A 227374-nucleotide genomic window follows, 5' to 3' on the forward strand; every position below is an offset into this window, starting at 1 on the left:
TCCGCCTGCGACTGGGTCAGGCCCTGCTGCGCCATGAGCTGCTTCTCCAGCTGCTGGTTGGCGAGTTCGACCAGGTAGCCCTTCTGCCCCTCGAGACCCGGGGCGCCCTTGGGCTCCTTGATCTTGGGGAAGTGCATGGCGTCGCGCTTGGCCTTGGGCAGCCAGCCCTCCTCGACCATGTTGTCGAGGACGTAGTTCCAGCGCTCCGTGACCAGCTTCTTGCCGGCGTCGGTGGCGACGGCCCAGTCGTACTGGCTCGGCGCCTGGAGCAGGGCGGCGAGGTAGGCGCCCTGCTCGACCTTGAGGTCCTCGGCGTCGACGTGGAAGTAGGCCTGGGCGGCGGCCTGGATGCCGTAGGCGTTGCGGCCGTAGTAGCTGGTGTTGATGTAGCCGGCGAGGATGTCGTCCTTGGACTTCTCGCGGTCCACCTTCAGCGCGATGACCAGTTCCTTCACCTTGCGTGTGACGGTCTGGTCCTGGTTGAGGTAGAAGTTCTTGACGTACTGCTGGGTGATCGTGGAGCCGCCCTGCTTGCCCTTGCCCGCGACCGTGTTGAGCAGTCCGCGGGCGGTGCCCTTGAAGTCGACGCCGACGTCGTTGTAGAAGCTCTTGTTCTCCGCGGCGACGAAGGTCAGCTGGACCTTGCGGGGCACCTTGGACAGGTCGACGATCTCGCGGTTGACCTTGCCGCTGCGGGCCAGAATCGTTCCGTCACTGAACTTGTAGACGTTGCTCTGCTGCTGGGCGGCGGCGTTGCCCTCGGGGATATCGACGTACAGGTAGAGGCCGATGAAGGCGGCGATCAGCAGCAGGCAGGTCCCGAAGAAGGTCCCGAGGATCTTCTTCCAGGTGAATATCCGGCGTATGAGGCTCTTGGCGGGCTTGCCTCCGGCGGTGGCTCCGGACGCCGCCCCGGACCCAGCCCCGGACGCGGTGCCGGCCTCGGGGGCGGTGCCGGCCTCAGGCGCGGAGCGGCGGCGTTTGGGCGCCGCGCGGTGGCCACCGCGCTGGCGCGCTCGTCTCTCTTCCGCTCGTCCCATGAGTCCCTACGCTCGCTTCCGTCTCGGGGTCAGCCCTGAAAGCTAACACCCCCCTATATGACAAAGGGCGTCTGATCCGCTCTTTTACGGACGTGACAATGAGCACCCGCCCCTAGGGAACCGACGGCAATCGGTGGCGCCAGGTTGCCTGGCGGCGTAAAGTGATATCACTTAGCTAGAACAGAGATAGGTACCAGCCAGGTACCACGAGAACGGGGGGTCCCCTATGTCCGCATCCGCGCCGGCCGCCACCGCCGACGTTCCCGAGATGCCCGCGCCACGCGTGCGGGAGTTCACCGCCCACAGCATCGGCGGCGGCCTCGCCCTGCTGCTCGGGCTGATCGGGCTCGGCGCCTCGATCGCCCTGTTCGCCGCCTCCGGAGGGGTTGCCTCGGAGGGTGCCGAGGGCGGGCTCATCGCCGCGGGCGTCGGCATACTCGTCGCGTCCCTCATCGCGATGCGCGGACTGAACACGGTCGCACCGGGCGAGGCGCGGGTGGTCCAGCTCTTCGGGCGCTACCGGGGCACGATCCGGCAGGACGGCCTGCGCTGGGTGAACCCCTTCACCTCGCGGACCCGGATCTCCACCCGCGTGCGCAACCACGAGACCGCGGTCCTGAAGGTCAACGACGCCTACGGCAACCCGATCGAGCTGGCCGCGGTCGTGGTGTGGAAGGTCAAGGACACCGCGCAGGCCACTTTCGAGGTGGACGACTTCGCCGAGTTCGTCGCCACGCAGACCGAGACGGCCGTGCGGCACATCGCCATCGAGTACCCGTACGACGCCCACGAGGAGGACGGCCTGTCGCTGCGCGGCAACGCCGAGGAGATCACCGAGAAGCTGGCCGTCGAGCTGCAGGTGCGGGTCGAGGCGGCCGGCGTGCAGATCGTCGAGTCCCGCTTCACCCATCTCGCATACGCTCCCGAGATCGCCTCGGCGATGCTCCAGCGGCAGCAGGCGGGCGCGGTCGTCGCGGCCCGGCGGCAGATCGTCGACGGCGCGGTGGGCATGGTCGAGGCGGCACTGGCCCGGATCGCGGAGGCGGACATGGTGGAGCTGGACGAGGAGCGGAAGGCGGCGATGGTGTCGAACCTGATGGTCGTGCTGTGCGGGGACCGCGCCCCGCAGCCGGTCCTCAACGCCGGGACCCTCTACCAGTGACGGACTCCGCGGAGACGCCCCGGCGCCGGTCGCAGCAGCGCAAGCAGGTGCTGCTGCGGCTGGACCCGTCGGTGTACGACGCGCTGGCCCGATGGGCCGGGGACGAGCTGCGGTCGGCCAACGCGCAGATCGAGTTCCTGCTGAGGAAGGCGCTGGCCGAGGCGGGGCGGCTGCCGAAGGACACCGGGCCGCTGCCGCGCCGGGGACGGCCGCCCGGCGGCTCCGGCTCCGGATCACCGCCCGGCGGCCCCGGCCCCGCATCACCGCCCGGCGGCTCCGGGCCCGGTTCACCGTCCGCCTGACAGGCTCCGTACCGCCGTCGCCGCCGGGGGCTGTGCTTCGTTACCGAACCATGACAATGGCGCGCCACCTGCACGGCCCTACCGCCCGCCATGACCTCTGCACTCGGCGTATACATACCGCGTATACACCGTGTGTAGAGTGCTTCCCATGTCCATCGGTCACACCCTCCTAGGGCTCCTGGAGTCCGGCCCGCGCCACGGTTACGACCTCAAGCGGGCCTTCGACGAGAAGTTCGGTCACGACCGGCCGCTGCACTACGGCCAGGTCTACTCCACGATGTCCCGGCTGCTGAAGCACGGCCTCGTGGAAGTCGACGGCATCGAGGCGGGCGGCGGACCCGAGCGCAAGCGGTACGCCATCACCGACGCCGGCGTCACCGATGTCGAGCGCTGGCTCGCCACGCCGGAGAAGCCGGAGGAGTACCTCCAGTCGACCCTCTACACCAAGGTCGTCCTCGCGCTCCTCACCCACCGGAACGCTGCCGACATCCTCGACACCCAGCGCTCCGAGCACCTGCGCAGCATGCGGATCCTGACCGACCGCAAGCGCAAGGGCGACCTCGCGGACCAGCTGATCTGCGACCACGCGCTGTTCCACCTGGAGGCCGACCTGCGCTGGCTGGAGCTGACGGCCGCGCGCCTCGACAAGCTCCGTGAGGCGGTGGCCCGATGACTCCTCCGCCCGGCTCCCTGCTCGCCGCCGAGAACCTGCGCAAGGCCTACGGCCCCACGGTCGCCCTCGACGGCGCCGAGTTCTCCATCCACCCCGGCGAGGTCGTCGCCGTGATGGGCCCCTCCGGTTCCGGCAAGTCGACGCTGCTGCACTGCCTCGCCGGCATCGTGCCGCCCGACTCCGGGTCCATCACCTACGACGGCCGTGAACTGGCCGGCATGAGCGACGCCCGGCGCAGCGCGCTGCGCCGCAGCGAGTTCGGCTTCGTCTTCCAGTTCGGCCAGCTCGTCCCCGAGCTGACCTGCGTGGAGAACGTGGCACTGCCGCTGCGGCTGAACGGCGCCTCCCGCAAGGAGGCCGAGCGGGCCGCGCTGACCTGGATGGAGCGCCTGGAGGTGGACGGCCTGAAGGGCAAGCGGCCCGGCGAGGTCTCCGGCGGCCAGGGGCAGCGGGTCGCGGTGGCGCGGGCGCTGGTCACCGGCCCGCGGGTGCTGTTCGCCGACGAGCCGACCGGTGCCCTGGACTCCCTCAACGGCGAGCGCGTGATGGAGCTGCTGACGGACGCGGCCCGCTCCACCAACGCGGCCGTCGTGCTGGTCACGCACGAGGCCCGGGTGGCGGCCTACTCCGACCGGGAGATCGTCGTACGCGACGGCAGGTCCCGGGACATGGAGCGCGCGATATGAACGTCAGACAGTGGTCCAGGGACCTGGGCTTGGGGATCCGGTTCGCGTTCTCCGGCGGGCGCGAGGGCTGGGTCCGGATGGTGCTCACGGCGGTGGGCGTCGGCCTGGGCGTCACCCTGCTGCTGCTGACGACCGCGCTGCCGAACGTGCTGGCCGCACGGGACCAGCGGGGTTCGGCACGGCAGGACCTCACCTACGGCGCGGCCGTGCCGCCCAAGGGCGACAACACCGTGCTGGTCGGCATGAGCGCCACCGAGTGGCACGACAAGGACGTCCGGGGCAGGCTGCTGCAGCCCGAGGGACCACGGGCGCCGCTGCCCCCCGGTGTGGACCGCTTCCCGGCGAAGGGCGAGATGGTGGTCTCGCCCGCGCTGAAGGAGCTGCTCGCCTCGGACGGCGGGAAGCTGCTGCGCGAGCGGCTCCCGGACCGGATCGTCGACACGATCGACGAGCCCGGGCTGGTGGGCTCGCAGGAACTCGCCTACTACGCGGGCGCCGACGACCTGGTGGCGAGCGAGAACAGCTCGCGCGTGGTGCGGCTGACCGCGTTCGGGGAGCCGCACCCGACGACGACGGAGCAGCCCGATCCGGTGCTCATCCTGCTGACGCTGGTGGTGTTCGTCGTCCTGCTGACGCCGGTCGCGGTGTTCATCGCGGCGGCCGTACGGTTCGGCGGTGAACGTCGCGACCGGCGGCTGGCCGCGCTGCGGCTGGTGGGCTCCGACAGCCGGATGACCCGTCGGATCGCGGCCGGCGAGGCCCTGGCCGGGGCCCTGCTCGGACTGGCCGTCGGCACGGTGTTCTTCCTGATCGGGCGGCAGGTCGCGGGCTCGGTCGAAGTGATGGGCGAAAGCTTCTTCCCGAGCTACGTGGACCCCTCCCCCGCCCTGGCCCTGCTGGTCGCGGTGGCGGTTCCGGCCGCCGCGGTGCTGGTGACGCTGCTCGCGATGCGCGGGGTGGTCGTGGAACCGCTCGGCGTGGTGCGTACGGCGAAACAGGCGCGGCGGCGCCTGTGGTGGCGGCTGCTGCTGCCGCTGGCGGGTCTCGGGATGCTGTACCCGATGATCGGCAACGGCCGCGGCCACGGCGACTTCAACCAGTACCTGGTCATCGGCGGCGTGCTGCTCCTGCTGGTCGGCGTCACGGCACTGCTGCCCTGGCTGGTCGAGGCGGTCGTCGCCCGGCTCGGCTCGGGCGCGGTCTCCTGGCAGCTCGCCGTGCGGCGCCTGCAGCTGAGCAGCGGTACGGCGGCCCGCATGGTCAACGGCATCGCGGTGGCGGTGGCCGGCGCGATCGCGCTGCAGATGCTGTTCGCCGGCGTGGAGAGCCAGTACACGCGGTCCACCGGCCGGGACCCGCAGCGGGCGTCGATGGAGATCGACCTGTCGGACCGGTCCCAGGTGGCGGTGGCGGCCCGCGAGTTCGCCCGCACCGAGGGCGTCAAGGCGTCGGTGGCGATATCCAGCGGCGGATTCGGCGACCGGCGCCGCGATCCCGCTACCTCGGCGGGCATCACCGTCGGTGACTGCACCGCGCTGCGCGAGCTGGCCCACCTGCCGTCGTGCCGGGACGGAGACGTGTTCCTCGTACCGGGCACGGACGACGACGCCGCACAGCAGGCCCTCCAGCGGCCGGGCCGGCACGGGTTCATCGACCCCACCTACGAAGGCGGCGAGCGCGGGCGCGAGGTCGCCTGGACGGTGCCCGCCGGCCTGCGGAAGGTGACCGCGCGCCGGGACGCCCTGCAGTCCAGCGTCTCCGGCCTGCTGCTCACCCCGTCCGCGCTGCCCGCCAGGGCCGCACCGACGCTGTACCACCAGGTCTACGTCCGCCTCGACCCCTCGGTGCCGGACGCGAACGAGCACGTGCGGAACACGGCCGCACACGTGGACCGGCTCGCCAACGCCTGGAGCCTGTCGCCGACCCTGACGTCCGTGAAGTTCACCTCCCTGCGCACCGGCCTGTTCATCGGCGCGGTCTGTGTGCTGGCGCTGATCGGGGCGAGCCTGCTGGTCTCCCAGCTGGAGCAGTTGCGGGAGCGGCGCAAGCTGCTGTCGTCGCTGGTCGCCTTCGGCACCCGGCGCCGCACGCTGGGCCTGTCGGTGCTGTGGCAGACGGCGCTGCCGATCGCACTGGGCCTGCTGCTGGCCTCGACGGTGGGCCTGGCCCTCGGCGCGGTACTGCTGAAGATGGCGGCGACCCCGGTCACCGTCGACTGGGCGAGCGTACTGTCGCTCGCCGGTGCCGGCGCGGCGGTGGTCCTCGCGGTCACCCTGCTGAGCCTGCCGCCGCTGATCCGGCTGATGCGGCCGGAGGGGCTGCGCACGGAGTAGCGGGCGCAGCGGCTATTCCAGCACCCGCACCGGCAGCGCGCTGAGCGCCTCGCGCAGAGCGGCGGCCAGTTCCTCGTACTCCACGGCCCGGGCCGCCCCCGCCCGCATGGCGAAGGCCACGCGACGGCTCGGGGCCGGCTCGGCGAAGTACCCGGTGAGGAGCTGGCTGCTGCGGGTCGTCTCCAGCCTGAGCGCGGTGCGCGGCAGCAGCGTGCAGCCGAGGCCGCCGGCCACGAGCTGGACCAGCGTCGACAGGCCGGCGGCGGTCGTGGTGACGGGCGCGTCCTCGCGTCCGGCCTCCCGGCAGATGTCGAGGGCCTGGTCGCGCAGGCAGTGGCCCTCGTCCAGGAGCAGCAGGTTCAGTTCCTTGAGCGCCTCGCGGGGGATGCCCTCCCGGCCGCCGAGCCAGTGGTCGAGCGGGGTGACGAGCACGAAGTCCTCGTCGAAGAGGGGGAGTTCGACGATGCCGGGGACGCCGAGCGGCACGGCCAGCAGAAGCAGGTCGAGCCGGCCGGAGTTCAGGCCGTCGAGCAGGCTGGAGGTCTGCTCCTCGTGCACCTGGAGGTCGAGGTGCGGGTAGCGGTCGTGGACGAGCCGGAGCACGGCCGGCAGCAGGTACGGCGCGACCGTCGGGATCACCCCGAGCCGCAGCACGCCCGTGAAGGGCGCCCGCACCGCCTCGGCCTCCTCCAGCAGCGCGCCGACCTCGTCCAGCACCGCCCTGGCCCGTACGGCCAGCCGCTCCCCGGCGGACGAGAGCAGTACCTTGCGCGTCGTACGCTCGAGGAGGGTCACTCCCAGCGTCTCCTCCAGCGCCGAGACCGCACCGGACAGCGCGGGCTGGCTCATCCCGATGGCCGCCGCCGCGTCCCGGAAGTGCAGGTGCTCGGCCACGGCGACGAAGGCGCGCAACTGGGCCAGGCTCGGCTGCCTGCGCTTACCGTTACTGACAGTCACTGATAGCTACCTCCGATCAACCTGACCCAGTGTAGCTATTTCACTAATCAATGCACCCTGTGCCAACATCGACAACGTCCAACCCCTGGGAAACACCCTCAAAAGGGGTGTTTCTTCGCTGCAAGGAGAGCACGTGCTCACTGTCGGTGACAAGTTCCCCGAGTTCGAACTGACCGCCTGCGTCTCGCTGGAGAAGGGCAAGGAGTTCGAGCAGATCCACCACAAGTCCTACGAGGGCAAGTGGCTGGTGGTCTTCGCATGGCCCAAGGACTTCACCTTCGTCTGCCCGACCGAGATCGCCGCGTTCGGCAAGCTCAACGACGAGTTCGCCGACCGTGACGCCCAGATCCTCGGCTTCTCCGGTGACTCCGAGTTCGTCCACCACGCCTGGCGCAAGGACCACCCGGACCTGACCGACCTGCCGTTCCCGATGATGGCCGACTCCAAGCACGAGCTGATGCGCGACCTGGGCATCGAGGGCGAGGACGGCTTCGCGCAGCGTGCCGTCTTCATCGTCGACCCGAACCGCGAGATCCAGTTCACCATGGTCACCGCCGGTTCCGTGGGCCGTAACCCCAAGGAGGTCCTGCGGGTCCTGGACGCCCTGCAGACCGACGAGCTGTGCCCCTGCAACTGGAGCAAGGGCGAGGACACCCTGGACCCGGTCGCGCTGCTGGCTGGTGAGTGACCCATGTCGCTCGACTCGCTGAAGTCCCGCGTCCCGGACTACGCCAAGGACCTGAAGCTCAACCTGGGTTCGGTCATCGGCAACTCCGAGCTGCCGGCGCAGCAGCTGTGGGGCACGGTGCTGGCGACCGCCATCGCCTCCCGTTCCCCGATCGTGCTGCGTGAGCTGGAGCCGGAGGCCAAGGCGAACCTGTCGCCGGAGGCCTACCAGGCCGCCAAGGCGGCCGCCGCGGTGATGGCGATGAACAACGTCTTCTACCGCACCCGCCACCTGCTGTCCGACCACGAGTACGGCACCCTGCGCGCGGGCCTGCGGATGAACGTCATCGGCAACCCGGGTGTGGAGAAGGTCGACTTCGAGCTGTGGTCCTTCGCGGTCTCCGCGATCAACGGCTGCGGCCTGTGCCTGGACTCGCACGAGCAGGTGCTGCGCAAGGCCGGCGTGGAGCGCGAGACCGTCCAGGAGGCGTTCAAGATCGCCTCTGTCGTGCAGGCGGTCGGCGTGACCCTCGAGGCCGAGGCCGTACTGGCCGAGTGACCCGAGACGGCGCGGCTCGGCCCCCTGCCCACCTGGTGGGCGGGGGGCCGTCGTCGTCTTCTGAGTACCCGTACTCAAGCCCCGCGGCCCCCGGTTGCGGAAAGCTGCGGCCATGGAGCCACGGTCTTCGGTCCGCCGCCGTCGCCCTCGCCGGCGCGATAGTGCGCGCTAGGCTCCCGCGCTCCCCTCCGCGGCGGCCGGGGCCGGTTCCCCGGCGCCCTCGCCCTCGTTCTCGCTCGCGCTCTCGCCGGCCGAAGGAGCGGAGGCCTTCTGCTGCTGCAACTCCGCCGAGTACTGCCGCAGATAGCCCACCACCGTGTTGGACACCGCGACCAGCGGTACGGCCACCACGGCGCCGCCGATGCCGGCCACCATGCCGCCGGCGGCCACGGTCAGGACGACCGCCAGCGGGTGCACCCGGACCGCGCGGCCGAGGATGAAAGGCTGCAGGACGTGCCCCTCGATCTGCTGGACCGCGAGGACGACCACCAGGGTCATGAGGGCCGTGAAGACACCCTGCGTCACCAGCGCCACGATCACCGCGAGCGCGCCGGAGGCGACCGCGCCGACCAGCGGGATGAACGAGAACAGGAAGATGAAGACGGCCAGCGGGACGGCCATCGGCACGTCCAGGAAGTAGATGCCGATGCCGATGAAGATGGCGTCGATGAGCGCGACGAGGACGGTGCCGCGGACATACGCGGTCAGGGTGCGCCAGGCGCGCGGGCCGGCGCCCGCCACGCCCGGCCGGGCGGCCGAGGGCACCAGCTTCAGGAACCACTCCCAGATGCGCTTGCCGTCGTAGAGCAGGAACAGCGTCGAGAAGAACACCAGCAGGATGCCGGTGAGGGCCTCCACGATGACCTGAACGCCCTCCAGGCCCGCGGACGTGATCTGGTCGGCGTTGGCGCCGATCGCCTCGCGGAGGTTCTTGGCGATCTGGTTGATCTGCTTGTCGGTGACGTGGAAGGGGCTCTTCAGCAGCCAGTTGCGCAGGTCGTCGATGCCGCTCTGGATCTGGTTGGAGAGCGTGTCGATGTTCTCCATGACCTGCCAGGTCACGAACCAGCCCATCAGGCCGATGACGACGAAGCCGCTGATGGCGGTGAGCGCGGTGGCCGGACCGCGCGGCACCCCGCGCCGGGTGAGCCGGGCGACCGTCGGCTGCAGCAGCGCGGTGACCAGCAGGGCGATGACGAACGTGAACACCACCAGTTGGACGGCGCTGATGACCCGCATCAGCACCCACACGGTGCCGGCCAGGACCAGCAGGCGCCAGCCGGCCTCGGCCGCGACCCGTACGCCCCAGGGCACGGCCTCGGCCGGATCGGGGCGAGGACCCTGCGCGGCGGGCCGGGGGGCGGGCGGGGCCGGTTCGGGGGCGGCTGCCGGGACGGGTGCGGCGGCGGGTGAGGCGAGGGGTTCGGTGGCCGGTTCCCGACCGGTCTCCGCGTCGGCCCCGGAAGGCTCTTTCGCCACCTCCGCGCGGCGCTGGTCGAGACGCTCGCTCATCTCGGTGAGACCGGCCCCGAGCCGGCCGAGCCACCCTGGCACTCGCGACATGATCCGTCCTCTTCCCCCGCGTCCCCGGGTGCTCGCCACCACTCCCCCAGCCGTTCGGGTACGACCGTACAGGGCGAAAGCCCCTCCCCTGAGGACGGGGAGGGGCTGCGCGAGGTTGAGAGGCGCACCGGACACACCCCCGAGGGGGCGCCGGGAACCGCGCGACCAGCCACACCCGGCCGCACGTGCTCAGTGGGCCGGATGCGGCGGAGCGTCTAGTACCAGTGGTTGGCCTGCCAGAACGACCACGCCTGGCACGGGCTGCCGTAGCGGCCGTTCATGTAGCTGAGGCCCCACTTGATCTGCGTGGCCGGGTTGGTCTGCCAGTCGGCGCCGGCGGAGGACATCTTGGAGCCGGGCAGGGCCTGGAAGAGGCCGTAGGCACCGGAGGAGGCGTTCACCGCGCGGTAGTTCCAGCTGGACTCGTGGTCCACGATGTTGCTGAAGCACTGGTACTGGCCGGAGGCCACCATCTGACGCGCCATCGCCTGGATCTGCGCCACGGTGTAGCTGCTCTGGGTGGGGAAGCTGGAGGAGTCGCGGACGTCGTCGCGGCTGGCCGCGGCCTTCGCCTCGGCGCGCTCCTTGGCCTCCTGGGCAGCCGCCTTCTCGGCGGCTTCCTTCTTGGCGATCGCGGTCTCGGCGGCAGCCTTGCGGGCCGCTTCCTCGGCGTCCTTCTTGGCGCTCGTGTCCGCGGCGATGGCCTGTGCGTCGGCCTGCTGCGTCAGGGACGCGGACGCGACCTGCACCTGCGCCTGCTGACCCGCGGGTATGTCCGCGAGGAGCGTGGTGTCGGCTGCCGTCGCCTCGGCGTCGTTGGTCTGCGCGGTGCTGCCCGAGGCAACGCCGACGACGCTTCCGACAGCGGTGACCGCGGTGGCCGAGGCCACTGCGAATCCCCGGACCGAAATCCGGCTCACACGGTTTCCTTCCAGCGTCGCCCGCTTCGGTGACCCTGGCGGACGCAATCGTGCCCCTGGCACTGGCCTCCCAACTGCGGGGTCACGGGAGGCGCGGGCCCGGTGGGCAACTCCCGCTGGGGGAGCGCCGCGAGGTGCTCGGGCGGCATACGGCGGCGTTATGGAGTTGAGGTCCTGCTGTGATGCCGTACCGCTGGGGGTACACATGTGCCGTATGCGGGGGCCTGACAGGACTGAGACTCTGCCGTAACCGGGCGCCGGGTGGCAATTCTGTGTTGCGTGTGAAAGCTCACATCCCGTTTGGTCCGGGGGATTTCAGGAAAGCGCCACACGCGAAGGCGCCGCCCGGCTAGGCTCGTGGCCTTTGCCGGACGGCGCCAACCGCCGTCAGTTCGGCGTCAGATGTGCCCGTCCTCCAGCATTTCGGTCACAAGCGCCGCAATCTGGGACCTCTCGGACCGCGTCAGCGTGACGTGCGCGAAGAGCGGGTGCCCCTTCAGCTTCTCCACGACGGCGACCACACCGTCATAACGGCCTACGCGCAGATTGTCCCGCTGTGCCACGTCATGCGTCAGCACGACCCGCGAATTGGCGCCGATCCGGGACAGAACGGTCAGCAGCACGTTCCGCTCCAGCGACTGCGCCTCGTCCACGATCACGAACGCGTCGTGGAGCGACCGGCCGCGGATGTGGGTGAGCGGGAGGACCTCCAGCATCCCGCGCGCGGTGACCTCCTCGATGACCTCGCGGCTGGTGACCGCCGAGAGCGTGTCGAAGACGGCCTGGGCCCACGGGCTCATCTTCTCCGCCTCGCTGCCCGGCAGATAGCCCAGCTCCTGGCCGCCGACCGCGTACAGCGGCCGGAAGACCATCACCTTCTGGTGCTGCCGCCGCTCCAGGACCGCCTCCAGGCCCGCGCACAGCGCCAGCGCCGACTTGCCGGTGCCGGCCCGGCCGCCCATCGAGACGATGCCGACGTCCGGGTCGAGCAGCAGATCGAGCGCGATGCGCTGCTCGGCGCTGCGGCCCTTGATGCCGAACGCCTCCCGGTCGCCGCGCACCAGGCGGACGTTGCCCTCGGAGGTGATCCGGCCGAGCGCCTTGCCGCGCTCGGACTGGATGGTCAGGCCGGTGTGCACGGGGAGGTCGGACGCCTCCGGGACGTACACGTGCCCTTCCTCGAAGAGGATGTCCACCTGCTCACCCGAGAGGGTGAGTTCGGACATCCCGGTCCAGCCGGAGTTCTCCGTGATGGCGAGTTCGGCCCGGTACTCCTCGGCCAGGAGGCCGACCGACGACGCCTTGATCCTGAGTGGCAGGTCCTTCGACACGACGGTGACGTCGAACCCCTCGGCCTGCAGGTTGCGGGCCACCGCGAGGATGCGGGAGTCGTTGTCCCCCAGGCGGTAGCCGGTGGGCAGCACGCTGGGGTCCGAGTGGTTCAGCTCGACACGGATCGTGCCGCCGAGATCCCCGATCGGGATGGGGGCGTCGAGACGGCCGTACCGGACCCGGTAGTCGTCCAGCAGGCGCAGTGCCTGGCGGGCGAAGTAGCCGAGTTCGGGATGGTGCCGCTTTGCCTCCAGCTCCGTGACCACGACGATGGGGAGCACGACCTCGTGCTCGTCGAAGCGGGTCAGGGCGTTCGGGTCGGCCAGCAGGACGCTGGTGTCGAGAACATAGGTGCGCCGGTCTGACTTGTGGCGCTTTGCGCTGGTCACCACGGAAGGACGTACCCCCTCGGATGAGGTCGGGGAGCGACGGAGTGGAAGCCGGGCCGGGAGGGCGGGGAAATCCAGGCCGGTCGTCGGCCGCCCTGCACGGGCCGAGGACCGGCCCTCCGCCTCTTCGTCCGCGCTGTGACCGCACGATCGGGCTGGTGCAAAGGGCCTCCCGGGCGGACGGCTCCGTGCCGTCCGCTGAGATCCGACACCCGTGGTTCGGGTGTCGACCTGTTTGGCTTATGCCCTCGAACATGCACTGCCATGCAAATACGGCCAACAGCGCGCTGGTGAACTCCTCGTTACATCCGCAAGAACCGGGGCAAACGACAACGCCCCGTCACCGGGCGGCGACGGGGCGGTGCCGGACGGGTCAGCCGCCGTAGCGCCGGTGACGTGCCGCGTAGTCGCGCAGCGCGCGCAGGAAGTCGACCTTCCGGAAGGCCGGCCAGAAGACCTCACAGAAGTAGTACTCGGAGTGCGCCGTCTGCCAGAGCATGAATCCGGACAATCGCTGTTCCCCGCTGGTGCGGATCACCAGGTCCGGGTCGGGCTGGGCCCCGGTGTAGAGGTGACGGCCGATCATGTCGACGTCGACGGACTCGGCGAGGTCCTCCATCGCCACGCCCTTGTCGTGCGCGTCGAGCAGCATGGAGCGCACGGCGTCGGCGATCTCCTGCCGGCCGCCGTAACCGATGGCCACGTTGACGAGTATGCCGTCGATGTGGGCGGTGGCCTCCTCGGCCTCCTTCAGGGTGCGCTGCATGCCCGCGGGCAGCAGGTCCATGGTGCCGACGTGGTGCACGCGCCAGCGGCCGTCGGCGACGAGGGTGCGGACGACGTCCTCGATGATGCCGAGCAGGGGGACCAGTTCGTCCTGCGGCCGGTCGAAGTTGTCGGTCGACAGCAGCCACAGGGTGACGACCTCGACGTCGGTCTCGGTGCACCAGCCGAGGAACTCCTCGATCTTCTCGGCACCGGCCCGGTGGCCGTGGACGGTACTGGAGCCGCTCGCCTTCGCCCAGCGGCGGTTGCCGTCCATGATGACGCCGATGTGCTTGGGCACCTGAGCGTGGTCCAGGTGGCCCTCCACCCGGCGTGCGTAGAGCCTGACGAGCAGGCTGCGCAGCTTGTCGCGCAGGTTCACGTGGTTCTCCGGGGAATTTTGGCGCGGGGTCAGGTGCCGGAGCCTACCGGTGCCGGGCGCCCGCTCACGGTCCGGGGTTTTGGTTCCCCGGGCCCTGGGTTGGGACGACGGACGCCGGCTGAACGGTTCCGGACGCCCGCCACAAAAAACGGGCCGGTCCGTGGGGGGGAGACGGACCGGCCCGAGGGGGGGTTTCCACCATAACCCTTCGTAAGGGATGGTGGGTGCATCGGCGCAAGACAACTACTCTCCGAAATCACCCAGCGACGCCACGGAGACCTCGGAATGGTGGATTCAGGGGCGTTTCATGGCCGATTCACAGCGGAATCCCAGGAGAATGCGGCCAGATACGCATGGATTCGCAAGGATTGAGCCATCTTGGGCGCGTGTCGGCGAGTTGTCCCGAGGTCCCTCCGACGGGCTACTCGGTCGGCGAACGGTGCCTTGACGGCTCCGCCGCGGCGCCCAGGCCAAGATCACACGGTTTCACGGCACCGCGCAGCCCCCTCCACTGCGCGGTGCCGCCCGCGCAGCTTTGCTGACGCGAATTACCTTGGTCTGAACTTACGTGACCGGTGAGACGGATGTGAACCGCGCTCGATAACGATGTGGAAACCGCGAGGAACGGCACGGTGAACCGGCACCCCGCTTCCCGCCGTATGCCGGTTTTGTCACCGCGCCGGCTTGCGCACGTCGAAGTGCTACCGGGAGCTGCGGGCCGGCTTGTGCACGTCGAAGTACTACCGGAAGCTGCGGGCCGGCTTGTGCACGTCGAAGTACTACCGGGAGCTGCGGGCCGGCTTGCGCACGTCGAAGTACTACCGGGAGCTGCGGGCCGGCTTGCGCACGTCGAAGAGGTGCCGGGAGCTGTGCGCGACGAACGGCCCCTCCCGCTCGAGCCGATCGTGCAGCGCACGGAGCCGGGGCTCGTACGCCTCCACCGTGAAGCCCGGGACCATCCAGACCACCTTGCGCAGGAAGTGAACGACGGCGGCGATGTCATGGAACTCCATCCGCAGCCGCTCCGTCCGCAGATCAGCCACCTCCAGGCCGGCCGCCCCGGCGTCCGCCCGCTCCCGCTCGGGATCACGGGCGCGCCGCACCTCCTCCGGCTGCGGCCCCAGGAAGTACTCGACCAGCTCGAAGACGCTGCTCGGACCCACGTGCTGGGCGAAGTACGTGCCGCCGGGCCGCAGCACCCGGGCGATCTCGGCCCAGTCCGGGCGCACCGGATGGCGGCTCAGCACCAGGTCGAACGACTCGGGGGCGAACGGCAGCGGGGCGTCGTCCGGGGCGGCGACCACGACTACGCCGCGCGGCCGCAGCAGGGCGGTGGCCTTGCTCACGTTCGGCGGCCAGCCCTCCGTCGCCGCGACCAGCACCGGCCGGGCCGGTTCCGCCCGGCTCAGCGCGAAGTCCAGTACCTCGCCGCCCCCGGTCTGGACGTCGAGCGCGGCCTCGGCCACGGCCAGCCGCTCCCCCGCCGACCGGGCGTACCCCCACGAGGGCCGGGCCTCACTGGCCCTCCCCTCGAACCAGGAGAAGTCCCACCCTTCGGTGGGCACGGCAACACCCTCGGCCAGGAGGTCCGCGAAGGAACGGTCCGCAGTCATACGCCCATGATCGCAGCGGACGGCCGGGGCGCCCTGCTAGTTTCCCCGCCCATGACGACCTCTGACGCCGCGGGCGCCGCGGGTGCCACTGCCGCCGGGTACACCGCGGACGCCTCCGATGCCGGGTACACCTCAGGCGCCTCTGCCGCCGGAAACACCGCGGACACCTCCGATGCCGGGTATACCGCAGGCGCCTCTGCCGCCGGGAACACCGCGGATGCCACTGCCGCCGGGAACTCCGCGGGTGCGAACGCCGCCAACACCGCCGGTGAGGAGGGCGTGTACACGGCCGGTGAGAAGGAAACCCTGCACCGGAGCCTGGACCGGCACCGGGACGCGGTGCTCTGGAAACTCGAGGGCCTGGACGACGAGCAGTTGCGCCGCCCGATGACCCCGACCGGCACGAGCCTGCTCGGCCTGGTCAAGCACCTGGCCTCCGTCGAGTACGGCTGGTTCGTGGAGACGTTCGGCCGCGAGGCGGAACCCCTCTGGTTCGACCCGTACACGTCCGAGGACCTGCGGATCGCCCCCGACGAGACGACGGCCCGGATCACCGCCTTCTACGGCCGCGCCCGAGCCGCGGCCGACGGGGTGATCGCCGAGCTGTCCCTGGACGCACCGGGCCGCCCGCCCTGGCGGGACCACACCGTCTCCCTGCGCTGGGTCCTGGTCCACATGATCGAGGAGACGGCACGGCATGCCGGGCACATGGACATCGTGCGGGAGCTGATCGACGGGGCGACGGGGGATCACCCGAGGGTGAGCGGGGGGAGCTGAGCGACGGTCGGTCGGGGGGATGGGGATGCGGATGGGGATGGGGATGGGAGACGGTCCTGGACGAGGCCCTCTCCCCTTCCCCACGCGACGGGGAGGTCCCTCAGGGCGCCAGAAGCCCGGGTCCCTCAAGGCACCAGCGGTCGGACCTTCTCCGCGGCGAAGCGTACGAAGCCCTCCGGGTCGGGCTCGTCACCGGTCGGCTGGAGGACGACGGTGTCCGCGCCGGCCCCGGCCAGCCGCCGTACGGCTTCCGCCACGGCAGCCGCGTCCCCGGCGACCCCGACGCCCGGCACCGAAGCCAGCCCTTCCGCGGCTAGTTCGGCACGCAGCCGGGCCTCGGCGCCGTCGCCCATGGCGGTGAGGAGATAGACGACGACCCGGTGCGCACCGCTGCGCCCGGCCGCCCGCCGCCCCTCCTCGACGAGTTCCCGGGCCCGACGTACGCCGTCCACCGAAGTGGCGGCAGTGAGGAGGGTGCCGTCGGCCTTTTCGCCGGAGAGCCGGAGCGTACGGGGGCCGGTGCCGCCGGCGAGCACGTCGACCGGGCGCTGCGGGGGCCAGTCGAGGGCGACGTCGTCCAGTTGGACGTACCGCCCGCGCACACTGAGCCGCTCCCCGCGCAGCAGGGCACGCAGGGCGTCGAGGTGTTCGCCGAGCAGACCGAGCGGTGAGGCGGCGCGGGCACCGACCTGCCCCATCCAGTCCTGTACGCCGTGTCCCAGGGTCAGGATGGCCCGGCCGGGGAACATGCGCTCCAGCGAGGCGGCCTCCATGGCGGTGACGGCCACGTTCCTGAGCGGCACGGGCAGCAGCCCGATGCCGACCCGCACCCGCTCGGTCCAGGCGAGCGCCGCGGCGGCCGTGGACACGCCGCCCTCCAGGAAACAGTCCTCCCACAGCCACAGCTCTTCGAGCCCCACGTCGTCCGCGAGGCGAGCGACGGCTCGCAACCGCTCGGGCGGGAGCTGGGGACGGAAGACGACGCCGAGTCCTGTCATGGGTCTCTTCCTAGTGGGGAGGGTGAGGGGTGACAACTGGTTTTACCCGGCGAAGAGTTGATGGCGCAGACGGCGCAGACGGTGCACGGGAGGGGACGTGGGAAGACGCTGGCGGGACGGAGCGGGGAAACTGATCGTGCCGGGGAACGGGAACGGGAACGGGAACGGGAACGGGGCCGGGGAACCCCCGACGGTCCTCCCCCTGGAGATCGCGGCCTCCTACCGGGCACGCACGAGGGGCCTCCTGGGCCGGGACTCGATCAGCGGGGCGATGCTGCTGTCACCGGCGAGCGGGGTGCACACGTTCGGGATGCGGATCCCGATCGACGTGGCCTACCTGGACCGCCGGCTGACCGTCATCGCCGTCCGCACGATGCCCCCGGCCCGCCTGGGCCTGCCCCGCCTACGTGCCCGGCACGTGGTGGAGGCGGAGGCGGGCACGATGGCGGGGTGGGGATTGCGGGCGGGGGTGCGGGTGAGCGTGGAGACGACGACCGAGGGAGCCGCGTGAGCACGCCTCCCTCCCTCCCCCGCACCCTGCATCCCCCCACGGTGCCCGGTCCACCACCGCGATGGGTGCCCAAGCACAGGATGACCAGGTGTGCCTCAGCGGCGTCCTCTGGCATCCGGGCACAAGAGCTTCAGGGACGTTGAGGTCGAGGAGTTCACTCCGGCGCGGGTCGTCCGGCTTCGCCCACTCGGGTACGGCCACCGGGGACGGCAGGGAGGCCGGCATCTTCGTGATCGTGCCGGGCAGCGGGACGGGCCGACTGACCGGGCGTCCGAGGGGCCGGCGGCCTGGCGATCGACGCGGGCGGCACCCGTCGGGTGTGGTTCGGGTACGAGGCGGGGGACGGGAAGGCGGGGCGGTAGCGGTCGGGGCGGGTCACTGCTGGGTGCGGGGGAAGGACACCTCGACCCGGCGGTTCTTCTTCCGGCCGGCTTCGGTGGAGTTGTCGGCGATGGGGTACTGCTCGCCGTAGCCGCGGACGTCGAAGGTGACGGCCGAGTCGTTGAGGTCTTGGTCGAGGACCGCCTGTACGGCGTTGGCGCGCTGCTTGGAGAGGGTGTCGCCGTGGGCGGAGGAGCCGAGGTTGTCCGTGAAGCCGAACACGCGGACCCGGCTCGCGTTCTGCTTCTTGATCTCCTCGGCGATGGTGGCGATGCGGGTCTTCGCGTCGTCGTCGAGCCTGGCGCTGTCCTTGCCGAACAGGACCTCGGCCTGCAGGGCGAAGGTCACGTCCGCGTTGGTGTCCTCCCGCCGCTCGTCCCCACTCTGGTCCTCCACGACCGACTTGATGTCCAGCACCTTGGCCTCGCCGAGGGTGGCCCCTTCGGGGAGCTTGAGGTCCGGGTCGGTGGCATCCACTTTCACCGGGGCGGCGGCGGTGGGTTCCGTGCCGGGGGGTTGGCTGGGGGTGGTGTCGTCGGCGGCCGCCGTGGTGCCGGACAGATTCACGGCACACAGGAGAACAGCGAGGGTGAGGGCGAGCCGGGGTGTGGTGGTCACTTGGGCCTCACCCGGAGATCTTGACGGGGGCGCTGGCGAAGGTGGGTAGTTGGAGAGTGACGTCGGTGGTGTCGGCAGGTGGTGAGGGAAACTGCATGAAGACCGGCAATGACTGCCCACCTTTGAGCGTGCCCAGCCCAGTCGTGGTGAGCGGGCGTCCCTCCGTGTCACGCAGGACGTAGTAACGCTTCTTTCCCTTGGAGTCGACGAGCGTTGCTCCGCCCAGGGACGGCCCGTTCTTGGTGATCTCAGTTTCGTTGCCGCTGAGGGCCGCCGGGATGAGCAGGTCTTTGGAGCCGTCGTTCTTCAAGGTCCCGTTCACAGTGACGAAACCACCAGCGTCCCGTTGCACCGTTGTGATTTGGAGAAACAGGCCGCCCGACCCCTTCAACTCGGCCAGCGGCTGATCCGACTGCCCTTGCTGAGGACTCGGGCCGGAGGCACCTGTTGTGGAAGCGGACGCCGAACTGACTGGCTTCTTGTCGTCACCGCCACCACCACCGCAACCGGTCACGCCGACAGCCAGACCAGCCGCGACGGTCAACGCGACCATTCCCCTGCGAGCCTTCGCAGTGAACCGAATGCTCATCGCTCCGCTTCCTTCTTGACTCGTCGTTCGCATCTCAGCCCGCCAGGTGGACGTCGAAGAGGTCCTCAGGCCCGGGAAGATCCGAGAGGTCGTCCGGGTTCAGGGCCCATTCCCGGTCCTTGCATTGCAACTTGGGCAGTGCGCCGTCACCGGCATCGTCACCTGGGGGCTTGAAATCGCAGAGCGACTTGATCACAGCTACGGCAGAAGCCTTCGCATGTTTGTCCTCCGTACCGGGGACTACGGAGTCTCCGACGGCTTTGTTGGTCCGAACGTCCACGGCGTAGCGCAAGGCACCGTCCCAATGGCAATTGATCAGAGTGGCTTCGTTCTGGGCAGCGAGTTCATCGGCGCGGCCACATGAGTTGAAGCCCCCCTGACCCTCGAAGATGTCCAGCCACTTGGTCGGATCCAGTACGACCTTCACCCACTGGGTCGCCAGTTGCTTACGGGTCTCCTGGGCCGCCGCCAGTGCCGCAGCGTCCGCCGCCGTTTGGGCACCGCCCCGATTCACTGCCGCTTGGCCGACGGCCAGATAGGCCAACGCAAGAAAGAGCAGGCCCGCCACCACCGTGATGTAGATGGGGAAGGCCTGCCCCGTGTCGCTGCGCGGGTGATTCAGCCGCCGGTGACCTCGCTGATCTTGGTCCTGATGGCATCGAAGATCGTCTGCCCGATGCTCGTGCCGGTGATCGCCAGGACGATCGCCACGACCACAGCGATGATGCCGAGGTACTCCACTGCGGTCTGGCCCTTGTCGCTCCGGGCGAGACGTGCCCGCAGGTACGCCACGGTGGTGTTGAACCAGCTGCCCATGATGGTCCCCTCCGAGTTCGCCTCTGATCCAGGGAACATATGCCGAGGCGTGGCGCCGGACAGAGGGCCCCAGGGCCCAACCCCAGGCCCACTGTCTGTCTGCGGTGGTGCCCCGCCGTTCCATCTCAAGCCACCCCCAGCCACTTCGCCGCGGCCTGGGACCTTGTTGTGCTGTGGAGTTTGGCGAAGATGCGGTTGATGTGGTTCTTGACCGTCTTCTCGCTGATGAAGCAGGCGTCGGCGATCTGCTGGTTGGTCATGCCGGACGCGATGAGGTCCATGATCTCCGCCTCCCTCGTACTCAGCCGGAACCCGGATCGGAACGACTGTCCCACAGGGCGTTGCAATTGCGAAAGAGGGTGGGGGGAGAAAATCGGTTCCGTGGACAGGGGTTGGGGCTTTGTGTGTGCAGGTGCATCTTCACGCAACTCCGTCAGTAACGCCCTCGCCGCCCCCGGCGTCACATGCGGCCGTCCCTCCCGTACGTCCCGCACCGCCCTCACCAACTGCTCCGTCGTGAACTCGCCGTGCACCAGATATCCCCCCGCCCCCAGTCGCAGTGCCTCCCGCACGGTCTCCGTCTCGTGGCTGTAGGTCAGCATCATGACCGGGGCCAACCGCACCAGGTGGGGCAACGCCGAGATTCCGTCGACCCCGGGCATCCGGACGTCGAGGAGTACGACGTCCGGCCGGTGCCGGAGCGCCGCCTCGTACGCCTCTCGGCCGTCCGTCGCCTGCGCCACCACCGTGGTGTCCGGCCGTCCCGACAGCAGTGCCGTCAGGCCGGCCCGGACCACGGGATTGTCGTCCGCGACCAGCAACCGCAGCGGAGGCGGAGTCGGTGCCGACGGGGGGAAGTGGTCGTTCTCGGAAGGTCGCACGGGTCCTCCTCTCAAGGAGCCTGGGAAACGTGGGGCAGCGTCTGCAGGGGCAGGTCCAGGCGTACCTCCGTGCCCCGCTCGTGCGTGCCCCGTCCGATGCGGATGCGGGCACCCGCCTGGGCGGCCCGTTCCACCATGCCGAGCAGACCGAAGTGGCCGGTGGTGCGCAGGTGTTCCAGTGTCGTGCCGGGCGGCAGGCCGGTGCCGTCGTCGTGGATCGACAGGCAGAGCATGTCGCCCTGGACCGCCGCACGGACGTCCACAGCGGTCGCGGACGCGTGCCGGTGGGCGTTCTCCAGCGCTTCCGTGGTGATGGAGAGGACGTGGCGGGCCAGGGGAGCGGGCAGAGGTGGCAGGCCGGCCGCGTCCGTGGGCCAGTGGCAGGTGGCGCGCAGACCTGTGCGTCTGCTGAAGGTCCGCGTTTCTTGCGCCAGTTCGTGCCAGAACCGCGATCTCCCCGTCCGTTCCGGCGACTCCGGCCACTCCGGCCGCTCCCGTCGCAGGTCCGTCAGCAGTTCACGCGACTCCGCCGCCGCCCTGCGGGCCGAGCGGGACACCAGCTCCGCCTGATCCCTGATGCGGGCCGGGTCGGGCTCGGCCGCCGACGCCGTGCTCGCCAGCCCGTCCGCCGCCAGAGCCACGCCGTACAGGGTCTTGGCCACCGAGTCGTGCATCTCCCGGGCCAGCCGCGCCCGTTCCGCACTCACCGCTTCCGCCGCCGCGAGGCGCGCCTGGACCGTCGTCAGTGCCTGGGTCGCGGCGCCGAAGCGGAGCATCAGGTTGCGCAGGGTCGAGCCCATCGCCCCCGCGATGACACACAGCCCGGGCAGGAGCAGTGCCTCGACGACGGGTGCGTGCCGGTCGGCCTTCAGCGTGGCGTGGACCAGCAGCAGGATCAGGGCCTGCAGAGAGGCGAAGCAGGCCGCGCCACGCCAGCTGTAGACCAGGCCGGCCAGGAGCGGGGTGCAGACGCTGACGTAGGCGAGGGTGGTGTCCGGGCCCGCCGAGATCAGGAGGAAGGAGCCGAAGAGGGTGTCCGCGGCCAGGAGGCTCGGGTGGCGCAGGAGGAGGGGGCCGAAGCGTTCCCAGTCGCGGAAGAGGACGTAGGACACCATGAACGTGACGACCACGGCCGCACCCACCAGCCGGGCGCCCAGACCGGGTGCCGCGTTGAGGAGGGCCGCGGGGGCGGACAGGACGATCATCGCCAGCCGGAAGCCGAAGACCTGGCGGCACATTGCCTGCAGGGCCCGGATCTGGAGCTTCTCGGAGGGTTCGGCCGCGGGTGGCGCGGCATGGTCGGCGTCGGTCACGTGGTCGGCGCAGGGCGCGTGGTCGGCGCAGGGCGCGTGGTCGGCGCAGGGCGCGTGCCCCCCGTCTGTCGCGTGCCCGACGCCCCCGGCGTGCTCGACACCGGGCACGTACCCGACACCGGTCGTGGGCTCGGCGTCGACGGCAGGGGCAGCACCGGTCGCATGGTCGACGTGGTCGAAGCGAGCGACGGCGCCTCTCCGCCCCGGCCACCGTGCGAACGCCCCGGCCAGCCGCGCCATTCGCGTCCCCCGGGCCATTCCCGCCCACCCGATGCCCCCTGCGCCCCCGGCGGTCCCTGCGCCCCCGGCGGGCCCGGCGTGGCCCCCGACGCCCGTCAGTCCGGTCACCGTCATGGCCGTCTCACTTTCCCGTGAGCGAGCCGAAGTCGACGCCGGAGCCCAGCAGCAGGCCGGCGCCGAGCAGGAGCATCGTCGCCGGGACCATGAACGTGGTGATCATCAGCGTGGCCTTGGGTACCGCGCGGGCGGCCTTGCGACGGGCGTTCTGGGCGTCGGTGCGGCGCATGTCCTTGGCCAGCGAGACCAGGGTGTCCACGATGGGCGCGCCGAGTTCCTCGCCCTGTTGCAGTGCCGTCACGAACATCGCCACCTGTTCGGAGTCGTTGCGCCGGCGCAGTTCCGCGAAGGCCTGGCGGCGGCTCATGCCGAGGTCCATCTGGCGGAGCGTGATGCGGAGTTCGTCGGCCCAGGGTCCCTCGTAGCGGGTGGCGACCCGGTCCAGGGCCTGGCGGAAGCCGAGGCCCGCGCTGACCACGACCGCCAGTACGTCCAGGAAGTCGGGCAGGGTGCGTTCGATGACGTCCTTGCGGACCCGGATCGCCGACCAGATGCCGACCTCCGTCCAGAAGGCGCCGAACAGCAGCAGGAGCAGGGCCACGAACCACTGGCCGCGGAGCAGGAAGACCAGGCAGCCCACGCCGCCGAGTGCGCCGTACACGGCGCGGCGGGCCGCGTAGCGGTCGATCGTCAGGCCGCCGGGGTTACCGGCGAGGTCGATCCTCCGGCGGTACTTGGCCACCAGGCGCGGGCCCATCAGGCGCAGCACGGCGGGGGCGTAGCGCATGCCCATGCGGTCGATGACGGAGCCGACGGCGCCGGTGCGGGTGGCGCCGACCTCCAGGGCCACGGCGAGGTCGCCGGGGAGCCTGGCGTCGGCCCGGTACATGCGGATGCCGGTGAAGGCACCGAGGACGCCGAGGCCCGTCAGCAGGGCGAGCAGGAATGCCATCGGGTCACCTCCCTCACACGTCGATCCGGCTCAGGCGGCGGATGAGGACGAAGCCGACGGCGTACATGGCGAACGCGATGATCACGCAGGCCTGGCCGACCGATGAGCCGGTCATACGGTCCAGTGCGCCGTCCTTGACGCCGTTCATCAGGAACAGCGCGCCGATGCCGAGGACGGGCACGGCGTACGACGTCATGGTCACCTGGGAGAGCTGGGTGCGGATCTCGCGCCGGGTCTCCTTGCGTTCCTCCAGGGTCTCGGTCAGGTTCCGCAGGGCGGACACCACCTGGCCGCCCGCCCGGTTCGACAGGACCAGAGTGGTGACGAGGACGACCAGCTCGCGGGACGGGAGCCGGTCCGCGAGTTCGCCGAGCGCGTCGTCCAGGGAGTGGCCGATGGCCAGCTGGTCGGCCACCTTGGCCAGTTCCTCGCCGGCCGGTGCCTCCAGTTCCTCCGCCGCCATGCCGATCGCGGTGCGCAGGGCGAGTCCGGCCTGGGTGGCGTTGGCCAGGATGCGGGCCAGTTCGGGAAGCTGGTTGATGAAGCGCTCGATGCGTTTCTGGCGTTGCCAGTTGAGGAACTGGACCGTCGCCCAGACGCCGAGCAGACCCGCGAGCGGGCCGAAGAAGGGGGCCAGGGTGGCCTGGCCGATCAGCCAGAGCGCGGTGACCGTGGCGAGCATGTAGACGAAGAACTCGCCCGGTGTGACGTCCAGGCCGGTGGCCGCCAGCCGCAGTTCCAGCCAGCGGCCGAAACCGGTGCGGCGCAGCCGCCGGTCCAGGTCGCGGAAGCGGCGCCGGCGGCCGGCCGCCGCGGCTGCGCCGGTGTGCGAGAGGCGGTCGACCAGGGCCGCGCGCTGGGCCCGGCCCGAGGCGTAGGTGTGTACGCCGGCCACGCCCAGGACGCAGGTCAGCAGCGCCACGCCGGTGGTGAGCTGGACGAGGGTGTGGAGTTCCATGGTCCTTACCTGGCTTCTCGGGTGGCGAGCTGGTCGGCGGTGCGCGCGACGCCGAAGGCCTGCGGGACGGGCTGGCTCGCCATGTAGAGGCGGTCAGCGGTGCGGCGGGGCAGCGGGAAGTAGCGGAAGGCGCCGTAGACGCGGCCGTCCGGGCTCATGGGCTGGGCGTCGAAGCGGGCGACGGTGGCCAGCCGGTACGGCTCACCGCCGTGGCTGTCGAGCAGCGCGACCTCGGTGATCCGGCGGGCGCCGTCGGCGAACCGGGTGAGCTGGACGAGGACGTCGACCGCGCTGTTGATCTGGTCGTGCAGCGCCACGAAGGGGACCTCGACGTCGGACATCGACGCCAGGGTCTGGAGCCGGGTGAGGGCGTCCTCGGCGCTGTTGGCGTGCACGGTGGCCAGCGACCCGTCGTGACCCGTGGACATCGCCTGGAGCATGTCGAGGGACTCGCCGCCGCGGACCTCACCGACCACGATCCGGTCGGGGCGCATGCGCAGGGAGTTGCGCACCAGGTCGCGGATGGTGACCTGCCCCTTGCCCTCCACGTTCGGCGGGCGCGACTCCAGGCGGACCACGTGCGTCTGCTGGAGCTGGAGTTCGGCGGAGTCCTCGATGGTGATGATGCGCTCGTGGGACGGGATCAGGCCGGACAGCGCGTTCAGCAGGGTCGTCTTCCCGGTGCCGGTCGCGCCGGACACGATGATGTTGAACTTTGCCTGCACCAGGCCGGCCAGCAGATACACCATGTGCTCGTCCAGCGAGCCGAAGGCGATCAGCTCCTGCAGGGTGAAGGAGCGCGGGAAGCGGCGGATGGTGAGGATCGGGCCGGTCAGCGACAGCGGCGGGATGATGACGTTGACGCGTTCGCCGGAGGGGAGGCGGGCGTCGACCATCGGGTTCGACTCGTCCACGCGGCGGTTGACCGTCGACACGATCCGTTCGATGGTCTGCATCAGCTGGTCCGCGGAGACGAACCGCAGGGGCAACTGCTCGACCCGCCCGCCGCGTTCCACGAAGATCGCGTCGGGGCCGTTGACCATGATCTCGGTGATCGACGCGTCCTCGAGGAGCGGCTCCAGGATGCCGAGTCCGAGCGCCTCGTCCACGACCCGGCGGATCAGCTGGGACCGCTCGACCGTCGACAGCACCGGGCCCTCGCGGCTGATGATGTGCCCGAGGACCCGCTCCAGCCGCGCCCGGCGCTCGGCGGCGGCCAGCGAACTCATCTCCGCGAGGTCGATCTCCTCCAGCAGCTTGGCCCGGTAGGAGGCGACCAGGTGCCCGTCCTCGCCCCGGCTGCCGTGCTCCTCGGGAGTGCTGATGCGTGCCCGCAGGCTCATGGGTTCGCTTCTCCTCGGTCAGTGGTCGAGCGCGGCATGGTGGCGGACTTGGTGGCGTCGCCGAAGCTCCAGAGGATTCTGGGAATGGTGACGTGGGCGGTGACGGTGACCGACTCGCCGTCGCCTCCGGTCCGCCCGCACTCCACGTGCAGTCCTCCGCCGACCGCCTGCGCGCACGCCTGTGCGGCACCCTGCCCCAGCGACTCCGCCCGCGCCCCCGCCCTGGCCGCGGTACCGGCCTGCTCGGCGGCGTAGGCGACCGCCCCGATCTGGATGCCGGCCAGCCCGACGATCAGCAGAACCGGGATGAAGCCCAGGTATTCGATGGCGACCTGACCCACGTCGCGCATACGGCGGTGCGGCATCTCAGTCCTTCACCTCCTCGACGGCACCGGCGTGGCCGTGCACGGTGACGGGGAAGGAGACCAGGCCCGGGAAGAGGACCGGGACCTTGAGGGAGACGTCGGCCGTGACATAGCCGGACGGGTTGCAGCTCACGGACGCGTCCCCCTTCCACGCCGCCGACAGGTGCTTCAGCCCCGCCTCGGCGCACGCGGCCTGACGTGCCCCTCCCCGCGGGGCTGCGGTACCCGCCCGCGCCGCCTCGTCCGCAGCATTCCCCGCCTGCGTGAAGGTGTATCCCACGAGCACGGCCTGCCACATCAGCACCAGCGTCAGAACGATCAACGGAGTCATCCCGAGGAACTCGATGCTCACCTGTCCCCGGTCCCCGCCCGGCCGTTTCACGGAGCGCTCACTCCTTCCGCCGCCGGAAGCCGACCGGCCCCCGGCCGCCGCTTCGGTGGGAGCCCGCCTCGGCGGCGCCCTTGACCAGCCCCAGTTCGCCGGCGAGCCCCCACAGGGCCTGCTTCACCGTGCTCTTGGCGTCGAGTTCGTGCACCCGGCCCGCGTCCACCACGGCCTGAAGTTCCTTGAAGTTGGCGGGTACGGCCGTACGCGCCAGGGCCGTGCCGGTGATGCGCTGCACCAGTGCGGGCTGGATCTCCGTGCTGCGGGTGTGCCGGTTGACGACCACCGTCGTCTCCTCGGCCTTGCGGATCTGCAGCCGGTCCCACATCCGGACCGTCCGCTTGGCCGCGCGTACGGCGATGACGTCCGGAGTGGTGACGAGCAGCGCGGTGTCGGCCATTTCCACCGCCGCCGCGCCCGCACCGCTGAGCTGGGCGCCGCAGTCGATGACGACGACCTCGTAGCGGGAGCGCAGGGCGCTGACGATCTGGCGGGCGGCCCGGTCGGTGACCTCTTCGCCGCGTTCGCCCTCGCCGGGCGCGAGGAGCAGGGCGAGGCCGGTGTCGTGGCGGAAGACGGCGTCGGCGAGTACGCGGGGTGAGATGTCGGTGATGGTGGCCAGGTCGGCCACGGAGCGGCGGAACTGGATGTCGAGGTAGGAGGCGATGTCGCCGGTCTGGAGGTCCAGGTCGACGAGGGCGGTGGGGCGGCCGGAGGCCTGCGCGGCGAGGGCCAGCTGGATCGCCGTCAGTGTGGCGCCCGCGCCTCCTTTGGCGCCGCTGACCGTGACGACGGTGCCGCCGGCCCCGCCGAGCACGTCGGCACCGTGGCCGAGGTGCCGTCGTACGCCCGTCGACCACTGGGCCACCGCCTGCACCCGGCCGGCGAGTTCCTCGTACGACAGCGGGAGCCCGACCAGGCCGCGGGCGCCGGAGTCCATGGCGGCGGCGAACAGGCCGGGGCCGGCGTCGGTGGTGACGAGGATGACGCCGACGGCGGGGAAGCGCAGGGCGACCTCGCGGATCAGCTCCAGGGCGGGGACCGGGCCGATGCGTTCGTGGACGACGACGACCTCGGGGAGTTCGTCGACCGACTCGGCGGCCAGCCGGGCGAGGGAGTCGACCAGCTGGGTGGAGTCGGTCACCGGAGGCTGCGGTTCGGCGTCGGGGAGCTGGCTGAGCAGGGTGGTGAGGGAGCGGACGGCGTCCGGGTCCGCGCCGGCCGGGAGGATCCTGGTGGGCATGGCCGCCTCTCACTTGTCCGTCGCGAGTTCGTAGGTGCGGTCCTTGTCCGGGACGCCGGTCTCGCCGCCGGGGGCCACGAGCGCGAGCCGGACTCGCTGGGCGAAGGACTCGGCGTAGGTGATGCGCTGGGCGTCGAGGGTGGACAGCGCGAAGGTGATGGGGACGGCTTCGGTGGGCTGCTGCTGGTTCTTGCTGCGGTCGGGGTCGAGGGCGGTGATGTGGCCGACGTCGAGTACCCGGGCGTTGGTGACGATGATCTTCGACTGGTCCGGGTCGCCCTCCTTCTTCCCCTCGAAGGTGGCGTAGACGTTGACGCGCGAGCCGGGGGTGATCTTGCCGGCGACTCCGGTCGCCGCGTCGATCATGATGGCGACCTCCTGCTGGCCCGGCTGGAGGGCGGGCTGGTCGACGATCATGTCGGTCTGCAGCAGGGAGCCGGCGCGCAGCGTGGTGACGGCGATCTTGCCGCGGATCTGGCGGAGGTCGGTGACGGCGTTGCCGGACAGCCACCGCTCCGGCATCTCGATCTTCTCGAACTGGCCGGTGTCCAGCGCGGTGTAGGGCTCGACCTCGGACTTGACCCGGTAGGCGGTGACCTCGGGGCCGACCTTGGAATTCGCGTCGTGGACGACGGAGAGCACGCCGGCGAACGCGCCGAGCGCGCACAGGACCGAGAGGATCAGGAGTATCACGCCGCGGCGCTGACGGGAGTTCATGAACCGTGCAACCTCATTGGGGGAATCGGTCGAGCGGGATGTGAGGGTGGTGTCCGGGCCGGTCAGGCGGGCGCGCGTTGCTCCAGTGCGCGGGGTGCGGCGGGTTCGTGGGCGGGTGGCGGTGTGGCGGAGCAGAAGACGCAGCGGTCGCCGATGACGTCGAGGCCGCACCAGTGGCAGGTGGTCTGCCGTACGGAGGTGACCAGCTGGTAGAGGACCGAGAGGTCGGCGAGGTAGCTGCAGAACTCGACCAGGCGGCCGGTCCCCCACCACAGCGGGGACTCGGCGGGCAGGGGGGTCTCGCGCAGCCCGTGCACGCTCCACTGCGTGCCGAGCCCGGCGGCCCATTCGCTCTGCAGCTGTCCCTTGGCGACGAGCATCCAGGTGCTGAACTCGGGCCCCTTGAGGGTGGCGTCCGGGGTGACCTTGACGAGTTGCGGCTCGGGGTGCGCGACGACGGCGAACTGGCTGCCGGGCACCCAGGATCTGGCGTGTGCCTTCAGTCCGACCGGCACCCGGTCCAGCTTGGCGACGGAGCCGAGGACGGCGCCGGCGTGGATGTAGTGGGTGAGCAGCCGGCCGGCGGAGGCGAGCAGGCCCGGGCTCAGGTCGCAGGAGGCGAGCTGGCGCAGCTGCCGGGCCAGGACGGCGATGCCGAGCGGCGGCAGCTCGGGGCGGAACAGGGCGATCCGGTCGCTCTCCAGCAGCGAGCGCAGGGTGTGCAGGCGTCGCACGACCGGTTCCGGGGTGGCCTGTGAACACACCACCACCAGGTACCCGTACTGCTCGGTCAGAGTGTGGATCTCGGTGAGTGCGTGGTCCAGCGGCTTGCGGTCGAGGCCGCTCAGCACGACGGCGGGCATGGTCCGTTCGTCCTGCGCCGGCAGCGCCATGTCGGCACTGGTCACGGCAATGGCAGTTGGCACGCGCAGCTCCCCGCTCTTCACACCCTCCGGCCCACCGGTGTGACTCCAATGCGCCAGGACGACTTCATTGCGTGACTACGTGAGCACTGTATCCACGGCCGTCTGGCCGGAGAACAGCGTTTGTGAAGCCGGTGTGCAACTCTCCTTGCGCAAGTCCCGCCAAACCCGGACAGGTTGAGCAGGCGATCGGCGACGGGTTTGGTCTGGACCTCTTGACACCCAGGATTGGTCTGGACCAACTTGTAGGCGAGCGGTGGCCACCGTGCACTCCCCCTCTCCCCGCCAACTCCCCCACCGGAGGCTCCTGTGGACCGCGTACCAGGCATACCCAGACCCCGCGGACGGCGACTCGCGACGTGGTCCGCCGCCACCGCCCTGGCCCTCTCGGTCGCGGGCCTCGCCGCCGCCTCCCCCGCGTCCGCGGCGGACGTCAACAACGTGAAGAACGCCGGCTTCGAGTCGGGCCTGGCCGGCTGGACGTGCACGTCCGGCAGCGGCGCGACCGTCTCCTCCCCCGTGCACGGCGGCGCCGGCGCCCTGAAGGCGACCCCGGCCGGCCAGGACAACGCCAGGTGCAGCCAGTCGGTGGCGGTGAAGCCCAACTCGACGTACTCGCTGGGCGCGTGGGTGCAGGGCGGCTACGCGTACCTGGGCGTGACCGGCACGGGCACCACGGACGTCTCCACCTGGACCCCCGACTCCCCGGCGTGGAAGCAGCTGACGACGACCTTCACCACGGGCGCGTCGACGACCTCGGTCACGGTCTACACCCACGGCTGGTACGGCCAGGCGGCCTACTACGCCGACGACATCTCGGTCTACGGCCCCGACGGCGGCGGAGGCGGCGACCCGGCCCCGACAGTCCCGGCGGCCCCCGCCGGCCTCACGGTGGCCGGTACGACGTCCTCCTCGGTCTCCCTCACCTGGTCCGCGGTCTCGGGCGCGACGGGCTACAACGTCTACCGGAACGGCACGAAGGTCACGGCGGTGACCGGCACGTCGGCGACGGTGGCCGGTCTGGCGGCCTCGACGTCGTACTCGTTCCAGGTCACGGCCACGAACGCGGCGGGCGAGTCGGCGAAGTCGGCGACGGTGACGGGCACGACGTCCTCCGGCACGGGCGGCGGCGGGGGCGGCACGCTCCCCAAGCACGCGGTGACCGGGTACTGGCAGAACTTCAACAACGGCGCGACGGTCCAGAAGCTGTCCGACGTCCCCTCCGCCTACGACATCATCGCCGTGGCCTTCGCGGACGCAACGTCCACCCCGGGAGCCGTGGTCTTCAACCTGGACTCGGCCGGCCTCGGCGGCTACACGGTCGACCAGTTCAAGGCCGACATCAGGGCCAAGCAGGCGGCCGGCAAGAAGGTCGTCATCTCGATCGGCGGCGAGAAGGGCACGGTGTCGGTCAACGACTCGGCCTCGGCGGCGAACTTCGCGAACTCCGTCTACTCGCTGATGCAGACGTACGGCTTCGACGGCGTCGACATCGACCTGGAGAACGGCCTGAACGCCACGTACATGACGCAGGCGCTGCGCTCCCTGTCGTCGAAGGCGGGCTCGTCCCTGATCATCACGATGGCTCCCCAGACGATCGACATGCAGTCCACGTCGAACTCCTACTTCCAGACGGCGCTGAACGTGAAGGACATCCTCACGGTCGTCAACATGCAGTACTACAACAGCGGTTCCATGCTGGGCTGCGACGGCAAGGTGTACTCACAGGGCACGGTGGACTTCCTCACCGCCCTGGCCTGCATCCAGCTGGAGGGCGGCCTGTCCCCGTCCCAGGTGGGCCTGGGCCTGCCGGCCTCCACGCGGGCGGCGGGCGGCGGCTACGTCTCCCCGACGGTGGTCAACAACGCCCTGGACTGCCTGACGGCGGGCACGAACTGCGGCACCTTCAAGCCGTCCAGGACCTACCCGGCCCTGCGGGGCGCGATGACCTGGTCCACGAACTGGGACGCGGCGTCCGGGAACGCGTGGTCCAGCCCGGTGGGGGCGCACGTGCACGCACTGCCGTGACGTGAACACCGGCTGACGCACGGCGCCCGGGGCCTCTGCGGCACCGGGCGCCTTCGTGTGCCCCGGGGCGGCGCGCGGAAGAGGAGGCGTAGGCCGAGGTGGCGCAGGCCGAGAAGCCGTGCGTGCGATCGAGGTGGCGCAGGCCGAGAAGCCGTGCGTGCGATCGAGGTGGCGCAGGCCGAGAAGCCGTGCGTGCGATCGAGGTGGCGTGTGGCTGGCCGGACCTCACCGTCCACGCCGGCCTTCGCGTTGCAGTTGTCAATGTGCCGGTGTGATGATCCCGGGCATGGCTGAACACGCGGAAGGCGCCGGCTCGACGGAGGGCACCCGCAGGTCACGGCTGTACGACTATGCGGACGTGACCGGGGGCGTGGAGGCGGGGGCCACGGATCCGGGGACCACGGAGACGGAGACCGCGGATCCGGGGACCACGCCGGACGGGAAGACCACGTCGGATTCGGCGACCACGTCCGTTCCGGCGACCACACCGAATTCGGCGACCACGGCTTCGGAGGCATCCGGCATGCCCGCCGCCGAGGGCGCGCGCAGGCACCGTGAGTTCGCCGTGCTGCTGGGCGAGTTCCGGCGGACGCCGGTGCTCGTGCCGGTGGACCGGGAAGAAGCCCCCCTGACGGCCGACTTCGGCGGCGTCCGCTGGATCTACGCCTTCTCCGACGAGGGGGCGCTGGCGCGCTTCGCGTCGGCGCGGGGGGAGGGCGACCGCGAGTGGGCGTACCAGCGGTGGCTGGGAGCGCGTCTGCTGGATGCCGCGGTGCCGGCCGTGGGGGTGCCGTGCGGGGTGGCGCTGGACTGCGCGGACGGGGCGGACGGCGGTGTGCTGTTTCCGCCGGTACGGGGAGTCGTGCCCGACGAGGTGGCGGTGGACGTCGACAGCGGGGCGGGGGCTGAGAAGTGACGGACGGCGGTGGCAAGGACCTGGCGACGCAGGGTCTCGGTCTGATCGCGAAGGGCCTGACCGCGGCGCTGGGCGAGCTGAAGGAGCTGGGCGGGTTCGGGACGTCCGGTGCAGGGCGCGGCTTCGGCGAGATCTCGCTGTCCGGCCTGGAACTGGGGCACGAGGGCCTGACGGAGGAGTTCAAGTCGTTCTGCGAGCGCTGGGAGTGGGGCGTGCGGTCGCTGGTCAACGAGGGCAACGGATTCGCGCTGAAGACGGGTCTGGCGGCGGGCACGTACTACGAGACGGACCAGTACGTCGAGGGCACCTTGAAGGTGGCCGAGAACGCGGCCGTCGGAAATCCGTACGCCTCCGAGGAGGAGGTGCAGAAGATGGGCTACGGCGAGATCGCCGGTTCCGGCGGTGACGTGGATTACAGCAAGGAGTCCTTCGACGAGGCGTGGGCCAACAGCAAGCAGGGCTGGAAGACGGCTGCGGACGATGTGATGACCTCGCACACCATCGGACCGGTGCCGGGCGTGGGCCTGGGCGATCTGCGTGAGGCGGTCGGTGACGCGGACGGCTCCGAGCCGGGCGGTGAGCGCTGATGGGCATCGGCGACATCACCAACTCCTTGCTCGGTGGCGGCGAGAAGCTCCTCGACGGCGGCAAGAAGCTCCTCGGTGAGGGCGTCGACTACACCACCGACAAGATCGGTGACGGCTTGGACTACGTCGGGGCGCACAAGGCGGCCGACGTGGTGGAGGACTGGGGTGACGGCGTCGCCTCCGACCTGGGCGCGACCCCCGGCGAGCAGCAGCTCGACGAGACGGAGGAGGCCGACGAACTCGTCCATGGCAGCCCGGCGAAGATCCGCGAGAGCGCCAAGCACCTGCGGGACTTCCACAGCGCGTTCGACAAGGTCGGCCAGGGGCTGAAGAAGGTCGACTCCTCCGGCTGGAAGGGTGAGGGCGGCGGCGCCTTCCGCAAGAAGTTCGGCGTGCACCCCACGAAGTGGACGCAGGCGGCCGAGGCCTGTGAGACCGCGGCCGGGGCGCTGGAGGCGTACGCGGACACCGTGAAGTGGGCGCAGGGCCAGGCCGAGGAGGCCGTGGCGCTCTACAAGAAGGGCGTGAAGGCGGGCGAGGACGCAGCTGACGACTACCGGACCAAGGCCGAGACCTACAACGCCAAAGTCCGCGCGGGCGAGGACCCGGGGCCCAAGCCGCACCAGGACCTCGACGCGGGCAGGGCCGACATCAAGGCCGCCGTGCACAAGCTGGCCGAGGCCCGTAAGCAGCGCAACACGGCCGCCTCCGAGGCGCAGGGCAAGGTGAAGGCGGCCCTGGCCCACGCCCCTGCCGAGCCTCCGCCCCTGGAGCGCCTCGAGGGCAACCTGAAGGACGGCGCCCTGTCCACCGGCATCGAACTCACCCACTTCGGCGGGGGCGTCGTCAAGGGCACGGCGGGCCTGGTCAACTTCGTCCGCGGCCTGAACCCCACCGACCCCTACAACATCACCCACCCGTCCGCGTACATGCAGAACGTCAGCATGACGCTCTCCGGCCTGGTCTCCACCGCGGCCCACCCCGAACGCACCGCGAAGACCATGTGGGACGAGTTCCGCAAGGACCCCTCCGAGTTCGGCGGCAGGATGCTCCCCGAACTCTTCGGGACCAAGGGCCTCGGCACGGAGATGGGGCTGGCACGCAAGGCCGCCGAGACGGGACTCGCCCGACGGGCGGCGGAGACGGCGGCGGGACGGGAGGCACGAGCCGGGGCCGAGGGGGCGGCCGGGAGGACGGGGCGGGGCCACCTGGACGAGGATCCCGTACAGCCCACGCGGGACGGTGACTCCGTACACAGCGGCGGTACCGACCCGATCGACCTCGCCAGCGGCAGGATGTACCTGCCACAGACGGACGTCACGCTCCCCGGAACCCTGCCGCTGCTCCTGACCAGGCGAGTCGAGTCCGGCTACGACCTCGGCCGCTGGTTCGGCCCCTCCTGGTCCTCCACGCTGGACCAGCGCCTGGAGATCGACGCGGAGGGAGTCGTCCACGTCACGGAGGACGGTCTCCTCCTCTCGTACCCCCACCCGGCCCCCGGCCTGCTCACCCTGCCGCACCACGGCCCCCGCCGGCTCTTGGACCGGGTGGACGACGGCTACACGATCACGGACCCGCGGACCCACCGCACCTGGCACTTCGCCGACCGGGGCCCCGGCCTGGCGGTCCTGGAACAGATCGACGACCGCAACGGCAACTGGATCACCTTCGAGTACGACGCCGGGGGTACCCCCCTGGGTGTCTTCACGAGTGCCGGCCAGGGCGTCCGCATCACGACGGGGTCGGGCCGCGTGACGGCGTACCACCTGGCGACGACCGGCGAGGAGCTGAAGCGCTTCGGCTACACGGACGGCAACCTCACGGAGGTCACCGACTCCTCCGGCCTGCCGCTCGGCTTCACGTACGACGAGGCCGGCCGGGTCACGTCCTGGACGGACACGAACGACCGCAGCTACACGTACGAGTACGACGACCGGGACCGCTGCATCGCGGAGGGCGGCTCGGCGGGCCACATGGCGCTGCGGCTGACGTACGGGGAGCCGGACCCCGAGACGGGCCTGCGGACGACGACGGCGACGACCGCCGAGGGACACACCCGCCGTTACCTGGTCAACGACACCTGGCAGGTGGTGGCGGAGACCGACCCGCTGGGCGCGACGACCCGCTACCACCGGGACCGCCACAACCGCCTGCTCTCCACGACGGACGCGCTGGGGCACACGACGACGTTCGAGTACGACGACGCAGGCAACCTGACGTCGGTCACCCGCCCGGACGGCCGCGGAACCAGGGCGGAGTACAACGACCTGGGCCTGCCGGTGAAGGTGGTGCACGCCGACGGCACGGTGACCCGCCAGACGTACGACGAGCGCGGCAACCGCACCTCGGTGACGGACGCGGCGGGCCGGACCACGTTCTTCACCTCCACGGACGCCGGTCACCTGACATCGGTGACGGACCCGCTGGGCAACACGACGACCATCGTGTGCGACCGCGCGGGCCTCCCGGTGGTGGTGACGGACCCGCTGGGCGCGACCACGCGGTTCTCACGGAACGCCCTGGGCCTGCCGACCACGATCACGGACCCCACCGGCGCCACGACCCGCCTGGACTGGTCGATCGAAGGTCGGCTGACCGGCCGCACGGCCCCCGACGGCACCACGGAGAGGTGGACGTACGACGGCGAGGGCAACTGCACGAGCCACACGAATGCGCTCGGCGGTGTCTCGTACTTCGAGTACACCCACTTCGACCTGCTGACGGCACGCACGGGCCCGGACGGCGTCCGCTACGAGTTCGAGCACGACTCGGAACTACGCCTGACGAAGGTCACGAACCCGCAGGGCCTGACGTGGACGTACGAGTACGACGCGGCCGGGCGCCTGGTGACGGAGACGGACTTCGACGACCGCGCGCTGGAGTACGAGTACGACGCGGCGGGCCGCCTGCTCTCACGGCGGAACGCGCTCGGCGAGGTGACGTCCTTCGAGCGAAATGAATTCGGCCAAGTCCTCCGCAAGGACACGGCAGGCCGAATCACCACATACACCTACGACCTGACCGACCAACTGGCCCAGGCGTCCGGCCCCGACGGCACGACGCTGACGCTCCTGCGGGACCGCTACGGCCGCCTGCACTCGGAGACGGTCGACGGCCGCACGGTGACGTACACGTACGACCCCTTGGGCCGCCGGACGGGCCGCACCACCCCGGCCGGGGCCGAGACGACGTGGTCGTACGACGCGGCGGGCCGCCGCACGGGCATGGTGGCGTCGGGTCGCCCGATCGACTTCACGTACGACGACGCGGGCCGCGAGGTGACCCGCCGCATCGGCGTCGGTGTGGCTCTTGAGCACACCTTCGACGCGCTGGGCCGCTTGACGAGCCAGTCGGTGACCGGCGTGGGGGGCCACCAGGTCCAGCACCGGGCGTACACGTACCGGGCCGACGGCAACCTGACCGGCATCGAGGACCACCTGTCCGGCTCCCGCCGCTTCGACCTGGACGCGGCGGGCAGGGTCACGGCGGTGCACGCGGCCGGCTGGACGGAGCGGTACGCCTATGACGAGGCCGGCAACCAGACCGAGGCCTCCTGGCCGACGGACCACCCGGGCGCAGAGGCGACGGGCCCCCGCTCCTACGCGGGCACGCGCATCACCCGAGCCGGCAACGTCCGCTACGGACACGACGCCCTCGGCCGCATCACCCTGCGCCAGAAGACCCGCCTGTCGCGGAAGCCGGACACGTGGCGCTACGAGTGGGACGCCGAGGACCGCCTGACCTCGGTCGTCACCCCGGACGGCACGCGCTGGCGCTACACCTACGACCCCCTGGGCCGCCGCACGGCGAAACTCCGCTTGGCCGAGGACGGCGAAACGGTGCTGGAGCGGGTGACCTTCACGTGGGACGGCACGACCCTCTGCGAACAGACGACAACGTCCGCGGACCTCCCCCACCCGGTCACCCTCACCTGGGACCACCAGGGCCTGCGCCCGCTCTCCCAGACGGAACGCATCACCGCGACGGAAGCCCCCCAGCAGGAGATCGACTCCCGCTTCTTCGCCATCGTCACCGACCTGGTCGGCACCCCGAGCGAACTGATCGACGAACAGGGCGACATCGCCTGGCGCACCCGCAGCACCCTCTGGGGAACAACGGCGTGGACGGCAAACAGCACCACCTACACCCCCCTACGCTTCCCAGGCCAGTACTACGACCCGGAAACGGGGCTGCACTACAACTACTTCCGCCATTACGACCCGGAAACGGCGCGGTACCTGACTCCCGATCCACTCGGACTCGTACCGGCACCCAACCCGGACACGTACGTTCACAATCCACATGGGTGGAGTGACCCCCTCGGTCTTGCACCTGTTGATGGGTGCACCGAAAACCCCACACACATGCGTTCGAGTAGTCGCAATGCCGCCTTCCGGGAAGCCAAGCGAGACTTGGATATTCCAATGGCTCAGCACCCGGACGAGATCCGCACTGTTCCGATGACGGATCGAACAGGTCAACAAGTCATGGATGCATCACACAACCCAGTAATGACGCGCGAATACGTGTACACACGGCGCGATGGAAGCAGGGTCATCATCCAAGACCATGCGTACGGGCACTACTACGGCGAGGGTGGAGTTGGCGACCAAGGGCCACACTTCAACGTCCGGCCATGGGAAAACCCCCGAACTGGTAAAGTCCCGGGCACTGCACAGCACTACGAGTACTAGCCCTAGACAGGACAGGAGGCCGACACGAGATGCCGTGGACGTCACTGGTACGCAACCCTGAGGGGCTTGAGGCCGTCTATCAGGGGGACCCCCCCGACCTTTCAGGCGTCCGCGTACACGAAGTGGCCCTACACGAGGATGGGCCGACTCTGAGAATTCGCCTGGACTTGCCTCGCTACCCAGACCAGCCTCCTCGTAAATGGGCTGTCCAAGGCTTCAACACAGTACAAGTCGAGATCTCAATGGGCAATCTTCATGCCATCACGTTGGAAGGGTTCACCACCTCCACGACCGCGAACGTTTCTCTTACTGCAAAGGATGGCGTCACTCTTGGTCTCACGTCATCCGGAACTCACATCAAAGCGACAGCGGATTTTGTCTTCATTTCAGGGCTGTCGGCATATGTCAACGAAGTAGGAGAACCCTAGGTCCTCCTTCCGTTCCGGTGACCGCCGCTCAGGGCAGCCACCGGTACGCTCTCAGTCCTCGGTGAACAGTCCCGCGGCATCCGTGGCGTGGACGGCCTTCTGGGCCCACGCCTCCAGTTGGTCGAGATCCGTGCAGGCCTCGACTCGCTCGCGGGCCGCGTCGGTGACCGGGATTCCGCGCCATTCGAGGATGCGGAGGGTCATCTCCTGGCGGTCCTGGATGCGCCCCTGTTCCACACCTTCCTCCAGGCCCTCCTCCCTCCCCTCCTCGCGTACCTGTTCGGCGAGTGGGTGGCGCCAGAAGTACTGGATTGCCGTCATCAGGTCCCTCCACATCTGCTTCGCCTGGGGGTCGGCCAGGCAGGAGTCGACGAACTGCACGAAGACCGCGGCGTTGTCGGGGTCGATGGTCCGCAGGGCGGCTGCCAGGGATTCCAGTATGGCCGGAGCCTGGGGCCCACGCCCGTGTGTCATCGCCGAGAGCACCGCAAGAGGTACGTCCCGCTCGGCCTGCCGCACGTCTGCGATCACCGGCACGTTGTCCGGACCGATCACCAACGGCCGCACCGTCAGCGAATGCCATTCACGGAAGCCGAAGCGGATCGGCCGTGCCGCCCACTTCGCCGTGGCGCTGTTCTGCGTGATGACGATGAGCACCGGCTCACACCGGTACTTCTCGTACAGGTACGACAGGTAGTAGGGCCAGCTGCCCCGCTTCCGCTCGTCCGCCTTCCCCTGCGACTCGACCACCAAGAGGTACGTGCCCTCGTTCGTCTCCGCCCGCAGCAGCGTGTCCACCCTGCGCTCGACCGGTTCGATCTCGGTGAGGTCCACGTTCAGCGCGGCGATCTCCGTTGGCTCGGGGAACGGCACGCGCAGTACCCGCTGTAACGCCTTCGTCAGCAGCGCCGGATCCTTCTGGAAGATCCGGTGCAGTGCTTCGTGCGAAGAGCCGACCATCAGTTCGCCTTTCGTACGACGTGATCAACGAGCTAGGCCGCGGCAAGTTCGCACCACACGTACTTCCCCCGGTCCCCGAACCTCGCCGACGGCTGCCACCCCCAGTGGTCCGCGCACGCCACGACCAGCCCCAGCCCCCGGCCGTCCTCCGATTCCGTGACCTGGGCCGGCGGCCGGGGTGGCTCGGGTGGTGCCGGGTCCGTGTCCCACGCTCCGATCCACACCACCCCGTCCCCGGTACGGCGAACCCTGAGCGCGGCCGGCCCCTTGGTGTGCCGTACGGCATTGGAGACCAGCTCCGTCGCGAGCAGCTCCGCGGTGTCCACCAGGCCGATCAGCCCGTGCATCGTCAGGATCAGGCGCAGAGTCCGGCGACATACCGTCACGGCTCTGAGGTCGTTGGGGATGTAGAGCGTGTAGTCCCAGGGTTCGGCGGAGGACATGCGTCATCAACTCCGGTGAGAGAGAGGGATTTTGCACGTGGTGGCATTGCCGCAGCCGGCATGGCAGGACGGCGCGGTGCACTTCCGTTGCGTGTGCGGTACGTCACCGACAGTAGGGCCACATTTTGGGACGCCGCAAGCGGCTGCCGTAATCTACCCCTCGAACGAGGCACTGGTTCAGTGCGGTTGAGCAGAAGGAGGCAGGTATGCCGCGCAGGCAGCAGCCCACTGCACGGCAGGAGCGCCTGGGTGCCGAACTGCGGAAGCTGCGTGAAGCAGCGGGGCTGAAGGGGCGCGAGGCAGCTGCACTGCTCGGGACGGACTCGGCCCAGATGAGCCAGATCGAGGCCGGCACGGCTGGGGTGAGCGAGGAGCGGGTTCGGCGGCTCGCAGCCCAGTACTCCTGCACGGACGATGCGTTGGTCGACGCCCTCATCGCCATGGCGACCGACAGGACGCGCGGCTGGTGGGAGGAGTACCGGGGCCGGTTGCCGACGCCGTTCATGGATCTGCCCGAACTCGAGCACCACGCCTGCTACCGCTGGGACGTGGAGTTCCTGCACGTCCCGGGTCTGCTGCAAACCGCGGAATACGCCCGGTCCCTCTTCGCCTACGTCAACCCGGAGTACCCCGAGAGCGACATCGAGCGCTGGGTGGAGCACCGGATCAAGCGCAGGGTCATCATCGAGCGTGCTGAACCGGTGCCGTACCAAGCGGTGATCCACGAAGCGGCGTTGCGGATCAGGGTCGGTGACCGGCTCGCCGCACGGGCACAGCTCGCCCGGATCCTGGAAGTCTCGGAGGCCGACCACGTCACCGTGCGTGTCGTCCCCTTCGATCTGGACGAGTTCGGTGGGGCTGGTGCCGCCATGGTGTACGCGGGCGGCCCGCTACCCAGGCTGGACACCGTCGTCCGAGACGGGCCGAGCGGACCCGTTTTCATCGATGCCGAGGCTCAGCTCACGCGTTACCGAACGCTCTTTCGTAGGGTGGAGGCGGCCTCACTCGACCCCGGCCGGTCGCGTGACCTCATCCACAGGCTGGCGAAGGAGCTGTGAGCATGCTGACCCCGCACACCTGGCAGAAGTCGTCCTTCTCCGGAGGGGGCCAGGGAGACGCGTGCGTCGAAGTCGCCGACCTCGACACCCACATAGCCGTCCGTGACTCCAAGGCCCCGGCGCGGGCCGCCCTCACCTTCCCGGCCGCCTCCTTCGCCCGCTTCGTCGAAGCCCTCAAGGAAGCGGACCGGTAAGGCCGGTCGCGTGTTCAGGCCGCGGTGTCCCCCCGGGCGCCCGATGCGAAGGCCAGGATGTGCGGCACCGCATCCCGCAGGCTCCCGAAGTGGCGGTGCACACCCTCCACCGCCGCCTCGGAGTTCACGCCCCACACCGTCATCCCGGCCCGGAGCCCGGACCGCACGCCGGACGGGGCGTCCTCGATGACCAGGCAGTCCTGTGGCTCGGCGCCGAGCAGTGCGGCAGCCCGCAGGTAGGGGACGGGAGAGGGCTTGCCCTCCGCCACGGCCGCCGCGTCCACGACGAGGTCCGGCATCGGCAGGCCCGTCCGCCGGAAGCGGCCCCGTACCCGGTGCTCATAGTTCGAGGTCACCAGCGCCCAGGAGCCGCGCGGCAGCGCGTGCAGCAGCTCCGCCGCGCCGTCGAAGGCCGTATAGACACCGGACCGTACGTCCTCGTCCTCCAGCTCGTGCAGCGCCGTCAGGCACTCGTGCGGATCGTGGTCCGCGGCGACCTGCGCGAACGTCTCCGTCGGCCGCGTCAGCAGGGCCACCCGGTAGACCTCGTCCGCGTCCAGCCCGTATCGGTTCGCCCACGCTCGCCACACCTGGCGCTGGTTGCTCACCGCGTCCATCAACGTGCCGTCGACATCGAAGAGGACGTACCTCGGGCGGGTCGAGGGCGTGATTCCACCAGTCATGCGGTGATCATGTCAGGTGTGGTGATCAGGGCAGGTGCCCCGCGGATGCGCGGGTGACCCGTGCCGAATCCATGCGTGACGCGTGCCGGACCCGTGCGTGACGCGTGCCGGACCCATGCGTGACGCGTGCGTGACGCGTGCCGGACGCGTACCGGACGAGAGCCGGAGGGGCGTCACGTCGGACGAGCCGTCGCCCCAGCCGCGGCTACGGCGCGTACACCTGCTGCAGGCTGTGGATCGCGCCGTCGTCGCCCGTCCCGTACTTGAACACCAGGCCGGCGTCGGGGTGGGCCTTGAGCCAGTCGATCAGTTCCTGGACGCCGATGCGCTGGTTCTTGCTGCTGCTGGTGATGGGGTTGGTGGCGGTGACGTACGCGGCCTGGTCGAGGGCCCAGCGGCTGTCCTCGCCGTCGGTCAGGAACGGCCTGCCGTCGGTCTCCTTGTCGGGGCAGCCCCACGCCCCGTGCTGGATGACGAGGTTCACCTTGCCCGTGCTGGCGGGAAGTTCCTCGACGCGGTTGACGACGATCTCGTCGGGGTCGGCGTGGTCCGGGTCCGGCGCCTTCGTGGCGCAGTCGGCGGCCGGGGTGGCGGCCGGCCCGGTCGTCTTGGACGCGGGCTTCGCCGTCGACGTGCCGGCCCCGCCCGTGCCGGCGCCACCCGTGCCCGGCGCCGCCGTGGTGCCCGCGCTCGCCGTGGACCCTCCCTTGCCGCCCGAGGAGCCGGGCGTCGAGCCGGACTTGGCGGCGGCGGTGGGCGTGGCCCCGGTGCCGCTGGCGGTGTCGTCGCCCTGGCACGCGGTGAGTGTCGCGGCCAAGGCGACGGCCGCGCAGGCGATGACGGCAGGTCTGAGGCGATCGGCATTCATGTGGGTCGTCCCCCCTGGTCGAGTGCGGCCCGGGCGACCGCATCGGTCCGGACCGTAGCAACGCCCTGCCGGGACCGCACTACTGGAACATGCCTCGTCACCGACTCCGGACACTACCGTCACGGGGCACGGATCATGTGACGCGGTGACGCGGTGACGCGGTGACCGGGTAACACGGGTGCCGGGTAACACGCTTGCCGGGTGGCGCGGTGGCGGTGCGGAGAGCGGAGGGTTCCCGGACGGCGAACGGATCGCGCCATCGGCCCCCCTCAGGGTTGACCCGGCCATGCCAACGGCTCACCATGACGCCAACCCCGCACAGCGGGCCCACAGGGAGCCCCACGAAGCGGCCCCGGCGGGTCCGCACCCGCACGTCGCACTGGAACACCCCCACCTCCACCCCACAAGGAGCGTTCATGCGACTTCGCATCCGCGGCTCCAGCGCGCGCGGCAACAGACGTACCGCCGCCCTCGGCGCGCTGCTGGCCCTCGCCCTCGCCGCCCCCGTCTCGGCCACCGTCGGGCAGGCCAGCGCCGACAGTGCCCGGAAGGTCACACCCTCCGGGGACGACGTCCGGCAGTACGAGATACACCAGAGCACCACTCCCGTGACCCGTACGGCCATCCAGGCGGCCGGGGTCACCGTCGACGAGGCGGACGAGGAGACCGTCGTCGTGTCCGGGCGGGCCGATCAGATCCGGAAGCTGCGGCGGCTCGGGTACGACGTCCAGCAGCTGGGATCCGCTCCGCAGCGGTCCGGGACGCGGCTCTACGACTTCCCCAGCTCCGACGCGAAATATCACAACTACGCCGAGATGAACGCCGAGATCGACCAGCGGCTCGCCGCCTACCCGGGCATCATGAGCAAGCGGGTGATCGGGAAGTCGTACCAGGGGCGGGACATCGTCGCCATCAAGGTCAGCGACAACGTCGGCACCGACGAGGGCGAGCCCGAGGTGCTGTTCACGGCTCATCAGCACGCACGGGAGCACCTGACCGTGGAGATGGCGCTGTACCTGCTGCGGGAACTCGGTGCCGGGTACGGGTCGGACTCCCGGATCACCAACCTCGTCAACAGCCGGGAGATATGGATCGTCCCGGATCTGAACCCGGACGGCGGCGAGTACGACATCGCCAGCGGGTCGTACCGGTCGTGGCGGAAGAACCGGCAGCCCAACTCCGGTTCCTCGTACGTCGGTACGGACCTCAACCGGAACTGGGACTACAAGTGGGGCTGCTGCGGCGGATCCTCGGGCAGCAAGTCGTCCGAGACGTACCGCGGTGCCTCCCCCGAGTCCGCGCCCGAGGTGAAGGTCGTCTCCGACTTCGTGCGCAGCCGGGTCGTCGGCGGCAAGCAGCAGATCAAGGCGGGCATCGACTTCCACACCTACAGCGAGCTGGTGCTGTGGCCGTTCGGGTGGACGTACGACGACACCGCGACCGGCATGACGGCCGACGACGCCGCCGCCTTCAAGGCGGTGGGGCAGAAGATGGCCGCCAGCAACGGGTACACCCCGGAGCAGTCCAGCGACCTGTACATCACGGACGGGTCGATCGACGACTACCTCTGGGGTGTGCACAAGATCTTCGACTACACCTTCGAGATGTACCCGACGTCCGCCTGGAACGGCGGGTTCTACCCGCCCGACGAAGTCATCGAGCGGGAGACCTCCCGTAACAAGGATGCCGTGTTGCAGCTGCTGGAGAACGCGGACTGCATGTACCGGTCGATCGGCAAGGCCGCCCAGTACTGCAGTTGACGGCTACTCCTTCGTGGCCGCTGCGGCCTCGGCCGCAGCGGGCACCCCGGCCCCGCCGGCCTCCTCGGCCTCCGTGGCGTCCTCGAAGTAGGCGTCGAGCACCGCGTCGAGCTGCTCGTCCCACTCCTTGAAGCGCGCCCTGGCCGCCGCCTCGATCTCGATCGGGAACCAGCGGCGGTCAGGGGTGTGCACGGTGACCGTGTACCGCTTGCCGAAGCGGGGCGTCTCCGTCTCGACCGCGGCGATCTCGTCCCAGCGGAACTCGCAGGCCTCCTCGTCCAGCCTGAGGCGGACGCCCTTGCGGTCGGCGACTATCCGCGCCCGGCGGTCGGACGCCTCGAAGACCGGGCCGTCGGCCGGCTCTTCGGAGTCGTCGTCGCCCGCCGGCACCGCGGAGGCCGCCGCCGGGTCCTCGGGCTGCGGCTCGTCGGCCGTCGTCCCCGGAGCCGGCTCGTCCTCGGCCTTCGGCTCCTGCGACCCCTTCGGCTCCTTCGTCACCGGTGCCGCCTGTGCCGCCGGTGCCGGAACCGTGATTCCGGGGATGACGGCCGGGTCGAACCCGGCGCCCGCGACGGGGTCGGCCTTCAACGGCTCGGCCTTGGACGGCTTGCTGCTCGATCCTATGCGCTGCTCCACGGCCGCAGTATGGACGACTTCCCTGTGCCGGAACCAGTCAGCTCACGAACACGCTGACCACACCGGCCACGGCGAACCCGGCGACGGACAGCACCGACTCCAGGACCGTCCAGGTACGCAGCGTGTCGCGTTCGCTGATGCCGAAGTACTTGGCGACCATCCAGAAGCCGCCGTCGTTGACGTGCGAGGCGAAGATGGAGCCCGCCGAGACGGCCATGATGACGAGGGCGACGTAGGGCTGGGAGTGGTCGCCATCGGCGAGCAGCGGGGCGACGATGCCCGCCGTCGTCACGATCGCCACCGTCGCCGAGCCCTGGGCCACCCGCAGTACCAGCGAGATCAGGTACGACAGCACGATCACCGGCAGTCCCACGCCGTCGAAGGTGTCCGACAGGGCCTGGGCCACACCGCTGGCCTTCAGCACGGCACCGAAGATCCCGCCCGCGCCGACGACCAGCAGGATGTTGCCGACCGGCTTGAGGGAGGCGGTCGAGACCCTCTCCAGGGACTTGCGGGACCAGCCGCGGCGGATGCCGAGGAGGTAATAGGCGAGGAGCAGGGCGAGGGTGAGGGCGACGAAGGGGTTGCCGGAGAACTCCAGCACCGAGCGGCCGGGGGAAGGGTCCAGGGCGATCGAGGAGAAGGTCGCGGCCAGGATCAGGACCAGGGGCGTACCGATGATGGTGAGGACCGTGGCGAGCGGCACCGGGCTCTCCGGGGGTGCCAGGCCCTGCGCGCGCTGCTCCGCCACCACGGCCCGCTTCGCCTCCTCGGCCGCCTCGGCCATGTCCTGCGGTACGGCGACGAAGATCCGCTTGCCGACCCGGGCGGAGAACGCCCAGGCGGCCAGGACGGCCGGGACGCCGCAGACGACGCCCATGAGGATGACCCACCCGAGCTGGACGTGCAGCAGTCCGGCGGCGGCGACCGGGCCGGGGTGCGGCGGCAGGAAGGCGTGGGTCATGGACAGGCCCGCGAGGAGCGGCAGGCAGTAGAGGAGGATCGATTTTCCGCCGCGCTTGGCCGCCGCGTAGACGATCGGGGCCAGGACGAAGATGCCGACGTCGAAGAAGACCGGGATGCCGAAGACGAGGCCGGTCAGGCCCATGGCGAGCGGGGCGCGGCGCTCGCCGAAGAGGCCGAGCAGACGGGAGGCCAGGACCTCCGCCCCGCCGCTGACTTCGAGGATCGCGCCGAGCATGGTGCCGAGGCCGATGATGATCGCGACATGGCCGAGGATGCCGCCCATGCCGGACTCGACGGTGGAGACGGCGTCGGAGCGCTGGACGGTGCCGAAGAGTTCGGTCACCGAGAGGCCGGCCAGCAGGCCGACGGTTATGGAGACGGCGAGGAGCGCGACGAACGGCTGGAGCCTGACCTTGATGATCAGGAAGAGGAGGAGGGCGATGCCGAGGGCGGCGACCGTGAGGAGTCCGGGGGTTCCGTCGAGGAGGAGGAGCAGGCCGCCGGTGTGGGGCGGGGCGGCGGGCGCGGTTGGGGTTGCGGTTGCGGATGCGGCGAGCGGTTGTGCCAGCGGGTAGGACATTCGGGGGTCCTCTGCGTAAATGCATGCTGCTTTCGGGCAAGGGGAATCGCGGCACGGCACCCGGGGTGGGTGCCGTGCCGTGCGGGAGGTACGGGGGGCGGTGTGGCGTCAGCCGAGTACGGCGAGCGCGTCGATCTCGATCAGGAGGCCGGCCGGCAGACCGACGTAGACCGTCGTGCGGGCGGCGGGCGGCTGGGTGAGGCCCTGCTCGTCGAAGTACGCGTTGTAGATCGCGTTCATCTCGGCGAAGTGGTCCACGTCGGTGAGGTAGACGCGGATCATCATCACGTCGTCCCAGCTCGCGCCGCCCTCTTCGAGGATCGCCTTGACGTTGGCGAGGGTCTGGAGGGTCTGTTCCCGCAGAGAGGGGCCGGCGGGTGTGGGCGGCTTGCCCTCCTCGGCGGGCAGGAAGCCGACCTGGCCGGCGACCTGGAGGATGTTGCCCTTCTTCACGCCGTGCGAGAACCGCGCGGGCGGGGTGGTGTGGGTCTTCGGGGTGAGCGCGGTCTTGTCCGTCATGCGGGGTCCCTTACTGGTGTTCTGCCGGAGTACTCGCCGCTGATGGCGTCCGCCGTACGGCGCACCAGCGGCAACAGGGTGAGGAGTTCCTCGGCGGTGACGACCACGTTCGGCGCGGAGACCGACATCGCGGCGACCACCCGGCCGTCGGCGCCGCGGACGGGGGCCGCGACGCAGTTGATGGACTCCTCGTGGCCGCCGAGGTCGGTGGCCCAGCCCTGTTCGCGCACCGTGGCCAGTTCCTTGAGGAAGGCCTCGGCGTTCGGGGTCGAACGGGGCGTGTACGCGGGGTAGTCGAGCCGCTCGGCGAGGGCGCGGCGCTCGGGGACGGGCAGGTCGGCGAGGAGCAGTTTGGCCACGGCGGCGACCGTGATGGCCACCGGTTTGCCGATCCGGGAGTACATGCGGACCGGGTAGCGGCTCTCGACCTTGTCGATGTACAGCACCTCGTTCTCCTCGTACACGGCGAGGTGGACGGTGTGGCCGCAGTTCTCGTTGAGCCGTACGAGGTGGGGGTGGGCGATCTCGCGGATGTCCAGGTTCTCCATCGCCTCCTGCGCGAGGGCGAAGAGGCGGGCGCCGAGCCGGTAGCGCTGGTCGGACTGGCGGTAGACCAGGCCGTGTTCGTGCAGGGTACGCAGCAGGCGGAGGGCGGTGGACTTGTGCACGCCGAGGCGGTCGGCGACCTGGCCGAGGTCGGCGGGGCCCTCGGCGAGCAGCGGCAGGATGCTCAGGGCGCGGTCGACGGTCTGACTCATGGGGTGATTGCCTCCTCCTGGGCCTGCTCGGCTCGGGTCCAGCCGGGGCCGAGTCGAAGTCTCTCCCATGCGTCGGCGTCCAGGGCGGCGAGGCGGTCGGCGTGGCCGCGGGCGGGGGGTGCGGTGAGGTCGCCGGGCGCGGTGAGGGTGGCCGCGGCCAGGAGGTGGCCGTGCCGGAGCCGGGTCCGCAGGGGGAGGCCGCGGAGGGTGGCGGAGAGGAACCCGGCGGCGAAGGCGTCCCCGGCGCCGACGGTCGCCACGACGTCGACGGCGAGGGCCGGTTCGAAGGTGCCGCGTGCCACGTCGGAGCCGAAGGTGCCGGATGCCACGTCGGGACCGAAGGAGCCGGATGCCGCGTCAGGACCGAAGGTGCCGGGTGCCGCGTCGGGGTCCAAGGTGCCGGGTGCCGCGGTGCGTTCGAATGCCGTCGCTCCCCGGGGCCCCTGCTTGACCACCAGCACCCCCGGTTCCGGGAGGGCCTCGCGGACGGCGCGCGGGCCGCCGGTCACGCCCCAGGCCTCCTCCGCCTCGTCCTCGCCCACGAAGACCAGGTCCGCTCTGCGGGCCAGGTCCAGCAGGAGCAGAGGAGCCTCAGGGGTCCGCCAGAGTCCCGGGCGGTGGTTCACGTCGAAGGAGAGCAGGGGGCGGCCGGGGCCGGGTGCCGTCAGTTCCCGGAGGAGGTCCAGGCAGCCCGGCGAGAGGGCCGCCGTGATGCCGGACAGGTGCAGGATCCGGGCCGTCCGGGCCGCCGCCGGGTCCACGTTCCGCGGGCTCATCGCCGACGCCGCCGAGCCCGCGCGGTAGTACGCCACCTCGTGCGCGCCGGTGGCCCGGTCCTCGGCCGTGCGGAAGTAGACGCCGGTCGGGCGCTCGGGGTCGCGCCGGACGGACGACACGTCGACGCCGTACCCGGCGATCCGCTCCAGCAGGTGGTCCCCGAAGCCGTCCGCGCCGACCCGGCTGATCCAGCGCGCGGTGTGTCCGAACGCGGCCAGCATGCAGGCCACGTTGGACTCGGCGCCGCCGATGGCGCGGTGGAAGGAGGGGACGTCGGCGAGGCGTCCGGGAGCGGTGGGGAGGAACGTGACCATGGACTCGCCGAGCGTCGCCACGTCCACGAGGTTCCCCGGGCGCGCGACGGCCGAGTCGTAAGCAGCGTCGTCGATGATGACTCCTGTCGATATCCGGGGCAACGGCTCCGTTGACCCGGTGTTCGGCGAGATGCTAGACACCAGTAAGCACTGTATGCAACGACCGTTGCACATAGCGCAACGGCAGAGAGAGGGGCTCCATGAGCACCGATGCGCAGGCCCGCCTGGCCGCGGAACGTCTCGCCGGCCTGGCCGGGGAACGTGTCGACCACCGCTTCAAGGGCCTGCCGCCGGACGCCGACGGCCTGACCGTCCGCGAGCTGGCCGCCCAGCGCCGCAACCTCTTCCGGGACGGCGACGGCTTCACCACCCCGGTCCTCGCCCTGTCCGCCGAGCGCCTGGAGCACAACCTCGCGCTGATGGAGACCTACACCTCCCGGCACGGCCTGGCCTTCGCCCCGCACGGCAAGACCTCCATGGCCCCCCAGCTGTTCCACCGCCAGATCGAGCACGGCGCCTGGGGTATCACGCTCGCGGTGCCACACCAGGTGCGGGTCGCCAGGGCGTTCGGCATCCGGCGCGTCTTCCTCGCCAACGAGCTGGTGGACGCCCCCGCCCTGCGCTGGATCGCCGGCGAACTGGCCGCCGACCCGGAGTTCCGCTTCGTCTGCTACGTCGACTCCGTGCGGGGCGTCGAGCTGATGGACGCGGCCCTGCGCGGTGCCGGCCGCCCGGTGGACGTGGTCGTGGAACTGGGCGCGGGCGAGGGTGCCCGGACCGGTGTCCGCACGTGGGCGGACGCCCTGGCGGTCGCCGACGCCGTGGCGGGCACGCACACGCTGCGGCTCGTCGGCGTGGCCGGGTACGAGGCCCAGGTCCCGGGTGCCTCCCCGGCGCTGGTGCGCGGCTGGCTGGAGCGGCTGGTCGCGCTCGCCGTGGAGCTCGACGAGGCGGGCCTGTTCGCGGACGCCGCGCAGATCGTGGTCAGCGCCGGCGGCAGCGAGTGGTTCGACGCGGTGGCCGACGTCTTCGCCGAGGTACCCGAACTCTCCGCCCCGGTCCTGAAGCTGCTCCGCTCCGGTGCCTACGTCTCGCACGACGACGTGCACTACCGCAGGCTGACCCCGTTCAACCGGGTGCCCGAGGAGGGCGCGCTGGAGCCCGCGTTCCGGTTGTGGGCCCAGGTTGTGTCCCGGCCGTCCCCGGCGGAGGCGTTCGTCAACGCGGGCAAGCGCGATGCCGCCTACGACCTCGACCACCCGGTGGCGCACGTGGTACGCCGGAACGGCACCGAGCACCCCGCCACCGGCATCGAGGTGACCGCCCTGTCCGACCAGCACCTGTGGCTGCGCACCGGGCCCGGCGCGCACCTGGAGGTCGGGGACTGGATCGGCTTCGGCCTGTCCCACCCGTGCACGTCCTTCGACAAGTGGCAGCTGATCCCGGTGGCCGAGGCCGACGGGACGGTCGTCGACTACATCCGCACGTTCTTCTAGGAGGCCCGCGTGGAGCAGCTCGTCATCCGGGACGCGGACGTCGTCGACGGCAGCGGGGAGCCGTCGTACCGGGCCGACGTCGTGATCGACGGCGGCCGGATCGCCTCGATCGTCAAGGAGGCCGCCGCGGCGGGCTGCCAGCGGCCGCGTGCCGTGCGCGAGCTGGACGCGGAGGGCCTGGTCCTCTCCCCCGGCTTCATCGACATGCACGCCCACTCCGACCTGGCCCTGCTGCGCGATCCCGACCACAGCGCGAAGGCCGCCCAGGGGGTCACGCTCGAAGTCCTGGGCCAGGACGGGCTGTCGTACGCCCCGGTGGACGACCGCACGCTGGAGGAGGTGCGCCGGGCGATCACCGGCTGGAACGGGTACGGCGACGACATCGACCTCGACTGGCGGTCGGTCGGCGAGTACCTGGACCGGCTCGACCGCGGTTTCGACGGCCGGGGCATCGCCGTGAACGCGGCCTACCTCGTCCCGCAGGGCACGGTCCGGGCGCTCGCCGTCGGCTGGGAGGACCGCGAGGCGACACCCGCGGAGCTGGACCGGATGCGACGGCTGGTGGCCGAGGGGCTTCAACAGGGGGCGGTCGGCCTGTCCTCGGGGCTCACCTACACCCCGGGCATGTACGCCCCGGACGGCGAACTCACCGAACTGTGCCGGGTGGTGGCCTCGTACGGCGGCTACTACTGCCCCCACCACCGCTCCTACGGCGCCGGCGCCCTGGAGGCCTACGCCGAGATGGTCGCCCTGGCCCGGGAGGCGGGCTGCCCGCTGCACCTGGCGCACGCGACGATGAACTTCGGCGTGAACGAGGGCCGGGCGCCCGAGCTGCTGGCGCTGCTCGACCGGGCCCTGGACGCGGGCGCGGACATCACGCTGGACACCTATCCCTACACCCCGGGCTGCACCACGCTCGCCGCGCTGCTGCCGGGCTGGGCGAGCGCGGGCGGCCCCGAGGAGGTCCTGGCCAGGCTCACCGATCCGGCGACGGCCGAGCGCATCCGGCACGACCTGGAGGTCACCGGCTCCGACGGCCACCACGGCGTGCCGGTGGAGTGGGACACGATCGAGATCTCGGGCGTGAGCGACCCGGCGCTGGGCGACTTCGTGGGCCGTACGGTCCGGGAGGCGGCGCAGCGGCGCGGCGAACCCGCGTGGGACACCGCCCGGCACCTCCTGGTGCGGGACCGGCTGGGCACGACGATCCTGCACCACGTGGGCCACGAGGAGAACGTCCGCACGATCATGCGGCACCGGGCGCACACCGGCGGTTCCGACGGCATCCTGCAGGGCGCCAAGCCGCACCCCCGCGCCTACGGCACCTTCCCGCGCTATCTCGGCCACTACGTGCGGGAGTTGGGCCTGCTGACGCTGGAGGAGTGTGTCACCCGCCTCACCGGCCGGCCCGCGGCCCGGCTGCGCCTGCCGGACCGCGGCCTGGTGCGCGAGGGGTACCGGGCCGACCTGGTCCTGTTCGACCCGGACACGGTCGCGCCCGGCGCCACCTTCGCCGAGCCCCGGGCGCTGCCGGCCGGCATCCCGCACGTGCTGATCGACGGCCGGTTCGTCGTCGAGGACGGGAAGCGGACGGACGTCCTGGCGGGGCGGGCGGTCCGGCGCACCCCGGCGTGACCGCCCGCCGCCGGGGTTACGGCTTGGGCAGGGTGCAGCCGGCGGCGCTCAGGTTGAGCTTGTTGCCGGTGGTGAAGCAGGCCGGGATGTTGTAGGTCTCCTGGGCGTAGTTGATGCCCTGGCGGACGGTGACGTTGCCGTTGGCGTCGACCTCGCACGGGTTGTTCACCGTGCACCGCTCGCCGTCCTCGTTGCCCGTGTTGTTCACGGCGACGACCTTGCCGGTGGCGGTGTCGACGACCGGGGAGCCGGAGGTGCCGCCGATGGTGTTGCAGGCGGAGGTGTAGCGCAGCGAGTCCTTGAAGGTCCAGTCGCCCTCCTTCAGCCGGTACACGAAGCCGTCCACGTTGCAGCTGTAGATGCGCTTCCAGTAGCCGGAGACCACCTTGATGGCGGTACCGGCGGTGGGGTGCGTGTCCTGCACGGTGAGCGGGCTGATGCCGTACGAGTTCTTGATCGCCGAGTACGTGGTGGTGGTGCGGTAGATCGTGACGTCCGTGTCCGTCATGGTCGAGTAGACGACCTGGTTGGCGCGGAGGGTCCCGATCCTGGTGCCGGAGGCGTTCAGCAGGCCGAAGCTGCGGCTGGAGGACTGGCCCGTGATGACCTCACCGGCGTCCGGCATGCCGGTCTCCAGGCAGTGGCCGTTGGTCAGCACGAGCGCCGGGTCGGTGTCCGCCGAGTTGGGGAAGCGGATGACGGAGCCGGAGCAGTTGCTGAGCGAGACGGTGCCGGCGAAGTTGACGGTCACCGCCTTGGCCGACTGCGGGGCGGCGGTCCCGGCGCCCTGGGGTGCGGCGACGGCCGGGGTCGCGCCCAGCCCGGCTATCGCCAGGGTGGAGAGCGCGGCAAGGAGAGGCTTGTTCATGTGGGGGTCCCCTCTTACGACTTGGGCGACCGGAGTCTTCCGGCCGCCCCTCGGTTGTCATGCGCATTCTCAGCGCAGAGAGGGGCCGGGACAAGAAGCCGAGCCAGGCCGTAGGGGTTTCCCTGTGCGCAGACACCTCAGGGCGGGCGGTACCGGATCACCGCGGCCGTGGGCCCTGCCGCGGTTCCTCTGCCCGCAGACACCCAGGACGGGCGGTACGGGATCACCGCGGCCGTGGGTCCTGCCGCGGTTGCTCTGCCCGCAGAACACCCAGGACGGGCGGTAGGGGTCGCCGCGGCCGTGGGCCCTGCCGCGGTTCCGCCGCGCGCAGGCGCTCAGCCCGGGCGGTTCGGATTGCCGCGGCCGTGGCCGTGGCCCTTGCCGACGGGCGTGGTCGAGGACGTCACCGTCGGCACGGCGGTCGTCCGCGCGGGCGTCGGGGTGCCCGACTCCGACGCGGCCGGCGCGGAGGTCGTGGCCGCCGGACCGCCTGCCGTCCCGCCCTCCTCCGTGGCGCCGGCCGCCGGGGAGGACGCGACCGGGCCGGACGAGGGCGCGCCGGAGCCGTCGCCGGCCGCCGGGGACGCCGTGGCCGGGGACGCCGTGGCCGGGGACGCGGTGTCCGCGCTCGGGCTCGCCGGAGCCGAACCGACCCCTGCGACGCCTCCGCGGCTCCCGGGACCCGCCCCGTCCGGGGTGTCCGAACCGCCCAGGGCGGCGAACGCCGCCACGGCACCGGCCACGGCCACGCCCAGGGTTCCGGCGACGACCGCGACCCGGCGGCGGCCACCGCCGCGCCGTTCCGCCCGCCGTCGCGGCGGACTCCCACACCGTCTCCTCCGACTCCGACTCCGCGGCCTCGGTCCCGGCCCCGGACAGGGCGGGCAGCTCGCGCGTCTCGTCGTACGCGTTCTGCCAGCCGTGCGCCATGGCCGGGTCGGCGTACTCCTCGTAGGCCGGGGCCGGCGCCGGCTGCGGCTGGTACACGTTCGGCCGGACCCCGGGCGCACCACCCGCTCCGTGCACGCCGAACGCCCCCGCCTCGTACTCCCGTTCCGTGGACATGCCAGCGGATTGTAGGGACGCAAGTGACTCCTGAGACAGCCGAAGGCGATATCCGGGCAAACCTCGGTGTCTCACGTGGCGGAAAACACGGCCCAGGGGGCTTTACCGGGCCGTAAGCTCACGACATGCAGGTGATCCAGTCGACCAAGCTCGCCAACGTCTGTTACGAGATCCGGGGCCCGGTGCTCGAGGAGGCGATGCGGCTGGAGGCAGCCGGTCACCGCATCCTCAAGCTGAACACCGGCAACCCGGCCGCGTTCGGCTTCGAGTGCCCGCCGGAGATCCTGGAGGACATCCTCCGCAACGTCTCCAGCGCGCACGGCTACGGCGACGCCAAGGGTCTGCTGGCCGCCCGCCGCGCGGTCGTCATGCACAACCAGACCATCGGCATCGAGACGGACGTCGAGCACGTCTTCATCGGCAACGGCGTCTCCGAGCTGATCGTGATGGCGATGCAGGGCCTGCTGGACGACGGCGACGAGGTCCTCGTACCGTCCCCGGACTACCCGCTGTGGACCGCGGCCGTCTCCCTGTCCGGCGGCACCGCCGTCCACTACCGCTGCGACGAGCAGTCCGACTGGATGCCCGACCTCGCCGACGTCGAGCGCAAGGTGACCGACCGCACCAAGGCGATCGTCATCATCAACCCGAACAACCCCACCGGCGCGGTCTACGACGAGGCCGTGCTCAAGGGCCTGACGGACATCGCGCGCCGCCACAATCTGCTGGTCTGCTCGGACGAGATCTACGACAAGATCCTCTATGACGGCGCCACGCACACCCCGACCGCGAAGATCGCGCCCGATCTGCTGACCCTCACCTTCAACGGCATGTCGAAGGCGTACCGGGTGGCCGGCTACCGCGTCGGCTGGATGTCCGTCTCCGGCCCGCGCGCCCACGCCGACTCCTACCTCGAAGGCCTGACGATCCTGGCGAACATGCGGCTGTGCGCGAACATGCCGGGCCAGCACGGGGTGGTCGCCGCGCTCAGCGGACGCCAGTCGATCAACGACCTGGTGCTGCCGGGCGGGCGGCTGAAGGAGCAGATGGACACGGCGTACGAGCTGCTGACGCAGATCCCGGGCGTGAGCTGCGTCCGCCCCAAGGGCGCGCTGTACCTCTTCCCGCGCCTCGACCCCCAGGCATTCAAGATCAGGGACGACCGGCAGCTGGTCCTGGACCTGCTGCGACAGGAAAAGATCATGGTGGTGCAGGGCACGGGCTTCAACTGGCCCGAGCCGGATCACTTCCGGGTGGTGACCCTGCCGACGGTCGCCGATCTGCGGGACGCGGTGACCCGGATCGGGAACTTCCTGGACGGATACGGGCAGCCGTAGCGGACCGAGACCGGCGGACCGCAGTCCGTGAACCGACTCAACTTTAGACGAAATCTAAGCTAGGATGGCTTCCTGAGAGCACAGGAGGCCGTCCCCCATGTACGAACCGATCCGCACCAAGTCGGTCCACACGCCGGCCGGCACCCCCTCCGACTTCCCCCACCGGTCACGCGAGGAGGAGCTGGACATCCAGCTCGCCGGGCATCTCGCCGCGCTGCTCGCCGTCACCGACGAACTGCGCGCCCTGACCCCGTCCGCCGGCCTGGACACGGCCGCGGAGCGCCTCGCGGAGCAGGTGGCCCGGCTGCGGGGCGGTCGTACGCCGCTGCGGGCGGCGCCGGCCGCGACGGGTGACCCGGTCGCCCTGCACCGGCGCGCCCACACGCTCGCCGGGCGGGCGCTGGTGGTCGCCGCGTCCCGTGCGGACACGGCGGTGGCGATCCTCACGGCCGAGCGGATGGACGCGCACACCGCCGCGCTGTCCGGGCCGAAGGAACTCAGCACCGCCAACTGACCCCCCAGGGGGTCCCACGATCGGCCCCGGTCCGCGTGCACCCGCAGCGACACGCGGACCGGGCGCCACACACCGCACCGGCTCCGGCGCGTTGCAGGGCCGGGGCCGGTATGTCACCTCCCGTTCACCGGCCCCCTCGGGGAATGTTGGGTTCCGCGAGCACGCTCTGCCGCGTGAGACGTATCGCGGGAATCGTCCTCGCGGTCCTGTTGCTCGGTGGCGTGGTGGCCGCCGTCGTCGCGGGCCGGCAAGGGGAGGACAAGGGCACGGCAACGAAGACCGTGCGTGGAGTGATCGGATCGGAGAAGGCCGACTTCTTCGCCGATCCCGACGTGGTGAAGGCCCTCGCCGCCAAGGGCTACACCGTGAAGGCCGAGGCCTCCGGGTCCTGGGCCATGGAAGGGCTGGACCTCAAGGGCTACGACTTCGCCTTCCCGTCCAGCCAGGCGCCCGCCCGCCAACTGGCCCACAAGTACCACGTGCAGGAGCCGCTGCCCCGGCCCTTCTACTCGCCGCTGGTCGTCGTGGCCCACCGCAGCGCGGCCGACGTGCTCGCGGGCAACGGACTCGCGACCCTGGACGGCAGGAACCGCGGCACGCTGAAGATGCGCGCCTATCTCGACGCCGCCCGGCACGACCGGACCTGGCAGCAACTCAAGGGGGCCACGAAGTACGGCGAGCTGACCGGGGCGCTGTACATCGCCAGCACCGACCCCGAGTCCTCCAACTCCGGTGCCCTGTACCTCGCGGCCTCCTCGTACGTCGCGGGCGGCGGCAAGGTGGTGTCGGGCAAGGCCGACGTGGAGCGCACCGCTCCCCTGCTGCACAAGCTGGTCAGCGTCCAGGGCGCCCAGCAGTCCAGTTCGGACGCGGTGTTCCGGGACTTCGTCAGCGGCGCCGGGAACCCGCTGGTTCTGGTGTACGAGTCGCAGGTGGCCGCCCTGCTCGCGGAGCAGCACGCGGTGGACGACCTCGTCGTGCTGTACCCCGACACCACGGTCAACAGCGACCACACCGTCGTACCGCTCGACGCGGCCGGCCGGGCGTTGGGCGAGCTGCTCAGCACCGACCCGGCCCTGCGCAAGCTCGCCGTACGGCACGGCTTCCGGCCGCAGGGCGACGCCGCCGAATTCGTCGCCGCCACCGGCGACCGATCCGCCTACCTCAACCAGAAGCTCACCGGCGTCCGGCAGGCGCCCGTGCCCACCTCCGGGGTGCTGCACGACATGGCCCGCCGGGCCCGCGGATGACGGGGAACCAGCACATGACCAGCACTGACAGCGAGTTCACGCTCACGCCGCCCGAGGCCGTCACGCCCGTCCCGAAGGACAAGGCCGGCGGGCTGGTGCCCGTCGAGGACGGGGTGCGTACCGACATGGCCCGCAAGGCCGCCGCCTTCGTCGAGCAGCTGGCCTCGCTCGACGCCCGCTCACCCGAGTTCGCGGGCAAGGTCGGTGAGATCACCGGACTCGGCGCGGGCGAGATGCGCACCGCCGCAGCACAGTCCAACCGGATGCTGGAGCGGGCCGTGCGCAGCCTGCCCGGCAAGGGCGGGGACGCCCAGGCGAAGGTCGCCGGCTCGCTCGTGGAACTGCGCCGGGTCGTGGAGGACCTGGACCCGCGGGACCTGCCCGCGAACAAGGGACGCAGGTTCCTGTCCCGGCTGCCCGGCGGCAACAAGCTGCGCGACCACCTCGCCAAGTACGCCTCCGCGCAGGGCACGCTCAACACCATCGTGGGCGCGCTGCGCGGCGGGCAGGACGAACTGCGCCGCGACAACGCCGCGTTGCAGACCGAGCGGGTGCGGCTGTGGGAGACCATGGGCAAGCTCCAGGAGTACGTCGTGCTCACCCAGGCCCTGGACACCGCCGTGGAGGAGCACATCACCGGGGTCGGCGACCCGCAGGACGCCGACACCCTCCGCGCCGACGTGCTCTTCCCGGTCCGGCAGAAGAACCAGGACCTGCTCACCCAGCTCGCGGTGTGCGCCCAGGGCTACCTGGCCATGGACGTCGTACGCCGCAACAACGAGGAACTGATCAAGGGCGTCGACCGGGCCGCCACGACCACCGTCTCGGCCCTGCGCATCTCCGTGATGCTGGCCTCCGCCCTGGACCACCAGAAGAAGGTGGTGGAGCAGGTCAACGCGCTGCGCGGGACCACGGAGGACCTCATCCGGGGCAATGCCGAGATGCTCGCCACGCAGAGCGGCGAGATCCAGCGCATCGCCGCCGACCCGGCCGTCGGCGCCGAGACCCTGCGTTCGGCCTTCCAGCAGATCTACCGCACCCTCGACGCCATCGACAGCTACAAGGTGCAGGCGACCGAGGTCATGGCGAACACCGTCCGGTCGCTCACGGACGAACTGCACAGCGCCTCCGCCCACCTTGAGCGCAGCCGCGCCCAGGGGGCACTCGAAGGGGGCCTCGGATGAGACGACGCCCCCTGCTCGCCCTCGCCGTCGCCACGGCCGCGCTGCTGACCGCCTGCACGGCCGAGGCGGAGCACAAGGACGATCCGGCCGCCCCGAAGCCCGGCACCCTCCGGGTCCTGGCCTCCAGCGAACTCAGCGACATGACCGCCGTCTTCGACCGCGTCCGCAAGGACACCGGCGTCACGATCCGGCCGACCTACATGGGCACCCTGGACGCGGTCGACCTGCTCGCCCGGGGCAAGGCGGACGGGGCGTACGACGCGCTGTGGCTGTCCTCCGACGACTACCTGCGGCTGCGGCCCGAGGCCGCGAAGAAGGTCGTCTCCGAGACACCCGTCATGTCCAGCCCGGTCGCCGTCGGCGTGAAGCCGGCCACCGTCCGGGCCCTCGGCTGGAAGCCGGGCTCCGTCACCTGGTCGCAGGTCGAACAGGCCGTGCAGGACGGCAGGCTGACCTACGGCATGACCGACCCGGCCCGCTCCAACTCCGGCTTCGCCACGCTGGTCTCGGTCGCCTCCGCGCTCTCCGGCGCCCAGTCGGCGCTCACCGACGCCGACGTGGCGAAGGCGACGCCCCGGCTGAAGGAGTTCTTCAAGGGGCAGAAGCTGACCTCGGGTTCGTCGGGCTGGCTGGCCACCGCCTACCGGCGGCGCGGCACCGTCGACGCCCTGCTCAACTACGAGTCCGTCCTGGAGGGCATCCCGGGCCTCACCGTGATCCGGCCCCGTGACGGCGTCGTCACCGCCGACTACCCGTTCTCCTCGCTCGCCGCCACCGGCGCCCGCACCCGCGAGGACGTCCGCAAGGTGACCGCGGACCTGCGCACCGACGCCGTCCAGCAACTGATCACCGAGACCACCCACCGGCGCCCGGTCGTCCCCTCGGTACGGCCCGCCGCCGGCCTGGACACCGCCCGGCGCCGCGAGCTGCCCTTCCCCGGCAGCCGCTCGGTCGCCGACGGGCTCCTCGACTCGTACGAGAACGAGCTGCGCCGCCCCTCCCGCACGGTGTACGTCCTCGACACCTCCGGCTCCATGGAGGGCGGCCGGATCGCCGCGCTGAAGAAGGCGCTGGCCGGACTCACCGGCGACTTCCGGGACCGCGAGGAGGTGACGCTGATGCCGTTCGGCTCGGCGGTGAAGAGCGTGCGCACCCACGTGGTGGACCCCGGGGACCCGGAAGCGGGCCTCGACGCCATCCGCCGGGACACCGACGCGCTCAGCGCCGACGGCGGCACCGCCATCTACACCTCGCTGGAACAGGCGTACGACCAGCTGGGCGCCGGCAAGGACGCCTTCACCTCGATCGTGCTGATGACGGACGGCGAGAACACCGCCGGCGCCGAGGCGGGCGACTTCGACGGCTTCTACCGTGCCCTCGGCGGCAGCCGGCGGGAGATCCCCGTCTTCCCCATCCTCTTCGGCGACTCCTCCCGCTCGGAGCTGCAGCACATCGCCGACCTGACCGGCGGCCGGCTCTTCGACGCCCAGCAGGGCTCGCTGGACGGCGCCTTCGAGGAGATCCGTGGCTACCAGTAAGGTCCTCGGCTACCTGGAGTCCCGCAAGAACCTCGCCGGCAGCGCCTGCGGGCTGGTCGGCCTGGCGCTGACGTTCACCGGGCTGGCGGGAGCGTACTGGCCGGTCGTGGTGGCGGGTCTGTACGGCGCCGGCGCACTGGTCGCCCCGCCCGAGCGGCCCGCCCTGCCCGACTTCCCGAGCCCGTCGGCCCAGCTGGAGGCGGTGCGCGCCGACTTCCAGAAGCTCGGCGGCTATCTCGCGGACATCGATCTGCCGCCCGCGGCCGCCGCCCGGCTCACCGAGCTGACCGGCCTGCTGAGCGCGCTGCTCGAGCCGGGCTGGGTCGCCGAGGCCCTCGCCCAGGACCCGGAGGGCGTGCACACCGTCTCCCGGGCGGTACGGCAGGACATCCCCGAGGCCGTGGACGCCTTCGTCCGCACCCGCTGGTGGACGCGCCTGACACCGGGCACGGAACCGCCGGAACGGCACCTGGAACGCCAGCTCGGCCTGCTCCACGAAGAGGCCGGACTACTGGCCTCGGCCCTGCGGGACGCGGAGCAGCGCCGACAGGAGTCGCACACGCGGTACCTGGAGGACCGCTCACCGTGAGAGCGAAGGGCCCGCACGCCGTTGTGCGGGCCCTCGGGCATGTCCGCGGCCGGCCGTGACGATCGCTGGTCAGGGCACATCCAAGCCGGCCGCGGAGTCTTTCGGGTGCTGGGCTCAGCCCAGGCGCTCCACCAGCGCCCGGTACTGGTCCCACAGCTCCTTCGGGGTGTGGTCACCGAAGGTGTTGAGGTGCTCGGGGACCAGGGCGGCCTCCTCGCGCCAGACCTCCGTGTCGACCTTGAGCAGGAAGTCCAGGTCGGAGTCGGACAGTTCCAGGCCCGCGGTGTCCAGCGCGTCCTTCGTCGGCAGGACACCGATCGGGGTCTCGACGCCCTCGGCCTTGCCGTCCAGCCGCTCCACGATCCACTTCAGGACACGGGAGTTCTCGCCGAAACCGGGCCAGACGAACTTGCCCTCGTCGTTCTTGCGGAACCAGTTGACGTAGTAGATCTTCGGCAGCTTGGACTGGTCCTTGTCCTTGGCCACGTCGACCCAGTGGGCCATGTAGTCGCCCATGTTGTAGCCGCAGAACGGGAGCATCGCGAACGGGTCGCGGCGCAGCTCGCCGACCTTGCCCTCGGCCGCGGCGGTCTTCTCGGAGGCCACGTTGGCGCCGAGGAAGACGCCGTGGTTCCAGTCGAAGGACTCCGTCACCAGCGGCACCGCGGTGGCGCGCCGGCCACCGAACAGGATCGCCGAGATCGGCACGCCCTTGGGGTCCTCCCACTCGGGCGCGATGATCGGGCACTGCGAGGCCGGCACGGTGAAGCGGGCGTTGGGGTGGGCGGCCGGGGTCTCGGACGCCGGCGTCCACTCGTTGCCCTTCCAGTCGGTCAGGCGGGCCGGGGACTCCTCGGTCATGCCCTCCCACCACACGTCGCCGTCGTCGGTGAGGGCGACGTTGGTGAAGACCGCGTTGCCCCACAGGGTCTTCATCGCGTTGGCGTTGGTGTGCTCACCGGTGCCGGGCGCGACGCCGAAGAAGCCGGCCTCGGGGTTGATCGCGTAGAGGCGGCCGTCCTCGCCGAAGCGCATCCAGGCGATGTCGTCGCCGATGGTCTCCACGGTCCAGCCGGAGATCGTGGGCTCCAGCATGGCGAGGTTGGTCTTGCCGCAGGCGGACGGGAACGCCGCGGCGACGTACTTGGACTCGCCCTGCGGCGGGGTCAGCTTGAGGATCAGCATGTGCTCGGCGAGCCAGCCCTCGTCACGCGCCATGACGGAGGCGATGCGCAGGGCGTAGCACTTCTTGCCGAGCAGGGCGTTGCCGCCGTAGCCGGAGCCGTAGGACCAGATCTCGCGGGACTCGGGGAAGTGCGAGATGTACTTGGTGGAGTTGCACGGCCACGGAACGTCCTCCTGGCCCTCCGCCAGCGGGGCGCCGAGGGTGTGGACGGCCTTGACGAAGAAGCCCTCGTCGCCCAGCTCGTCCAGCACGGCCTGGCCCATGCGCGTCATCGTGCGCATCGAGACGGCGACGTACGCGGAGTCGGTGATCTCCACGCCGAGCGCGGACAGCGGGGAGCCGAGCGGGCCCATGCAGAAGGGCACGACGTACATCGTGCGGCCCCGCATGGAGCCCCGGAACAGGCCCTTCTCACCGGAGAAGATCTCCCGCATCTCGGCGGGGGCCTTCCAGTGGTTGGTCGGGCCCGCGTCATCCTCCTTCTCGGAGCAGATGAAGGTGCGGTCCTCGACGCGCGCGACGTCGGTCGGGTCGGAGGCGGCGTAGTAGGAGTGCGGGCGCTTGATCGGGTCGAGCTTCTTGAACGTTCCCTTGGCGACCAGTTCCTCGCACAGCCGCTCGTACTCGGCCTCGGAGCCGTCACACCAGACCACACGGTCCGGCTGTGTCAGTTCAGCGATCTCGTTGACCCACGAGACCAGTTCCTGGTGGTTGGTGGGGACGCCGGTGGGAGCCGCGATGTCGCGCGCCACGATTGCTCCTAAAAGAGGGATTTTTTGTCTTGTCGCCCCGTGGGGGCCGCGACCCGGACGCTTCGTAGCCGCTCATCCGGTGCCGACCGCACTCATTTGATCATCCGATTCTAGTGCGCATCTGTCCAGAGGGCATCACAGGTGAGCGACGTGAGGAATCCCACGGTTAACGTGATTCTTTGCGTCCACATTGGGTTCAGCTGAAGGACTTTTTGCTGCGCCCGGTTCGATCACCCTGCATTGATGGGCGACTTACGCAAGCGTCGGTACCATGCGGCGCATGACTGCGTCCGTCCCCGACGCGCCCATGGACACGCCGGCCGCCGGCCGTGGTCCGGTGGCGCTCTCCTTGCCGCATCCGGTCAAGCCCAGGCTCCGCGGCTGGCTGCACCTCGGCATGTTCCCGGCCGTACTCATCGCGGGCCTCGTGCTCACCGCCCTCGCCGACTCGACCAGAGGCCGCATCGCCTGCGGCATCTACGTCCTGACGGCCTGTCTGCTGTTCGGCGTCAGCGCGCTGTACCACCGGGGCAACTGGAGCCCCCGCATGGACGGCGTGCTGCGCCGCCTGGATCACGCCAACATCTTCCTGATCATCGCGGGCACCTACACACCGCTCACCCTGCTGCTCCTGCCCGACAGCAAGGGCCGGTGGCTGCTGTGGGGCATCTGGGCCGCCGCGGCGGCCGGCATCGTCTTCCGCGTCTTCTGGGTCGGCGCCCCGCGCTGGCTGTACACGCCCTGCTACATCGCGATGGGCTGGGCGGCCGTCTTCTTCCTGCCCGACTTCCTGCGCACCGGCGGCATCGCCGTCCTCGTCCTGGTGGTCGTCGGCGGCCTGCTCTACAGCGCCGGCGGCGTCGTCTACGGCATCAAGCGCCCGAACCCGTCACCGCGCTGGTTCGGCTTCCACGAGGTCTTCCACTCCCTCACCCTCGCCGCGTTCGTCGTCCACTACGTCGGCATCTCACTGGTGGCGTACCAGCACGCGTAACCGCACCGTCCCGCCGGCCCGGAAGCGGCCACGACTCGTCCGAGTCGTGGCCGCTTCCACGTTTCCGTCATCGCATATCGATTGACACTCCCATGATTTTGAGAGTTACTTTCATTTCATGGTTACTGTCACACATTCCGCCGGGACGCGGCACGCCCCCTCACGCCGCTGGTGGGCCCTCGGGGCCCTGGTCGCGAGCATGCTGGTGCTCGGCTTCGACACGACGATCCTCAACGTGGCCCTGCCGACCATGGCCGAGCAGCTGGGCGCGACCACCGGTCAGCAGCAGTGGATGGCGGACGCGTACATCGTGGTGTTCGCCGCGCTCATGCTCCCGGCCGGCCTGCTCGGCGACCGGTTCGGACGGCGGCTGATGCTGATCACCGGGCTCGTGATCTTCCTCGCCGGCTCGCTGGTGGGCGCCGTCGCCGGCGACGTGGACGCGGTCGTCGCCGCCCGCGCGGTCATGGGCGTCGGCGCGGCGCTGATCACTCCGCTCGCCCTGTCGGTGCTGCCCTCGCTGTTCGGTCCTGACGAGCGCACCAAGGCCGTGAGCATCATCTCGACCGCATCGGCGCTCGGCCTCCCGCTCGGCCCGATCATCGGCGGCTGGCTGCTCGACCACTTCTGGTGGGGTTCGGTGTTCCTGGTCAACGTGCCCATGGCGGCGATCGGCATCGCGGCCTGCGTGTTCCTGCTCCCCGAGACCAGGGACCCCGCCTCCCCCCGGGTCGACGCCCTCTCCACGGCCTGCGCCGCGGCCGGCCTCGGCGCCCTCGTCTACGCGATCATCGAGGCCCCCGACCGCGGCTGGAGCGACCCCCTGGTCCTTGGCCTGCTCGCCGCGGCGACGGCCCTGATCGCCCTGCTGGTGCTGTGGGAACGCCGGACGGACCGCCCCATGCTCGACATGACCCTGCTCGGCCACCGGGGTTTCCTGCTCAACACCGTCGCCGCGACCCTGGTGATGTTCGTGCTGTCCGGCCTGCTGTTCGTGCTGCCGCAGTACCTCCAGGCCGTGCTCGGCAACGACGCGCTCGGCACCGGTGTCCGGCTGCTGCCGATGATCGGCGGTCTGATGGCCGCCACGCGCGGGGCGCCGCTCACCGTCCAGCGGTTCGGTGCCCGCGCCACGGTCAGCGCGGGCCTGGTGGTGCTCGCCTTCGCCGCGTTCCTCGGCAGCCGTACGACGGCCGGCTCCGGCTACGGCTTCACCGCGCTGTGGCTCTCCATCGCCGGCGTCGGATTCGGTTTCGCGCTGGTCCCGGCCATGTCGGGGGCGCTCGCCACCCTGCCGAAGGACCGGGCCGGCAGCGGCTCGGGGCTGCTCATGACGCTGCGCCAGGTCGGCGGTGCCATCGGCATCGCCCTGCTCGGCAGCCTGCTGGCCGGTGCCTTCCGCGACCGGCTGGACGTGACCGCACTGCCCCCGGGGCTCGCGGACACCGCCGGGGACTCCGTCGTCGCCGCCCACCTCGTGGCCCGGCAGGCGGGCTCGGCGCACCTGGCGGCCTCCGCGGACGGCGCGTACGTCCACGGCATGGGCCTGGTCCTGCTGGTGTGCGGCGCGGCGGCACTCGTCTCGGCACTGCTGGCCGCCGCGTTCCTGCCGGGCACGCCCGCCACGACGACCGGGCCGGGGGACGCCGCGCAGATGGTCACGCCGGGGAGCGATGCCGGACAATGACCCGCATGACGGCCGCACGTTCCCCCTACGACCCCGCCGACCGCCCCCGACTCGGGCTGCGGGAGCGGAAGAAGATCAAGACCCGTGAGGCGATCCGGGCCGCGACCTACGCACTGGTCAGGGAGCAGGGGTACGACGCCACGACGATCGAGCAGATCGCCGAGCGGGCGGAGGTGTCGCCGTCGACCGTCTTCCGCTACTTCCCGACCAAGGAGGACATCGTCCTCACGGACGAGTACGACCCGCTGATGCTGGAGGAGCTGCGCGCACGGCCCGAGGACGAGCCGTGGATGGACTCCCTCCGGCACGTGATGCGCAAGGCCCTCGACCTGAGCGAGCAGGAGGACCCCGAGGTGCTCCGGCTGCGGGCGCAGCTCGGGTACCAGGTCCCCGCCATCCGCTCCCGCTACTTCGAGAGCATGACCGAGACCGGGCGCCTGCTCCGCCGGGCCCTCGCGGAGCGCACCGGCCGCGACCCGGAGAGCCTGGAGGTGCGGGTCAGCGCGATGGCCCTCATCGGCGGCATGATGGAGGTCTCCATGTACTGGGCGGAGAACGGCTTCGAGGGTGAGCTGCGGGACCTCATGGAGCGGGCCCTGGACGTCATGGAGCACGGCCCGGCCGCCGAAAACCCCTGAGGTCCACGTCACCGTCCATGACATCCTGGCGGGGTGAACCGACCCGAGATCCACGTCGAAGTCGCCCCCGAGCTGCATCTGTTCGTGCCGGCCGCCCTCCGCGGCGCAGCCACCGCGCTCGCCACGGACGGCGTCTCGACCCTCGGCCACGTCGTCGAGTCCCTCGGGGTTCCGCTCACCGAGGTCGGCACGCTGGTCGTGGACGACCGCGAGGTGCCCGTCTCGCACATCCCGGCGGCCGGCGAGCGGGTCTCGGTCCGTGCGGTGGAACGACCCCAGCAGGTCCCCGGCGCACCCCTGCGCTTCCTCCTCGACGTCCACCTGGGCACCCTCGCCCGCCGGCTGCGGCTGCTCGGCGTGGACACGGCCTACGAGTCGACGGACATCGGCGACCCGGCGCTCGCGGCCCGCTCGGCGGCCGAGAAGCGGGTGATGCTCAGCCGCGACCGGGGCCTGCTGCGCCGCCGTGAACTGTGGGCCGGGGCGTTCGTGTACAGCACCCGCCCCGACGACCAGCTCCACGACGTCCTGGACCGCTTCGCCCCCGAGCTGCGCCCCTGGACCCGGTGCACCGCCTGCAACGGCCTGCTGCGGGAGGCCACCAAGGACAAGGTGGCCGACCAGCTCAAGGGCGGGACGCAGCGGTCGTACGACGTCTTCGCCCAGTGCACGGACTGCGGTCGCGCGTACTGGAAGGGCGCGCACCACGACCAGCTGGAAGCGATCGTGGCACGCGCCCTGGCGGACTTCAGCGGAGGACGGTGACGCACCGCGCGGGGGCGCGGTGACTAACGCACATCAGCCTTCCCGCACGCGACCTTGTCCCTGTTGCGGTCCAGGCCGAGGGGATCGTCCCCGCCGTTGACCTTCAGCCGGCCGTAGTGGTTGCGCTGCAGCCAGGCGCAGCGGGCCGCCGCCGTCTTGTGCACCTTCGGCGGGAAGGCCGTCGGCACGCACACGTTGACCGAGCCGTAGTGCCGGTCGCAGCCGGACAGCGTCGGGCTGACCTTCTGCGACGTGCGCTTCTTGCCGGGGCCGGTGACCTTGCCGGTCAGCGAGTCGGCGAAGGAGTGGACGTGCGGGGAGGCGGCGGAGGCGCTCAGGGCCGTCGGCCCCGTCAGATGCACCCACTTGGCCACCGACGGCACACCGTTGGCATCGACCGCGAAGAGCATGTACCAGCCGGGCGGGGCCAGGTTGGGGTTGCTCGTCACGTTCAGGTCGACGTTGTTGCCGTCCACCGACAGCGGCAGGTCGACGAAGCGCTGGTTCGGGTCGGAGGAGTGGGTCACCGCGGCGGGGCGGATGAGTTCCGCCTTGGCGATGGGCCGGTCGACCGTGATCCGCTGCGTATCCCCGTACTTCCACTCCTGGTCGATCAACGAGGTGATCGCGGGCCGGGTGCCCTTGTAGAGGTAGGGCGGGGTGTAGATGGACACGTTGTGGTTCCAGGTGCCGTTGCCCGGGTTGTCGCCGGTGGCCATCACCCGGCCGTCGGGCAGCAGGAACGCCGAGGAGTGGTAGCCGCGGGACTCGGGGTCGGCGGCCACCGGGTCGAAGGTGTTCGTCCCGGGGTCGTAGACCGAGGACTCGTACACCGGGTCGGCCCGGTTGTGCAGGGCTCCGCCGGTCTCCAGCACCTTGCCGTCGGGCAGCAGCACGGCGGAGACGTACATCTTGCCCTGGTTGCCGGTCTCGGCGACCTTGCCGGCGCCGAGGTCGACCGTGCCCTGCGGGAGCGGCGGCCCTGCGACGTACGACGGGTTCGGCTGCTTGAGGTCGATCAGGTCGGTGAGCCGGTTGCCGTCGGGGTTGGAGTCGATGTTCCCGCCGCCGAGGGTGAGCACCTTCTGGTCCTGCGCCGGGGGCAGCAGCACGGACGCCGACTGGTCGCGCTCGTCCTTCTTCTGCAGGCCGGGGATCTGCGTGACCGTGTTGGCGTCGTAGTCGTAGATCGCCGAGCCGGTGCCCGGGATGTTGTTGCCGAAGACGTGGCTGCCGGAGTAGAAGAGGCGGCCGTCCTGCATGAGGATCATCGCCGGGTACAGACCCCAGTACGACCAGGTCTGGTTGACCTTCCACAGCGGCTGCCACTGCCGGTCCTTGTCGGACCAGCGCTCGGCGGTCACCGACCCGGTGGAGTCCTCGCGGAGCCCGCCGAAGGAGATGACGTCACCGTTGCCGAGTTCGGTCGCCGACGGGTACCAGTGGCCGTCGTTCAGGTCGTTGGTCTTGCTGTAGGTCTCGGTCTTCGGATCGAAGATGTAGGAGTCCTTGAAGCCCTCGTAGCCGTGCCCGCCCGCGACCGGGTACGCCTTGTTGCCGCTCATGACGAGCACCCGGCCGTCCTGCAGCTGGACGTGGCCCGCGCAGAACATGTCCTTGGGCGTGGGGACGACCTTGTAGGTGCCCTTGGCCGGGTCGTACACCGCGGAGGTGAACGTGCCCGCGTTGAACTGCTCCTCGCTGTTGCCGGAGCCGGCGATGAGGAGCACCTTGCCGTTGCTGAGGACGACGGAGTGCATGGAGCGGACCGGGTTCTTCGTCGCCAGCACCGACCAGCTGCCGTTGGCGCACTGGTCGGCGCTCCCGGTGCACCGGGCGGGCGGGGGCGGGGCGGCGACCTGCTCCATGGTGTAGTCGTCGGTGGTCGCCGAGCCGGTGCCGTAGACGGAGACACCCCAGGTGATCCGGTCGGTGCCGGCCGGGACCTCGGGGGTGCGCACCGTGGCCTGTGTCCAGCCGGAGGCCATGTCGAGGGTCTTGAGGTCGGTCCAGTACTGCCAGCCGGCGGTGGTGTCGTGCCGGAACAGGGTGATGTTGGCGTCGGGGGTCGTGGTCTTGTACCAGAGCCCGAGGTCGTACTGCTTGCCGACGGAGACCACCGGCGCGCAGTCGGTGGACTCGGTGATCAGCGCCTTGCGGTCGCCGTCGACCCGTCGGGTCAGGGAGACCTTCATCGCCTTGGCGCCGGAGTGGGCGTCGGAGGTGGTCGCGAAGCTGAAGTCGTTGTCGCCCCAGCCCGACTTCTCCCAGCAGTACGGCATGTCGCCGGTGCCGGCGGTCTCGAAGCCGGGGTTCTTGACGAGGTTCGCGGCCTCGGCGCTCTGCGGCGCGGTGAGGAGCAGACCGGCGGTCAGGGCGCCCACCCCGGCCAGTGCGGTCCGTCTGCGGTATCTGCTCACACGGCTCTCCTTGCGGTCGTACGGTTCCCGGCTCGGCGGCGCGGGAGATAGACCAGCGCTTCGGTTCCCGCGAAGCGCAGGACGAACGTCAGCACCAGCGCCAGTGCGGTGGCGGGCAGGGCGCCCATGCCGAACCGGTCCACGAGCAGCGCGATGAGCGGGATGCGCAGCACGAGGTCGGCGTTGGCGAGCAGGGCGAACCGGCCGAGCCGGTCCCAGCCGCGGCGGTGCGCTCGGCGGTCCCGGAACAGCAGCTGCTCGATGAGCAGGAAGTTCCAGGCGACGCCGAGCTGGTTGGCGAGGATCTCGGCGGGCACGTAGTGCAGGCCGAGGGCGGTGAGGGCGTACAGGCCCAGCAGGTTGGGCACGAATCCGCTCGCGCCGATCAGCCCGAAGCCGATCATCCGGGCGAGGGGCGTGGCGGTGCGCAGGCCGGCGAGGTGGCGCAGGAAGCGGAAGCCCTCCTTGGCCGTGGACTTGGACTCGCCGGCGAACCGGTCCTGGAAGACGAACGGCACCTCGGCGACCCGGCGGGGGCGGCTGCGGACGGCCAGTTCGAGCAGGATCTTGTAGCCGAGCGGCCTGAGGACGTCCGGGGTGACGGCGCTGCGGCGGATGGCGAAGAAGCCGCTCATCGGGTCGCTGACGCCGTGCAGCCGGCGCGGGAACAGGGCCTTGGTGAGCCAGGTCGCGGCGCGTGACACGGCGACCCGGTAACCGCCGGCGAGCCCGGCCCGGCTGCCGCCCTCGATGTACCGGGAGGCGACGACGAGTTCGGCGCCGGCCCGCTCGCCGGTGGCGACCAGATCCGGGACCAGGGACGGCGGGTGCTGGCAGTCGCCGTCCATGACGACGATCCACTCCGAGCCGGCCGCCTTCAGCCCCTCGACCACGGCCCCGCCGAGCCCGCCGACGGGTTCCTCGCGGTGCAGTACGGCCACCGGGAAAGGGCAGTCCTGTGCGGCCTCCCGGATCGCCTCGGGGGTGTCGTCGGTGGAGTCGTCCACGAAGACGACCTCGCAGGGCAGCCGGGCGGGCACCGACTCGGTGATCAGCTGCAGCAGCCGGCGGACGTTCCCCGACTCGTTGAACGTCGGTACGACGATGGTGACGGCCCCGGGTTCCGGTACCTCGACGGCGTCGAGGCCGGGGACGGGGGCGGTGTACTCGTGGTTCGTCATCGGACGCCTCCTGCGGTCGCCGCCTGGATCTGCCGGATCTCGATGCGGTCGTCCCCGGTGCCGAAGGTGGCGACCGGCGTGGAGTGCTCGATGGCGGCCCGGACGTTGGGCAGGTCCTTGGCGTCCCGGCGGACGGTCGGCGAGGCCACGACGTAGTCGAGGTCCCGCCAGCCCCGCGGCATGGTCTTGGTGACGGCCGGGTCGAGATCGGCCTTGTAGAACCAGATGGCGCCCGGCCCGGGCCGGTACCCGGCGTGCACGAGGTCCAGCCACAGCGCGTCGTCGACCAGGACCCGGGTGTCCTCCGGGTCGGCCACCTTGGTGCCGAGCCAGTCGGAGGCCTGCCGGTAGGGCTTGTTGGCGTCGGCGGTGAGGGCGGTGCGGGTGCCGTCGTACCAGTGCGGGACGACGTAGGCGCCCGCGGCGAGCGCGAGGACGGCGGCCAGCGCGTACCGGCCGGCCGTGACGGCCCGGTTCTCGCCGTCGGCGCGCCACCGGCGCAGCACCGCGTGGGCCACGGAGGCCGCGCCGCCGGCCAGCACCAGGGCGAGGAAGGGCAGCGCGCCGATGACGTACATGGCGGGCAGGTAGCCGTCCGGGCGCATCGCGACGGCGGCGAGGATCGCCACCGCCAGGGCCGGTCCGGCGAGGGCGCGGGCGGTGACCGACCAGCGCCACGTGAGGATCAGCAGGAGGGCCCCGGCGAGCCCGCCGATGGGCAGGACGCGGTCGTAGTACAGCCAGGAGTGCAGCACCCCGTACGAGCCGGAGTCCGGGTCGAGGATGAAGCCCGAACCGGGCCGGGACATCTGGTACTTGATGCCGTCCAGCAGCGAGACGTGACCGCCGCCCGGGAGGAGTTCGCCCTTCAGCAGGGCGAAGAGCGGGTACGAGAAGCCGATCAGGGCGCAGGCGGTGACGGCTCCGGTGAGGGCGAACTTGCGGGTGTCGCGGTGGCTGTGCCGCCACATGGTGAGGAACAGGGCGGGCAGGACGACGAGCATCGTCTCCTTGGTGAGGACGCCCGCGGCGGCGGCGAGTCCGGCGCCGAAGTGGTGCCAGAGGTGGCGGCTGGGCGAGGCGGCGAGGCAGAACGCCAGCAGCAGCCACATCACGGCGATGTTGTCGAGGAAGATCTCCCGGCTGAGGACGACCGCGAGCGGGGAGAGCCCGAAGAGGGCCATGCCCAGTCCGGCGGCCCAGCGGGGCAGGGAGAGCCGGCGGCCCAGGACGTAGACGAGGACCGCGCTGGTTCCGCTGATCACGAGCATGGTGACCCGCATGGCGCCGACGGTCATGGAGTCGGGGCTGAGCACGGAGGGGATCCAGGTGAGCAGGGCTATCTGGATCCAGCCGAGCGGCGGGTGGTCGTACCAGTAGGTGTAGTGGGCGAGGCCCCGGCCCTCCTGGACGGCCCAGGCCTGGGCGAGGTAGGTGCCCTCGTCGTCGCTGAGGGTGGGGTAGGCGGTGATGTTCCAGCCCTGGACGACGAGGATCGCCACGAGCAGGACACCGCAGAGCAGCAGGTCGGAACGGGAGGAGCGAAGCCTCACCGGAGGCTGTGTTCGGCCGGTCGAACGGGCCGTGGGCGCAGGCCGGCGCTGCGCGGGGACCTTCGCTCCGGTCACCGCGGGAAGAGTCGAGGTCACGCGGGAACGTCCTCTCGGATCGGCTCGGCCGCGGTGAGGTGCGCGCCGACGTGGGTGGTCAGCTCCCAGTCGTTACGGCCGCGCTGCTCGCGCCACACGGCACGGATCGCGGCTCCGGCGAGCAGTACCTGGTAGAAGGGGCCGCCCACGATGAGCTTGACGTAGTGGACCAGGCGGACCCGCAGGCCGTACTGCTTGCCGAAGTCGTGCAGCCCGACCACCTCGAAGACGAAGGTGACGGCGGCGGTGACCAGCGGCAGGAAGGTGAGGAAGGCGATTCCGACGGGCACGTCCAGGAAGAGCGCGACCGCCGCGTTCAGCGGGATGATCACGCCCGAGAACGCCTGCAGGAACGGCGTCATCAGCGTGTACCGGGCGAGCCACCGCTGGCCGAATCCCGGCAGTTGCTTCCAGTCCTTCTTCCGGTAGACCTGAAGGAACCCCTGGTTCCAGCGGGTGCGCTGCTTCAGCAGCGACATCAGCGTGCCCGGGGTCTCCTCGCGGGTGACCATGTCGGAGTCGTAGGCGACGACGACCTTCTTGCCGACGCTGGACAGCCGGACGCCCAGGTCGCAGTCCTCGGCCAGGCAGTCGGGGTCCCAGCCGTCCGCCTCCCGCAGCACGTCCGTGCGGACGAAGACGGTGTTGCCGCCGAGCGGGATGAACCCCTTCTGCGCGTGCAGGTGCAGCCGGGAGCGGAACCAGAAGAAGTACTCCAGGCAGTTGCGCAGGCTGTACCAGCTGGAGTGGAAGTTGATCAGCTGCACACCGCCCTGGACGACGTCCGCCCCGGTGGTCCGGAAGGCGTGGTCGACGTGGGCGAGCAGTTCGGGATGGACCTGGTCCTCGGCGTCGAAGACCCCGACGACGTCGCCGCGGCAGTGCGGCAGCGCCGTGTTCATGGCCTTGGGCTTGTTCTTCTTCTCGTGGGTGTCGACGACCACCCGCACCCGCGGGTCCCGGCCGGCGGCCTTCTCGGCCACCTCGGCGGTCTCCGGGTCGTCGTGCCCGACGATCACGATGATCTCGAAGTCGGTGTGTGTGGACTCCAGCAGCCGCTGGATGGTGTGGTCGAGCACGGCTTGCTCGTGCCGGGCCGGCAGGAGCAGCGAGAACGACAGGTGCTCGGCGCCGTCCGGTCTGCCGAAGCGGGTGGAGGCGAGCACCTCGGGCGTGCGCCACGCGTGCATCTGCCACCACAGGGTGAAGGCTGCCATCCAGAAAAGAGCAAGCGAGACGGCAGCGATGAAGACAGACGTCAGCAAACAGATCCCCCCAGATCCGAAAACCCCCCTGCGGACGTGACGGAACGTCACATCCGCTGCATCGCTGTGGAGAGAGTAGGCGGGATCTGTGAAGTGCGGGCGCTGTTCAGATAAAAAGCGTGTTTCGTGTCGGTGGTGCGAGTAGCGGGACCTTTCCGAACACTTGCTCACATTCGGGCGGTTCCAGCCGTCCGCTTGTCCAAGAGCGCGCCGGTCAGCGCGCGTTCAGCGCCCCACGCAACCGCTCCGGATCGGCGGTCGGGGCGTCACATGTGAAGTTACGGCAGACGTACGCCGCCGGTTCACCGGCGAGGAGCGGCCGGCCGGCGAGGAGTGGGAACTCGTCACCGTCCGGCGTTCCGGCCGCGACGACGGCGCCCGGCGCGGTGCCGAGAAGGGCCGTGCGGTGCAGGGCTGCCGTCCGCTCCTCGGCGAGGGAGGGTCCGACGACCGCGACCTCCTTGGGCCCGTCGAGCAGCGCCTCGGCGACGGCCAGCCCCCATCCGATGAACCGGGGCACCCGCGGGCCGAGCGTCTTCACGACCCCCAGCCCCCGTTCGGCGGCGGTGCGGTGGGGCTCGGAGCCGGTGTGGGCGGCATAGCTCAGCAGCGCGCCGGCCGCGGCGGTCCAGCCCGAGGGGGCGGCGTTGTCGGTGGGGTCCTGGGGCCTGCGGATGAGCTGCTCGGCATCGGAGGCGGTGTCGTACAGGGCGCCGGTCTCCGGGTCGGCGAAGCGGGTGAGCACGTGGTCGAGGAGCAGTCCGGCGAAGTCGAGCCAGACGCCCTCGCCGGTCACCGAGGCGAGGGCGAGGAAGCCCTCGGCGACGTCGGCGTAGTCCTCCAGGACGCCCGCGTTGGGGCCGACGCGGCCGTCCTTGCTGGTGCGGGCGAGCCGGGCGTGTTCGTCGAGGTGGACGCGGACGAGCAGGTCGGCGGCGCCGACGGCGGCCTCGACCAGATCGGGGCGGTCGAAGTAGGCGCCGGTCTCGGCGAGTGCGGCGACGGCGAGCCCGTTCCACGCGGCGACGACCTTGTCGTCCCGGCCGGGTGCGGGCCGCCCGGCCCGCACCGCCAGCAGCCGGCTCCTGACGGACGCCACCTTCCCCGCGTCGAACACGCCTTCCGTCTGCGGCAGTTGCAGGACAGACCGGCCGTGTTCAAAAGTGCCCTCATCGGTCACGCCGAAGTACTGGACGGCGAGGCCGGCGTCGTCACCGAGGGCGTTCTGCAGTTGTTCGGGCGTCCACACGTAGTACGCGCCCTCCACGTGCCGCCCGCTGCCGTCGTCGCTGTCGGCGTCGAGGGCGGAGGCGAAACCGCCTTCACCGGTGCGCAGTTCACGCACCATGAAGTCGGCGGTCTCCAGCGCCACCCGCCGGGCGAGGTCCGACCCGGTGGCCCGCCACAGATGGGCGTACACCCGGCACAGAAGGGCGTTGTCGTACAGCATCTTCTCGAAGTGGGGCACGATCCAGTCGCGGTCCACGGAGTAGCGGGCGAACCCTCCGCCGAGCTGGTCGTAGAGGCCACCGCGGGCCATCCGCTCGCACGTGTCCTGCGCCATCTGCAACGCGCCCTCGGCGCCCGTCCGCGCGTGATGCCGCAACAGGAACTCCAGCACCATGGACGGCGGGAACTTGGGCGCGCCGCCAAACCCGCCGCGCTGCGGGTCGTACTCGCGGGTGAGGCCGAGGAGGGCCTGGGCGAGTTCCTGCTCGCCGGGCGCCTCGGCGGAGTGCCGGACGATCTCCCGCTGGGAGAGGTCGCGGACGATCTTCCCGGCGACGTCGTCGACCTCGTCCCGCCGGGTGCTCCAGGCCTGCTCGACGCCCTCCAGCACCTGCCGGAAGGACGGCATGCCGTGCCGCGGGGCGGGCGGGAAGTAGGTGCCGAAGTAGAAGGGCTCGGCGTCCGGGGTGAGGAACACGGTCATGGGCCAGCCGCCCTGTCCGGTGGCCGCCTGGACCGCCTCCATGTACACGGCGTCCACGTCCGGCCGCTCCTCGCGGTCGACCTTGACGCTGACGAAGTGCTCGTTGAGGTAGTCGGCGGTGGCCTGGTCCTCGAAGGACTCGTGCGCCATGACGTGACACCAGTGACAGCTGCTGTACCCGACGCTCAGCAGCACCGGTCGGTTCGTCCTGCGGGCCTCGTCGAAGGCCTCGGCCGACCAGGGCCACCAGTCGACGGGGTTGTCGGCGTGCTGGAGCAGGTACGGCGACGTCTCATGGGCCAGTCGATTCGGCATGAGTCCATCCTGCCGCAGCACCCGCACACCGGGCGTCAGGCCCGGACGGTGACCTTGAGTTTCGCCGGACACGAAACCCTCACCACCCCCGCTGATCGTCACCCCCTCGCCATACCGCCCTCCCCGAAGGACACTCGTACGCAAGGGAGTTGCCGCCGGAGGGGGACGGGACATGCGGGACGGTCATCGGGCCGAGGCCGAGCGGTTGCTGGTGCGGGCCGTGGAGGAGGAGGTGCGGCGCTCGGGCGGGCGGGTCGACGGTCAGCTGCTGCTGTCGCGGGCGCGGGGTGCGCTGGACGCGATGGCGGGGGCGGCCGGTGAGGAGTACGAGGCGTACACGCGCGCGCTGGACGAGACGGAGGCCGGCCGGCTGTCCTTCGGCCAGCGGTACGCACGCGAGGGTGCGGGGACCGCCCTGCTGGTGGCGGCCGTCGCCGCGGTCGGCGCCGCCGTGGCCGACCTGTCCCTCGGCACCGGCACCAGCACGGCCCTCGGCGCGGGGGCCACTGCAGCCGCCGTCGGCGCCGCGGCCTCAGTGGTGAAGGTGGCCGGCTCCCACCTGCCCGCCGCCCACCACCGCGCGGGCGCGGCCGGGCAGCCCGGCGGCCCGGAGCAGCTGCGGCTGCAGTGGCTGACCGCGCTGGAGGTGCGGGGCATCCGCCCGTTCCTCGACCAGCAGCGGGTGCTCAGCGCCTCCACCGGCCCGAAGAAGGCCGGCGGTCCGGCGCTGCGTGGCGCGGACAAGAGCGCGGCGGCCCGCAGGCGGTCGGTGCTGGAGCAGTCGTTCGGGCAGTTGCCGGACGCGGACGGGCCGTTCGCGGGACGGCGCACGGAGCTGGCCCGGATCAGACAGTGGGCGCAGTCGGCCCGTGCGGCCACCGAGACCCGGCCGACGGTGGTCGTGCTGCACGGCGAGCCCGGCTCCGGCCGGACCACGCTCGCCGTGCGGGCGGCCCACGACCTGCGGGACCACTTCCGCGGTGCGGTGGTGGTGGACCTGCGCGGCGGCAGCCGGGACGAGGCGCCGCTCGCCACCCGGGACGCCCTGCTGCACCTGCTCAACCGGCTGGGCGCCCCCCGCGAGCAACTGCTGTTCCGGGAGCGTTCCGCCCCCGACCAGCAGGTCAAGCGGCTCGGCGAGCTGTACCACCGGCATCTGACCGGGCTGCCGGTGACGATCGTGCTGGACGACGCGTCGGACCCGGAGCAGGTGTGCGCCCTGGTCCCGGAGCGTTCCGACAGCCTGATCCTGGTGACCGCCCGGGAGCCGCTGGACCTGCCCGCCGATCTGGAGGCCTGGGTGCACCGGCTGCCGGTGCAGCCGCTGGACGCGGCCGGCGCCGAGGAACTGCTGGCCGGGACGGCCGAGGACACCGCGGGACCCTACGACGCCGAATCGGCCGACGACATCGTCCGGCTGTGCGGCGGGCTGCCGCTGGCGCTGCGGATCGCCGGCTCCGCGCTCGGCCCGCGCTCCCCCCGCCGGCTGGCCACGGACCTGGGGGCGTACGGCCCGGTGGAGCCGGTGGAGCGGGCGCTGTGGCTGCGCTACACCGACCAGCCGGAGCCCGCCCGCCGGCTGCTCAGAAGACTCGCCCTCGCGGGCCGGGCCTCGATGGGCACGGCGGCGGCGGCCGCGCTGCTCGCCACCGACGAGGCCGAGGCCACCCGCCATCTGGTGGCGCTCACCCGGGCCGGCCTGCTCGACCACGTCCGCGGCAGCCGCTACCGGCTGCACGACCTGGTACGCGCCTTCGCGCACGCCCGGCTGCTGGACGAGGAGGACCCGGCCGAGCGTGCGGCGGCACAGGAACGGCTGATCGTGAACTACGCGGAGCTGGCCGAGTCGGTGCTGCGCCTGGTCGACGGGAACATGTCGACGCGGTCGAACCAGTTCGGTGCGCACGGCTTCCCCTCGCTGGACGAGGCCCTGCGCTGGCTGGACGACGAGTCCAGCTTCATCACGGCGGCGCTGCGGCACGCCGAGGGCGTGAACCAGGCGGCGGTGCTGAACCTGCTCGGCGCGCTGTGCGACTACTGCCTGCTGCGCGGCGATCTGTACCGGCTCGGGGAGATCAGCGAGCTGGCGCAGTCGGTGGACCAGGGGCTGCTGGTGCGCTCGGTGCAGTGGCGCACCGGCATCGCGGCCCGGCAGCTGGGCGAGCTGGACAAGGCACGGACCACCCTGACCTCCGTCGTGGACCTGTACCGGGAGGCCCACCACGACGCCGGTGCGGCCCGCGCGCTGTGCTCGCTCGGTATCACCCTGCACCACCAGGGCAACCTCCCGGAGGCCGCGGCCAGACTGCAGGAGGCGCTCGACATGCAGGCGGCGCCGGAGCTGGCGACCGACCGGGCCTGGACCATGCACGCGCTGGCGGCCGTCCAGCGGGACCGTGCCCGGCTGGCCGAGGCGCTGGACCTGCTCACCCGCTCCCTGGTGCTGCACCGCGAGGGCGGCTCGGTGCACGGCGAGGCCTGGGCGCACTTCCAGCTCGGGCAGCTGGCGCTGCGCATGGGTGACGTACCGCGCGCGGAGACGGAGCTGCAGGCGGCCCTGGAACGGTACGGGCGTACCCGCGACGCGCGGGGGGAGGCGTGGGCGCTGACCCAGCTGGCCCGGGCCCGGCTGGTGGCCGGAGACGCCACGGCCGCCGTGGAGAGCCTGCGCCAGGCGGTCGCCCGGCACCGGGACAACGAGGACGCGCGCGGTGAGGCGTGGACGCTGTACTACCTGGGGCAGGCGCTGGAGGAGACCGGCGACCTGGACCGGTCGGTGCGCGAGCTGGAGCGGTCCCGCACGATGTTCTCCCGCATGCGGGACGTGTACGGCCTGGCCTGCGCCCGGCACCACTCGGCCCGGGTGACCCGGGACCAGCGGGCCGCGCAGACCGGCTCGCTGCGCAACTCGGGCTTCGCCCGCCAGCTGCTCGTGGACGCGCGCGCCGACTTCCAGCGCATCGGCGTCGCCCACGGCGAGGCCTGGACCTGCCTGGAGCTGGCCGTGGTGGACGCGGGCAACGCCCGTACGCAGCAGGCGCTGGCACTGTGCGACGAGGCGCTCACCCTGTTCGCGTCCTACGGCGACCGGCGCGGCGAGGACTGGGCCCGCTTCCTGCGCTGCACCCTGCTGCCGTACGCGGCACCGGGCGGAGTGGACGTCGGCACCGCGGTCGCCCAGGAGGAGCTGGCCCAGCTGACCCGTGCCGCCCATCCGCTGCGGGACGAGAAGCTGGGCGACTACGTCTCCGCGTACGCCCTGCTGCTGGAGCGGGGCGTACAGCTGGAGGCGGGCTGGCAGGCCTGGCGGCTGCGCATGACTCCGGACCGCCACGCCCGGGAGGTGATGGGGGTGACGGTACCGGCGGGGCGGTGACCCCTCGGGTCAGCCCTGCTGGGCCGCGGAGTCGGCCTTGTGCCCGGCCTGCTCCGCGCCGGCGTCCGGGGACTCCTTGAAGTCGACCTTCTGCATGTGCTTGTTCATCGACTTCATCAGGCCCCACACGGCCAGGGCCATCACCGCGAAGACGATGAAACCGAGGACACCGGGGGTGACCTTGTTCTCGTCGACCTCCTTGGCGAGGGGGACGAGGTGCGTCACTGCCAGGCTCACGCTTGCGCTCATGTCAGGCATTGTCCCGGATGCCCGCGAAGAGGTCGTCCTCGGGGAGGGAGGTGTCGACGAGGGACTTCGCCAGCTCGTACTCCTCCGTCGGCCAGACCTCCTTCTGCACGTCCATCGGCACCTTGAACCAGCCGCCGTCCGGGTCGATCTGCGTGGCGTGTGCGATCAGCGCCTTGTCGCGGATCTCGAAGAAGTCCGCGCACGGTACGTGCGTGGTCAGCGTGCGCTCGGTGCGCTCGAACTCCTTCCACCGCTTCAGCCAGTCCCCGTACGGCGACTCCAGGCCGCGGTCCAGCATCGCGTGGTGCAGCGCCTCCGTACGGGGGCGGTTGAAGCCCTGGTTGTAGTAGAGCTTCAGCGGCTGGTAGACGGGCCCGAACTCGGCCTCGGGATACTTCTCGGTGTCCGACGCGCCCTCGAACGCCACCATCGAGATCTTGTGCGTCATGATGTGGTCGGGGTGCGGGTAGCCGCCGTTCTCGTCGTAGGTGGTGATCACCTGCGGGCGGAAGGAGCGGATCTTCCTGACCAGCTCGCCGGCCGCCTTGTCGACGTCCTCCAGGGCGAAACAGCCGTCGGGCAGCGGCGGCAGCGGGTCGCCCTCGGGCAGTCCGGAGTCGACGAAGCCGAGCCACTCCTGCGTCACGCCCAGGATCTCGCGAGCCTCGTCCATCTCCTTCTTGCGTACCTCGTGGATGTGCTCCTCGATGTACTTGTCACCCTGCAGCTTGGGATTGAGGATGGACCCGCGCTCTCCGCCGGTGCAGGTCACCACCAGCACGTCCACCCCCTCGGACACGTACTTCGCCATGGTGGCCGCGCCCTTGCTCGACTCGTCGTCGGGGTGCGCGTGAACGGCCATCAGTCGCAACTGGTCAGTCAAGACTCAATCCTCGGTAAGTCGGCGCCCCCGCGTCATGGGGTGCGATCGGCGACTTCTATAGTGACCGAATCGGGGGGCGAAAAATTCCGCGGAGAGGACGATCATGAGTACGGCGAGCGCGCGGCTGCCCGAGGGCCGCTACGGCCGTGCCTCGGGCGACCGCGACAAGCGCGCCGACCGCAGGCTCAGGATCGCCGGCTCCGTACTGGGCGGGCTCGTTCTCGCGCTCCTCGGCTACTTCGCCTACCACTACATCGCGCAGAACGAGATCAGCGCCGAAGTCATCACCTTCCGGGCCTCCGACGACGCGGTCCGGGTGCATCTGGAGGTCCGCAAGGACGCCGGCGCCGCCGGCTACTGCACCCTGCGCTCCCAGTCGTCCGACGGCGCCGAGGTCGGCCGGGCGGACTTCCGCTTCTCCGGGTCGGCCACCCGCATCGACAAGGTCGTCACGCTCCGTACGACGGCCAGGGGGACGACGGCCGAGCTTCTGGGCTGCCACGCCGGCTGACGGCGGGCGAACACTCCCGGCTTCACCCGGAATGCGGAGGCACTGACCTGCGCCGATGTGATTCTTGTGGCTTATGTCCTCCCCCTTTGGCCGGGGAATTGTTAGGCTCGTGGTTTCGCCCATCCAAGAGGGAACATGCTTCTGGGTAGGGCGATGCTTTGTATTCCCAGTACCGACGAGGAGCACCCTGTGACCCAGACCAGCGAGAACGTCACCTGGCTGACCCAGGAGGCGTACAACAAGCTCAGGGACGAGCTTGAGTACCTTACTGGTCCTGCGCGCACGGAGATCGCCGCCAAGATCGCGGCCGCGCGCGAGGAGGGCGACCTGCGCGAGAACGGCGGGTACCACGCGGCCAAGGAGGAGCAGGGCAAGCAGGAGCTGCGCGTGCGCCAGCTCACCCAGCTCCTCGAGAACGCGAAGGTCGGCGAGGCGCCGGCCGCCGACGGTGCCGTCGCGCCGGGCATGGTCGTCACGATCGCCTTCGACGGTGACGAGGACGACACCCTGACGTTCCTGCTCGCCTCGCGCGAGTACGCGAGCGCCGACATCGAGACGTACTCCCCCCAGTCCCCGCTCGGCACGGGCGTCATCGGCCACAAGGTCGGCGAGGACGCGGAGTACGAGCTGCCGAACGGCAAGAAGGCCTCGGTGAAGATCCTGAAGGCCGAGCCGTACACGGCCTGATCCCGCACACCGGTTCGCTTCGGGCCCCCGGCCGCCCTGAGAGGGGCGGCCGGGGGCCTCGCCGTTGCCCGGGACGTCAGGCGGTCGCCGACCGGTACTTGCGGACGGCGAGGGTCCGGAAGACCGCGATGATCAGGACCGAGTACATCAGCGAGGCCAGGACCGGGTGCTCCATCGGCCAGGCGTGCGAGTGGGACTGTCCGGGGTTGGCGAAGAGCACGCGGGTCGCCTGGACGGTGGCGCTGAACGGGTTCCATTCCGCGATGTGCCGCAGCCACGGCGTCATGTTGCCGGTGTCCACGAACGCGTTGGAGAGGAAGGTCACCGGGAAGAGCCAGACCAGCCCACCGGAGGTGGCGGCCTCCGGGGTGCGCACGGTGAGGCCGATCAGCGCGCCGATCCAGGTGAAGGCGTACCCGAGCAGGAGCAGCAGGCCGAAGGCGCCGAGGACCTTGCCGGCGTTGGTGTCGCCGAAGGATCCGACCCGCCATCCGACCAGCAGCGCGACGACGGCGAGGATCAGCAGCGTGAACGCCGTCTGCACCAGGTCGGCGAGGGTACGGCCGGTCAGCACCGCACCGCGGGCCATGGGCAGCGAGCGGAAGCGGTCGATGAGGCCCTTGTGCATGTCGTCGGCGATGCCCGCGCCGGAGCCGGCCGTGGCGAAGGTGACGGTCTGCGCGAAGATGCCGGCCATCAGGAAGTTCTTGTAGTCGATCGCGCTGGTGCTGCCCCCGATCTTCATGGAGCCGCCGAACACGTAGGTGAACAGCACCACGAACATGATCGGCTGGATCAGACCGAAGATCACCACTTCCGGGATTCTGGACATCCGGATCAGATTGCGCTTGGCAACGATCAGCGAGTCCCGGACGGACCGGCCCAGGGGATTGCCGGGTGCCGCGACGGGCACGGTCTCGGTGACGGCACTCATTTCACGGCCTCCTTGCCGTTGTCCTCGTCCTGGCCGGCGGTCTCGGCCGTGTGGCCCGTCAGCGACAGGAAGACGTCGTCGAGGGTGGGCCGGCGCAGCCCGATGTCGTCTATCTCGATCCCCCGGGTGTCCAGCTCGCGAATGATCTCGGCGAGCAGCTTGGCGCCGCCGGTGACCGGGACCGTGAGCTTGCGGGTGTGATCCTCGACCGTGGTGTCGCCCTTGCCGAAGCCGCGCAACACCTCGGCGGCGGTCGCCATGTGGTCCCGCTCGTGCACCACGACCTCGACGCGCTCGCCGCCGGTGCGGGCCTTGAGCTGGTCGGAGGTGCCCTTGGCGATGACCTTGCCGTGGTCGACGACCGCGATGTCATGGGCCAGGTGGTCGGCCTCTTCCAGATACTGCGTGGTGAGCAGCAGGGTCGTACCGCCCGAGACGAGCCGCTTGATGACCTCCCACAACTGCTGGCGGTTGCGCGGGTCGAGGCCGGTCGTCGGTTCGTCCATGAACATCACCGGCGGCGAGACCACGAGGGCCGCGGCGAGGTCCAGCCGGCGGCGCATGCCGCCGGAGTAGGTCTTGGCGGGGCGGTCGGCGGCGTCCGCGAGGTTGAACTGCTCCAGCAGTTCCGCGGCGCGGGTCCGGGCCGCCTTGGCCTTCATCTGGTACAGCTGGCCGACCATCTGCAGGTTCTCCCTGCCGGTCAGGTACTCGTCGACCGCCGCGAACTGGCCGGACAGGCCTATGGAGCGGCGCACGGCGTCGGGATGCCGCAGTACGTCCACACCGGCGACGACCGCCTTGCCGCTGTCGGGGCGCAGCAGGGTGGTGAGGCAGCGGACTGTCGTCGTCTTGCCGGCGCCGTTCGGTCCCAGCAGGCCGAGGACCGTGCCCTCGGGCACATCGAGGTCGACCCCGTCCAATGCCCTTACGTCGCCGAAGGTCTTCACCAGACCTTCGGCATAGATGGCGCCTGGCATAAGTGTCTCCACGTCGTCGGGGATTCGGTGAGGGGGGTTTCGCAAAGGCTAGGTTTGCTCGCTTCGCCGCGCCCGCGATTTTCCGAATACGAGCAGGCGGCCCGGTGAACACACGAGGCACCGTATCGCGATGTATCGCGTTCGACAATGCATTTCGCTCGGGTGAGTGATGGCACCCTGCCCTGTGCCCCGGGCGGGCACGCGCGGCTCAGCCGATGACGGGGTACCCCGCGTCCCGCAGGGCCCGGCCGACCTCGGCGCAGTGCACCGGCCCCTTCGTCTCGAGGTGCAGCTCGACCTCCGCCTCGGTCAGCCCGAGCCGGGGATCGGTCCGTACGTGGCTCACGTCGAGCACGTTGGCGTCGACCGCGGACAGCACCCCGAGAAGCGTGGCGAGGGCACCCGGCCGGTCCGTCAGCCGCAGCCGGACCGCCAGGTAGCGGCCCTGCGCGGCCATACCGTGGCGCAGCACGCGCTGCATCAGGACCGGGTCGACGTTGCCGCCGGACAGCACCGCGACGACCGGGCCCTCGAAGGTGTCCGGCGCGGCCAGCAGCGCGGCCACCGGGCTCGCCCCGGCCGGTTCCACCACCAGCTTGGCCCGCTCCAGGCACAGCAGCAGCGCCGCCGACAACTGGTCCTCGCTGACCGTGCGCACCTCGTCGACCAGCTCGCCGATGATCTCGAACGGCACGACGCCCGGCCGTCCCACCTTGATCCCGTCGGCCATCGTCGCCGGGTGCTCCAGCGACAACGGCCGCCCGGCGGCCAGCGAGGGCGGGTAGCAGGCGGCCCCCTCCGCCTGCACACCGACGATCCGGACGTCCGGCCGCAGCGATTTCGCCGCCACCGCGATCCCGGCCGCGAGCCCGCCGCCGCCCATGCCGACGACGATGGTGCGCACCTCCGGGCACTGCTCCAGGATCTCCAGGCCGACCGTCCCCTGGCCGGCGATCACGTCCGGGTGGTCGAAGGGGTGGATGAACACCGCGCCCGTCTCCGCCGCGTACTCCTCGGCGGCGGCCAGCGTCTCGTCGACCACCTGGCCGTGCAGGCGCACCTCGGCGCCGTAGTCCCGGGTCGCGCTGATCTTCGGCAGCGGGGCGCCCTTCGGCATGAACACCGTCGCGTGGACGCCCAGCAGCGAGGATGCCAGCGCCACCCCCTGCGCGTGGTTGCCGGCGCTCGCCGCCACCACGCCGGCCGCCCGTTCCTCCGGCAGCAGCCCGGCGATCCGCACATAGGCGCCGCGCAGCTTGAACGACCCGGTCCGCTGCAGGTTCTCGCACTTGAGGTGCACCGGCGACCCGACCAGCTGGGACAGGTACCGGCTGCCCTCCATCGCCGTCACGCGGGCCACGCCCGAGAGCATCTTCTGGGCGCCGCGCACGTCGTCCAGGGTGACGGAACGCAAGGTGTCAGCCGTGCCGTAGCTCATGGCTCCAGCATCGCAGTTCACGTTTGCGCACGACGGGTGTGACCAAGCAGCGAGACCGGTTTGCGCAGCGCCGGTACGGCCCGGCGCCGGGCCGCGTACCCTGTCCCCCAACCCAGCAGCCTTCATGAAGCGAGCCTCCGGCCATGCCCACAACACCTGAAATGTCGATGGACATGACGACCGTCGGTGACACCGGTCTCCTCGACACCCTCCAGCACGAGGTGGCGGTGTTCGCCCGCCGTGCCGAACAGACGCGGCTCGGCGGTGTCGGCCAGGTGCGCAACTCCATGGACCGCGCCGCGTACCTGCTGCTCAACCGGCTCGACAAGGAAGGCCCGATGGGCGTCAAGGCGCTCGCCGCGAGCATGGGCATCGACTCCTCGACGGTCACCCGGCAGGTGGCGCCGCTGGTCGACACCGGCCTCGTCAAGCGCACCTCGCACCCGGAGGACGGGCGTGCCGTCGTCCTCCAGCTGTCGCCGCGCGGGGCCGCCCGGCTGGAGGAGGTGCGCTCCTCGCGGCGTCAGCTCATGGCCGAGCTGACACACGACTGGGCGCCCGAGGAGCGCGAGCAGTTCTGCACGCTCCTGACGCGCTTCAACCATGCGCTGTCCGCCCGGATGGCGGTGCAAGGGGTTCCGGCCGCGGAGCAGCCGCCGGCCTCCTGACCGCCTCCGCCCGGTACGTCTCGTTCCGGACTCTTGACCCCAGGCCGTTACCGGCCTCCCGGCCACCCTGCCCGACACGTCTCGGTTCCGGACTCTTGACCCCGGGCCGTCACTGGCCTCCCGGCCACCCTGCCCGACACGTCTCGTTCCGGACTCTTGACCCCAGGCCCTCACCGGCCTCCCGGCCACCCTGCCCGACACGTCTCGGTTCCGGACTCTTGACCCCGGGCCGTCACTGGCCTCATATGAGACCGGGTCCTGCGTACACGGTTCGCCTGTCCCGTACCGGGCGGGGCCCTTTCCGGGGGGAGGCGCGGTGCGTGATCGGCAGGTGGCCCGTGGTGCCCGCCGGGCCCGGGAGTTCGCGGCCTTCGTCGCCGGCGCGTCCGGGCGCCTGCTGCACGCCGCCACGCTGCTCACCGCGGAGGCGCCGGAAGCCAACCCGCGCGCGCGGCGCCTGCTGACACTGGCGCTCTCCCACACCTACGCCCGCTGGGACCAGCTGCACGGCGAGGACCCGTACGAGTGTGCCCGCCAGCATCTCGCCACGCGCTTCGCGCGCGCGACCTGGCACCGGTACGGCGCCTTCGGCCGCACCCGGCCCGACCCCCGCAGCCCGCTCGCCGCACTCACCCCGCAGGAACGGCTGATCCTGGTGCTCCGTCTCTACGAGGGAGTGGCCGAGGAACAGGCGGCGGCCCTCCTCGGCCTGCCCGTGGAACGCGTGCACACCGTCTGCGACCGGGCGACGGCCACCCTGCTGCACCCCGCCCGGCCGGCCGGCCCGCGCGCGGTGGGCGCCGAGGTGGCACCGTCATGAGGCGCGCCGAGCGGCCGGCCCCGCCGTACATCGCTCACCCCGGACAGGGCGCCGCCCCGCGGTCCGGGCACACCGGCGGGAGGCCGAGGTGAACCGGGCCCAGCGGGAGTCCGCCGTGCGGCACATCATGGAGCGCGTCGCTGTACCGGTACCGCCGGAACTGCACGCGGACGCGGTGCGCCGCGGCGAGCGCCTGCTGCGGCAGCGGCGGCTCCTCCGCCGGGTGCTGTGGCTGCTGGCGTGCGCCGCGGTCGTCGCGTTCGCCGCGTGGGCGGCCGACACCCACCCGTGGGTGGAGCCGCCCTCACAGACGACTCCCCCGATCACCGGGTGGTGAGTCCGGGCGTTCGGTGACGGGTACTGCCGCCGGGCGGCGGGACCCGTGGCCCGTCGGCTCAGCCGAGCGCCTGCTGCAGGTCCTCCAGCAGGTCGTCCACGTTCTCGATGCCGACCGACAGGCGCACCAGATCGGCCGGAACCTCCAGCGCGGAGCCGGCCGCGGAGGCGTGCGTCATCCGGCCGGGGTGCTCGATGAGGGACTCGACGCCGCCCAGCGACTCGCCGAGGGTGAACACCTTGGCCCGGTTGCAGACCTCGACCGCCGCCTCCTCGCCGCCCTCCACCCGGAACGACACCATCCCGCCGAACGCCTTCATCTGCTTGGCGGCGACCTCGTGGCCGGGGTGCTCGGGCAGGCCCGGGTAGAGCACGCTCGTCACGCGCGCGTGCCGGGTCAGCATGTCGGCGATCTTCGTGGCGTTCTCACTGTGCCGGTCCATGCGCACCGCGAGGGTCTTGGTGCCGCGCAGCACCAGCCAGGAGTCGAAGGGGCCGGAGACGGCGCCCATCGCGTTCTGGTGGTGGGCCAGCTCCTCGCCGAGGGCCGCGTCGGAGACGATCAGCGCACCGCCGACCACGTCGGAGTGGCCGCCCATGTACTTGGTCAGGGAGTGCACGACGACGTCTGCGCCGAGCGCCAGCGGCTGCTGGAGGTACGGCGTGGCGAAGGTGTTGTCGACGACGAGCCTCGCGCCCGCGTCATGGGCGATCTGCGCGACCGCGGCGATGTCGGTGATGCCCAGCAGCGGGTTGGACGGGGTCTCCACCCAGACGGCCTTGGTCTTCGGCGTGATCGCGGCGCGGACCGCGGCCGGGTCGCTGGTGTCGGCGACGGACCACTCGACCCCCCAGCGCGTGGCGACCTTGGCGAACAGCCGGAAGGTGCCGCCGTAGGCGTCGTTCGGGATCACCACGTGGTCGCCGGGGGTGAGCAGCGTACGCAGCAGGGTGTCCTCGGCCGCCAGGCCGGACGCGAACGCGAGGCCGCGACGGCCGCCCTCCAGCGCGGCGAGGTTCTCCTCCAGGGCGGTCCGGGTCGGGTTGGCGCTACGGCTGTACTCGTAGCCGCCGCGCAGCCCTCCGACGCCGTCCTGCTTGTAGGTCGAGACCTGGTAGATCGGCGGGACGACCGCGCCGGTGAGGGGATCCGCGGTGTTGCCCGCGTGGATCGCGAGGGTCTCGAAGTGCTGACTGATGTGCCTGTCGCTCATGAGCATCGAGCGTAGTGCGCCTGACGCGATCCTGACGCCCGCGGGACGGACCCGGTCCCTGCGGGAGGGATTTCCCTCGGCCGGCGACGGGCTCCGCGAGACGGCCGGGCCGGAGTTTTCCACAGGCCGAGGGCGGGGTTCGCCAATTGTCGGCGGCGTCTGGTTCGCTTGAGGCATGTCGATTCTCTGGCTGCTGATGGCGCTGCTCATGCTGAGCTTCGTGCTGCTGCCGTTCCTGCGGCGCAGGCGCGGGGCGGTCGGGCTGGTCCCCCCGGGGCACCCGGACGCCGCCGACCCGGCGAACTACGGCTTCGTGCGTCAGGAGGAGCTGGACCTGCGCCTGCCCGGACCGGACCAGGACCTGCTGGACGTCCTGGAGCTGGTGCAGCGCACCCATGACTACCGGGCCGCGGCCCAGCTGCTGGCCGGCACGGAGACGGAGGGCGAGCTGCGCTGGCAGCGGGTGCAGGCCGTCGCGGGCGCCGCCGCGCTGGAGCTGCAGCAGCGGCCCGGCGGGATACATGAGACGCCGGGCGGTCAGTGGCTGCGGGTGTGGCGGGCCGAGCAGCCCAAGGACGCCGGCGGCGCGGCCGTCCACGCGGAGTTCCTGGTGCAGCAGGCCTGGCGGACGTCCACGCCCGGCACGGACGACTTCCGGATCATCATGGAGGAGGCACGGGAAGCCTGTGCGCAGGCGGCCCTGCTGGCCCCCGGCGACCCGGTGCCGTACCTCGTCGAGCTGTCCGTCGCGCGCGGACTGGTCTACTCACAGGCCGAGTTCGACCAGCTGTGGCAGAAGATCCTGTACCGCGCCCCGCACCACATGGGCGCGCACCTGGCCGCGCTCCACCACTGGTGCGAGAAGTGGCACGGCTCGCGCGAGCAGGCGTACGCCTTCGCCGAGGCCGCGGCGGCCCGGGCCTCGCAGGGCTCGATGCTGTCCGCGCTGCCCCTCTTCGCGGTTTTCGAGCACCTCCCGGAGGTGAACCTGGTCGCGAGCTTCTACCAGAGCGAGGTCGTCTCCAGGGCGATCCACGGCGCACTGCACGCGGTGCACGCGGCCGAGCCCGACGACCCGACGCTGCCGCACGTGCGGCACATGCTGGTCTTCTTCCTGGTCCGTGCGGAGCGCTGGGCGGAGGCCATGGATCAGCTCGTACACGTGGACGGTCACATCGGTGCGCTGCCGTGGACCCTGTCCGACGACCCGGCCGCCGAGTTCGCCCTCTACCGCGCCCTGGCGGTGGCCGGTTACGAGGCGAACGGCGGCAGCCCGGTGGGCCTCCCCGGCTGACCCGGCGTCACGACTCGCCCGGCGCGCCAGACAGCACGGTCCGCCGGCGCGCCCGGCGCCACGGCCCGCCCGGCGCGCCAGACAGCACGGCCCGCCCGGCGACGACCCCCTGCCCCGCCCGCTGCTGCCCCGCCCGTGCCTGCCCCGCCCGTCCCAGCCGTCGCCCTCCCACATTGCCCTGCTGACCTGCAGTACGGCATACTCCGCATCCCCCCACATGCACCACCAGCACCACAGGCACCACCCGCACCACGGACGGAGCCGCCGGCAATACGGAACCGGAACCGCCGACAGCACCGCACCACCTGCACCACATCGCACCACCGCCACAAGCACCACTTGCACTGTCTGAACCATCTGCACCACCTGCACCACACGCACAACCGGCCCGCTGGGTCCGGTTTTCTGTCATGTCCCTTTCCGAGGTCCTGTGGGGGGATCTGCCCGATGGGCGCAACTCTGCGCGCGCTGCGCGCCCTCGTTCTGCTGCTCGGCTTCTATCTGCTGAGCCTCGGCCTGCTCGCCGCACTGATCGGCCTGGACGTCCTCGTGTTCACGTGGGGACACGGCCCGCTCACGGTGAAGGTCGGTTTCATCACGGTGCTGCTGGCCATTCCCGTGGTCCGCGGCATGCTCATGCTGCGCACCCCCAAGGGCGACGACGGAGCCGGCATCCAGGTCACCGAGGCCGACGAGCCCCGGCTCTGGGCGCTGGTCCGGGAACTCGCCGCGGAGGCCGGTACCCGTGCCCCCGACCGGATCCTGCTCACCGGCGACGTCAACGCGGCCGTCAGTGAGGATCCGCGGCTGCTCGGTCTGCTTCCCGGCCGGCGCCGCCTCTTCCTCGGCGTCCCGCTGCTGACCGGCCTGACCGAGGCTCAGCTGCGGTCCGTACTCGCCCACGAGTACGGGCACTTCACGGGCGGCGACACGCGGCTGTCCGCCCTCGTCGTACGCGGGCGTGTGCAGATCGGCCGGGTCATCGGCCAGTTCCACGCCGCGGCCGACGACAAGGTGGCCGCCGACCGCGCCCGGCAGGAGAGGGCGTCCGCCAAGCGGATCGCCAAGGGCAAGAAGGCCAAGCAGATCGACACCACCGGCGTCGGGGCGACGTACCGGACGATGGCCAGGATCTACACCGCGTACGGCAAGCTCTACCTGCGCGCCTCGCTGTCCACCGCGCGCGGCCAGGAGTACGCCGCCGACCTGACGGCCGCCCGCATCGCCGGACGCGACGCGACCGCTTCCGCGCTGCGCGAGATCCCGGTCCTGTCCGCCTCGCACGACTTCTACATCGACTCCTACGCCACGCTGGGCCTGCAGGCCCGGATGCTGCCGCCGCGCGGCGAGTTCTTCGGCGGCTTCGGCCGGCTGCTCTCGGCCCGTGAGGCGGAGCTGGTGAAGCTGCGTTCGGGGCTGCCGGAGGAGCCCGCGGGACCGTACGACTCACATCCGCCGATCGCAGAGCGGGTACGCCGGATCGAGGCGCTGCCCGCCGACGGCCGCACCGACGAGGCCAAGGACTCGGCGCTGTCCCTGCTGACCGACCCGGCGCGCACGCTCGCCGCGCTGGAGGACGCCGTCCTGGTGGACGAACTGCTCTCCTACCCGCGGGCCGCCGACTGGCAAGAGCTGCTGGACGCCTCGATGGCCGCGGGCCTGTCGGCCACACAGACCCCGCTGCACCGGGCGCTGGCCGGGTACACCGGGCAGCCGGCGACGTTGCCCGCGCTCCTCGACGTCATCGACGAGGGCCGGCTGTGGCGGCTGGCGGAGCAGCTGCCGCTGTCGGAGGAGGCGGCCGCCGCGAAGGGGCGGGCGTTCCGCGAGTTCGTACGGCCCGGGCTGCACCGCTCGCTGCGCACCATGGTGCTGGCCGAGTTCAGCTCCCGCTCGCTGCTGCACTGGGAGTTCTCCTGGACCCGCCCGGCGACCGTGCGGCTGCCCGGCTGGGGCTCGGAGACGGAGGACGACGGTCCCGAGGCCGCGCTGGAGGCGGCGGTGGATGCGGCGCTCGCCGACCACCCCGACACCACGGCGCTGCGGGCCCTGCTGCCCCCGGCCGTCCAGAACGCCTGACCGGCCGCCGCGCCGCGCCCGCCACCGACCCACCCCACGAACGGACCGACCCCGATGACCGTACTGCTCTGGATCCTGGCCGTCCTGGCCGTGCCCACGCTGCTCATCGTGCTGTGGCTCGCCAAGGTGTTCCTGAAGGAGTTCTTCTCGCCGAGCCCCGACGACGGCACGCTGGCCGCCGAGACCGCCCAAAAGCTCGGGCTGCTGCCCGCCGAGCGGCAGAACACCGACCTCGCGGCTCCGCTGCCGGCGGACTGGTCCGCGGCGGTCGCCGCGGCCCGTGCCGGCGACTGGGAGCCGGCCGCCGAGCTGCTCGCCGCGATCGGCCGGGACTGGGACCGCCGTTCGGCGGTCGCCTACCTGCTGGCCGAGAGCGCGGCCGAGGAGGACGCGTGGCTGCTGGCGTGGGAGGCGGCACGGCCCGGTGACCCGGACGCGGCCGTGGTCCGGGCGCGCAGCACGGTGATCCTGGCCTGGGAGCTGCGGGGCGGCAAGGGGGCCCAGTACACGACGCGGGAGCAGTTCGACGGCTTCCACCGCACGCTGGCCTCCGCCCGCGACGAGATCGCCCGCGCGGCGGAGCTGAACCCCGACGACCCGACCCCGTACATCGCGGAGATCTGGGTCGCGCTGGGCCTCGGCTACCCGAACGCCGAGATGGACAAGCTGTGGTCGGAGATCACCACCCGGGCCCCGCACCACTACGAGGCGCACTTCTCGGCGCTGCAGTACTGGTGCGCGAAGTGGCGCGGATCCGAGCGGCTGGCCTTCGAGTTCGCCGAGCGCGCGGCCGCAGACGCACCGCTGGGCAGCCTGCTCACGGCGATGCCGCTCATCGCGCACTTCGAGCACGACGAGTCGGAGGACGCGGCGGCCGACAACACCCCGGAGATGCTGGCCCGGGTCGAGGCGGCCCTCGCCGACGTGGCGGCGGCGGACCCGTCCCACCCGCGCCTGCCGGAGCTGCGCCACCTGCTGGCCTTCTACCTCCACCTGCAGGACCGCAACGAGGCGGCGCTGGAGCAGTTCAAGCTGGTCGACGGCCATGTGAACGCGCTGCCGTGGCGCTACCGGGGCGATGTGGCCGGCTACTACTGCCAGGTCCGCAACACGGTGGCACACGCGGTGGCGGGCACGGACTGACCGAAATCCGCACGGCCCCCCGGACGGTTCGGGAACGCCGGTCCCGCGCTCACCGGACTCCGTCCGGGGCATGACGCCCGACCGGGGCCTCGCCCACCACCCCATGCCGAGGCCCCGGCACGGCACACGCTGATCGACCAGCGCGGCGGTCCCGTTCGGGCGCCGAGTGTCGTCGGCCCGCGCTCCCCGTCGCAGTGAACGGCCCCGAAATTCGGTGGCCGCCCGGAGCGGCCCGCTCCACGCTGTACGTCATGGAAGAACCGCAGCGCAGGATCCGTGCGGCCTATACGGAATCCACGATCACCGTCTATCAGGCCTACCGCCCCGAGATAGGCCGGCCGGCCGTCCGTGAGGGCCGCTTCCCCTCCTCCTGGAAGCGGGACAGGATGACGTGGATCAAGCCGTCGTTCCTGTGGATGATGTACCGGTGCGGCTGGGGCACCAAGGAGGGCCAGGAGACCGTCCTGGCCGTCGAGATCAGCCGTGACGGCTTCGAGTGGGCGTTGCGGCACGCGTGCCTGTCGAGCTACGCACCCGCGGTACACCCCGACCGCGCGTCCTGGCAGCGCCGGCTGAAACGTGCGCCCACGCGCGTGCAGTGGGACCCCGAGCGGGACCTGCACCTGCAGCCCCTGCCGTACCGTTCCCTGCAACTCGGCCTCTCCGGTGAGGCCGCACGGCAGTACGCGGACGAGTGGACGGTGTCCATCCGCGACGTGACCCCGCTCGCCCACGAGATCCGCACCCTCGTCAGCAGCGGTGACCTCGAATCGGCCACCCGGCTGCTGCCCCCGGAGCGTCCCTATCCCGTCGCGGACGAGTCCCTCGCCCACCTGCACGGATGACGCGCCGACCCGGCCCCACCGAGAGTACGGACAGATGAGCGCTGACGTCACCCCCGCCCGGCTCGACACCCCCGCCCAGCTCGACACCGCAGGCCGGCTCGACACCGCCGCCGGGCTCGCGGCGCTGTGGCGGGCCCGACGGCCGTCGGGCCCGCCCGTCGCCCACGGGTTCCGCACCGTGTACGCCGACCGCTGGGTGCGGTTCCACAGCCTGCCCGGCTCCAAGCGCTACCCGGATTCCGAGGACGAGTACGCGATCGTGCTGGAGCGGTACGACACGGTCCTCGACGAACTGTTCACCGGCCGGGAAGTGTTCGTCGTGACCATGGACTGGTCTTTCACCCCGGACGGCCCCGCCGGCTATCCGACCCCACGGGCGGAACTGCACCCGCAGGGCGTTCACTGGTGGACCGAGTCGGAGCAGGACGACTCCGATCCCGGCTTCCACACCCACACGCGCCTCTACGCCGACCGGCGTCCGTGGCGGCACGGGTGCGTCGACGCGCTGCTGCGCGCCGTCGCCGACGAGGCGGTGGTCGAGGTGTTCGTCACCGACACCGAGCTGCGGCGTATTCACCATCCTTACGACGGTGGCGCGGACGTCGTCCTCGCCACGCCCACCGAAAGAGACCTCCTGCGTGAGCGGCACTCCGGCTGGCTCCCCTTGAACTCAGCCGGCCTCTGACCCCCGGCCCCGGCCGGCCACCGGCGTCACGCACGTGCCGTCCCGGATGCGCCGCTCTCGTTCCACGGGCGGAGTTTCTCCGGGTTGCGGACCGCCCAGATATGGGTGATGCGGGTGCCGGCGAGGCCGAACGCCGCTACGTTCACGGTGGTGCCGGAGGACTGGGCGACCAGGCCGGGCCGGCCGTTGACCGTGCGCTCCAGGAGCGTCAGCCCAGGGGCCTTGCCGGCGAAGTGGGCCAGGTACTGGGCGATGCGCTCGCCGCCCTCGACCGGACGCAGGGCGGCACCGACGAGTCCGCCGCCGTCGGCGATCATCGTGGCGTCGGGGGCCAGGAGCCCGACCAGGGCCTGGATGTCCTGGCTCTCCCACGCCTCCTTGAACCGCCGCACCACGTCCGCCTGCCCGGTCGCCGCAACCGCCGGAACGTGTGCCGCGCGAACCTGCCGGCGTGCCGAGGACGCCAGCTGCCGGCAGGCGGCCGGCGTACGGCCGAGGATCCCGCCGACCTCGGCGAAGGGGTACCGGAAGACGTCGTGCAGGATGAACGCCACGCGTTCGGCCGGCGTCATCGACTCCAGTACGACGAGGAAGGCCATGTTCACCGACTCGTCCAGGGTGACCCGGTCGGCCGGATCCTGTCTGCCGCCGCCGTCCTGCCCGCCGATCCACTCCGTACGGTCCGGCAACGGCTCGGGTATCCACTCGCCGACGTAGCGCTCGCGCCGGACCCGCGCCGAGCCGAGCAGATCCAGGCAGACGCGGCCGGCCACCGTCGTCAGCCAGGCACCGGGCGACTCGATCGCCTCCTGCTGTCGCCGCGACATCGCGTACCAGCGGGCGTAGGTCTCCTGCACGGCGTCCTCGGCCTCGGTCAGCGAACCGAGCAGCCGGTAGGCGACGTTGACCAGCCGACGCCGCTCACCGAGAACCGCCGGCAGGCGCGGATCAGCCCCGTCCCGCCCCGGCCGGCCCGCGTCGGGCCGTGGTCCGGACCCGTCATGCCCCAGCCCGTGCGCGTCAGGCCGTGGTCCGGACCCGTCATGCCCCGGCCCGTGCGCGTCAGGCCGTGGTCCGGGCCCGTCATGCCCCGCTCCCTGCGCGTGGGGCCGCGGTTCTGACCCCTCATACGCCGGTCCGTGCGCTTCCGGTCCCGGCTCGGACCCCGCATGCTCTCGCTCGGCCCCGCTGCTCATGCCCCTGATCGCCCCCCTGCTCGCGCTCGTCCGCCCCGACGCGGCCTCCGCTCGCACCGTCCCGGCGAAATCACCTCCCTGGCAGAGAAGTTCGGCGCCGGCGCGGCGCTCTGCCTCACATTCCGCGGGGCTGCGTCGTCGGACTACCGAGACAGTACCGATCATCGCCGCAAGGCAGACAAGGGGACGGCGTCATGGCCACCACACACACGATGGCAGGACAGCGCAGCCTCACGTTCGTGCAGGTCGCGATCGCCCTGCAGACCCTGGCCATCTTCTTCCAGGCGGTCAGTGCCGGACTGCTGCTGTCCTCCTCCCACGGCGAGGTGCTGCACGGCGTCGGAGCGCGCGTGATGTACGGCGCCTCGATGCTGTACGTGCTCGCAGCGATCCTGGCGTGGCGGCCGGGCGGTGGCTCGCCGCGGCCCATCCTGTACGCGTCCGGCTTCCTCGTCCTCGCCTCGGTGCAGGTGGTCCTGGGCATCGCGCACGTGCCGTCGGTCCATGTCCCGCTGGGCATCCTGATGTTCGGGCTGAGCGTGCTGGCGCTGGGTCAGGTGCTGGCCGCCCGGTCGCCGGGCCGCTCCGGCGACCGGTCCTGACCGCCGCGCCCGCTTAATCACGCGACGCCGCCCGTGCCCGGCACATAGATTCGCCCCTCGGCCACTGGCCCTGAGGCAGACGGCAGAAGATCGAAGGCAGACGGCAGAAGACCGAAGCCAGCAGGCAGCAGGCCTCGGTGGACGGAGGGGAAGGGGAGCGCGTGGGCAGTCGTACGTTCCTGATCGGCGGTGGTTGGAGCCGTGCCGAGGTGTACGAGCCGTTCCTGAGCGCGGTGCGCGGGGAGCGGCGGGTCGGGTGTCTGATCGTGGACGAGGGGGACGGGGCCGCGCAGTTCGAGCGGTACGCGGGGGCGCTGCGTTCGGTGGACCCGTCGTCCGTGCCCGTGCCGTTGCTCGTGCCGCTCGATGGGCGGTTCGCGCCGGAGACCGCGCTGGACGGGATCGACGGGCTGCTGGTGTGCGGCGGGCTCACTCCCGCCTATCAGGAGGCACTCGCCGGGTGCCGGGAGACGCTCCCGGCACTGCTGGCCGCGCGCGGGGTGCCGTACGCCGGTTTCTCGGCCGGTGCCGCCGTCGCCGCGCGGCGCGCCGTCGTCGGCGGGTGGCTGGTGGACGGGGTGCCGGTGTGCCCGGAGGAGACCGGGGAGGACCTCGACGAGGTCGCGGTGCGGGACGGGCTCGGGCTGGTGCCGTTCGCCGTGGATGTGCACGCGGCCCAGTGGGGGACGCTGGCCCGGCTGGTCGCGGCGGTGGGGCGCGGGGAGGTTCCGTACGGGGTCGCCGTGGACGAGGACACCCTGCTCACCGTGGCCGACGGCAGGGCCCGGGTGGCGGGGGCCGGCCGGGTGCACCTCGTACGGCCCGGCGGGGACGCGGACGGGGGCGTGGTCGTGCGGGCCTACGGAGCCGGAGAAGAGTTCCCCGCCGGGTAGACCGGGCCCGGCCGCGCCCCGCCGGCCGGGTCAGATCGTGGCCGTGTCGATCACGAACCGGTAGCGGACGTCGCTGGCCTGCACCCGCTCGTACGCCTCGTTGATCTGGTCGGCGCGGATCACTTCGATCTCCGCGCCCAGGCCGTGCGCGGCGCAGAAGTCCAGCATCTCCTGGGTCTCGGCGATGCCGCCGATGCCGGAGGTGCTGAGGCTGCGGCGCTTGCCGAACAGCGACTGCAGGACGATCTGGACCGGCTCCTCGGGGAGGCCGACGTTCACCATGGTGCCGTCCGTGCGCAGCAGGGACAGGTACGCGGAGAAGTCGAGCGGTGCCGAGACGGTGTTCAGGATGATGTCGAACGTGCCGGCCAGCTCCTCGAAGGTGTTCGGGTCGCCGGTGGCGTAGTAGTGGTCGGCACCCAGCCGCAGGCCGTCGTCCTTCTTGCGCAGGGACTGGGACAGCACGGTGACCTCGGCGCCGAGCGCATGGGCGATCTTGACGCCCATGTGACCGAGACCGCCCAGGCCGACGACGGCGACCTTCTTGCCGGGGCCGGCGTTCCAGTGCTTCAGGGGCGAGTACGTGGTGATGCCCGCGCAGAGCAGCGGCGCGGCCACGTCCAGTGACAGGCCCTCGGGGATCCGGACGACGTAGTTCTCGTCGACGACGACCTTCTCCGAGTAGCCCCCGTACGTAGGCTCGCCGTCCTTGCCGATCGCGTTGTAGGTCCAGACGGGGCCGCCGCCGGTGCAGTACTGCTCCAGGCCGGCCTTGCAGTCGTCGCACTCGCGGCAGGAGTCGACCATGCAGCCGACGCCCACCCGGTCGCCGACGGCGAAACCGGTCACGCCGGAGCCGACCTCGGCGACGACGCCTGCGATCTCGTGGCCGGGGACCATCGGGAAGATGCCGGGGGCCCAGCCGTCCTGGGCCTGGTGGATGTCGGAGTGGCAGATACCGGCGAACTTGATGTCGATGAGGACGTCGAATTCACCGACCGGGCGCCGCTCGATGGTGGTCCGCTCCAGCGGGGCCTTCGGGGCGGGCGCGGCGTAAGCAGCAACAGTGGTCATGCCGGGTTCTCCTCATGGGGGGTGACGCGTCCGGTTGCCTTCCGACCGGGCACTTCTCCAGCCTGCATCCGATCCGGGCCCACCACCCAGTCACCGGGTTTGCGTACGACCGCTGTGCCTACCACCGGCGGGGACAGGCTCCCGGGCGTGCCGAGGCGTACGAACAGGAATACTGGACGGCATGGACAGCAGGGACGCGCAGCCGGAGACAGCGGCCCGCGCCGGGCGGCCCCTGGACCGGCGGGCGGAGCTGAGCGAGTTCCTGCGCAGCCGGCGGGCCCGGCTGAAGCCGGAGGACGTGGGGCTGCCCGACTTCGGACGGCACCGCCGGGTGCCGGGGCTGCGCCGGGAGGAGCTGGCGCAGCTGGCGGGGGTGTCGGTCGCCTACTACACCCGCCTCGAGCAGGGCAACGGACGGAACGTCTCGGCGGAGGTGCTGGACTCGATCGCCCGGGCGCTGCGGCTGACGGACGCCGAGCACGCCCACCTCAGCCATCTGGCGAAGCCGAAGGCGCACAAGAAGAAGCCGGCGGCACGGCAGCAGCAGGTGCGTGCGGTGCTGCGACAGCTGCTGGACTCGCTGGACGGCGTACCGGCGTACATCGTCGGCCGGCGTTCGGAGATCCTCGCGTGGAACCGGATGGCCGCGGCTCTGTTCGGCGACTGGGAGCAGCTGCCGCCCGCCGAGCGGAACTGGGCCCGGCTGGTGTTCCTGAAGCCCGAGTACCGGGAGCTGTTCGTCGACTGGGAGCAGAAGGCGATCGACATCGTGTGCGCACTGCGCATGGATGCGGGCTGCTATCCGGACGATCCGCGGCTGTCGGCTCTGGTGGGCGAACTGTCCGTCAAGAGCGAGGAGTTCCGGCGGCTGTGGGCCACGCACGACGTCAAGGAGAAGAGTCACGGCGTCAAGCGGCTGCACCACCCCCTGGTGGGCGATCTGGCCCTCAACTTCGAGAGCTTCCGGCTGACGGACGGCACCGATCAGTCCCTGATCACCTACCACGCCGAACCCGGCTCCCCGTCGGCGGACTCGCTGCGCCTGCTGGCCAGCTGGGGCACGGACGCGGCCCGCGCGGTGACGCGGTGAACGGTGTCGTTTCAAGGTCTGCCTGACACGGTGAACGCGTGCCGCCTCGAGTGCGGCGTGGCAAGGACGAGCGGTGACGCGACAAGGGGCACACCCGAGGTTTTCCTCCGGTGTGCCCCTCGTCAACGAGCGCTACGCCTTGTGCGGCGGCGCCTCACGTCTGCCGCGGCTCACTTGCCGAAGTAGGCGTTGTAGATCGTGATCTCCGACGTGTTGCCCTTCTTGTCGGTGATCTTGGCGCGGAACGAGATCGCCTTGTCCTTCGCCGGGTTCTTCACGGTGATCTTGCCGCCCCGGACGTCGGCCTTCTTGAAGTTCTTGCCGTCGTAGGAGACGTAGACGGCGAGGGACTTCAGGTTGCCGCCCGCGGCGGAGCCCTCCACGGTGACCGGGAAGGTGACCTTCTTGCCGGCCTCGACCCGGCTGTCCAGGCCGGTCGTCGCGCCGAAGTGCAGGGCGGAGGCGGGCAGCTGGGCGAAGTCGTGCGACGGCTTCTTGGAACGGAAGGTCCAGGCCGCGTCGATCCGCGTCGAGGCCTCCGACACCTTCGAGGACCGCTTGACCGAGGTGGTCAGCTTGTACGCCGCGTCACCGGTCGGCACCTTGAAGGTCTTCTCGCCGAACAGCGGGTCGTCGTTGGAACCGACCTTGGTGCCGTTGCGGTACAGGGTGGTGGTCACCGAGGTGTAGTCCGAGTAACCGGCGTGCCTGCCGGAGTCCGCGACCAGCGGCAGCGCACCGAAGATCTCGTTGCCGTCGCGGAAGAGCCCGAGGTCCTTGCTGACGTGCGGGCCGAACACCGCGGTGTTGACCGTCTTGGTGTAGCTCTTGCCGGCCTTGAAGGTGAACTGGCCGAGGTCGTAGCCGGCGTCGGCGACCGGGAAGCCGTCCTGGTCCACCCCGGCGTCCTGCTCGAACTCCAGCCCCCAGCTGACGCCGCCCTGGGCGGACAGGTGCAGGGTGCGGGTGCCGGGCAGGCTCTGCGGCACGCTGATGGAGGAGGCGCCGGAGCTGCCGGGCAGCCAGCCGACCGCGGAGACGGAGCCCTTCTTGCCGCTCGCCGCCGCACCCATCCGGGCCTTCACCGTGGCGAGGTCACCGGCCTTGTAGTGCTTGGTGTAGCCGGTGGCGAGCCGCTTGACCGCGCCGCCCGCGGTGACGGCGTACTCCTCGTGCGCACCCTTGGTCCAGTGGCCGTCCCACTGCTGGCGCAGCGTCCCGGCGGGCAGCTGCGGGCCGAGGTGGGCGGTGCGGAAGTTCTTGTACGTGTCCAGGAACCAGCCGTAGCCGTACTGGCCGTCGCCGATCGTGACGTCGTACTCCGGCGAGGCGAACTGGGACTTCACGCCCGTGGCGGGAACGGTGATGTCCACCGGCTTGGCCTTGCGCGCGTCGATGGTGAGCGTCTGCTTCTTGCCGACGGTCAGCTTCGGCTGCGCGATCCAGTCGATGCCCTTGGAGGCGTCCTGCGGGTCGCCGTAGATGGCCGTGTTGAGGATGTACGTGCCCTTGGGCGCGCGCACCTTCACCGTGCCGGACTTGTCGTACGGGTTCAGCCAGACGCCGTTGGCGAGGCCGGCCACGCCGCTGAGGTCGGCGCCGTAGTACGGGGCCGGCTTGCCGTCACGGCCGATGAACTTCAGGGTGAGGTCGTACGACTCCACCTCGCGCTGCACCGCGGCGCCCGTGCGGACCGTCTGGCCGCCGCCCGTCGCCGTGACGTACGCGGAGTAGGCGCCGTCGACGGTGCCGCCCAGCTTGGTGTTGACGGTGAAGCCGACCGAGGCCTTGCCGTGCGCCGGGACGGTCACGCTCGTGCTCGCCAGCTTGAAGAAGCCGGACGGGGCGGCCGCGCCCTTGGGGTTGGTGGCGGTGGAGGCCAGCTTGAGCGTGACGTCCTTGTCGCCGAGGTTGCGGTAGGTCAGCTTCTTGGTGGCCGGCTTGTCGTCGGTGTGCGGCCACTGCTGCACGCCGAAGCTCACCGAGACCGGTTCGGCGACGATCGACTGCTTGATGGCCTTGTCCACCTGGATGCGGCCCGAGCCCTGCTCGAAGGGCGTGTACTTGCCGCCCTTGGCGGAGCCGGTCAGGGCGCCCTTCAGCTCGGAGTAGCCCCAGTCGGGGTGCTCCTGCTTGAGGATGGCGGCGGCGCCCGCGACGTGCGGGGTGGCCATCGAGGTGCCGGAGATGGTCAGGTAGCCCTCGGGCTTCTCGCCTACCTCCTCGTCGATGACGCTGCCCTTGGCCGCGGCGGCGGTGATGTCCACGCCGGGGGCGGTGACGTCCGGCTTGATGGCGCCGTCTCCGACGCGCGGGCCGGTGGAGGAGAAGTCCGCGAGGACGTCCTTCTTGTCGACGGCGCCGACGGTGAGCGCGGCGTCCGCGCTGCCCGGCGAACCGATCGACTGGGGGCCGTCGTTGCCCGCGGCGATCGCGAACAGCACGCCCTTCTCGGCGGAGAGCTTGTTGACCTCGGCCTCGAGCGGGTCGATCTCGGGGGTGTCGTAGCCGCCGAGGCTCAGGTTGATGACGGAGGCACCCTGGGAGACCGCCCACTCCATGCCGGCGAGGATGCCGGAGTCGTCACCGGAGCCGGTGTCGTCCAGGACCTTGCCGTTGAGGATCTCGGCGTCGGGGGCCACGCCCTTGTACTTGCCGCCCGACTTGGCGCCGGTGCCCGCCACGATGGAGGCGACGTGCGTGCCGTGGCCGAAGTGGTCCTTGGCGTCGGTGGCGGTGGTGAAGTTCTTGGACTCGGTCACCTGGGACTTGAGGTCCGGGTGCGAGGTGTCCACGCCGGTGTCCAGGACGGCGACCTTCACGCCCTTGCCGGTGTAGCCGGCCTTCCAGGCGGTGGGGGCGCCGATCTGCGGCACGGACTTGTCGAGCGAGGCCTTGCGGACGCCGTCGAGCCAGACGTGGGCGATGCCGGAGGCGGTCCGGTCGCCGTTGGTGACCGCGTCCCACAGCCCGGCGGTGTCCTTGACGGGGGTCTGCACGGCGTCCGCGTTGAGCGCCTTCAGGCTGCGGCGCAGGGTGCCGGCGTCGCGGACGTCGGCCTTGGCGGCCGTGGCGGCGCCGCGGTAGCCGACGATGACCTTCAGGCCGTTCTTCTGGGCCTTGCGGGTGGCGGCCTTGTTCAGCTCGGTGATGTCGAACAGGCGCTGGTCCAGTGTGCCGGAGGCGACCAGGCGGGCCGCGTCGGCGGGGATGACCAGCGTGTGCCCGGCGGCCTTGCGGACCTGGACGGGTATGTGCTCGCGTCCTTCGGCCCGCTGCAGGCCGACGATCCGGCCCTTGGCGTCGAGGGCGACGCGGTCGCCGGTGATCAGGGTGACGTGGTGCTTGGCGGTGAAGGTGGCGGCAGGCGCCGAAGCGCCCGCGGGCTTCGCCGACGCGGGGCTGGTCATACCCGCTGCGAGGGCGACCGCTGCGGCCGTTGCCACGGTCGCCGCAGCTGCACTTTTCACTTGTCTGCGCAAGTTCTCCCCCTGGAGACGGAGTACCGGGCGAATTCCCCGTTCACCCGGCCGGGGGCAGTCCCGTACGTACGCACGTCAACCCCCCGGATCACGAAGTATGCCGGGGGGTGATCAGACGGCTCAATAGATGAGAGGACGGTGTGAAAGCGCGTCCGAAAACTGTTACGCGCTGGCCGATACGCCGTTACAGAACCGGGAAGTTCCCTTTGTTCAGGCGGCGTTGTGCGCCGTCAGGCGCCGGTGTTCTCCGTCACCGTGATCCTGCCCTTGCGCAGCGTGGCCAGCCGCGGGGCCTTCTTCGCGAGTGCGGAGTCGTGGGTGACCATGATGAAGGTCAGCCCGTGTTCCTTCCACAGGCGTTCGAGCACGTCCATGATCTCGTCCCGCATGCCCTCGTCCAGGTTGCCGGTCGGCTCGTCGGCCAGCAGCACCTTGGGCTTCTTCACCACGGCCCGGGCGATGGCGACGCGCTGCTGCTGGCCCCCGGACATTTCCGAGGGGAGATGGGCGAGGCGTTCTCCGAGGCCGACGGACTCCAGTGCCTCGGCGGCCAGTTCGCGGCGTTCCCTGACCTTGATGCCCAGGGGGACGAGGGCGGTTTCCACGTTCTCCTGGGCGGTGAGCGTCGGAATCAGGTTGAAGGACTGGAAGACGAAGCCGATGTTCTCGCTGCGGATTTTGGTCAGCCGGGCCTCGGTGAGCCGGGCCAGGTCGGTGCCGTCCAGGGACACCTCGCCGGAGGTGGGGTGGTCGAGGCCGCCGAGCATCTGCAGGAGGGTGGATTTCCCGCCGCCCGTGGGGCCTTGGATGACCAGGCGGTCGCCTTCGCCGATGGTCAGGTCTATGCCGTCGAGGGCGTGGACGGTGTCCTTGCCTCGCGTGTAGCGCTTGGTGACGTTTCTCAGTTCGTACATGGTGACTCCGGGAAGGGTTCGGGATGGTTGCTCGGCGGGTGACCGCTACTCCACCCGTCGCAGGGCGTCCGCCGGGCGCAGGCGGGACGCCCGCCAGCCGCCGAACCCGCCCGCGATCAGGCCGCCCGCCACTGCCAGGCCCACCGCCAGGACGATCGTGGTGACGCTCACCGGGGCGGTGAGGGCCACTTCGAGGGTCTTCGCCGCCTGACGGCCCGGTCCGCCGAAGCCGCCACCGCCGGGGCCGCCGGTGCCGGGGCCCCCGCCGGGGCCGCCGCCCGTGCCGCCGCCCAGCTGGGCCTCCAGGCTCGGGCTGATCGCGGTCACCGCGTACGCCCCGGCCAGGCCGAGCGCGATACCGAGGGCGCCGCCGACCAGGCCGTTGACGACGGCCTCGCCGACCACCTGCCGGGTGACCCGGCCCGACTTCCAGCCCAGCGCCTTGAGCGTGCCGAACTCACGGACGCGGCGGGACACCGCGGAGGAGGTGAGGAGGCCCGCCACCAGGAACGCGGCCACCAGCACCGCGACGGACAGCCACGTGCCGACCCTGGTGGCGAGGGAGGAGGCGGTGGAGAGGGAGCCGGAGACCGACTTGGCCAGGTCGGAGGAGGTGGTGACCGTCGTGCCCGAGACGTTCTTCTGGATGGCGCTCTTGACGGTGCCGATCTGCTGGGAGTCGGTCGCCTTGACGTAGATCGTGGTGACCTTGTTCTTCTGGCCGGCCAGGGTCTGCGCCCGCTTCAGCGGGATGTACAGGTCGGCCGCCGGGTCGCCGCTGGTCGCTGTGGCGATGCCGATCACCGTGAACTCGGTGCCCTTGACCGTGACGGTGGAGCCGGTCCTGTACTTCTTCTCCTTGGCGTACGCCGAGTCGGCCACGGCCACCCTGGCGTTCGTCTCGGTGGTCCGGAAGCCACGGCCGCTGGTGATCTCGGAGGAGGTCAGCGGGCCGAGGCCGGTGCGGGTGACGTCGGTGCCGTAGACCGAGTACTGGTTGATGTCGAAGTCGGCGCCGCCGCCGCCGACCTCGCCCTGCGGCTGGCCGGTGCCGCCGCCCCGCTGGTACCCGCCGGCGCCTGCGCCGCCGTTCTGCTGGAGCCGGCCCCGGGTGAACCGGCCGCTGACCTTGACCACGTTGAGGCTCAGCCCGCCGGCGGCCTGCGCGACGCCCTTCTGGTCCCCGACCTCGGTGACGGTGGAGGAGGCCAGGGTGGTGAAGCCCTGCACCATGACCCGGTCGCTGCTCTGCTCGGAGTCGTCACCGTCGTTCCGCGCGTCGAACTGGAAGCGCGGCCACTGGGAGCTGCTCGCGGCCGGCGTGGCCGCCTTGGTGACCGTCATGTCCGTACCCAGCCCGTACAGCGACTGGAGGACCTCGTCCTGGGCCTTCCCCATGCCGTTGGACACGGAGTTGACCACGATGACCAGCGCGATGCCCAGCGCGAGTCCGGAGGCGACGACGAGGGCCGCCTTTCTGCGGCGGCGCAGTTCGCGCCTCAGGTAGGTGAAGAACATGGCCCGCAAGCTAGGGACGGACCCTGATGACACCCTAAGGCCGGCATAAGAGCAGCATGAGAAGCCCGCGGCCGGGGCCGGAAACACCGGTGCCGCCCCTGGGGGCGGCACCGGCGAGGAGTTTCGAGGGGCGTCAGACGGCCGAACCGGCCTTCCACTGCGCCCAGTCCAGGTTCCAGCCGTTGAGGCCGTTGTCCGGCGAGACCGTCTTGTCGCCGGTGTGCTGGACGACCACGACGTCACCGATCAGCGTGTGGTCGTAGAACCAGGCGGCCGGCGTACCCGCGTCGTTCGCGCCCTTCTTGTCCTGCAGGCCGACACAGCCGTGGCTGGTGTTGACGTTGCCGAACACCGAGGGGGCGCCCCAGTAGTTGCCGTGGATGAAGGTGCCTGAGGTGGTCAGACGCATGGCGTGCGGCACGTCCTTGATGTCGTACTCGCCCTTGCCGTCGTCGTCGGTGAAGCCGACCGTCGCACCGTTCATGCGGGTCTGCTTGAACTTCTCGGAGATCACCATCTGGCCCTCGTACGTCTTGTTGTCGGGAGAGCCGGCGGAGATCGGGATGGTCTTGACGACCTTGCCGTCCTGCGTGATCTTCATCTGCTTGGTCTGCGCGTCGACGTACGTGACCTGGTTGCGGCCGATGTGGAAGGTCACCGTCTTCTGCTGGACGCCGTAGACGCCGCTCGCGCCCTGGACACCGTCGAGCGACAGCTTCAGGGTGACGGTGGAGCCTTCCTTCCAGTACTCCTCCGGACGGCAGTCCATGCGGTTGGCGTTGAACCAGTGGCAGGCGACCTCCTGGCCGCTGCTGGAGGTGACCGTGATGCCCTTCTGCACGGCCGCCTTGTTGCTGATCGCCTTGTCGAAGTTGATCGACACCGGCATGCCCACGCCGACCGTGGAGCCGTCGTCGGGGGTGAAGGTGCCGATGAAGCTGTTGGCCGGGGAGACCGTGGTGAAGGAGGCGTTCTCGTGGGCTATGCGGCCCTCGGAGTCCTTGGCCTCGGCGGCGAGCTTGTAGGTGGTGGAGCGCTCCAGCTGCGTGCCGGGCTTCCAGCTCGTCTTGTCGGCGGACAGCTGACCGGGGACGGTCTTGCCGTCCTGGGTGGTCATCGTGACGGCGGTGAGCTTCCCCTTGGTCACCGTGACGGCCGCGGAGTTGTTGATCGAGGCGTTGTCGGAGCCGTCCTTGGGCGTGATCTTGATCAGCGCCTCGGAGGACTTCTTGGCGGCTGCCGCGTCGGACTGGGCCTGCGAGGAGTCGCCGCTGCCGCTTCCGGAGGCGTCGTCGTCGCCGCCCGAACACGCCGTGAGCACCAGCACACCGCCGAGCAGAGCGGACGCGGCCAACAGACCCTTGCGCCGCTTACTGTCCGTCATCACAAGCTTCTCCATCGTTGCCGAGTCGCGAAAAACCCCGAGTGTCCCCCGTAAGAACCTTCAACGGTATGGCCGCTCGGTTCCGTTCCACACTCGTCTGTGGGGCACACCACGTCCGCGGGACGGGTGGTGCGTGAGTGGTCCGTGCGCCCCCTGGGACGACGAAACCCCGGACGGCGGTTGCCGTCCGGGGTCAGGGAGTTCCCCGGGACGCTCAGCCGATGCCGTCCTCTTCGTCGTCCTGGCCATCATCCTCGTCCAGGTCCCAGTCGGGCGAATCAGGGTCGTAGTCGATCCGCTCGCTGGACCAGGACGCCTGCTGCAGCTCCACCCCGGGCACCTCGCTGACCAGGTCGAACGGGTCCACCAGGTACGCCAGGGCCTCCGCGGTGTCTTCCGTCACAGCGCTCTCTGCCTGGGTCCGCTCCTCCTCCGGCAGCTCGGCGTCCGCGGCAAGCCGGCGCACCGCGGCCTTGGTCAGCGTGTCCTCGTCCTGCACCTCCAGCACCAACTCCAGGCGAAGCCGGACAAAACGTGATGTCTCTTCAGTGGTCATGGCGGGAGCGTACGGCCGAAACCTCCCGTGACTTTCCTGTGACCCGCGACTTTCACTAACATCGCTCCACACGGCCAATTCGCCAGCGTCACAAGGGGATCGATATTCCGTGTCATCCGCTCGCCGTCCGCTGCTGACCGCCACCGCCGCGGGCACCCTCCTGTGCGCGCTGTGGTTCGTCCCGTCCGCGAACGCCTCGCAGGACGCCCCGGGGAGAGAGGCGGCGGTCAAGGACGCCCCGGTGCAGGTCACGCAGGCCAGAGCGGTGACGGCGGCCACCACGGAGTCCGGCGAGGAGTCCGCCGAGGACACCGAACTGGCCGACACGGGAAGCCCCGACACCACGCCGTACGTCGTCGGCGGCAGCCTTTTCCTCGCCGTGGGTGCCGGTTTCGTCATGTATTCGGTCCGCCGGGAACGTCTGGGCTTTTAATTCTTCTTGACGAATGTTTGACAGCCCGCACATAGTTCGCTCATGAAGAGATCATCGGGCGTGCGGCTGTGCGCCACTGCAGCTGTGGGCGCTCTGTCGCTCGCCCTCATCACGGGTTGCGGCGACAAGGGGTCGGAAGGCTCCGGTTCCACGTCGGACAAGCCCGCCGCGAAGGCGCTGAGCGCCGCGGAGTTGGCGAAGCGGATCATCGCCAAGAACGATGTGCCGGGCTACAAGGTGGGTCCCGTCGAGGGCGGCATCCCGGCCGAGAGCAAGGTCAAGTCGGACAAGGCCGAGTGCGACCCGATCGTGAAGGCGCTGACCGGCATCGCGCCCGGCGACCCGGCGGCCAACACCAGCCGCATGGCCACGCAGGACAAGAAGGCCCCCACCGACGACGCCACGTCCCTGGACGACCTGGCGGACGGTAAGTTCGAGGACTCGCTCAACGAGTCCATGAACCTGGACGTCACCGTGGTCACCCTGGCCTCGTACGACGGCGACGGCGCCGAGCAGGCGCTGAAGTCGGTCTCCGACGCGGTCAAGTCCTGCTCGGACGGCTTCTCCGGCGAGCAGGACGGCGAGAAGGGCCGGTTCACCAAGGTCGGCGAGGAGAAGTCCTCGGGCACCGGTGACGAGTCGGTGGCGTTCACCGCGACCAACGACGCGGGCAAGGACGGCGCCCTGCCGCTGCACGCCGAGGTGGTACGGCACGGGAACACCCTCGCCACCTACACCACGATCAACATCGGCGCGATGATGACGAAGAAGCCCTACACGGTCTCCGCGCCGGTCGTGAAGGCGCAGGCCGCGAAGCTGAAGTGACGCGCTGAAGCAAGGCACCGAAGCGACGTTCGGGGCCCCGGCCATCTGCCGGGGTCCCTTCGCGTTCGGCGGAGCGGGCCCCGCCTGCCGGGCCCTTGACGTTGTCCGGAGCGGGCCCCCGCCTGCCGGGGGCCCCTCGCGGTCACCGGAGCGGGCCGGTGACCTTCTCCACGGCCGCGACCAGTTCTCCGCCGCGCACGAAGGCGTCGGCGGCGGCCAGGTCGGGCGCCAGGAACCGGTCCGGGCCGGGACCCTGCACACCGGCGGCCCGCACGGCCTCGATGACGGCCCGTGAGGCGGGTGCCGGGGTCAGGCCCTCGCGCAGCTCGATGGCGCGGGTGGCCGCGTACAGCTCGATGGCGACGATCCGGGTGAGGTTGTCGACGGCGGTGCGCAGCTTGCGCGCGGCCGACCAGCCCATGGACACGTGGTCCTCCTGCATGGCGGAGGACGGGATGGAGTCGGCCGAGGCCGGTACGGCCAGCCGCTTCATCTCGCTGACCAGGGCGGCCTGCGTGTACTGGGCGATCATCAGCCCGGAGTCGACACCGGCGTCGTCGGCGAGGAACGGCGGCAGCCCGTGGCTGCGGTTCTTGTCCAGCAGCCGGTCGGTGCGCCGCTCGGCGATGGAGCCGAGGTCGGCGGCGGCGACGGCGAGGAAGTCCAGGACGTAGGCCACGGGAGCGCCGTGGAAGTTGCCGTTGGACTCCACGCGGCCGTCGGGCAGCACCACGGGGTTGTCCACGGCGGAGGCGAGTTCCCGCTCGGCGACCAGGCGGGCGTGCGCGATGGTGTCGCGTCCGGCACCGGCGACCTGCGGGGCGCAGCGCACGGAGTAGGCGTCCTGGACGCGGGGCGCGTCGTCCTGGTGGTGCCCGGTGAGTTCCGAGCCCTGGAGGACGGCCAGCATGTTGGCGGCCGAGGCACCCTGTCCCGGGTGCGGCCGGATGGCGTGCAGCTCGGGCGCGAGGACCTTGTCGGTGCCGAGCAGCGCCTCCAGGCTGAGGGCGGCGGTGACGTCGGCGGACTTGTAGAGGGTGTCGAGGTCGGCGAGGGCCATCACCAGCATGCCGAGCATGCCGTCGGTGCCGTTGAGAAGGGCGAGGCCCTCCTTCTCCCGCAGCTCGACGGGGGCGATCCCGTGCTCGGCGAGCAGCTCGCCGGCGGGCCGGATCCGCCCGTCGGGGCCCTCCGCGTCCCCCTCTCCCATCAGGGCGAGGGCGCAGTGGGAGAGCGGGGCCAGGTCGCCGGAGCAGCCGAGGGAGCCGTACTCGTGCACGACCGGGGTGATACCGGCGTTGAGCACGTCGGCCATGGTCTGCGCGACCTCGGGCCGCACACCGGTGTGTCCCGAGCAGACGGTCTTGAGCCGCAGGAACATCAGGGCCCGTACGACCTCGCGCTCCACCCGCGGCCCCATGCCGGCGGCATGCGAGCGGACGATGTTGCGCTGCAGCTGGGCGCGCAGTTCCTGGCTGATGTGCCGGGTCGCCAGGGCACCGAAGCCCGTGGAGACGCCGTAGACCGGGTCCGGCTTGGCCGCCAGCGCGTCCACGATCTCCCGGGCCGCCGCGAGGGCCGCCACCGCCTCCGCCGACAGCTCGATGCGGGCACCGCCGCGCGCCACGGCGAGAACGTCGGACGCCGTGACACCGGACGTCCCCACCACCACAGTGTGCATATCCATATTCAGGAGCGTACGCATTGAATGCGGCGATGTCACTAGTGGGGAGCGGGGGTGACCCTTACCCCGGGATGTGGGCTTCGCCTCACGGCCGGCGCCCGCGGAACCGGCGCCGTTCGGCCCGCGAGGGCGGCGCCTCGTCGGCCAGCCGTACGACCGGATCATCCGGCCCCTCCCGGCCCGCCACCACCGGCCGCTGCGCACGCAGGGCCTTGGCACGGTACTGGGCGGCGTCCGCGAGCCGGAACAGCCGCCGGGCGTCCCGCACCTCCCCGATGGGATCCTCGGTCGAGGCGACCCCGCACGCCACCCCCTCCCCCAGTTCCAACTCGGCGGCTCGACGGCAGAGTTCGTCCGCCGCCTTCACCACGTCGTCGGCGGGCTCCCCGACCGCGACCAGGCAGAACTCGTCCCCGCCGAGCCGCGCGGCCAGCGCCCCCGGCACCATCGCGCCGCACAGCGAGAGCACCGAGCCGAAGCGTTCGAGCAGACGGTCGCCGACGGCGTGCCCGAGGGTGTCGTTGACCCGCTTGAGCCCGTTGAGGTCACAGACCACGAGTGTGACGACGGCGCCCTCCTCACGGTGCCGCTCGACGGCCTCCTCCAGATGCACGTCCACGGCGCGGCGGTTGGCGAGACCGGTCAGGGCGTCCGTGAACGCGAGCCGGCGGGCCTCCTCCAGCCGCTCGGTCTGGGCGATGCCCGCGGCGACGACGGCGGCGAGGACGGTGGCGAAGTCGGCGTCCGCCCGTCCGAACAGGGGCTCGCCGGCCGCACGGGCCACGTACAGCTCACCCCAGGCCCTGCCGTGCAGCACGACCGGGGCGACGACACAGCAGCCGCGGCGCCGGCGGCGCAGGGCGGCGACCCGCTGATGGAAGTAACCGGGAGTCCCTGCGGCATCGCCCTCGGCGGTCTCCACCCAGGCGTTGGGGCCACCGCCACCGGCCCACCGCTCGTGCAGGAACTCGGTGATCTCCGGGAACTGGTGCACCGGGTAGGCCTCGGACTCCGGGAACTCCTCCTCGTCCGGGGCCCGTTCCCCCACGTTCACGAGGACGCGCAGCCGGCCCAGCTGCCGCTCCCACACCGACAGTGCGGCGAAGCTGCCGTCCAGTGCGCGGCAGGCGCCGAGGGCGGCGGCCTGCCACGACTCCCGCGGGGTGTGAGCAGCCGCCATTCCCTGCGCCAGCGTCACGACGGCGGCCAGCCGCTTGTCCTCACCCATTACTCCAGGTTAGGGAGGAATGGGGCGTTTCGGGACATCGGTGCGGCGATCAGGTGGACGTGCGGGAGCGGGGGCGCCTCACTCCCCCGGCCACTGCGGCGGGCGCTTCTCGTTGAAGGCGGCCACACCCTCGGCCCGGTCCCCCGAGAACGCCACCGAACGCCATGCCGCGTCCTCCACGTCCAGGCCGGCCCGCAGGTCGAGCCCGTGCCCGAGACGCAGCGCCCGCTTGGCGGCCCGCAGGCCGACCGGCGAGTTCGCGGCGATCCGCGCACCCAGGGCCAGCGCCTCGTCCCGGTCCTGCCCGTCCTCGACCAACCGGTCCACCAGCCCGAGCCCGGCCGCCTCGGCCGCCTGCACCCGCCGCGCCGAGAAGATCAGCTCGGCCGCGCGCGCGGCACCGACCCGCCGCGGCAGCAGCTGCGTACCGCCACCGCCCGGGATCACTCCCACGGACACCTCGGGCAGGCCCACCACGGCCGTGCCGTCGGCCACGATCAGGTCGCAGGAGAGCGCCAGCTCGAAACCGCCGCCCAGCGCGAACCCGTGCACCGCGGCGATCGTCGGCATCGGCAGCTCCAGCACCCCGCTGTAGGCCGCCCGCGCCACCGGCCGCTGCCGTACGAGATCCGCGTCCGTGAAGGAGTTCCGCTCCTTCAGGTCCGCACCCACGCAGAACGCCCGTTCGTGCGAGGAGGTCAGGACGACTACACGGGCGTCCCGGTCGGCGGCGAGTGCGGCGCACGCACCCGCGAGGGAGCGCGCCATCTCCGTCGAGACGGCGTTCATGGCCTTGGGCCGGTCCAGCACCAGCTCGACGACGTGCCCGTGCCGCCGCACCAGCACGAACTCCCCGAACCGCTCCTCGCTCATGACGCCCTCCGGTTAACGCGGGTTAACTGACTGTCGGCCCGATCATCGCAGCCGCACCCGATCTCGTGAAGTCCGGGGGGCTACACCCGTTCGAGTGACATCCCGGCCGTCTCCCCCCACACCGCCCACAGCAGCGCATAGCGTGCGCTCCGCCACGGCGCGCCCGGGCGCGCGGCGGGGAGGGAACCCATGACACCGATACCTGCTCAGTCCGGAGCGGAACAGGAACCCGAGCCGGGCGGGACGTTGGGGGTACGACGCGGACGCCACCGCAAGCCCCGCCCCCGCGGGCTCCTGCTCGCCGCGGGCGGTCTCGCGGTCGCCGCCGGGGTGCTCAGCCTGGTGCGGGTCGCCCCGGAGGCGGGGGTCGGCGCGCCGGGCACCGCGGAGGCCGAGCCCCGGCTCGATCCGGACGGCGGCCCGGCCACGGGCCGTTCGGCGAACACCGCGGCCACCGTCGCCGCCGCACCCACCGCACTGCCCTCGGCGACCTCGGCCATGGGCGGCCGGAGCCTCGCACCGACGCCCGCCGGCTCCCCGGCCCCGCGGACGGCCACGGCGGCACCGCCCGACGACACCACCGTGCCCTCCACCATCCCGACCGGCGCCCCGGACACTCCCGGCAGCACGCCCCGGCCCACCCCGACGGCGTCGGCCTCGCGCCCGGCCACGGCGCCACCTGCTCCCACCCCGACGCCGACCGCGCCGCAGGGTGACGACCCGGAGGAGCCCGGTCCGGGCGGGCTGTGCCTGCCGGTGATCAGCCTGTGCATAGACCTGTCGGGCAGTCCGGGGGAGTAGCCGTCAGGCGCGTTCGTCGCGGCGCGCGAGCAGCCAGGGCTCGACCACGCCGAGCCCACGGACCGGACGCTGCCACATCGGCTGGAGCGCGAAGCGGTACGTCGGCGGCTCCTCGCCCTCCTTCTCGGCGGCGGCCGCGGCCTCGGCCGCCTCCGCCTCCGAGGCGGGCGCCTCGCCGGAGCGGATCAGCTCCTCGGCGAAGGCGCTGTCCACCAGCACCGCGTCCCGGGGCGCTATGGACGTCAGCCGGGAGGCCAGGTTCACCGTCGTACCGAACACATCGCCCATGCGGGTGGTCACCGTGCCGAACGCCATGCCCACGCGCAGCTCGGGCATCGTCTCGTCGTTCGACAGCGTCTCCACGAGCCGCAGCGCGATGTCCGCGGCGACACCGGCGTCGTCCGCCGCGTACAGCACCTCGTCGCCGAGGGTCTTGATGAGCCGGCCGCCGCGGGCCGCCACCAGGTCGGCAGCGGTGGTCTCGAAGGCCTCGACCAGCTCGCCCAGCTCCTCCTCCTCCATCCGGCGGGTCAGCCGCGTGAACCCGACGAGGTCGGCGAAGCCGACGGCCAGCCGCCGGTCGACCATCTCCTCGTCGTCACCGGTCTGCACGACCCGCCCGGCCGAGGCGGCGAGCTGGCGGCGCCAGACGTAGACCAGGAACTCCTCCAGCTCGGGCAGGAGCAGCTCGACGATCGGGTACGTCACCTCGGTCCGGGTCATCCCCGGCTCCGGCGGCTCGGTCAGGCCCTCCAGGAAGGAGTCGATCTGCCACTCGGCCAACCGGGCGGTGGTCTGCCCGGTCGACCGGGCCACCTGCACCGCCATGGCCTCGCTCAGCAGGCCCGCCTCCACCAGGCCGGCGAGCCGCCGCAGGGCCAGCACGTCGGCCTCGGTGAGTGCCTTGGCCTGCCCGATGTCGGCGAAGCCCATGGCCCGCCAGAACCTGGACGCCAGCTCCATGGAGACGCCGGCGCTTCGAGCGGCCTGGAACGGTGTGTAGCGGCGCTCGGCGCCCAGGATGAGCTGTTCGAGCCGCAGGGCCAGCGGGTCCTCGCCATTGTCGGGAGCGTGGGGATCCACCCGGCCGTCCCCGCCCGCGCCGGAGCCCGTGTCGTCGACGGTCACGCCTGCTGCCCTTCCGATCTGCCGCGGTCAGGTATCGACCGGCCTCAACTCTACGGCAGGTGTGCGCCAGCTCACTCCGTTGGGTTGGGCCGACAGCCAGGGTGTGTCAACCCACCACCACCCACGTGCCCATCCTGACCCCCCACGCAGCCCGCGCGCCCGTCGTGGCTGCTCGCGCGGTTCCCCGCGCCCCTCGGGGGGGTGCACCCACCGCCCGCCGAAAACGATCCCGCACGAACGCCGCCGCCCCCACCCCACGCCCGTCGTGGCTGCCCGCGCCCCGGGCCCTTGGGGGTTGCAGTCGACGCCCAGCCGAACCCGGCGCCCGGCACCCGGCGGCCACGGCACAAGCGCCGCAGGTGACAGGCGGTCGGCGGGCGGCCGGCGGGCGGTGCTACGCAGGGCGGAGGTGGACGATGTCTCCCGCTCCCACCGGCTCCTGCACCCCGCTCTCCGTCGCGATGACCAACCGCCCGTCCCCGTCCACGGCCACGGCCTCCCCCACGACCGCACGGCCCCCGGGCAGCTCCGCCCGCACCGCCCGCCCGAGCGTCGCGCAGCCCGCCGTGTACGTCTCGTGCAGCCCGCTCACCGCCGCGTCCCCGCCCGCGGCCCGCCACCGCCCGTACCAGTCCTCCAGCGACCGCAGCACCGCCCGCAACAGCGGATCCCGGTCGGTCCCCACCGCCCCGGCCAGCGCCAGCGACCCGGCCTGCGGAACGGGAAGCTCGTTCGCCCGCAGGGTGACGTTGATGCCGACCCCGATCACGACACCGTCGTCGCCTGCCCGCTCCGCGAGGATGCCGCCGGTCTTCCGCTCCTCGCCCCCGACGGAGACCAGCAGGTCGTTCGGCCACTTGAGCGCCGTGTCGACGCCCGCCGCCCGGGACAGCCCGGTCGCCACCGCCACCCCCGTCAGCAGCGGCAGCCAGCCCCAGCGGGCCACCGGCACCTCGGCCGGCTTCAGCAGGACGGAGAAGAACAGACCGGACCGCGGCGGTGCCGTCCAGCTCCGGTCCAGCCGGCCCCGCCCCGCCGTCTGCTCCTCGGCCACCAGCACCGCCCCCTCGTCGGCGTCCCCGGCGGCAGCCAGCGCGGCGAGGTCGGAGTTGGTGGACCCGGTCCGCTGCACCACCTCGATGTCGCGGTACAGGCCGTCCTCCCGGACCAGCGCGCGCCGCAGCGCCGCGGCGTTCAGGGGCGGACGGTCCAGGTCGGACCAGCGGCTGTCGTCTGATGCATTGTGCGGCGTCATGCAAGCCACCCTAGGTGTGGTAAACGACGCACTGCTGATCGGTAGGCACGCCACTACCCTACGAATGAGTAACCGTCCCCCCTTTTGAGCAGGCAGGGAGCCGCATCCCGATGTCCGAGCCGGAAGAGCGTCAAGAGATCCAAGCGATCGACATCCACACGACCGCGGGGAAGCTCGCGGATCTCCAGCGCCGCATCCACGAAGCGACGCACGCCGGCTCGGAACGTGCCGTCGAGAAGCAGCACGCGAAGGGCAAGCTGACGGCCCGTGAGCGCATCGAACTCCTCCTGGACGACGACTCGTTCGTCGAGCTGGACGAGTTCGCCCGGCACCGGTCCACCAACTTCGGGCTGGAGAAGAACCGCCCGTACGGCGACGGCGTCGTCACCGGCTACGGCACGATCGACGGCCGCCCGGTCGCCGTCTTCTCGCAGGACTTCACGGTCTTCGGCGGAGCCCTCGGCGAGGTCTACGGCCAGAAGATCGTCAAGGTGATGGACTTCGCGCTGAAGACGGGCTGCCCGGTCATCGGGATCAACGACTCCGGCGGCGCGCGGATCCAGGAGGGGGTCGCCTCCCTCGGCGCGTACGGCGAGATCTTCCGCCGCAACACCCACGCCTCCGGTGTCATCCCGCAGATCAGCCTGGTCGTCGGGCCGTGCGCGGGCGGCGCGGTGTACTCGCCGGCGATCACCGACTTCACGGTCATGGTCGACCAGACCTCGCACATGTTCATCACCGGCCCGGACGTCATCAAGACCGTCACCGGTGAGGACGTCGGCTTCGAGGAGCTGGGCGGCGCCCGCACCCACAACGCCACCTCCGGCGTGGCGCACCACATGGCGGGCGACGAGAAGGACGCCATCGAGTACGTCAAGCAGCTGCTGTCGTACCTGCCGTCCAACAACCTCTCCGAGCCGCCGGTCTTCCCGGAGGAGGCGGACCTCGCCGTCAGCGCCGAGGACCTGGAGCTGGACACGCTGGTCCCGGACAGCGCGAACCAGCCGTACGACATCCGTACGGTGATCGAACACGTGCTGGACGACTCCGAGTTCTTCGAGACGCAGGCGCTGTTCGCACCGAACATCGTGACCGGGTTCGGGCGGGTCGAGGGGCACCCCGTCGGCATCGTCGCCAACCAGCCGATGCAGTTCGCCGGCTGCCTGGACATCGACGCGTCCGAGAAGGCCGCCCGCTTCGTCCGCACCTGCGACGCGTTCAACGTCCCGGTGCTGACCTTCGTGGACGTGCCCGGCTTCCTGCCCGGCGTCGACCAGGAGCACACCGGCATCATCCGCCGCGGCGCCAAGCTGATCTACGCCTACGCGGAAGCCACCGTCCCGCTCATCACGGTCATCACCCGCAAGGCCTTCGGCGGCGCGTACGACGTCATGGGTTCCAAGCACCTGGGCGCCGACCTCAACCTGGCCTGGCCGACCGCCCAGATCGCCGTCATGGGCGCCCAGGGCGCGGTCAACATCCTGCACCGCCGCACGATCGCGGAGGCGGACGACGTCGAGGCGACCCGTGCCCGGCTGATCCAGGAGTACGAGGACGCCCTCCTCAACCCCTACGTCGCGGCCGAGCGCGGCTACATCGACGCGGTGATCATGCCGTCCGACACCCGCGCCCACATCGTCCGGGGCCTGCGTCAGCTGCGCACGAAGCGGGAATCCCTGCCTCCGAAGAAGCACGGCAACATCCCCCTCTAGGCCCCGCGCACCCTGGGAGCGGTCATGAACATCAAGGTCGTACGAGGCAACCCGACCCCCGAGGAGCTGGCCGCCGCCCTGGCGGTGGTCCGCGCCCGCGCCGCGGCGGCCGCCACGGCACCGTCCGGCGCGGAGGGCCCGAAGGACGCGTGGTCGGACCCGTCCCGCATCGCGGGGGCCCGCGTCCCCAAGCCGGGCCCGGCGTCCTGGACCCGCACGTACTGGCCGGCCTAGGCGGGAGCACCGCGGCGCGGGGCCGTACCGGCATGCGGCTCCGCCTCGTCGGCGTGCGGAAGCGGAACCCTGTCCGCGTAAGGAAGCGGCACACCGGGCGCCGACTTGAGTAGCGGTACTCAGGCGCCCGGCCCCCGTGAAGCCGCACGCTGGACGAATGCTGTGGTCAGACCCGGAGAACGAGCCGCCCGAAGAACTGCGCGACATGCAGAACATGCTGCGGCGGCTCGGCGTCTTCATGGCTCTGGCCATGGTGCTGATCATGATCGTGATCGGTCTGAGGTGAGCCGGGCGCTACCGCCTGACTAACCTGACCGCATGACTGCTACGCGCGGCAGGCGACTCGTGCTCGCCTCCCAGTCCCCCGCCCGGCTCGGCCTGCTCCGGCAGGCCGGCCTCGCCCCCGAGGTGATCGTGAGCGGCGTCGACGAGGACGCCGTCACCGCACCCACCCCCGCCGAGCTGGCGCTCGCCCTGGCCGAGGCGAAGGCGTCGGTCGTGGCGGCGAAGCCGGATGTGCAGGGCGCCCTGGTGATCGGCTGTGACTCGGTGCTGGAGCTGGACGGCCGGGCACTGGGCAAGCCCACGGACACCGAGGAGGCCACCGCCCGCTGGAAGGCGATGCGCGGACGGGCCGGAGTGCTCCAGACGGGTCACTGCATCTGGGACACGGAGGCCAAGCGGTACGTCTCGGCGACCGCCTCCACCGTCGTCCGTTTCGGTGACCCGAGCGACGAGGAGATCGCCGCCTACGTGGCCTCCGGGGAGCCCCTCCACGTCGCCGGGGCGTTCACCCTGGACGGCCGCTCGGCGCCGTTCATCGAGGGCATCGACGGCGACCACGGCAACGTGATCGGCATCAGCCTGCCCCTGGTCCGCAAGCTCCTCGCCGAACTGGGCGTGGGCATCACGGAGTTGTGGGCGCCGGCCGAGTGACCTGGGCGGGGACGGAGTCCTGCGGCTCGTCGTCCCCGTCCTGCGGCTCGTCCGTACGGCTCGCCGGCACGCCCGCGCCCGCGCCGGCGGGGGCCGGCTCCGCCCGGGCCACCGGGCCGCCGCCCTCCTCGGCCGGGCCGCCGGAACCCGCGCCCTCGGTCCCGCCCGTGCGGTCGTACGTCATCAGGAGCAGGACGATCAGCCCGAGCACGACGACCATGACGAGGAACGCCGTCCAGCCGACCAGGCCCCAGGCGAACGCGCCCAGCAGGCCGTGCACCACGGCCGCGCTGATCAGCAGCACGCGGCCGAAGCCGGCCGGGGCGCGGTCGCGGACCGCGACCAGCACGGCCACCAGCGCGCACAGCGCGAAGTAGGCGCCGAAGACGATGCCGCCGACCTTCGAGGACGTCGCCATCGTGGACGGGTCGAGACCGGCCAGGGACATGTCCTGGCGGTCGACGACCACCCCCAGGAACCAGTTGACCGCGGCGATGAGCACGGCCTCCGCAAGGAGGACGACCGCCACGATCCCAGCCACCGGTCTGCGTATCACCGGTCCCACCCACTCTCACGCCAGCAGCCTGTTACCTCAGGTACGTTCGAGACAGCGCGAACGCTACTAACGGGTAAACCCTGGGACAAGGGTTCGGGCGGCAGCAAAGAATCATTGGGCCATTCGTAGGGACTCGACAAAGAATCCAAGTGGGCCGCAGCACGCTCTCACAGAGACCTTGACCACATGACAGGGCTAGGGTTTTCCGAAGGAGCCCTGCGTACCGAGGTGCGACAAGGGCTTTCGCGGGTCGAGCGAGCCTCGAATCACGCTCCGTGTGGGCAAGCTCACCATTGGGGACGGGTCGAAGTGCCGTGTCGGCAGTCCCTAAACTCGGCTTGTTTCAAGGAGGGAGCCTCAATCGTGCGCAAGGTGCTCATCGCCAACCGTGGCGAAATCGCTGTCCGCGTGGCCCGGGCCTGCCGGGATTCCGGGATCGCGAGCGTGGCCGTCTACGCCGACCCGGACCGGGACGCTCTGCATGTCCGCGCCGCGGATGAGGCGTTCGCTCTGGGCGGTGACACTCCGGCGACCAGTTACCTGGACATCGGCAAGGTGCTGAACGCCGCTCGCGAGTCCGGCGCGGACGCCGTCCATCCGGGTTACGGCTTCCTCTCGGAGAACGCCGAGTTCGCCCAGGCCGTCCTCGACGCCGGACTGGTCTGGATCGGCCCGCCGCCGCAGGCCATCCGCGACCTCGGTGACAAGGTCGCCGCCCGGCACATCGCCCAGCGTGCCGGCGCCCCCCTCGTGGCGGGCACCCCGGACCCGGTCAGCGGCGCCGACGAGGTCGTGGCCTTCGCCCGGGAGCACGGCCTGCCGATCGCCATCAAGGCCGCCTTCGGCGGCGGCGGACGCGGCCTGAAGGTCGCCCGCACCCTCGAAGAGGTCCCGGAGCTGTACGACTCGGCGGTGCGCGAGGCGGTGGCCGCCTTCGGCCGCGGCGAGTGCTTCGTCGAGCGCTACCTGGACCGTCCCCGGCACGTGGAGACCCAGTGCCTGGCCGACAAGCACGGCAACGTGGTCGTCGTCTCCACCCGTGACTGCTCCCTGCAGCGCCGCCACCAGAAGCTGGTCGAGGAGGCCCCCGCGCCGTTCCTCTCGGACGAGCAGGTCGCCGAGCTGTACCGGGCCTCGAAGGCCATCCTGAAGGAGGCCGGCTACGAGGGCGCCGGCACCTGTGAGTTCCTCGTCGGCCAGGACGGCACGATCTCCTTCCTGGAGGTCAACACCCGTCTCCAGGTCGAGCACCCGGTGACCGAGGAGGTCGCCGGCATCGACCTGGTCCGCGAGATGTTCCGGATCGCGGACGGCGAGGAGCTGGGCTACGACGACCCGGCGCTGCGTGGACACTCGTTCGAGTTCCGCATCAACGGCGAGGACCCGGGCCGCAACTTCCTCCCCGCCCCCGGCACGGTCACCAGGTTCGACCCGCCGGCGGGTCCCGGTGTCCGGCTGGACGCGGGCGTGGAGTCCGGCAGTGTGATCGGCCCGGCGTGGGACTCGCTCCTCGCCAAGCTGATCGTCACGGGCCGGACCCGCAAGGAGGCCCTGGAGCGGGCCGCCCGTGCCCTGGAGGAGTTCCAGGTCGAGGGCATGGCCACGGCGATCCCCTTCCACCGCGTGGTCGTGAAGGACCCGGCGTTCGCTCCGGAGCTGACCGGTTCCGAGGAGCCGTTCACCGTGCACACGCGGTGGATCGAGACCGAGTTCGTCAACGAGATCAAGCCCTTCGCCGCCCCGGCCGACGCCGAGGCGGAGGAGGAACTGGGCCGCGAGACCGTCGTCGTCGAGGTCGGCGGCAAGCGGCTGGAGGTCTCCCTCCCGTCCTCCCTGGGCATGTCGCTGGCCCGCACCGGCCTGGCCGCCGGCGCCAAGCCCAAGCGCCGTGCCGCGAAGAAGTCCGGCCCCGTCGCCTCGGGCGACACCCTCGCCTCCCCGATGCAGGGCACGATCGTCAAGATCGCGGTCGAGGAGGGCCAGGAGGTCAAGGAGGGCGACCTCGTCGTCGTCCTCGAGGCCATGAAGATGGAGCAGCCCCTGAACGCCCACAAGGCGGGCACCATCAAGGGCCTGAACGCCGAGGTCGGCGCCTCCATCACCTCGGGCGCCGCGATCTGCGAGATCAAGGACTGACCCCAGCCGCCACAACAACGCCCGGTGACCACGTCGGCTCACCGGGCGTTGCCCTTTCAAGAACCGCGACCAACCCGAAGGGGCGCGGGGAACCGCGCGACAAGCCACGACCCACCCGCACCCGCCCAGGGCCCGCAGCCCTCGCACGAAAACACGGCCCACGACTCAAACGCCCGAACCGCGACCGACCCGAAGAGGCGCGGGGAACCGCGCGACAAGCCACGACCCACCCGCACCCGCCCAAGGGCCGCAGCCGTGCAGCTAGCGCGTCCTCAACGCCGCCGCAGATCGGCGACCCGCCCCCGCTCGGCCCCCGCCGGCTCCCCGTACCCCGCTCCGGACCGAAGCGCCATCCCCCTCCGAGGCCCCGGCAGGGGAGCGCGCCGCGCCGGGGCCTGCTCACCCCCCGGAGGCGCTCCGTTCGCCCCCGCCACGGCGATCTGCACCCCCTGATCGGCGAGCGCCTGCAACTCCGTGGCCGCACGGTCGTCGTGGGCCGGCGGCTCGTCGGTGACCAGCCGGGTGATGAGGTCCGTCGGCACGGTCTGGAACATGGTGTCCGTGCCGAGCTTGGTGTGGTCGGCGAGGACCACGACCTCCGCCGCGGCCTGCACCAGCGCCCGGTCCACGGACGCGGACAGCATGTTGGACGTCGACAGCCCGCGTTCGGCGGTCAGACCACTCCCGGAGAGGAAGGCCCTGGACACCCGCAGCCCCTGCAGGGACTGTTCGGCCCCGGAGCCGACGAGGGCGTAGTTGGAGCCGCGCAGGGTGCCGCCGGTCATCACGACCTCCACCCGGTTGGCATGGGCCAACGCCTGGGCCACCAGCAGGGAGTTGGTGACCACGGTCAGGCCAGGCACGCGGGCGAGCCGGCGGGCCAGCTCCTGCGTGGTCGTACCGGCGCCGACCACGATGGCCTCGCCTTCTTCGACGAGGCCCGCGGCGAGGTCGGCGATGGCCGTCTTCTCGGCGGTCGCGAGATGGGACTTCTGCGGGAAGCCGGACTCTCGCGTGAACCCGCCCGGCAGTACCGCACCGCCGTGCCGGCGGTCGAGGAGTCCTTCTGCCTCCAGTGCCCGCACGTCCCGCCGTACGGTCACTTCAGAGGTCTGGACGACGCGGGCGAGCTCACGGAGCGACACGGCACCGTTCGCTCGCACCATTTCGAGGATCAATTGGCGACGTTCAGCAGCGAACACGAAACTGACAGTAACCCCAGCGACCGTCTGCTTTCAGCAGTTTGCGCCGAATAACAGAAGTTGTTCGCATGGCAGGGCGGGAGGTGGTATAGCACCTACCCGCCCCGACTATGCCGCCCGCACACGCGGCAACTCCCTGTGACCAGCGGGGAGATCGCCCGGGCCGTCAGGCCTCCGCGCTCGCCTTGCGGGTGTGCAGCTGCCGGGCGACCTCCGCGATCGACCCCGAAAGGGAGGGGTACACCGTGAACGCGTTCGCGATCTGTTCGACCGTCAGATTGTTGTCGACGGCGATCGAGATGGGGTGGATGAGTTCCGAGGCGCGCGGGGCCACGACCACACCGCCGACGACGATGCCCGTGCCCGGCCGGCAGAAGATCTTCACGAAGCCGTCCCGGATGCCCTGCATCTTGGCGCGCGGGTTGCGCAGCAGGGGCAGCTTGACGACGCGGGCGTCGATCTTGCCGGCGTCGACGTCGGCCTGCGTGTAGCCGACGGTCGCGATCTCGGGGTCGGTGAAGACGTTCGAGGAGACCGTCTTGAGGTTCAGCGGGGCCACCGCGTCGCCGAGGAAGTGGTACATGGCGATACGTCCCTGCATGGCGGCGACGGACGCGAGGGCGAAGACTCCGGTCACGTCACCGGCCGCGTAGACGCCGGGAGCGGTCGTGCGCGAGACCTTGTCGGTCCAGATGTGCCCGGAGTCGCGCAGCTTGACCCCGGCCTCCTCCAGGCCGAGACCCGCGCTGTTGGGGATGGCGCCGACGGCCATGAGGCAGTGCGAGCCGGTGATCACGCGGCCGTCGGCCAGCGTCACCTCGACCCGGTCACCGACGCGCTTGGCGGACTGCGCGCGGGAGCGGGCCATGACGTTCATGCCGCGGCGCCGGAAGACGTCCTCGAGGACGGCGGCGGCGTCGGGGTCCTCGCCGGGCAGCACCCGGTCCCGGGAGGAGACGAGGGTGACCTTCGACCCCAGCGCCTGGTAGGCACCGGCGAACTCGGCACCGGTCACACCGGAGCCGACCACGATCAGCTCGTCCGGCAGCTCGGTGAGGTCGTAGACCTGGGTCCAGTTCAGGATGCGCTCGCCGTCGGGCTGGGCGTCGGGCAGCTCGCGCGGGTGACCGCCGGTGGCGATGAGCACGGCGTCGGCGGCGAGGGTCTCCTCGGTGCCGTCGGCGGCGGTGACGACGACCTTCCGGGACCCGTCGAGGGCCTGCATGCCGTCGAGCCGGCCACGGCCGCGCATGACCCGGGCGCCGGCGCGCGTGACGGAGGCGGTGATGTCATGGGACTGGGCGAGCGCGAGCCGCTTCACACGCCGGTTGACCTTGCCCAGGTCCACGCCGACGACCCGGGCCGCCTGCTCCATCGGCGGGGTGTCGTCGGCGACGATGATCCCCAGCTCCTCGTAGGAGGAGTCGAAGGTGGTCATCACCTCGGCCGTAGCGATTAGGGTCTTCGACGGCACGCAGTCGGTCAGTACCGACGCTCCGCCCAGACCGTCGCAGTCGACGACGGTCACCTCCGCGCCGAGCTGAGCGGCCACCAGCGCCGCTTCGTATCCGCCGGGTCCGCCACCGATGATCACGATCCGAGTCACGTACCCCATTGTCCCGCACGCTTCAAGGTGCTACTGCCCGGGGGCGCCACGGGAGGCTCCCGGGGCACCGGGGCCGCGCGGTGCGGCTGCCGTACCCTCTCCCCATGTCGCTCTATGCCGCGTACGCCGGCAACCTCGACGCGCGTCTGATGTCGCGCCGCGCCCCGCACTCCCCGCTGCGCGCCACCGGCTGGCTGAACGGCTGGCGGCTGACCTTCGGCGGCGAGCAGCTGGGCTGGGAGGGCGCACTGGCGACGATCGTCGAGGACCCGCTGGCCCAGGTCTTCGTCGGCCTGTACGACATCGCACCCATGGACGAGGAGTCGCTCGACCGTTGGGAGGGCGTGGGGCTGGAGATCTACCGGCGGGCACGCGTGCGCGTGCACACCCTGGACGGCGAGGAGCCGGCCTGGACGTACGTCCTCAACGGCTACGAGGGCGGGCTGCCGTCGGCGCGCTATCTGGGCGAGATCGCGGACGCGGTGGAGTCGGCGGGGGCCCCGCACGACTATGTGATGGAACTCCGCAAGCGCCCCTGCTGAGCCCGCCCCACCCCTTCCGCCTGCGGTTTTCCGCCCTTTCTCGCGCTGTTTGTGGAAACCGACAAGACAACGGACGCAATCCCGTCGGCTCTGGCATCTACGCGCGTAGGCGAAGACCGGTTACCCTCGTCGGCGTGAACGCATCTCTTCTTCCGGACGACATCCAGGGCGACCCGTACGCCGCCGCCGACGCCGCCGCCGCGCGCCTGCGCGAACTCACCGGCGCCGAGACCCACGACGTCGCCCTCGTGATGGGCTCCGGCTGGGCTCCGGCCGTCGACGCCCTGGGCGCACCCGACGCCGAGTTCCAGGTCACCGAGCTGCCCGGCTTCCCGCCGCCGGCCGTCGAGGGGCACGGCGGCAAGATCCGCTCGTACTCCTTCGGTGACAAGCGCGCCCTGGTCTTCCTGGGCCGCACCCACTACTACGAGGGCCGTGGCGTCGCCGCCGTCGCCCACGGCGTCCGCACCGCCGTCGCCGCCGGCTGCAAGACCATCGTGCTGACCAACGGCTGCGGCGGCCTGCGCGAGGGCATGCGCCCCGGCCAGCCGGTGCTGATCAGCGACCACATCAACCTCACGGCGACCTCCCCGATCGTCGGCGCCAACTTCGTCGACCTGACGGACCTGTACTCGCCGCGCCTGCGCGCCCTGTGCAAGGAGATCGACCCCACGCTGGAGGAGGGCGTCTACGCCCAGTTCCCCGGCCCGCACTACGAGACCCCGGCCGAGATCCGCATGGCCCGCGTCATCGGCGCGGACCTGGTCGGCATGTCCACGGTCCTCGAGGCGATCGCCGCGCGTGAGGCGGGCGCCGAGGTGCTGGGCATCTCGCTGGTCACCAACCTGGCCGCGGGCATGACCGGCGAGCCCCTCAACCACGAAGAGGTCCTCCAGGCCGGCCGCGACTCGGCGGCCCGGATGGGCGAGCTGCTGGGCCGGGTGCTGGGCAAGCTGTAAGGGCCGCCGAGCCCAACGGCCCACCTCCCGGCCGGCCGAGCCGGGTGGGCGGTGGGCGAACGGGGGTCTGGGGGCCGGGCCCCCAGCGGAGACTAGGAGAGGTTGATCCCAAGGTGCACGACGATCTCATCGGCCGGGCCGAGGCGTGGCTCGCCGAGGACCCCGACCAGGAGACGCGCGACGAACTCGCCAAGCTGATCGAGTCCGGCGACGTGGCAGAGCTGGCGGCCCGCTTCGGCGGCACGCTCCAGTTCGGCACCGCCGGCCTGCGCGGCGAGCTGGGCGCCGGCCCGATGCGCATGAACCGCAGCGTCGTCATCCGCGCCGCCGCCGGTCTCGCCGCGTACCTCAAGAAGACCGGGACCCCCCACGGGGGCGACGACGCCGGCCTCGTCGTCATCGGCTACGACGCCCGCCACAAGTCCGCCGATTTCGCCCGCGACACCGCCGCCGTGATGACCGGTGCCGGCCTGCGCGCGGCCGTACTCCCCCGCCCGCTGCCCACCCCCGTCCTGGCCTTCGCGATAAGGCACCTCGGCGCGGTGGCCGGCGTGGAGGTCACCGCCAGCCACAACCCGCCCCGGGACAACGGCTACAAGGTGTACCTCGGCGACGGCTCCCAGATCGTGCCTCCGGCCGACGCCGGGATCGCCGCCGAGATCGACGCGATCGCCTCGCTGCACGACGTACCCCGCCCGGACGCCGGCTGGGAGACCCTGGACGACGCGGTCCTGGACGCCTACCTGGCCCGTACGGACGCCGTCCTGGCGGCGGGCTCCCCGCGTACCGCCCGCACGGTCTACACGGCCATGCACGGCGTCGGCAAGGACGTCCTGCTGGCCGCGTTCGCCCGTGCCGGCTTCCCCGAGCCGGTCCTGGTCGCCGAGCAGGCCGAGCCGGACCCGGACTTCCCGACGGTCGCCTTCCCCAACCCGGAGGAGCCGGGCGCGATGGACCTGGCGTTCGCTCAGGCCCGCGCCACCGACCCGGACCTGGTCGTCGCCAACGACCCGGACGCCGACCGCTGCGCGGTCGCCGTCAAGGACGGCGGCGACTGGCGGATGCTGCGCGGTGACGAGGTCGGCGCGCTGCTCGCCGCCCACCTGGTCCGCCGCGGGGCGACGGGCACCTTCGCCGAGTCGATCGTCTCCTCCTCCCTGCTCGGCCGGATCGCCGGGAAGGCGGGCCTGCCGTACGAGGAGACCCTGACCGGCTTCAAGTGGATCGCCCGCGTGGACGGTCTGCGCTACGGCTACGAGGAGGCCCTCGGCTACTGCGTGGACCCGGAGGGTGTGCGCGACAAGGACGGGATCACCGCCGCGCTGCTGATCACCGAGCTGGCGTCCGTGCTGAAGGAGGAGGGCCGTACCCTCCTGGACCTGCTGGACGGCCTGGCCGTGGAGCACGGTCTGCACGCCACCGACCAGCTGTCGGTCCGTGTCCAGGACCTGTCGCTGATCGCGGACGCGATGCGCCGCCTGCGCGAGCAGCCGCCGACCGAGCTGGCCGGCCTGCCCATCACCCGGGCCGAGGACCTGACCCGGGGGACGGACAGGCTGCCGCCCACGGACGGCCTGCGCTACACCCTCGACGGCGCCCGGGTCATCGTCCGCCCGAGCGGCACCGAGCCGAAGCTGAAGTGCTACCTGGAGGTCGTCGTACCGGTCGCCGCGCACGCCGGCCTGCCGGCCGCCCGCGCCCGTGCGACCGAGCTGCTGGCCGCCGTGAAGCGGGACCTGTCGGCGGCTGCCGGCATCTGACACACGTCCGGCGCGCGTTGGACGCACCACTCCGTCGGGGTGCCCCCGGTCCGTTCCGGGGGCACCCCGACGGCGCGTCTACGGAAGGAACGCCAGGGCCGCGGTCCAGGCCAGCGCCAGCAGGACCGCGAGCGGCCACAGCGGCCGGCCCCGGCCGCCGCCCTCGGCGGGAACGGAGGGGCGCAGTGCGGGGTCCCGCCACAGCACCGCGATCTCGGCGGCCGTCCGCTCGTACGGGTGCAGCAGGCCGAACCTGCGCTCGAGCCAGGGCATCCGGGGCGCGTAGACGGCCCACTCGGTGAAGGCGGCCCGCCGGCTGTCGACCTTCAGCTCGACCCCGTCGCACTCGACCGTCTTCACGTCGTCCCAGGCGATGTGCCGGGTGCCGCGCAGCCCGTTGAACCACAGCCCCTCGCTGTCGGCGGTGATCCGCCAGGCGAACCAGCGCGGCAGCCAGGACGCCGCCGCCAGCCCGGCGGCCCCGCCGAGCAGACGGCCCCACGCGTCCGTCTCGCCCGCGAACAGGCCGAGACCCCACAGGAGGACCACGAGTCCGGTGAGCCGGTCGAGCAGGCCGGCCCGCCACTGCCGCACGCCCGCCGGGGTGCCGCCGGCCGCCTCCGGGGCAAGCGGCTCCCCAGCGCCCGTCTGCCAGGCGGCCGTCTCCCGGGCGGCGGTCTCCCCGGCCGACCGCCGCAGCTCCGCGTAGGCCTCCTCCCGGTCCGTCCGGCGCCTCTCCGCGGCCAGCGCCCGCCGCACCTCGCCGTCGGACAGCGGCCGCACGGGCCCCGACGACCGTTCCAGCACCGGTGGCGCACCCGGCTCCTCGTCGGCCGTGAGCAGCAGGACCTCCGCTCCGTCCCAGGGCACGCCGTACAGCACGGCCTCCCGCAGCGGCCCCGGCCCCTCGCGCCCGATCCTGGCCAGGAACCGCTCCAGCTCCTCCTCGTCCTCGTCGTCCTCGTCGTCCTCGTCGTCCTCGTCAGCCTCGTCGTCGGCCGGTTCGGTGACGGATACCCGGAACAGCGGCCGCAGCCCGGCCGTGTCGTCGGCGGCGAAGACCTCCGTGTCGGCGTCGGCGCTCTCGCGCACGAGCACCCGGAGCACGGGCGCGGGTGCGCCGCGCAGCGTGCGGGCCCGGCGCCGTGCGAGCAGTCCGGAGACGAGCGCGGTCAGGCCCTGTCCGGCCACCAGCCAGGCGAGCGCCGGTACCGCACGGGCCGCCTCGGCCGAGCCGGCGGTGTGGGCCGAGGTGTAGCCGAGGGCAGCCGCCCCGAGCGCGAGCAGAACGCCCCCGCACCCGATCAGGAACAGTCCGCGGGGCAGCGGCCGGTCCGCGTCCGGCAGCGGCGCGGTGACACCGCCGGCCGCCTCCCGGGCCCGCTCCCGCTGGCTGCGCCGGGCCGCCAGCCGCAGCACGGCCACCGCCCAGGCCGCCGCCAGGACGGCCGCGACCGCCACCGTCTCCGGCAGGGTCAGTCCGGGCCGCAGCACGAGCAGCAGCACCGCGAGCACGGGCGCCGACCACGGCACGATCTCCGGGCGCGCCCACAGCCACAGCCCGTGCAGCGCCGGCAGGGCGGCGACCCACGGCTGCCATCCGGCGGGCACGGCCAGCAGCCCGGTGACGCCCGCGGTGCCGGCCAGCGCGGCCACCAGATGGCGGTTCCGGACGGGCAGGGGCACCCACCGGGGCGGCAGTGCGTCGAGCCAGCGGCGGGCGTCCTTCCCACGCCAGGACGGACAGCCGTCGGGCACGGCCGCGGCGCGCAGGACGGAAACGGGCAGCGGCAGCGGCCCTCCCGGAATCGTGCTCATGGTTGTCCAGACACTCGATGGGCGGTGGACGGTCGGGCCGCCATCGGCCCCACCGCCACTCCCGCAGTCCGCTCTCAGCCCCGAGCCGCCTCAGCGGCACCGGTGTCGCCGTCGCTCCCGTGGCCGCCTCAGCCCCGCAGCCGCCTCAGCCCCGGCACCGGCGTTGCCGTCGCTCCCGTGGCCGCCTCAGCCCACGGCCAGCAGGATCGCCAGCAGTACGGCTCCCGCCACCGCCGGTGCGATCACCTCGTACGCCCAGCGCACGGTGACCTCCCCCTGGGCGGACTCGGCCTCGGCGCGGCGCTCCTGCAGCTCGCGCAGGTCGTCCATGACCTTGTCGGTCTGTGCCCGGGCCGGCCCGGGGTCGCTGCCGCGCAGGCCGAAGCCGCCGAAGCCCAACCCGCTCGGCGCGAGCCCCCCGCCGGAGCTGCCCGGGGTGATGCCGCGCGCGGCCTCCGCCGCCGCCCGCTCCTGTCGGCGGGTCGCCTTCTTGCGGGCACGCAGCGAGACGGGCACGGCCCACAGCTGGTACTTGGTGCCGGAGCCGGCGACGACCTCGTTGGAGTAGCTGGAGCGCAGCCCACCGACCGCGCCCCAGGGCACGGTGATCACCCGGAGCGGGTTGCGGATGCGCAGCCGGTCCTCGCTGGCGAAGACCGCGGGGCGGATCGTGAAAGCGGTCACCAGCGGAACGGCCAGGATCATCCCGGCGAGCGCCAGCCACGGGACGCGGCCGTGCCCCTTGATCAGCGCGTCGAAGCCCAGCCAGAGGACGACCACGATCAGCAGCACGCCGGCCGCGATGCCCAGGGGCGAGCGGTAGATCCGGTCCCGGGCGGCGGGCGCCGGGGGCTGTGACGCGGGTGACGAGTGGTCCGGGGTGGTCATGGTGCCGATTGTGCCCGACACCGTGGACGGTGCGACCGGGCCCCCGGGAACCGGCGCTCATCCGTGATCTCCGGACGCGGAACGAGCAGCGGGGGTGTACAGCCGCTACGCGCGTAGATATGCTCGTGTGGTGACCATGCCCACCTCCCCCAAGTTCTCGGCTTCGCTCGAAGAGGGCGGTGCCCCCACCCACGCCCTCTCCGACGTCACCGCGTCCGACAGCACGCTGCGCCGCTTCCTGCACGGGCTGCCCGGCGTCGACGCGGTCGGTCTGGAGGCGCGTGCCGCGTCTCTGGGCACCCGTTCCATCAAGACCACCGCGAAGGCGTACGCCATCGACCTCGCCATCTCGATGGTCGACCTGACGACGCTGGAAGGCGCGGACACCCCGGGCAAGGTCCGGGCGCTCGGCGCCAAGGCGGTGCACCCCGACCCCACGGACCGGACGACGCCCACCACGGCCGCGGTCTGTGTCTATCCCGACATGGTGGCCGTCGCCAAGGAGGCCGTCGCCGGTTCCGGCGTCAAGGTCGCCTCCGTGGCCACCGCCTTCCCGGCCGGCCGTGCCGCCCTCGAGGTGAAGCTGGCCGACGTGCGCGACGCCGTCGCCGCCGGTGCCGACGAGATCGACATGGTCATCGACCGGGGCGCGTTCCTCGCCGGCAAGTACCTGAAGGTGTACGACGAGATCGTCGCCGTGCGGGAGGCCTGCGGGGACAGCGCCCGGCTGAAGGTCATCTTCGAGACCGGCGAGCTGTCGACGTACGACAACATCCGCCGCGCCTCCTGGCTCGGCATGCTCGCCGGTGCCGACTTCATCAAGACCTCCACCGGCAAGGTCGCCGTCAACGCGACCCCCGCCAACACCCTGCTGATGCTGGAGGCGGTGCGCGACTTCCGCGCCCAGACCGGCGTCCAGGTCGGCGTGAAGCCGGCGGGCGGCATCCGCACCACCAAGGACGCGATCAAGTTCCTGGTCCTGGTCAACGAGACCGCGGGCGAGGACTGGCTGGACAACCAGTGGTTCCGTTTCGGCGCCTCCTCGCTCCTCAACGACCTGCTGATGCAGCGCCAGAAGCTGGCCACCGGCCGTTACTCCGGCCCCGACTACGTGACGGTGGACTGATCACCATGACCATCGAGAAGCGGTCTTCCGCATTCGAGTACGCCCCGGCGCCCGAGTCCCGCTCCGTCGTCGACATCGCCCCCTCCTACGGCCTCTTCATCGACGGCGAGTTCGTGGAGGCGGCCGACGGCAAGGTGTTCAAGAGCATCTCGCCGTCCACCGAGGAGGTCCTCTCCGAGGTCGCCCAGGCCGGCACCGAGGACGTCGACCGCGCGGTGAAGGCGGCCCGCAAGGCCTTCGGGACGTGGTCGGCGCTGCCCGGCTCCGAACGCGCCAAGTACCTGTTCCGCATCGCCCGCATCGTCCAGGAGCGCAGCCGCGAGCTGGCCGTCCTGGAGACGCTGGACAACGGCAAGCCGATCAAGGAGACCCGCGATGCGGACCTCCCGCTGGTCGCGGCCCACTTCTTCTACTACGCGGGCTGGGCGGACAAGCTCGACCACGCCGGGTTCGGCCCCGCGCCGAAGCCGCTGGGCGTGGCCGGCCAGGTCATTCCCTGGAACTTCCCCCTCCTCATGCTGGCGTGGAAGATCGCCCCGGCTCTCGCCACCGGCAACACGGTGGTCCTGAAGCCGGCCGAGACGACCCCGCTGTCGGCGCTCTTCTTCGCCGACATCTGCCGTCAGGCCGGCCTGCCCAAGGGTGTCGTCAACATCCTCCCGGGCTACGGCGACGCGGGTGCCGCGCTCGTCGCGCACCCGGACGTGAACAAGGTCGCCTTCACGGGCTCCACGGCCGTCGGCAAGGAGATCGCCCGCACGGTCGCGGGCACGAAGAAGAAGCTCACCCTCGAGCTGGGCGGCAAGGGCGCCAACATCGTCTTCGACGACGCCCCGGTCGACCAGGCCGTCGAGGGCATCGTGAACGGCATCTTCTTCAACCAGGGCCAGGTCTGCTGCGCGGGCTCCCGTCTCCTCGTCCAGGAGTCGGTCCAGGACGAGCTGCTGGACTCCCTCAAGCGCCGCCTGTCCACGCTGCGCCTCGGCGACCCGCTGGACAAGAACACCGACATCGGTGCGATCAACTCGGCCGAGCAGCTGGCCCGGATCACCGCGCTGGCCGAGCGGGGCGAGGCGGAGGGCGCCGAGCGCTGGTCCCCGGCCTGCGAACTGCCGTCGTCCGGTTACTGGTTCGCGCCGACGCTGTTCACGAACGTCACCCAGGCGCACACGGTCGCCCGTGACGAGATCTTCGGCCCGGTGCTGTCGGTCCTCACCTTCCGCACGCCGGACGAGGCGGTCGCCAAGGCGAACAACACCCAGTACGGGCTGTCGGCGGGCATCTGGACCGAGAAGGGCTCGCGGATCCTGGCCGTCGCGAACAAGCTGCGCGCCGGTGTCGTCTGGTCCAACACGTTCAACAAGTTCGACCCGACCTCGCCGTTCGGCGGTTACAAGGAGTCGGGCTTCGGCCGCGAGGGCGGCCGCCACGGCCTGGAGGCATACCTCGATGTCTGATCGCCTGTCTGTCTTCAAGACCTACAAGCTGTACGTCGGCGGGAAGTTCCCGCGTTCCGAGAGCGGCCGGGTGTACGAGGTGAGCGACTCCAAGGGCAACTGGCTGGCGAACGCTCCCCTCTCCTCCCGCAAGGACGCCCGGGACGCGGTCGTGGCCGCGCGCAAGGCGTTCGGCGGCTGGTCCGGTGCGACGGCGTACAACCGTGGCCAGGTCCTCTACCGCGTCGCGGAGATGCTGGAGGGCCGCCGCGAGCAGTTCGTGCGCGAGGTGGCCGAGGCGGAGGGCCTGTCCAAGGCGAAGGCCGCGGCCGTCGTGGACGCGACCGTCGACCGCTGGGTCTGGTACGCGGGCTGGACCGACAAGATCGCCCAGGTGATCGGCGGGGCCAACCCGGTGGCGGGCCCGTACTTCAACCTGTCCTCGCCCGAGCCGACCGGTGTGGTCGCCGTGCTGGCCCCGCAGGAGTCGTCCTTCCTCGGCCTGGTCTCGGTCGTCGCCCCGGTGATCGCCACCGGCAACACGGCGGTGGTCATCGCCTCCGAGAAGGCCCCGCTGCCCGCCCTGTCCCTGGGCGAGGTACTGGCCACCTCCGACGTCCCGGGCGGTGTCGTCAACGTCCTGTCCGGCCGTACGGCGGAGATCGCCGCGCCGCTGGCCGCGCACCAGGACGTCAACGCGATCGACCTCGCGGGCGCCGACGAGGCGCTGGCGAAGGAGCTGGAGATCGCGGCGGCCGACAACCTCAAGCGCGTCCTGCGTCCACAGGCTGTGGACTACTCCGAGACGCCGGGGATCGACCGGATGACGGCGTTCCTGGAGACGAAGACGGTCTGGCACCCGACGGGTTCGCTGGGCGCGTCCGGCTCCTCGTACTGACCCTGGAGGGGGCACGGGGAGTGCGGCCGGCCGCCGGCCCGGATCGTCCACGGCCGGTCGCGGCCCGGCGGCTCACCGCGGATCGTCCACGGCCGGTCGCGGCCGCGCGGCCCGGCCGCACATCGGACGCACCCCCGCGCCCCCACGGGGACGCCGTCAGTGCCCCACGGCCCCCAGGACCTGCCCCGTCACCGGCATGCTGCCGATCGACGGCGCCTGGGCCAGGGGGCGGGTCACCGTCTGGGAGCCGACCGGCTGGAAGTCGGCCAGCTGGGTGCCGACGCCGTTGTCCAGCGGGTCCACGCCCGTGCCCGCCAGCGGGTTGGGCTTGAGGCCGGCGACCGGGCCGGTGACGTAGCCGACCATGCCCGTCATGGCGCGTGCGCCTGCCTCCGGGTCGATGTTGCCGGGGTCCACGGGCCGGTAGTTCACGCCCACGCCGGGGAGCGAGTCGGCGGACGCCGTCGCCGCCCCCGCGCCCAGAGCCGCTCCGGCGGCTGCCAGGGCGATCAGGGCGCGCTGCGCGGTCGGCTGGTGAGAGGTGTGTCGGGCCATCGCTGGTGCCACCTTCTGGTGCGCAGGGTAATGAGAACGGCACACAGGGTAGTTGAGGTGAGACTCACGCTCAAAAGCCGACCCGCAGGGTCGGCAGGGCGCTCGCCATACGTCAAACTGGTGTTCCGTGAGCCTTCATCCCCCGTCCCCCGCCCGCGTCGTGCTGCTCTGCGGCCCCTCGGGCTCGGGCAAGTCCCTCGTCGCCGCCCGCTCCGGGCTGCCCGTGCTGCGCCTGGACGACTTCTACAAGGAGGCCGACGACCCCACTCTGCCTCTGGTGGAGGGGAGTTCGGACATCGACTGGGACCACCCGGAGTCCTGGGACGCGGACGTCGCGGTCGAGGCCATCGCCCGGCTGTGCGCCACGGGGTCGACGCCGGTCCCGGTGTACGACCTCGCGCTGAGCGCCCGTACCGGCAGCGAGTCGCTGCACATCGGCCGTAGCCCGGTGTTCATCGCGGAGGGCATCTTCGCCGCGGAGATCGTCGAGCGCTGCCGGGAGCGTGGGCTGCTCGCGGACGCACTGTGCCTGACCCGCGGGCCGGTCACCACGTTCCGGCGGCGCTTCCTGCGGGATCTCCAGGAGGGCCGCAAGTCGGTGCCGTTCCTGCTGCGCCGCGGCTGGCGGCTGATGCGGGCGGAGCGCTCGATCGTCGCCCGTCAGGTGTCCCTGGGTGCGCACGCCTGCGACCGGGACGAGGCGCTGGGCCGGCTGGCGGCGGCAGCGGCGGGCCGGCAGCCGAGCCGGCAGACGGTGGCGTGACGCCGCAGAACACGACGTGACACAGCAGAACGCGACGTCACTCGTAAAACGCGACGTGATGCCGCAGAACGTGACGTGACTCGTAGAACGCGAAACGGGACTGGTTGGACCCCCCGGCCCACCAGTCCCGTTCCTCTGTGCTCCCCCGTGTTTCCCCCGTGGGCCCACCCCCCAGTGGTCCCCGTTCCTCCCCCGTACCCCCCGGGTCACCCCCCGGTGACCCCTGCCCTCAGGCGACCAGTTCGCCGAAGGCGTTCTCCTCGTCACGGCCGAAGCTGAGGACCTCGTCCTCGCGCAGCCGGCGGAGCGACCGCCAGATGCTGGACTTCACCGTGCCGACACTGATGCCGAGGATGTCGGCGATCTCCGGGTCCGTGCGGCCCTCGTAGTAGCGCAGGACCAGCATGGTGCGCTGGAGTTCGGGCAGCCGGGTGAGCGCCTGCCACAGGACGGCGCGCAGCTCGGTGCCGCGCATCGCGTCCGTCTCACCGGGCGTCTCCGGCAGTTCCTCGGTCGGGTACTCGTTGAGCTTGCGGCGCCGCCAGGCGCTGATGTGCAGGTTGGTCATGGTGCGGCGCAGGTATCCGCCGACCGCGGCCTTGTCGCTGATCCGCTCCCACGCCCGGTACGTCGAGAACAGCGCGCTCTGCAGCAGGTCCTCGGCCTCGAACCGGTCGCCGGTCAGGTGGTAGGCGGTGGCGTACAGGGAGGCGCGGCGCTCCTGGACGTAGGCGGTGAACTCCGCCTCCGTCAGCGAACGGCGCTGCTCCCCCGAGTCCTCCCTGTACGCGGTTCCCCCGTGCGATTCCCCCGTGTGCGTGTCAACCACCGTCATGTAGGCGGTGTGCTGACGCCCGGTGCCGCGAGCGCACCCCCGCCCGCTCACGGCACCGGACTTCTCGGAACCCCGGTGCACGTCGTGCAGACGCGTGACCACTGCGCTGGTGCTGATGCTGTGCAGCGTGTTCATCTCGCGCTCCCCGTCGTGGACTTCCGGTGATTCGGTCTTGCCGGGCCGGTCCCGGCTTCCCGTCCGGCCCGTGACCAAAAGACTGCCGGGGTGACTTCATGGCCGTGTCCGTCGACTGTCACAGACCTGTCACAGGGGTTCCGCCCAGGCTCGTCACAGATTGCGCACAGGTGGTCGCGCTTCGGAAGGCATGGTGCCCGCAGGTCGTACGACGGCCCGTCCATGGGCCAGAATGTGCGCGTGCCTTCCCTGTTGCTGATCGAGGACGACGACGCCATCCGTACGGCCCTGGAGCTCTCCCTGACGCGCCAGGGACACCGGGTGGCCACCGCTGCCAGCGGCGAGGACGGTCTGAAGCTGCTGCGCGAGCAGCGGCCGGACCTGATCGTCCTGGACGTCATGCTGCCCGGCATCGACGGGTTCGAGGTGTGCCGGCGCATCCGGCGCACGGACCAGTTGCCGATCATCCTGCTGACCGCGCGCAGCGACGACATCGACGTCGTGGTCGGACTGGAGTCCGGCGCCGACGACTACGTCGTCAAGCCGGTGCAGGGCCGGGTGCTCGACGCCCGGATCCGGGCCGTGCTGCGGCGCGGGGAACGCGAGTCCAGCGACTCGGCGACCTTCGGCAGCCTCGTCATCGACCGGTCGGCCATGACCGTCACGAAGAACGGCGAGGATCTCCAGCTGACCCCGACCGAACTGCGGCTGCTGCTGGAGCTGAGCCGGCGGCCCGGTCAGGCGCTGTCCCGGCAGCAGCTGCTGCGGCTGGTCTGGGAGCACGACTATCTGGGTGACTCCCGCCTGGTGGACGCGTGTGTGCAGCGGCTGCGGGCCAAGGTGGAGGACGTGCCCTCGTCCCCCACCCTCATCCGTACCGTCCGTGGTGTCGGCTACCGCCTGGACACGCCTCAGTGACCGATACGCAAGGGGGGCTTCGCGGCTGGAGCGCGGGGCGCAGGGGAAGTCTGTCGCGGCTGCGGTTCACCAGCCTCCGGCTGCGACTGGTGCTGGTCTTCGGACTGGTCGCGCTCACCGCCGCGGTGTCGGCGTCGGGCATCGCCTACTGGCTCAACCGGGAGGCCGTGCTCACCCGCGCCCAGGACGCGGTGCTGCGCGACTTCCGGCAGGAGATGCAGAACCGCGCGGGCGCGCTGCCGGAGCACCCCACGCAGGACCAGCTGCAGCGCGCGGCGAGCCAGATGGCCGCCAGCAGCCAGCGGTTCAGCGTGCTGCTGGTCGCCCAGGACGCGGACGGCAAGACGGTGTACGGCAACTCGGGCGGCATCAACGGCTTCGCGCTGGAGGACGTGCCGAAGACGCTGCGCGCGGCCGTGACCAGGCGCCAGGAGGTGAGCGACACCAACAAGGAGCCGTACCACCTGTACTGGCAGCGGGTCACCGAGGACGGCACGCCGTATCTGGTGGCCGGCACCCGGGTGATCGGCGGCGGTCCCACCGGCTACATGGCGAAGTCGCTCGAGCCGGAGGCCAAGGACCTCAACTCGCTGGCCTGGTCGCTCGGCATCGCCACCGGGCTCGCGCTGATCGGTGCCGCGCTGCTCGCGCAGGCCGCCGCCACCACCGTGCTGAAACCGGTGCACCGGCTCGGCGTGGCCGCACGTCGCCTCGGCGAGGGCAAGCTGGACACCCGGCTGCAGGTGTCCGGCACCGACGAACTCGCGGACCTGTCGCGGACCTTCAACAACGCCGCCGAGGCACTGGAGCAGCGGGTCGCGGAGATGGCCGCCCGGGACGACGCGTCCCGCCGGTTCGTCGCCGACATGTCCCATGAGCTGCGCACTCCGCTCACCGCCATCACCGCCGTCACGGAAGTGCTGGAGGAGGAGCTGGAGGCGGAGACCGGGAGCATGGACCCGATGATCGAGCCCGCCGTACGGCTGGTGGTCAGCGAGACCCGGCGGCTGAACGACCTGGTCGAGAACCTGATGGAGGTCACCCGCTTCGACGCGGGCACCGCCCGGCTGGTCCTGGACGACGTCGACGTCGCCGATCAGATCACCGCCTGCATCGACGCCCGCGCCTGGCTGGACGCGGTCGAGCTGGACGTCGAGCGCGGCCTGCACGCCCGCCTCGACCCGCGTCGCCTGGACGTCATCCTCGCCAACCTGATCGGCAACGCGCTCAAGCACGGCGGGTCACCGGTACGGGTGTCGGTGCGGCAGGCGGACGACTCGGTGGTGATCCAGGTCCGCGACCACGGGCCGGGCATCCCGGAGGACGTCCTGCCGCACGTCTTCGACCGCTTCTACAAGGCGAGCGCCTCCCGGCCGCGCTCCGAGGGCAGCGGACTCGGACTGTCCATCGCCCTGGAGAACGCCCACATCCACGGCGGCGAGATCACCGCGGCCAACTCCCCGGAGGGCGGAGCGGTGTTCACGCTGCGGCTGCCGCGGGACGCCTCGGAACTGACCGAGGAGAACGGCGAGGGCGGCAGGGACACCAAGACCGACCAGCACAGACCAGGAGAGGAGGGGTCATGACCGTACGACGCCTGCTGGCGCTGCCCCTCCTCGCGGCGCTGCTCACCGGCTGCGGCATCCGGCCCACCGAGGTGCCGACCGACTTCGGGGCGGCGCCGTCCCGGGTGCCGTGCTCGCTGGCCGGGCCCGACCTGTCCACGCAGTCCTCGCACGGCGTGCCGGTGCAGGTGTTCCTGCTGTGCGGGGCGTCCCTGGTCGCGGTCGACCGGACGGTACGGGTCCCGGAGGGCACCCCCGACGCCCAGCGCCGGGTGATCGTGGCGCAGGGGCTGCTGGACCAGCTCGCCGCGTCGCCGTCGGCGGCGGAGAAGGACGCCCGCTACACGACGTACGTGCCGGGCGGCATGAACGTGACCGGGCCCGGCCCGAAGGACCCCGAGGAGGCGCTCCGGCTGAGCACGGCGCCGGCGCGGCTCACCTCCTACGCGCTGGCCCAGCTGGTGTGCACGTTGTCCGACTCGGCGGCTGCCGAGGGCGACGGCTCGGTGATCCTGGGCGGCCCCGGCGCTGCGCCGCTGCGCCGCTACGAGTGCACGGACGAGGTCCGGGAACGCCCCGGGTCCACCCAGCCGCCGTCCAGCGACGTCCCGGCCGCGTAGCGGCGGCACAGCGGCACGCACGCCGGCACCAGCGCCGGCACCAGCGCCGGCACCAGCGCCGGCACCAGCACCAGCACCAGCACCAGCACCAGCACCAGCACCAGCACCAGCACAGGGCTACCGCGCTGAAACGTTTCCGTGGCGGAACCAATCCGCCCGCCCTTCGCGTCTAGGGGTTCGTGCAGCGTCAAGGCTCCATCCGCGGCAGCGCCGCGATCCGCATCCGGGTGACAGGGGGTGTCCTCCTCGTCGCGCATCTGGCCCTTGTCGCCTGGCTGATGCTGCGCCCCCTGGACGTCCCCTGGGTGATGCCCCCGAACGTGCATCCACTGGCCGGCATCCGTGCCGACCTCGCGCTGGGCTGGCCGCAGGCCGTCAGACCCCTCGGCGAGGGCCTCGCGCTGCTCGCTCCGCTGGGCGTCCTGCTGCCGATGGCACACGGCCGGCTCGCCGTCTCCACGCCGGCCTCCCTGGTCCGGACGGCCGCGGCGGGCACCCTGATCTCCCTGGGCATCGCCCTGTTGCAGACCGGCGTACCGGGCCGGGTCGTGGACGTCGACTCGTTGCTGCTGAACACGCTGGGCGTCATCGTGGCCCACCTGGCCGTCGTACCGGCCGGCCGGGCCTGGCTGCGGCGGCGGGAGGCCCGGGAGTCGGGCGCGGCCGAGCAGCAGGTCACCGTCCAGGAGGCGCTGTCTCAGGGACGTACCCCGACGATTCCCAGGGTCGGGATCGCTCCGTAGATCGACGCTTCGTCCCGTTCGTCTCCCTACGCTGGAAAACAGCTGGGGACGCCACTCGGGCGACCCCGTCAGCGGCCCGGAGCCGGGCCGACGACCACGGAGGAACCCACATGACCGCCCTTGCCCGCCCCACCCACGGCCGCATGATCGGCGGAGTGTGCGCCGCACTGGCCCGCCGCTTCGGCACCTCCGCGACGACGATGCGGGTGATCTTCCTGCTGTCCTGCCTGCTGCCGGGCCCGCAGTTCCTGCTCTACATAGCGCTGTGGGTGCTGCTGCCGGCGGAGGACAAGGCCCCCACCGCCTGGTGAGCCCGGCTCCACACACACCGACGGGGCGCTTCCGGACACACCGGAGCGCCCCGTAGGCGTCGTTCGGGGGAGCGGGTCTCAGCCGACCGGGATCCCGTTGATCGGCGCGCCGTGCGTGGGCAGGCCCTTCACCGGCATCCCGCCGAGCAGACCGGCGACGGGCTTGGTCGGGCCCTCGGCGACGACGCTCTCGGCGACAGGCTGCGCGGCGGACACACCCTTGCCGACGGCCGGCGTCGCGGCGGTGACGCCGCGCGCGGCCACGGGCTTGACCGTCTTCAGCGCACCGCTGTCGGGCAGCGCCTCGACGACCTGCTCGGGCGGCAGCGTCTTGGTGACGGTGTTCAGGGTCTTGCCGGCGTCCGTGTTGGCGGGGGCCGCGTCGGCCGCGCCCGCGCCGGCGGCGGCGATGGCGGCACCGAGGGCGGCGACACCGAGGGTCTTGGCAGCAGACTGCTTCATCGTGAATGCGTCCTTGGATCCGGAGACGGGTGATCACAAACGATCTGAGCGGTCCACGACCGTAAACATCCCGGGCCGCCCCTCGCAAACACCGAAATGCGGACGCCTTGTGAAAGCGCGTCCGCATTCCGTGTCATTCGGCAACGAGTGACTACACCACGTTCTCCACAGAACCGCTGGTGGAGGCGGTCTGCCGGAACAGCCATTCGGATTTCAGCTCGGCATATCCGGGCTTGATCACGTCATTGATCATCGCGAGTCGTTCATCGAAAGGAATGAACGCTGATTTCATCGCATTGACGGAGAACCACTGCATGTCGTCGAGCGTGTAACCGAATGCCTCGACGAGGTGCTCGAATTCGCGGCTCATGGTGGTGTGCGACATCAGCCGGTTGTCGGTGTTCACGGTGGCCCGGAAGTGCAGCCGGCGCAGCAGCCCGATCGGGTGCTCGGCGTACGAGGTCGCGGCCCCGGTCTGCAGGTTGGAGCTGGGGCACAGCTCCAACGGGATCCGCTTGTCCCGCACGTAGGAGGCGAGCCGGCCGAGGGCGACCGAGCCGTCCTCCCGGACCTCGATGTCGTCGATGATCCGCACCCCGTGCCCGAGCCGGTCGGCGCCGCACCACTGCAGCGCCTGCCAGATGGACGGCAGCCCGAAGGCCTCGCCGGCGTGGATGGTGAAGTGGTTGTTCTCGCGCTTGAGGTACTCGAACGCGTCCAGGTGCCGGGTGGGCGGGTAGCCGGCCTCCGCACCGGCGATGTCGAAGCCGACCACGCCGGAGTCCCGGTGCCGGTTGGCGAGTTCGGCGATCTCCAGGGAGCGGGCCGCGTGCCGCATGGCGGTCAGCAGGGCGCCGACCCGGATGCGCCGGCCGTTCTCCCGGGCGAGCCGCTCGCCCTGCCGGAAGCCCTCGTTGACGGCTTCGACGACCTCTTCCAGGGTCAGCCCCGCCTCGAGGTGCTGTTCGGGGGCGTAGCGCACCTCGGCGTAGACGACCCCGTCCTCGGCGAGGTCCTCGGCGCACTCGCGGGCGACCCGGATCAGGGCGTCCCGGGTCTGCATCACCCCGACGGTGTGCCGGAAGGTCTCCAGGTACCGTTCCAGCGAACCGGAGTCGGCGGCCTCGTGGAACCAGATGCCCAGCTTGTCGGGGTCGGTCTCGGGAAGGCCGGCATAGCCCGTGTCGCGGGCGAGGTCGACGACGGTACCCGGGCGGAGCCCGCCGTCGAGATGATCGTGCAGCACTACCTTGGGCGCCCGGCGGATCTGGTCCGGCGTCGGAACGTGCGCCGGGACGGCCCCCGTCGGCGGAGTCTGGCTCGTCATCTCCGCACTCTAACTCCTACGCGCGTAGAGAGCCCGGTGTACGCGTGAGCTGATTCCCGGCACTTTTCCGTCGATACGCAACGGTGACCGCGCGTACGGGTTTCGTACACCGCGCCTTCTGACACTGTTCTGTCATGGGACAGCAAGCGACGCCGGTCCGAACGGCCGGGCTGGGGAAGGCAGTCGGCCCCGAGCCGATGTCGGTGAGCGGAGCGGTGCTGCTGCTCCCCGGCGGTGAGGAGAACTCGGCCCGCCGCCCCTCCCCCGTCCGGGCGATGACGCTCATCCGCTCCCTGGGCCGCGCGTTCGCCCGCGCGGGCCGCGGGGAAGGACTCGCCGTCCATCCCGTCCGCTACCGCTACCGGGGCTGGAACGGCAGTGAGGCACATCTGGCGGCGGACGCGGAGTGGGCCGCCGACGAGGTCGTGCGACGTTACGGGGACGTGCCCGTCTGCCTGGCCGGGATCGACATGGGCGGGCGCGCGGCGCTCCGGGCCGGCGGCCACGGAGCCGTCAACTCCGTGGTCGCGCTGGCGCCCTGGCTGCCCGAGGAGGACGTGGCCGCGCCCGCGGAGCCGGTGCGGCAGCTCTCCGGGCGCCGGGTGCTGATCGTGCACGGCACGAACGACGAGCGCACCGATCCCGAGCTGTCGTTCCGGTTCGCCGCCCGGGCGAAGAAGGCGAACCGGGAGGTGTGCCGGTTCGAAGTGCACTCCGACGGACACGGGTTGAACGGGTACCGGGAGGAAGTGCTGTGCCTCGCCTCCGACTTCGTGATGGGTGCGCTGTTCGGGCACTCCGTGTCCCGCCCGGTGGAGGACGCACTGGCCGCACCGCCGCCGATCGGTCTCCGGATGCCGCTGGCCGCGGGGTTCGGGAGGTCCCTGAAGCGGTAGGGCCGGGGTTGCCGTGGGGTTCAGGAGGTCCCTGAAGCGGTAGGGCCGGCGTTGCCGTGGGGTCCGGCAGGCCCCTGAAGGGATGCGGCACGGGAGCTGCCGCGGGGCCGGGGACGCCGGTGGTCCGGGGTCGTCCGCGGCCGTCCCTCAGGCGGGGAGCAGGTTGCCCCTCCTGGAGAGCAGGAACTTCTTGAAGGCCGCCACCGGCGGGGTGTCCGGGCGGTCCGCCAGCCAGGCCACGCCGATCTCGCGGACCGCCCGCGGGGCGGTGACCGTCAGCTCCACCACCCCCGGGCGGGGCACGGTCGGCGGCGGCAGCAGGGCGACCCCCAGGCCGGCCGCCACCAGACCCCTGAGCGTCTCCGCCTCCTCGCCCTCGAAGGCGATGCGCGGCTTGAAGCCGACCTCGCGGCACAGGGCGTCGGTGATCCGCCGCAGGCCGTAGCCGGGTTCCAGGGTCACGAAGGTCTCCTCGGCCGCCTCGGCCAGCCGAACGCGGCGCCGGGCGGCCAGCCGGTGGTCGGCGGGGACCACCAGGCGGAGCTTCTGCTCGTCCAGGCGGCGGGCGACCAGGTCGGGGGCGTCGGGGACCGGCGAGGTGAGGCAGAGGTCCAGTTCGCCGGCCCGGAGCCGCTCCAGCATCGCCTCGCCGTAGTTCTGGACCAGGCTGAAGCGGACGCGCGGGTGGTCGGCGCGGAAGGCGTGCAGCAGACCGGGTACGGTCTCGGCGCCCATGGTGTGCAGGAAGCCGAAGGCGACCTTGCCGGTGGCCGGGTCGGCGTCCGCGCGGACCTCCTCGGCGGCGCGCTCGATCTCCGCCAGGGCCCGCTCGACGGAGGCGAGGAAGGTACGGCCGGCGGTGGTCAGCGAGACCGTACGGCCGTGGCGGGCGAACAGGTCGACGCCCAGGTCCTGTTCCAGGCGGGCCATCGCCCGGGACAGCGTGGACTGCGGGACGTTCATCTCCAGCGCGGCCCGGGTGACGTGCTCCGTACGGGCGACGCCGGCGAAGTACGCGAGGCGGGGCGCGAGCAGCCGCGACATCTCGCTCATGTCTTCTGTGTCACCGGACGGTGACAGTCGCGCCCGTGACCTCTGCTGATGCTCCATGGGAACGATTATGGCGATTCCATGCATTGGACGGATGAGAGGTGTCGTCCCTACGGTCGAAGCATGTCTCCCGCCAGTACCGGGGCGTCCACCGTCGTGGGCGCCGTTCCCTCCGTCCCTGCTCCCGGCTCCGACACCCGTATGACTCCGGGCGGCCCCGGCTACCGCCGGATGAGCTTCGCCCTCTTCCTCGCCGGAGTCGCCACCTTCGCCCTCCTGTACTCCACCCAGGCGCTGCTGCCGCTGATCTCCGGGGAGTTCGGGGTCGCGGCGAGCGAGGCGAGCTGGACGGTGGCGGCCGCGACCGGCGGGCTGGCCCTGTTCGTCCTGCCGATGAGCGCCCTGTCGGAGCGCTTCGGCCGCCGTACGGTGATGACGGCCTCCCTGGCCGTCGCCGTCACGGTCGGGATGCTGGTGCCCTTCGCGCCGTCGCTCGGCGCACTGGTGGTGCTGCGGGCGGTGCAGGGCGCCGCGCTGGCCGGGCTCCCGGCCTCGGCGACGGCGTACCTGGCCGAGGAGGTACGGCCGAAGGCACTGGTCACGGCGATCGGTCTGTTCGTGGCGGGCAACAGCGTCGGCGGGATGAGCGGCCGGGTGATCACCGGCTGGGTCGCGCAGGAGTGGGGCTGGCGTATCTCGGTCGGCGTGATCGGCGTGCTCGCCGTCGCCTGCGCCGTGGCCTTCCGGCTGCTGCTGCCGGCGCCGCGGCACTTCAAGGCCGGTTCCCTGCGCCCGCGGGTGCTGCTCGGCACGGTCCGCGACCACCTGTCCGACCCGCTGCTGCGCCGCCTGTACGTGATCGGCGCGCTGTTCATGACCGTGTTCGGCGGCGTGTACACGGTGATCGGGTACCGGCTGACGGCCGAGCCGTTCGGACTGCCGCAGGGCATCGTGGGCTCGATCTTCCTGGTCTACCTGGTGGGTACGGTCTCGGCGTCCACCGCGGGCCGGCTCGTCGGCCGGTTCGGCCGCCGGGGCGCGCTGTACCTGGCGGGCGGTACGACGGCGGCGGGCCTGCTGCTGTCCCTGGCCGGTTCCCTCCCGCTGGTCCTGCTGGGCCTGGTGCTGATCACGGCGGGCTTCTTCGCCGGGCACGCGGTGGCCTCGTCGGCGGTCAGCAGGACCGCCACCCACGGCCGGGCCCAGGCCTCGGCGCTGTACCAGTCCGCGTACTACGTCGGCTCCAGCGTGGGCAGTACGGTCGGTGCGCTGGCCTTCCACGCGAACGGCTGGACCGGCACGGTCGGCGTCGGTCTCCTGGCGGTCCTCGGCGTCGTCGCCGTCACGGTCCTCGGTTCGCGGGCGGCCCGGGTCGCGGCCCGACGGGAGCCGGTGGGCGCACACTGACGCGCGCCCCCTTCTCACCTGCACGTTCATGAACTCCGGGGGCCATTGTCAGTCCTCTGCGGTAGCTTCCCAAGTGGCGTGACGGAGCGCCGGGGAACGGCCGCAGGGGTGGGTGGACGATGGGCGACAGCACGGCGACGGCAGATCTGGACGTCGCACTGGAGAAGCACCGGACCGAGCTGACCGGGTACTGCTACCGGATGCTCGGTTCCTCCTTCGAGGCCGAGGACGCGGTGCAGGACACGCTGGTGCGGGCCTGGCGCAGCTACGAGAAGTTCGAGGGCCGGTCCTCCCTGCGCTCGTGGCTGTACCGGATCGCGACGAACGTGTGCCTGGACATGCTGGCGGCGGGCAACAAGCGGGCGCGGCCGATGGACCTGACGGAGTCGACCCCGCTGGCCCGGGCGGCGCTCTCACCGCGCCCGGACAACACCTGGCTGGAGCCGATGCCGGACGCGCGCGTGCTGCCGGCGGTGGAGGATCCCGCGGAGGCCGCGGTCGCCAAGGAGTCCGTGCGGCTCGCGTTCATGGCGGCCCTGCAGCAACTGCCGCCCAAGCAGCGGGCCGTGCTGATCCTGCGTGAGGTGCTGGCCTGGAAGGCGAGCGAGGTCGCCGAGCTGCTGGAGACCACGGTCGCGTCGGTCAACAGCGCGCTGCAGCGGGCCCGGGCCACGCTGGCCCAGCGGGAGCAGTCCGGCGCCCGCGCGGAGGTCTCCGACCCGCTCGACGCGGAGCAGCAGAAGCTCCTCGAGCGGTACGTCGCGGCCTTCGAGGGGTACGACATGACGGCGCTCACGGCGCTCCTCCACGAGGACGCCATCATGACGATGCCGCCGTTCGACCTGTGGCTGACCGGCCACGACGACATCGCCGGCTTCATGACCACCATCGGCTCCGCCTGCGAGGGCTCGCGGCTGCTCCCGGTCCGGGTGAACGGCCTGCCCGGCTTCGCCCAGTACAAGCCCGACCCTGACACCGGCGGCTACAGCCCCTGGTCCATCCAGGTCCTGGAGATCTCAGACGGCCGGCTGACCGGGTTCCACTTCTTCCTCGACACCCAGCGCTGGTTCCCGCTCTTCGACCTGCCCCTCCACCTGGAAGCGAAGGCCGACGAGGTGCAGAAGGGCCAGTAGCGCGGGACCGGGGTCCCGCAGCCGGATCCGCCCGCCGGCCCGGCGGGCGGTCAGCTCCAGCCGGGCGAGCAGGTCCACGGCCGCCAGCCCCGGCGGCCCCAGCCCGCCCACGTCACACACGACCACCCCCGCCCCACCGTTCTCCAGCAACTCCCGCAGCTCGGCGCACAGGTCCGTGACCCGGTCACGGCTGACGGGACCGGGCAGCATGAGCACGGCGGGGTTCTCGGTATCCACGTGCGGTAGACCGGCGGAGCGGGCACAACTCATCGCGGCCGGCCCGCCGCCGCCGGCAGCACGATCGACATCACATTGACCTGCGCCTCTTTCCCGCCCGAGGGTGGGCCCTGTGGTGGGGGTACTGAGCGGGTTCGCGGTGATCGCGGTCGTCATCGGGGTGGGTTATGTCCTGGGGCGCCGTGGGACGCTCGGCGCGCAGGGTGGTGAGGTGCTGACCCGGCTGGCGTTCACGGTGGCCGGACCGGCGCTCCTCTTCACGACCCTCGCGCGCGCCGACCTGTCGGTGCTGTTCTCCGCCCGTCTGCTCGTGACGGCGCTCAGTACGGCCGCCGTGGCCGGCGTCTTCGTGACGGTCGGTGTGCTGCGGCGCTGGGGGGTGGGTCGTACGACGATCGGCGCGCTGTGCTCCGGATACGTCAACTCGGGCAACCTCGGCATCCCGATCGCCGCGTACGTCCTGGGTGACGCGTCCCTGGTGGCGCCGGTGCTGCTCTTCCAGGTCGTGCTGGTCACGCCGGTCGCCCTCACGGTCCTGGACCTGTCCGGAGGGGGCGGGAAGGGCTCGGTGGGACGGATGCTGCTGACACCGCTGCGGAATCCGATAGCGGTCGGTTCCCTGTCCGGTGCCGTGGTGGCGGCGGCGGGCTGGCAGCTTCCGGGCCCGGTCATGAACCCGCTCGCCCTGATGGGTGCGATGTCCGTGCCGGCGGCGCTGCTGGCCTTCGGCATGTCCCTGCACGGCGAACCGGTTCCGGGCCGGGGCGCGGACCGGCTGCCGGTCCTGCTGTCCGTCGCGCTGAAGTCCCTGGGGCAGCCGTTGACGGCCTGGCTGCTGGCGAGGGAGGTCTTCGGCCTGCACGGGGCCACGCTGCTGGACGTGGTGGTGACCGCGGCCCTCCCGGGCGCCCAGAACCTCTTCACCTACGCGAGCCGCTACCGCGTCGCCGAATCCCTGGCCCGCGAGTCGGTCCTGCTCTCCACGGTGGTGTCGGTGCCGGTGCTGGTGGGGGTGGCGGCGGTGCTGGGGTGAGACCGGGTTCAGCCGACGGGGAACTCTCCGGTGTCGAGGGTGATCCCGAACGGCTCGGGCAGCTTGATGGCGTCGCCGAACTTCACCCCGCTCAGGACGCGGTAGACGTCACCCTTCGGCTCTCCGTAGAGGGTCGCGGTGGGGCCCCCGGGTGCCCAGCGATCGACCAGGAGGTAGAGCGGGATGCCGGCGGTGGCGTACGCGGCGGGCTTGCTGACCCGGTCGTGGCTCGCGTTGGACCTGGAGGTGACCTCGACGACGAGTTCGGCGAGGGCGGCGGGGATGTGGGAGTCGGATTCCGGGTGTTCCGGTACGGGAGCGACCACCAGATCCGAGATGAACATGCCCAACCGAGAGGGCACGGAGACCGCCAGGGTCTGGAAGATCTCCCAGTCCTCGGGGATCACCGAGTAGAGGCGACGCTGGATGCGGGCCGCGATGACGTTGTGGCGGAACGCGGGAGCAGGTGACACGGTGATGATCCCCTCGATGATCTCCACCTTGCTGCCCTCGGGCCATTCCATGTCCTCCCAGTACCGGACGAGGTCGTCCCAGTTCTGGTGGGGTTCCTGGCTGACCGTGAGTGCGCTCACGGCGGTCTCCTATCGGTGCGTCACCGGTCCCAGCATGCCGAACGGGACCGGTGGAGGTCCACCGGTCCCGTTCACCCGAAAGGAGTTTCCGCAGGTCAGGCGATACGTTCCCGCACCACCGGCGTGGCCTGGAAGTCCGTGCCCGGGGCCGCGATGTCGTAGGAACCCTGCACCGCCTGGAGCGCGTAGTCGAAGCGCTCGGGGGTGTCGGTGTGCAGGGTGAGGAGGGGCTGGCCCGCGGTGACCGTGTCGCCCGGCTTGGCGTGCATCTCGACGCCCGCCGCCGCCTGCACCGGGTCCTCCTTGCGGGCGCGGCCGGCGCCCAGACGCCAGGCGGCGACACCGATGTCGTAGGCGTCGAGGCGGGTCAGGACACCGGAGGACGGCGCCTTGATGACGTGCTGCTCCTTCGACGTGGGCAGCTCGGCGTCCGGGTCGCCGCCCTGGGCCGCGATCATCCGCCGCCAGACGTCCATCGCCGAGCCGTCGGCCAGCGCCTTCGCCGGGTCGGCGTCCCTGACGCCGGCCGCGTCGAGCATCTCGCGGGCCAGGGCGATCGTCAGCTCGACGACGTCCGCGGGGCCGCCGCCCGCGAGGACCTCGACGGACTCGCGGACCTCGAGGGCGTTGCCCGCCGTCAGGCCGAGCGGGGTCGACATGTCCGTCAGGAGCGCGACCGTCTTCACACCGTGGTCCGTGCCGAGGCCGACCATCGTGGACGCCAGCTCGCGCGCGTCCTCGATCGTCTTCATGAAGGCGCCCGTGCCGACCTTCACGTCCAGGACCAGCGAGCCCGTGCCCTCGGCGATCTTCTTCGACATGATCGAGGAGGCGATCAGCGGGATGGCCTCGACCGTGCCGGTGACGTCGCGCAGGGCGTACAGCTTCTTGTCCGCGGGGGCCAGGCCGTCGCCCGCCGCACAGATCACCGCGCCGGTGGTGTCGAGGACGTGCAGCATCTCCTCGTTCGACAGCAGCGCGCGCCAGCCGGGGATCGACTCCAGCTTGTCCAGGGTGCCGCCGGTGTGGCCGAGGCCCCGGCCGGAGAGCTGCGGGACGGCGGCGCCGCAGGCCGCGACGAGGGGGGCCAGCGGAAGGGTGATCTTGTCGCCGACGCCGCCGGTGGAGTGCTTGTCGGCCGTCGGGCGGGACAGCGACGAGAACTCCATGCGCTCGCCGGAGGCGATCATGGCCGCGGTCCAGCGGGCGATCTCCCGGCGGTTCATGCCGTTGAGCAGGATCGCCATGGCGAGCGAGGACATCTGCTCGTCGGCGACCTCACCGCGGGTGTACGCGTCGATGACCCAGTCGATCTGCTCGTCGGTCAGCTCGCCGCGGTCCCGCTTGGTGCGGATCACGGAGATGGCGTCCATGGCCATGGCTGGTGTGGTTCCTTCCGGGAGGTGCGAAGTGTGCGGCCCCCCTGCGAGCGGGGCAGGGGGGCCGTACGGCGTTACTTGGTGAGATGGTCCGGGCCGAAGGCCTGGGGCAGCATCTCCGACAGTGCGAGGACGCCCGCGGGGGTGTCCAGGAGGAGGCCGGGGCCGCCGAACTCGTAGAGCAGCTGGCGGCAGCGGCCGCACGGGACCAGCAGGGCGCCGGTGCCGTCGACGCAGGTGAAGTGCGTCAGCCGGCCGCCGCCGGTGCGCTGCAGCTGCGAGACCAGCCCGCACTCGGCGCACAGGCCGAGCCCGTAGGAGGCGTTCTCGACGTTGCAGCCGGTGACCGTGCGTCCGTCGTCGACCAGGGCCGCCACGCCGACCGGGTACCCCGAGTAGGGGGCGTAGGCGTGGGACATGGCTTCCCGCGCCTCGGCGCGGAGCGCCTCCCAGTCGAACCCGCCGGCTTCCTGAGTCACTTGCCCTGGCCCTTCCGGTAGCGCATGCCGTCCGCCTTCGGCATCCGCAGGCGCTGCGCGGACAGCGACAGCACGAGCAGGGTGACGACGTACGGGGTGGCGCCCACGAAGTCGCTCGGGACCTCGTCGGTGAACAGGTACCAGACCAGGACCAGTGCGGCCGTCATGAGGGCGATCCCGCCCTGCCAGTGTGCCTTCTTGTACATCTTCCAGCCCGCGAGCAGCGCGAGCAGGACGACCAGCAGCAGGAGCAGGGCGTGGACGGTGACACCGCCGTTGCGGAGCTGGAGCGCGTCGGAGTAACCGAACAGGCCCGCGCCCATGGCCAGGCCGCCCGGGCGCCAGTTGCCGAAGATCATGGCGGCGAGACCGATGTAACCGCGGCCGCCGGTCTGGCCCTCGAGGTAGGTGTGCGAGGTGACCAGCGCGAGGAAGGCGCCGCCGAGGCCGGCGAGACCGCCGGAGACGGCCACGGCCGCGTACTTGTACCGGTAGACGTTGACGCCGAGCGACTCAGCGGCGGTCGGGTTCTCACCGCAGGAGCGCAGCCGCAGGCCGAACGGGGTGCGCCACAGCAGCCACCAGCTGCCGACGAACAGCAGCACGGCGAGGATCGTCACGACGGACAGGTTGGTGATCAGACCGCCGATGATGCCGGCGAGGTCGGAGACCAGGAACCAGTGGTGCTTCTCGATCGACGCGAGGCCGTCCGAGAGGCCGGGGACCGTGATGTCGGGCAGCGAGTCCGCGGGCGGGGACTGCTTGGGGTTGCCGCCCGCCTCCGAGGCCTTGCCCTCGGCGAAGAACAGCTTGGCGAGGTACTGGGTGGCACCGAGCGCGAGGAGGTTGACCGCCACACCGGAGACGATGTGGTCGACGCCGAAGGTGATGGTGGCGACGGCGTGCACGAGGCCGCCGAGGACACCGAAGCCGATGCCGCACAGCAGGCCGAGCCAGGGGCTGGACTGCCAGCCGATCCAGCCGGCGCCGAAGGTGCCGAGGATCATCATGCCCTCGAGGCCGATGTTGACCACGCCGGCCCGCTCCGACCAGAGGCCGGCGAGACCGGCGAGACCGATCGGCACGGCGAGTCCGAGCGCGGCGGCGACCTGGCCGGCCGAGTCCAGCTGGTTGGAGCCGGTGATCATGCGGACGGCTGCGACGAGCAGCAGGGCGCCGGCGACGATCATGAGGATCTGGCCGACCGAGCGGCCCGAGCGCTGGGGCGCGTTGCCCGCCTTGGGCGCCGCGGGCGGCGGCGCGTCGGTCATCGTGGCGGTCATGACGCCACCTCCTGCTTCTTCGTCGCGGCGGCCTGGGCGGCGAGTTCGGCGCCGACCTTCTGCTGCTGGCGCTTCAGGCCGTAGCGGCGTACGACCTCGTAGGCGATCACGACGCACAGGACGATGACGCCCTGGATGACGCCGAGGATCTCCTTGTCGTAGCCCTCGAACTCAAGGTGATTGGTGGTGCGCTCCAGGAAGCCCCAGAGCAGGGCACCGAGCGCGATGCCGATCGGGTTGTTGCGGCCGAGCAGCGCGATGGCGATACCGGTGAAACCGATACCGGCGGGGAAGCTGTTGTCGTACTGGTGGCTCTCGTTCAGCAGCGTGGGCATGCCGATCAGACCGGCCACGGCACCAGAGATGATCATGCTGGTGGCGACCATCTTCTTCACCGACACACCGCTCGCCGAAGCGGCGCTCTCGGACTGGCCGACCGTGCGCAGGTCGAAGCCGAACCGGGTGCGGCCGAGCACGAACCAGTAGGCGAGGCCGACGACCACGGCGACGATGATGAAGCCGTCCAGGACACCGGCCGGGCCCGTGTCGATGTTGAAGAAGTGCGAGGACGACGGCAGCGGCTTGGTGGAGACCAGGGTGCCGCCCTGCTGCAGCTCGCCGAGCCGGCCGGGCTGGAGCAGGTAGCCGATGATCGCGGTGGCGATCGAGTTCAGCATGATGGTCGCGATGACCTCGCTGACGCCCCGGGTCACCTTCAGGACACCGGCGATGGCCGCCCACAGGGCGCCGGTCGCCATGGCGCAGATGATGATCAGCGGGATGGCGAGCCAGCCGGGCACGGTCAGCGCGCCGCCGAGGACGGCGGCCATGAACGCGGCGAGCCGGTACTGGCCGTCGACACCGATGTTGAACAGGTTCATGCGGAAGCCGATGGCCACCGCGACACCCGCGAGGTAGTACGTCGTCGCCTTGTTCAGGATGTAGACCTGGCTGTCGCTGGCGAAGCCGTAGGTCGTCATGTCGCTGAAGGCGGCGCCGGGGTTCTTGCCGGTCGCGAGGATCACCAGGGCGGTGACGAGGAGCGCGGCGACGATCGCCAGTACCGGCGCGGCGATACCGAGGAGCAGGCGCTCCTTGTCGATCCGTGAGGTCAGCTTCTTCATCGCTCGTCGTCCTCTGTGTGCTCCAGGTGGCCGGTGGCCGCACCCGTCATGGCGGAGCCCAGCTCTTCGGGGGTGATGGTGGCGGGGTCGGCGTCGGCGACCAGACGGCCGCGGTACATCACCCGCAGGGTGTCGGAGAGGCCGATCAGCTCGTCCAGGTCGGCGGAGATCAGCAGCACCGCCAGGCCCTCGCGGCGGGCCTCGCGGATGTAGTCCCAGATGGCCGCCTGGGCGCCGACGTCCACACCACGGGTGGGGTGGGCGGCGATGAGCAGCTTGGGGTTGTGGCTCATCTCGCGGCCGACGATCAGCTTCTGCTGGTTGCCGCCGGACAGCGAGGCCGCGGTCACGTCGATGCCGGGGGTGCGGACGTCGTAGGCCTCGACGATCCGCTCGGTGTCGGTGCGGGCCGCCTTGATGTCGAGCAGTCCGCCGCGCGAGTTGGGCTTCTCGGTGACGTGGCCGAGGATGCGGTTCTCCCACAGCGGCGCTTCCAGGAGCAGGCCGTGGCGGTGGCGGTCCTCGGGGATGTAGCCGATGCCGGCCTCGCGGCGGGCGCGGGTGGCGACGCGGGAGATGTCGGTGCCGTCGAGCGTGACGACGCCGGCGTCCGGGTGGCGCATGCCCATGATCGCCTCGACCAGCTCGGACTGGCCGTTGCCCTCCACGCCGGCGATGCCGAGGACCTCGCCCTTGTGGATGGTGAAGGAGATCTCGTCCAGGATGATCCGCTCGATGCCGTCCAGGTCGGTCTGCGACAGGTGCACACCGTCCAGCTGGAGCATCGGGACGTCCGTGACGGTGGACTCCTCCGTCTCCGGCGTGGGCAGCTCGCTGCCGACCATCAGCTCGGCGAGCTGCTTGGGGGTGGTGCCCCGCGGCTCGACGGTGCCGACGGTGGTGCCGCGCCGGATGACGGTGATCTCGTCGGCGACGGAGAGCACCTCGCCCAGCTTGTGGGAGATGAAGATGACGGTGAGGCCCTCGGCCTTGAGGTCACGCAGGTTGTCGAAGAGCGCGTCGACCTCCTGCGGCACGAGCACGGCGGTCGGCTCGTCGAGGATGAGGGTCTTGGCGCCGCGGTAGAGGACCTTGAGGATCTCCACGCGCTGGCGGTCGGCGACGCCCAGTTCCTCGACGAGGACGTCGGGCCGGATGTTCAGGCTGTAGGCGTCCGAGATCTCCTTGATCCGGGCGCGGGCCTTGCCCCCGATGCCGTGCAGCTTCTCCGCGCCGAGGACGACGTTCTCCAGCACGGTGAGGTTGTCGGCGAGCATGAAGTGCTGGTGCACCATGCCGATGCCGCGGGCGATGGCGTCGCCGGGGTTGTGCAGGACGACCTGCTCGCCGTTGACGGTGATGGTGCCCTCGTCCGGCTGCTGCATGCCGTAGAGGATCTTCATCAGGGTGGACTTGCCGGCGCCGTTCTCACCGCACAGGGCATGGACGGTGCCCGTACGGACCGTGATGTCGATGTCGCGGTTGGCGACGACGCCGGGGAAACGCTTGGTGATGCCGCGCAGTTCGACGGCAGCGGGAGGGCTGGACGCGTTGATGGCGCACTCTCCTCGGGGAAAGGGGCTGCGGGGAGGGGGCAGGCGTCGGCGACGCTAGCGCGGCAACTCCGTGCTACACGCGTAGAGTTGACACATTGTTATGGCTCGGCGAGGGGGCTCCGAGAGGCGCCCCCGCGCCGAGCCGGGGTCCGACGGGACCCGTCAGGTCACGGGGTGGTCTTGACCTTGATCGAGCCGTCGATGATCTTCTTCTTCGCGTCGTCCAGCTTGTTCTGGAGGTCGTCGATGAAGCCGCCGCTGGTGGCCAGCGACACACCGTCCTTGGCCAGCGAGTAGCTGTTGGTGCCGCTCAGCGGCTTGCCGTCGTGGACGGACTTGACGAAGTCGTAGACGCCGACGTCGACGTTCTTGACCATCGAGGTCAGGATCGCGTTCTTGTACTTGGCGAGACCCGGGATGTTGTACTGGTCCGAGTCGACGCCGATGGCCCAGGCGCCCTTCTTGCCGGCCACGGCCTCGATCGCGCCGTTGCCGGAGGAGCCGGCCGCGGTGTAGATGACGTCCGCGCCGTTGTCGAGCATGCCCTGCGCGGCCTCCTTGCCCTTGTCGGGGCTGGCGAAGCCGGAGGTGTCCGAGCCGTGGCTCAGGTACTGGGTGTCGACCTTGATCTTCGGGTTGGTGTCCTTGACACCCTGGACGTAGCCCGCCTCGAACTTCTTGATCAGCGGAACGTCGACGCCGCCGATGAAGCCGACGTGCTTCGTCTTGGTCTTCAGCGCGGCAGCGACACCGGCCAGGTAGGAGCCCTGCTCCTCGGTGAAGGTGATGCTGTCGACGTTGGTGCCGTTCACGACCGAGTCGACGATGCCGAAGCTCGTCTTCGGGTACTTCGCGGCGACCTTGGTCATGGAGGCGGCGTAGGCGTAGCCGACACCGATGACGGGGTTGTAGCCGGCCTCGGCCAGGTCCGACAGGCGCTGCTCGCGGTCGGCCTCGGTGTCCGAGGTCTTCGCGGTCAGCTCCTTGATCTCGCCGCCGAACTCCTTCTTGGCCTTGTCGGCACCGCGCGCGGCGGAGTCGTTGAAGGAGCGGTCACCACGACCGCCGACGTCGAACGCGAGACCGATCTTGACGCCCTTGCCGTCGCCCGAGGAGGACGAGCCCGAGTCGTTGTCGGACGAGGTGCTGCCACAGGCAGTGGCAGTCAGTGCGAGTGCTGCGGACGCGATACACGCAGCGGAAAGCTTGGCTACCCGGCGCACGGGAAGGCTCCTTCACCTGACCTGAGCGCCATGTCGGCGCTTGATGTGAGCACCATGTCAGTGCTCGAGCCGGGACGCCCCTTCGGCGTCGGCTTCGCGGCATCGTAACGCGCGTAGATGTCGCAAAAAACCCTCTCGCGAAGCCGTTATCGATTCGAGGCAAACAGCTTCTGAACTCGGACTCCCAGGCCTGTCACGGCGCTGTCGCGGACCGTGTGCGAATGGCTGGGATCCCTGTTGCGCCGGTCAGGGGAACGGCCCCCGAAGGGGCCGCCCCGCTCAGCCGGGGGCCACGCCGGTGTCCAGGAAGGCCGCCGCGGTGAACATCTCCACGCCTACCGTGATCGCGTGTTCGTCGGCGTCGAAGTCGCCCTGGTGGAGGTCGCGGACAGTACGGTCGCCCGGACGGCGCACCCCCAGACGGGCCATCGCACCGGGCACGTCCTCCAGGTACCAGGAGAAGTCCTCGCCGCCCAGGCTCTGCTCGGTGCTCTCGACGGACTTCATGCCACGCCGCGCGACCATGGCGCGGCGCAGCAGCTCGGTGGACTCCCGGTCGTTGACGACGGGCGGCACCCCGCGCATGTAGTTGATCTCGGACTTGGCGCGGTGCAGGGTGGCGACCTCGTCGATGGCCGCATGGACGACGTCGGGCGCGTCCCGCCAGGCGTCGATGTCCAGGCAGCGGATGGTCCCGGACAGCTCAGCGTGCTGCGGAATGACGTTCGGGGCATGGCCGCACTCGATCCGGCCCCAGGTCACGGCGAGTCCGGCGCGGGTGTCGACGCGCCGGGCGACCAGCGCGGGGACGTCGACGGCGACGCGGGCGGCCGCGGTGACCAGGTCGGTGGTCAGATGGGGACGGGCGGTGTGCCCGCCGGGCCCGTCCAGGGTGATCTCCAGCCGGTCGCAGGCGCTGGTGATGGGGCCGTGGCGCAGTCCGACCTTCCCCGCGTCGACCTTGGGGTCGCAGTGCGCGGCGAGGATCCGGCCGACCCCGTCGAGCGCTCCGTCCGAGATGGCGCCGAGCGCCCCGCCGGGCAGCACTTCCTCCGCGGGCTGGAAGAGCAGTCGCACCGGGCGGGGCAGCAGGCGCTTGGCGTGCAGGTCGGCGAGGACGAGCCCGGCGCCGAGGACGACGGTCGTGTGCACGTCGTGACCGCACGCGTGCGCCCGGTCCGGCACGGTCGACCGGTACGGGCAGTCGGTCTTGGTGTCCGGGATGGGCAGGGCGTCGATGTCGGCGCGCAGCGCGAGGAACGGTTCGGCCGGCTGCTCACCCTCCGCGAGCCCGATGTCACAGATGAGTCCGGTCCCGGAGGCGAGCACACGGGGCCTGAGCCCTGCTCGCTCCAGCCGCTCCTTGATCGCGGCGGTGGTACGGAACTCCTGGTTGCCCAGCTCTGGGTGCATGTGCAAGTCGCGGCGGAACGCGACGAGTTCGGCGTGCAGGGACTCGCTCAGCACACCGGGGAGCACATCCCCCGCGAGGCCGGCCTCGGACTCTAGGGACATCAATTGCTTCACCCTCTGAAGGGTAGGACGCCCGGGTGGTCAACTACCCCTCGATCAACAAAACTTCAGCCCGTTAGGGGAAGAAAATCTGACCGGCGGACGCATGGCGGCGGACTTGGGTGGGTAAAACCTCTCTTTCCTCCTTCCACGCATACCACGCATCGCGGGTATCACGCGCGTCATGTCCACGAACCGGACCCCCGGGGACCCGGCCCGCGGTAGCGTCCACGGGCGTGAGCGACAGCGTCCATGCGCGTGAGCGACAGCGTCCATGCGCGTGAGCGACAGCGTCCACGGGCGTGAGCGGCTCGACCGCGGACTCCCTGCGGACGGTCCGCGCCTCCTACGACGCGATCGCCGGGGCCTGCTCCGCCCACTTCCCCGGCGGGCCGGAGCAGCGCAGCGGCTAGAAGTGCTCGACCTCCTGGCCGTCGGGGACCTGGTAGCAGCCCGAGACGACCATCAGGCTCAGTTTGGGGGGGTTCCTCTTCTCCATCTGGGTGATGTGCACGCCGGCCTTCTTCGCGTCGTTGTCGGCGATCAAGACGGTGTTCTTGTTCTTACTGGTGTCCTGGCCGTACCGGACGATCTTCCAGCCGTGCTTCGGCAGGTCCTCCTTGAGGTGCTGCATCGCGGTACCCAGATCCGTCGCCGACGTCGGGTAGAAGCTCCACTGGTGGAAGATCTGGAAATGGGTGTCGCGGTCCTTGCCCGGGCACTCCTGGACACCCGGGCGGCTGTCGGACGCCTTGCCCTTGACGCCGATCAGGTCGTAGATCCCGCTGGAGACCCTTTCCATAGCGTCCGAGGCGTCCCGCGAGGTGCTCGTGCCGGAGGACCGGACACCGCCCGAGCCGCTGTCGGAGGTGCTGTCGGCGCCGTTGACAGAGTTGTCGTGAGTCATGCTGCATCCGGTGAGGGTGGTGAGTACGAGGGGTACGGCGAGCACGAGTGCGCTCAGGCTGATCTTCACGTCGCGAGGTCTCTCTTACTTCACATGCGCCCAGAAGTCGGGCGGCGGCTTCAGCTGCGCGTCGTCTCCGTGCCCGACGACGACCAGGGCCTGGTTCTTCAGGCTGTCGGAGTTCACGTTCCAGTACCCGCTGTGCCCTTCCGTGTCCGTGGTCATCTGGTTGGCACCGAATTCCTGGTCGCTCGGGATGACGAAGCGATCCCCGCCGTGCCCCCAGCGGCCGAGGTCCGGAACGACGTCTCCGTCGGCCTCCTCGTTCCAGACGTGTCCCTTGGGGACGTCCATCTCGTCCGCATGGGACACCTTCACCCCGGGGCTACCGGCGAAGACTACGTCGTCGGCGTTGAGATCACCCGTCTGGGCGGCGGCACCGACCAAGGTGGTGCCGTACGAGTGACCGATCACCGTGCGGTGCGTTCCGGCCTCACCGGTATGCGACGCGTCAAGGCCGTCCAGGAACTTGTTGAACGCCGGGGCACCGTCGTACGCGTAGTGCTCGAACGGTGCGTCCTTGTAGACGTCGTCCGGTGCGTCGTAGCCGAGCCAAGTGATCGTGGAGACGGACTTTCCGTCGGCCTCGTCGTGGGCCGCGTGCCACACGTTGACCATACGGTCGATGTTGCCGCCGATGCTGTTCAGGTCCGATGTCGTGCCCGGTACATAGACCGCTTGGTGATCCGCCGTGTCAGGATTGCCGTTGGCGATGATCGCGCGGCCGTCTCCGTCGGCGTCGAACCCGAGCAGATAGGCCTCGGGCAGTCCGTTCGAACCCGTCTGGTCGAAGCGCTTCTGGATCGCCTCCATGCCGTCGAGTCCGCCACGGGCTTCCTTGCGGGCCTTGTCCCAGTCCTTCCACTCCTGGCTCACGACCATCGCGCCCTTCACCTCGCGCCCGGTGATCGGGCTGATGTAGGGCTCGTACTGCTTTGGCTCGGGATGCTTCTTCAGCCATGCGTCATAGGACACCTGGGCCTTGCCGTGGGCCTCGTCCAGGACGATGCGGTTGGCCTCGTCGCGCACCGTGGAGGGCAGGCCGTCGAGCTTGCCCACGCTGTCGGGGCGCATGGAGACATAGGCCGCCTTCTCCTCGTCGCTGAGCCCTTTCCACCAGGCGGCGTTGTCCTTCGGGCTGCCGTCCTTGGGCGGGTGCGGGAGGGAGTCGAGGTACTTCTTGCCGGCCTCGCTCACACCGTCCTGGTCCGACTTCACGTCCGCCCAGTCCCGGTCCGAGACCTTCAGGTCGTCGTCGGCCTTCAACGCCCGCAGCTTCGGCGCCCACTTGGCGTCCGCGTCCGTGGCCTCCTTGAGGGCGTCACCGATGCGGTTCGCGAACCCGACCGCCTTGCCGAAGTTCGGGTTGGGGTGCTGGTGGATGGCCTGCTGCTCGATCGCCGCCGACGTCGGGTCCGTCATGCTGGTGCTCGGCGACACGGTGTCGCCCGCGGGCACCTTGCCGTCGACCTCCTTGCCGCCCGGCGGGAAGGACACCGAGCCGTCCGCACCGACCGTGCAGCCGGCCGCCTTGGCGTCCTCCAGGGCCGCTTCGAGCTTCTTCTTGGCCGCCGCCATCTCGTAGGCGAAAGCGTTCAGTGCGGTACTGGCCAGCGCGCACTCGGTCTGGACGTAGTGGAAGTTCTGGCCCAGGTCCTTCAGCTCCCGCAGGGCCGCCTCCAGTGCCTTGCCCTCGAGCTGGTTGCGCAGACCCGGAGCGATCGTGTTCTCGATCGTGTCCTTGGCCGTGCTCGCCATGTCGCTCGTGGCCCGGTACCCGTCGGCGGCCTCCTCGAACTGCGAGGGCTTCAGCGCCTTCAGCGTCGCTATGTCCATGACCGCCCCGTCACCGGCCCTTCGTCTGGCCGCCGACGGCCTCGGTGTCCGCGTACTTCGTCTTCAGCTTGTCCAGCGCCGCCTGCACATCCCCGTCGGTCTTCGACAGATCGTGCCCGGCGCTCTCCATGACCCCGCCGAGATCGACGCAACGGCCCTTCACGTCACCGACGTACTTCTTCCAGGAGTCGTACAACTCCTTCTGTGCCGCCGCCGACTCACAGCCCGACGTCTCACCGAGCCCCGACTGGCCGTCGTCCAGCTTGCCCAGCGCCTTGCCGACGCCGTCCTGCAGGCCCTTGGTGTCCTCGCCGGCCTGCGTCCAGGTCTTCTTGTCCGCCTTGAGCTTGCCCGCGGCACCGCTGCCGCCCGGATCCATCGGTATGTGGTTCAGCTGCATCCGCGTGGAGCCGCCGCGGGCCGCCGCGTCCGCCTTCAGTTGCTCCCACTCGTCCCAGGCCATGCGCGTGGACCTCCCCGTTGACCGCTGGCCGGCATCCCCCGCCGACGCACGCCATGCTCACCATGGCGGCCGTCGGAAATCAAATCAAACCCGCAACCGATTCCCGAACTCAGGTCGGAAAACGACGGGTTCGGACGGCCGGGCGGTGCCGAAGGGCTGCCCGGCGCTACGCCAGGCTCACCGCCGCCAGCCGGTGGACGTCGCGGGCGGTGCCGGTGACGCCGGACAGGAAGCCCTGGGCCCGCGGGGATGCGGTGTCCGTGAGCCAGGCCGGGTCGATGTCGCAGACCGCGACGCGGACGCCGGTGCCGGCCAGGGCCAGCGGAAGGGTGTGGACGACCGTGGAGGGGAAGCTGAGGATCGTACGGCCGATGGGTCCGCGACGGGCGATCAGTTCCAGGGGGAGGTCCGGGCGGACTATCTCCAGGCCCGTCTCGGCGGCCAGGCGGTGCAGCTTCTCGGCGCTCTCGCGGCGGTGGGCGAAGTAGCGGGTGGCTCCGTGCGCCTTGGCCAGGCCCCGGACGGCCTCCAGGTAGCGGTCGCCGTCCACGACGCCGGTCTCCACCAGGGAGGTGCCGACCATGTCCGCGGTCCTGGTGATGCGCGGCGGGCCGAAGCGCGCGCGGGTCCAGGAGAAGTCGTTGGCGGTGACGGTGACGCCGTCGGGGACCTCGGTCACCGGCATGGAGGAGAAGACCTCGACGCGGCGGCCGGCACTCGGGGTGAGGCGGCGCCGGGCCGAGGAGGAGACGGGGGCGAACAGCAGATCACGGGCGCCGGGGCGGCCACCCTTGCGGTGCCAGCGGACCAGGCGTTCGCCGCGCGCCAGCTGGGCGACGAACTCCATCGTCGCCGTGCCGTCGTCGACCACGACGAGGTCCTTCGCCCGGGTGATCGTGAGGAGCAGCTGTACGTAGCGGGAGAACGGGTCCCCCATGACGATGCGGTCGGCCCGGCGGAGGGAACCCGCCAGGCCGCCGATCGTGTGGAAGGGCGCGGTCGTGCCGCCCCGCGCGTCCTCCCAGCGCAGCCGGTACCCCTCGTCCCGGGCCAGGTCGGCCATGCGGCGCAGCTGGCCCCGGGTCATGGGGTCGGTGGGGGACAGGACGACGACGGTGAGCTCCGCGCCGGCGGGCGGCGCCCAGGCCGGCTGCCGCCGGGCCTGCGCGGGCACGGCCGGCCTGGCCGGCTCGGCACCGCGGTGCAGGCCGTGGACGTGCGCCCACTCCAGTACGTTCAGCAGCTGTACCGGGCTCTCCACGAAGGCGAGCGTGTGGGCAGGGTGGCCGGCGTGACCGGCGCGGGGGCTCATTCGCGTACGACCGTCCCGTCGTAGGGCAATCCGTGAGGAATCAGTGCGCTCAGACCGAGACGGGCTCGCCCGCGGCCGCGGCGATCTCCGCCTCGGCGACGACGCCGGCGACGCGGCGCAGCTTCTTCATCGGGCCCATCTCGGAGTCGTAGACCTTCTTGACGCCGTCACCGAGGGAGGCCTCGATCGTGCGGATGTCGCGGACCAGGCGGGTGAGGCCCTGCGGCTCCACCGAGGCGGCCTGGTCGGAGCCCCACATGGCGCGGTCGAGGGTGATGTGACGCTCGACGAAGGTCGCCCCGAGCGCGACCGCGGCGAGGGTGGTCTGCAGGCCGGTCTCGTGGCCGGAGTAGCCGATCGGGACGTTCGGGAACTCCTTCTCCAGCGTGTTGATCACGCGGAGGTTCAGCTCCTCGGCCTTCGCCGGGTAGGTGGAGGTGGCGTGGCACATGAGGATGTTGTCCGAGCCGAGGACCTCGACCGCGTGGCGGATCTGCTTCGGGGTGGACATGCCGGTGGAGAGGATGACCGAGCGGCCGGTGGCGCGCAGGGCCTTCAGCAGCTCGTCGTCCGTGAGGGACGCGGACGCGACCTTGTGGGCGGGGACGTCGAACTTCTCCAGGAAGGCGACGGCCTCGGTGTCCCACGGGGAGGCGAACCAGTCGATCCCCTTCTCCTTGCAGTACTCGTCGATCTGGCGGTACTCGTCCTCACCGAACTCCACGCGGTGGCGGTAGTCGATGTAGGTCATCCGGCCCCAGGGGGTGTCGCGCTCGATGTCCCACTGGTCGCGCGGGGTGCAGATCTCGGGGGTGCGCTTCTGGAACTTGACGGCGTCGCAGCCCGCCTCGGCGGCGACGTCGATCAGCTTGAAGGCGTTCTCCAGCTCACCGTTGTGGTTGATGCCGATCTCGCCGCAGATGTAGACGGGACGACCGGGGCCGACCTCGCGCGAACCGAACGTACGCAGACGGGAGTTGGTGCTCATCAGGGGGTGTCCTTACTTGGGGAGGGAATCGAGAGAGGGGCCGAGGATCCAGCTGGCGATCTCTCGGATGGCGCCGTCACCGCCGGGGACGGTGGTGACCGCGCGTGCGGCGCCGCGTACGACGTCGTGGGCGCTCGCGACCGCCACGGGCCAGCCCACGAGGGCGAAGCACGGAAGGTCGTTGACGTCGTTGCCGACGTAGAGCACGCGCTCCGGCGCGATGCCCTGCTCCTCGCACCACTGCTTCAGTGCGAGGTCTTTCCGGTCGATGCCGTGCAGCACGGGGATCTGCAGCTTCCGTGCGCGGGCGGCGACGACCGGATTCTGTTCCGTGGACAGGATCAGCATCTTCAGGCCGCTCCTGCGGAGGGCCGCGATGCCGAGACCGTCGCCGCGGTGCACGGCGACGAACTCCCGTCCGTCGGAGTCGATCAGCACCCGGTCGTCGGTCTGGGTGCCGTCGAAGTCCAGTACGACCGCGTCCACGTCGTCGGCGGTCGGCAGCGCGCCGGGGCGGTCCGCGTCGAAGAGCGGCGCCAGGGCGCGGGCGCGGGCCAGGTCGTGCGGGTCGTCGATCTCCAGCACCCGGGCCGGGTCGGTGCGGACCAGCTCGGTGTGGCCGAAGAAGCGGTGGTTGTGCTCGCGGAAGCCGGTCGCGTCCATCGCGTAGGCGGCGCCGGTCTCCAGGAAGTCCTGGGGGCGGTCCTGGCGGCGCGGGCGGTAGGACTTGTCGTGGTTGACGCCCACCCCGCCCTCGGCCCCGGTGTCGGCCTCGCGCCAGATGAAGCCGTGGAAGGGGGCCACGGTGACGGCGGTGTCGGCGCCGTTCTCGGCGACCGCGGCGGCGACCCCGTCGATGTCCTCGCGGATCAGGAACGGGCTGGTGCACTGCACGAGCAGGACCACGTCGACCCGGGCGCCGTGCAGCGTCTCGTGGGCGTCCATGGCGTGCAGGACGGCGGCCTCCGAGGTGGCCGTGTCGCCGGCGATGGCGGCGGGCCGCAGCACGACCTCGGCGCCGGCCTCCCGGGCGGCGGCGGCGATGGCCTGGTCGTCGGTGGAGACGACGACGTCGGTCACCAGCCGGGTCGCGCGGCACTCGCGCACCGCGCGCGCCACCAGCGGGACGCCGCCCACGGGGGCGAGGTTCTTCGCGGGTACGCCCTTGGAGCCGCCGCGTGCGGGGATCACCGCGAGCACCCGGCGGACCGAAGCGCCTTGGCCTGCTGCCGAGTCGGACATGGGGTCTACTCCTTGGAATGAGGTCACAGCTCGCCCATCCGCCGGATCACGGGGGCGACCCGCTGGACGCCGTGGCGGTAGGCGCCGCGCGCGGCCCGGCGCACGATCTGCCGGACGGGGCCGGGTGCCTTGTCGGCGGCGGGCGCACCGGGCAGCGGGGCGCCGTCGGGGCCGAGGTGGTGGCGGGCGAGGATGCCGGGCAGGTAGCCGGGCGCGGTCTCGGGGGTGTAGTAGGGCGTGAGCGGCGGCAGGCCGCCCGGCCGGTCCAGCAGCTTGGCGATGCGCTCGCGGGCGGTGTCGAAGGCGTTCGCGTACGACCCGTCGGCGACGACGCCCTGGCGGGCCACCCACTCCTCGTCCGGCACCGGCCGGTGACCGGCGTCGAGCTGGTCCCAGGAAGCGAAGCAGCCGGAGCCGGTGAAGTGGTGGTTGCCGAGCACCTCGCGCACCCCGAGGTCGGTGAGGACGGCCGTGGGGATGCGGCGGTGCAGGGCCTCCAGGGCGGCCGTGGAACTGACCGTGACCAGCAGGTCGGTGCGGTCCAGCACCTCGCCCATGTGCCCGTACACCAGCTTGAAGTTGGCCGGCAGGTCCTTGCCCTGGGCCAGCTTCTGGTACGGCAGTTCCTCGATGTGGGTGGTGTGCTCGCCGGGCTTGGAGCGCAGCTTCAGCAACACCTCGCGCTCGGGGTGCTTCCGGGCGTGTTCGATGAGGCGGTCGAGCAGGTAGCCGCGGTCCCGGCGGTTGTCCGGCACGGACGGCTGGACCGCGAACACCACGGTGTAGGGGTCGTGTTCACCGGTGTACGGCTCCCCGCCGAGGAAGGGCAGCGCGACCTCGGTGACCGAGGAGGCGTCGGCGCCCACACCCTCGTACACGGCCCGGAACCGGTCCGCGTCGTGGCGGGAGTTGGCGAGGACGAGGTCCGCGCCGTGCCGCAGCAGCAGCCCGTCGGCGAGCTTCTCGTAGACGACGCCGACGTAGCCGGTGACGACGACGGGACGCTTCCCGGAGCCCCAGGCGGCGCGCAGCCCGTGCAGCATCGCCTGGACGCCGCCGCCGACCAGGGCGAGGACGAGGATGTCGTACCGGTCCTCGGAGTCTTCGCTCATCGCACGCAGGAACTCGACGGAGGTGACCTCGCGCAGGGAGTCCGCCTGGACGCCGACTTCCTGGAGCTGGCGGGCGGTGGGGGTGGCGCGCCCCCGCAGGAGGTAGCCGTCGAGCCGGACCTCGGCAGCCGTGGGAGTGAGACGCTGCGCGGTGAGCGCGCCCCACTTCCATCGGGTGTCGGAGTCCGCGAGGACGGCGACCCGCAGGGACTTCGTTGCACTTGCTGGCACGTCGAAGACGCTAGGAAGCGATTCCGAGGATCCGCCCAACCAGAATGCAACAAACGGTTAACAGCACATCGCCGAATGGCGAATCGGCCCGGGATGGCGCCGGAAAACAGCCTGGTTCACGGCTTCGCCACGCGTCGTTCACTCAGTATCAAGCAGGCGGTCAAGACGAATGACGGGCTGCCCCCTAACGTCCATGACGTGGTCAAGCTCTCCGTCATCGTGCCGTTCTACAACGTGCAGCAATACGCGCCCGACACGCTCAGGAGCCTGAAGTCGAACGCGCGTGAGGACTTCGAATTCATTCTCGTCGACGATTGTTCCCGCGACGGGACACCAGAGATTCTCGCGCGCGCGGAGCGCGAGCTGCCGGGCGCGGTGTTCGTCCGGCACGAGCAGAACGGGGGGCTGGCGACCGCGCGCAACACCGGCATCGACCGGGCGCGCGGCGAATACCTGACCTTCCTGGACGGCGACGACTGGCTCGCCCCCGGCTACTTCCCGAAGCTGCTCGCCGCCGCCGAGGAGCTGGGCTGCGACTTCCTCCGCACCGATCACGTGCAGTGCACGGCCCGGGCGCGCAGCGTGCACCGGGTGCCGGTGGGCCGGCGGGACACGGTGCTGAACCCGCGGGAGGCGATCCTGCCCGCCGACCGGTCCACCTCCGTGGACTACGCCTACGCCTGGGCGGGCATCTACCACCGCCGGCTGGTGGACAAGGGTCTGCTGCACTTCACCGACGGGCTGCGCACGGCCGAGGACCGGCCGTGGATCTGGAAGCTGCACCGGGAGGCGGAATCCTTCGCCGCGGTGAGTCTGCTCGGCGTGTTCTACCGGCGCGGGGTCGCCTCGTCGCTCACCCAGATCGGTGACGTACGGCAGCTCGACTTCATTCGAGCGTTCGATCAGGTCATCGCGGAGACCGCGGCGGATCCGGAGGCGGGCGCGCTGCTCCCGAAGGCCGTCCGCACCTATTGCGCGATCATTTCCCATCACCTGGGATCCATCGAAAGGTTCGAGCCAGCGGTGGCGAAAAAACTGAAATCCATGAGTGCCGCCGCCCTGCGGCGCATGCCGCAGGACGTGCTGGACGAGGCGCTGGACTCCATGGACCTCCAGCGCGCCACCAAGCTGCGCCGGCTGCGCCGCCGTCCCGCCCCCGCGGGGGTCGCCGCGTGACCACCCAGATCTTCCAGGCGTCGACGCTGTACGGCACGGCCACGCTCGCCGCCGCCCTGGACTCCGGCTGTTTCCGCCCGGCCGACCGGCGGATCCTGCTGGTCTGCAACAACGCGGCCACGCCCGAGACGACTCCGGCACTGGACGAGATGCCGGGCTTCGAGCGGCTGCGCGACCGGTTCGACGACGTGGTCTCGTACAACGAGGCGATCTTCCCGTTCCACCCGGGCGGCTGGGCGCCCCGGGGGGACGACCTGCCGCTCTGGGAGCGGTATCTGCGTCACGAGTGGCGGCTCGGCACCGACGACGTCGAGCTGGCCGTCGAGTCGATCCAGGTCAACCCGTCGCTCGCGCTGGCGCAGATCTTCACCGGTGCGCCGGTCACCGTCTACGCCGACGGTCTGATGAGCTACGGCCCCACCCGCAACAAGATCGACCCGCTGGTCGGCACCCGTGTGGACCGCGTCCTCCACCTGGACCTGGTGCCGGGTCTGCAGCCGCTGCTGCTCACCGAGTTCGGCGTGTCCGGCGAGATCGTGCCGACCGCCGCGTTCACCAAGGTGCTGGCCGAACTCGCTCCCCTCGGGGACGAGCTGCCCGGCATCGAGGAGCCCGCGCTGCTGCTCGGCCAGTACCTGTCCGCGCTGGACATCCTCACCGCCGAGCAGGAGGAGAACCTGCATGTGCGGATGCTGAAGGGCGCGGTCGGCCTCGGCCACACCAAGGTGGTGTTCAAGCCGCACCCGTCCGCCCCGGCCCGCTTCACCCGCTCCCTGGAGGAGGAGGCGGAGAAGCTGAAGGTCGAGCTGACCGTGCTCGACACGCCGGTGCTCGCCGAGGTGCTGTACCAGCGGATGCGTCCGGCGCTGGTCGTCGGCTGTTTCTCCACCGCCCTGCTGACCGCGTCCGCGCTGTACGGCCTGCCGGTCGCCCGGGTGGGCACCGAGCTGCTGCTGGAGCGGCTGACGCCGTACGAGAACAGCAACCGCATCCCGGTCACGCTCGTGGACGCGCTGCTGCCGGACCTCTCCGACAAGACGGCCGTCGCCGAGCAGCGCCAGGGCATGGACGTGGAGTCCCTGGGCTCGCTGGTGCGTGCGGTGGGCTTCGCGATGCAGCCCAAGATCCTGCCGAGGCTGCGTGTCGAGACCGAGGGCTGGCTCGCGAAGAACCTGGACGAGCGGACCCTGCGCTACTTCAAGCGCAAGCGGCTGACCTCGCTGGCGCTGCCCGGCGGGGTGCCCGCCCAGCTGTCGTTCATCCCGCGCAACGCCACGGTGCGCCGGGTGGCACGCAAGGCGCGCAGCCTGCGCAGAGCCGTACGCCGCTGACGTCGCGCGTGAGCACGGCCATACGCCGCTGACGTCGCGCGTGAGCAGAGCCGTACGCCGCTGACGTCGCGCGTGCGCACAGCCGTAAGCCGACCGCGCCGCGGACGGGGCGGGTCCGTTGCCGGGCCCGCCCTTTCCGTATCAGCGGCCCAGGATCGTCCGGATCCGGGCCGCGTTCTCCTGCGTGGTCTTCCACAGCAGTTCCTGCCGGTCGTGCACGTCGGCGACGGTCCTGCCGTGGTGGTCGAGGATGCGCAGGGCCCGCTCGGTGAGGACCGCGCCGAGGTTCTTCTCATGGACGGGGTCGAGCAGCCACAGCATGTTGAAGCCGGTGGTCGGGATGCCGGACCACGCGTCGGTGCCGAGCCGGCCGATGTAGCGCACGGGCCAGCGCAGCGATTCGTCGCCGAGGTGCTGCTGGGCGCCGGGCACGAGGCGGTTGCGCAGGCTGTGCTTCCAGTCGCCGGCGACGCCGCCGAAGACGAGCCGGGTGGTCACCGGCTTGACCCAGTTGAAGCCGTGCTTGTGGATGGTGGCGTGGATGTCGGTGCGGCTGCCGGTGTGCTCAGGGCCGATCCGGTACGAGTTGAAGCGCACGACGAGGTCGTAGCCGTCGATCTCGGCGCCCAGGGCACTCGCGCCCACCCGGCCGGAGTTGGCGACCAGGCAGATCGACTTGCCGGCGATCTGGTTGCGGAACTCGCCCAGGCCGATCCAGCGGACCCCGCCGACGGTGGGATCGGCGACCGGGCCGCGCATGCGGACGCGGGTGCTCGGCGTAGAGGGCGACGGTCTTCGGCGAACTCGACGGCGCGCGGGCAGCCGCGGCGCAGCAGGTCCAGCAGCTCGCGCTCCCGGTCGCCAGCCAGGCGCAGGCCCGCGACCCGGGCGGTGACGCCGAAGCCGTCCTCGGCGGTCAGCTCCAGGTAGCGCTGGTAGGCCTCGACGGCCTCGCGTTCCTCGCCGAGCGCCTCCAGCACACGGGCGCGCAGCCGGCCGGGGCGGGCGCGGGGACGGTCGCACCGGTGGTGCTGAACACCACCAGCAACTTGCGCAGCTGCTCGGCCAGTTCCGTACGGCGACGGTCGAGACTGCCGACGAGCTTGCCGCTGTGCACGGCGCAGGCGTGCAGGCAGTCGTCCAGCTGCCCCTCACGCCCAGGTGTCCGCCGGTTCTGGACCCATGTCATATCTCTCCTGATATGCCAAGCACCCGGAGCTTTACGGCCGGGTGCCATGCGTTTACCGAAGCGTGGGGGTGGATGGAGAAACCAGGAAGGAAAAGCGACCTGTGGGTTAACAAATCGGGGCACGTAGGCGAATGGTTGGCCTGTCAACCAAGTCATTTCTGTGATGTGCCCAGGTGGCGGCGAAGTCCGCTTGGCATCTTGGTGACGTTCACAAAAAAATCCGAGATGAGTAACGTTTGTTCGGGAAGATGTCGAGCACCATGTCCTCTTCGCCCTCCACCCTCGCCGCCGTCCCCGCTCCGCCCGCCCCGGGGACGACCCCTGCCACCCCCGCCCGCGCCGGGCGCCAGAGCCGTCTGCAAGCCCTGGACGGTCTGCGGCTCGTGGCCGCCCTCATGGTCTGCCTGTACCACTACGCGGGACGTGGCGGCCCGGTCTCCGCGTCCTGGCACCAGACCCCGGCCCACGTCTTCCCGACCCTGTCGCAAGCGGCCACCTACGGCTGCCTCGGCGTGCAGTTCTTCTTCGTCATCAGCGGTTTCGTCATCTGCATGAGCAGCTGGGGCCGTACCCTCGGTGACTTCTTCCGCTCACGGGTCGCCCGCCTCTACCCCGCCTACTGGGTGGCCCTCATGCTGGTGACCGCGGCGGCCGTGGCGCTGCCCGTCGTCGTCCACCCGGTCCGGCCGGACGAGTTCCTGGTCAACCTGACGATGTTCCAGCAGCCCATGGGTGCCAGCCGGGTGCTCGGGGTGTGCTGGACGCTCTGGGTCGAGGTCCGCTTCTACGCGCTGTTCGCCCTGCTCGTGGTCGTGCGCGGGGTCACCTACCGCAGGGTCGTGCTCTTCTGCTGCATCTGGACGCTGGCCGCGGTGGTGTGCCGGACCTCCGGGAACGCACTCACGGACCAGCTGGTCATGCCCGACTACGCGCCCTTCTTCATCGGCGGTCTGGCCCTCTACCTCATCCACCGCTTCGGCGGCGATCTGCTGCTGTGGGGGATCGTCGCCGTGTCCTGGCTGCTCGGGCAGAGCAACGCCACGCGCGGACTGTGGCACCCCGGCGCGCAGGGCGACTTCCACCGTGACCCGTGGGTCATACTGGCGATCGTCACCCTCGCCTTCGCCGCCGTCGCGGCCGTGGCGCTGGGCTGGACCCGGCGGGCGAACTGGCCCTGGCTGGTGACGGCCGGCGCACTGACGTACCCGTTCTACCTGGTCCATGAGCACCTGGGCTGGTTCGCGATCCGGGTGCTGCACCGCGGGCTCGGCCTGCCGGCGTGGCCGACGCTCGGCGCGACCGTGGCGGGCATGCTGGTGCTGGCCTGGCTGATCCACCGGTTCGTGGAGAAACCATTCGGCCCGCGGCTGAAGAGGGCCCTGAAGCGCACTCCGGCGCTGTCCCGCGAGTTCGGCTCCCCCGCGGGCGGCAAGCCCCTCAGCTGATCCCGTACCGCGCGGCCACCCCGGCGACGACCAGCGCGAGCCCCTCCTCGAACTGCTGGTCCCAGCCGTCGAAGAGGAACTTCCCGGCCGCCGCCGCGAGCGGGAACTCGGCCAGGCGCCGGGCGCGCTCCTCGACGTCGTACCCCTCCCGGCGCTCGCCCGGGAGGGGTTGCACGCCTTGTTCCTCGGTGACGAACCCGAGGGTGTACATGTGCGCCGTCCGGCCCGCGTCGACCGCCTGGGCGAGCGTGAATCCGGCCTCCGTCAGCAGGCGCAGGTTCGCCTCCAGGTCGGCGGCGTGGTCCGTGCCCATGAAGCGTGAGCCGCTGAAGACCCTGGCCCCGTCGCGGTAGTCCAGCAGTGCGGCCCGCAGCCCCCGGTTGATCTTCAGCAGCCGTTCCCGCCAGGTGTCGGCCGGGTCGAGCGCGGTACCGGTGACCATCCGCCGGTACATCTCGGTCGCCATCTCGTCCAGCAGCGCCTGCTTGTCCTTGAAGTGCCAGTAGAGGGCGGGCGCCTTGACGTCCAGTTCCTTGGCGATGGCCCGCAGGGTCAGCCCGTCCAGGCCGACCTCGTTCAGCAGCCGCAGGGCCGTGTCCGTGACCCGCCTGCGGTCCAGGGGCGCGCGTCGTTCCGTACTCACCCTTGACAGCTTAACAGCGTTAAGGGCACCCTCTTCGGCGTCCCCACTTAACAACGTTAAGGAGAAACATGATGGATGTCCTGATCGTGGGGGCCGGTCCCACCGGTCTCACCCTCGGTATCGACCTGGCCCGGCGCGGTGTGGAGGCGCTGGTGCTGGAGCGGGCCGACGCGCTCTTCCCCGGCTCCCGCGGCAAGGGGCTCCAGCCCCGCACCCAGGAGGTCTTCCACGACCTGGGTGTGCTGGACACGATCCGCGCCGCGAGCGGGTCCTACAGCAACCGGATGATCTGGAAGAACGGCGAACGGCTCGGCGAGCAGACGATGTTCGAGGAGGTGGAGGCGGACGAGGGCACGCCGTACACCGAACCGATGATGATCCCGCAGTGGCGCACCCAGGAGGTGCTGTACGCGCGCCTGCTCGAACTGGGCGGCCGGGTCGCCTTCGAGCGCGAGGTGACGGGTCTGACCCAGGACGCGGACGGCGTGACCGTGGCGTTCGCCGACGGTACGGCGCTGCGTGCACGGTACGTGGTCGCGGCCGACGGAGGACGCTCGGCGGTCCGGCGCGCCCTGGGCGTCGGCATGACCGGGGAGACCGTCGACCCGGCGCCCTTCCTCGTCGCGGACGTCCGGCTCGACGGTCTCGACCGCGATCACTGGCACGCGTTCCCCGCGGACGACGGCAGCGCCCTCGGGCTGTGCCCGCTGGCCGGCACGGAGGACTTCCAGCTGCAGGCGCGCCTGCCGGAGGACGCGGTGCCCGACCTGTCCGCCGACGGCATCCGCAAGCTCGTCGCGCAGTACACGCACCTGGACGCCGCGGACGTGACCGAGGTGCGCTGGGTGTCCGACTTCCGGCCGCGGGCGGCGCTCGCCGACCGCTTCCGGGCCGGCCGGGTCTTCCTCGCCGGCGACGCGGCCCACGTCCACTCGCCGGCCGGCGCGCAAGGCCTGAACACCAGCATCCAGGACGCCTACAACCTGGGCTGGAAGCTCGGCGCGGTGCTGCGCGACGGAGCACCGGAGGCGCTGCTGGACACCTACGAGGAGGAACGCCGGGCCAACGCCGTGGCCATGCTGGAGCTGTCCACGAGCGTGCACCGCGGCCAGGTCCGGCGGGGCAGGGCGACCGTGCAGCTCGACCTGGGCTACGAGGAGTCGTCGCTGAGCGTCGAGACCCGCACGGTCGCCGACCGGGTGCGCGCGGGCGACCGGGCACCGGACGGCACCGTGGACGGCGTACGGCTCTTCGACGCCTTCCGGGGACCGCACTGGACGCTGCTCGGGGCGACGGTGCCCGGACTCCGGTCCCTGCCCGCGGCCCCGGAGTCCTACGGCCCCGGTGTCTTCCTGGTCCGCCCGGACGGTTACGTCGGCTGGGCGGGTGACACGGCGGACGGCATCGAGGCCTACCTGACCGTGGTCGGTCTCTGAGCGTGCCCTACGCGCCGGCCAGCGACAGCTTCACCGCGAAGCCGAGGAACAGGGCACCCGCGGCCGAGGTGGCCGTGGCCGACAGCCGCTTGCTGCGGCGGAAGGCGGCGGCGAGGCGGGTGCCGCCGAATATCAGCGCGCTGAGGTAGAGGAAGCTGGCCAGCTGGGCGAAGGCGCCCAGGACGACGAAGGACACGGCCGGATGGGCGTAGCCCGGGTCCACGAACTGCACGAAGAAGGCGACGAAGAACAGGATCGCCTTGGGGTTGAAGAGGCTGACGACGAGGGCACGGCGGAAGGGCCGCTCGTCGGCGCCCCGGCCGGGCGCGGCGTCCTCGGCGGCCTTCTCCTGCCGGGTCAGCCACATCTGCCGGGCCGCCCGCAGCATCCCGATCGCCAGCCAGGTCAGATATCCGGCACCGGCGTACTTCACGATCCCGAACAGCACGGCGTTGGCCTGCAGCAGCGAGGCGACCCCGGCGGCGGACAACGTCATGAGCACCGTGTCCCCGCACCACACGCCGGCCGCGGCGGTGTACCCGGCCCGGACACCGCGCCGGGCGGCCACGGACAGCACGTACAGGGAGTTGGGACCGGGCAGCAGCACGATCAGAACGAGGCCTGCCAGGTAGGTGGGAAGGTCGATGACGCCGAACATGGGAAGGAGTGTCGCACGGGGGTACGACAGCCGGGCGACCCCGTCCACGAAACGGATCGCTGCCCGGACCCACCGGCGAACGGACTCAGAAGGCGTCGCTCGGTACGTGGCTGCCCCAGACCTCCCGGAGCGCGTTGCACACCTCGCCCACCGTCGCCCGCGCCCGCAGCGCCTCCTTCATCGGATACAGGACGTTGTCCGTACCCTCAGCCGCCTTCCGCAGCGCGTCCAGTGCCGCGGCCACCGCCCCCTGATCGCGCCCGGCCCGCAACGCGGCCAGGCGCTCCGCCTGCCGGGCCTCGATGGCCGGGTCGACGCGCAGGGGTTCGTACGGCTCCTCCTCGTCCAGCTGGAAGCGGTTCACCCCGACGACCACCCGCTCCCCCGCGTCCGTCTCCTGCGCGATCCGGTACGCGTTCCGCTCGATCTCGGCCTTCTGGAAGCCCCGCTCGATCGCCGCGACCGCCCCGCCCAGGTCCTCGACCCGCCGCATCAGGCCGACGGCCGCCTCCTCCACCTCGTCGGTGAGCCTCTCCACCGCGTAGGAGCCGGCGAAGGGGTCGACGGTCGCCGTCACGTCGGTCTCGTACGCCAGGACCTGCTGCGTGCGCAGCGCCAGCCGCGCGCTCCTGTCGGTCGGCAGCGCGATCGCCTCGTCGAAGGAGTTCGTGTGCAGGGACTGGGTGCCGCCGAGCACGGCGCCGAGGGCCTGCACCGCGACCCGGACCAGGTTCACCTCCGGCTGCTGGGCCGTCAGCTGGACCCCCGCCGTCTGGGTGTGGAAGCGCAGCATCAGGGACTTCGGGTTCCGCGCGCCGAAGTCCTCCCGCATCACCCGCGCCCAGATCCTCCGCGCCGCGCGGAACTTGGCGACCTCCTCCAGCAGCGTCGTGCGCGCCACGAAGAAGAAGGACAGCCGCGGGGCGAAGTCGTCCACGTCCATGCCCGCCGCGACCGCCGTACGGACGTACTCGATGCCGTCTGCGAGGGTGAACGCGATCTCCTGCGCCGGGGACGCGCCCGCCTCCGCCATGTGGTAGCCGGAGATCGAGATCGTGTTCCACCTCGGGACCTCGGCGGTGCAGTACTTGAAGATGTCGGCGGTCAGCCGCAGCGACGGCTTCGGCGGGAAGATGTACGTGCCCCGCGCGATGTACTCCTTCAGCACGTCGTTCTGGATCGTGCCCGTCAGCCGGTCCGCGGGCACGCCCTGCTCCTCCGCGACCAGCTGGTAAAGCAGCAGGAGCAGTGCGGCCGGCGCGTTGATCGTCATCGAGGTCGACACCTGGTCCAGCGGGATGCCGTCGAACAGCACCCGCATGTCCTCGACGGAGTCGATCGCCACGCCCACCTTGCCGACCTCGCCGTGCGCGAGGGGCGCGTCGGAGTCGTGGCCCATCTGGGTGGGCAGGTCGAAGGCGACGGACAGGCCGGTGGTGCCGTGGGCGATCAGCTGCCGGTAGCGGGCGTTGGACTCGGCGGCCGTGCCGAAGCCGGCGTACTGGCGCATGGTCCAGGGGCGGCCCGTGTACATGGTCGGGTACACCCCGCGGGTGTACGGGTACGCGCCCGGCGCGCCCAGTTTCCGGCCGGGGTCCCAGCCGGTCAGGTCGTCCGGCCCGTAGACCGGCTCGATCGGCAGCCCCGACTCCGACTCACGTGCCATGGCTGCCTCCGCAGTCCGACTCACGTGCCATGGATGCCTCCGCAGTACGAGCAGTACTCCTCACCATGCCCCGTAGTTCGGCGGCGGTCACGCGGGGAAGCATCCCCGGCATGAGGATCCCGGGGAGACCTGCCGCTCTGCTCGCCTCGGCCGCCGCGCTCGCCGCGCTCTACGGGTGCACCGTGCAGCCGACGGACCCCGACGCGAAACGCGGCCTGCCGGTGCACGTGGACCTGCCCGGAAGCCGCGCTCCGGCGCCCGGCGCGACGACACCGGCCGCCGGGCCGGCGCCGCGGATCCTGTGGACGCGCGGGGACAGCGGTCCCGGAGTTCGGGAACTGCAGGCCCGGCTGCGCCAGATCGCATGGCTCTACGTCGGGCCGACGGGGACGTACGACGATGCCACCGTGCAGGCCGTCACCGGCTTCCAGGGCAAGCGCGGGCTGCCGCGGACCGGTGAGCTGGACACCGTCACCTGGCAGCGGCTGGTGGCCATGACGCGCGAGCCGGGCCGGTGGGAGCTGTATCTGATGGGCGGCCAGCCGGCCGCCGCGCCGGATCCGCGCTGTCTGATGGGGCGGGTGCTGTGCATCAGCAAGGCCGGCCGGACCCTGCGCTGGATGGTCGACGGACGGACCCTGTCGACCATGGCCGTGCGCTTCGGGACGCAGTACACCCCTACCCGCGAGGGTGTGTTCCACGTCTACTGGAAGTCACGGAACCATGTGTCGACCCTCTATCACGCGTCGATGCCGTACGCGATGTTCTTCAGCGGCGGCCAAGCGGTGCACTTCTCGTACGACTTCGCGGCGCGCGGATATGCGGGTGGCTCGCACGGGTGCGTGAACGTCCGGGACGAAACGGCGATCGCGGCGCTCTTCGCCCAGGTACGGGTCGGCGACAAGGTCGTCGTGTACCGGTGAGAGCGCTGAGAGCGGGAGAACGCCGAGAGCGGGGAGGAGCGGGGCGCGGGCGGGACCGGGGGAACGTGTCCCGCCCGCGCCAGGTGCACGAGCCGCGGGTACGGGGGGAACCCCGGCTCAGTGCGATGGCCGATGACCAGTCGGCTCACTCAGTACTGCGTCGAAGCCCCCAGAAACGTCACACCCCAAGCCAAAAAAATTTCCCCACCCGCAAAGCAGCAGGTCAGAGGGGGGTGAGGGAGCGAAGGGGTGCGTGCGCAGGGTGGGGAGGGGGCGGGGTGGCGGGGTGGCGGGGTGGGTGGGGAGGCCCAGGCGGAGTGGGAGGGATCGGGAGGAGTGGGAGGGACCGGGTGGCGGGGTGGGTGGGGAGGAGCGACGGGGCGCGGGCCCAGGGTAGGGAGGGGCTGCCCGGAGGGGGTCGAGGGGCTGGAGGGGGAGCCGCGAGAGGGCCGAGGGTCCGGAAGGCGGTGACTGCCCATTGCTCTAGTGGCCGGCCTGCCCGAGTGACCGCCCTTGCTTCATCGGCCGGCCTGCCCGAGTCACCGCCCTTGCTCTAGTGGCCGGCCTTGCCGGAGTGGCCCGCCTTGCCGCCGCCCTGGCCCGAGTGGTCGCCCTTGCCGGAGTGGCCGCCCTTGCCGCCGCCCCCATCCGAGTGGCCGCGCTCGTCGCCGCCCTTGCCCGAATGGCCGTGCCCGCCCGAGTGGCCGCCTTTGCCCGAATGGCCGTGCCCGCCCGAGTGGCCGTGTTCGTCGCCGCCGTGGCCGCCCCCGCCGGAGTGGCCGCCCTTGCCGTCGCCCCCGCCCGAGTGGCCGCCCTTTCCGGAGTGGCCGTGCTTGCCGCCGCCGTGGCCGTGTCTGCCCGAGTGGCCGGGTCTGCCGTTGCCCTTGTTCCTGCCCTTGCCCTTGTGCTTGCCGTCCTCGTCCTTGCTCTTGTCGCCCTTGTCGTCCTTGTCGCCCTTGCCCTTGTCGTTCTTGTCGTGCCCTGTGCCGTCCTTGCCGCCACCGGTCTTTCCGCCGTTCGCGGTGCCGGAGTCGGCCGTCGTCAGCAGGACCTTGCAGAACTTGGTGACCCGGGCCGAGCCGCCCGCCAGGTTCTCCAGCGCTCGCTTGCGGCCCGCGTCCAGCCCCTTGCCGTCCCGGAGGGCCCGGCACGCCTCGGCGGCGCCGCCCCACCCGCTGCCCGGCGCGGTGGAGGGCACTCCGGAGCCGGGACGGGCACCCACACGCGTGTCCCCGTCCGGTCCGGCGGCCTCGTCGGAGGTGTCGCCACGGCTCGCTTTCGGGCTGCCGCCCGGAGCCCCCGTGCCGGTCCCGTCGCCGGTTGTGGTCTGCGGGGACGGCGAGGCGAGCGGCTGTCCGGTGTTCGCGTCGGCGGTGACGGAGGCGGTGGGGCCGGAGGGTTCGTCGCCGAACGGCGTGGGCAGCACTCCGCTGCCGGCGGCCATGGCGACCCCGCCGAGCGTGCCCACGGCCATTGCCGCGGCGAGCGCCAGGCGCACCGGGCGGGCCCAGTGGGGGCGCCGGCCCCGGATTCCGCTACGGTCCGGGGCACCGATGCGGACCAGGCCCGCGTCGGCTCGCGGTGCCGGGGCGGCCGCGGTGCCGGATACGTGGGCGGCGACGGCAGGCGCGGCGGCGGCGGCCTCACGGGCCTTGCGGAACGCGGCCAAGGCGGCCTGCTCGCCGGGGAGTTCGCCGGTGGCGGGTGCCGTCTGCGCGGACAACGCGCCGAGCACCTGCGAAAGGCGTTCAGCCTGGTCATGGGCGGAGGGGTCGACGGCTTCCAGCGGCTCACCGCGCAACAGGCGTTCAGCGGTCTCACGGTTCAGCCACTTGTACTGCTCGTCGGCCATCACATGTCCTTCTGCGTCCGCGCACGCGTATGCGTCACAGTGGCGGACGTCACCGCTCCTCGGCGCGGTTCTCGCTGGGCGGGGAGGGCGTCGAGCCCGCCCGCCGATTCCGGATCGGCGCCGATCAGCTCCGCGAGCCGCTTCAGTCCCCGGTGCGCGGCGGTGCGGACGGCACCCGCGCGCTTGCCGAGCGTCTCCGCGGCGGTCTTGGCGTCCAGACCCACCACCACGCGCAGGACGACCGCCTCGGCCTGGTCCTGCGGGAGCCGGGCTATCAGGGAGAGGGTGCTGTCGGTGGCCAGGGCCTCGATGGCCTCCCCGGCGGTGTCGGACTCGGCGGCCCGGCCGGTCAGCTCCGTCTCGTCGCCGCCGATGGCGGGACGGCGGCCGCGCATGCGTATGTGGTCGAGGGCGCGGTTGCGGGCGATCCGGGCGGCCCAGCCGCGGAACCGGTCGGCGTCCCCGCTGAACCGGTCCAGGTCCCTGGCGATCTGCAGCCAGGCCTCGGATGCGACGTCCTCCGCGTCCGGATCTCCGACCAGTGTGCGGACGTAGCCGAGCAGCCGGGGATGCACCGCGCGGTACACCGCACGGAACGCGGTCTCATCACCGGTCTGTGCCGCACGCACCGCGGCGGTCAGCTCCGCGTCGTCCCCCAGCACCGCACTCCCTTTACGCCTGTCTTCGGTCGGCGCGAAAGGCACGTTACGGCGTGAAAGCGTTCGTCGTCCATGTCTGTAGAAGATGCAACTAACTCGTGACCGGGTTCGGATGTGCACAGGGTGAGATCCGGGCGTGGCCGGGTGTGACAGAAACCGCACTCATGGCGCTGGAGTAAGTACGGGCCGCGCGCGGCCCGTCCGCGCGACGGCCGGGGCCTCTCCTGTGGGGGGTGGCGGCCCCGGCCGTTGCCCAGGCGCACCCATCCGCTGGGGGATGACGGCCCCGCCGTTGCCCAGGCGCACCCCTCCGCCCTGGGGCTGTAAGGGCTTTACTCCGCCATCCGCCGGCGACCGCCGACGCCCCCGGACGGCCTCCCCCGTCCGCCTCGTCGACGCCCGTCACTCGCCGGCCGGCGGCTGCCCCTTACCGGTGGGCCTGCCGCCGCTCGCCCCCGTGTCCGCCGCGTTCCCGGCGCCCTGCTTCGGCTTGGCGGGCGCGTGCTTCGAGCCGGGGTTCTCGCCGTTGCCCGAGTCAGGGTTTTCGCCGCTGCTGTCTCCTTCACCGGATTTGCCGGAAGCATCCGCCTTTCCGGTGTCCTTGCCTTGCGCCCGCGTCATGTGGGCCGCACAGAATGCCGTCACCTTCCCGGGACCGCCCGCTGCCGTGACGAGCCGCTGCCAGGCGGTCGCGTCCAGGGCACCGCCCCGGTCCCCGGCCCGTACGAAGGCGCGGCAGTGGGCCAGGGTGTCCCGGGCGGTGGCCGGGTGCCCGGGGTGTGCGGAGCGGCCGGGGGACGCGGTGTCGGGCGCCCCGGCTCCGGCGCCGTCGGCCGCGGCGTCGCCCGGCGCGTGCCGGTGGCCCGCCGAGGGCCGGGCGGAGTGCGTGGTGTCCCGGGCGGCGTCCGTGCCGGACCCCACCGAGCCGATCGCCGCGACCGCGACCCCGCCCAGCGTGAGGCTCGCGAACGCCAGCGAGAGCGTGGTCCGCAGCGAGCGGGGGGCGCGCCGCGGGCGCCCGGGCCGCCAGTCGTCCCGGGCGCGGGTGCGGGCGTCGTGCGCCCCCGCGTCCCGCGCGGCCCGGAAGGCGGTCACGGCGCTGCGCTCCGCCTCGGGGTCGGCCTCGGCGCGGCGCAGCGCGACGGCGAACCGCGTCTCCAGGTCCAGTACGGCACCGGGCGCCCCGGTCCGCTCCGGGGCGGAGAGGGTGCCGCCAGGGTGCGCGAGCCGGCGGCCGGGCGGCCCCTCGCCGCTGTGCCGTTCACCCATGTCCGTTCCGTCCTCGTCGCCGTCCGCCCGGGAATCCGTGCGCCTGTCCCTGCGCGCCGTGGGCGGCCACTGCCGCGTACCCATACGTGCCGCGCGCCGGGGCGTTCATCTCGACTCCCCCAGCGTCGGCGGGTCGCCATCCGTCACACCCTCGGCGGAGTCTCCGCCCGGGGCCTGGGCGCCCAGCTGCCGGGCCAGGCGGCGCAGCCCCCGGTACGCGGCGGTGCGGACCGCCCCGGGGCGCTTGCCGAGCACCCGCGCGGCGGCCGGGCCGTCGAGGCCGACGACCACCCTCAGCAGCACCGCCTCGGCCTGGTCCCGGGGCAGCGCACGCACCAGCTCCAGCGCGCGTGCGGTGGACAGGGACTCCAGGGCCTGGTCGTGGGTGCTGTGCCGGCCGGGCAGCTCCAGGGCGTCCTGCTCGAGCTGCGCCGCCCGGGGCCGTACCCGCTGCCGCCGCAGATGGTCCAGGGCGCGGTGCCGGGCGATGGTCGCGGTCCAGCCACGGAAACCGGCGCCGTCGCCGCGGAACCGGCCGAGGTCCCGGGCTATCTCCAGCCAGGCGTCGGAGGCGACGTCCTCGGCGTCCTCTCCGACCAGGCCGCGCAGATAGCCCAGCAGACCGGGCTGCACGATCCGGTAGGCCACCGCGAAGGCGGTCTCGTCACCGTCCTGGGCCCGCGCGACGGCCGCGCCCAGCTCGCCGTCCCGCGGCTGCGGGCGGCGGGGTTCCCCTCCCTGGCCCAAGACCGTCCTCGTTCGCGCCGAGTTCCTGGCCACCGTGCGGCGCCTGCCGCACGGTCCGACACGCACCGGCCGTGTCGCCGCCCTCCACGATCATCAGCGTCGGGCCCGACGGAAGTGTCACAGCCGGGCGGTGGGGCCACGGCGGGTGCCGGTCAGCCGCGGGCCGTGGCGTCCCGGCACAACAGACGGAGCGAGCCCTGGCCGCCGAAACAGCGGCGGGCCTCCTCCATTGGATCCCAGAGCCGGCCGTCGGGGGTGCGCACCCAGTGCTCGCCACCGGTCGCCCACCACTCGGCGCCGGTCTGGCGCACGATCACCTCGCCGGCGTAGGCGCCGAGGCCGCGCAGGACGCTCTCGACGGCCGCGTACGGGGGCTCCTCGCGGCGGATCTCCTCGATCACCCGGTCGACCCTCCACAGGCTCTGCGCGGAGTAGTCGAGCCGGACCCGGGCCCCCTCGCGCATGGTCGCGACGGCGTCCGCCGCCCACCGCACGGGCTTCATCGCCGCATGCGGTCTCGTCTCGCGCTGTGCCGTCGCGTGCGGGCCTGTCACATGAGCTGTCGCATGAGCTGTCACATCGGCTGTCACATAGGGAAGAGCGAGCCGGGCGGGACTTCCGTCACTCGGATCCGACAGGTTTCGCCGAACGTCGCAGGACCGCCCCACGTCCACCGCAGGACGCCCACAGGAACCGTTCAGACCCCCGGTTCCGCGGCACTGCGCGCCCGGCGGGAGACGACCGCGCGCAGTACACGGCGGCCCTCGACCGACACGTCCAGCGCCCGGCGCAGGCCGTTCGCACCGTGCCCGGCGAGGAGTTCCAGCACCGCGGCCTGGCGGCGCAGCTCGGCCGCGACCAGCGGGGGCAGGTCCGCCGTGTCCCCCGCGCGGCCGGCGTCGAGGCCGTCCGCTCCCGGGGTGCCGTCCGCGGCCGGGTCGAGCAGCCGGTGGATCCGCAGGGAGGCGACCGAGCAGGCGTCGGCCCAGGGCCGTACGGCGTCGGCGGCGCGCTCGGCCGGGGCCGCGTCCAGCATGCGGCGGGCGAGCCGCACGGCCTCGTCACCGACGGACGCCTCGGGCGCGGTGGAGCCGGCGGACCCGGCGGACTCGGTGGAACCGGCGGACCCGGCGGACTCGGCGGACTCGGCGGACTCGGTGGAACCGGCGGCTTCGCCGGGGCCGAGCGCGGCGCGGGCCTTCTCCAGGCCCGGGCCCCAGTCGGAGCCGTCGGCGAGGCTCGCCCACAGCGGCCGGAGCAGCTCGTCGTCACCGCCGAGCAGCGGCAGACACCGATCAAGACAAGCCAGCCCGCTGGCGGCCAGTCCGCGTTCGTCGGCCTGTGCGATCAGTTCCACCAGGCTCATGAATGCCTCCCTCGCCGGGGCGCCTACCGGTACGGAGCCCGCACTTCCCCTTACTGCGTGCGACGGCTCAGGTATGTCACAGCCAGCTGTTTTCAGACAAGGGCAGGGGCCGGGACCGGTCCCTCGAGAGCCCGCCGGTGCTGCATCCGGGTGATCTTGAGGACCACGAGGACGGCCAGGACGGCCGCCCCGATGTCGAGCACGTCCGCGTAGAGCATCTGCCGGGCGGCGTCCCGGATCTCGGCGGCCGTCTCGGCCCGCGCGGACAGCCGCGCGGCCACCCGGCCGGCGAGGAGGGAGACGATCCACAGCGCCCACCAGAAGTTGACGATGGCGTGTCCGGGGCGCTTGGCCCAGGCGGCACTGGAGTCCCAGATGTCGAGGACGATACGGCGCGGGAACCACAGGTTCACGACCGGGCAGAACCAGCCGCCGATCGTCCAGCCGCGCGACTTGCTGTGCCCGCCCGGGTTGAACACCTCGGCGTTCACCCGCACCCGCCACACCCAGCACAGGTAGACGATCCCCGTGGCGAGCAGGGCGGCCGTCTGGAGCACACCGGCGGCGCTGTAGAAGGTGTCGGCGCGGTCGGCCCGGTCGACGATGCCGCCGCCTGTGGCGCCGTCGGCTATGTCACCGGCGACGTCGATCTCGCCGAGGCCGGCCCAGACGGCGAACAGGTCGGTGGCGATGACGAGGCCGAGCAGCACGGCGGTGGTCCGGCCGAGCCCCACCGGCTTGCGCAGGACGGGGCCGGGCACCATGGGCATGGGCGGCGCGGGCATGGGTGAGGTCATGAAGGTTTCCCCCGAGGCGATGAGCGATGGTGCGAAGGGCGCGCGGCTCTCCCCGAACCGGACGCGCGGTCACCGGAACCTACGTCGAGGGCGGCCCCGCGTCCAACCCCATTCCCGGGGGCGGCCCCGCGCCCACTCCGAACCCGCAGGCGGCCCTGCGTCCAACCCGATCCCGCGGGCGGCCCTGCGTCCAACCCGATCCCGCGGGCGGCCCTGCGTCCAACCCGATCCCGCGGGCGGCCCTGCGTCCAACCCCATTCCCGGGGCGGCCCCGCGTCCACTCCCATCCCGCGGGCGCCTGGTCCGCCCTTTCCCCCTCGGCCGAGCCGGCTCCCGCTTTCCGCCCCGGCCCGTCCGCGTGTGCTCAGCCCAGCCGGTCCGAGAGCTTTCCGAATTCCGCCCAGGAAAGGGGCGGTTCGCCCGGGTCCCACAGCTTCTGCACGGTGGCCCGCAGCGGCATCCGGATCCCGGCGGCGACCTGTTCCTCCGTCTGCGCGTTCGGGAAGTCGCCCCACACGGCGAACGTCCCGCCGAGGACCTGACCCTCGTAGCGCGCGGGCACGGCGGCCGTGCCGCGCAGCACCCGCGGGTTCCACTGCTGGTAGATGCGCTGTCCCGTCGGATAGACGAAGGTCTGCGGCTGCCCGAGCACGTAGTAGAGGAACTCGTCGTTGTAGTTGACGACCTTCCGGCCCGCGCTCAGGTACTCGTCCGGCTGCCGGGCGCCGATCTCCTTGCCGGTCCAGTAGGCGACCCTGAGATCCTCGGCCGGCTGGACGGAGGTGCCGCGCAGGAAGCCGTCGTTCCACGCCCGCATCGTCCTGTCGTGGGCGCGGACGGTGTCGGCGCGGGCGTTGAGCCAGCCGGTGGCGAGGTCGGCGACCGTGCCGCCGGGGCCGTACTTCTCCCGGGCGGCGGCCGCGAGCTGCGGGTACGAGGCCTGCGGGTCCCGCACGGTCAGCGCCTGGTACTCGTCGCCGCCCAGGTGCCACTGGTCGCCGGTGAAGAGCCCCGCGTACTCGTTGAGCAGGTCGTCGACGATCTTCGCGGAGGCCTCCTTGGAGATGTCGACGGCTCCCCTGGTGGCGACCCCGCTCGCGTTGCGCAGCTGGAGATCGGGGTGGGCGGCGATCACGGCCCCCAGGTGCCCCGGCGAGTCGATCTCCGGTACGACGGTGATGTGCCGGCTGTTCGCGAGGTCCACGATCTTCTTGACCTGCGCCTTGCTCAGGTGGTCCGCGGAGACGATCTCCGGGTGGGTGGTGGACTCGATCCGGAAGGCCTGGTCGTCGGAGAAGTGCAGTCCCAGCTCGTTGAACTTCAGGTCCCCCAGCTCGCGTATCCGGTCCTCTATCCAGGTCTCGCTGAACGGTTTGCGTGCGATGTCCAGCATGAACCCGCGCACCGGCTTGGCGGGCTCGTCCCGGACGACGCCCTCCGGCGCCGTACCGCCGCCGTGGACCTCCTGCTTCAGGGTGCGGGTGCCGTAGAAGACCCCGGCCTCGCCGGGCCCGGTGATGTCGACCCGTCCGCCGCGGACGGTCATGGTGTACGACTCCTGGTTGCCGCCCCCGCCGAGCGCGAGCCGCACGTCACCGGCCCGGGCGTCGTTCTTCACGCCCGCGTAGGTCAGCCCCAGCTCTCCGGCGGCCAGCCGCCCCTCGTCCGCCAGACCGGCGTCGCTCACCAGCACCCGGCCGCCGGCTCGCGGTTTCCAGCCCGGTCCGTGCTCCGCGGTGTGGGAGCGCACCGCGGGTATCGTGCGCGGCGCCTGCGAGAGCGGGTAGGACCGACTGGGCGAAGGGCTCGCCGACGGTGTCCCCGGCTCGGCGGAGCCGGCGCCGGGCACCCGGTCGGACGACCGCCGTGCGCTCTGCTGCGGCCCGCCGTCGCCCCCGGACGTCGCGGCCCACACGCCGACGCCCGTGCCGAGCGCGACGGTCCCGACGACCGCGGCCGCCACGGCCGCCCGCTTCCGTATCACTCGTCGCGCCGCGTCCCGGCGCCTGCGCCTGTGCTGGGTCACCCTGTCAACGTACGTCCGGTCGCCGGCACATCCGTCACCGAGGTGTCCTGAAACTCTCCCATCCGAGTGAAATTCAGGCATCGCTCGGACACACCATGACCACTCTCGATAACCTGACGACACACATTTCACAGCATCCCCTGCCACGCCACATGTGACGCGAGGACCCACGCTGCCCGCCCACCGTCTCCCGTACCTCCCCACGCCCCTCGACGCCTTCAACACCGCCACGGACGACGAGGCGCGCACCCTTCTCCTGTGCTGCCTGCACAGCCTGTGCTGGTCCCGCCGGATCGCGGACCACCGCCCCTATCCCGACCTGGAGGCCCTGCTGGCCGCGGCGGACGAGGCGGCGTACGACCTCTCCCCGGCCGACCTCGCGGAGGCCCTCGCGGGCGAGTCCCTCCCGGAGCTGCCCGAGGACACGTACTCGGCGGCCCACATGGCCCTGAGCGCGGCGCAGGCCGCCTACGAAGCACGATTCGGACACGCGTTCGTCATCTATCTGGGCGATGCACCGCCGGACGAGGCCCTCGACCACATCCTCGAAGGCATCCGGTCACGATTGGCGAACGATCCGGAGGAGGAACGGGTCATAGCGGCGGAGGAACTCCGGCGCCTGGCGCGAAGCCGGCTGACGGCCGGACTCAGGGGCGCGGGACCGTGCCCATCAGCGGCTCCGCCGCGTGGCGCCACCAGCCACAACGCATCCGCACCCCGCAGGTGACGGGACGCACCGCCCCGGCAGCCGTCCCGGCTAGCCCAACCGCGTGCCAATTTGATCACACAGGTAGGCCCCCCGTAAGGCACGGCGCAGCGCATCGCTACGATGCTGGGGGCCGGTGGACCGTACCCGGCCGGGCCCGACCGACAGTGAAGCCGGCGCGGCCCTAGTCCCCGCTCCCGGAGGGTTCTTCCGTGCCGGCTGGAACGCTGTACCGCGGCCGGGAAGGAATGTGGTCGTGGGTGGCTCATCGAGTCACCGGTGTCCTCATCTTCTTCTTCCTGTTCGTTCATGTGCTGGACACCGCTCTCGTGCGTGTCTCCCCCGAGGACTACGACAAGGTCGTAGCCACGTACAAGACGCCGATCGTCGCGCTGCTGGAGTACGGCCTCGTCGCCGCCATCCTCTTCCACGCGCTCAACGGCCTGCGTGTCATCGCCGTCGACTTCTGGTCGAAGGGCCCGCGCTACCAGAAGCAGATGTTCTGGGGCGTGATGGGTGTCTGGATCATCCTGATGGCCGGTGCGATCTACCCGGTCCTCGGCCACGCCTACCGTGTCCTCTTTGGGAGCTGACGCCGATGTCCACGACTGAAACCGCGGCCCCCGGAGTCGGCCCCGTCGAGGGCACCCCCGTCTACACCGTCGAGAACCCGGCCCCGCTCATCGAGGCGCCGCGCAAGCGCACCAAGAAGACCCCGAAGTCGACCCGGGGCAACTTCGAGCTGGCGGCCTGGCTGTTCATGCGCCTGTCCGGCATCGTGCTGGTCGTCCTCGTCATCGGCCACCTGCTGATCCAGCTCGTGCTGGACGGCGGCGTCTCCAAGATCGGCTTCGCCTTCGTGGCGGGCCGCTGGGCGTCCCCGTTCTGGCAGGTCTGGGACCTGCTGATGCTGTGGCTCGCCATGCTGCACGGCGCCAACGGTCTGCGCACGGTCATCAACGACTACGCCGAGCGGCCGAACTCCCGGCTGTGGCTGAAGGCTCTGCTCTACACCGCCACGGTGTTCACCATCCTGCTGGGCACGCTGGTGATCTTCACCTTCGACCCGAACATCCGCTAGGCACGGGGCTGCGAGAATCATGAAGATCCACAAGTACGACACCGTCATCGTCGGCGCCGGTGGCGCGGGCATGCGCGCGGCCATCGAGTCGACGAAGCGCAGCCGCACCGCGGTGCTGACCAAGCTCTACCCCACCCGCTCCCACACGGGCGCCGCGCAGGGCGGCATGGCCGCCGCGCTGGCCAACGTGGAGGAGGACAACTGGGAGTGGCACACCTTCGACACGGTCAAGGGCGGTGACTACCTGGTCGACCAGGACGCCGCCGAGATCCTGGCGAAGGAGGCCATCGACGCCGTCCTCGACCTGGAGAAGATGGGCCTGCCGTTCAACCGGACCCCGGACGGCACCATCGACCAGCGCCGCTTCGGCGGTCACTCCCGCAACCACGGCGAGGCCCCGGTCCGCCGGTCCTGCTACGCCGCGGACCGCACCGGCCACATGATCCTCCAGACGCTGTACCAGAACTGCGTCAAGGAGGGCGTGGAGTTCTTCAACGAGTTCTACGTCCTGGACCAGCTGATCACCGAGGTCGACGGCGTCAAGAAGTCGGCCGGTGTCGTGGCGTACGAGCTGGCCACCGGTGAGATCCACGTCTTCCAGGCGAAGTCCGTGATCTACGCCTCCGGCGGCACCGGCAAGTTCTTCAAGGTGACCTCCAACGCGCACACCCTCACCGGTGACGGCCAGGCCGCCGTCTACCGCCGGGGCCTGCCGCTGGAGGACATGGAGTTCTTCCAGTTCCACCCGACCGGCATCTGGCGCATGGGCATCCTCCTGACCGAGGGTGCGCGCGGTGAGGGCGGCATCCTCCGCAACAAGGACGGCGAGCGCTTCATGGAGAAGTACGCGCCCGTCATGAAGGACCTCGCCTCCCGCGACGTCGTCTCCCGCTCCATCTACACGGAGATCCGCGAGGGCCGCGGCTGCGGTCCCGAGGGCGACCACGTCTACCTGGACCTGACCCACCTGCCGCCGGAGCAGCTGGACGCCAAGCTCCCGGACATCACCGAGTTCGCGCGCACGTACCTCGGCATCGAGCCCTACACGGACCCGATCCCGATCCAGCCGACCGCGCACTACGCGATGGGCGGCATCCCGACGAACGTCGAGGGTGAGGTCCTGGCGGACAACACCACCGTCGTCCCGGGTCTGTACGCGGCCGGCGAGGTCGCCTGTGTCTCCGTGCACGGCGCCAACCGCCTGGGCACCAACTCGCTGCTGGACATCAACGTGTTCGGCCGCCGGGCCGGCATCGCCGCCGCCGAGTACGCCCACAAGGCCGACTTCGTCGAGCTGCCGGAGAACCCGGCGTCGTTGGTGGTCGAGCAGATCGAGCGGCTGCGCACCTCCACCGGCAACGAGCGGGTGGCGACCCTGCGCCGCGAGCTGCAGGAGACCATGGACGCCAACGTCATGGTGTTCCGCACCGAGCAGACGATCAAGACGGCCGTCGAGAAGATCGCCGAGCTGCGCGAGCGCTACCGGAACGTGGCCATCCAGGACAAGGGCAAGCGGTTCAACACGGACCTCCTCGAGGCCATCGAGCTGGGCAACCTGCTCGACCTGGCCGAGGTCATGGCCGTCTCGGCCCTGGCCCGCAAGGAGTCCCGCGGTGGTCACTACCGCGAGGACTACCCGAACCGCGACGACGTCAACTTCATGCGCCACACCATGGCGTACCGCGAGGTCGGCGCCGACGGCTCGGAAACCGTCCGTCTCGACTACAAGCCGGTCGTCCAGACCCGCTACCAGCCGATGGAGCGTAAGTACTGATGGCTACCCCTGTTCTGGACAAGGCGGACGCGGCCGGCCAGCCCGAGCCCGGCTTCGCCGACTCCCCCTACATCACGGTCACCTTCCGGGTCCGCCGGTTCAACCCGGAGGTCTCGGCGGAGGCCACCTGGGAAGACTTCCAGCTGGAGATCGACCCGAAGGAGCGTGTCCTCGACGGCCTCCACAAGATCAAGTGGGACGTCGACGGCACCCTCACCTTCCGCCGCTCGTGCGCGCACGGCATCTGCGGCTCGGACGCGATGCGGATCAACGGCAAGAACCGCCTTGCCTGCAAGACGCTGATCAAGGACATCAACCCCGAGAAGCCGATCACGATCGAGCCCATCAAGGGCCTGACGGTCCTGAAGGACCTGGTCGTGGACATGGAGCCGTTCTTCCAGGCGTACCGGGACGTCATGCCGTTCCTGGTCACCAAGGACACGAACGAGCCGACCCGCGAGCGGCTGCAGTCCGCCGAGGACCGCGAGCGCTTCGACGACACGACGAAGTGCATCCTCTGCGCGGCCTGCACCTCCTCCTGCCCGGTGTTCTGGAACGACGGCCAGTACTTCGGTCCGGCCGCGATCGTGAACGCCCACCGCTTCATCTTCGACAGCCGTGACGAGGCGGGCGAGCAGCGCCTGGAGATCCTGAACGACCGCGACGGCGTGTGGCGCTGCCGCACGACCTTCAACTGCACGGACGCCTGCCCGCGCGGTATCGAGGTCACGAAGGCGATCCAGGAAGTGAAGCGCGCACTCATCACGCGCCGCTACTGACCCGCGAGGCCGACGGAGAGGGCCCCGTCCCCGGTGTGCACCGGGGGCGGGGCCCTCTCCGTACAACTGTGCGGGGTGTTGGTGCGTCTCCTGTGTACGCGATCAAGGAGATACATGCGCACCCACAGAGTGTCCGCCGTGGTCACGGCCACGGCGCTGTCCCTCACCGGCGGCCTGGTGGCCCTCACGGCCGGGCCGGCGAGCGCCGCGCCCGCCAAGTACGCCGACGACTTCAACGGCGACGGGTACCGGGACTACGCCTCGGGCTGGGGCGGCGAGGTCACGGTCACCTACGGCACGGCGACCGGGCCGGGGCCCAAGACGGTCCGGTTCACCCAGGACAGCCCGAACATCCCGGGCAAGGCGGGCGATGCCGGGGGTTACGCCGACGCCTTCGGCGACGGACTGGCCACCGCCGACCTCAACCGGGACGGGTACGCCGACCTGGCCGTGGCCGACCACACCGAGAAGGCCGGGACGAAGACCGCGGCGGGCGCGGTCACCGTCCTGTGGGGCGCCAAGGCGGGTCTCGGCGTGAAGGCCACGCGGATCCCGGCCAAGTCCACGACCGGGTTCGGCACCGCCCTCGCCTCCGGCGACTTCAACGGCGACGGGAAGCCGGACCTGGCCGTCGCCGACGTCACCGGCACCCTCTTCGTCTACCGCGGCGGCTTCTCCCAGACCGGTGCGACAGGCAGCGTCACCAGGATGGAGGTCAGCCCCAGCGGCGCCCACGTGCTGGAACCGACCGCGATCGTCGCCGGCAAGGTCACCAAGGACGCGGCCACCGACCTGTACGTGCTCGGCCAGGGCTACGAGAACGACAAGATGGTCCAGGCCGCATGGTTCGTGCAGGGCGGCTCCACCATCAAGCGCGGCAAGTACACGACGTACAACGCCTCGCACGCGGACTTCTCCTCCACCGGAGTGATCGCCGACTTCGACAAGAACGGCTACGGGGACCTGGCCGTCAGCGACAAGCCGTACAACAAGAACGCCGGTTCCGTGCTGGTACTGCGCGGCGGCGCGAGCGGCCCGACCACCTCCTACCGGCTGTCCCAGGCCACCTCCGGCGTGGCGACGGCGGCGACGAAGAACGACTCGTTCGGCTACTCCCTCTCCGCCGGTGACACCAATCGCGACGGCTACCCCGACCTCGCCGTGGGCGTGCCCGAGGAGGAGGCCGGCTCCGTCGAGAACGCGGGCGGTGTGCACGTCCTGCGGGGCGGCAAGGGCGGCCTGACCGGTACCGGTTCCCAGTGGTTCACCCGCGCCACGGCCGGGGTGCCGGGCAGCCCCGGCGAGTGGGAGGCGCTGGGCCGCTTCGTCCGCCTGCGCGACTTCGACCGGGACGGTGACGCGGACCTGCTGGTCTCGGGCGACCTCTACCGCCCGGGTGTGCTGCTGCGCGCGACCGCCTCGGGCGTCACCACCAGCGGCGCCTCGGAGAGCGACCTGGACCCGAACTTCCCGCAGTAGTCACGCTGCCGCGTCCCCCGCCGAGCCCCACCGGAATCCGCTCCGGTGGGGCTCCTCGCATCCGGGCACAAGGACTCCTAATCTGACGACATGTCAGACGAAGAGTCGTACGAACTGCTCGGCTTCGACAACGTGCTGCTCCCCGTCGGCGACCTCGCCGAGGCGGTCGCCTTCTACGAGCGGGCCGGATTCACCGTGGGATTCCGGTTCGACGAGGCCGGGATCGCGCTGCTGAAGGTCGGCGGGGAGACGCCGGGCCTCCTGCTGCGTGCCGAGGAGGAGCTGCGGCACCGGTCGCCGGCCTGGCCCTCGCCGCGCATCTGGCTGGAGGTGCCGGACGCGCGGGTGGCGGCACGGAAGCTGGCCGCCGCCGGGATCCCGCCGCTGGACGAGGTGTTCCAGGTGGCCACCGGCTGGACCGTGGAGGTGACCGACCCCTGGGGCAACGTCCTGGGCTTCACGGACTACACCAAGCGCCCGGCACTGGGCCGCCGAAGCTGAGCGCTCCATTGAGTTGAACATGTTCAAAAGCAGGTCTAGAGTCATCCCTGTCAGCGTTTTGAACGCGTTCAAGAAGGGGTGGGGCATGGACCGCACCGTCATCGCCTACGTCATCTACCTGGTCGTCAGCGTCGCACTGACCGTCTGGGTGGCCCGCACGCTCAGCCACAACGGCCGGATCTTCCTCGCCGACGTCCTGCACGGCAACGAGAAGCTCGCGGACGCCGTCAACCACCTGCTGGTGGTCGGGTTCTACCTCGTCAACCTCGGCTTCGTGGCCCTGTACCTGAGCGACGACAAGACGATCGAGGACACCCGCGGCATCTTCGAGGCCCTGTCGACCAAGCTGGGCGTGGTCCTGCTCGTGCTCGGCGTGATGCACCTGGGCAACGTGTACGTGCTCAACAAGATCCGCCGGCGCGGGGTGATGGAGCGGGAGCAGGTGCCCCCGGTCAGCCCGCAGGAGTGGATCGCCCCGACGGCCGGCGCGTGACCGCGGTGACCGCCACGACCGGCACACCGGGCCGGGGCGCCACGAGCGCCCCGGTCCGGGGGCTGACCGTCCTGTACGACGCCGAGTGCGCCCTGTGCACCCACCTGCGCGGCTGGCTGGCCCGGCAGGCGCAACTGGTGCCGCTGGAGCTGGTGCCGGCGGGCTCCGCCGAGGCCCGCGCCCGCTTCCCGGAACTCGACAACTCCGCCACCCTCGACGAGGTCACCGTGGTCGGCGACGCCGGGCAGGTCTACCGGGGTCCGCGCGCCTGGATCACCGTCCTGTGGGCCCTGCGCGAGCACCGGCCGCTCGCCCACAAGCTCGCCACCCCGGCCGGCGCCAGGCTGGCCAGGGGAGCCGTGCTCGCCGCCGCAAAGTGGCGGGAGACGCAGTGGCGGGGCACGCAGTGGAGCGGGCGGACGTACCGCCGGGCCGACGGCTGGTCCTACCACCCGGGCACCGGCTGGACGTTCGAGCCGCCGTCCTGTTCGGGGCCCGGCTGCACCACTCGTTAGGCTCTCCTACCGTGCCCGCGAAGAACGACGGCCCCGAGGCCGGCTCCCAGAGCAGCAAGTCCGAGCAGACCCGTGCGCTGATCCTGGAGACCGCGATGCGGTTGTTCCAGGAGCGCGGGTACGACAAGACGACCATGCGGGCCATCGCCAAGGAGGCCGGGGTCTCCGTCGGCAACGCCTACTACTACTTCGAGGGCAAGGAACACCTGATCCAGGGCTTCTACGACCGGATCGCCGCCGAGCACCAGGCGGCGGCCCGGGCGGTCCTGGAACGGGAGACCGACCTGGAGGCGCGGCTCGCGGGCGTGCTGACCGCATGGCTGGACGTCGCACGGCCGTACCACGAGTTCGCGGTCCAGTTCTTCAAGAACGCCGCCGACCCCGACAGCCCGCTCAGCCCCTTCTCGCCGGAGAGCGAGCACGCGCGCGAGCAGGCGATCAGCGTGCACAGGGAGGTCCTGGCCGGCTCCAGGTCCAAGGTGGCCCCGGAACTCAAGGACGTGCTCCCCGAGTTGATGTGGCTCTCCCAGATGGGCCTGGTGCTGTACTGGATCTTCGACCGCACGGAGGGACGCGAGCGCAGCTACCGGCTGGCCAAGCGCGGGGCCCGGCTCACCGCGCGGGGCGTGTCCCTGGCCCGCTTCCGCGTACTGCGCCCGCTGGTCCTGGAGGTCCACGAGCTGTTCACGGACTTCCTGCCGGGCATGACGAAGGTCCTGCCGGACCCGGGCCGTGACCGGGGCGAGTGACCGCCCCGGACGGGCGGCTCCGGGCCGGGGCGGTCAGATCCAGTTCAGCCGCCACAGCCGGAACACGCCCGTGCCGTCCGTCAGGTACTGGCCGCCGCCCACGTCCTCGGTGCTGACCACGTACTCCTTGCGCTGCCACAGCGGGAGCAGCGGAACGTCCCGGGCCACGGTGGTCTCGATGTCACGGAAGTCGTTCACGGCCCGGCTGCGGTCCGCGAACTGCCGGCTGTCCAGGATGAGATGGTCGACCAGCTTGTTGCTGTACCCGGTGCTCATGGTGGAGCCGGTGCCGACGAGCGGGGCGCCGAATGTGTCCGCGTCGGGATAGTCGGCCACCCAGCCGACCGCCCACGCGTCCATCTTCCCGGCGGCCCAGCGCTTCTGGAAGTCGGTCCACTCGTAGCCCTTGACGTCCACCTTGAACAGACCGCTCGTCTCCAGCTGCTTCTTCAGTTCCGCCGCCTCCTGGGCGCCCGCGCCCCGGCCGATGCCGTAGCCGAGGGTGAAGCGCACCGGCAGGCTCACGCCGGCCTCCGTGAGCAGCGCGCGCGCCTTCTCGGTGCTCGGCGCGGGGTAGGTGTCGAAGAACGACGTGGTGTGGCCGGTGATCCCGGTCGGGATGAGCGAGTAGAGCGGGTCGACCGTGCCCTCGTAGACCGTCGCCGCCAGCCGCTCGCGGTCGACCAGCCAGGCCATCGCGCGACGCACCCGCGCATCGTGCAGCGGGGAGCCGGAGTGGGTGTTGAAGTACAGGTTGCGGGTCTCGGCGCTGTCGGACTCGGTGACCCGCTGCCCGGGGTCGCTCGGGTTCAGCGCGGACAGCGTCTTCGGCGGCAGCGTCCGGGTGGCGACGTCGACCTGCCGGCCCTTCCAGGCGCGCGCCAGCTTCTCGGAGTCGGCGTAGTAGCGCAGCTCGATCGGGCGGCCGATGCCGCCCAGGGAGCCCTTGTAGTGCTCGTTCGGCGCGAGGTCCGCCTTCTGGTCCTTGGTGTACGCCGTGAGCACGTACGGCCCGGTGCCGTCGACGGCGGCGTCCTGGCGCAGGCCGTGGGCCGGGTACTTGTCCTTGTCCACGATCGCGCCGGCACCGGTGGCGACCTTCAGCGGGAAGGTGGCGTCCGAGGACGACAGGTGGAAGGTGACGGTGTACCTGCCGTCCGCGGTCACCGTGGCCAGCGTGTCGAACAGGGACGCCGGGCCGACATCGGAGTTGATCCTCTTGACCCGCTCGAAGGAGTACTTCACGTCCTCGGCCGTCATCTCGCGCCCGCTCGGGAAGGTGATCCCGGAACGCAGCGTGCACCGGTACGACTTCAGGCCGCTGCCCTCGAAGGCGCAGCTCCGTGCCGCGTCCGGGACCGGTTCGGTGCCGCCCGGCTCGAACGTCAGCAGCGACTGGAACACATTGCTGAACAGCGCCCAGGAACCGGCGTCGTAGGCGCCCGCCGGGTCCAGTGCGGTGACGGCGTCCGTCGTACCGACGGTGATGGTCCTGTTCCCGGAACCCTGTGCCGGCAGCAGCTGCCAGCCGCCGATCCCCACGACGGCGAGCACGAGCAGCGTCACGAGAATCCGCATGCGAACAGATCGCACGGTGGTGCCCTCCCCCAGGCCCCTCAAGGCCCTACCCCTGGCCCAGCACGAAGCGGCCACTTCCCCTAAAGTGACGCGGCTCACCTAAGCACACCGCTTTCACCCGGGGGAAGGGCTTTCTGACCTGTTAGGGAAGAACTTACCGAGGCGTTGTTTCCCGGCGGTTTCACAGCTCCTTCACAGGTGTGGGAGCGGTTCCCGTCATGCGCGCAGGGCAGCCAGTTCGATCACCGTCACGTCCGACGGCGCGCCCACGCGCGTGGGCGGGCCCCAGGCGCCCGCGCCCCGGCTGACGTACAACTGCGTGTCGCCGTAGCGCTCCAGACCGGCGACCGTCGGGTTGGCCGCGGCGGCGAGGAGGCTGCCGGGCCAGAGCTGGCCGCCGTGGGTGTGGCCGGAGAGCTGGAGGTCGACGCCGTGCCGGACCGCCTCGTGGATCTGGACCGGCTGGTGGGCGAGCAGTACGCACGCGCGTGCCGGGTCCCGGTCGCCGAGCGCCCTGCCGAAGTCCGGGCCCTGGCCTTCGCTCTCGCCCTGGAGGTCGTTGACCCCGGCCAGGTCGAAGGACGGCAGTTCGGTGCGGGCGTTCTGCAGCGGGTGCAGCCCGAGGCCGCGGACCTCTTCGACCCACTGTTCGGCGCCGGAGAAGTACTCGTGGTTCCCGGTGACGAAGTACGCGCCGTGGCGGGCGCGGAGGCCGGCGAGGGGGGCGGCGGCGGGCCCGAGGTCCTTGACGCTGCCGTCGACCAGGTCGCCGACGACCGCGATCAGATCGGGCTGGGTGGCGTTGACCGTGTCGACGACCCTCTGCGCGAAGCCGCGGCCCAGGACCGGGCCCAGGTGGATGTCGCTGACGACGGCGATGCGGAAGCCGTGTGCGGCGCGGGGGAGTTTGGCGAGCGGGACGGTGACGCGGTTGATCCGGGGGCCGCGGAGGACTCCGTAGGTGCCGTGGCCGACGGTGGCCGTGGCGATGGTGGCCGCGGCGCCGGCGGCGAGGCGGGCGACGAAGAGGCGGCGGGTGGGGTCCTGGCCGGCCGGTGCTGCCGCCGGCGTACCAGGGGGCTCCGCCCCCTGGACCCCCGTCCCTCGCCCACCCGCCACCCGACCCTGTCGGCCGAGAGGTGAACCCACGGGGTTCCCGCCCGGTGCGTCGAACGGCGTACCCGCGAGATTCCCGCCCGGCGAGGCGAGAGGTGAAATCGTGGCGTTCTCGCCCGGTGCGGCGAGAGATGGACTCGTGGGCTGCTCGGTCGGTCGGGCGTGGGGTGGGCCGGCTGGGCCTCGCAGGACCCGGTGGAGGAGGGGGCGCAGGGGCTCGGTCGCCAGGGTCGTCAGGAGCAGGTACAGCGAGAGGGCCAGCCAGAGGAAGCCGGGCCAGGCCAGGGTGCGCTGGAGCCAGAAGGGGGCGCCGGTGCGTTCCGCCACGAGGGCCCCGACCGCGAGGAGCGGGCCGGCGGTGAAGACCGCGGTGCCGGCACGGCGGGCCGGACCGGGGCCGCGCGTGGTGTCACGGACCAGGCGCCGCCACAGGTACCAGTGCAGGCCCGCCACGGCGGCCAGGACGGCCAGGGCGACGAGCGCGAAGAGGACGACCACCCGCCCGGCCCCTCGCTATGACGTCCGGCGCAGTGCGCGCAGTCCGCGCAACCCGATGCCCCCGATGACCGTCCCCAATACGAAGGAGACGACCGCCAGCAGCAGGTGCACCCAGAAGTACGCGGTCGGGTGACCGTCGTCGAAGGCGAGCCCGCTGCTGTCCTTGACAAGGTTCTTGACGAAAGTGATCCAGATGACCCAGCTCCACACCCCGAAGGCGAGCAGGAACCAGGAGACGGGGCGGCTGAGTTTCACAGCGACGGACCTTTCCGAAAAGCACCGGTCACCCGCAGGCGGCCGGGGGTCCGGGGGGCGCCCCCCGGGCGGGCACAGCATGACATCAGTATCGCCGTCCCCTCTGCGGGCCCGTGCCGGGGGTGGCGGTGCGGGCGGGACTTCACGGTCCGGTGCGGGTACGTTCTCGACCGTGCCCGCACCGAAGATGACCGGCCGGCGGTCCCTGCTGGTGACCTCCGCCACCCTGCTGTCCCTGTCCGTCGGCGCGCCCGCCGCCCTTGCCGAGCCGAGCCCCTCGACGAGCCCGTCGGCCACTCCCCCGGCCGGGATGTCGACCCTCGGCGGCGCCCGGCTCGGGCTGCCGGGCACGCAGGTCAATCTCGCCCCCGGTGTCCCGGTGCTGCCCAAGGACCTCACCGCGCGTTCCTGGATCGTCTCCGACGCCGAGTCGGGCGAGGTGCTCGCCGCGCACAACGCGCACTGGCGGCTGCCCCCGGCGAGCACGCTGAAGATGCTGTTCGCCGACACCGTGCTGCCGCGCTTCCCGCAGAGCACCCGGCACAAGGTGGCCGCGTCGGACCTCGCGGGCATGGGCGAAGGCTCCAGCGTGGTCGGGATAAAGGAGGGCAGCACCTACTCGGTGCGCGATCTGTGGCTCGGGGTCTTCCTGCGCTCGGGCAACGACGCCGTGCACACGCTGGCCGCGATGAACGGCGGTGTCGAGCAGACCGTGCGGGACATGCAGGACCACGCAGAGGAACTGCAGGCCCTGGACACGCACGTGGTCTCGCCCGACGGTTACGACGCGCCGGGGCAGGTGTCGTCGGCGTACGACCTGACGCTGTTCGCCCGCTCCGGGCTGCAGAAGAAGGACTTCCGCGACTACTGCTCGACCGTGCGCGCCAAGTTCGGGTCCGCGGAGATCCAGAACACCAACCGGCTGCTGAGCGGCGACAGCGACGTACCGGTCTACCAGGGCATCGCGGGCGTGAAGAACGGCAACACCTCGCACGCGGGCGCCACCTTCACCGGGGTCGCCGAGCGGGGCGGCAAGGTGCTGCTGGTTACGGTGATGAACCCGGAGAAGCGCGAGCACAACGAGGTCTACAAGGAGACCGCGAAGTTGTTCGACTGGGGGTTCCAGGCGGTCGGCAAGGTCAACGCCGTGGGCGAGCTGGTGCCGCCGAAGAGCGCCGCGCCGGCCACCGGGCGGCCCGACCCCACCGCGTCCGCCGAGCAGGCGGCCGGGTCCGGCCGGGCCGGCGCCAAGCCGGTGGCGGGCGCCACCGCCGGGTCCGGATCCAGCGGTGCCGGGATCGCCCTGGCGGTCGCGGGCGGACTGCTGGTGTTGCTCGGGGGTGGCGCGTTCCTGGTCAACCGCCGTTGGCCGCTGCCGGATCTGATGCGTCGACGGACGCGTCCGTGACCTCGTCCTCCTTGCTCGGCGTCGCCGTCCAGGCGGCGCAGAACAGGACCAGTTTCGCGGTGAAGTTGATCCACAGCAGCAGGGCCACGGGGACGCCGAACGCGCCGTACACGCTTTTCGCGGCGACGCCCTGGATGTAGCCGCTGAGCAGCAGCTTCAGCAGTTCGAAGCCGATCGCGCCGAGCAGCGCGGCCACCAGCAGGCGGCGGCGCGCCGGCTCCACGCCGGGCAGCAGGGTCAGGACGTAGAGCAGGACCAGGAAGTCGGCGAGCACGGCGACGGCGAACGCGGCGACCTGCAGCAGCAGGCTGCCCCAGCTCTGCTCGTCCAGGCCGATGTGCCGGGACAGCCAGCCGACGGCGGCCGAGGCGAGGGTGGACGCGGCGAGGGTGACCAGCAGAGCGCCGCCCAGGCCGAGCAGGATGCCGGCGTCCTTGGCCTTGTCGAGGAACGGGTTCTCCTCCTGGTCCGGCAGTTCCCACACCGTGCGCAGGCAGTCCCGCACCTGGCCGACCCAGCCGATGCCCGTGAGCAGCAGGGCAGCGCCCGCGATGACGCCGACGGTACCGGCGTTCTGCACCAGGGAGGTCAGCTGTTCGGAGGAGCCCGGGAACTGGTCGGTGATGCGGTGCTCGACGGTCTTCTGGCTGGCGGGGCTGAGCGTGGCGGCGGTGATCGCGGCGGCCACGGTCAGCAGCGGGAACAGGGCCACGAAGCTGACGAACGTCATGGCGGCGGCCAGCCGGGTCCACTTCACCCGGTCCAGTCGCTCGTAACTGCGCCACGCGTGCGTGGTCATCAGCCGGGTGACGATCGGCCCGACGCCGGGCAGCCTCTTCAGCCAGTCCATGATCCGACTGTGCCCGCTGCGCGGGACCGCCAACACCGCGTTTCTTCGCCAGAACGGCCATATGCGGGCGATACGGTCGACTGTCATGAAGGATGCCACCGCACCGCCCACCGCACTGCCCCGGTCCCTGCTCGTCCTCGGCGGTACGTCCGAGATCGCGCTGGCCACCGCGCGCCGGCTGATCGCCCGCCGCGCCCGCACGGTGTGGCTGGCGGGCCGCCCCTCTCCGGCGCTGGAACAGGCCGCCGGCGGCCTGCGCAGGCTGGGCGCGGACGTTCGCACGCTCGCCTTCGACGCCCTCGACCCCGAGTCCCACGAGACCGTGCTGGGCAAGGTGTTCGCCGAGGGCACCATCGACATGGTGCTGCTCGCCTTCGGTGTCCTCGGCGACCAGGCCCACGACGAACGCGACCCGGTCCGCGCCGTGCAGGTCGTCCGGACCAACTACACCGGGGCCGTCTCGGCGGGCCTGGTCGCGGGCCGCGCGCTGCAGACCCAGGGCCACGGCTCCCTGGTCGTACTGTCCTCGACCGCCGCCGAACGCGCCCGCCGCTCGGACTTCATCTACGGCTCCAGCAAGGCCGGCCTCGACGCCTTCGCCCAGGGCCTCGGCGACGCCCTGCACGGCACCGGCGTCCATGTCATGGTCGTGCGCCCGGAGTTCGTCCGGACGAGGGGCACGGCCGGCCGTCCCCGGCCGCCGCTCGGCACGACACCGGAGGCGGTGGCCACGGCGATCGAACTGGGGCTGCGCCGGCACTCGGAGACGGTGTGGGTGCCGGGCAGGCTCCGGCTGCTCATGTCGCTGCTGCGGCACGCACCACGGCCGCTCTTCAGACGGCTTCCGCTGTAGCGCACCGAAAGGGCGCGGGGAACGGCGCGGACGGCCACGACGGCGCCGCGGCCGGACCGCCACCGGTCAGGGCACGACCCGCGGGACGCAGATGTCGGCGTGGCCGGCCTGCGGCGGCACGACGGATCCGCCGAACGTGTACTCCCGCAGCTTGCGCCAGACTCCGTCGGCACCCTGCTCGTACAGCGCGAAGCCGGTGCACGGCCACTGGGCGTCGAAGCCCGCCAGCTCCTCGAAGGCGCGGTCCATCGCCGCGTCGTCGATGCCGTGGGCGACGGTGACGTGCGGGTGGTACGGGAACTGCAGCTCGCGCGCCATCGGTCCGGAGGCGTCCCGGACCCGCTGCTGGAGCCGGGAGCAGGCCTCGGCGCCCTGGACGACGCGGACGTAGACCACCGGCGACAGGGGCCGGAAGGTGCCGGTGCCGGAGAGCCGCATCGGGAACGGCCGGCCGGCCGCGGCGACCTCGGTGAGGTGTGCGTCGACGGCCGGCAGGTCGGCCTCGGCCACCTCGGTCGGCGGCAACAGCGTGACGTGCGTGGGGATGCCGTGAGCCGCGGCGTCGCCGAAGCCCGCGCGCCGCTCCTGGAGCAGGCTGCCGTGAGGCTCCGGGACCGCGATCGACACGCCGATCGTTACGGTCCCCACGTCTTCTCCTGTCGTCGCGTCTGTCGTCTTCTCGGCCGTCTCGTCCCGGCCGTCGGCTATCGACTGTACGGCCCCGGATGTCCTGTGGGCAGGCGCAGCGGAAGTGATGTGCAGCGCTCTGTCCGTCCGGGGCCGAGTGCGGTCGTACGCCTCAGTGCTTGGCCGGCAGGAAGCCCACGCGGTCGTACGCCTGAGAGAGCGTCTCGGCGGCCACGGCACGCGCCTTCTCCGCGCCCTTGGCCAGGATCGAGTCGAGCGTCTCGGGGTCGTCCAGGTACTGCTGGGTGCGCTCGCGGAACGGGGCCACGAACTCCACCATGACCTCGGCGAGGTCGGTCTTCAGGGCGCCGTACATCTTGCCCTCGTAGTCCTGCTCCAGCTCGCCGATCGACTTGCCGGTCAGGGTGGAGTAGATGGTGAGGAGGTTCGAGACGCCCGGCTTGTTCTCGGCGTCGAAACGGATCACCGTGTCGGTGTCGGTGACGGCGCTCTTGACCTTCTTGGCGGTGGCCTTCGGGTCGTCGAGGAGGTTGATGAGGCCCTTCGGCGTGGAGGCCGACTTGCTCATCTTGATCGACGGGTCCTGGAGGTCGTAGATCTTCGCCGTCTCCTTGAGGATGTACGGGTCCGGGACGGTGAAGGTCTGGCCGAACCGGCCGTTGAAGCGCTCGGCGAGGTCACGGGTCAGCTCGATGTGCTGGCGCTGGTCCTCACCGACCGGTACCTCGTTCGCCTGGTACAGCAGGATGTCGGCGACCTGGAGGATCGGGTACGTGAACAGGCCGACGGAGGCGCGGTCGGCGCCCTGCTTGGCGGACTTGTCCTTGAACTGCGTCATGCGGCTGGCCTCGCCGAAGCCGGTGAGGCAGTTCATGACCCAGGCCAGCTGGGCGTGTTCGGAGACGTGGCTCTGCACGAAGAGGGTGCAGCGGTCCGGGTCCAGGCCCGCGGCCAGCAGCTGGGCGGCGGCGAGCCGGGTGTTGGCCCGCAGCTCCTTCGGGTCCTGCGGGACCGTGATCGCGTGCAGGTCGACGACCATGTAGAACGCGTCGTGGGACTCCTGCAGGGCCACCCACTGGCGGACGGCGCCGAGGTAGTTGCCGAGGTGGAACGAGCCAGCCGTGGGCTGAATGCCGGAGAGCACGCGGGGTCGGTCAGAGGCCATGTCCACCATTCTCTCAGAGGGTGAGGGGGTGGTCGGCCCGTCGGGTGGGGGTGGGCTTGGGAACGCGGGGGACTGCGGCGCCGTTGTGGCCGTTCGCGCAGTCCCCGCGCCCCTGACGGGGCGGTGCCCCGTACGGCGTCGGTCAGCCGAGGTCGATCTCCGGGTACAGCGGGAAGCCCGCCACCAGGTCCGTCGCCCGCTGGGCGATCTCCTGGGCCACCTTCTCGTCCAGGAGGTGGGCGGCCTTGGAGGGGGCGCCGGACTTGGTGGTGCCGGGCTCGGTGGTGGTGAGGACGCGGTCGATGAGGCCCGCCACCTCGTCCATCTCGGCCGTACCGAGGCCGCGCGTGGTGAGCGCGGGGGTGCCGATGCGGATGCCGGAGGTGTACCAGGCACCGTTCGGGTCGGCGGGGATGGCGTTGCGGTTGGTGACGATGCCGGAGTCCAGCAGCGCCGCCTCCGCCTGGCGGCCGGTCAGGCCGTAGGAGGTGGCGACGTCGATCAGGTTGAGGTGGTTGTCGGTGCCGCCGGTGACGAGGGTGGCGCCGCGGCGCGTCAGGCCCTCGGCCAGCGCGCGGGAGTTGTCCACGATCCGCTGGGCGTAGTCCTGGAAGGCGGGCTGCCGCGCCTCGGCGAGGGCGACGGCCTTGGCCGCCATGACGTGCGGGAGCGGGCCGCCGAGGACCATCGGGCAGCCGCGGTCGACCTGGTCCTTGAGGGAGTCGTCGCACAGGACCATGCCGCCGCGCGGGCCGCGCAGCGACTTGTGGGTGGTGGTGGTGACGATCTGGGCGTGCGGTACCGGGTCGAAGTCGCCGGTCAGGACCTTGCCCGCGACCAGGCCGGCGAAGTGCGCCATGTCGACCATGAGGGTCGCGCCGACCTCGTCGGCGATCTCGCGCATGATCCGGAAGTTCACCAGACGGGGGTACGCGGAGTAGCCGGCGACGATGATCAGCGGCTTGAAGTCGCGGGCCTGGGCGCGCAGGGCCTCGTAGTCGATGAGGCCGGTGGCGGGGTCGGTGCCGTAGGAGCGCTGGTCGAACATCTTGCCGGAGATGTTCGGGCGGAAGCCGTGGGTGAGGTGGCCGCCGGCGTCCAGGGACATGCCGAGCATGCGCTGGTTGCCGAAGGCCTGGCGCAGCTCGGCCCAGTCGGCCTCGGACAGGTCGTTGACCTGGCGGGCGCCGGTCTTCTCCAGGAAGGGGGCCTCGACGCGGTCGGCGAGGACGGCCCAGAAGGCGACGAGGTTGGCGTCGATGCCGGAGTGCGGCTGGACGTAGGCGTGCCGGGCGCCGAAGAGCGCCTTGGCGTGCTCGGCGGCCAGGGACTCCACGGTGTCGACGTTGCGGCAGCCGGCGTAGAAGCGGCGGCCGACGGTGCCCTCGGCGTACTTGTCGCTGAACCAGTTGCCCATCGCGAGCAGGGTGGCCGGGGAGGCGTAGTTCTCGGAGGCGATCAGCTTGAGCATCTCGCGCTGATCGGCGACCTCCTGGCCGATGGCGTCGGCGACGCGCGGCTCGACGGCGCGGACGACGTCGAGGGCGGCACGGAAGGCCGTGGACTCAGCGGAGAGGGGGGCGGAATTCTCGGGCATCGGGGGACCTCCGGACGGTGTGCTTACAGCGTTCACGTTCGGCCCAGGCGCACGGCACTTTTTTTCCGCTCGGGCCGCTCCCTGATGGTCCGTCCCATCCCAGCGCGCCAGTCACGGCCCGCTCGTCAGCCTACCGGGCGCGCCGCACGGGGAAGATCCCGCGTCCACCATGCGAGCGAGGATAGGAAGGGGTCACCGTCGTGTCCGGGAGAGTCACCGTCGTATCCGGGAGAGGCCGTGACCACTGCTGAAGACCTGATCGCCACCGCCGCCGCGCACTGTGCGCCCACCTACGATCCGCTGCCGGTCGTGATCGCCTCCGGTGCGGGATCGTGGCTGACGGACGTGGACGGGCGGCGGTACCTGGATCTGCTGGCCGGCTACTCGGCGCTGAACTTCGGACACGTCCACCCCCGGCTGGTCGGGGCGGCCAGGGCCCAGCTGGAGCGGCTGACGCTGACCTCCCGCGCCTTCCACCATGACCGGTTCGCCGCCTTCTGCGCCGAGCTGGCGGAGCTGTGCGGGATGGAGATGGTGCTGCCGGTGAACACCGGGGTGGAGGCGGTGGAGAGCGCGGTGAAGACGGCCCGGAAGTGGGGGTACCGGGTGAAGGGGGTGCCCGGCGAGATGGCGAAGGTCGTGGTCGCGGGAGGCAACTTCCACGGCCGTACGACGACGGTCATCAGCTTCTCGACGGACCCGGAGGCGCGGGCGGACTTCGGCCCCTACACGCCGGGGTTCGAGATCGTGCCGTACGGCGATCTGACCGCGATGCGGGCGGCGCTCACGGAGAACACCGTGGCCGTGCTGCTGGAGCCGATCCAGGGCGAGTCCGGGGTGATCGTGCCGCCCGCCGGATACCTGCCGGGGGTGCGGGAGCTGACGCGCGAGCGGAACGTGCTCTTCGTCGCCGACGAGGTCCAGTCGGGGCTCGGCCGGACCGGGCGGACCTTCGCGTGCGAGCACGAGGGGGTGGTGCCCGACATGTACGTGCTGGGGAAGGCGCTGGGCGGCGGGATCGTGCCGGTGTCGGCGGTGGTGTCGAGCGCGGCGGTGCTCGGGGTGTTCCGGCCGGGCGAGCACGGGTCGACGTTCGGCGGGAACCCGCTGGCGTGCGCGGTGGCGCTGGAGGTGATCGCGATGCTGCGGACCGGCGAGTACCAGGCGCGGGCGGCCGAGCTGGGCGAGCGGCTGCACCGGCTGCTGGGCGAGCTGCGCGGCTCGGGCCGGGTGACGGCGGTGCGGGGGCGCGGGCTGTGGGCGGGGGTGGACGTCGCGCCGTCGGCCGGCACCGGGCGGCGGGTCTCCGAGCGGCTGCTGGCCCGTGGGGTCCTGGTCAAGGACACCCACGGGCCGACCGTCCGGATCGCACCCCCGCTGGTGATCGGCGAGGAGGAGCTGGAGTGGGGGCTGGAGCAGTTCGGCGAGGTGCTGTCCGGGGCCTGATCAGCGGAGCGGGATGTCGGTGCCGTGCTGGCCGGCGGGGCGGGGGCCGAAGATGCGCCGGTCGGCTTCGTCGATCGGTACGTCGTTGATGCTCGCCTCGCGGCGGCGCATCAGACCGTGCTCGTCGAACTCCCACAGTTCGTTGCCGTAGGAGCGCCACCAGCGGCCGTCGGCGTCGTGGCACTCGTACTGGAAGCGGACGGCGATGCGGTCGCCGTGGAAGTCCCAGAGGCTCTTGCGCAGGGCGTACTCCTGTTCCCGCTGCCACTTCTCGGTCAGGAAGGCGACGATCTCCTCGCGGCCGGTGACGAACCGGTCGCGGTTGCGCCAGACCGAGTCCGGTGTGTAGGCGAGGGCCACCCGGTGGGGGTCGCGGGTGTTCCAGGCGTCCTCGGCGGCCTGGACCTTCTGGCGGGCGGTCTCCTCGGTGAACGGCGGGCAGGGCGGGCGTCCTTCGGGCACGGCGGTCTCCTCAGGTCGAGAACGTTCGTTCTCCATCGATGCGACTAAAGTAGAGAACGACCGTTCTCAGCGTCAAGGAGACCCGCATGCCGGCCCCGATCACCGAGGAACAGAACCGCCTGGACCGCGAGGCGCTCCTGGACGCGGCGGAGGCGCTCTTCTACGCGCACGGCATCCAGGCGGTCGGGATGGACCGCGTCCGCGAGGCGTCCGGGCTGCCGCTGAAGCGGATCTACCGGCTCTTCGCGACCAAGGAGGACCTCGTGGTCGCCATGCTCCGGCGCCGCGACCGGCGCTGGCGCGGTGACCTGGCCGCCCGCGTGGAGAGCGTGCCGGACCCGCGCGAGCGGGTGCTCGCCGTCTTCGACTGGCTCGGCGAGTGGTTCGCGCAGCCCGGCTTCCGCGGGTGCGCATGGATCAACGCCCACGGCGAGCTGGGCGCGTCCTCGGAGCCGGTCCGGGCCGAGGTCCGGTCGCACAAGCAGGCCTTCCACGACCAGCTCGCGGCCTGGGTGCGGGCCACGGGCACCCAGCCGTGCGAGCCGGTGTTCCTGCTGGCCGAGGGAGCCATCGTCACCGCGGGCATCACCGGCGATCCGGCCGCGGCGGCCCAGGCACGGGCGGCGGTGGAGAGGCTGCTCGGGAGCCGGACCTGATGCCGCCCGGCCGTGCGGCCGCCGCCCGCTAGAGGATCACATGCGGCAGGAAGCGGGCGTACTCGTCCGTGATCAGGCCCGTGGACTCGCGGATGCCGAGGCCGGCCGACTCGTCCTGGACGACCCAGGCACCGAGGACGACGTGGTTGCCGTCGAAGGCGGGCAGCGGGGCGAACTGCTGGTAGCAGCAGGGTTCGTCGCGCAGGACGGCCGGTGCTCCCGGCCGGTGCACGGTGACGCCCTCGCCCTCGCGGCCGAGCAGGGGCTTGGCGACGTAGCCGGCCGACCCGGCCAGCTCGCGGGGACCGTCCAGGTAGGCGGGGAGGAGGTTGGGGTGGTCCGGGTACAGCTCCCAGAGGACGGGCAGCAGGGCCTTGTTGCTCAGCAGCATCTTCCAGGCGGGCTCGATCCACAGGGTGCTGCCGGTGCCGCCGCCGTTGTCCAGGGTGTCCAGGACGTGCCCGCCGAAGGCGTCGGTGGTGAGCCACTCCCAGGGGTAGAGCTTGAAGATGCTGCGGATGAACCGGAGCTGGTTGTCCACGAAACGGCCGGACAGGCTGTCCCAGCCGATCTCCTCCATGGCGAGCCAGCCGGTGGTCAGGCCTGCCTGCTCGGCGGTCTCCTTCAGGTAGGCGACCGTCATCAGGTCCTCGCCGAGTTCGTCGGCGGCGGAGTGCGCGAAGTGCAGGGGGCTGCCCGGCGGCAGCAGGGCGGCCTGGGAGCGCCAGGCGTCGACCAGGCGCTCGTGCAGGGAGTTCCACTGGTCGGCGCCGGGGAAGCGTTCCTCCATCCAGAACCACTGCGGGGAGGCGGCCTCGACCAGGGAGGTGGGCGTGTCGGCGTTGTACTCCAGCAGCTTCGCCGGTCCCGTGCCGTCGTAACGGAGGTCGAAGCGGCCGTAGACGGACGGGAGTTCGGCGCGGCGGTGCCAGGCCTCGGTGACCGCCGCCGCCACCCGCGGGTCGGTGATGCCGAGGTCGCCGAGCCGGTCCTCCGCCACGATGTGTCCGGCCGCCGCCAGGCACATGCGGTGCAGCTCCTCGACGGTCTCCTCCAGCGCCTCGACCTCGTCCAGGGAGAAGACGTAGTAGGCGCTCTCGTCCCAGTAGGGGCGCAGCGATCCGTCGGGGTGGCGGGTGAGCGGGTAGACGAGGCCCTGCTCCTCGACGGTCTGCTGCCAGCCGGGGCGGGGGGTGGTCGTACGGCGTTCCACGGGCGTGTTCCGTCAGCCGCCGGAGCTGCCGTGGCCGCCGCCGAAGCCGCCCCGGTGGACGCCGCCGCCGCTGTGGTGGTCGTCGTCGTACGAGGAGCCGCTGCCCGAGCCGCCGCCGGACCTGGTGAAGGAACCGCCGTCGACCCAGCCGTCCTCCTCCTCGCCCGAGTAGTACCAGGCGGCGTCGGCCTTCTTCTTGGCGCCCTTCTTGACGGGCTTCTTCCTGCCGGAGGAGCCCGCGGTCGCACCGGTGGTCTTGCAGTCCTTGTCGGAGACGACCTTGTAGCCCTTGGTGACGTCATAGCTGTCGCGGTCGACGCAGCGCTTGTCCGGTTCGGACGAGCAGGCGGTGAGCGCGGCGGCCAGCAGTCCCATACCGCCGAGGACGACCGCGCCGGAGCGGAGCTGCCTTCGTGTCTGCGCCATGGTGGTGTCTCCCCCGTCAGGTGTCATGTCCGGCGGACAGCCTAGAGACCGGTGCGGGCGACCCAGCGGCTGCCCCCGCGATCTCCCGCCCCCTAGAGTCGCTTCGTGCTCTTTGGAATGGTGTGCGCCCTCGGGGCGGCGGTCTGCTTCGGCACGGCGACGGTGTTGCAGGCGGTGGCCGCGCAGGCGGCGGGCGCCGAAGGGGGTGGGGACGCGGCGCTGCTGCTGCGGGCCCTGCGCCAGTGGCGGTACCTCGCCGGACTCGCCCTGGACGGGCTGGGCTTCCTGCTGCAGATCGCGGCGCTGCGGTCCGTCCCGATCTACGCGGTGGGCGCGGCCCTGGCGGCGAGCCTCGCGGTGACCGCGGTGGTGGCGGCGCGGCTGCTGCGGGTCCGGCTGAGCGGTCTGGAGTGGTCGGCCGTCACGGTGGTGTGCGCGGGGCTGGCCATGCTGGGGCTGGCCTCGGGCACGGAGGGCGAGCGCAGCGGCCCGGGATGGCTGCGGTACGCGATGCTGACGGCCGCGGTCGGTGTGCTGCTGCTCGGCGCGGCCGGCGGGCGCCTGTCGGGGCGGGGCCGGGCGCTGCTGCTGGGACTCGGCGCCGGGTTCGGGTTCGGGGTGGTGGAGGTGTCCGTACGGCTGATCGACTCGCTGCGGCCGGCCGATCTGCTGGCCGACCCGGCGGTGTACGCCCTGCTGCTCGGCGGTGGTGCCGCGTTCCTGCTGCTCACCTCGGCCCTGCAGCGGGGCTCGGTGACCACGGCGACGGCCGGCATGGTGATCGGCGAGACGATCGGCCCGGCCGCGGTGGGCGTGGTCTGGCTCGGCGACCGCACCCGGGAGGGCCTGGCCTGGCTGGCGGTGCTGGGGTTCGCGGTGGCGGTGGCGGGCGCGCTGGCCCTCGCCAGGTTCGGAGAGGCACCGGTGGCGGACCGGGCGTGACGCCACCGGTGCACGGGGGCGGCTTCGCTAGGGAAGGACGGTCGTCGAGCGAAGCGCGTGGTGGTCGGAACCCCACGTGCCGGCCGAGACCGCGCAGGCGGTGTGCCCGGCCCCGAAGATGTAGTCGATCTTCGAGTTGTTGGCGGTGTTCTGGCCGTCCCGGGCGCTGTTGGGATCCTGCAGCTGGCTGCACTCGCGGTACGCGTCGTACGCCGGGTCGAGGACGGCGTGGCCGTCCCAGCCGCGGCCCGGCGGATTGACGTTCAGGTCGCCGCCGAACACCACCCGGTAGTTGCCGGTCCTCGCGTTCGCCAGGTCGGCCATCACCTCGTCGCGCTGGGTGCCGTGGTGACTCCAGTCGGTGTCCTCGTAGCCCGCGCCGCCGGTGCTGAAGTGGGCGCCGCAGTACATGACGGCCTTCGACTCGACGGCCGCGCACAGGGCGGCCCGCTGCTCGGCGCCGGCCGGTGAGTCGAGGATGTGCGCCCGGTACCAGGTGTTCTCCTCCGGCACGGCGAGGCTGATGCCGTACGCGCCCCGGTTGCCGTACCCGGTGGCGTCGGCGCACTCCTTCTGCGCCTTGACGGTGCCGCCGCCGGTGGTGACGCCGTAGTAGATGGGCGCGAAGCGGACGTCCCAGCCGGTGCCGGTGCGCGATTCCAGCGCCGTCTCGATCGACTTGGCGAACTTCTCGCAGGTCTCCTCGAAGAACAGCGCGTCGGGCATGTAGGTGGCGCTGACGTCGCCGAGCTGCCCGATGACCTGGTCGGCGATGTGGTCCGGCGTCGCGTGGTGGTTCGTGCAGCCGGTGTTCTGGTCCCCGCACAGGTTCCAGGCCATCACCTTCACCGAGGAGGACGAGGGCGTGGCGGGAGTGGGCGGAGTGCCCCACTGCTTCGTGTCACCGGCGTCGGCGCCCACATGGTCGTCGCCGGCCGGGACGAGCCGGAACCGCTCCCAGGAGCCGATCCTCGCCCCGTCCGGCGTCCGGGCCCGCAGCACCGCGTAGTCGGGGTCCGTGGTGGCGTAGCTGAGGTCCGCGGCGACGTACTTGCCGGCGATGGGCGAGAACAGCTTGTAGTACTCGCCGTCCACGTCGCTGCCGTCGTACGTCAGCGTCAGCTGCTCCCAGGTGCCGAGGTGGTCGCCCTGCGCGCGGAGCTTGTCGCTGTTGTTGACGTCGGTGCTGACGAACATCCCGTTGCCCTCGCTGCGGAGGCTGATGTGCGCGCCCTTGTCCTCGGTGTGCAGCGTGAACCGCTCCGTGACGCCGATCGTGCCGGCGACCGCCCGCAGCCTGGCGTAGTCCCCGCCCGCGCCGACGGCCGGGGCCGAGACGAACTTGCCGGTCGCCAGGCTCTTCAGGCCCCAGGCCTGCCCGGCGGACTTGCGGAGCTGCACGGGATCGGCGGCGGCGCTCGCCTGCCCGGGCCACTGCCACTGGACGCAGATGATCAGGCTGAACAGCGCGGCCAGTACGGCTATGGCTCTTCGCATGGGCACCCCTCCCTGTCGTGCGGTGCGTGTTCGATGCACGACCTCGGATGTTCGATTCAAGAGGCGGTGACACTACCCGACGCGGGGGTCACGGGGCGCCGCGGTCAGGGCAGGACGCGGCACAGCGCCTCCAGTGCGCCCGACCATGCGCTGTCCGGCGGTGTGCCGTAGCCGACGACCAGGGCGTCCAGCGGCTCGGCGAGGGCTTGCGGGTGCCGGTGGTAGGCCAGACCGTGCAGGGCCAGGCCCTGCCAGGCCGCGGCCTGGATCACCGCCCGCTCGGTGCCCGGCGGCAGGCGCAGCATCGCGTGCAGTCCGGCGGCGATCCCGGTGACCCGGACCCCGGGGGCGCGGGCGGCCACGGCGGCGGCGAGGGCGTCGCGGCGGCGCCGGTAGCGCAGCCGGGAGGAGCGTACGTGGCGGTCGTAGGCGCCGGAGGTGAGGAACTCGGCCAGGGTCAGCTGGTCCAGCACCCCGCAGGTGTCGGTGCCGCCCTTGGCCGCGGCCGCCTCCTCCACCAGGGACGGCGGCAGCGCCATCCAGCCCAGCCGCAGTCCGGGTGCCAGGGACTTGCTGGTGGTGCCGAGGTGGATCACGTGGTCGGGGTCCAGGCCCTGCAGGGCGCCGACCGGCTGCCGGTCGTAGCGGAACTCGCCGTCGTAGTCGTCCTCCAGGACCAGCCCGCCGGTGCGCCGGGCCCATTCCACGACGGCGGTCCGCCGGTCGGGGTGCAGGGTCGTGCCCATCGGGAACTGGTGGGCGGGCGTGAGCAGGACCGCGCCCTCGTTGCACAACGTCCCGGGGTCGGTGCCCAGTTCGTCGTACGGCAGCGCGGGGGTCGTCAGCCCTGCGTCCCGCAGCAGCCCCCGGTGGACGTCCAGCCCGTAGGACTCCACGGCCACCGTCCGCACTCCGCGTGCCCGCAGCATCGGGCCGAGGATGCGCAGGGCGTGCGAGAAGCCCGCGGTGATCAGGATCGTGTCGGGGTCGGTGCGGACACCACGGGCGCGGGCGAGGTAGCCGGCGAGGGCGGTGCGGAGTTCGGGGCGGCCGCGCGGGTCGCCGTAGCCGAGGGCGTCGAAGGGGGCGGTGGCCAGGGCCCGGCGGGCCGCCTTGAGCCACTCGGTGCGCGGGAAGGCGGCGAGGTCGGGGGTGCCGGGGATGAGGTCGTAGGCCGGCCGGGCGGGTTCACGGCGCCGGGGTGCGGTGTCCCCCGGCGGGGCGACGGCCCGGTCCGCGACCCGGGTGCCGGAGCCCTGGCGGGCGGTGAGCCAGCCCTCGGCGACCAGGTCGGCGTAGGCCTCGGCAACGGTGTTGCGGGCGATGCCGAGGTCGGCGGCGAGGGAGCGGGAGGAGGGCAGCCGGGTGCCGGGGGCGAGGCGGCCGGTGCGCACCGCGTCCCGCAGCGCGTCGGTGAGGCCGCGGCGCAGTCCGCCCGCGCCGGCCGGTTCGAGGTGCAGGTCGATGCCCAGAGTGGCCCAGGATCTTGCCATGGAAATGGACCATACGCCTGGGCTGCCCGGCTCCTAGGGTCGGATACATGAGTACTGCACAGGAAACCGTCGAATACGCCCCCGAACAGCCGTCGCGGCTGGCCTGGGCCGAGCACGCGCCCGAGGTCTACAAGGCGATGATCCGCCTGGACGCCGCGGCCGCGAAGGGACTGGACCCGAAGCTGTACGAGCTGGTGAAGATCCGCGCCTCGCAGCTCAACCACTGCGCGTTCTGCCTCGACATGCACACCAAGGACGCCCTGGCGGCCGGTGAGAGCGTGGAGCGGATCGTGCAGCTCGGCGCGTGGGAGGAGTCGCGGCACTTCTACACCGACAAGGAGCTGGCGGCGATCGAGCTGACCGAGGCGATCACCGTGCTGACCGACGGGTTCGTGCCGGACGAGGTGTACGAGAAGGCCGCCAAGCGGTTCGAGGAGGCCGAGCTGGCCCAGCTGATCGCCGCGATCACCGTGATCAACGCCTGGAACCGGTTCGGTGTGAGCACGCGCATGGTCCCGGGCCACTACCAGCCGGGCCAGTACAGGTGAGCAAGGCGGAGGCGTTCCGCGCCCTGCACCTGCGCCGCGCACCGGGCGACCCGCTGGTCCTGCCCGGACCCTGGGACGCGTCCAGTGCGCGGACGTTCGTGGCGGCCGGTTTCCCGGCGCTGGCCACGCCGAGCGCGGGGGTGGCCGCCTCGCTCGGGTACGCGGACGGGGCGACTCCGGCCGACGAGATGTTCGCCGCGGTCGCCCGGATCACGCGGGCGGTGGACGTACCGGTGTCGGCGGACGTCGAGGACGGCTACGGGCTCGCCCCGAAGGAACTGGTCGAGCGGCTGCTGGAGGCGGGCGCCGTCGGCTGCAACCTGGAGGACTCGGCCGGGGGCGTGCTCAAGGCCCCGCACGCGCAGGCCGAGTTCCTCGCCGAGGTGCGGGCCGCCGCGGCCGACGCGCTGTTCGTCAACGCCCGGGTCGACGTCTTCGTCCACGGCGACGGCGATCCCGAGCGGGCCATCGAGCGGGCCGCCCTGTACCGCGCGGCCGGCGCCGACTGCGTGTACCCGATCCTCGCCCCCACGGCCGTACTGCCGCTGCTGCGGGCCGGGATCGCGGGCCCGCTGAACGCCCTCGCCCTGCTGGACGGGGACGGCCCCGCGCCCGCCGCGCTCGGCGAACTCGGGGCCACCCGTGTCACGTTCGGGCCAGGACTCCAGCGGCGGGCCACGGCCGCGTTGCAGGAGATCGCGGGCGGCCTGCTGCCGTGAGGCCGGTCAGGACAGCCACTTCTTCCACACGTCGGGGTGGCTGTCCACCCACTTCTCCGCCGCCTCCTGCGGGTCCAGCTTCTGTTCGGCGATCATCAGGGAGACCTCGTTCTGGTCCTCCGTGGTCCACCTGAACTTCTTCAGGAAGGCCGCCGCCTTGCCGCCGGACTTCGCGAAGTCGGCGTTGAGGTACTTCTGCAACGGGGTGTGCGGGTAGGAGCAGGCGACCTTCGCGGCGTCCGCGTCGCAGCCGTCCTTGTACGGAGGCAGCTTGACCTCCGTCATGGGGACCTTCTTGAACAGCCACTGCGGCGCGTACCAGTACGTCAGGAACGGCTTCTTCTCCTTGGCGAACTGCTTGATCTGGGTGATCTGCGCCGCCTCGGAACCGGCGAAGACGACCTGGTAGTCCAGCTTCAGGTTGTCCACCAGGGCCTTGTCGTTGGTGACGTAGGACGGGGAACCGTCCATCAGCTGGCCCTTGCCGCCGCTCTCCGGGGTGCGGAAGAGCGAGGCGTACTTGTTCAGGTTCTTCCAGTCCGTGATGTCCGGGTGCTGCTCGACCAGGTACGTCGGCACGAACCAGCCGATGTGACCGGTCACCCCGAGGTCGCCGCCGCGGGCGATCGTCTTCTTGTCCTCGACGTACCGCTCCTCCTGGTCCGGGTGGCCCCAGTCCTCCAGGAGGGCGTCGACCCGGCCCTGGCTGAGCGCGTCCCAGGCGGGCACCTCGTCGACCTGGACGGTGTCGACGCGGTAGCCGAGCTTGTGCTCCAGGATGTACTGGGCGACGGCCACGTTGGACTGGGCGCCCACCCAGGACTGCACGGACAGGGTGACCGTCCTCGCGCCCTGGGCGTTCGCGAACGGGCTGGCCTGCTTGGTCATGTCGGCGGCGCCGCAGCCGGTCAGCAGGGCGAGCGCGGATGCACCGGCGGCCGCCGTGAGGATCGTACGGATACGCATGTCACGCTCCCTTCTTCGCGCGGCGTCCGGTCGGCTGGGTCACCCGGTCCAGCATCAGGCCCAGGCAGACGATGGCGGCACCGGCGACCAGGCCGGTCGCCAGGTCGCCCTGGGCGAGGCCGAAGGCGACGTCGTAGCCGAGGGCGCCGCCGCCGACCAGGCCGCCGATGATGACCACGGCCAGGACGAGGACCACGCCCTGGTTCAGGGCGAGCAGCAGCGAGCGCCGGGCCAGCGGGAGCTGGACCTGCCACAGCTGCTGGCGGCCGGTCGCGCCGAGCGAGCGTGCGGACTCCAGCGCGGCCTGGTCGACCTGGCGCAGGCCCTGCGCGGTGATCCGGACGACGGCCGGGAGGGCGTAGACGACGGCCGCGGCGACCGCGGGGGCACGGCCGACGCCGAACAGGGCGACGACCGGGATCAGGTACACGAACTGCGGCATGGTCTGGAAGACGTCGAGGACCGGGCGCAGCGCGCGTTCGACACGGTCGCTGCGGGCCGCGGCGATGCCGGTCGCGAAGCCCAGGACGAGGGTGACGGCGACGGCCGCGAGGACCTGCGAGAGGGTGTCGAGCGACGGTTCCCAGACGCCGAGCACGCCGATCGCGGCCATGGCGAGCACGGCGGTGAGCGCGGTCCGCCAGGTGCCGATCAGCCAGGCCAGCGCGGCCACGATGAGCAGCACGGACCACCAGGGCAGCCACTGCAGGCCGTCGCGGACGGGGTCGAGCACCCAGGTGGTGAAGTGGCCCGCCCAGTCCGCGGTGCCGCCGACGACGGGGACGCCGGAGTACAGGTGGGCGGTCATCCAGTCGACGGCACGGTTGACCGGCTCGGCGATGTCCACCGTCCAGCCGGACGGCCAGTCGAGCGCGCCGAGGAGACGGGTGGCGAGCGCGACCGCCACGGTGACGGCCAGGGCGTAGGGCCAGCCGATGGTGCGGGACCGCGTGGTTCCCGCACCGGCCGCTCCGGTCACCCGGTCCAGCACCACCGCGAGCAGCACGATCGGGATGCCGGCCGCGAGGGCCGCACCGACGTCGACCGAGGCGAGGGCCTGGTAGACGCGGTCACCGAGACCGCCGGCGCCGATGAGCGAGGCGATGACGGCCATGGACAGCGCCATCATGATCGTCTGGTTGAGGCCGAGCAGCAGTTCCTTGCGGGCCAGCGGGATGCGAGCGGTCAGCAGCCGCTGCCGGGAGGTGGCGCCGAGGGACTCCACGGCCTCCAGGACTTCGGGGTCGGCGCCGCGGAGGCCGAGCGCGGTGAGGCGGGCCATCGGCGGGGCGGCGTAGACGACGGTGGCGAGGACGGCCGCGGGGACGCCGATGCCGAAGACCAGGACGACGGGGAGGAGGTAGGAGAAGGCCGGGAGCACCTGCATGGTGTCCAGGACCGGGCGCAGGGCGCGGTCGAGCCGGTCGGAGAGGCCGGCGGCCAGACCGAGGACCGCGCCGACGGCCACGGAGGCGAGTACGGCGACCACCATCAGGGCGAGGGTCTGCATGGTCGGGACCCACATGCCGAGGGCGCCGCAGGTCAGGAACGCCACGGCCGAGCCGGCGGCCAGGCGGGGTCCGGCCACGCGCCAGGCGACCAGGGCGCCGAGGGCCGTGACGCCGGTCCAGCCGGCGGCGAGCAGGGTGAGGTACACGGCGCGTACGGAGAGGACGACCGCGTTGCTGATGTAGCCGAAGAAGTAGAGGAACAGCGGGTGGCTGTCCCGGTTGTCGATCACCCAGTCACTGGCCGACGCGAGGGGTTTGTCCAGGCTGACGGTCAGGGCGTCGGGCCAGGCTCCGTTGCCCCAGCGGGTGAGGAACGGGGCCAGTACGGCGGCGAAGAGGGCGAGCAGCAGGAGTTTGCCCGCGGCCCGGCTCCTGAGGACGCGGGGTTTGTCCGTGCGCGTGGTGGGGACGGTGAGCGTTGCCATCAGACGGCCTCCGGACTGGTGCGGGGGCCCTCCGGGCTGGTGCGCGGGGCAGGTGGGGTCGCTTGCCGGTGCTTGCCGGGTGTCTCCCCGGCGCTCGGCTTCGCTCGCGCGTGGCCCGGGTCGTCCTTCCGCGCCGCTCCGGCGCCCTTCCGCGCCGCCTCGGCGGCACGGCTGAACGCGGCCACGCCGGCACGGCTGCCCGCGGCCACGCCGGCATGGCCGTCCGCGCTCGCGTCGGGTGCGGTGTCCGGGGCCTCGGCGGCATGACCGTCCGCGGAGGCATGGGCAGCACCGTCCGCGGAGGCGGTGGGGACGGTGGCCCCGGAGGGGGTGGGCGCGGTGGCCGTGGAGACGCCGGCGACGACGTCGAGCAGCTGTTCACGGTCCACTACGCCGAGGCACTTGCCGTGGTCCATGATCCGCGCGGGGGCGCCGGCTCGGGCCACCGCCTCGATGGCCTCGGCGACCGTGGCCTCCGGGCGGACCGCCGGGCCGGTTTCCGCGTCCTCGGGGGTCCGCGGGCGCATGGCCGTACGGCAGGTCATCACCTGTTCGCGCGGGACGTCCCGGACGAACTCGCGGACGTAGTCGTCGGCCGGGGAGCCGACGATCTCCTCGGGGGTGCCCAGCTGGACCACGCGGCCGTCGCGCATCAGGGCGATGCGGTCGCCGAGTTTCAGGGCCTCGGTGAGGTCGTGGGTGATGAAGACCATCGTGCGGCCCTCCTCGCTGTGCAGGCGGGCCACCTCGTCCTGCATGTCGCGGCGGATGAGCGGGTCGAGGGCGCTGAACGGTTCGTCGAAGAGGAGGACCTCCGGGTCCACGGCCAGGGCCCTGGCCAGGCCGACCCGCTGGCGCTGGCCGCCGGAGAGCTGTTCGGGCCGGCGCTTCTCCATGCCCTCCAGACCGACCTTGGCGACGAACTCGGCGGCGCGCTCGCGGCGTTCGGACTTGCCGACGCCCTGGATCTCCAGGCCGTAGGCGACGTTGTCGAGGACCGTGCGGTGCGGGAGCAGGCCGAAGTGCTGGAACACCATCGCGGCACGGTGCCGGCGCAGTTCGCGCAGGCGGCCGCCGTCCATCGCGCGGACGTCCTCGCCGTCGATGCAGATCGTGCCCGCGGTCGGCTCGATCAGCCGGGTCAGGCAGCGGACCAGGGTGGACTTGCCGGAGCCGGACAGGCCCATGACGACGAAGACCTCGCCCTTGCGGACGTCGAAGGAGACGTCCCGGACGGCCGCCGTGCAGCCGGTGCGGGCGCGCAGGTCGGCCGGGTCGAGCGCACTGAGTTCCGGGTCGCCCGGGATGCGGTCGGCCTTGGGGCCGAAGACCTTCCAGAGGCCGGACACCGAGAAGACGGGCTCGGTCGTGGTGGGCGGCTTACGAGTGGGAACGGTGAGAGTCATCGAAGACCACCTCCGATAAGGTCGACGGCCTTCTCCCCGACCATGAGGACCCCGATCATCGGGTTCACGGCGGTCATGGTCGGGAAGACGGACGCGTCGGCGATGCGGATGCCGTCGAGACCGCGGATCCTCAGCTCCGGGTCGACCACGGCGAGTTCGTCGTCGGCGGCGCCCATCTTGCAGGTGCCGGCCGGGTGGTAGACGGTGTGCGCGACCTTGCGGGCGTACTCGCTCAGCTCGGCGTCGCCGAGTACCTCAGGGCCGGGGCACACCTCGCGCTTGAGCCAGCCGGCCAGCGGCTCGGACTTCGCGATCTCGCGGGCGATGCGGATGCCGTCGACCAGGGTCCTGGCGTCGTAGTCGTCCTCGTCGGTGAAGTACCGGAAGTCGAGGGCGGGCTTCACGGACGGGTCGGCGCTGGTCAGGTAGAGGCGCCCGCGCGACTTCGGCTTGGGGATGTTGGGGGTCATCGAGACGCCGTACTGCGGGCGTTCGTAGCCGAGGCGCTCCGGGTTGTCCGTGAACGGGATCTGGTAGAAGTGGAACATCAGGTCGGGGCCCGCGTGGCCGGGGTCGCGGCGCACGAACAGGCCGGCGTCGGAGTCCATCGCGGAGTTCTCCGGGATCGGGCCGTTCGTCTCCCAGACGATGACCGACTCGGGGTGGTCGAGCAGGTTCTCGCCGACGCCGGGCAGGTCGTGGACGACGGGGATGCCGAGCGCCTCGAGGTCCTCGCGCGGGCCGATGCCCGAGTGCAGCAGCAGCCGCGGGGAGTCGACGGCGCCGGCGCACAGGACGACCTCGTTGCGGGCCCGTACCAGCAGTTCCTCGCCGTCCTTGGTGCGTACGTGCACGCCCTGCGCGCGGGTGCCGTCCAGCTCCAGCCTGTGCGCCCAGGTCTCCAGGAAGACGGTCAGGTTCGGGCGCTCGTCCATCACCGGGTGGAGGTAGGCGACGGAGGCGGAGGAACGCTTGTTGTTCTCGGGGTGGTAGGCCAGGTCGAAGAAACCGACGCCTTCGGTGAAGGGCTTGCGGTTGAAGCCCTCGACCCGGGGTACCCCGAGTGCCGACTGGGCGGCGTCGACGAAGTCGCGGGCGATGGCGTTCCGGTCCTTCTCGTCGACCGGGACGATGTTGTTCTTCAGGCGGGCGAAGTAGGCCTCCATGGGGACGGCGCCCCAGCCCTTGGCGCCGGCGGCCTCCCACTCGTCCCAGTCGGAGGGCAGGGGCTTGAACGAGATGAGGGTGTTGTGCGAGGAGCAGCCGCCGAGGACGCGGGCGCGGCTGTGCCGGATGTGGGAGTTGCCGCGGGGCTGCTCCACCGTGGGGTAGTCGTAGTCGAGTTCGCCGCCGAGCAGGCCCATCCAGCGGCGCAGGGTGAGGACGTCGTCGCGGTCGACGTCGCTGGGACCGCCCTCGATGACGGCGACGGTGACGTCCGGGTTCTCGGTGAGGCGGGAGGCGATGACGGAGCCCGCCGTGCCGCCGCCGATGACGACGTAGTCGAATTCGTGGGTGTGGCCGGGCATGGGGTGGTTACTCCTGGGGGGTGGGTGGACGTACGAGGTGCGTCAACTGGTTCGCCGGCGGGGCGTGTGGGGGTTCAGCCGGCGAACCAGCGGACCGGCTTCGGCGCGAGGTTCTCGTAGACGTGCTTGGTCTCGCGGTACTCGGCGAGTCCGGCGGGGCCCAGTTCGCGGCCGGTGCCGCTGCGGCCGAAGCCGCCCCACTCCGCCTGCGGCAGATACGGGTGGAAGTCGTTGATCCAGACGGTGCCGTGGCGCAGCCGGGCCGCGACCCGGCGGGCCCGTGCGGTGTCCGCGCTCCAGACGGCGCCCGCGAGGCCGTACTCGGTGTCGTTGGCGAGGAACACCGCCTCGTCCTCGGTGCGGAAGGTCTCGACGGTGAGGACCGGGCCGAAGACCTCCTCGCGGACGACCTTCATCTCGCGGTGGCAGGCGTCCAGGACGGTCGGCTCGTAGAACCAGCCGGTCTCCGGGCGGGTCGGCGAGGGTGCCGGCCGCTTGCCGCCGCAGCGCAGCACCGCGCCCTCCTCCAGCGCGGAGGCGACGTACGCCTCGACCTTGGCGCGCTGCTGCTCGGAGACGAGCGGGCCGCACTCGACGCCCTCCTCGGTGCCCCGGCCGAGGCGGATGCGGCCGGCGCGGCGGGCGAGTTCGGTGACGAAGCGCTCGCTGACGGACTCCTCGACGATGAGCCGGGCGCCCGCCGAGCAGACCTGGCCGCTGTGGATGAAGGCCGCGTTGAGGGCCTGGTCGACGGCCGTGTCGAAGCCTTCCTCGGTGGCGCAGGCGTCGGCGAAGACGACGTTGGGGTTCTTGCCGCCGAGTTCGAGGGCGACCTTCTTGACGGTGGGCGCGGCGGCCTGGGCGACCTTGGTGCCGCTGACCAGGCCGCCGGTGAAGGAGACCAGGTCGACGCCGGGGTGTTCGGCGAGCCGGGCGCCGACGGTGTGGCCGGGGCCGGTGACGAGGTTGGCGACACCGGCGGGCAGCCCGGCCTCCGTGAGCAGCTCGATCAGCGCGATGGTGGTCATCGGGGTGATCTCGCTGGGCTTGAGCACGAAGGTGTTGCCGGCCGCGAGGGCCGGGGCGATCTTCCAACTGGCCTGGAGCAGCGGGTAGTTCCACGGGGTGATCAGGGCGCAGACGCCGACCGGCTCGTGCACGACCACGCTGTGGACGGCGGGCGAGCCCGCGTCGACCACCCGGCCCGGGGCCTCGGCGGCCACCAGGTCGGCGAAGTAGCGGAAGGCGTCGGCGACACAGTCGATGTCGATGCGGCCCTCCTCGGCGGTCTTGCCCGCGTCCCGGCTCTCCAGCAGGCCGAGTTCCGCACGGTCGCGTACGAGGAGGTCGGCGACGCGGCGCAGCAGGGCGGCGCGCTCGGCGGCCGGGGTGCCCGGCCAGGGGCCGTGGTCGAAGGCGTGCCGGGCGGCGGCCACCGCACGCTCGGCGTCCTTCTCGTCACCCTCCGCCACCACGGCGAACGGCCGGGCGTCCGCGGGGTCGAGGATCTCCCGGGTCGCACCGGAGATCGCCGTCAGCCACTCACCGCCCGCATGGATGGTCGCCTGGGCCTGTCGTTCCGTTCTGTCCGCCATGATCGGTGTTGCCTTCCGTTCCTGATCCGTGCCCCTCTGTGACACGGGTGTCCCACTCAGGGGCCGTGGCCGCCTGCCCCGGCCGCGCGCATTGCATGCGCAATCGATGAGCGAAAGTGCGCGGCGTCACTGAAAATGCGGTCGAAAACGGACAAAAGTACGCTGTAAGGGGGTGCTTGGGGCGATCACGGAGGTGCCGGATGGCCGGAAGATCGCGGATCTGTGCGGTGGCGAGCGCGGCACTGCTGTTCTCGCCGGCCCTGACCACGGCGGCCGCGGCGGACGACGGCGACGGCCCGGACGCCCAGGCGCTCGCCGAGGAGGCCCAGCGCAATGCCGAGGACGCCGACTCGCTCCGCCTGGAGCTGGAGGACCGGGCCGCGGCCGACAAGAGATCGGAGCCCAAGTCCATGGACCTGACGCTGGACCGTCAGGGCAACTGTGTCGGCGCCCTCGCGTTCGGCGCCGACGGTGGCACCAGCGAGTTCGTCAAGCAGGGCGACGAGGTGTGGATGAAGGGCGACAGGGCCTACTGGAAGGCCCAGGATCCGGACGGCGGGACCGAGACGGCCGATCTTCTCCAGGACCGCTACGTCCACGGCACCACGGACGAGAAGGAGTTCAAGGACTTCGAGGACGTCTGCGACCTGAGGGCGTTCCAGAAGGACTTGGCCGTCGACTCGTTCGACAGGACGCCGACGAAGGGCGAGGCGACCACGCTCGACGACGTGGCCGTGATCCCGGTACGGGGTGAGATGGACGGCGTCGCAACCACCTTGTACATCACCTCGGACGCCCCGCACCTGCTGGTCGAGTCCGTCCAGAAGGGCGACGGAACGGACGAGACGTCGACATTCTCGGACTACGACGAGCCCGTACCGTCCGCCACCCCCGCCCCTGACCAGTCGGTGGACCTCTCGGATCTGGACCGCGAGAGCGAGAACCGGTGAACCGGCTCTAGCCGCAAGCCGGCCCCTGGAGCATCAGCTCCCGTACGCAGCCGCGCAGCCAGGCGTGGGCCGGGTCGGCGTCGTGGCGCGGATGCCAGGCGAACCCCACCCGCACCACGGGAAGCCGGAGCGGGACCTCGAAGGTGACCAGGCCGAGCGTCTCGGCCAGCGAGCGGCCCCACCGGCTGATCAGCCCTACCAGGTCCGTCTCACGCAGCACGAAGAGTGAGGCGGGATACGTGCCGACGCTGCCCACCACCCGGCGCTCCAGACCGAGCCCGGCGAGTGCGTCGTCGACCGGACCGCGCAGCCTGCCGCGCCGCGAGACGATGAGGTGACCCGCCTCCCGGGCGAACCGCTCCGCCGTCAGCTCCCCCGTGAGCAGCGGGTGTCCGGCCCGTACGACGCCCAGCATGCGGTCCTCGTAGACGGTCTCCAGATGCACCTCGGGCGCGGTCGTGTCGATCACGCCGACCTCCAGATCGGCGGTCCCCTGGCGCAGGAACGGGGCGTCGACATGGCTCTCGGACAGGAACCGCAGCCGGATGCCGGGCGCCTCGCGGGCGGCGCGGGCGAAGAGGGCCGCGGCGTGGGAGGCGGCCATGGCGTCGTGACCGAGGACCGTGAAGGTGCGGGTGACCGTGCGCAGGTCGGTGTCCCGGCCCGGCGCGAACAGGGCACGGGCCCGCTCCACCACCGCACTGACCTCGGCGCGTACGGCCAGGGCGTGCGGGGTCGGCACCATCCGGCGGCCGGCCCGCACCAGCACCGGATCGCCGAGCGCCTTGCGGATGCGGCCGAGGGTGCGGCTCATGGCCGGCTCGGACAGGTGCAGCCGGTGCGCGGCGCCCTGCACGCTCTGCTCCTCCAGCAGCACGTCCAACGCGACCAGCAGATTCAGGTCCAGGCCGGTGGATTGCGTCATACGCAGGTATCCCTTGCGAAGGTTGCACTGGAGTCAAGGACACCGCCGAGCCTACGGTGGAAGCGCATCCCACACCACCAGCTCCCGGGAGGAGCCGTGCCCGCGCACGCCTTGAAACGCCCGACCCTGCTGACCCTGTGCGCCTGTGTCCTGGTCGCGCAGAGCATGGTCGCCGCCGTCAACCTGCTGATCCCCCAGCTGAGTTCGTCCGGCCTGCATCCCTCGCGCACCGAACTGCTGTGGACCGTCGACGCGTACGTCATCGTCTTCGCGGGCCTGCTGATCCCGGCGGGCGCGCTCGGCGACCGGCTCGGCCGCAAGGGCGCGCTGCTCACCGGCCTGGCGCTGTTCGCCGCCGGCGCCGCGACCAGCGCGCTCGCCCCCGGCCCGGCCCTGCTGATCACGGGCCGCGGCCTCTCCGGCGCCGGGGCGGCGCTGATCACCCCGGCGACGATGTCCATCCTGGTGCATCTGGCCGGCCCCGAGCGCCGCGCCCAGGCGCTGGCGTCCTGGACACTGGCCATCGGGCTGGGCGGCATGGCGGGCAACCTCGGCGGCGGTCTGGCCGGCCAGTTCCTGTCCTGGCGTGCGCTGTTCGCCGCCATGGTGCCGCTCACGGCCGTACTCGCCGCCGCCGTGGCGGTGACCACCCCGCGCACGGACCGCTCCGCCCGCAACAACCCGGACCCGGTCGGCACGCTGCTGCTCACCGCGGGCCTGGTCGCCCTGTTGTTCGGCATCATCGAGGGTCCCGGCCACGGCTGGACCTCGGTACGCATCCTCGGCGCGTTCGGGGCGGGCGCCCTGCTGGTGGCCGCGTTCACCGTGCACGCCCTGCGGTCGCGCTCCCCGCTGTTCGACCCGCGTGTCTTCCGCGCCGCCGAGCTGCGCGCCTCGACACTGGGTCTCGCGACGGGCTTCTTCGGCCTGTTCGCCCTGTTCTTCGTCAACTCGCAGTACCTGCAGGACGTCAAGGGCTTCGCACCGGCGGTCACCGGCGTCGCGATCGTGCCGCTGATCGTCGGCATGGCCCTGGTCCCCAAGTTCGCGGCCCGCTGGTCGGCGCGCCCGCGCCCGGTCGTCGGCACCGGGCTCGCGCTGATCGGGATGGGCCTGCTGGCCGCGTCCACGGCGGACGCGCACACGCCGTACCCGCTGTACGCCTGCTGGCTGCTGGTCATCTCGGTGGGCGCCGGTCTGTCCATGCCGGCGCTCACCCTGGGCGTGGTCGTGTCCCTTCCCCCGCACCAGGCGGGGCTCGGTTCGGGACTCGGCACCTCGGCCCGGGAGACCGGCGCGGCCCTCGGCGTCGCCGTCGCCGGCACGGCCCTGGCGGGGCACAGCGACTTCGCCGGCGGGATGGCGCCGGCGCTGCGGGTGGTCGGGGTGACGGTGCTGGTGGCGACGGCCGTGGTCGTCATGGGCCACCGGGGCTCCCGCCGCTCGTCCTGGGCGGCTTCGGGGACGGCGGCGGCTGCGGCGGGGGAGACGTCGGGGACGGCTGCGGCTGCGGCAGGAGCGGAGGTGGCCGAGGAGCCGGTGGCCTGAGGGCCGGGGCGGCACCCCTGACACGACGAAGCCCCTCCCGCGTACTGCGGAAGGGGCTTCGTTCACGGAGCGCCGGGCAGGCCTTGCACCTGCATCTCCCCGCAGGAAGCGGGGCGTCTTTCCTTGGACCACCAACGCATCACTGGCGCCGGTTTCCCGGCGGCCGGTGCGTGATCAACTATAGCGCACCGGCGCCGGGTCACACCACGTCAGATCAGATGAGGCCGAGGCCGCGGACCGCGTCGCGCTCCTCCTCGAGCTCCTTGACGGAGGCGTCGATGCGGGCGCGCGAGAACTCGTTGACGTCCAGGCCCTGGACGATCTCGTACTTGCCGTCCTTGCAGGTGACCGGGAAGGAGGAGATCAGGCCCTCCGGGACGCCGTAGGAGCCGTCCGACGGGATGCCCATGGAGGTCCAGTCACCCTCGGCGGTGCCGTTGACCCAGGTGTGGACGTGGTCGATGGCGGCGTTGGCGGCGGAGGCGGCCGACGAGGCGCCACGGGCCTCGATGATCGCGGCACCGCGCTTGGCGACGGTCGGGATGAAGTTCTCGGCCAGCCACTTCTCGTCGTTGACGACCTCGGCGGCGTTCTTGCCCGCGACCGTGGCGTGGAAGATGTCCGGGTACTGCGTGGCGGAGTGGTTGCCCCAGATGGTCAGGCGCTTGATGTCGGCGACCGTGGAGCCCGTCTTCTTCGCGAGCTGGGTCAGCGCGCGGTTGTGGTCAAGGCGGGTCATCGCGGTGAAGCGCTCGGCCGGGACGTCCGGCGCGGCGGCCTGCGCGATGAGCGCGTTGGTGTTGGCCGGGTTGCCGACGACGAGCACCTTGATGTCGTCCGCGGCGTGGTCGTTGATGGCCTTGCCCTGCGGCTTGAAGATGCCGCCGTTGGCCTCCAGCAGGTCACCGCGCTCCATGCCCTTGGTGCGCGGACGGGCGCCGACGAGGAGGGCGACGTTGGCGCCGTCGAAGGCGACGTTCGGGTCGTCGCTGATCTCGATGCCCTGGAGCAGCGGGAAGGCGCAGTCGTCCAGCTCCATGGCCGTGCCCTCGGCGGCCTTGAGCGCCGGGGTGATCTCCAGCAGGCGCAGCTTGACCGGCACGTCCGCGCCGAGCAGCTGGCCGGAGGCGATGCGGAAGAGCAGGGCGTAACCGATCTGGCCGGCCGCGCCGGTGACGGTGACGTTCACGGGAGTGCGGGTCATGGCGTTCTCCGTATGACAGCTGGCGGTGGGGCGTCCCTGCCCCGGGCGGATGATCGATCTCTTGGCGTCAAGAGAGATCCAGCGGTCAGGCTATCGCGCATCCGGCATGCGAGACGTCCGGGGCCCTGTGGCTCACCCCACAAGGCGATCAACCGGTCGTACCGCCCGGGGGAGACGCCGGTCGTACCGCCCGGGGACCGGCCCGGGCGTACCGCTTCGGGGGCGGCCGCGCGTACCGCTCGATGCCGGCCGGGCGTACCGCTCGGGGCCGGCCGGGAGTACCACTTCGGGGGCGGCCGGTCGAAGCACCCGGGAGGGGCGTCGGGACGGAAAGGCGGCCGTCCGTCCGGGAGAGGTGGGACGGGGACGGCCGCCGGTGGGGGCCGGTGTACCGGACTCCCGTGGGGGTACCGTTCGCGTGCCCGGGATCCGGCGGGCCATGCGTCCTGGGCCGGAATTTCCCCCTCCCGTGTTTCCGGGCGCCGTGCTCGCGGGCGCCGTGCTCGCGGGCGCCGTGTTCGCGGGCGCGTGGTCGCGGGCGCCGTGTTTCTGCCTGTTGCGTTCCCGCGTGCTAGCTCGTGCAGCCCGTCCGTCCCGAGGCGAGGGTGGCGCAGGCCCTGGCGTCGGCCGGGTCCCGCACGGCGACCATCGGGGTGTAGCCGATGGTGTCCCCGGCCGAGGTGATGTCGCCGGAATGCCGGGTCTTGCCCGCGGTGACCCGCACGGTGTCACCGGGACCGCCCCCGGTGATCCGGCCCCAGGCCGCGCCGCACGTTCTGCTGTAGCGGACCTCCAGGACGGTGGTGCCGAGGGTGACGGACTTGGCGGTGGTCACCAGATCGCCGCTGCACCCCATGGCCTCGGCGTCCTTGCCGGTGCAGGCGGAGCCGCTGCACTTGACGCCCGGGGGCAGGCTCATCCGGCTGTGGGCCGACGGGGAGGGCGACTTGGCGGCGCCCGCGTTCTTGTGGCCGTCGCCGTTGCGGTGGGTGAAGAAAAAGACGCCGGCGATGAGGACGAGCACGCCGAAGAGGCCCGCGAAGAACATGGTCACCTGCTGCCGGCGCGCGGACCAGCGGGGCGCCGGAGCCGGCTGCGGGTCCGCGGGGGGCGCGCCGTGGGGGCCGGCCGGGGTGCTTTGCGGCATACGACTGGAAGGGATGCCCGCGGTGCCGTTCGGCGCGCCGACGGATCCGGCCGGGGGGCCCGCGGCCCCGGAAGGGGCGCCTGGTCCGGCCGGGGTGCCCGCCCCCCATGGGGCGCCTGCACGTCCGGCCGGGGTGACACCGGACCCGGAAGGGGTGTCTGCACGTCCGGCCGGGGTGACACCGGACCCGGAAGGGGTGTCTGCACGTCCGGCCGGGGTGACGGTGGCATTCGCCGCCGTGCTGCCCGGGCCGGTCGCTGCCGCGGGGCCGTCCGGGCGGGTCGGGGTGCGGGTGCCCGGCCGGGCGCTGGCCCGGGACGGGCCCCGGTACCCGGCGAGCCCCCACGAGTTCTTGACGGCCGGTGCGTCGTCGCCGTCCGCCGGGCCGCCCGCGGCGTCCTCACGGGCGTCCGCGTCCTCGGGTGCCGGCTGCGCGGGGATCGTCGGCGAGACACCCGCGGGACCGGCGATCCCCGGCACCGCGGCGCCACCCGCCGCCTTGCCGGCGCCCTTGCCGGCGCCCTTGCCCGCGTCCCTGTGGCCGGGCGCGCCGCCGGCCGTCCCGGCGGTCCTCGTCCCGGACGAGCGCCCCGACGACCCGGACGAGTCACCCGACGGCCCGCCGGCCTCGTCCGCGGCCGGTCCCCCGGCGGGCTCGGTCGTCGTTCCGAGGTCTCCGAGCGCCGCGCGGGCCTCGGCGATCCGCATCGCCTCCATGGTGCTGTCGTGCCGCATCTCCGCCCGGCTCCAGGCGCGTTCGGCCAGCTCCCAAAGGGTGACCAGGTGGACGGAGTGGTTGCCGGTGGCCTCGGCGAGCGCGATGACCGCTCCCTTGGGCGCGAGGAGCCGGCCGTCCAGGTACCGCTCCCAGGACGTCCTGCTGTACCCCGTGCGGTCGGCCAGGACCGCGACGCTCAGGCCGCTGCGGTCCAGGAGCCGCCGCAGTTGCCCGGTGAACTCCTTGATCTGCGGGTCCAGATCCTCCGGCAAGGCTTTCCAACGAGGCATGCCTTCCCCCTCTTCCCACCGGTCGTGCTGTCGATCTCGCGCTCGGCCCCCCGGTCCGGTCCGCGTTCCGGTACCCGTCCTGGCCACCCTCAGGGATGCGCTGACCAAGGATCCCAGTTCCCGGGGCCGAACGCACGCGAGCGTCGCCCCCGTACCGGTGCGTGCGGTCAGCCGCCCGGGGTCACCAGCCCCGTCTCGTACGCCGGCACCACCGCCTGTGCCCGGCTGCCCAGGTCGAGCTTGGTCATCGTGCGGTCGAGGTGGGTCTGCACGGTGGCCTCGCTGATGTAGAGGCGGTCGGCGATCTCCGGGTTGGACAGGCTGCGGGCGGTGAGTTGCGCGGGCGTCGAGTTCCGGCCAGCCCTGCGCGCTCGACTCCTGCCCCAGCAGGACGGCCACCACGGCCATGGCCACCGCGATCAGCGCGTCCACGGCGATCGGGCGGGGGGCCTCGGTCGCATCGCCGCAGGGTGACGCGCCTGCCCCGGAGCGGAGTCAACCCGGCGCGGCACCACGGAAGTTGCAGAGGTACGGCGGCTACCGCCCAGGGTGGCACGGCAGTTCGGCCCGGGGTGGGAGGCGGTGCGTGGCCGGCGGCCGTAGCGTCGGGGACGGGGATACGGCGGTGGCCCGCGTCCCCGGGGGAGGCGCGGGCCACCTGCCGTATCCGTGCGCTACTTGGCGAGCGTGAAGTGCAGGAAGTCCTTCAGGAACGGGATCTGCAGCCACGGTTTGGGCTGGACCATCATCGCCAGCAGGACGATCGCCAGCCCGAGGATGCCGTAGGTGGCGATGTCCGTGAAGCGGGAGCGGACGGCGAGCATGCCGACGCTCGGCAGCGCCCAGCGTATGACCGCGCCGGCCAGCAGGGCGGCGCCGATCAGCAGGGTGCCGACGCGGAACGCGTCGAGCGCGGTCAGCAGCAGGCCGAGCGCGACCGTCGACAGCACGACGAGCAGGGGCCACTGGCGGGCGGGTGCCGGGGCGTCGCCGGGCGCGGCCCGGCCGCCGCCCTCGGGGCGTGCGGTGTCCTTGGTGAACAGCGGGAAGCGGCGGGTGACGCGGCGCGGGCGCCCCTGCGAGTCGGGGGCGCTGATCGCGTCGCGCACGGTCGGTTCCGTGTGCCCGCGGGCGTCGTCAGCCGGCACTGCGCTCCGCCGCCTCGACCACGTTGACCAGCAGCTGGGCCCGGGTCATCGGGCCGACCCCGCCGGGGTTGGGAGAGATCCAGCCGGCCACCTCGGTCACGTCCGGGTGGACGTCGCCGACGATCTTGCCCTCGGCGTTGCGGGAGACACCGACGTCCAGGACGGCCGCGCCCGGCTTGACGTCCTCGGCGCCGATCAGGTGCGGGGAGCCGGCCGCCGCGACGATGATGTCGGCGCGCTTGAGGTGGGCCGAGAGGTCACGGGTGCCGGTGTGGCACTGGGTGACGGTGGCGTTCTCGCTGCGCCGGGTGAGCAGCAGCGGCATGGGGCGGCCGATGGTGACACCGCGGCCGACGACCACGACCTCGGCGCCCTTGATCTCCACGCCGTGCGCGCGCAGCAGGCTGAGGATGCCGTTGGGGGTGCAGGGCAGCGGGGCCGGCTCGTTCAGCACCAGGCGGCCGAGGTTCATCGGGTGCAGGCCGTCGGCGTCCTTGGCCGGGTCCATCAGTTCCAGGATGCGGTTCTCGTCGATGCCCTTGGGCAGCGGCAGCTGAACGATGTAGCCGGTGCAGGCCGGGTCCTCGTTCAGCTCGCGGACGACCGCCTCGATCTCCTCCTGGGTGGCCGTCGCCGGCAGCTCGCGCTGGATGGAGGCGATGCCCACCTGGGCACAGTCGCGGTGCTTGCCGGCGACGTACTTCTGGCTGCCGGGGTCGTCCCCGACCAGGATCGTGCCGAGGCCGGGCGTGACGCCCTTCTCCTTCAGCGCCGCCACGCGGGCGGTCAGATCGGACTTGATCGCGGCTGCGGTGGCCTTGCCATCGAGAATCTGGGCGGTCATGGGTCCCATCCTCGCGGATGACCGGGTCCCGGTTCCAATCCGGGTGTCACGGCATGATCAGTGATGTTGCACTTGCACAACACCTTGGGCCTCCGGCTGGACAAGTAAGAGCGTGTTAAAGAACGATGAGCACCACAGTGCCGCGGGCAGTGCCGGGGGGACGGACCGCATCTGTAGAACTCTCCTCCGAACCGTGCCGCGCGTCGTCCCCGCACTTGAGCAAACGACGGAGGAAGACCGCCATGAGCTTTGGCGACCCGAACAACCCCTACGGCCCTCCGCAGGGCCAGCAGCCCACGGCGGCTCCCGGCTACGGCCACCCGCAGCCGCCCGGGGTTCCGCCGCAGGGCTACGGCTACCCACAGCAGCCGGCCTACCCCGGTTACCCGGGCGGCAACGCGATCGCTCAGACGATGCCCGGCCTGGTGACCACCGCGCGGGTCCTGCTCTACATCGTGGCCGCCGCACAGATCCTCATCGGCATCTTCGCCCTGCTCGGCGCCGCGACGCTCAACGACGCGTCCAACGCGAGCGAGGACACCTTCGGCAGCAACGGCTTCGCCGACCTCGGGCACGACGGTGCCGGCATCATCTTCGTCGTCGCGCTGCTCTTCCTCGGGCTCGCCGCGCTGTCGATCACGCTGGGTGTGAAGTTCTCCAAGGGCGGCCAGGGCATCCGCATCACGACCATGGTCTACGGCCTTCTGGGGGCTCTCTTCGGCGTCCTGATCCTCATCAACTCCGCCAACATCGGCTCCAGCGCCGGTCTGGTGTGGGCCCTCATGTGGATCGGCTTCGGCGGCGTGATGGCCGCGGCGATGATCGTCTCGTCCGGTGCGGCCTGGTTCAACCGCCCGCGCTACTGAGCACCACCACCGACCACCCCCCGGCTGCGCCCCTCTCTCGACAGAGGAGCGCAGCCCGGTCGGCTTCTCCCGTAACGATGCGTCACCGTGCCATCGACCGATGATCACAGGCCAGCCTTGGCTGATAACTCACCGCAATCACCTGGTCACTTGACGCACATGACTGGCCAATGGTTGGCTCCTCCCGCCATCACCTTGACCAAGAGATGGCCTACGGCTGATGACCAACGGCCGTGGAGCAGGACTGGGGAGCCTACGCCCAATGCGGACCTCCCCCGGCAAAAACGGGAGACTCACACTTGAACACCTCATCGCGACGCAGGGTCCGCAACGGCATTCTGGCCGGGACGTCCATACTCACCGCGGTCGCCATGCTTTCCGTCGCATCGCCCGCCCTGGCCGACACAGAGGGCAACACGGCTGCGCAGGCCGCCGCCTCAGTGGTGGAACGAGCCACCGGCACCGGTGACCTGGCTCCGTCGAGCGCCGCGCCGGAAAGCGCGGCCCGCGCCGTCACCAGCTCCGAGTCGAGCGCCGTGACAGTCACCGCGCCCACTGATTCGAGCGGTTACGTGGAGTCCACCGCAGCCGACGGCACCTCTCTCCGTCTCCACCTGCCCGAGACCCGGAAGGTCACCGGCGTCAAGGCCGGTGCG

Annotated in this window: 211 protein-coding genes, 2 pseudogenes and 1 riboswitch (2 of these 214 only partly in view); of the genes and pseudogenes, 93 read left to right on the plus strand and 120 right to left on the minus strand. The window is 71.5% G+C overall.

Annotated elements, in window-relative coordinates:
* A protein-coding gene (locus tag JK359_RS04270; RefSeq protein WP_201831774.1) for a transglycosylase domain-containing protein crosses the window boundary here: on the minus strand, positions 1–1040 show its 5' end (the start). 1327 nt of this gene lie to the left of the window's left edge; 1040 of the gene's 2367 nt are visible here — the first part of the coding sequence; the start codon lies at positions 1038–1040; the stop codon falls past the left edge of the window.
* A gap of 226 nt (positions 1041–1266) precedes the next feature.
* Here JK359_RS04270 and JK359_RS04275 point away from each other — a divergent pair, with 226 nt between their 5' ends.
* The 5 genes from JK359_RS04275 (at position 1267) to JK359_RS04295 (ending at position 6196) form a co-directional block, all read left to right on the plus strand.
* A complete protein-coding gene (locus JK359_RS04275) occupies positions 1267–2202 on the plus strand; it encodes an SPFH domain-containing protein (RefSeq protein WP_201831776.1) in 936 nt (311 codons plus the stop codon).
* Positions 2148–2504, plus strand: coding sequence for a type II toxin-antitoxin system antitoxin (locus JK359_RS04280; RefSeq protein WP_372445346.1), 357 nt, complete (start codon positions 2148–2150; stop codon positions 2502–2504). The genes JK359_RS04275 and JK359_RS04280 overlap by 55 nt, the downstream gene beginning before the upstream one ends.
* A 148-nt stretch (positions 2505–2652) precedes the next feature.
* Entirely contained in the window at positions 2653–3177 is a 525-nt protein-coding gene (locus tag JK359_RS04285) for a PadR family transcriptional regulator (RefSeq protein WP_201831780.1), read from the plus strand.
* Positions 3174–3863 carry an ABC transporter ATP-binding protein gene (locus tag JK359_RS04290; protein ID WP_201831782.1) on the plus strand — a complete coding sequence of 230 codons (690 nt, stop codon included), beginning with the start codon at positions 3174–3176 and terminating at the stop codon, positions 3861–3863. Before JK359_RS04285 ends, JK359_RS04290 begins: the two co-directional genes overlap by 4 nt.
* Entirely contained in the window at positions 3860–6196 is a 2337-nt protein-coding gene (locus tag JK359_RS04295) for an ABC transporter permease (protein ID WP_201831784.1), read from the plus strand. Before JK359_RS04290 ends, JK359_RS04295 begins: the two co-directional genes overlap by 4 nt.
* A 12-nt stretch (positions 6197–6208) precedes the next feature.
* Here JK359_RS04295 and JK359_RS04300 read toward each other — a convergent pair whose 3' ends face one another.
* The gene (locus JK359_RS04300) at positions 6209–7153 is read right to left on the minus strand and encodes a LysR substrate-binding domain-containing protein (protein WP_201831785.1); all 945 of its coding nucleotides are present in this window, start codon (positions 7151–7153) and stop codon (positions 6209–6211) included.
* Positions 7154–7286: 133 nt separating this feature from the next.
* Between JK359_RS04300 and JK359_RS04305 the strand changes: the two genes are divergently transcribed.
* Positions 7287–7841 carry a peroxiredoxin gene (locus tag JK359_RS04305; RefSeq protein ID WP_069778975.1) on the plus strand — a complete coding sequence of 185 codons (555 nt, stop codon included), beginning with the start codon at positions 7287–7289 and terminating at the stop codon, positions 7839–7841.
* 3 nt (positions 7842–7844) lie between these two features.
* Positions 7845–8378: an alkyl hydroperoxide reductase gene (locus tag JK359_RS04310; RefSeq protein WP_201831787.1), complete on the plus strand. Its 534-nt coding sequence runs from the start codon at positions 7845–7847 to the stop codon at positions 8376–8378.
* A 168-nt stretch (positions 8379–8546) separates the two neighbouring features.
* On the opposite strand, the gene JK359_RS04315 is transcribed toward JK359_RS04310, so the two are convergent.
* The 5 genes from JK359_RS04315 to JK359_RS04335 all read right to left on the minus strand — a co-directional run bounded on the left by JK359_RS04315 (position 8547) and on the right by JK359_RS04335 (position 15342).
* Complete coding sequence (locus JK359_RS04315; RefSeq protein WP_201831789.1) at positions 8547–9941, minus strand: AI-2E family transporter; 1395 nt, start codon at positions 9939–9941, stop codon at positions 8547–8549.
* Between the two features lie 215 nt (positions 9942–10156).
* Positions 10157–10861, minus strand: coding sequence for an aggregation-promoting factor C-terminal-like domain-containing protein (locus JK359_RS04320; protein WP_201831791.1), 705 nt, complete (start codon positions 10859–10861; stop codon positions 10157–10159).
* Between the two features lie 398 nt (positions 10862–11259).
* Positions 11260–12585, minus strand: coding sequence for an RNA 5'-3' helicase PhoH2 (gene phoH2 / locus JK359_RS04325; RefSeq protein WP_201831793.1), 1326 nt, complete (start codon positions 12583–12585; stop codon positions 11260–11262).
* 370 nt (positions 12586–12955) lie between these two features.
* Positions 12956–13729, minus strand: coding sequence for an isoprenyl transferase (locus tag JK359_RS04330; RefSeq protein WP_201831794.1), 774 nt, complete (start codon positions 13727–13729; stop codon positions 12956–12958).
* Positions 13730–14547: 818 nt separating this feature from the next.
* Positions 14548–15342 carry a methyltransferase domain-containing protein gene (locus JK359_RS04335; protein ID WP_201831796.1) on the minus strand — a complete coding sequence of 265 codons (795 nt, stop codon included), beginning with the start codon at positions 15340–15342 and terminating at the stop codon, positions 14548–14550.
* Between the two features lie 279 nt (positions 15343–15621).
* On the opposite strand from JK359_RS04335, the gene JK359_RS04340 reads away from it, so the two are divergent.
* Positions 15622–16119 (plus strand): DinB family protein, encoded by a 498-nt coding sequence (locus JK359_RS04340; RefSeq protein WP_201832739.1) that lies wholly within the window; start codon positions 15622–15624, stop codon positions 16117–16119.
* 125 nt (positions 16120–16244) lie between these two features.
* Here JK359_RS04340 and JK359_RS04345 read toward each other — a convergent pair whose 3' ends face one another.
* Positions 16245–17153, minus strand: coding sequence for an LLM class flavin-dependent oxidoreductase (locus JK359_RS04345; RefSeq protein ID WP_269138960.1), 909 nt, complete (start codon positions 17151–17153; stop codon positions 16245–16247).
* Between the two features lie 61 nt (positions 17154–17214).
* Between JK359_RS04345 and JK359_RS04350 the strand changes: the two genes are divergently transcribed.
* Complete coding sequence (locus JK359_RS04350; RefSeq protein WP_201831801.1) at positions 17215–17628, plus strand: DUF192 domain-containing protein; 414 nt, start codon at positions 17215–17217, stop codon at positions 17626–17628.
* Between the two features lie 375 nt (positions 17629–18003).
* Here JK359_RS04350 and JK359_RS04355 read toward each other — a convergent pair whose 3' ends face one another.
* The 14 genes from JK359_RS04355 to JK359_RS04420 form a co-directional block, all read right to left on the minus strand.
* Positions 18004–18627 carry an OmpA family protein gene (locus JK359_RS04355; RefSeq protein WP_201831803.1) on the minus strand — a complete coding sequence of 208 codons (624 nt, stop codon included), beginning with the start codon at positions 18625–18627 and terminating at the stop codon, positions 18004–18006.
* Positions 18628–18634: 7 nt separating this feature from the next.
* Complete coding sequence (locus JK359_RS04360; RefSeq protein ID WP_201831805.1) at positions 18635–19216, minus strand: hypothetical protein; 582 nt, start codon at positions 19214–19216, stop codon at positions 18635–18637.
* A gap of 34 nt (positions 19217–19250) precedes the next feature.
* The gene (locus JK359_RS04365; protein ID WP_201832741.1) at positions 19251–19838 is read right to left on the minus strand and encodes a pilus assembly protein TadG-related protein; all 588 of its coding nucleotides are present in this window, start codon (positions 19836–19838) and stop codon (positions 19251–19253) included.
* A complete protein-coding gene (locus JK359_RS04370; RefSeq protein WP_201831807.1) occupies positions 19835–20032 on the minus strand; it encodes a Flp family type IVb pilin in 198 nt (65 codons plus the stop codon). Before JK359_RS04370 ends, JK359_RS04365 begins: the two co-directional genes overlap by 4 nt.
* Positions 20033–20157: 125 nt before the next feature.
* A complete protein-coding gene (locus tag JK359_RS04375; protein ID WP_307787956.1) occupies positions 20158–20913 on the minus strand; it encodes a response regulator in 756 nt (251 codons plus the stop codon).
* Positions 20914–20924: 11 nt separating this feature from the next.
* Complete coding sequence (locus JK359_RS04380; protein WP_236677301.1) at positions 20925–22466, minus strand: sensor histidine kinase; 1542 nt, start codon at positions 22464–22466, stop codon at positions 20925–20927.
* 121 nt (positions 22467–22587) lie between these two features.
* A complete protein-coding gene (locus JK359_RS04385) occupies positions 22588–23475 on the minus strand; it encodes a DUF5936 domain-containing protein (RefSeq protein WP_201831810.1) in 888 nt (295 codons plus the stop codon).
* A 13-nt stretch (positions 23476–23488) separates the two neighbouring features.
* A complete protein-coding gene (locus JK359_RS04390; protein ID WP_201831818.1) occupies positions 23489–24433 on the minus strand; it encodes a type II secretion system F family protein in 945 nt (314 codons plus the stop codon).
* 5 nt (positions 24434–24438) lie between these two features.
* On the minus strand, positions 24439–25776 hold the full coding sequence (locus JK359_RS04395) for a TadA family conjugal transfer-associated ATPase (protein ID WP_201831821.1): 1338 nt from the start codon (positions 25774–25776) through the stop codon (positions 24439–24441).
* Positions 25773–26141, minus strand: coding sequence for a TadE/TadG family type IV pilus assembly protein (locus tag JK359_RS04400; protein WP_201831822.1), 369 nt, complete (start codon positions 26139–26141; stop codon positions 25773–25775). The genes JK359_RS04395 and JK359_RS04400 overlap by 4 nt, the downstream gene beginning before the upstream one ends.
* Before the next feature lies 1 nt (position 26142).
* Positions 26143–26523: a TadE family protein gene (locus JK359_RS04405; RefSeq protein WP_201831823.1), complete on the minus strand. Its 381-nt coding sequence runs from the start codon at positions 26521–26523 to the stop codon at positions 26143–26145.
* 7 nt (positions 26524–26530) lie between these two features.
* On the minus strand, positions 26531–27769 hold the full coding sequence (locus JK359_RS04410; protein WP_201831824.1) for a CpaE/TadZ family protein: 1239 nt from the start codon (positions 27767–27769) through the stop codon (positions 26531–26533).
* A gap of 9 nt (positions 27770–27778) precedes the next feature.
* Positions 27779–28486, minus strand: a complete 708-nt coding sequence (gene cpaB, locus JK359_RS04415; protein WP_201831825.1) for a Flp pilus assembly protein CpaB — start codon at positions 28484–28486, stop codon at positions 27779–27781.
* Between the two features lie 62 nt (positions 28487–28548).
* Positions 28549–29433, minus strand: coding sequence for a hypothetical protein (locus JK359_RS04420; RefSeq protein WP_201831826.1), 885 nt, complete (start codon positions 29431–29433; stop codon positions 28549–28551).
* Positions 29434–29718: 285 nt separating this feature from the next.
* On the opposite strand from JK359_RS04420, the gene JK359_RS04425 reads away from it, so the two are divergent.
* The 5 genes from JK359_RS04425 (at position 29719) to JK359_RS40335 (ending at position 38062) form a co-directional block, all read left to right on the plus strand.
* Positions 29719–31437 carry a chitinase gene (locus JK359_RS04425; protein ID WP_307787957.1) on the plus strand — a complete coding sequence of 573 codons (1719 nt, stop codon included), beginning with the start codon at positions 29719–29721 and terminating at the stop codon, positions 31435–31437.
* 286 nt (positions 31438–31723) lie between these two features.
* Entirely contained in the window at positions 31724–32353 is a 630-nt protein-coding gene (locus tag JK359_RS38770; protein WP_236677302.1) for a hypothetical protein, read from the plus strand.
* Positions 32350–32940: a hypothetical protein gene (locus JK359_RS04435; RefSeq protein ID WP_307787958.1), complete on the plus strand. Its 591-nt coding sequence runs from the start codon at positions 32350–32352 to the stop codon at positions 32938–32940. Before JK359_RS38770 ends, JK359_RS04435 begins: the two co-directional genes overlap by 4 nt.
* On the plus strand, positions 32940–37634 hold the full coding sequence (locus JK359_RS04440; protein ID WP_201831827.1) for a putative T7SS-secreted protein: 4695 nt from the start codon (positions 32940–32942) through the stop codon (positions 37632–37634). Before JK359_RS04435 ends, JK359_RS04440 begins: the two co-directional genes overlap by 1 nt.
* A 29-nt stretch (positions 37635–37663) precedes the next feature.
* A complete protein-coding gene (locus tag JK359_RS40335) occupies positions 37664–38062 on the plus strand; it encodes an Imm50 family immunity protein (RefSeq protein ID WP_201831829.1) in 399 nt (132 codons plus the stop codon).
* Between the two features lie 51 nt (positions 38063–38113).
* Here JK359_RS40335 and JK359_RS04450 read toward each other — a convergent pair whose 3' ends face one another.
* Complete coding sequence (locus JK359_RS04450) at positions 38114–39022, minus strand: hypothetical protein (RefSeq protein ID WP_201831831.1); 909 nt, start codon at positions 39020–39022, stop codon at positions 38114–38116.
* Positions 39023–39054: 32 nt separating this feature from the next.
* Positions 39055–39465: an ATP-binding protein gene (locus JK359_RS04455; RefSeq protein ID WP_201831833.1), complete on the minus strand. Its 411-nt coding sequence runs from the start codon at positions 39463–39465 to the stop codon at positions 39055–39057.
* A gap of 206 nt (positions 39466–39671) precedes the next feature.
* On the opposite strand from JK359_RS04455, the gene JK359_RS04460 reads away from it, so the two are divergent.
* Together JK359_RS04460 and JK359_RS04465 are read left to right on the plus strand one after the other, a co-directional pair.
* Positions 39672–40523 carry a helix-turn-helix domain-containing protein gene (locus JK359_RS04460; protein WP_201831834.1) on the plus strand — a complete coding sequence of 284 codons (852 nt, stop codon included), beginning with the start codon at positions 39672–39674 and terminating at the stop codon, positions 40521–40523.
* A gap of 2 nt (positions 40524–40525) precedes the next feature.
* Entirely contained in the window at positions 40526–40717 is a 192-nt protein-coding gene (locus tag JK359_RS04465; protein ID WP_201831835.1) for a DUF397 domain-containing protein, read from the plus strand.
* Positions 40718–40731: 14 nt separating this feature from the next.
* Here JK359_RS04465 and JK359_RS04470 read toward each other — a convergent pair whose 3' ends face one another.
* Both JK359_RS04470 and JK359_RS04475 read right to left on the minus strand, forming a co-directional pair.
* Positions 40732–41400 carry an HAD family hydrolase gene (locus JK359_RS04470; RefSeq protein ID WP_201831836.1) on the minus strand — a complete coding sequence of 223 codons (669 nt, stop codon included), beginning with the start codon at positions 41398–41400 and terminating at the stop codon, positions 40732–40734.
* A gap of 205 nt (positions 41401–41605) precedes the next feature.
* Positions 41606–42268 carry a hypothetical protein gene (locus JK359_RS04475; protein WP_201831838.1) on the minus strand — a complete coding sequence of 221 codons (663 nt, stop codon included), beginning with the start codon at positions 42266–42268 and terminating at the stop codon, positions 41606–41608.
* A gap of 416 nt (positions 42269–42684) precedes the next feature.
* Between JK359_RS04475 and JK359_RS04480 the strand changes: the two genes are divergently transcribed.
* On the plus strand, positions 42685–44028 hold the full coding sequence (locus tag JK359_RS04480; RefSeq protein ID WP_201831839.1) for a M14 family metallopeptidase: 1344 nt from the start codon (positions 42685–42687) through the stop codon (positions 44026–44028).
* Between the two features lie 3 nt (positions 44029–44031).
* On the opposite strand, the gene JK359_RS04485 is transcribed toward JK359_RS04480, so the two are convergent.
* The 5 genes from JK359_RS04485 to JK359_RS04505 form a co-directional block, all read right to left on the minus strand.
* A complete protein-coding gene (locus JK359_RS04485; protein WP_307787960.1) occupies positions 44032–44664 on the minus strand; it encodes a hypothetical protein in 633 nt (210 codons plus the stop codon).
* A gap of 37 nt (positions 44665–44701) precedes the next feature.
* A complete protein-coding gene (locus JK359_RS04490; protein ID WP_201831840.1) occupies positions 44702–46210 on the minus strand; it encodes a GntP family permease in 1509 nt (502 codons plus the stop codon).
* A gap of 108 nt (positions 46211–46318) precedes the next feature.
* Positions 46319–46729 (minus strand): RidA family protein, encoded by a 411-nt coding sequence (locus JK359_RS04495; RefSeq protein ID WP_201831841.1) that lies wholly within the window; start codon positions 46727–46729, stop codon positions 46319–46321.
* Complete coding sequence (locus JK359_RS04500; protein WP_201831842.1) at positions 46726–47487, minus strand: IclR family transcriptional regulator; 762 nt, start codon at positions 47485–47487, stop codon at positions 46726–46728. Before JK359_RS04500 ends, JK359_RS04495 begins: the two co-directional genes overlap by 4 nt.
* Positions 47484–48578: a sugar kinase gene (locus tag JK359_RS04505; protein ID WP_236677356.1), complete on the minus strand. Its 1095-nt coding sequence runs from the start codon at positions 48576–48578 to the stop codon at positions 47484–47486. The genes JK359_RS04500 and JK359_RS04505 overlap by 4 nt, the downstream gene beginning before the upstream one ends.
* A 200-nt stretch (positions 48579–48778) precedes the next feature.
* Between JK359_RS04505 and JK359_RS04510 the strand changes: the two genes are divergently transcribed.
* Together JK359_RS04510 and JK359_RS04515 are read left to right on the plus strand one after the other, a co-directional pair.
* Positions 48779–50074, plus strand: a complete 1296-nt coding sequence (locus JK359_RS04510; protein WP_201831845.1) for an alanine racemase — start codon at positions 48779–48781, stop codon at positions 50072–50074.
* A gap of 9 nt (positions 50075–50083) precedes the next feature.
* Positions 50084–51709: an N-acyl-D-amino-acid deacylase family protein gene (locus JK359_RS04515; RefSeq protein ID WP_201831847.1), complete on the plus strand. Its 1626-nt coding sequence runs from the start codon at positions 50084–50086 to the stop codon at positions 51707–51709.
* A gap of 16 nt (positions 51710–51725) precedes the next feature.
* Here JK359_RS04515 and JK359_RS04520 read toward each other — a convergent pair whose 3' ends face one another.
* Both JK359_RS04520 and JK359_RS38775 read right to left on the minus strand, forming a co-directional pair.
* Complete coding sequence (locus JK359_RS04520; protein WP_201831849.1) at positions 51726–52577, minus strand: S1 family peptidase; 852 nt, start codon at positions 52575–52577, stop codon at positions 51726–51728.
* A 335-nt stretch (positions 52578–52912) separates the two neighbouring features.
* Positions 52913–53326, minus strand: coding sequence for a hypothetical protein (locus JK359_RS38775; protein WP_236677303.1), 414 nt, complete (start codon positions 53324–53326; stop codon positions 52913–52915).
* A 441-nt stretch (positions 53327–53767) separates the two neighbouring features.
* Here JK359_RS38775 and JK359_RS04530 point away from each other — a divergent pair, with 441 nt between their 5' ends.
* From JK359_RS04530 to JK359_RS04555, 6 genes are all read left to right on the plus strand, one after another.
* Entirely contained in the window at positions 53768–54979 is a 1212-nt protein-coding gene (locus tag JK359_RS04530; RefSeq protein WP_201831857.1) for a pyridoxal phosphate-dependent aminotransferase, read from the plus strand.
* A gap of 97 nt (positions 54980–55076) precedes the next feature.
* Positions 55077–55493 (plus strand): SCO4983 family protein, encoded by a 417-nt coding sequence (locus JK359_RS04535; RefSeq protein ID WP_201831859.1) that lies wholly within the window; start codon positions 55077–55079, stop codon positions 55491–55493.
* A 173-nt stretch (positions 55494–55666) separates the two neighbouring features.
* Positions 55667–56743: a substrate-binding domain-containing protein gene (locus JK359_RS04540; RefSeq protein ID WP_307787962.1), complete on the plus strand. Its 1077-nt coding sequence runs from the start codon at positions 55667–55669 to the stop codon at positions 56741–56743.
* A 14-nt stretch (positions 56744–56757) separates the two neighbouring features.
* The gene (locus JK359_RS04545) at positions 56758–57927 is read left to right on the plus strand and encodes a toxic anion resistance protein (RefSeq protein ID WP_201831862.1); all 1170 of its coding nucleotides are present in this window, start codon (positions 56758–56760) and stop codon (positions 57925–57927) included.
* On the plus strand, positions 57924–59465 hold the full coding sequence (locus JK359_RS04550) for a vWA domain-containing protein (protein ID WP_201831863.1): 1542 nt from the start codon (positions 57924–57926) through the stop codon (positions 59463–59465). Before JK359_RS04545 ends, JK359_RS04550 begins: the two co-directional genes overlap by 4 nt.
* Positions 59452–60054: a hypothetical protein gene (locus JK359_RS04555; protein ID WP_201831864.1), complete on the plus strand. Its 603-nt coding sequence runs from the start codon at positions 59452–59454 to the stop codon at positions 60052–60054. The genes JK359_RS04550 and JK359_RS04555 overlap by 14 nt, the downstream gene beginning before the upstream one ends.
* 114 nt (positions 60055–60168) lie before the next feature.
* Here JK359_RS04555 and JK359_RS04560 read toward each other — a convergent pair whose 3' ends face one another.
* Positions 60169–61992 carry a phosphoenolpyruvate carboxykinase (GTP) gene (locus JK359_RS04560; RefSeq protein WP_201831865.1) on the minus strand — a complete coding sequence of 608 codons (1824 nt, stop codon included), beginning with the start codon at positions 61990–61992 and terminating at the stop codon, positions 60169–60171.
* A 280-nt stretch (positions 61993–62272) separates the two neighbouring features.
* Here JK359_RS04560 and trhA point away from each other — a divergent pair, with 280 nt between their 5' ends.
* The 4 genes from trhA to JK359_RS04580 all read left to right on the plus strand — a co-directional run bounded on the left by trhA (position 62273) and on the right by JK359_RS04580 (position 66076).
* Positions 62273–62986, plus strand: coding sequence for a PAQR family membrane homeostasis protein TrhA (gene trhA, locus JK359_RS04565; protein ID WP_201831870.1), 714 nt, complete (start codon positions 62273–62275; stop codon positions 62984–62986).
* A 118-nt stretch (positions 62987–63104) separates the two neighbouring features.
* Positions 63105–64673: an MFS transporter gene (locus JK359_RS04570; protein WP_201831873.1), complete on the plus strand. Its 1569-nt coding sequence runs from the start codon at positions 63105–63107 to the stop codon at positions 64671–64673.
* A 5-nt stretch (positions 64674–64678) separates the two neighbouring features.
* Positions 64679–65311 carry a TetR/AcrR family transcriptional regulator gene (locus JK359_RS04575; RefSeq protein ID WP_443729072.1) on the plus strand — a complete coding sequence of 211 codons (633 nt, stop codon included), beginning with the start codon at positions 64679–64681 and terminating at the stop codon, positions 65309–65311.
* A 33-nt stretch (positions 65312–65344) separates the two neighbouring features.
* Positions 65345–66076, plus strand: coding sequence for a Mut7-C RNAse domain-containing protein (locus tag JK359_RS04580; RefSeq protein WP_201831877.1), 732 nt, complete (start codon positions 65345–65347; stop codon positions 66074–66076).
* 23 nt (positions 66077–66099) lie between these two features.
* Here the strand turns inward: JK359_RS04580 and JK359_RS04585 are convergent, their stop codons facing one another.
* The 5 genes from JK359_RS04585 to JK359_RS04605 all read right to left on the minus strand — a co-directional run bounded on the left by JK359_RS04585 (position 66100) and on the right by JK359_RS04605 (position 74839).
* The gene (locus JK359_RS04585) at positions 66100–68496 is read right to left on the minus strand and encodes a galactose oxidase early set domain-containing protein (RefSeq protein WP_201831878.1); all 2397 of its coding nucleotides are present in this window, start codon (positions 68494–68496) and stop codon (positions 66100–66102) included.
* On the minus strand, positions 68493–69677 hold the full coding sequence (locus JK359_RS04590; protein ID WP_201831879.1) for a glycosyltransferase: 1185 nt from the start codon (positions 69675–69677) through the stop codon (positions 68493–68495). Before JK359_RS04590 ends, JK359_RS04585 begins: the two co-directional genes overlap by 4 nt.
* Complete coding sequence (locus tag JK359_RS04595; protein ID WP_201831881.1) at positions 69674–71326, minus strand: ArnT family glycosyltransferase; 1653 nt, start codon at positions 71324–71326, stop codon at positions 69674–69676. The genes JK359_RS04590 and JK359_RS04595 overlap by 4 nt, the downstream gene beginning before the upstream one ends.
* A complete protein-coding gene (locus tag JK359_RS04600; RefSeq protein WP_201831891.1) occupies positions 71323–72591 on the minus strand; it encodes a glycosyltransferase in 1269 nt (422 codons plus the stop codon). The genes JK359_RS04595 and JK359_RS04600 overlap by 4 nt, the downstream gene beginning before the upstream one ends.
* A gap of 214 nt (positions 72592–72805) precedes the next feature.
* Positions 72806–74839: a thioredoxin domain-containing protein gene (locus tag JK359_RS04605; RefSeq protein ID WP_201831893.1), complete on the minus strand. Its 2034-nt coding sequence runs from the start codon at positions 74837–74839 to the stop codon at positions 72806–72808.
* Positions 74840–75011: 172 nt separating this feature from the next.
* Between JK359_RS04605 and JK359_RS04610 the strand changes: the two genes are divergently transcribed.
* A complete protein-coding gene (locus JK359_RS04610) occupies positions 75012–78215 on the plus strand; it encodes a tetratricopeptide repeat protein (RefSeq protein WP_201831894.1) in 3204 nt (1067 codons plus the stop codon).
* A gap of 9 nt (positions 78216–78224) precedes the next feature.
* Here the strand turns inward: JK359_RS04610 and JK359_RS04615 are convergent, their stop codons facing one another.
* Both JK359_RS04615 and mca read right to left on the minus strand, forming a co-directional pair.
* Entirely contained in the window at positions 78225–78473 is a 249-nt protein-coding gene (locus tag JK359_RS04615) for a hypothetical protein (protein WP_201831895.1), read from the minus strand.
* Complete coding sequence (mca, locus tag JK359_RS04620) at positions 78466–79347, minus strand: mycothiol conjugate amidase Mca (protein ID WP_201831899.1); 882 nt, start codon at positions 79345–79347, stop codon at positions 78466–78468. The genes JK359_RS04615 and mca overlap by 8 nt, the downstream gene beginning before the upstream one ends.
* Before the next feature lie 103 nt (positions 79348–79450).
* On the opposite strand from mca, the gene JK359_RS04625 reads away from it, so the two are divergent.
* Positions 79451–79858, plus strand: a complete 408-nt coding sequence (locus tag JK359_RS04625) for a DUF4307 domain-containing protein (RefSeq protein WP_201831901.1) — start codon at positions 79451–79453, stop codon at positions 79856–79858.
* A gap of 189 nt (positions 79859–80047) precedes the next feature.
* On the plus strand, positions 80048–80545 hold the full coding sequence (greA, locus tag JK359_RS04630; protein ID WP_201831903.1) for a transcription elongation factor GreA: 498 nt from the start codon (positions 80048–80050) through the stop codon (positions 80543–80545).
* A 76-nt stretch (positions 80546–80621) separates the two neighbouring features.
* On the opposite strand, the gene JK359_RS04635 is transcribed toward greA, so the two are convergent.
* The 3 genes from JK359_RS04635 to ilvA form a co-directional block, all read right to left on the minus strand.
* Positions 80622–81479 (minus strand): ABC transporter permease, encoded by an 858-nt coding sequence (locus JK359_RS04635; protein ID WP_201831905.1) that lies wholly within the window; start codon positions 81477–81479, stop codon positions 80622–80624.
* Positions 81476–82459: an ATP-binding cassette domain-containing protein gene (locus JK359_RS04640; RefSeq protein WP_201831908.1), complete on the minus strand. Its 984-nt coding sequence runs from the start codon at positions 82457–82459 to the stop codon at positions 81476–81478. The genes JK359_RS04635 and JK359_RS04640 overlap by 4 nt, the downstream gene beginning before the upstream one ends.
* A gap of 208 nt (positions 82460–82667) precedes the next feature.
* On the minus strand, positions 82668–83897 hold the full coding sequence (ilvA, locus tag JK359_RS04645) for a threonine ammonia-lyase (protein WP_201831910.1): 1230 nt from the start codon (positions 83895–83897) through the stop codon (positions 82668–82670).
* Positions 83898–84058: 161 nt separating this feature from the next.
* On the opposite strand from ilvA, the gene JK359_RS04650 reads away from it, so the two are divergent.
* The 3 genes from JK359_RS04650 (at position 84059) to JK359_RS04660 (ending at position 85722) form a co-directional block, all read left to right on the plus strand.
* Positions 84059–84565 (plus strand): MarR family winged helix-turn-helix transcriptional regulator, encoded by a 507-nt coding sequence (locus JK359_RS04650; RefSeq protein ID WP_201832747.1) that lies wholly within the window; start codon positions 84059–84061, stop codon positions 84563–84565.
* Between the two features lie 316 nt (positions 84566–84881).
* Positions 84882–85385 carry a sigma factor-like helix-turn-helix DNA-binding protein gene (locus JK359_RS04655; protein ID WP_201831911.1) on the plus strand — a complete coding sequence of 168 codons (504 nt, stop codon included), beginning with the start codon at positions 84882–84884 and terminating at the stop codon, positions 85383–85385.
* Between the two features lie 88 nt (positions 85386–85473).
* Positions 85474–85722 (plus strand): hypothetical protein, encoded by a 249-nt coding sequence (locus JK359_RS04660; RefSeq protein WP_201831913.1) that lies wholly within the window; start codon positions 85474–85476, stop codon positions 85720–85722.
* A 58-nt stretch (positions 85723–85780) separates the two neighbouring features.
* Here the strand turns inward: JK359_RS04660 and JK359_RS04665 are convergent, their stop codons facing one another.
* The gene (locus JK359_RS04665; protein ID WP_201831915.1) at positions 85781–86935 is read right to left on the minus strand and encodes a cystathionine gamma-synthase; all 1155 of its coding nucleotides are present in this window, start codon (positions 86933–86935) and stop codon (positions 85781–85783) included.
* A gap of 175 nt (positions 86936–87110) precedes the next feature.
* Between JK359_RS04665 and JK359_RS04670 the strand changes: the two genes are divergently transcribed.
* The 5 genes from JK359_RS04670 to JK359_RS04690 all read left to right on the plus strand — a co-directional run bounded on the left by JK359_RS04670 (position 87111) and on the right by JK359_RS04690 (position 92981).
* Positions 87111–88229, plus strand: a complete 1119-nt coding sequence (locus JK359_RS04670; protein WP_201831918.1) for a hypothetical protein — start codon at positions 87111–87113, stop codon at positions 88227–88229.
* A 447-nt stretch (positions 88230–88676) separates the two neighbouring features.
* On the plus strand, positions 88677–90308 hold the full coding sequence (locus JK359_RS04675; protein ID WP_201831919.1) for a M48 family metallopeptidase: 1632 nt from the start codon (positions 88677–88679) through the stop codon (positions 90306–90308).
* A gap of 54 nt (positions 90309–90362) precedes the next feature.
* Positions 90363–91451 (plus strand): hypothetical protein, encoded by a 1089-nt coding sequence (locus JK359_RS04680; protein WP_201831921.1) that lies wholly within the window; start codon positions 90363–90365, stop codon positions 91449–91451.
* Between the two features lie 251 nt (positions 91452–91702).
* Positions 91703–92296 carry a DUF4291 domain-containing protein gene (locus JK359_RS04685; protein ID WP_201831922.1) on the plus strand — a complete coding sequence of 198 codons (594 nt, stop codon included), beginning with the start codon at positions 91703–91705 and terminating at the stop codon, positions 92294–92296.
* Between the two features lie 34 nt (positions 92297–92330).
* Complete coding sequence (locus JK359_RS04690) at positions 92331–92981, plus strand: DUF3885 domain-containing protein (protein ID WP_236677305.1); 651 nt, start codon at positions 92331–92333, stop codon at positions 92979–92981.
* Between the two features lie 26 nt (positions 92982–93007).
* Here JK359_RS04690 and sigJ read toward each other — a convergent pair whose 3' ends face one another.
* Positions 93008–93922 carry an RNA polymerase sigma factor SigJ gene (sigJ, locus tag JK359_RS04695; protein WP_236677363.1) on the minus strand — a complete coding sequence of 305 codons (915 nt, stop codon included), beginning with the start codon at positions 93920–93922 and terminating at the stop codon, positions 93008–93010.
* A gap of 449 nt (positions 93923–94371) precedes the next feature.
* On the opposite strand from sigJ, the gene JK359_RS04700 reads away from it, so the two are divergent.
* Complete coding sequence (locus tag JK359_RS04700) at positions 94372–94779, plus strand: hypothetical protein (protein ID WP_201831926.1); 408 nt, start codon at positions 94372–94374, stop codon at positions 94777–94779.
* A gap of 161 nt (positions 94780–94940) precedes the next feature.
* Positions 94941–95672 (plus strand): type 1 glutamine amidotransferase family protein, encoded by a 732-nt coding sequence (locus tag JK359_RS04705; RefSeq protein WP_201831928.1) that lies wholly within the window; start codon positions 94941–94943, stop codon positions 95670–95672.
* 30 nt (positions 95673–95702) lie between these two features.
* Here JK359_RS04705 and JK359_RS04710 read toward each other — a convergent pair whose 3' ends face one another.
* Positions 95703–96746 carry an NAD(P)-dependent alcohol dehydrogenase gene (locus JK359_RS04710; protein WP_201831929.1) on the minus strand — a complete coding sequence of 348 codons (1044 nt, stop codon included), beginning with the start codon at positions 96744–96746 and terminating at the stop codon, positions 95703–95705.
* A gap of 181 nt (positions 96747–96927) precedes the next feature.
* On the opposite strand from JK359_RS04710, the gene JK359_RS04715 reads away from it, so the two are divergent.
* Positions 96928–97836: a helix-turn-helix domain-containing protein gene (locus tag JK359_RS04715; RefSeq protein ID WP_201831930.1), complete on the plus strand. Its 909-nt coding sequence runs from the start codon at positions 96928–96930 to the stop codon at positions 97834–97836.
* A gap of 170 nt (positions 97837–98006) precedes the next feature.
* Here the strand turns inward: JK359_RS04715 and JK359_RS04720 are convergent, their stop codons facing one another.
* The 5 genes from JK359_RS04720 to JK359_RS04740 all read right to left on the minus strand — a co-directional run bounded on the left by JK359_RS04720 (position 98007) and on the right by JK359_RS04740 (position 105690).
* Positions 98007–101246 carry a S8 family peptidase gene (locus JK359_RS04720; RefSeq protein WP_236677306.1) on the minus strand — a complete coding sequence of 1080 codons (3240 nt, stop codon included), beginning with the start codon at positions 101244–101246 and terminating at the stop codon, positions 98007–98009.
* Between the two features lie 302 nt (positions 101247–101548).
* Positions 101549–102232 (minus strand): ABC transporter ATP-binding protein, encoded by a 684-nt coding sequence (locus tag JK359_RS04725; RefSeq protein ID WP_201831932.1) that lies wholly within the window; start codon positions 102230–102232, stop codon positions 101549–101551.
* A gap of 45 nt (positions 102233–102277) precedes the next feature.
* Positions 102278–103750 carry an ABC transporter permease gene (locus JK359_RS04730; RefSeq protein WP_201831933.1) on the minus strand — a complete coding sequence of 491 codons (1473 nt, stop codon included), beginning with the start codon at positions 103748–103750 and terminating at the stop codon, positions 102278–102280.
* A 133-nt stretch (positions 103751–103883) separates the two neighbouring features.
* Complete coding sequence (locus tag JK359_RS04735) at positions 103884–105134, minus strand: L,D-transpeptidase (RefSeq protein WP_201831940.1); 1251 nt, start codon at positions 105132–105134, stop codon at positions 103884–103886.
* Positions 105135–105348: 214 nt separating this feature from the next.
* Entirely contained in the window at positions 105349–105690 is a 342-nt protein-coding gene (locus JK359_RS04740; protein ID WP_201831942.1) for a hypothetical protein, read from the minus strand.
* Positions 105691–105799: 109 nt separating this feature from the next.
* Between JK359_RS04740 and JK359_RS04745 the strand changes: the two genes are divergently transcribed.
* Positions 105800–106123: an LAETG motif-containing sortase-dependent surface protein gene (locus tag JK359_RS04745; protein ID WP_201831944.1), complete on the plus strand. Its 324-nt coding sequence runs from the start codon at positions 105800–105802 to the stop codon at positions 106121–106123.
* A gap of 42 nt (positions 106124–106165) precedes the next feature.
* A complete protein-coding gene (locus JK359_RS04750) occupies positions 106166–106948 on the plus strand; it encodes a hypothetical protein (protein ID WP_236677307.1) in 783 nt (260 codons plus the stop codon).
* A 142-nt stretch (positions 106949–107090) separates the two neighbouring features.
* Here JK359_RS04750 and hutH read toward each other — a convergent pair whose 3' ends face one another.
* The 3 genes from hutH to JK359_RS04765 all read right to left on the minus strand — a co-directional run bounded on the left by hutH (position 107091) and on the right by JK359_RS04765 (position 110733).
* Entirely contained in the window at positions 107091–108629 is a 1539-nt protein-coding gene (hutH, locus tag JK359_RS04755; protein WP_201832753.1) for a histidine ammonia-lyase, read from the minus strand.
* Between the two features lie 88 nt (positions 108630–108717).
* A complete protein-coding gene (locus JK359_RS04760) occupies positions 108718–109860 on the minus strand; it encodes a GGDEF domain-containing protein (RefSeq protein ID WP_201831946.1) in 1143 nt (380 codons plus the stop codon).
* A 78-nt stretch (positions 109861–109938) separates the two neighbouring features.
* Positions 109939–110733: an enoyl-CoA hydratase/isomerase family protein gene (locus JK359_RS04765; RefSeq protein WP_201831948.1), complete on the minus strand. Its 795-nt coding sequence runs from the start codon at positions 110731–110733 to the stop codon at positions 109939–109941.
* Between the two features lie 189 nt (positions 110734–110922).
* Here JK359_RS04765 and JK359_RS04770 point away from each other — a divergent pair, with 189 nt between their 5' ends.
* On the plus strand, positions 110923–111534 hold the full coding sequence (locus JK359_RS04770; protein ID WP_236677308.1) for a hypothetical protein: 612 nt from the start codon (positions 110923–110925) through the stop codon (positions 111532–111534).
* A 3-nt stretch (positions 111535–111537) separates the two neighbouring features.
* Here the strand turns inward: JK359_RS04770 and JK359_RS04775 are convergent, their stop codons facing one another.
* Together JK359_RS04775 and JK359_RS04780 are read right to left on the minus strand one after the other, a co-directional pair.
* The gene (locus tag JK359_RS04775) at positions 111538–112662 is read right to left on the minus strand and encodes an adenylate/guanylate cyclase domain-containing protein (protein WP_201831949.1); all 1125 of its coding nucleotides are present in this window, start codon (positions 112660–112662) and stop codon (positions 111538–111540) included.
* A 394-nt stretch (positions 112663–113056) separates the two neighbouring features.
* Positions 113057–113917 (minus strand): biotin--[acetyl-CoA-carboxylase] ligase, encoded by an 861-nt coding sequence (locus JK359_RS04780; protein WP_201831951.1) that lies wholly within the window; start codon positions 113915–113917, stop codon positions 113057–113059.
* A 110-nt stretch (positions 113918–114027) separates the two neighbouring features.
* Between JK359_RS04780 and JK359_RS04785 the strand changes: the two genes are divergently transcribed.
* The 4 genes from JK359_RS04785 to JK359_RS04795 all read left to right on the plus strand — a co-directional run bounded on the left by JK359_RS04785 (position 114028) and on the right by JK359_RS04795 (position 116799).
* Entirely contained in the window at positions 114028–115629 is a 1602-nt protein-coding gene (locus tag JK359_RS04785) for an acyl-CoA carboxylase subunit beta (protein WP_201831953.1), read from the plus strand.
* A 24-nt stretch (positions 115630–115653) separates the two neighbouring features.
* Positions 115654–115863, plus strand: coding sequence for an acyl-CoA carboxylase epsilon subunit (locus JK359_RS04790; protein WP_201831954.1), 210 nt, complete (start codon positions 115654–115656; stop codon positions 115861–115863).
* A 157-nt stretch (positions 115864–116020) separates the two neighbouring features.
* On the plus strand, positions 116021–116149 hold the full coding sequence (gene mmpB / locus JK359_RS39770; RefSeq protein WP_269138961.1) for a morphogenic membrane protein MmpB: 129 nt from the start codon (positions 116021–116023) through the stop codon (positions 116147–116149).
* Between the two features lie 32 nt (positions 116150–116181).
* A complete protein-coding gene (locus JK359_RS04795; RefSeq protein ID WP_201831955.1) occupies positions 116182–116799 on the plus strand; it encodes a Maf family protein in 618 nt (205 codons plus the stop codon).
* Here the strand turns inward: JK359_RS04795 and JK359_RS04800 are convergent.
* Complete coding sequence (locus JK359_RS04800; RefSeq protein ID WP_307787996.1) at positions 116771–117355, minus strand: hypothetical protein; 585 nt, start codon at positions 117353–117355, stop codon at positions 116771–116773. The two genes, JK359_RS04795 and JK359_RS04800, sit on opposite strands and share 29 nt — an antisense overlap.
* A 363-nt stretch (positions 117356–117718) precedes the next feature.
* On the opposite strand from JK359_RS04800, the gene JK359_RS04805 reads away from it, so the two are divergent.
* Positions 117719–119491, plus strand: a complete 1773-nt coding sequence (locus JK359_RS04805) for an acetyl/propionyl/methylcrotonyl-CoA carboxylase subunit alpha (RefSeq protein ID WP_201831957.1) — start codon at positions 117719–117721, stop codon at positions 119489–119491.
* Positions 119492–119763: 272 nt separating this feature from the next.
* Here JK359_RS04805 and JK359_RS04810 read toward each other — a convergent pair whose 3' ends face one another.
* Positions 119764–120693, minus strand: a complete 930-nt coding sequence (locus tag JK359_RS04810) for a DeoR/GlpR family DNA-binding transcription regulator (RefSeq protein ID WP_201831958.1) — start codon at positions 120691–120693, stop codon at positions 119764–119766.
* A 166-nt stretch (positions 120694–120859) separates the two neighbouring features.
* A complete protein-coding gene (locus JK359_RS04815) occupies positions 120860–122308 on the minus strand; it encodes an NAD(P)H-quinone dehydrogenase (RefSeq protein WP_201831959.1) in 1449 nt (482 codons plus the stop codon).
* Positions 122309–122403: 95 nt separating this feature from the next.
* On the opposite strand from JK359_RS04815, the gene JK359_RS04820 reads away from it, so the two are divergent.
* The 3 genes from JK359_RS04820 to JK359_RS04830 all read left to right on the plus strand — a co-directional run bounded on the left by JK359_RS04820 (position 122404) and on the right by JK359_RS04830 (position 125560).
* On the plus strand, positions 122404–122841 hold the full coding sequence (locus JK359_RS04820; protein ID WP_201831960.1) for a gamma-glutamylcyclotransferase family protein: 438 nt from the start codon (positions 122404–122406) through the stop codon (positions 122839–122841).
* Positions 122842–122975: 134 nt separating this feature from the next.
* Positions 122976–123800: a purine-nucleoside phosphorylase gene (locus tag JK359_RS04825; protein WP_201831962.1), complete on the plus strand. Its 825-nt coding sequence runs from the start codon at positions 122976–122978 to the stop codon at positions 123798–123800.
* A gap of 113 nt (positions 123801–123913) precedes the next feature.
* A complete protein-coding gene (locus tag JK359_RS04830) occupies positions 123914–125560 on the plus strand; it encodes a phospho-sugar mutase (RefSeq protein WP_201831964.1) in 1647 nt (548 codons plus the stop codon).
* A 78-nt stretch (positions 125561–125638) separates the two neighbouring features.
* Here JK359_RS04830 and JK359_RS04835 read toward each other — a convergent pair whose 3' ends face one another.
* Both JK359_RS04835 and JK359_RS04840 read right to left on the minus strand, forming a co-directional pair.
* Positions 125639–127378, minus strand: coding sequence for a hypothetical protein (locus JK359_RS04835; protein WP_201831965.1), 1740 nt, complete (start codon positions 127376–127378; stop codon positions 125639–125641).
* Positions 127379–127564: 186 nt separating this feature from the next.
* Positions 127565–128266, minus strand: a complete 702-nt coding sequence (locus JK359_RS04840; RefSeq protein ID WP_201831967.1) for a PH domain-containing protein — start codon at positions 128264–128266, stop codon at positions 127565–127567.
* A gap of 136 nt (positions 128267–128402) precedes the next feature.
* Between JK359_RS04840 and deoC the strand changes: the two genes are divergently transcribed.
* From deoC to JK359_RS04855, 3 genes are read left to right on the plus strand one after another with little or no spacing between them, the layout of a single operon-like run.
* Positions 128403–129392 carry a deoxyribose-phosphate aldolase gene (gene deoC / locus JK359_RS04845; RefSeq protein ID WP_201832757.1) on the plus strand — a complete coding sequence of 330 codons (990 nt, stop codon included), beginning with the start codon at positions 128403–128405 and terminating at the stop codon, positions 129390–129392.
* 5 nt (positions 129393–129397) lie between these two features.
* A complete protein-coding gene (locus tag JK359_RS04850; protein WP_201831969.1) occupies positions 129398–130849 on the plus strand; it encodes an aldehyde dehydrogenase family protein in 1452 nt (483 codons plus the stop codon).
* Complete coding sequence (locus JK359_RS04855) at positions 130842–131726, plus strand: aldehyde dehydrogenase family protein (RefSeq protein ID WP_201831971.1); 885 nt, start codon at positions 130842–130844, stop codon at positions 131724–131726. The genes JK359_RS04850 and JK359_RS04855 overlap by 8 nt, the downstream gene beginning before the upstream one ends.
* Before the next feature lie 156 nt (positions 131727–131882).
* Here the strand turns inward: JK359_RS04855 and JK359_RS04860 are convergent, their stop codons facing one another.
* Positions 131883–132281 carry a hypothetical protein gene (locus tag JK359_RS04860; protein ID WP_201831973.1) on the minus strand — a complete coding sequence of 133 codons (399 nt, stop codon included), beginning with the start codon at positions 132279–132281 and terminating at the stop codon, positions 131883–131885.
* A gap of 127 nt (positions 132282–132408) precedes the next feature.
* On the opposite strand from JK359_RS04860, the gene JK359_RS04865 reads away from it, so the two are divergent.
* Positions 132409–133044: a uridine kinase family protein gene (locus tag JK359_RS04865; RefSeq protein ID WP_307787966.1), complete on the plus strand. Its 636-nt coding sequence runs from the start codon at positions 132409–132411 to the stop codon at positions 133042–133044.
* Positions 133045–133273: 229 nt separating this feature from the next.
* Here JK359_RS04865 and JK359_RS04870 read toward each other — a convergent pair whose 3' ends face one another.
* Positions 133274–134014, minus strand: a complete 741-nt coding sequence (locus JK359_RS04870) for a SigE family RNA polymerase sigma factor (RefSeq protein WP_201831975.1) — start codon at positions 134012–134014, stop codon at positions 133274–133276.
* Positions 134015–134254: 240 nt separating this feature from the next.
* On the opposite strand from JK359_RS04870, the gene afsQ1 reads away from it, so the two are divergent.
* Genes afsQ1 through JK359_RS04885 form a run of 3 tightly spaced genes read left to right on the plus strand, consistent with a single transcriptional unit; the run spans position 134255 to position 137117 of the window.
* Positions 134255–134932 (plus strand): two-component system response regulator AfsQ1, encoded by a 678-nt coding sequence (gene afsQ1 / locus JK359_RS04875; RefSeq protein ID WP_190012869.1) that lies wholly within the window; start codon positions 134255–134257, stop codon positions 134930–134932.
* A complete protein-coding gene (locus JK359_RS04880; protein ID WP_201831977.1) occupies positions 134929–136518 on the plus strand; it encodes an ATP-binding protein in 1590 nt (529 codons plus the stop codon). Before afsQ1 ends, JK359_RS04880 begins: the two co-directional genes overlap by 4 nt.
* The gene (locus tag JK359_RS04885; protein WP_201831979.1) at positions 136515–137117 is read left to right on the plus strand and encodes a hypothetical protein; all 603 of its coding nucleotides are present in this window, start codon (positions 136515–136517) and stop codon (positions 137115–137117) included. The genes JK359_RS04880 and JK359_RS04885 overlap by 4 nt, the downstream gene beginning before the upstream one ends.
* Here the strand turns inward: JK359_RS04885 and JK359_RS04890 are convergent.
* Complete coding sequence (locus JK359_RS04890) at positions 137042–137308, minus strand: hypothetical protein (RefSeq protein WP_201831981.1); 267 nt, start codon at positions 137306–137308, stop codon at positions 137042–137044. The two genes, JK359_RS04885 and JK359_RS04890, sit on opposite strands and share 76 nt — an antisense overlap.
* Here JK359_RS04890 and JK359_RS39775 point away from each other — a divergent pair.
* Complete coding sequence (locus tag JK359_RS39775) at positions 137297–137860, plus strand: VanZ family protein (RefSeq protein ID WP_201831983.1); 564 nt, start codon at positions 137297–137299, stop codon at positions 137858–137860. The two genes, JK359_RS04890 and JK359_RS39775, sit on opposite strands and share 12 nt — an antisense overlap.
* Before the next feature lie 110 nt (positions 137861–137970).
* Positions 137971–138171, plus strand: a complete 201-nt coding sequence (locus tag JK359_RS04900; protein WP_201831985.1) for a PspC domain-containing protein — start codon at positions 137971–137973, stop codon at positions 138169–138171.
* 78 nt (positions 138172–138249) lie between these two features.
* Here JK359_RS04900 and JK359_RS04905 read toward each other — a convergent pair whose 3' ends face one another.
* Together JK359_RS04905 and JK359_RS04910 are read right to left on the minus strand one after the other, a co-directional pair.
* Positions 138250–138633, minus strand: a complete 384-nt coding sequence (locus JK359_RS04905) for an ATP-binding protein (RefSeq protein WP_201831987.1) — start codon at positions 138631–138633, stop codon at positions 138250–138252.
* Between the two features lie 151 nt (positions 138634–138784).
* Positions 138785–139960 carry an adenosine deaminase gene (locus tag JK359_RS04910; protein WP_201831989.1) on the minus strand — a complete coding sequence of 392 codons (1176 nt, stop codon included), beginning with the start codon at positions 139958–139960 and terminating at the stop codon, positions 138785–138787.
* Between the two features lie 134 nt (positions 139961–140094).
* Between JK359_RS04910 and JK359_RS04915 the strand changes: the two genes are divergently transcribed.
* Positions 140095–140856: an alpha/beta hydrolase gene (locus JK359_RS04915; RefSeq protein WP_201831991.1), complete on the plus strand. Its 762-nt coding sequence runs from the start codon at positions 140095–140097 to the stop codon at positions 140854–140856.
* 147 nt (positions 140857–141003) lie between these two features.
* On the opposite strand, the gene JK359_RS04920 is transcribed toward JK359_RS04915, so the two are convergent.
* Positions 141004–141966, minus strand: coding sequence for a LysR family transcriptional regulator (locus JK359_RS04920; RefSeq protein WP_201831993.1), 963 nt, complete (start codon positions 141964–141966; stop codon positions 141004–141006).
* Between the two features lie 63 nt (positions 141967–142029).
* Here JK359_RS04920 and JK359_RS04925 point away from each other — a divergent pair, with 63 nt between their 5' ends.
* Positions 142030–143313 carry an MFS transporter gene (locus JK359_RS04925; RefSeq protein WP_201831995.1) on the plus strand — a complete coding sequence of 428 codons (1284 nt, stop codon included), beginning with the start codon at positions 142030–142032 and terminating at the stop codon, positions 143311–143313.
* 119 nt (positions 143314–143432) lie between these two features.
* Positions 143433–144446, plus strand: coding sequence for a sigma-70 family RNA polymerase sigma factor (locus JK359_RS04930; RefSeq protein ID WP_201831997.1), 1014 nt, complete (start codon positions 143433–143435; stop codon positions 144444–144446).
* Here JK359_RS04930 and JK359_RS04935 read toward each other — a convergent pair.
* Positions 144330–144716, minus strand: coding sequence for an STAS domain-containing protein (locus JK359_RS04935; protein ID WP_201831999.1), 387 nt, complete (start codon positions 144714–144716; stop codon positions 144330–144332). The two genes, JK359_RS04930 and JK359_RS04935, sit on opposite strands and share 117 nt — an antisense overlap.
* Before the next feature lie 79 nt (positions 144717–144795).
* On the opposite strand from JK359_RS04935, the gene JK359_RS04940 reads away from it, so the two are divergent.
* On the plus strand, positions 144796–145716 hold the full coding sequence (locus tag JK359_RS04940; RefSeq protein ID WP_201832001.1) for an AEC family transporter: 921 nt from the start codon (positions 144796–144798) through the stop codon (positions 145714–145716).
* 8 nt (positions 145717–145724) lie between these two features.
* On the opposite strand, the gene JK359_RS04945 is transcribed toward JK359_RS04940, so the two are convergent.
* From JK359_RS04945 to JK359_RS05015, 15 genes are all read right to left on the minus strand, one after another.
* On the minus strand, positions 145725–146309 hold the full coding sequence (locus JK359_RS04945) for a Uma2 family endonuclease (protein WP_201832002.1): 585 nt from the start codon (positions 146307–146309) through the stop codon (positions 145725–145727).
* Positions 146310–146404: 95 nt separating this feature from the next.
* On the minus strand, positions 146405–147688 hold the full coding sequence (locus tag JK359_RS04950) for a thymidine phosphorylase (protein ID WP_201832003.1): 1284 nt from the start codon (positions 147686–147688) through the stop codon (positions 146405–146407).
* Positions 147689–147762: 74 nt separating this feature from the next.
* Positions 147763–148167: a cytidine deaminase gene (locus JK359_RS04955; protein WP_201832006.1), complete on the minus strand. Its 405-nt coding sequence runs from the start codon at positions 148165–148167 to the stop codon at positions 147763–147765.
* Positions 148164–149450, minus strand: a complete 1287-nt coding sequence (locus tag JK359_RS04960) for an ABC transporter permease (RefSeq protein WP_201832007.1) — start codon at positions 149448–149450, stop codon at positions 148164–148166. Before JK359_RS04960 ends, JK359_RS04955 begins: the two co-directional genes overlap by 4 nt.
* Positions 149447–150574 carry an ABC transporter permease gene (locus JK359_RS04965; RefSeq protein WP_201832008.1) on the minus strand — a complete coding sequence of 376 codons (1128 nt, stop codon included), beginning with the start codon at positions 150572–150574 and terminating at the stop codon, positions 149447–149449. Before JK359_RS04965 ends, JK359_RS04960 begins: the two co-directional genes overlap by 4 nt.
* Positions 150571–152097, minus strand: a complete 1527-nt coding sequence (locus tag JK359_RS04970; protein ID WP_201832760.1) for an ABC transporter ATP-binding protein — start codon at positions 152095–152097, stop codon at positions 150571–150573. The genes JK359_RS04965 and JK359_RS04970 overlap by 4 nt, the downstream gene beginning before the upstream one ends.
* A gap of 200 nt (positions 152098–152297) precedes the next feature.
* Entirely contained in the window at positions 152298–153353 is a 1056-nt protein-coding gene (locus JK359_RS04975; protein ID WP_201832009.1) for a BMP family lipoprotein, read from the minus strand.
* A 279-nt stretch (positions 153354–153632) separates the two neighbouring features.
* Complete coding sequence (locus JK359_RS04980) at positions 153633–154868, minus strand: amidohydrolase (RefSeq protein WP_201832010.1); 1236 nt, start codon at positions 154866–154868, stop codon at positions 153633–153635.
* Positions 154869–155274: 406 nt separating this feature from the next.
* Positions 155275–155841, minus strand: a complete 567-nt coding sequence (locus JK359_RS04985; protein ID WP_307787969.1) for a hypothetical protein — start codon at positions 155839–155841, stop codon at positions 155275–155277.
* A gap of 15 nt (positions 155842–155856) precedes the next feature.
* Positions 155857–157668, minus strand: a complete 1812-nt coding sequence (locus tag JK359_RS04990) for an alpha/beta hydrolase (RefSeq protein ID WP_201832011.1) — start codon at positions 157666–157668, stop codon at positions 155857–155859.
* Between the two features lie 10 nt (positions 157669–157678).
* On the minus strand, positions 157679–158131 hold the full coding sequence (locus JK359_RS04995) for a hypothetical protein (RefSeq protein ID WP_201832012.1): 453 nt from the start codon (positions 158129–158131) through the stop codon (positions 157679–157681).
* A gap of 166 nt (positions 158132–158297) precedes the next feature.
* Positions 158298–159443 carry a hypothetical protein gene (locus tag JK359_RS05000; RefSeq protein WP_201832014.1) on the minus strand — a complete coding sequence of 382 codons (1146 nt, stop codon included), beginning with the start codon at positions 159441–159443 and terminating at the stop codon, positions 158298–158300.
* 49 nt (positions 159444–159492) lie between these two features.
* The gene (locus tag JK359_RS05005; RefSeq protein ID WP_201832016.1) at positions 159493–160431 is read right to left on the minus strand and encodes an N-acetylneuraminate synthase family protein; all 939 of its coding nucleotides are present in this window, start codon (positions 160429–160431) and stop codon (positions 159493–159495) included.
* Positions 160432–160443: 12 nt separating this feature from the next.
* On the minus strand, positions 160444–161673 hold the full coding sequence (locus JK359_RS05010) for an N-acylneuraminate cytidylyltransferase (protein ID WP_201832018.1): 1230 nt from the start codon (positions 161671–161673) through the stop codon (positions 160444–160446).
* 23 nt (positions 161674–161696) lie between these two features.
* Positions 161697–163016 (minus strand): DUF6716 putative glycosyltransferase, encoded by a 1320-nt coding sequence (locus JK359_RS05015; protein ID WP_201832019.1) that lies wholly within the window; start codon positions 163014–163016, stop codon positions 161697–161699.
* Between the two features lie 198 nt (positions 163017–163214).
* Here JK359_RS05015 and JK359_RS05020 point away from each other — a divergent pair, with 198 nt between their 5' ends.
* Together JK359_RS05020 and JK359_RS05025 are read left to right on the plus strand one after the other, a co-directional pair.
* Positions 163215–164192, plus strand: a complete 978-nt coding sequence (locus JK359_RS05020) for a glycosyltransferase family 2 protein (protein ID WP_201832020.1) — start codon at positions 163215–163217, stop codon at positions 164190–164192.
* Positions 164189–165523, plus strand: coding sequence for an alpha-2,8-polysialyltransferase family protein (locus JK359_RS05025; RefSeq protein ID WP_201832024.1), 1335 nt, complete (start codon positions 164189–164191; stop codon positions 165521–165523). Before JK359_RS05020 ends, JK359_RS05025 begins: the two co-directional genes overlap by 4 nt.
* Positions 165524–165664: 141 nt before the next feature.
* Here JK359_RS05025 and JK359_RS38785 read toward each other — a convergent pair whose 3' ends face one another.
* A complete protein-coding gene (locus JK359_RS38785) occupies positions 165665–166282 on the minus strand; it encodes a glycosyltransferase family 29 protein (protein WP_236677312.1) in 618 nt (205 codons plus the stop codon).
* A 157-nt stretch (positions 166283–166439) separates the two neighbouring features.
* Positions 166440–166712: a hypothetical protein gene (locus JK359_RS38790; protein WP_236677313.1), complete on the minus strand. Its 273-nt coding sequence runs from the start codon at positions 166710–166712 to the stop codon at positions 166440–166442.
* Positions 166713–166972: 260 nt separating this feature from the next.
* Between JK359_RS38790 and JK359_RS05035 the strand changes: the two genes are divergently transcribed.
* On the plus strand, positions 166973–168157 hold the full coding sequence (locus tag JK359_RS05035; protein ID WP_236677314.1) for an acyltransferase family protein: 1185 nt from the start codon (positions 166973–166975) through the stop codon (positions 168155–168157).
* Here the strand turns inward: JK359_RS05035 and JK359_RS05040 are convergent.
* Positions 168150–168800 (minus strand): TetR/AcrR family transcriptional regulator C-terminal domain-containing protein, encoded by a 651-nt coding sequence (locus JK359_RS05040; protein ID WP_201832026.1) that lies wholly within the window; start codon positions 168798–168800, stop codon positions 168150–168152. The genes JK359_RS05035 and JK359_RS05040 overlap by 8 nt on opposite strands.
* A gap of 68 nt (positions 168801–168868) precedes the next feature.
* On the opposite strand from JK359_RS05040, the gene JK359_RS05045 reads away from it, so the two are divergent.
* Entirely contained in the window at positions 168869–170236 is a 1368-nt protein-coding gene (locus JK359_RS05045; RefSeq protein ID WP_201832027.1) for an FAD-dependent monooxygenase, read from the plus strand.
* Positions 170237–170243: 7 nt separating this feature from the next.
* On the opposite strand, the gene leuE is transcribed toward JK359_RS05045, so the two are convergent.
* Positions 170244–170894 carry a leucine efflux protein LeuE gene (gene leuE, locus JK359_RS05050; RefSeq protein WP_201832028.1) on the minus strand — a complete coding sequence of 217 codons (651 nt, stop codon included), beginning with the start codon at positions 170892–170894 and terminating at the stop codon, positions 170244–170246.
* A gap of 85 nt (positions 170895–170979) precedes the next feature.
* Positions 170980–172560: an acyl-CoA mutase large subunit family protein gene (locus JK359_RS05055; RefSeq protein ID WP_201832029.1), complete on the minus strand. Its 1581-nt coding sequence runs from the start codon at positions 172558–172560 to the stop codon at positions 170980–170982.
* 110 nt (positions 172561–172670) lie between these two features.
* Between JK359_RS05055 and JK359_RS05060 the strand changes: the two genes are divergently transcribed.
* Positions 172671–173483, plus strand: a complete 813-nt coding sequence (locus tag JK359_RS05060) for a L,D-transpeptidase family protein (RefSeq protein ID WP_201832030.1) — start codon at positions 172671–172673, stop codon at positions 173481–173483.
* Between the two features lie 553 nt (positions 173484–174036).
* Here the strand turns inward: JK359_RS05060 and JK359_RS05065 are convergent.
* The 8 genes from JK359_RS05065 to JK359_RS05100 form a co-directional block, all read right to left on the minus strand.
* Entirely contained in the window at positions 174037–175335 is a 1299-nt protein-coding gene (locus JK359_RS05065) for a hypothetical protein (protein WP_201832031.1), read from the minus strand.
* Positions 175335–175997: an RNA polymerase sigma factor gene (locus JK359_RS05070; RefSeq protein ID WP_201832032.1), complete on the minus strand. Its 663-nt coding sequence runs from the start codon at positions 175995–175997 to the stop codon at positions 175335–175337. Before JK359_RS05070 ends, JK359_RS05065 begins: the two co-directional genes overlap by 1 nt.
* A 399-nt stretch (positions 175998–176396) precedes the next feature.
* Positions 176397–177263: a hypothetical protein gene (locus tag JK359_RS05075; protein ID WP_201832034.1), complete on the minus strand. Its 867-nt coding sequence runs from the start codon at positions 177261–177263 to the stop codon at positions 176397–176399.
* Between the two features lie 105 nt (positions 177264–177368).
* Entirely contained in the window at positions 177369–178010 is a 642-nt protein-coding gene (locus JK359_RS05080; RefSeq protein ID WP_201832036.1) for an RNA polymerase sigma factor, read from the minus strand.
* A gap of 152 nt (positions 178011–178162) precedes the next feature.
* On the minus strand, positions 178163–178513 hold the full coding sequence (locus JK359_RS05085) for a hypothetical protein (protein ID WP_201832038.1): 351 nt from the start codon (positions 178511–178513) through the stop codon (positions 178163–178165).
* Positions 178514–178707: 194 nt separating this feature from the next.
* Positions 178708–179376: a hypothetical protein gene (locus JK359_RS05090; protein WP_201832040.1), complete on the minus strand. Its 669-nt coding sequence runs from the start codon at positions 179374–179376 to the stop codon at positions 178708–178710.
* Positions 179377–179468: 92 nt separating this feature from the next.
* Positions 179469–180173 carry a DUF4328 domain-containing protein gene (locus JK359_RS05095; protein ID WP_201832042.1) on the minus strand — a complete coding sequence of 235 codons (705 nt, stop codon included), beginning with the start codon at positions 180171–180173 and terminating at the stop codon, positions 179469–179471.
* 364 nt (positions 180174–180537) lie between these two features.
* Positions 180538–182199, minus strand: a complete 1662-nt coding sequence (locus JK359_RS05100) for a beta-N-acetylhexosaminidase (protein ID WP_372445349.1) — start codon at positions 182197–182199, stop codon at positions 180538–180540.
* A 154-nt stretch (positions 182200–182353) separates the two neighbouring features.
* On the opposite strand from JK359_RS05100, the gene JK359_RS05105 reads away from it, so the two are divergent.
* The 10 genes from JK359_RS05105 (at position 182354) to JK359_RS05150 (ending at position 190276) form a co-directional block, all read left to right on the plus strand.
* On the plus strand, positions 182354–182926 hold the full coding sequence (locus JK359_RS05105) for a 2-oxo-4-hydroxy-4-carboxy-5-ureidoimidazoline decarboxylase (protein WP_201832044.1): 573 nt from the start codon (positions 182354–182356) through the stop codon (positions 182924–182926).
* 191 nt (positions 182927–183117) lie between these two features.
* Positions 183118–183498: a succinate dehydrogenase, cytochrome b556 subunit gene (sdhC, locus tag JK359_RS05110; protein WP_201832045.1), complete on the plus strand. Its 381-nt coding sequence runs from the start codon at positions 183118–183120 to the stop codon at positions 183496–183498.
* Positions 183499–183503: 5 nt separating this feature from the next.
* The gene (locus JK359_RS05115; RefSeq protein WP_201832046.1) at positions 183504–183986 is read left to right on the plus strand and encodes a succinate dehydrogenase hydrophobic membrane anchor subunit; all 483 of its coding nucleotides are present in this window, start codon (positions 183504–183506) and stop codon (positions 183984–183986) included.
* Between the two features lie 19 nt (positions 183987–184005).
* Positions 184006–185760 (plus strand): succinate dehydrogenase flavoprotein subunit, encoded by a 1755-nt coding sequence (sdhA, locus tag JK359_RS05120; protein WP_201832047.1) that lies wholly within the window; start codon positions 184006–184008, stop codon positions 185758–185760.
* Positions 185760–186539, plus strand: a complete 780-nt coding sequence (locus tag JK359_RS05125) for a succinate dehydrogenase iron-sulfur subunit (protein WP_201832048.1) — start codon at positions 185760–185762, stop codon at positions 186537–186539. The genes sdhA and JK359_RS05125 overlap by 1 nt, the downstream gene beginning before the upstream one ends.
* Positions 186540–186653: 114 nt before the next feature.
* Positions 186654–188018 carry an FG-GAP and VCBS repeat-containing protein gene (locus tag JK359_RS05130; protein WP_201832051.1) on the plus strand — a complete coding sequence of 455 codons (1365 nt, stop codon included), beginning with the start codon at positions 186654–186656 and terminating at the stop codon, positions 188016–188018.
* 90 nt (positions 188019–188108) lie between these two features.
* On the plus strand, positions 188109–188519 hold the full coding sequence (locus JK359_RS05135; protein ID WP_201832053.1) for a VOC family protein: 411 nt from the start codon (positions 188109–188111) through the stop codon (positions 188517–188519).
* An 85-nt stretch (positions 188520–188604) separates the two neighbouring features.
* A complete protein-coding gene (locus JK359_RS05140) occupies positions 188605–189012 on the plus strand; it encodes a hypothetical protein (RefSeq protein ID WP_201832055.1) in 408 nt (135 codons plus the stop codon).
* The gene (locus tag JK359_RS05145) at positions 189009–189527 is read left to right on the plus strand and encodes a thiol-disulfide oxidoreductase DCC family protein (protein WP_307787972.1); all 519 of its coding nucleotides are present in this window, start codon (positions 189009–189011) and stop codon (positions 189525–189527) included. Before JK359_RS05140 ends, JK359_RS05145 begins: the two co-directional genes overlap by 4 nt.
* Before the next feature lie 11 nt (positions 189528–189538).
* Positions 189539–190276, plus strand: coding sequence for a TetR/AcrR family transcriptional regulator (locus tag JK359_RS05150; RefSeq protein ID WP_201832057.1), 738 nt, complete (start codon positions 189539–189541; stop codon positions 190274–190276).
* Between the two features lie 33 nt (positions 190277–190309).
* On the opposite strand, the gene JK359_RS05155 is transcribed toward JK359_RS05150, so the two are convergent.
* From JK359_RS05155 to JK359_RS05165, 3 genes are all read right to left on the minus strand, one after another.
* On the minus strand, positions 190310–191854 hold the full coding sequence (locus JK359_RS05155) for an ABC transporter substrate-binding protein (protein WP_201832058.1): 1545 nt from the start codon (positions 191852–191854) through the stop codon (positions 190310–190312).
* Between the two features lie 216 nt (positions 191855–192070).
* The gene (locus JK359_RS05160) at positions 192071–193468 is read right to left on the minus strand and encodes a metallophosphoesterase (protein ID WP_201832059.1); all 1398 of its coding nucleotides are present in this window, start codon (positions 193466–193468) and stop codon (positions 192071–192073) included.
* 15 nt (positions 193469–193483) lie between these two features.
* Complete coding sequence (locus JK359_RS05165; RefSeq protein WP_201832060.1) at positions 193484–193723, minus strand: SCO4848 family membrane protein; 240 nt, start codon at positions 193721–193723, stop codon at positions 193484–193486.
* Between the two features lie 172 nt (positions 193724–193895).
* Between JK359_RS05165 and JK359_RS05170 the strand changes: the two genes are divergently transcribed.
* Positions 193896–195131, plus strand: coding sequence for a D-alanyl-D-alanine carboxypeptidase family protein (locus JK359_RS05170; RefSeq protein WP_307787973.1), 1236 nt, complete (start codon positions 193896–193898; stop codon positions 195129–195131).
* Here JK359_RS05170 and JK359_RS05175 read toward each other — a convergent pair.
* A complete protein-coding gene (locus JK359_RS05175) occupies positions 195079–195981 on the minus strand; it encodes a YihY/virulence factor BrkB family protein (RefSeq protein ID WP_201832070.1) in 903 nt (300 codons plus the stop codon). The two genes, JK359_RS05170 and JK359_RS05175, sit on opposite strands and share 53 nt — an antisense overlap.
* Positions 195982–196066: 85 nt before the next feature.
* Here JK359_RS05175 and dprE2 point away from each other — a divergent pair, with 85 nt between their 5' ends.
* The gene (dprE2, locus tag JK359_RS05180) at positions 196067–196834 is read left to right on the plus strand and encodes a decaprenylphospho-beta-D-erythro-pentofuranosid-2-ulose 2-reductase (protein ID WP_201832072.1); all 768 of its coding nucleotides are present in this window, start codon (positions 196067–196069) and stop codon (positions 196832–196834) included.
* A gap of 66 nt (positions 196835–196900) precedes the next feature.
* On the opposite strand, the gene JK359_RS05185 is transcribed toward dprE2, so the two are convergent.
* The 3 genes from JK359_RS05185 to JK359_RS05195 form a co-directional block, all read right to left on the minus strand.
* Positions 196901–197482 (minus strand): 2'-5' RNA ligase family protein, encoded by a 582-nt coding sequence (locus JK359_RS05185; protein ID WP_201832074.1) that lies wholly within the window; start codon positions 197480–197482, stop codon positions 196901–196903.
* 151 nt (positions 197483–197633) lie between these two features.
* Complete coding sequence (trpS, locus tag JK359_RS05190) at positions 197634–198647, minus strand: tryptophan--tRNA ligase (RefSeq protein WP_201832076.1); 1014 nt, start codon at positions 198645–198647, stop codon at positions 197634–197636.
* Positions 198648–198789: 142 nt separating this feature from the next.
* Positions 198790–200244, minus strand: coding sequence for a glycine hydroxymethyltransferase (locus JK359_RS05195; protein ID WP_201832077.1), 1455 nt, complete (start codon positions 200242–200244; stop codon positions 198790–198792).
* A gap of 34 nt (positions 200245–200278) precedes the next feature.
* Positions 200279–200369, minus strand: a riboswitch (ZMP/ZTP riboswitch).
* A gap of 112 nt (positions 200370–200481) precedes the next feature.
* On the opposite strand from JK359_RS05195, the gene rocD reads away from it, so the two are divergent.
* Positions 200482–201690: an ornithine--oxo-acid transaminase gene (gene rocD / locus JK359_RS05200; RefSeq protein WP_201832079.1), complete on the plus strand. Its 1209-nt coding sequence runs from the start codon at positions 200482–200484 to the stop codon at positions 201688–201690.
* On the opposite strand, the gene JK359_RS05205 is transcribed toward rocD, so the two are convergent.
* Complete coding sequence (locus JK359_RS05205) at positions 201691–202152, minus strand: nuclear transport factor 2 family protein (protein ID WP_307787975.1); 462 nt, start codon at positions 202150–202152, stop codon at positions 201691–201693.
* Between the two features lie 86 nt (positions 202153–202238).
* Here JK359_RS05205 and JK359_RS05210 point away from each other — a divergent pair, with 86 nt between their 5' ends.
* On the plus strand, positions 202239–202808 hold the full coding sequence (locus JK359_RS05210; protein ID WP_201832083.1) for a TetR/AcrR family transcriptional regulator: 570 nt from the start codon (positions 202239–202241) through the stop codon (positions 202806–202808).
* 28 nt (positions 202809–202836) lie between these two features.
* Here the strand turns inward: JK359_RS05210 and JK359_RS05215 are convergent, their stop codons facing one another.
* Positions 202837–204021, minus strand: coding sequence for a glutathionylspermidine synthase family protein (locus JK359_RS05215; protein ID WP_201832085.1), 1185 nt, complete (start codon positions 204019–204021; stop codon positions 202837–202839).
* A gap of 12 nt (positions 204022–204033) precedes the next feature.
* Entirely contained in the window at positions 204034–204447 is a 414-nt protein-coding gene (locus tag JK359_RS05220) for a hypothetical protein (RefSeq protein ID WP_201832087.1), read from the minus strand.
* A gap of 117 nt (positions 204448–204564) precedes the next feature.
* Between JK359_RS05220 and JK359_RS05225 the strand changes: the two genes are divergently transcribed.
* On the plus strand, positions 204565–205389 hold the full coding sequence (locus JK359_RS05225; protein WP_201832767.1) for a DMT family transporter: 825 nt from the start codon (positions 204565–204567) through the stop codon (positions 205387–205389).
* Positions 205390–205416: 27 nt separating this feature from the next.
* Here the strand turns inward: JK359_RS05225 and JK359_RS05230 are convergent, their stop codons facing one another.
* The gene (locus tag JK359_RS05230) at positions 205417–206886 is read right to left on the minus strand and encodes an endonuclease/exonuclease/phosphatase family protein (RefSeq protein ID WP_201832088.1); all 1470 of its coding nucleotides are present in this window, start codon (positions 206884–206886) and stop codon (positions 205417–205419) included.
* Between the two features lie 104 nt (positions 206887–206990).
* On the minus strand, positions 206991–208379 hold the full coding sequence (pdxR, locus tag JK359_RS05235; RefSeq protein WP_201832090.1) for a MocR-like pyridoxine biosynthesis transcription factor PdxR: 1389 nt from the start codon (positions 208377–208379) through the stop codon (positions 206991–206993).
* 47 nt (positions 208380–208426) lie between these two features.
* Here pdxR and JK359_RS05240 point away from each other — a divergent pair, with 47 nt between their 5' ends.
* Together JK359_RS05240 and JK359_RS05245 are read left to right on the plus strand one after the other, a co-directional pair.
* Positions 208427–208927 (plus strand): carboxymuconolactone decarboxylase family protein, encoded by a 501-nt coding sequence (locus JK359_RS05240; RefSeq protein ID WP_201832092.1) that lies wholly within the window; start codon positions 208427–208429, stop codon positions 208925–208927.
* Positions 208924–209646: an isocitrate lyase/PEP mutase family protein gene (locus tag JK359_RS05245; protein WP_201832093.1), complete on the plus strand. Its 723-nt coding sequence runs from the start codon at positions 208924–208926 to the stop codon at positions 209644–209646. Before JK359_RS05240 ends, JK359_RS05245 begins: the two co-directional genes overlap by 4 nt.
* Positions 209647–209652: 6 nt before the next feature.
* Here JK359_RS05245 and JK359_RS05250 read toward each other — a convergent pair whose 3' ends face one another.
* The 5 genes and pseudogenes from JK359_RS05250 to JK359_RS05270 form a co-directional block, all read right to left on the minus strand.
* A complete protein-coding gene (locus JK359_RS05250; protein ID WP_201832095.1) occupies positions 209653–210612 on the minus strand; it encodes an ABC transporter substrate-binding protein in 960 nt (319 codons plus the stop codon).
* A 1-nt stretch (position 210613) separates the two neighbouring features.
* Positions 210614–212548 carry an ABC transporter permease gene (locus JK359_RS05255; RefSeq protein WP_201832097.1) on the minus strand — a complete coding sequence of 645 codons (1935 nt, stop codon included), beginning with the start codon at positions 212546–212548 and terminating at the stop codon, positions 210614–210616.
* Positions 212549–212784: 236 nt separating this feature from the next.
* A pseudogene (locus JK359_RS05260) lies at positions 212785–213954 on the minus strand (quaternary amine ABC transporter ATP-binding protein); the annotation flags it as partial.
* A complete protein-coding gene (locus tag JK359_RS05265) occupies positions 213951–215483 on the minus strand; it encodes a GMC family oxidoreductase (RefSeq protein ID WP_201832099.1) in 1533 nt (510 codons plus the stop codon). The gene JK359_RS05265 and the pseudogene JK359_RS05260, both read right to left, overlap by 4 nt.
* 74 nt (positions 215484–215557) lie before the next feature.
* Positions 215558–217078: an aldehyde dehydrogenase family protein gene (locus JK359_RS05270; protein WP_201832101.1), complete on the minus strand. Its 1521-nt coding sequence runs from the start codon at positions 217076–217078 to the stop codon at positions 215558–215560.
* Positions 217079–217278: 200 nt separating this feature from the next.
* Here JK359_RS05270 and JK359_RS05275 point away from each other — a divergent pair, with 200 nt between their 5' ends.
* Positions 217279–218028, plus strand: coding sequence for a hypothetical protein (locus tag JK359_RS05275; protein ID WP_201832103.1), 750 nt, complete (start codon positions 217279–217281; stop codon positions 218026–218028).
* Positions 218029–218035: 7 nt separating this feature from the next.
* Here JK359_RS05275 and JK359_RS05280 read toward each other — a convergent pair whose 3' ends face one another.
* Entirely contained in the window at positions 218036–218953 is a 918-nt protein-coding gene (locus JK359_RS05280; protein WP_201832105.1) for a LysR family transcriptional regulator, read from the minus strand.
* 96 nt (positions 218954–219049) lie between these two features.
* Here JK359_RS05280 and JK359_RS05285 point away from each other — a divergent pair, with 96 nt between their 5' ends.
* Positions 219050–220501 carry an MFS transporter gene (locus JK359_RS05285; protein ID WP_201832107.1) on the plus strand — a complete coding sequence of 484 codons (1452 nt, stop codon included), beginning with the start codon at positions 219050–219052 and terminating at the stop codon, positions 220499–220501.
* A gap of 214 nt (positions 220502–220715) precedes the next feature.
* On the opposite strand, the gene JK359_RS05290 is transcribed toward JK359_RS05285, so the two are convergent.
* From JK359_RS05290 to JK359_RS05310, 5 genes and pseudogenes are all read right to left on the minus strand, one after another.
* Positions 220716–221705: a malate dehydrogenase gene (locus JK359_RS05290; RefSeq protein WP_201832109.1), complete on the minus strand. Its 990-nt coding sequence runs from the start codon at positions 221703–221705 to the stop codon at positions 220716–220718.
* Between the two features lie 571 nt (positions 221706–222276).
* The gene (locus JK359_RS05295; RefSeq protein WP_201832111.1) at positions 222277–223860 is read right to left on the minus strand and encodes a helix-turn-helix domain-containing protein; all 1584 of its coding nucleotides are present in this window, start codon (positions 223858–223860) and stop codon (positions 222277–222279) included.
* A 167-nt stretch (positions 223861–224027) separates the two neighbouring features.
* Positions 224028–224198 (minus strand): annotated as a pseudogene (locus JK359_RS05300) (response regulator transcription factor); the annotation flags it as partial.
* A gap of 336 nt (positions 224199–224534) precedes the next feature.
* Positions 224535–225008 (minus strand): DUF3017 domain-containing protein, encoded by a 474-nt coding sequence (locus tag JK359_RS05305; protein ID WP_201832113.1) that lies wholly within the window; start codon positions 225006–225008, stop codon positions 224535–224537.
* Positions 224998–225852, minus strand: coding sequence for a bifunctional methylenetetrahydrofolate dehydrogenase/methenyltetrahydrofolate cyclohydrolase (locus tag JK359_RS05310; protein ID WP_201832115.1), 855 nt, complete (start codon positions 225850–225852; stop codon positions 224998–225000). Before JK359_RS05310 ends, JK359_RS05305 begins: the two co-directional genes overlap by 11 nt.
* Before the next feature lie 242 nt (positions 225853–226094).
* Here JK359_RS05310 and JK359_RS05315 point away from each other — a divergent pair, with 242 nt between their 5' ends.
* Complete coding sequence (locus JK359_RS05315) at positions 226095–226718, plus strand: hypothetical protein (protein WP_201832116.1); 624 nt, start codon at positions 226095–226097, stop codon at positions 226716–226718.
* 371 nt (positions 226719–227089) lie between these two features.
* Positions 227090–227374 carry the 5' end (the start) of a hypothetical protein gene (locus tag JK359_RS05320; RefSeq protein ID WP_201832118.1) on the plus strand. 621 nt of this gene lie beyond the right edge of the window, so 285 of the gene's 906 nt are visible here — the first part of the coding sequence; its start codon is at positions 227090–227092; its stop codon lies off the right edge, out of view.

This window comes from Streptomyces actinomycinicus (genome assembly GCF_016741775.1).
Lineage (GTDB): Bacteria > Actinomycetota > Actinomycetes > Streptomycetales > Streptomycetaceae > Streptomyces > Streptomyces actinomycinicus.

Excerpts from the sequence above, each read along its gene's own strand:
- JK359_RS04275 (WP_201831776.1), top strand. The coding sequence starts at position 1,267 with ATGTCCGCATCCGCGCCGGCCGCCACCGCCGACGTTCCCGAGATGCCC.
- JK359_RS04285 (WP_201831780.1), top strand. The coding sequence starts at position 2,653 with ATGTCCATCGGTCACACCCTCCTAGGGCTCCTGGAGTCCGGCCCGCGC.
- JK359_RS04290 (WP_201831782.1), top strand. The coding sequence starts at position 3,174 with ATGACTCCTCCGCCCGGCTCCCTGCTCGCCGCCGAGAACCTGCGCAAG.
- JK359_RS04295 (WP_201831784.1), top strand. The coding sequence starts at position 3,860 with ATGAACGTCAGACAGTGGTCCAGGGACCTGGGCTTGGGGATCCGGTTC.
- JK359_RS04310 (WP_201831787.1), top strand. The coding sequence starts at position 7,845 with ATGTCGCTCGACTCGCTGAAGTCCCGCGTCCCGGACTACGCCAAGGAC.
- JK359_RS04315 (WP_201831789.1), bottom strand. The coding sequence starts at position 9,941 with ATGTCGCGAGTGCCAGGGTGGCTCGGCCGGCTCGGGGCCGGTCTCACC.
- JK359_RS04335 (WP_201831796.1), bottom strand. The coding sequence starts at position 15,342 with ATGACTGCGGACCGTTCCTTCGCGGACCTCCTGGCCGAGGGTGTTGCC.
- JK359_RS04360 (WP_201831805.1), bottom strand. The coding sequence starts at position 19,216 with ATGAGCATTCGGTTCACTGCGAAGGCTCGCAGGGGAATGGTCGCGTTG.
- JK359_RS04370 (WP_201831807.1), bottom strand. The coding sequence starts at position 20,032 with ATGGGCAGCTGGTTCAACACCACCGTGGCGTACCTGCGGGCACGTCTC.
- JK359_RS04380 (WP_236677301.1), bottom strand. The coding sequence starts at position 22,466 with ATGGCGCGGCTGGCCGGGGCGTTCGCACGGTGGCCGGGGCGGAGAGGC.
- JK359_RS04385 (WP_201831810.1), bottom strand. The coding sequence starts at position 23,475 with ATGGCATTCCTGCTCGCCCTGCTGACGGGCCTCGGCGTCCTCGGTGCC.
- JK359_RS04390 (WP_201831818.1), bottom strand. The coding sequence starts at position 24,433 with ATGGAACTCCACACCCTCGTCCAGCTCACCACCGGCGTGGCGCTGCTG.
- JK359_RS04395 (WP_201831821.1), bottom strand. The coding sequence starts at position 25,776 with ATGAGCCTGCGGGCACGCATCAGCACTCCCGAGGAGCACGGCAGCCGG.
- JK359_RS04400 (WP_201831822.1), bottom strand. The coding sequence starts at position 26,141 with ATGCCGCACCGCCGTATGCGCGACGTGGGTCAGGTCGCCATCGAATAC.
- JK359_RS04410 (WP_201831824.1), bottom strand. The coding sequence starts at position 27,769 with ATGCCCACCAGGATCCTCCCGGCCGGCGCGGACCCGGACGCCGTCCGC.
- cpaB (WP_201831825.1), bottom strand. The coding sequence starts at position 28,486 with ATGAACTCCCGTCAGCGCCGCGGCGTGATACTCCTGATCCTCTCGGTC.
- JK359_RS38770 (WP_236677302.1), top strand. The coding sequence starts at position 31,724 with ATGGCTGAACACGCGGAAGGCGCCGGCTCGACGGAGGGCACCCGCAGG.
- JK359_RS04440 (WP_201831827.1), top strand. The coding sequence starts at position 32,940 with ATGGGCATCGGCGACATCACCAACTCCTTGCTCGGTGGCGGCGAGAAG.
- JK359_RS40335 (WP_201831829.1), top strand. The coding sequence starts at position 37,664 with ATGCCGTGGACGTCACTGGTACGCAACCCTGAGGGGCTTGAGGCCGTC.
- JK359_RS04450 (WP_201831831.1), bottom strand. The coding sequence starts at position 39,022 with ATGGTCGGCTCTTCGCACGAAGCACTGCACCGGATCTTCCAGAAGGAT.
- JK359_RS04455 (WP_201831833.1), bottom strand. The coding sequence starts at position 39,465 with ATGTCCTCCGCCGAACCCTGGGACTACACGCTCTACATCCCCAACGAC.
- JK359_RS04460 (WP_201831834.1), top strand. The coding sequence starts at position 39,672 with ATGCCGCGCAGGCAGCAGCCCACTGCACGGCAGGAGCGCCTGGGTGCC.
- JK359_RS04465 (WP_201831835.1), top strand. The coding sequence starts at position 40,526 with ATGCTGACCCCGCACACCTGGCAGAAGTCGTCCTTCTCCGGAGGGGGC.
- JK359_RS04470 (WP_201831836.1), bottom strand. The coding sequence starts at position 41,400 with ATGACTGGTGGAATCACGCCCTCGACCCGCCCGAGGTACGTCCTCTTC.
- JK359_RS04475 (WP_201831838.1), bottom strand. The coding sequence starts at position 42,268 with ATGAATGCCGATCGCCTCAGACCTGCCGTCATCGCCTGCGCGGCCGTC.
- JK359_RS04480 (WP_201831839.1), top strand. The coding sequence starts at position 42,685 with ATGCGACTTCGCATCCGCGGCTCCAGCGCGCGCGGCAACAGACGTACC.
- JK359_RS04490 (WP_201831840.1), bottom strand. The coding sequence starts at position 46,210 with ATGTCCTACCCGCTGGCACAACCGCTCGCCGCATCCGCAACCGCAACC.
- JK359_RS04495 (WP_201831841.1), bottom strand. The coding sequence starts at position 46,729 with ATGACGGACAAGACCGCGCTCACCCCGAAGACCCACACCACCCCGCCC.
- JK359_RS04500 (WP_201831842.1), bottom strand. The coding sequence starts at position 47,487 with ATGAGTCAGACCGTCGACCGCGCCCTGAGCATCCTGCCGCTGCTCGCC.
- JK359_RS04505 (WP_236677356.1), bottom strand. The coding sequence starts at position 48,578 with ATGGTCACGTTCCTCCCCACCGCTCCCGGACGCCTCGCCGACGTCCCC.
- JK359_RS04510 (WP_201831845.1), top strand. The coding sequence starts at position 48,779 with ATGAGCACCGATGCGCAGGCCCGCCTGGCCGCGGAACGTCTCGCCGGC.
- JK359_RS04520 (WP_201831849.1), bottom strand. The coding sequence starts at position 52,577 with ATGAACAAGCCTCTCCTTGCCGCGCTCTCCACCCTGGCGATAGCCGGG.
- JK359_RS04530 (WP_201831857.1), top strand. The coding sequence starts at position 53,768 with ATGCAGGTGATCCAGTCGACCAAGCTCGCCAACGTCTGTTACGAGATC.
- JK359_RS04535 (WP_201831859.1), top strand. The coding sequence starts at position 55,077 with ATGTACGAACCGATCCGCACCAAGTCGGTCCACACGCCGGCCGGCACC.
- JK359_RS04545 (WP_201831862.1), top strand. The coding sequence starts at position 56,758 with ATGACCAGCACTGACAGCGAGTTCACGCTCACGCCGCCCGAGGCCGTC.
- JK359_RS04550 (WP_201831863.1), top strand. The coding sequence starts at position 57,924 with ATGAGACGACGCCCCCTGCTCGCCCTCGCCGTCGCCACGGCCGCGCTG.
- trhA (WP_201831870.1), top strand. The coding sequence starts at position 62,273 with ATGACTGCGTCCGTCCCCGACGCGCCCATGGACACGCCGGCCGCCGGC.
- JK359_RS04570 (WP_201831873.1), top strand. The coding sequence starts at position 63,105 with ATGGTTACTGTCACACATTCCGCCGGGACGCGGCACGCCCCCTCACGC.
- JK359_RS04575 (WP_443729072.1), top strand. The coding sequence starts at position 64,679 with ATGACGGCCGCACGTTCCCCCTACGACCCCGCCGACCGCCCCCGACTC.
- JK359_RS04590 (WP_201831879.1), bottom strand. The coding sequence starts at position 69,677 with ATGACGAACCACGAGTACACCGCCCCCGTCCCCGGCCTCGACGCCGTC.
- JK359_RS04605 (WP_201831893.1), bottom strand. The coding sequence starts at position 74,839 with ATGCCGAATCGACTGGCCCATGAGACGTCGCCGTACCTGCTCCAGCAC.
- JK359_RS04610 (WP_201831894.1), top strand. The coding sequence starts at position 75,012 with ATGCGGGACGGTCATCGGGCCGAGGCCGAGCGGTTGCTGGTGCGGGCC.
- JK359_RS04615 (WP_201831895.1), bottom strand. The coding sequence starts at position 78,473 with ATGCCTGACATGAGCGCAAGCGTGAGCCTGGCAGTGACGCACCTCGTC.
- JK359_RS04625 (WP_201831901.1), top strand. The coding sequence starts at position 79,451 with ATGAGTACGGCGAGCGCGCGGCTGCCCGAGGGCCGCTACGGCCGTGCC.
- JK359_RS04635 (WP_201831905.1), bottom strand. The coding sequence starts at position 81,479 with ATGAGTGCCGTCACCGAGACCGTGCCCGTCGCGGCACCCGGCAATCCC.
- JK359_RS04640 (WP_201831908.1), bottom strand. The coding sequence starts at position 82,459 with ATGCCAGGCGCCATCTATGCCGAAGGTCTGGTGAAGACCTTCGGCGAC.
- ilvA (WP_201831910.1), bottom strand. The coding sequence starts at position 83,897 with ATGAGCTACGGCACGGCTGACACCTTGCGTTCCGTCACCCTGGACGAC.
- JK359_RS04650 (WP_201832747.1), top strand. The coding sequence starts at position 84,059 with ATGTCGATGGACATGACGACCGTCGGTGACACCGGTCTCCTCGACACC.
- JK359_RS04665 (WP_201831915.1), bottom strand. The coding sequence starts at position 86,935 with ATGAGCGACAGGCACATCAGTCAGCACTTCGAGACCCTCGCGATCCAC.
- JK359_RS04670 (WP_201831918.1), top strand. The coding sequence starts at position 87,111 with ATGTCGATTCTCTGGCTGCTGATGGCGCTGCTCATGCTGAGCTTCGTG.
- JK359_RS04675 (WP_201831919.1), top strand. The coding sequence starts at position 88,677 with ATGGGCGCAACTCTGCGCGCGCTGCGCGCCCTCGTTCTGCTGCTCGGC.
- JK359_RS04680 (WP_201831921.1), top strand. The coding sequence starts at position 90,363 with ATGACCGTACTGCTCTGGATCCTGGCCGTCCTGGCCGTGCCCACGCTG.
- JK359_RS04685 (WP_201831922.1), top strand. The coding sequence starts at position 91,703 with ATGGAAGAACCGCAGCGCAGGATCCGTGCGGCCTATACGGAATCCACG.
- JK359_RS04690 (WP_236677305.1), top strand. The coding sequence starts at position 92,331 with ATGAGCGCTGACGTCACCCCCGCCCGGCTCGACACCCCCGCCCAGCTC.
- JK359_RS04700 (WP_201831926.1), top strand. The coding sequence starts at position 94,372 with ATGGCCACCACACACACGATGGCAGGACAGCGCAGCCTCACGTTCGTG.
- JK359_RS04710 (WP_201831929.1), bottom strand. The coding sequence starts at position 96,746 with ATGACCACTGTTGCTGCTTACGCCGCGCCCGCCCCGAAGGCCCCGCTG.
- JK359_RS04715 (WP_201831930.1), top strand. The coding sequence starts at position 96,928 with ATGGACAGCAGGGACGCGCAGCCGGAGACAGCGGCCCGCGCCGGGCGG.
- JK359_RS04720 (WP_236677306.1), bottom strand. The coding sequence starts at position 101,246 with ATGACCAGCCCCGCGTCGGCGAAGCCCGCGGGCGCTTCGGCGCCTGCC.
- JK359_RS04725 (WP_201831932.1), bottom strand. The coding sequence starts at position 102,232 with ATGTACGAACTGAGAAACGTCACCAAGCGCTACACGCGAGGCAAGGAC.
- JK359_RS04730 (WP_201831933.1), bottom strand. The coding sequence starts at position 103,750 with ATGTTCTTCACCTACCTGAGGCGCGAACTGCGCCGCCGCAGAAAGGCG.
- JK359_RS04735 (WP_201831940.1), bottom strand. The coding sequence starts at position 105,134 with ATGACGGACAGTAAGCGGCGCAAGGGTCTGTTGGCCGCGTCCGCTCTG.
- JK359_RS04740 (WP_201831942.1), bottom strand. The coding sequence starts at position 105,690 with ATGACCACTGAAGAGACATCACGTTTTGTCCGGCTTCGCCTGGAGTTG.
- JK359_RS04750 (WP_236677307.1), top strand. The coding sequence starts at position 106,166 with ATGAAGAGATCATCGGGCGTGCGGCTGTGCGCCACTGCAGCTGTGGGC.
- hutH (WP_201832753.1), bottom strand. The coding sequence starts at position 108,629 with ATGCACACTGTGGTGGTGGGGACGTCCGGTGTCACGGCGTCCGACGTT.
- JK359_RS04760 (WP_201831946.1), bottom strand. The coding sequence starts at position 109,860 with ATGGGTGAGGACAAGCGGCTGGCCGCCGTCGTGACGCTGGCGCAGGGA.
- JK359_RS04765 (WP_201831948.1), bottom strand. The coding sequence starts at position 110,733 with ATGAGCGAGGAGCGGTTCGGGGAGTTCGTGCTGGTGCGGCGGCACGGG.
- JK359_RS04770 (WP_236677308.1), top strand. The coding sequence starts at position 110,923 with ATGACACCGATACCTGCTCAGTCCGGAGCGGAACAGGAACCCGAGCCG.
- JK359_RS04780 (WP_201831951.1), bottom strand. The coding sequence starts at position 113,917 with ATGACGCCGCACAATGCATCAGACGACAGCCGCTGGTCCGACCTGGAC.
- JK359_RS04785 (WP_201831953.1), top strand. The coding sequence starts at position 114,028 with ATGTCCGAGCCGGAAGAGCGTCAAGAGATCCAAGCGATCGACATCCAC.
- JK359_RS04790 (WP_201831954.1), top strand. The coding sequence starts at position 115,654 with ATGAACATCAAGGTCGTACGAGGCAACCCGACCCCCGAGGAGCTGGCC.
- mmpB (WP_269138961.1), top strand. The coding sequence starts at position 116,021 with ATGCTGTGGTCAGACCCGGAGAACGAGCCGCCCGAAGAACTGCGCGAC.
- JK359_RS04795 (WP_201831955.1), top strand. The coding sequence starts at position 116,182 with ATGACTGCTACGCGCGGCAGGCGACTCGTGCTCGCCTCCCAGTCCCCC.
- JK359_RS04815 (WP_201831959.1), bottom strand. The coding sequence starts at position 122,308 with ATGGGGTACGTGACTCGGATCGTGATCATCGGTGGCGGACCCGGCGGA.
- JK359_RS04820 (WP_201831960.1), top strand. The coding sequence starts at position 122,404 with ATGTCGCTCTATGCCGCGTACGCCGGCAACCTCGACGCGCGTCTGATG.
- JK359_RS04835 (WP_201831965.1), bottom strand. The coding sequence starts at position 127,378 with ATGAGCACGATTCCGGGAGGGCCGCTGCCGCTGCCCGTTTCCGTCCTG.
- JK359_RS04840 (WP_201831967.1), bottom strand. The coding sequence starts at position 128,266 with ATGACCACCCCGGACCACTCGTCACCCGCGTCACAGCCCCCGGCGCCC.
- deoC (WP_201832757.1), top strand. The coding sequence starts at position 128,403 with ATGCCCACCTCCCCCAAGTTCTCGGCTTCGCTCGAAGAGGGCGGTGCC.
- JK359_RS04850 (WP_201831969.1), top strand. The coding sequence starts at position 129,398 with ATGACCATCGAGAAGCGGTCTTCCGCATTCGAGTACGCCCCGGCGCCC.
- JK359_RS04855 (WP_201831971.1), top strand. The coding sequence starts at position 130,842 with ATGTCTGATCGCCTGTCTGTCTTCAAGACCTACAAGCTGTACGTCGGC.
- JK359_RS04860 (WP_201831973.1), bottom strand. The coding sequence starts at position 132,281 with ATGGCCCGACACACCTCTCACCAGCCGACCGCGCAGCGCGCCCTGATC.
- JK359_RS04870 (WP_201831975.1), bottom strand. The coding sequence starts at position 134,014 with ATGAACACGCTGCACAGCATCAGCACCAGCGCAGTGGTCACGCGTCTG.
- JK359_RS04885 (WP_201831979.1), top strand. The coding sequence starts at position 136,515 with ATGACCGTACGACGCCTGCTGGCGCTGCCCCTCCTCGCGGCGCTGCTC.
- JK359_RS04900 (WP_201831985.1), top strand. The coding sequence starts at position 137,971 with ATGACCGCCCTTGCCCGCCCCACCCACGGCCGCATGATCGGCGGAGTG.
- JK359_RS04905 (WP_201831987.1), bottom strand. The coding sequence starts at position 138,633 with ATGAAGCAGTCTGCTGCCAAGACCCTCGGTGTCGCCGCCCTCGGTGCC.
- JK359_RS04910 (WP_201831989.1), bottom strand. The coding sequence starts at position 139,960 with ATGACGAGCCAGACTCCGCCGACGGGGGCCGTCCCGGCGCACGTTCCG.
- JK359_RS04915 (WP_201831991.1), top strand. The coding sequence starts at position 140,095 with ATGGGACAGCAAGCGACGCCGGTCCGAACGGCCGGGCTGGGGAAGGCA.
- JK359_RS04920 (WP_201831993.1), bottom strand. The coding sequence starts at position 141,966 with ATGGAGCATCAGCAGAGGTCACGGGCGCGACTGTCACCGTCCGGTGAC.
- JK359_RS04925 (WP_201831995.1), top strand. The coding sequence starts at position 142,030 with ATGTCTCCCGCCAGTACCGGGGCGTCCACCGTCGTGGGCGCCGTTCCC.
- JK359_RS04930 (WP_201831997.1), top strand. The coding sequence starts at position 143,433 with ATGGGCGACAGCACGGCGACGGCAGATCTGGACGTCGCACTGGAGAAG.
- JK359_RS04935 (WP_201831999.1), bottom strand. The coding sequence starts at position 144,716 with ATGAGTTGTGCCCGCTCCGCCGGTCTACCGCACGTGGATACCGAGAAC.
- JK359_RS04950 (WP_201832003.1), bottom strand. The coding sequence starts at position 147,688 with ATGGCCATGGACGCCATCTCCGTGATCCGCACCAAGCGGGACCGCGGC.
- JK359_RS04960 (WP_201832007.1), bottom strand. The coding sequence starts at position 149,450 with ATGACCGCCACGATGACCGACGCGCCGCCGCCCGCGGCGCCCAAGGCG.
- JK359_RS04965 (WP_201832008.1), bottom strand. The coding sequence starts at position 150,574 with ATGAAGAAGCTGACCTCACGGATCGACAAGGAGCGCCTGCTCCTCGGT.
- JK359_RS04980 (WP_201832010.1), bottom strand. The coding sequence starts at position 154,868 with ATGTCCCTAGAGTCCGAGGCCGGCCTCGCGGGGGATGTGCTCCCCGGT.
- JK359_RS04990 (WP_201832011.1), bottom strand. The coding sequence starts at position 157,668 with ATGGACATAGCGACGCTGAAGGCGCTGAAGCCCTCGCAGTTCGAGGAG.
- JK359_RS04995 (WP_201832012.1), bottom strand. The coding sequence starts at position 158,131 with ATGGCCTGGGACGAGTGGGAGCAACTGAAGGCGGACGCGGCGGCCCGC.
- JK359_RS05000 (WP_201832014.1), bottom strand. The coding sequence starts at position 159,443 with ATGAGCCCCCGCGCCGGTCACGCCGGCCACCCTGCCCACACGCTCGCC.
- JK359_RS05005 (WP_201832016.1), bottom strand. The coding sequence starts at position 160,431 with ATGAGCACCAACTCCCGTCTGCGTACGTTCGGTTCGCGCGAGGTCGGC.
- JK359_RS05010 (WP_201832018.1), bottom strand. The coding sequence starts at position 161,673 with ATGTCCGACTCGGCAGCAGGCCAAGGCGCTTCGGTCCGCCGGGTGCTC.
- JK359_RS38785 (WP_236677312.1), bottom strand. The coding sequence starts at position 166,282 with ATGCGCGGCCCGGTCGCCGATCCCACCGTCGGCGGGGTCCGCTGGATC.
- JK359_RS38790 (WP_236677313.1), bottom strand. The coding sequence starts at position 166,712 with ATGACATGGGTCCAGAACCGGCGGACACCTGGGCGTGAGGGGCAGCTG.
- JK359_RS05035 (WP_236677314.1), top strand. The coding sequence starts at position 166,973 with ATGTCCTCTTCGCCCTCCACCCTCGCCGCCGTCCCCGCTCCGCCCGCC.
- JK359_RS05045 (WP_201832027.1), top strand. The coding sequence starts at position 168,869 with ATGATGGATGTCCTGATCGTGGGGGCCGGTCCCACCGGTCTCACCCTC.
- leuE (WP_201832028.1), bottom strand. The coding sequence starts at position 170,894 with ATGTTCGGCGTCATCGACCTTCCCACCTACCTGGCAGGCCTCGTTCTG.
- JK359_RS05055 (WP_201832029.1), bottom strand. The coding sequence starts at position 172,560 with ATGGCACGTGAGTCGGAGTCGGGGCTGCCGATCGAGCCGGTCTACGGG.
- JK359_RS05060 (WP_201832030.1), top strand. The coding sequence starts at position 172,671 with ATGAGGATCCCGGGGAGACCTGCCGCTCTGCTCGCCTCGGCCGCCGCG.
- JK359_RS05065 (WP_201832031.1), bottom strand. The coding sequence starts at position 175,335 with ATGGCCGACGAGCAGTACAAGTGGCTGAACCGTGAGACCGCTGAACGC.
- JK359_RS05075 (WP_201832034.1), bottom strand. The coding sequence starts at position 177,263 with ATGGGTGAACGGCACAGCGGCGAGGGGCCGCCCGGCCGCCGGCTCGCG.
- JK359_RS05085 (WP_201832038.1), bottom strand. The coding sequence starts at position 178,513 with ATGAAGCCCGTGCGGTGGGCGGCGGACGCCGTCGCGACCATGCGCGAG.
- JK359_RS05090 (WP_201832040.1), bottom strand. The coding sequence starts at position 179,376 with ATGAGCCTGGTGGAACTGATCGCACAGGCCGACGAACGCGGACTGGCC.
- JK359_RS05095 (WP_201832042.1), bottom strand. The coding sequence starts at position 180,173 with ATGACCTCACCCATGCCCGCGCCGCCCATGCCCATGGTGCCCGGCCCC.
- JK359_RS05115 (WP_201832046.1), top strand. The coding sequence starts at position 183,504 with ATGTCCACGACTGAAACCGCGGCCCCCGGAGTCGGCCCCGTCGAGGGC.
- sdhA (WP_201832047.1), top strand. The coding sequence starts at position 184,006 with ATGAAGATCCACAAGTACGACACCGTCATCGTCGGCGCCGGTGGCGCG.
- JK359_RS05125 (WP_201832048.1), top strand. The coding sequence starts at position 185,760 with ATGGCTACCCCTGTTCTGGACAAGGCGGACGCGGCCGGCCAGCCCGAG.
- JK359_RS05130 (WP_201832051.1), top strand. The coding sequence starts at position 186,654 with ATGCGCACCCACAGAGTGTCCGCCGTGGTCACGGCCACGGCGCTGTCC.
- JK359_RS05135 (WP_201832053.1), top strand. The coding sequence starts at position 188,109 with ATGTCAGACGAAGAGTCGTACGAACTGCTCGGCTTCGACAACGTGCTG.
- JK359_RS05140 (WP_201832055.1), top strand. The coding sequence starts at position 188,605 with ATGGACCGCACCGTCATCGCCTACGTCATCTACCTGGTCGTCAGCGTC.
- JK359_RS05155 (WP_201832058.1), bottom strand. The coding sequence starts at position 191,854 with ATGCGGATTCTCGTGACGCTGCTCGTGCTCGCCGTCGTGGGGATCGGC.
- JK359_RS05175 (WP_201832070.1), bottom strand. The coding sequence starts at position 195,981 with ATGGACTGGCTGAAGAGGCTGCCCGGCGTCGGGCCGATCGTCACCCGG.
- dprE2 (WP_201832072.1), top strand. The coding sequence starts at position 196,067 with ATGAAGGATGCCACCGCACCGCCCACCGCACTGCCCCGGTCCCTGCTC.
- trpS (WP_201832076.1), bottom strand. The coding sequence starts at position 198,647 with ATGGCCTCTGACCGACCCCGCGTGCTCTCCGGCATTCAGCCCACGGCT.
- JK359_RS05195 (WP_201832077.1), bottom strand. The coding sequence starts at position 200,244 with ATGCCCGAGAATTCCGCCCCCCTCTCCGCTGAGTCCACGGCCTTCCGT.
- JK359_RS05210 (WP_201832083.1), top strand. The coding sequence starts at position 202,239 with ATGCCGGCCCCGATCACCGAGGAACAGAACCGCCTGGACCGCGAGGCG.
- JK359_RS05220 (WP_201832087.1), bottom strand. The coding sequence starts at position 204,447 with ATGGCGCAGACACGAAGGCAGCTCCGCTCCGGCGCGGTCGTCCTCGGC.
- JK359_RS05225 (WP_201832767.1), top strand. The coding sequence starts at position 204,565 with ATGGTGTGCGCCCTCGGGGCGGCGGTCTGCTTCGGCACGGCGACGGTG.
- JK359_RS05230 (WP_201832088.1), bottom strand. The coding sequence starts at position 206,886 with ATGCGAAGAGCCATAGCCGTACTGGCCGCGCTGTTCAGCCTGATCATC.
- pdxR (WP_201832090.1), bottom strand. The coding sequence starts at position 208,379 with ATGGCAAGATCCTGGGCCACTCTGGGCATCGACCTGCACCTCGAACCG.
- JK359_RS05240 (WP_201832092.1), top strand. The coding sequence starts at position 208,427 with ATGAGTACTGCACAGGAAACCGTCGAATACGCCCCCGAACAGCCGTCG.
- JK359_RS05250 (WP_201832095.1), bottom strand. The coding sequence starts at position 210,612 with ATGCGTATCCGTACGATCCTCACGGCGGCCGCCGGTGCATCCGCGCTC.
- JK359_RS05255 (WP_201832097.1), bottom strand. The coding sequence starts at position 212,548 with ATGGCAACGCTCACCGTCCCCACCACGCGCACGGACAAACCCCGCGTC.
- JK359_RS05265 (WP_201832099.1), bottom strand. The coding sequence starts at position 215,483 with ATGCCCGGCCACACCCACGAATTCGACTACGTCGTCATCGGCGGCGGC.
- JK359_RS05270 (WP_201832101.1), bottom strand. The coding sequence starts at position 217,078 with ATGGCGGACAGAACGGAACGACAGGCCCAGGCGACCATCCATGCGGGC.
- JK359_RS05275 (WP_201832103.1), top strand. The coding sequence starts at position 217,279 with ATGGCCGGAAGATCGCGGATCTGTGCGGTGGCGAGCGCGGCACTGCTG.
- JK359_RS05280 (WP_201832105.1), bottom strand. The coding sequence starts at position 218,953 with ATGACGCAATCCACCGGCCTGGACCTGAATCTGCTGGTCGCGTTGGAC.
- JK359_RS05290 (WP_201832109.1), bottom strand. The coding sequence starts at position 221,705 with ATGACCCGCACTCCCGTGAACGTCACCGTCACCGGCGCGGCCGGCCAG.
- JK359_RS05295 (WP_201832111.1), bottom strand. The coding sequence starts at position 223,860 with ATGCCTCGTTGGAAAGCCTTGCCGGAGGATCTGGACCCGCAGATCAAG.
- JK359_RS05310 (WP_201832115.1), bottom strand. The coding sequence starts at position 225,852 with ATGACCGCCCAGATTCTCGATGGCAAGGCCACCGCAGCCGCGATCAAG.
- JK359_RS05315 (WP_201832116.1), top strand. The coding sequence starts at position 226,095 with ATGAGCTTTGGCGACCCGAACAACCCCTACGGCCCTCCGCAGGGCCAG.